228 protein-coding genes, 1 tRNA gene, 17 pseudogenes and 2 riboswitches (2 of these 248 only partly in view) are annotated in these 222407 nt (G+C 71.8%); of the genes and pseudogenes, 110 read left to right on the forward strand and 136 right to left on the reverse strand.

All coding sequences use genetic code 11. The features are described 5' to 3' along the window. Together AC1QRC_RS18220 and AC1QRC_RS18225 are read right to left on the reverse strand one after the other, a co-directional pair. Positions 1-609, reverse strand: partial view of a CpaE-like family protein gene (locus AC1QRC_RS18220; RefSeq protein WP_484204646.1) — the 5' portion only. It extends 237 nt beyond the left edge of the window; 609 of the gene's 846 nt are visible here — the first part of the coding sequence; the start codon lies at positions 607-609; its stop codon lies off the left edge, out of view. Between the two features lie 532 nt (positions 610-1141). Further along, positions 1142-2098, reverse strand: a complete 957-nt coding sequence (locus AC1QRC_RS18225) for a Fic family protein (RefSeq protein ID WP_484204647.1) — start codon at positions 2096-2098, stop codon at positions 1142-1144. Positions 2099-2287: 189 nt separating this feature from the next. On the opposite strand from AC1QRC_RS18225, the gene AC1QRC_RS18230 reads away from it, so the two are divergent. The 3 genes from AC1QRC_RS18230 to AC1QRC_RS18240 all read left to right on the forward strand — a co-directional run bounded on the left by AC1QRC_RS18230 (position 2288) and on the right by AC1QRC_RS18240 (position 5731). Further along, positions 2288-2845: an AMIN-like domain-containing (lipo)protein gene (locus tag AC1QRC_RS18230; protein ID WP_484206688.1), complete on the forward strand. Its 558-nt coding sequence runs from the start codon at positions 2288-2290 to the stop codon at positions 2843-2845. Positions 2846-2980: 135 nt separating this feature from the next. Then, a complete protein-coding gene (gene acs / locus AC1QRC_RS18235; protein ID WP_484204648.1) occupies positions 2981-4966 on the forward strand; it encodes an acetate--CoA ligase in 1986 nt (661 codons plus the stop codon). 306 nt (positions 4967-5272) lie between these two features. Beyond that, a complete protein-coding gene (locus AC1QRC_RS18240; protein ID WP_484204649.1) occupies positions 5273-5731 on the forward strand; it encodes a phage holin family protein in 459 nt (152 codons plus the stop codon). A 10-nt stretch (positions 5732-5741) separates the two neighbouring features. Here the strand turns inward: AC1QRC_RS18240 and AC1QRC_RS18245 are convergent, their stop codons facing one another. Both AC1QRC_RS18245 and nth read right to left on the reverse strand, forming a co-directional pair. Continuing rightward, the gene (locus tag AC1QRC_RS18245; protein ID WP_484204650.1) at positions 5742-6404 is read right to left on the reverse strand and encodes an NUDIX hydrolase; all 663 of its coding nucleotides are present in this window, start codon (positions 6402-6404) and stop codon (positions 5742-5744) included. After that, positions 6401-7057: an endonuclease III gene (gene nth / locus AC1QRC_RS18250; protein WP_484206689.1), complete on the reverse strand. Its 657-nt coding sequence runs from the start codon at positions 7055-7057 to the stop codon at positions 6401-6403. Before nth ends, AC1QRC_RS18245 begins: the two co-directional genes overlap by 4 nt. Before the next feature lie 143 nt (positions 7058-7200). Here nth and AC1QRC_RS18255 point away from each other — a divergent pair, with 143 nt between their 5' ends. Beyond that, positions 7201-7878, forward strand: a complete 678-nt coding sequence (locus AC1QRC_RS18255; protein WP_484204651.1) for a Crp/Fnr family transcriptional regulator — start codon at positions 7201-7203, stop codon at positions 7876-7878. A 20-nt stretch (positions 7879-7898) separates the two neighbouring features. On the opposite strand, the gene AC1QRC_RS18260 is transcribed toward AC1QRC_RS18255, so the two are convergent. Genes AC1QRC_RS18260 through sp36 form a run of 4 tightly spaced genes read right to left on the reverse strand, consistent with a single transcriptional unit; the run spans position 7899 to position 10321 of the window. Beyond that, a complete protein-coding gene (locus tag AC1QRC_RS18260; RefSeq protein WP_484204652.1) occupies positions 7899-8744 on the reverse strand; it encodes an MBL fold metallo-hydrolase in 846 nt (281 codons plus the stop codon). Beyond that, the gene (locus AC1QRC_RS18265; RefSeq protein ID WP_484204653.1) at positions 8741-9676 is read right to left on the reverse strand and encodes an NUDIX hydrolase; all 936 of its coding nucleotides are present in this window, start codon (positions 9674-9676) and stop codon (positions 8741-8743) included. The genes AC1QRC_RS18260 and AC1QRC_RS18265 overlap by 4 nt, the downstream gene beginning before the upstream one ends. A 10-nt stretch (positions 9677-9686) precedes the next feature. Beyond that, positions 9687-10169 carry a RidA family protein gene (locus tag AC1QRC_RS18270; RefSeq protein WP_484204654.1) on the reverse strand — a complete coding sequence of 161 codons (483 nt, stop codon included), beginning with the start codon at positions 10167-10169 and terminating at the stop codon, positions 9687-9689. Further along, on the reverse strand, positions 10166-10321 hold the full coding sequence (gene sp36, locus AC1QRC_RS18275; protein WP_484204655.1) for a Sp36 family protein: 156 nt from the start codon (positions 10319-10321) through the stop codon (positions 10166-10168). The genes AC1QRC_RS18270 and sp36 overlap by 4 nt, the downstream gene beginning before the upstream one ends. A 90-nt stretch (positions 10322-10411) precedes the next feature. On the opposite strand from sp36, the gene AC1QRC_RS18280 reads away from it, so the two are divergent. The 4 genes from AC1QRC_RS18280 to AC1QRC_RS18295 all read left to right on the forward strand — a co-directional run bounded on the left by AC1QRC_RS18280 (position 10412) and on the right by AC1QRC_RS18295 (position 16001). Next, positions 10412-11185, forward strand: coding sequence for an alpha/beta hydrolase family protein (locus AC1QRC_RS18280; protein WP_484204656.1), 774 nt, complete (start codon positions 10412-10414; stop codon positions 11183-11185). A gap of 65 nt (positions 11186-11250) precedes the next feature. Continuing rightward, positions 11251-12234, forward strand: a complete 984-nt coding sequence (locus tag AC1QRC_RS18285) for an ArsA-related P-loop ATPase (protein WP_484204657.1) — start codon at positions 11251-11253, stop codon at positions 12232-12234. Continuing rightward, the gene (gene bagB, locus AC1QRC_RS18290) at positions 12231-13442 is read left to right on the forward strand and encodes an ATPase BagB (RefSeq protein ID WP_484204658.1); all 1212 of its coding nucleotides are present in this window, start codon (positions 12231-12233) and stop codon (positions 13440-13442) included. Before AC1QRC_RS18285 ends, bagB begins: the two co-directional genes overlap by 4 nt. Before the next feature lie 30 nt (positions 13443-13472). After that, positions 13473-16001, forward strand: coding sequence for a penicillin-binding protein (locus AC1QRC_RS18295; RefSeq protein ID WP_484204659.1), 2529 nt, complete (start codon positions 13473-13475; stop codon positions 15999-16001). Positions 16002-16024: 23 nt separating this feature from the next. Here AC1QRC_RS18295 and AC1QRC_RS18300 read toward each other — a convergent pair whose 3' ends face one another. Beyond that, complete coding sequence (locus tag AC1QRC_RS18300) at positions 16025-16492, reverse strand: GatB/YqeY domain-containing protein (RefSeq protein WP_484204660.1); 468 nt, start codon at positions 16490-16492, stop codon at positions 16025-16027. 67 nt (positions 16493-16559) lie between these two features. On the opposite strand from AC1QRC_RS18300, the gene AC1QRC_RS18305 reads away from it, so the two are divergent. The 3 genes from AC1QRC_RS18305 (at position 16560) to AC1QRC_RS18315 (ending at position 19212) form a co-directional block, all read left to right on the forward strand. Further along, complete coding sequence (locus AC1QRC_RS18305; RefSeq protein WP_484206690.1) at positions 16560-17501, forward strand: metallophosphoesterase; 942 nt, start codon at positions 16560-16562, stop codon at positions 17499-17501. Between the two features lie 92 nt (positions 17502-17593). Next, positions 17594-17670: transfer RNA gene (locus AC1QRC_RS18310), tRNA-Pro, on the forward strand. Between the two features lie 141 nt (positions 17671-17811). After that, positions 17812-19212, forward strand: coding sequence for a sodium:proton antiporter (locus tag AC1QRC_RS18315; RefSeq protein ID WP_484204661.1), 1401 nt, complete (start codon positions 17812-17814; stop codon positions 19210-19212). A gap of 2 nt (positions 19213-19214) precedes the next feature. Here AC1QRC_RS18315 and AC1QRC_RS18320 read toward each other — a convergent pair whose 3' ends face one another. The 7 genes from AC1QRC_RS18320 to AC1QRC_RS18350 form a co-directional block, all read right to left on the reverse strand. Beyond that, entirely contained in the window at positions 19215-19847 is a 633-nt protein-coding gene (locus AC1QRC_RS18320; RefSeq protein WP_484204662.1) for a DUF5063 domain-containing protein, read from the reverse strand. Positions 19848-19889: 42 nt separating this feature from the next. Continuing rightward, on the reverse strand, positions 19890-20489 hold the full coding sequence (gene recR / locus AC1QRC_RS18325) for a recombination mediator RecR (RefSeq protein ID WP_484204663.1): 600 nt from the start codon (positions 20487-20489) through the stop codon (positions 19890-19892). A 74-nt stretch (positions 20490-20563) separates the two neighbouring features. Beyond that, positions 20564-21217, reverse strand: a complete 654-nt coding sequence (locus AC1QRC_RS18330) for an HAD family hydrolase (protein ID WP_484204664.1) — start codon at positions 21215-21217, stop codon at positions 20564-20566. A gap of 8 nt (positions 21218-21225) precedes the next feature. Next, a complete protein-coding gene (locus tag AC1QRC_RS18335; RefSeq protein WP_484204665.1) occupies positions 21226-21900 on the reverse strand; it encodes a lysophospholipid acyltransferase family protein in 675 nt (224 codons plus the stop codon). A gap of 9 nt (positions 21901-21909) precedes the next feature. Beyond that, positions 21910-24195: a DNA polymerase III subunit gamma and tau gene (locus AC1QRC_RS18340; protein ID WP_484204666.1), complete on the reverse strand. Its 2286-nt coding sequence runs from the start codon at positions 24193-24195 to the stop codon at positions 21910-21912. A 57-nt stretch (positions 24196-24252) separates the two neighbouring features. Further along, the gene (locus tag AC1QRC_RS18345) at positions 24253-26481 is read right to left on the reverse strand and encodes a HelD family protein (RefSeq protein ID WP_484206691.1); all 2229 of its coding nucleotides are present in this window, start codon (positions 26479-26481) and stop codon (positions 24253-24255) included. An 80-nt stretch (positions 26482-26561) separates the two neighbouring features. Beyond that, positions 26562-27560: a helix-turn-helix transcriptional regulator gene (locus AC1QRC_RS18350; RefSeq protein ID WP_484204667.1), complete on the reverse strand. Its 999-nt coding sequence runs from the start codon at positions 27558-27560 to the stop codon at positions 26562-26564. Positions 27561-27896: 336 nt separating this feature from the next. Here AC1QRC_RS18350 and purD point away from each other — a divergent pair, with 336 nt between their 5' ends. Genes purD through purL form a run of 5 tightly spaced genes read left to right on the forward strand, consistent with a single transcriptional unit; the run spans position 27897 to position 33503 of the window. After that, entirely contained in the window at positions 27897-29174 is a 1278-nt protein-coding gene (purD, locus tag AC1QRC_RS18355; RefSeq protein WP_484204668.1) for a phosphoribosylamine--glycine ligase, read from the forward strand. Continuing rightward, entirely contained in the window at positions 29171-30154 is a 984-nt protein-coding gene (locus AC1QRC_RS18360) for a phosphoribosylaminoimidazolesuccinocarboxamide synthase (protein ID WP_484204669.1), read from the forward strand. The genes purD and AC1QRC_RS18360 overlap by 4 nt, the downstream gene beginning before the upstream one ends. Positions 30155-30208: 54 nt before the next feature. Next, on the forward strand, positions 30209-30523 hold the full coding sequence (gene purS / locus AC1QRC_RS18365; protein WP_484206692.1) for a phosphoribosylformylglycinamidine synthase subunit PurS: 315 nt from the start codon (positions 30209-30211) through the stop codon (positions 30521-30523). Beyond that, on the forward strand, positions 30520-31191 hold the full coding sequence (gene purQ / locus AC1QRC_RS18370; protein WP_484204670.1) for a phosphoribosylformylglycinamidine synthase subunit PurQ: 672 nt from the start codon (positions 30520-30522) through the stop codon (positions 31189-31191). Before purS ends, purQ begins: the two co-directional genes overlap by 4 nt. Next, positions 31188-33503 carry a phosphoribosylformylglycinamidine synthase subunit PurL gene (purL, locus tag AC1QRC_RS18375; protein WP_484204671.1) on the forward strand — a complete coding sequence of 772 codons (2316 nt, stop codon included), beginning with the start codon at positions 31188-31190 and terminating at the stop codon, positions 33501-33503. Before purQ ends, purL begins: the two co-directional genes overlap by 4 nt. Before the next feature lie 31 nt (positions 33504-33534). Here purL and AC1QRC_RS18380 read toward each other — a convergent pair whose 3' ends face one another. Continuing rightward, positions 33535-34008, reverse strand: coding sequence for a hypothetical protein (locus tag AC1QRC_RS18380; protein ID WP_484204672.1), 474 nt, complete (start codon positions 34006-34008; stop codon positions 33535-33537). A 74-nt stretch (positions 34009-34082) separates the two neighbouring features. Between AC1QRC_RS18380 and AC1QRC_RS18385 the strand changes: the two genes are divergently transcribed. Continuing rightward, on the forward strand, positions 34083-34673 hold the full coding sequence (locus tag AC1QRC_RS18385; protein ID WP_484204673.1) for a TetR/AcrR family transcriptional regulator: 591 nt from the start codon (positions 34083-34085) through the stop codon (positions 34671-34673). Here AC1QRC_RS18385 and AC1QRC_RS18390 read toward each other — a convergent pair. Then, a complete protein-coding gene (locus tag AC1QRC_RS18390) occupies positions 34642-35187 on the reverse strand; it encodes a GNAT family N-acetyltransferase (protein ID WP_484204674.1) in 546 nt (181 codons plus the stop codon). The two genes, AC1QRC_RS18385 and AC1QRC_RS18390, sit on opposite strands and share 32 nt — an antisense overlap. 97 nt (positions 35188-35284) lie before the next feature. On the opposite strand from AC1QRC_RS18390, the gene AC1QRC_RS18395 reads away from it, so the two are divergent. Next, positions 35285-35677, forward strand: coding sequence for a VOC family protein (locus tag AC1QRC_RS18395; protein WP_484204675.1), 393 nt, complete (start codon positions 35285-35287; stop codon positions 35675-35677). Between the two features lie 6 nt (positions 35678-35683). On the opposite strand, the gene AC1QRC_RS18400 is transcribed toward AC1QRC_RS18395, so the two are convergent. From AC1QRC_RS18400 to AC1QRC_RS18430, 7 genes are all read right to left on the reverse strand, one after another. Next, the gene (locus AC1QRC_RS18400) at positions 35684-36106 is read right to left on the reverse strand and encodes a VOC family protein (protein WP_484204676.1); all 423 of its coding nucleotides are present in this window, start codon (positions 36104-36106) and stop codon (positions 35684-35686) included. 56 nt (positions 36107-36162) lie between these two features. Further along, a complete protein-coding gene (locus AC1QRC_RS18405) occupies positions 36163-37452 on the reverse strand; it encodes an adenylosuccinate synthase (RefSeq protein WP_484204677.1) in 1290 nt (429 codons plus the stop codon). A 93-nt stretch (positions 37453-37545) separates the two neighbouring features. Further along, positions 37546-38526, reverse strand: coding sequence for a hypothetical protein (locus AC1QRC_RS18410; protein WP_484204678.1), 981 nt, complete (start codon positions 38524-38526; stop codon positions 37546-37548). Between the two features lie 166 nt (positions 38527-38692). Continuing rightward, positions 38693-39109, reverse strand: a complete 417-nt coding sequence (locus AC1QRC_RS18415) for a DUF3151 domain-containing protein (protein ID WP_484206693.1) — start codon at positions 39107-39109, stop codon at positions 38693-38695. A 26-nt stretch (positions 39110-39135) separates the two neighbouring features. Continuing rightward, complete coding sequence (fbaA, locus tag AC1QRC_RS18420; RefSeq protein ID WP_484204679.1) at positions 39136-40164, reverse strand: class II fructose-bisphosphate aldolase; 1029 nt, start codon at positions 40162-40164, stop codon at positions 39136-39138. 59 nt (positions 40165-40223) lie between these two features. Further along, positions 40224-40871, reverse strand: coding sequence for a TrmH family RNA methyltransferase (locus AC1QRC_RS18425; RefSeq protein WP_484206694.1), 648 nt, complete (start codon positions 40869-40871; stop codon positions 40224-40226). Positions 40872-40903: 32 nt separating this feature from the next. After that, positions 40904-41536: a DedA family protein gene (locus AC1QRC_RS18430; RefSeq protein ID WP_484204680.1), complete on the reverse strand. Its 633-nt coding sequence runs from the start codon at positions 41534-41536 to the stop codon at positions 40904-40906. 228 nt (positions 41537-41764) lie between these two features. Here AC1QRC_RS18430 and AC1QRC_RS18435 point away from each other — a divergent pair, with 228 nt between their 5' ends. Next, positions 41765-43768: a sunset domain-containing protein gene (locus tag AC1QRC_RS18435; protein WP_484204681.1), complete on the forward strand. Its 2004-nt coding sequence runs from the start codon at positions 41765-41767 to the stop codon at positions 43766-43768. 61 nt (positions 43769-43829) lie between these two features. Here the strand turns inward: AC1QRC_RS18435 and pyrE are convergent, their stop codons facing one another. Further along, the gene (gene pyrE / locus AC1QRC_RS18440; RefSeq protein ID WP_484204682.1) at positions 43830-44375 is read right to left on the reverse strand and encodes an orotate phosphoribosyltransferase; all 546 of its coding nucleotides are present in this window, start codon (positions 44373-44375) and stop codon (positions 43830-43832) included. Positions 44376-44482: 107 nt separating this feature from the next. On the opposite strand from pyrE, the gene AC1QRC_RS18445 reads away from it, so the two are divergent. Both AC1QRC_RS18445 and AC1QRC_RS18450 read left to right on the forward strand, forming a co-directional pair. Further along, positions 44483-45358: a DUF4328 domain-containing protein gene (locus AC1QRC_RS18445; protein WP_484204683.1), complete on the forward strand. Its 876-nt coding sequence runs from the start codon at positions 44483-44485 to the stop codon at positions 45356-45358. A 17-nt stretch (positions 45359-45375) separates the two neighbouring features. Then, complete coding sequence (locus AC1QRC_RS18450) at positions 45376-46311, forward strand: LLM class F420-dependent oxidoreductase (protein WP_484204684.1); 936 nt, start codon at positions 45376-45378, stop codon at positions 46309-46311. Between the two features lie 24 nt (positions 46312-46335). Here the strand turns inward: AC1QRC_RS18450 and AC1QRC_RS18455 are convergent, their stop codons facing one another. Both AC1QRC_RS18455 and AC1QRC_RS18460 read right to left on the reverse strand, forming a co-directional pair. Next, positions 46336-48156: a S9 family peptidase gene (locus tag AC1QRC_RS18455; protein ID WP_484204685.1), complete on the reverse strand. Its 1821-nt coding sequence runs from the start codon at positions 48154-48156 to the stop codon at positions 46336-46338. 33 nt (positions 48157-48189) lie between these two features. Next, a complete protein-coding gene (locus tag AC1QRC_RS18460; RefSeq protein ID WP_484204686.1) occupies positions 48190-49437 on the reverse strand; it encodes an aspartate aminotransferase family protein in 1248 nt (415 codons plus the stop codon). Positions 49438-49510: 73 nt separating this feature from the next. Between AC1QRC_RS18460 and AC1QRC_RS18465 the strand changes: the two genes are divergently transcribed. Then, on the forward strand, positions 49511-50977 hold the full coding sequence (locus AC1QRC_RS18465) for an NAD-dependent succinate-semialdehyde dehydrogenase (protein WP_484204687.1): 1467 nt from the start codon (positions 49511-49513) through the stop codon (positions 50975-50977). A gap of 166 nt (positions 50978-51143) precedes the next feature. On the opposite strand, the pseudogene AC1QRC_RS18470 reads toward AC1QRC_RS18465, so the two are convergent. The 9 genes and pseudogenes from AC1QRC_RS18470 to AC1QRC_RS18510 all read right to left on the reverse strand — a co-directional run bounded on the left by AC1QRC_RS18470 (position 51144) and on the right by AC1QRC_RS18510 (position 59877). Next, a pseudogene (locus AC1QRC_RS18470) lies at positions 51144-52446 on the reverse strand (ISL3 family transposase). A gap of 106 nt (positions 52447-52552) precedes the next feature. Then, a complete protein-coding gene (locus tag AC1QRC_RS18475; protein ID WP_484204688.1) occupies positions 52553-52981 on the reverse strand; it encodes a hypothetical protein in 429 nt (142 codons plus the stop codon). 126 nt (positions 52982-53107) lie between these two features. Beyond that, the gene (locus AC1QRC_RS18480) at positions 53108-53737 is read right to left on the reverse strand and encodes a hypothetical protein (RefSeq protein WP_484204689.1); all 630 of its coding nucleotides are present in this window, start codon (positions 53735-53737) and stop codon (positions 53108-53110) included. Between the two features lie 134 nt (positions 53738-53871). Next, complete coding sequence (locus AC1QRC_RS18485; protein ID WP_484204690.1) at positions 53872-54588, reverse strand: GntR family transcriptional regulator; 717 nt, start codon at positions 54586-54588, stop codon at positions 53872-53874. After that, a complete protein-coding gene (locus AC1QRC_RS18490) occupies positions 54585-55319 on the reverse strand; it encodes a maleate cis-trans isomerase family protein (protein WP_484204691.1) in 735 nt (244 codons plus the stop codon). The genes AC1QRC_RS18485 and AC1QRC_RS18490 overlap by 4 nt, the downstream gene beginning before the upstream one ends. Positions 55320-55407: 88 nt before the next feature. Continuing rightward, the gene (locus AC1QRC_RS18495) at positions 55408-56601 is read right to left on the reverse strand and encodes a M20 family metallopeptidase (RefSeq protein ID WP_484204692.1); all 1194 of its coding nucleotides are present in this window, start codon (positions 56599-56601) and stop codon (positions 55408-55410) included. Position 56602: 1 nt separating this feature from the next. Next, positions 56603-57817, reverse strand: a complete 1215-nt coding sequence (locus tag AC1QRC_RS18500; RefSeq protein ID WP_484204693.1) for an aminotransferase-like domain-containing protein — start codon at positions 57815-57817, stop codon at positions 56603-56605. Between the two features lie 46 nt (positions 57818-57863). After that, entirely contained in the window at positions 57864-59096 is a 1233-nt protein-coding gene (locus AC1QRC_RS18505; protein WP_484204694.1) for a M24 family metallopeptidase, read from the reverse strand. Next, a complete protein-coding gene (locus AC1QRC_RS18510; protein WP_484204695.1) occupies positions 59083-59877 on the reverse strand; it encodes a maleate cis-trans isomerase family protein in 795 nt (264 codons plus the stop codon). Before AC1QRC_RS18510 ends, AC1QRC_RS18505 begins: the two co-directional genes overlap by 14 nt. A gap of 63 nt (positions 59878-59940) precedes the next feature. Between AC1QRC_RS18510 and AC1QRC_RS18515 the strand changes: the two genes are divergently transcribed. The 3 genes from AC1QRC_RS18515 to AC1QRC_RS18525 are packed head-to-tail and all read left to right on the forward strand — an operon-like array spanning position 59941 to position 62845. After that, positions 59941-60930 carry a D-2-hydroxyacid dehydrogenase gene (locus AC1QRC_RS18515; RefSeq protein WP_484204696.1) on the forward strand — a complete coding sequence of 330 codons (990 nt, stop codon included), beginning with the start codon at positions 59941-59943 and terminating at the stop codon, positions 60928-60930. Next, positions 60927-62345, forward strand: a complete 1419-nt coding sequence (locus tag AC1QRC_RS18520; protein ID WP_484204697.1) for an amidase — start codon at positions 60927-60929, stop codon at positions 62343-62345. The genes AC1QRC_RS18515 and AC1QRC_RS18520 overlap by 4 nt, the downstream gene beginning before the upstream one ends. Beyond that, complete coding sequence (locus AC1QRC_RS18525) at positions 62342-62845, forward strand: DUF3830 family protein (RefSeq protein WP_484204698.1); 504 nt, start codon at positions 62342-62344, stop codon at positions 62843-62845. The genes AC1QRC_RS18520 and AC1QRC_RS18525 overlap by 4 nt, the downstream gene beginning before the upstream one ends. Positions 62846-63045: 200 nt before the next feature. Here the strand turns inward: AC1QRC_RS18525 and AC1QRC_RS18530 are convergent, their stop codons facing one another. Beyond that, on the reverse strand, positions 63046-64491 hold the full coding sequence (locus AC1QRC_RS18530; protein WP_484204699.1) for a glycoside hydrolase family 15 protein: 1446 nt from the start codon (positions 64489-64491) through the stop codon (positions 63046-63048). Positions 64492-64495: 4 nt separating this feature from the next. Then, positions 64496-65296: an SDR family NAD(P)-dependent oxidoreductase gene (locus AC1QRC_RS18535; protein ID WP_484204700.1), complete on the reverse strand. Its 801-nt coding sequence runs from the start codon at positions 65294-65296 to the stop codon at positions 64496-64498. Between the two features lie 44 nt (positions 65297-65340). Between AC1QRC_RS18535 and AC1QRC_RS18540 the strand changes: the two genes are divergently transcribed. Beyond that, positions 65341-66132, forward strand: coding sequence for an exodeoxyribonuclease III (locus AC1QRC_RS18540; protein WP_484204701.1), 792 nt, complete (start codon positions 65341-65343; stop codon positions 66130-66132). Between the two features lie 6 nt (positions 66133-66138). Here the strand turns inward: AC1QRC_RS18540 and AC1QRC_RS18545 are convergent, their stop codons facing one another. The 12 genes and pseudogenes from AC1QRC_RS18545 to clpB form a co-directional block, all read right to left on the reverse strand. Beyond that, positions 66139-66990, reverse strand: a complete 852-nt coding sequence (locus AC1QRC_RS18545; RefSeq protein ID WP_484204702.1) for a PhzF family phenazine biosynthesis protein — start codon at positions 66988-66990, stop codon at positions 66139-66141. A gap of 2 nt (positions 66991-66992) precedes the next feature. Next, positions 66993-67292 carry an MFS transporter gene (locus AC1QRC_RS18550; protein WP_484206695.1) on the reverse strand — a complete coding sequence of 100 codons (300 nt, stop codon included), beginning with the start codon at positions 67290-67292 and terminating at the stop codon, positions 66993-66995. Positions 67293-67398: 106 nt separating this feature from the next. Beyond that, positions 67399-68184 (reverse strand): annotated as a pseudogene (locus AC1QRC_RS18555) (MFS transporter); the annotation flags it as partial. A 59-nt stretch (positions 68185-68243) separates the two neighbouring features. After that, positions 68244-68826: pseudogene (locus tag AC1QRC_RS18560) on the reverse strand (HhH-GPD-type base excision DNA repair protein). A gap of 15 nt (positions 68827-68841) precedes the next feature. Further along, complete coding sequence (locus AC1QRC_RS18565; protein WP_484204703.1) at positions 68842-69948, reverse strand: GNAT family N-acetyltransferase; 1107 nt, start codon at positions 69946-69948, stop codon at positions 68842-68844. Positions 69949-69966: 18 nt separating this feature from the next. Beyond that, positions 69967-71055 carry a sulfite oxidase gene (locus AC1QRC_RS18570; RefSeq protein WP_484204704.1) on the reverse strand — a complete coding sequence of 363 codons (1089 nt, stop codon included), beginning with the start codon at positions 71053-71055 and terminating at the stop codon, positions 69967-69969. A 33-nt stretch (positions 71056-71088) separates the two neighbouring features. Beyond that, positions 71089-72424: pseudogene (locus AC1QRC_RS18575) on the reverse strand (D-arabinono-1,4-lactone oxidase). 178 nt (positions 72425-72602) lie between these two features. Continuing rightward, positions 72603-72890 carry a hypothetical protein gene (locus AC1QRC_RS18580; RefSeq protein ID WP_484206726.1) on the reverse strand — a complete coding sequence of 96 codons (288 nt, stop codon included), beginning with the start codon at positions 72888-72890 and terminating at the stop codon, positions 72603-72605. Positions 72891-73070: 180 nt separating this feature from the next. Further along, positions 73071-75428 (reverse strand): MFS transporter, encoded by a 2358-nt coding sequence (locus tag AC1QRC_RS18585; protein ID WP_484204705.1) that lies wholly within the window; start codon positions 75426-75428, stop codon positions 73071-73073. 4 nt (positions 75429-75432) lie between these two features. Then, positions 75433-76185 (reverse strand): LppX_LprAFG lipoprotein, encoded by a 753-nt coding sequence (locus AC1QRC_RS18590; RefSeq protein WP_484204706.1) that lies wholly within the window; start codon positions 76183-76185, stop codon positions 75433-75435. 37 nt (positions 76186-76222) lie between these two features. Continuing rightward, positions 76223-76870, reverse strand: a complete 648-nt coding sequence (locus AC1QRC_RS18595) for a class I SAM-dependent methyltransferase (RefSeq protein WP_484204707.1) — start codon at positions 76868-76870, stop codon at positions 76223-76225. A gap of 118 nt (positions 76871-76988) precedes the next feature. Then, positions 76989-79553, reverse strand: coding sequence for an ATP-dependent chaperone ClpB (gene clpB / locus AC1QRC_RS18600; protein WP_484204708.1), 2565 nt, complete (start codon positions 79551-79553; stop codon positions 76989-76991). A 135-nt stretch (positions 79554-79688) separates the two neighbouring features. Between clpB and AC1QRC_RS18605 the strand changes: the two genes are divergently transcribed. The 7 genes from AC1QRC_RS18605 to AC1QRC_RS18635 all read left to right on the forward strand — a co-directional run bounded on the left by AC1QRC_RS18605 (position 79689) and on the right by AC1QRC_RS18635 (position 85564). Further along, entirely contained in the window at positions 79689-81110 is a 1422-nt protein-coding gene (locus tag AC1QRC_RS18605) for a serine hydrolase domain-containing protein (RefSeq protein ID WP_484204709.1), read from the forward strand. Between the two features lie 37 nt (positions 81111-81147). Then, on the forward strand, positions 81148-81846 hold the full coding sequence (locus AC1QRC_RS18610; protein WP_484204710.1) for an MBL fold metallo-hydrolase: 699 nt from the start codon (positions 81148-81150) through the stop codon (positions 81844-81846). A gap of 61 nt (positions 81847-81907) precedes the next feature. Next, on the forward strand, positions 81908-82753 hold the full coding sequence (locus AC1QRC_RS18615) for an alpha-amylase family glycosyl hydrolase (protein ID WP_484204711.1): 846 nt from the start codon (positions 81908-81910) through the stop codon (positions 82751-82753). Then, positions 82741-83535, forward strand: coding sequence for an alpha-amylase family protein (locus AC1QRC_RS18620; protein WP_484204712.1), 795 nt, complete (start codon positions 82741-82743; stop codon positions 83533-83535). Before AC1QRC_RS18615 ends, AC1QRC_RS18620 begins: the two co-directional genes overlap by 13 nt. Beyond that, positions 83529-83786 carry a hypothetical protein gene (locus tag AC1QRC_RS18625; RefSeq protein WP_484204713.1) on the forward strand — a complete coding sequence of 86 codons (258 nt, stop codon included), beginning with the start codon at positions 83529-83531 and terminating at the stop codon, positions 83784-83786. Before AC1QRC_RS18620 ends, AC1QRC_RS18625 begins: the two co-directional genes overlap by 7 nt. Before the next feature lie 216 nt (positions 83787-84002). Further along, positions 84003-84659 carry a transglycosylase family protein gene (locus AC1QRC_RS18630; RefSeq protein WP_484204714.1) on the forward strand — a complete coding sequence of 219 codons (657 nt, stop codon included), beginning with the start codon at positions 84003-84005 and terminating at the stop codon, positions 84657-84659. Continuing rightward, a complete protein-coding gene (locus tag AC1QRC_RS18635; RefSeq protein ID WP_484204715.1) occupies positions 84656-85564 on the forward strand; it encodes a phosphotransferase in 909 nt (302 codons plus the stop codon). The genes AC1QRC_RS18630 and AC1QRC_RS18635 overlap by 4 nt, the downstream gene beginning before the upstream one ends. Here AC1QRC_RS18635 and AC1QRC_RS18640 read toward each other — a convergent pair. Genes AC1QRC_RS18640 through AC1QRC_RS18650 form a run of 3 tightly spaced genes read right to left on the reverse strand, consistent with a single transcriptional unit; the run spans position 85542 to position 88146 of the window. Then, positions 85542-86429, reverse strand: coding sequence for a hypothetical protein (locus tag AC1QRC_RS18640; RefSeq protein WP_484204716.1), 888 nt, complete (start codon positions 86427-86429; stop codon positions 85542-85544). The two genes, AC1QRC_RS18635 and AC1QRC_RS18640, sit on opposite strands and share 23 nt — an antisense overlap. A 29-nt stretch (positions 86430-86458) precedes the next feature. After that, positions 86459-87592 (reverse strand): heparan-alpha-glucosaminide N-acetyltransferase domain-containing protein, encoded by a 1134-nt coding sequence (locus tag AC1QRC_RS18645; RefSeq protein ID WP_484204717.1) that lies wholly within the window; start codon positions 87590-87592, stop codon positions 86459-86461. After that, entirely contained in the window at positions 87589-88146 is a 558-nt protein-coding gene (locus tag AC1QRC_RS18650) for an NUDIX hydrolase (RefSeq protein WP_484204718.1), read from the reverse strand. The genes AC1QRC_RS18645 and AC1QRC_RS18650 overlap by 4 nt, the downstream gene beginning before the upstream one ends. 428 nt (positions 88147-88574) lie before the next feature. Here AC1QRC_RS18650 and AC1QRC_RS18655 point away from each other — a divergent pair, with 428 nt between their 5' ends. Beyond that, positions 88575-89123, forward strand: coding sequence for a hypothetical protein (locus AC1QRC_RS18655; RefSeq protein WP_484204719.1), 549 nt, complete (start codon positions 88575-88577; stop codon positions 89121-89123). 139 nt (positions 89124-89262) lie between these two features. Here the strand turns inward: AC1QRC_RS18655 and AC1QRC_RS18660 are convergent, their stop codons facing one another. Together AC1QRC_RS18660 and AC1QRC_RS18665 are read right to left on the reverse strand one after the other, a co-directional pair. Next, on the reverse strand, positions 89263-90057 hold the full coding sequence (locus AC1QRC_RS18660; RefSeq protein WP_484204720.1) for a ZIP family metal transporter: 795 nt from the start codon (positions 90055-90057) through the stop codon (positions 89263-89265). Then, positions 90054-90365 (reverse strand): ribonuclease E inhibitor RraB, encoded by a 312-nt coding sequence (locus AC1QRC_RS18665; protein ID WP_484204721.1) that lies wholly within the window; start codon positions 90363-90365, stop codon positions 90054-90056. The genes AC1QRC_RS18660 and AC1QRC_RS18665 overlap by 4 nt, the downstream gene beginning before the upstream one ends. 46 nt (positions 90366-90411) lie before the next feature. Here AC1QRC_RS18665 and AC1QRC_RS18670 point away from each other — a divergent pair, with 46 nt between their 5' ends. The 7 genes and pseudogenes from AC1QRC_RS18670 (at position 90412) to AC1QRC_RS18700 (ending at position 98550) form a co-directional block, all read left to right on the forward strand. Further along, positions 90412-91212, forward strand: a complete 801-nt coding sequence (locus AC1QRC_RS18670) for an HAD-IIA family hydrolase (RefSeq protein WP_484204722.1) — start codon at positions 90412-90414, stop codon at positions 91210-91212. Between the two features lie 236 nt (positions 91213-91448). Continuing rightward, positions 91449-93866: a cell wall-binding repeat-containing protein gene (locus AC1QRC_RS18675; RefSeq protein ID WP_484204723.1), complete on the forward strand. Its 2418-nt coding sequence runs from the start codon at positions 91449-91451 to the stop codon at positions 93864-93866. A gap of 347 nt (positions 93867-94213) precedes the next feature. Continuing rightward, positions 94214-95152 (forward strand): carbohydrate ABC transporter permease, encoded by a 939-nt coding sequence (locus AC1QRC_RS18680; protein ID WP_484204724.1) that lies wholly within the window; start codon positions 94214-94216, stop codon positions 95150-95152. Beyond that, on the forward strand, positions 95149-95997 hold the full coding sequence (locus AC1QRC_RS18685; RefSeq protein WP_484204725.1) for a carbohydrate ABC transporter permease: 849 nt from the start codon (positions 95149-95151) through the stop codon (positions 95995-95997). Before AC1QRC_RS18680 ends, AC1QRC_RS18685 begins: the two co-directional genes overlap by 4 nt. A gap of 88 nt (positions 95998-96085) precedes the next feature. Further along, positions 96086-96580: pseudogene (locus AC1QRC_RS18690) on the forward strand (extracellular solute-binding protein); the annotation flags it as partial. Between the two features lie 136 nt (positions 96581-96716). Next, positions 96717-97367, forward strand: coding sequence for an extracellular solute-binding protein (locus AC1QRC_RS18695; RefSeq protein ID WP_484204726.1), 651 nt, complete (start codon positions 96717-96719; stop codon positions 97365-97367). 82 nt (positions 97368-97449) lie between these two features. Beyond that, positions 97450-98550 (forward strand): annotated as a pseudogene (locus AC1QRC_RS18700) (ABC transporter ATP-binding protein). Between the two features lie 40 nt (positions 98551-98590). Here AC1QRC_RS18700 and AC1QRC_RS18705 read toward each other — a convergent pair. Continuing rightward, a complete protein-coding gene (locus tag AC1QRC_RS18705) occupies positions 98591-99175 on the reverse strand; it encodes a TetR/AcrR family transcriptional regulator (RefSeq protein ID WP_484204727.1) in 585 nt (194 codons plus the stop codon). A 72-nt stretch (positions 99176-99247) separates the two neighbouring features. On the opposite strand from AC1QRC_RS18705, the gene AC1QRC_RS18710 reads away from it, so the two are divergent. The 3 genes from AC1QRC_RS18710 to AC1QRC_RS18720 all read left to right on the forward strand — a co-directional run bounded on the left by AC1QRC_RS18710 (position 99248) and on the right by AC1QRC_RS18720 (position 101809). Beyond that, on the forward strand, positions 99248-100204 hold the full coding sequence (locus AC1QRC_RS18710; RefSeq protein ID WP_484204728.1) for a DUF2867 domain-containing protein: 957 nt from the start codon (positions 99248-99250) through the stop codon (positions 100202-100204). 31 nt (positions 100205-100235) lie between these two features. Continuing rightward, complete coding sequence (locus AC1QRC_RS18715; protein ID WP_484204729.1) at positions 100236-101363, forward strand: nucleotidyltransferase family protein; 1128 nt, start codon at positions 100236-100238, stop codon at positions 101361-101363. Between the two features lie 131 nt (positions 101364-101494). Further along, on the forward strand, positions 101495-101809 hold the full coding sequence (locus AC1QRC_RS18720) for a GyrI-like domain-containing protein (RefSeq protein WP_484206696.1): 315 nt from the start codon (positions 101495-101497) through the stop codon (positions 101807-101809). 124 nt (positions 101810-101933) lie between these two features. Here the strand turns inward: AC1QRC_RS18720 and AC1QRC_RS18725 are convergent. The 4 genes and pseudogenes from AC1QRC_RS18725 to dnaK form a co-directional block, all read right to left on the reverse strand. Beyond that, a pseudogene (locus tag AC1QRC_RS18725) lies at positions 101934-102173 on the reverse strand (heat shock protein transcriptional repressor HspR); the annotation flags it as partial. Positions 102174-102231: 58 nt separating this feature from the next. Next, positions 102232-103258: pseudogene (locus tag AC1QRC_RS18730) on the reverse strand (DnaJ C-terminal domain-containing protein). Positions 103259-103458: 200 nt separating this feature from the next. Then, positions 103459-104169, reverse strand: a complete 711-nt coding sequence (locus AC1QRC_RS18735; RefSeq protein ID WP_484204730.1) for a nucleotide exchange factor GrpE — start codon at positions 104167-104169, stop codon at positions 103459-103461. Beyond that, the gene (gene dnaK / locus AC1QRC_RS18740; RefSeq protein WP_484204731.1) at positions 104166-106109 is read right to left on the reverse strand and encodes a molecular chaperone DnaK; all 1944 of its coding nucleotides are present in this window, start codon (positions 106107-106109) and stop codon (positions 104166-104168) included. Before dnaK ends, AC1QRC_RS18735 begins: the two co-directional genes overlap by 4 nt. 284 nt (positions 106110-106393) lie before the next feature. Here dnaK and AC1QRC_RS18745 point away from each other — a divergent pair, with 284 nt between their 5' ends. The 5 genes and pseudogenes from AC1QRC_RS18745 to AC1QRC_RS18765 all read left to right on the forward strand — a co-directional run bounded on the left by AC1QRC_RS18745 (position 106394) and on the right by AC1QRC_RS18765 (position 108827). Next, on the forward strand, positions 106394-106651 hold the full coding sequence (locus AC1QRC_RS18745; protein ID WP_484204732.1) for a hypothetical protein: 258 nt from the start codon (positions 106394-106396) through the stop codon (positions 106649-106651). After that, positions 106648-106944, forward strand: a complete 297-nt coding sequence (locus AC1QRC_RS18750; RefSeq protein WP_484204733.1) for a type II toxin-antitoxin system RelE/ParE family toxin — start codon at positions 106648-106650, stop codon at positions 106942-106944. The genes AC1QRC_RS18745 and AC1QRC_RS18750 overlap by 4 nt, the downstream gene beginning before the upstream one ends. Before the next feature lie 255 nt (positions 106945-107199). Continuing rightward, positions 107200-107493: pseudogene (locus tag AC1QRC_RS18755) on the forward strand (GNAT family N-acetyltransferase); the annotation flags it as partial. 205 nt (positions 107494-107698) lie between these two features. Next, the gene (locus AC1QRC_RS18760) at positions 107699-107956 is read left to right on the forward strand and encodes a hypothetical protein (protein ID WP_484204734.1); all 258 of its coding nucleotides are present in this window, start codon (positions 107699-107701) and stop codon (positions 107954-107956) included. A gap of 220 nt (positions 107957-108176) precedes the next feature. Next, positions 108177-108827: a hypothetical protein gene (locus AC1QRC_RS18765; RefSeq protein ID WP_484204735.1), complete on the forward strand. Its 651-nt coding sequence runs from the start codon at positions 108177-108179 to the stop codon at positions 108825-108827. Positions 108828-109149: 322 nt separating this feature from the next. On the opposite strand, the gene AC1QRC_RS18770 is transcribed toward AC1QRC_RS18765, so the two are convergent. Genes AC1QRC_RS18770 through AC1QRC_RS18785 form a run of 4 tightly spaced genes read right to left on the reverse strand, consistent with a single transcriptional unit; the run spans position 109150 to position 111285 of the window. Beyond that, a complete protein-coding gene (locus AC1QRC_RS18770) occupies positions 109150-109944 on the reverse strand; it encodes a class I SAM-dependent methyltransferase (RefSeq protein WP_484204736.1) in 795 nt (264 codons plus the stop codon). Beyond that, entirely contained in the window at positions 109844-110689 is an 846-nt protein-coding gene (locus AC1QRC_RS18775) for a class I SAM-dependent methyltransferase (RefSeq protein ID WP_484204737.1), read from the reverse strand. The genes AC1QRC_RS18770 and AC1QRC_RS18775 overlap by 101 nt, the downstream gene beginning before the upstream one ends. Before the next feature lie 54 nt (positions 110690-110743). Next, positions 110744-111013 carry a hypothetical protein gene (locus AC1QRC_RS18780; RefSeq protein WP_484206697.1) on the reverse strand — a complete coding sequence of 90 codons (270 nt, stop codon included), beginning with the start codon at positions 111011-111013 and terminating at the stop codon, positions 110744-110746. Positions 111014-111051: 38 nt separating this feature from the next. Beyond that, positions 111052-111285, reverse strand: coding sequence for an addiction module protein (locus AC1QRC_RS18785; RefSeq protein WP_484204738.1), 234 nt, complete (start codon positions 111283-111285; stop codon positions 111052-111054). Positions 111286-111411: 126 nt separating this feature from the next. Between AC1QRC_RS18785 and AC1QRC_RS18790 the strand changes: the two genes are divergently transcribed. Genes AC1QRC_RS18790 through AC1QRC_RS18800 form a run of 3 tightly spaced genes read left to right on the forward strand, consistent with a single transcriptional unit; the run spans position 111412 to position 112932 of the window. Further along, entirely contained in the window at positions 111412-111657 is a 246-nt protein-coding gene (locus AC1QRC_RS18790; RefSeq protein WP_484204739.1) for an AbrB/MazE/SpoVT family DNA-binding domain-containing protein, read from the forward strand. Continuing rightward, positions 111644-112066 (forward strand): PIN domain-containing protein, encoded by a 423-nt coding sequence (locus AC1QRC_RS18795; RefSeq protein ID WP_484204740.1) that lies wholly within the window; start codon positions 111644-111646, stop codon positions 112064-112066. The genes AC1QRC_RS18790 and AC1QRC_RS18795 overlap by 14 nt, the downstream gene beginning before the upstream one ends. A gap of 8 nt (positions 112067-112074) precedes the next feature. Continuing rightward, positions 112075-112932 carry a class I SAM-dependent methyltransferase gene (locus AC1QRC_RS18800; protein ID WP_484204741.1) on the forward strand — a complete coding sequence of 286 codons (858 nt, stop codon included), beginning with the start codon at positions 112075-112077 and terminating at the stop codon, positions 112930-112932. Between the two features lie 51 nt (positions 112933-112983). On the opposite strand, the gene AC1QRC_RS18805 is transcribed toward AC1QRC_RS18800, so the two are convergent. From AC1QRC_RS18805 to AC1QRC_RS18815, 3 genes are read right to left on the reverse strand one after another with little or no spacing between them, the layout of a single operon-like run. Next, on the reverse strand, positions 112984-113388 hold the full coding sequence (locus tag AC1QRC_RS18805) for a PIN domain-containing protein (RefSeq protein WP_484204742.1): 405 nt from the start codon (positions 113386-113388) through the stop codon (positions 112984-112986). Further along, positions 113385-113612 (reverse strand): antitoxin, encoded by a 228-nt coding sequence (locus tag AC1QRC_RS18810; protein ID WP_484204743.1) that lies wholly within the window; start codon positions 113610-113612, stop codon positions 113385-113387. Before AC1QRC_RS18810 ends, AC1QRC_RS18805 begins: the two co-directional genes overlap by 4 nt. Before the next feature lie 36 nt (positions 113613-113648). Then, a complete protein-coding gene (locus AC1QRC_RS18815) occupies positions 113649-113813 on the reverse strand; it encodes a hypothetical protein (protein ID WP_484204744.1) in 165 nt (54 codons plus the stop codon). A 243-nt stretch (positions 113814-114056) separates the two neighbouring features. Between AC1QRC_RS18815 and AC1QRC_RS18820 the strand changes: the two genes are divergently transcribed. Next, positions 114057-115022, forward strand: coding sequence for an alpha/beta fold hydrolase (locus AC1QRC_RS18820; protein WP_484204745.1), 966 nt, complete (start codon positions 114057-114059; stop codon positions 115020-115022). Between the two features lie 43 nt (positions 115023-115065). Here the strand turns inward: AC1QRC_RS18820 and AC1QRC_RS18825 are convergent, their stop codons facing one another. Beyond that, entirely contained in the window at positions 115066-115629 is a 564-nt protein-coding gene (locus AC1QRC_RS18825; RefSeq protein WP_484204746.1) for a hypothetical protein, read from the reverse strand. Positions 115630-115896: 267 nt separating this feature from the next. On the opposite strand from AC1QRC_RS18825, the gene AC1QRC_RS18830 reads away from it, so the two are divergent. The 5 genes from AC1QRC_RS18830 (at position 115897) to glf (ending at position 120144) form a co-directional block, all read left to right on the forward strand. Further along, positions 115897-116064: a hypothetical protein gene (locus AC1QRC_RS18830; protein WP_484204747.1), complete on the forward strand. Its 168-nt coding sequence runs from the start codon at positions 115897-115899 to the stop codon at positions 116062-116064. 101 nt (positions 116065-116165) lie between these two features. After that, positions 116166-116510, forward strand: a complete 345-nt coding sequence (locus tag AC1QRC_RS18835) for a YciI family protein (RefSeq protein ID WP_484204748.1) — start codon at positions 116166-116168, stop codon at positions 116508-116510. Between the two features lie 116 nt (positions 116511-116626). Beyond that, positions 116627-117739, forward strand: a complete 1113-nt coding sequence (gene mraY, locus AC1QRC_RS18840) for a phospho-N-acetylmuramoyl-pentapeptide-transferase (RefSeq protein WP_484204749.1) — start codon at positions 116627-116629, stop codon at positions 117737-117739. 123 nt (positions 117740-117862) lie between these two features. Beyond that, complete coding sequence (locus AC1QRC_RS18845; protein WP_484204750.1) at positions 117863-119020, forward strand: glycosyltransferase; 1158 nt, start codon at positions 117863-117865, stop codon at positions 119018-119020. After that, complete coding sequence (glf, locus tag AC1QRC_RS18850; protein WP_484204751.1) at positions 118975-120144, forward strand: UDP-galactopyranose mutase; 1170 nt, start codon at positions 118975-118977, stop codon at positions 120142-120144. Before AC1QRC_RS18845 ends, glf begins: the two co-directional genes overlap by 46 nt. Here the strand turns inward: glf and AC1QRC_RS18855 are convergent. From AC1QRC_RS18855 to AC1QRC_RS18870, 4 genes and pseudogenes are all read right to left on the reverse strand, one after another. Then, positions 120139-121062 carry a CoA transferase gene (locus tag AC1QRC_RS18855; RefSeq protein ID WP_484204752.1) on the reverse strand — a complete coding sequence of 308 codons (924 nt, stop codon included), beginning with the start codon at positions 121060-121062 and terminating at the stop codon, positions 120139-120141. The genes glf and AC1QRC_RS18855 overlap by 6 nt on opposite strands. A 41-nt stretch (positions 121063-121103) precedes the next feature. Next, positions 121104-121544: a LysR substrate-binding domain-containing protein gene (locus AC1QRC_RS18860; protein ID WP_484204753.1), complete on the reverse strand. Its 441-nt coding sequence runs from the start codon at positions 121542-121544 to the stop codon at positions 121104-121106. 136 nt (positions 121545-121680) lie between these two features. Further along, positions 121681-121752, reverse strand: a pseudogene (locus AC1QRC_RS18865) (hypothetical protein); the annotation flags it as partial. 163 nt (positions 121753-121915) lie between these two features. Beyond that, positions 121916-122008, reverse strand: a pseudogene (locus AC1QRC_RS18870) (LysR family transcriptional regulator); the annotation flags it as partial. A gap of 149 nt (positions 122009-122157) precedes the next feature. Here AC1QRC_RS18870 and AC1QRC_RS18875 point away from each other — a divergent pair. Continuing rightward, positions 122158-122529, forward strand: a pseudogene (locus tag AC1QRC_RS18875) (LysE family translocator); the annotation flags it as partial. A 106-nt stretch (positions 122530-122635) separates the two neighbouring features. After that, positions 122636-122788, forward strand: a complete 153-nt coding sequence (locus AC1QRC_RS18880; protein ID WP_484206727.1) for a hypothetical protein — start codon at positions 122636-122638, stop codon at positions 122786-122788. Positions 122789-123013: 225 nt separating this feature from the next. Here the strand turns inward: AC1QRC_RS18880 and AC1QRC_RS18885 are convergent, their stop codons facing one another. From AC1QRC_RS18885 to AC1QRC_RS18895, 3 genes are read right to left on the reverse strand one after another with little or no spacing between them, the layout of a single operon-like run. Continuing rightward, a complete protein-coding gene (locus AC1QRC_RS18885; RefSeq protein WP_484204754.1) occupies positions 123014-123847 on the reverse strand; it encodes an aspartyl protease family protein in 834 nt (277 codons plus the stop codon). A gap of 34 nt (positions 123848-123881) precedes the next feature. Then, the gene (locus AC1QRC_RS18890) at positions 123882-124151 is read right to left on the reverse strand and encodes a MerR family DNA-binding protein (RefSeq protein ID WP_484204755.1); all 270 of its coding nucleotides are present in this window, start codon (positions 124149-124151) and stop codon (positions 123882-123884) included. 23 nt (positions 124152-124174) lie between these two features. Further along, positions 124175-124366 (reverse strand): MerR family DNA-binding transcriptional regulator, encoded by a 192-nt coding sequence (locus AC1QRC_RS18895; RefSeq protein ID WP_484204756.1) that lies wholly within the window; start codon positions 124364-124366, stop codon positions 124175-124177. A 136-nt stretch (positions 124367-124502) separates the two neighbouring features. Here AC1QRC_RS18895 and AC1QRC_RS18900 point away from each other — a divergent pair, with 136 nt between their 5' ends. From AC1QRC_RS18900 to AC1QRC_RS18910, 3 genes are all read left to right on the forward strand, one after another. Further along, the gene (locus tag AC1QRC_RS18900; RefSeq protein WP_484204757.1) at positions 124503-125207 is read left to right on the forward strand and encodes an SDR family oxidoreductase; all 705 of its coding nucleotides are present in this window, start codon (positions 124503-124505) and stop codon (positions 125205-125207) included. Position 125208: 1 nt separating this feature from the next. After that, entirely contained in the window at positions 125209-126267 is a 1059-nt protein-coding gene (locus AC1QRC_RS18905) for an S-adenosylmethionine:tRNA ribosyltransferase-isomerase (protein WP_484204758.1), read from the forward strand. Positions 126268-126524: 257 nt separating this feature from the next. Next, a complete protein-coding gene (locus AC1QRC_RS18910) occupies positions 126525-126755 on the forward strand; it encodes a hypothetical protein (protein WP_484204759.1) in 231 nt (76 codons plus the stop codon). A gap of 49 nt (positions 126756-126804) precedes the next feature. Here the strand turns inward: AC1QRC_RS18910 and AC1QRC_RS18915 are convergent, their stop codons facing one another. The 5 genes from AC1QRC_RS18915 to AC1QRC_RS18935 all read right to left on the reverse strand — a co-directional run bounded on the left by AC1QRC_RS18915 (position 126805) and on the right by AC1QRC_RS18935 (position 130838). Next, entirely contained in the window at positions 126805-127470 is a 666-nt protein-coding gene (locus AC1QRC_RS18915) for an SRPBCC family protein (RefSeq protein ID WP_484204760.1), read from the reverse strand. Then, positions 127467-127811 carry an ArsR/SmtB family transcription factor gene (locus AC1QRC_RS18920; protein WP_484204761.1) on the reverse strand — a complete coding sequence of 115 codons (345 nt, stop codon included), beginning with the start codon at positions 127809-127811 and terminating at the stop codon, positions 127467-127469. The genes AC1QRC_RS18915 and AC1QRC_RS18920 overlap by 4 nt, the downstream gene beginning before the upstream one ends. A gap of 39 nt (positions 127812-127850) precedes the next feature. Beyond that, positions 127851-129113: a glycosyltransferase gene (locus AC1QRC_RS18925; protein WP_484204762.1), complete on the reverse strand. Its 1263-nt coding sequence runs from the start codon at positions 129111-129113 to the stop codon at positions 127851-127853. Between the two features lie 24 nt (positions 129114-129137). After that, entirely contained in the window at positions 129138-129557 is a 420-nt protein-coding gene (locus tag AC1QRC_RS18930) for a DUF3592 domain-containing protein (protein ID WP_484204763.1), read from the reverse strand. 66 nt (positions 129558-129623) lie between these two features. Next, a complete protein-coding gene (locus tag AC1QRC_RS18935) occupies positions 129624-130838 on the reverse strand; it encodes a MalY/PatB family protein (RefSeq protein WP_484204764.1) in 1215 nt (404 codons plus the stop codon). A gap of 82 nt (positions 130839-130920) precedes the next feature. Between AC1QRC_RS18935 and AC1QRC_RS18940 the strand changes: the two genes are divergently transcribed. The 3 genes from AC1QRC_RS18940 to AC1QRC_RS18950 all read left to right on the forward strand — a co-directional run bounded on the left by AC1QRC_RS18940 (position 130921) and on the right by AC1QRC_RS18950 (position 132286). Beyond that, entirely contained in the window at positions 130921-131130 is a 210-nt protein-coding gene (locus tag AC1QRC_RS18940; RefSeq protein WP_484204765.1) for a hypothetical protein, read from the forward strand. 47 nt (positions 131131-131177) lie between these two features. Next, positions 131178-131429, forward strand: a complete 252-nt coding sequence (locus tag AC1QRC_RS18945; RefSeq protein ID WP_484204766.1) for a hypothetical protein — start codon at positions 131178-131180, stop codon at positions 131427-131429. 83 nt (positions 131430-131512) lie between these two features. Beyond that, positions 131513-132286 (forward strand): class I SAM-dependent methyltransferase, encoded by a 774-nt coding sequence (locus AC1QRC_RS18950; RefSeq protein ID WP_484204767.1) that lies wholly within the window; start codon positions 131513-131515, stop codon positions 132284-132286. A 1009-nt stretch (positions 132287-133295) separates the two neighbouring features. Here AC1QRC_RS18950 and AC1QRC_RS18955 read toward each other — a convergent pair. The 3 genes from AC1QRC_RS18955 to srmL all read right to left on the reverse strand — a co-directional run bounded on the left by AC1QRC_RS18955 (position 133296) and on the right by srmL (position 137605). After that, positions 133296-135221, reverse strand: coding sequence for a BCCT family transporter (locus AC1QRC_RS18955; RefSeq protein WP_484204768.1), 1926 nt, complete (start codon positions 135219-135221; stop codon positions 133296-133298). A gap of 249 nt (positions 135222-135470) precedes the next feature. Then, a complete protein-coding gene (locus tag AC1QRC_RS18960; protein WP_484204769.1) occupies positions 135471-136418 on the reverse strand; it encodes an aminoglycoside phosphotransferase family protein in 948 nt (315 codons plus the stop codon). 53 nt (positions 136419-136471) lie between these two features. Continuing rightward, positions 136472-137605 (reverse strand): PheS-related mystery ligase SrmL, encoded by a 1134-nt coding sequence (gene srmL / locus AC1QRC_RS18965; protein WP_484204770.1) that lies wholly within the window; start codon positions 137603-137605, stop codon positions 136472-136474. A 219-nt stretch (positions 137606-137824) separates the two neighbouring features. On the opposite strand from srmL, the gene AC1QRC_RS18970 reads away from it, so the two are divergent. Then, positions 137825-138187 carry a VOC family protein gene (locus AC1QRC_RS18970; RefSeq protein WP_484204771.1) on the forward strand — a complete coding sequence of 121 codons (363 nt, stop codon included), beginning with the start codon at positions 137825-137827 and terminating at the stop codon, positions 138185-138187. Positions 138188-138390: 203 nt separating this feature from the next. Continuing rightward, positions 138391-138891 carry a hypothetical protein gene (locus tag AC1QRC_RS18975; protein WP_484204772.1) on the forward strand — a complete coding sequence of 167 codons (501 nt, stop codon included), beginning with the start codon at positions 138391-138393 and terminating at the stop codon, positions 138889-138891. A gap of 160 nt (positions 138892-139051) precedes the next feature. Here AC1QRC_RS18975 and AC1QRC_RS18980 read toward each other — a convergent pair whose 3' ends face one another. Both AC1QRC_RS18980 and AC1QRC_RS18985 read right to left on the reverse strand, forming a co-directional pair. Beyond that, positions 139052-139549: a flavodoxin family protein gene (locus AC1QRC_RS18980; protein ID WP_484204773.1), complete on the reverse strand. Its 498-nt coding sequence runs from the start codon at positions 139547-139549 to the stop codon at positions 139052-139054. Position 139550: 1 nt separating this feature from the next. Beyond that, entirely contained in the window at positions 139551-140282 is a 732-nt protein-coding gene (locus AC1QRC_RS18985; RefSeq protein ID WP_484204774.1) for a class I SAM-dependent methyltransferase, read from the reverse strand. Between the two features lie 46 nt (positions 140283-140328). On the opposite strand from AC1QRC_RS18985, the gene AC1QRC_RS18990 reads away from it, so the two are divergent. Further along, entirely contained in the window at positions 140329-140721 is a 393-nt protein-coding gene (locus AC1QRC_RS18990; protein WP_484204775.1) for a DUF2784 domain-containing protein, read from the forward strand. 57 nt (positions 140722-140778) lie between these two features. Here AC1QRC_RS18990 and AC1QRC_RS18995 read toward each other — a convergent pair whose 3' ends face one another. Then, positions 140779-141681, reverse strand: a complete 903-nt coding sequence (locus AC1QRC_RS18995; RefSeq protein WP_484204776.1) for a CHAD domain-containing protein — start codon at positions 141679-141681, stop codon at positions 140779-140781. Between the two features lie 42 nt (positions 141682-141723). Further along, positions 141724-144142, reverse strand: a pseudogene (locus AC1QRC_RS19000) (hypothetical protein); the annotation flags it as partial. A 195-nt stretch (positions 144143-144337) separates the two neighbouring features. Here AC1QRC_RS19000 and AC1QRC_RS19005 point away from each other — a divergent pair. Further along, complete coding sequence (locus AC1QRC_RS19005) at positions 144338-145597, forward strand: ATP-grasp domain-containing protein (RefSeq protein ID WP_484204777.1); 1260 nt, start codon at positions 144338-144340, stop codon at positions 145595-145597. A gap of 144 nt (positions 145598-145741) precedes the next feature. On the opposite strand, the gene AC1QRC_RS19010 is transcribed toward AC1QRC_RS19005, so the two are convergent. Further along, on the reverse strand, positions 145742-146476 hold the full coding sequence (locus AC1QRC_RS19010) for a PIG-L deacetylase family protein (RefSeq protein WP_484204778.1): 735 nt from the start codon (positions 146474-146476) through the stop codon (positions 145742-145744). Then, the gene (locus tag AC1QRC_RS19015; protein WP_484204779.1) at positions 146473-146967 is read right to left on the reverse strand and encodes a hypothetical protein; all 495 of its coding nucleotides are present in this window, start codon (positions 146965-146967) and stop codon (positions 146473-146475) included. The genes AC1QRC_RS19010 and AC1QRC_RS19015 overlap by 4 nt, the downstream gene beginning before the upstream one ends. A gap of 41 nt (positions 146968-147008) precedes the next feature. Here AC1QRC_RS19015 and AC1QRC_RS19020 point away from each other — a divergent pair, with 41 nt between their 5' ends. Further along, positions 147009-147725, forward strand: coding sequence for a DsbA family oxidoreductase (locus tag AC1QRC_RS19020; protein WP_484204780.1), 717 nt, complete (start codon positions 147009-147011; stop codon positions 147723-147725). Between the two features lie 18 nt (positions 147726-147743). Here the strand turns inward: AC1QRC_RS19020 and AC1QRC_RS19025 are convergent, their stop codons facing one another. Both AC1QRC_RS19025 and AC1QRC_RS19030 read right to left on the reverse strand, forming a co-directional pair. Next, on the reverse strand, positions 147744-148001 hold the full coding sequence (locus AC1QRC_RS19025) for a type II toxin-antitoxin system Phd/YefM family antitoxin (RefSeq protein ID WP_484204781.1): 258 nt from the start codon (positions 147999-148001) through the stop codon (positions 147744-147746). Between the two features lie 23 nt (positions 148002-148024). Next, complete coding sequence (locus AC1QRC_RS19030; RefSeq protein ID WP_484204782.1) at positions 148025-149095, reverse strand: alpha/beta fold hydrolase; 1071 nt, start codon at positions 149093-149095, stop codon at positions 148025-148027. A 99-nt stretch (positions 149096-149194) separates the two neighbouring features. Between AC1QRC_RS19030 and AC1QRC_RS19035 the strand changes: the two genes are divergently transcribed. The 6 genes from AC1QRC_RS19035 (at position 149195) to AC1QRC_RS19060 (ending at position 153360) form a co-directional block, all read left to right on the forward strand. Next, complete coding sequence (locus AC1QRC_RS19035) at positions 149195-149818, forward strand: GNAT family N-acetyltransferase (protein WP_484204783.1); 624 nt, start codon at positions 149195-149197, stop codon at positions 149816-149818. Positions 149819-149982: 164 nt separating this feature from the next. Beyond that, complete coding sequence (locus AC1QRC_RS19040) at positions 149983-150450, forward strand: methylglyoxal synthase (RefSeq protein ID WP_484204784.1); 468 nt, start codon at positions 149983-149985, stop codon at positions 150448-150450. 269 nt (positions 150451-150719) lie between these two features. Beyond that, the gene (locus tag AC1QRC_RS19045; RefSeq protein WP_484204785.1) at positions 150720-151697 is read left to right on the forward strand and encodes a hypothetical protein; all 978 of its coding nucleotides are present in this window, start codon (positions 150720-150722) and stop codon (positions 151695-151697) included. Further along, the gene (locus AC1QRC_RS19050; protein ID WP_484204786.1) at positions 151694-152116 is read left to right on the forward strand and encodes a GNAT family N-acetyltransferase; all 423 of its coding nucleotides are present in this window, start codon (positions 151694-151696) and stop codon (positions 152114-152116) included. Before AC1QRC_RS19045 ends, AC1QRC_RS19050 begins: the two co-directional genes overlap by 4 nt. Positions 152117-152164: 48 nt before the next feature. Next, on the forward strand, positions 152165-152755 hold the full coding sequence (locus AC1QRC_RS19055; RefSeq protein ID WP_484204787.1) for a TetR/AcrR family transcriptional regulator: 591 nt from the start codon (positions 152165-152167) through the stop codon (positions 152753-152755). Next, complete coding sequence (locus AC1QRC_RS19060; RefSeq protein ID WP_484204788.1) at positions 152752-153360, forward strand: hypothetical protein; 609 nt, start codon at positions 152752-152754, stop codon at positions 153358-153360. The genes AC1QRC_RS19055 and AC1QRC_RS19060 overlap by 4 nt, the downstream gene beginning before the upstream one ends. On the opposite strand, the gene AC1QRC_RS19065 is transcribed toward AC1QRC_RS19060, so the two are convergent. After that, positions 153333-153560 (reverse strand): hypothetical protein, encoded by a 228-nt coding sequence (locus AC1QRC_RS19065; RefSeq protein WP_484204789.1) that lies wholly within the window; start codon positions 153558-153560, stop codon positions 153333-153335. The two genes, AC1QRC_RS19060 and AC1QRC_RS19065, sit on opposite strands and share 28 nt — an antisense overlap. Beyond that, positions 153557-153811: a hypothetical protein gene (locus AC1QRC_RS19070; protein WP_484204790.1), complete on the reverse strand. Its 255-nt coding sequence runs from the start codon at positions 153809-153811 to the stop codon at positions 153557-153559. The genes AC1QRC_RS19065 and AC1QRC_RS19070 overlap by 4 nt, the downstream gene beginning before the upstream one ends. An 86-nt stretch (positions 153812-153897) precedes the next feature. On the opposite strand from AC1QRC_RS19070, the gene AC1QRC_RS19075 reads away from it, so the two are divergent. Next, on the forward strand, positions 153898-154464 hold the full coding sequence (locus tag AC1QRC_RS19075) for an O-acetyl-ADP-ribose deacetylase (RefSeq protein ID WP_484204791.1): 567 nt from the start codon (positions 153898-153900) through the stop codon (positions 154462-154464). Positions 154465-154540: 76 nt separating this feature from the next. On the opposite strand, the gene fdxA is transcribed toward AC1QRC_RS19075, so the two are convergent. Beyond that, a complete protein-coding gene (gene fdxA, locus AC1QRC_RS19080; RefSeq protein ID WP_484204792.1) occupies positions 154541-154879 on the reverse strand; it encodes a ferredoxin in 339 nt (112 codons plus the stop codon). Between the two features lie 122 nt (positions 154880-155001). Between fdxA and AC1QRC_RS19085 the strand changes: the two genes are divergently transcribed. Beyond that, positions 155002-155640 carry a DsbA family oxidoreductase gene (locus AC1QRC_RS19085; RefSeq protein ID WP_484204793.1) on the forward strand — a complete coding sequence of 213 codons (639 nt, stop codon included), beginning with the start codon at positions 155002-155004 and terminating at the stop codon, positions 155638-155640. A gap of 9 nt (positions 155641-155649) precedes the next feature. On the opposite strand, the gene AC1QRC_RS19090 is transcribed toward AC1QRC_RS19085, so the two are convergent. Genes AC1QRC_RS19090 through AC1QRC_RS19100 form a run of 3 tightly spaced genes read right to left on the reverse strand, consistent with a single transcriptional unit; the run spans position 155650 to position 159742 of the window. After that, complete coding sequence (locus AC1QRC_RS19090; RefSeq protein ID WP_484204794.1) at positions 155650-156273, reverse strand: response regulator; 624 nt, start codon at positions 156271-156273, stop codon at positions 155650-155652. Next, positions 156270-157514, reverse strand: a complete 1245-nt coding sequence (locus AC1QRC_RS19095) for a sensor histidine kinase (protein WP_484204795.1) — start codon at positions 157512-157514, stop codon at positions 156270-156272. Before AC1QRC_RS19095 ends, AC1QRC_RS19090 begins: the two co-directional genes overlap by 4 nt. Continuing rightward, positions 157511-159742 carry an MMPL family transporter gene (locus AC1QRC_RS19100; protein ID WP_484204796.1) on the reverse strand — a complete coding sequence of 744 codons (2232 nt, stop codon included), beginning with the start codon at positions 159740-159742 and terminating at the stop codon, positions 157511-157513. Before AC1QRC_RS19100 ends, AC1QRC_RS19095 begins: the two co-directional genes overlap by 4 nt. Before the next feature lie 519 nt (positions 159743-160261). On the opposite strand from AC1QRC_RS19100, the gene AC1QRC_RS19105 reads away from it, so the two are divergent. Together AC1QRC_RS19105 and AC1QRC_RS19110 are read left to right on the forward strand one after the other, a co-directional pair. Further along, on the forward strand, positions 160262-160771 hold the full coding sequence (locus tag AC1QRC_RS19105) for an FBP domain-containing protein (RefSeq protein ID WP_484204797.1): 510 nt from the start codon (positions 160262-160264) through the stop codon (positions 160769-160771). A 291-nt stretch (positions 160772-161062) separates the two neighbouring features. Next, complete coding sequence (locus AC1QRC_RS19110; RefSeq protein WP_484204798.1) at positions 161063-161272, forward strand: hypothetical protein; 210 nt, start codon at positions 161063-161065, stop codon at positions 161270-161272. Between the two features lie 177 nt (positions 161273-161449). On the opposite strand, the gene AC1QRC_RS19115 is transcribed toward AC1QRC_RS19110, so the two are convergent. Both AC1QRC_RS19115 and AC1QRC_RS19120 read right to left on the reverse strand, forming a co-directional pair. Continuing rightward, entirely contained in the window at positions 161450-162043 is a 594-nt protein-coding gene (locus AC1QRC_RS19115) for a helix-turn-helix domain-containing protein (RefSeq protein WP_484204799.1), read from the reverse strand. A 2-nt stretch (positions 162044-162045) separates the two neighbouring features. Further along, the gene (locus tag AC1QRC_RS19120) at positions 162046-162726 is read right to left on the reverse strand and encodes a DUF1028 domain-containing protein (protein ID WP_484204800.1); all 681 of its coding nucleotides are present in this window, start codon (positions 162724-162726) and stop codon (positions 162046-162048) included. Positions 162727-163244: 518 nt separating this feature from the next. On the opposite strand from AC1QRC_RS19120, the gene AC1QRC_RS19125 reads away from it, so the two are divergent. The 9 genes and pseudogenes from AC1QRC_RS19125 to AC1QRC_RS19165 all read left to right on the forward strand — a co-directional run bounded on the left by AC1QRC_RS19125 (position 163245) and on the right by AC1QRC_RS19165 (position 168457). After that, a complete protein-coding gene (locus AC1QRC_RS19125) occupies positions 163245-163523 on the forward strand; it encodes an ABC transporter substrate-binding protein (protein WP_484204801.1) in 279 nt (92 codons plus the stop codon). Then, a pseudogene (locus tag AC1QRC_RS19130) lies at positions 163520-163660 on the forward strand (ABC transporter substrate-binding protein); the annotation flags it as partial. The gene AC1QRC_RS19125 and the pseudogene AC1QRC_RS19130, both read left to right, overlap by 4 nt. A gap of 70 nt (positions 163661-163730) precedes the next feature. Further along, positions 163731-164045 (forward strand): annotated as a pseudogene (locus AC1QRC_RS19135) (ABC transporter substrate-binding protein); the annotation flags it as partial. A gap of 284 nt (positions 164046-164329) precedes the next feature. After that, entirely contained in the window at positions 164330-165001 is a 672-nt protein-coding gene (locus AC1QRC_RS19140; RefSeq protein ID WP_484204802.1) for an ABC transporter permease, read from the forward strand. Positions 165002-165118: 117 nt separating this feature from the next. Beyond that, positions 165119-165502, forward strand: a complete 384-nt coding sequence (locus tag AC1QRC_RS19145; RefSeq protein ID WP_484204803.1) for an ABC transporter permease — start codon at positions 165119-165121, stop codon at positions 165500-165502. Between the two features lie 59 nt (positions 165503-165561). Beyond that, positions 165562-165726, forward strand: a pseudogene (locus tag AC1QRC_RS19150) (hypothetical protein); the annotation flags it as partial. A gap of 773 nt (positions 165727-166499) precedes the next feature. Further along, a pseudogene (locus AC1QRC_RS19155) lies at positions 166500-166985 on the forward strand (ATP-binding cassette domain-containing protein); the annotation flags it as partial. Between the two features lie 149 nt (positions 166986-167134). Further along, positions 167135-167425, forward strand: a complete 291-nt coding sequence (locus AC1QRC_RS19160; protein WP_484204804.1) for an oligopeptide/dipeptide ABC transporter ATP-binding protein — start codon at positions 167135-167137, stop codon at positions 167423-167425. Between the two features lie 87 nt (positions 167426-167512). Further along, positions 167513-168457 carry an ATP-binding cassette domain-containing protein gene (locus AC1QRC_RS19165; protein ID WP_484204805.1) on the forward strand — a complete coding sequence of 315 codons (945 nt, stop codon included), beginning with the start codon at positions 167513-167515 and terminating at the stop codon, positions 168455-168457. Between the two features lie 25 nt (positions 168458-168482). Here the strand turns inward: AC1QRC_RS19165 and AC1QRC_RS19170 are convergent, their stop codons facing one another. The 6 genes from AC1QRC_RS19170 to AC1QRC_RS19195 all read right to left on the reverse strand — a co-directional run bounded on the left by AC1QRC_RS19170 (position 168483) and on the right by AC1QRC_RS19195 (position 173774). Further along, positions 168483-169070, reverse strand: a complete 588-nt coding sequence (locus AC1QRC_RS19170) for a TIGR03086 family metal-binding protein (protein WP_484204806.1) — start codon at positions 169068-169070, stop codon at positions 168483-168485. A 4-nt stretch (positions 169071-169074) separates the two neighbouring features. Beyond that, positions 169075-169809 carry a GntR family transcriptional regulator gene (locus tag AC1QRC_RS19175; RefSeq protein ID WP_484204807.1) on the reverse strand — a complete coding sequence of 245 codons (735 nt, stop codon included), beginning with the start codon at positions 169807-169809 and terminating at the stop codon, positions 169075-169077. Positions 169810-169908: 99 nt separating this feature from the next. Then, the gene (locus tag AC1QRC_RS19180; protein WP_484204808.1) at positions 169909-171054 is read right to left on the reverse strand and encodes an NAD(P)/FAD-dependent oxidoreductase; all 1146 of its coding nucleotides are present in this window, start codon (positions 171052-171054) and stop codon (positions 169909-169911) included. 26 nt (positions 171055-171080) lie between these two features. Beyond that, a complete protein-coding gene (locus AC1QRC_RS19185; RefSeq protein WP_484204809.1) occupies positions 171081-171863 on the reverse strand; it encodes an amino acid ABC transporter ATP-binding protein in 783 nt (260 codons plus the stop codon). After that, complete coding sequence (locus tag AC1QRC_RS19190; RefSeq protein ID WP_484204810.1) at positions 171860-172798, reverse strand: amino acid ABC transporter permease; 939 nt, start codon at positions 172796-172798, stop codon at positions 171860-171862. The genes AC1QRC_RS19185 and AC1QRC_RS19190 overlap by 4 nt, the downstream gene beginning before the upstream one ends. Positions 172799-172832: 34 nt before the next feature. Continuing rightward, positions 172833-173774, reverse strand: a complete 942-nt coding sequence (locus AC1QRC_RS19195; protein WP_484204811.1) for an ABC transporter substrate-binding protein — start codon at positions 173772-173774, stop codon at positions 172833-172835. A gap of 118 nt (positions 173775-173892) precedes the next feature. Here AC1QRC_RS19195 and AC1QRC_RS19200 point away from each other — a divergent pair, with 118 nt between their 5' ends. Beyond that, the gene (locus tag AC1QRC_RS19200) at positions 173893-174117 is read left to right on the forward strand and encodes an RNA-binding S4 domain-containing protein (RefSeq protein WP_484204812.1); all 225 of its coding nucleotides are present in this window, start codon (positions 173893-173895) and stop codon (positions 174115-174117) included. Between the two features lie 18 nt (positions 174118-174135). On the opposite strand, the gene AC1QRC_RS19205 is transcribed toward AC1QRC_RS19200, so the two are convergent. After that, positions 174136-176313, reverse strand: coding sequence for an acyltransferase family protein (locus tag AC1QRC_RS19205; RefSeq protein WP_484204813.1), 2178 nt, complete (start codon positions 176311-176313; stop codon positions 174136-174138). An 83-nt stretch (positions 176314-176396) separates the two neighbouring features. Between AC1QRC_RS19205 and AC1QRC_RS19210 the strand changes: the two genes are divergently transcribed. Continuing rightward, positions 176397-176981 (forward strand): protein-L-isoaspartate O-methyltransferase family protein, encoded by a 585-nt coding sequence (locus AC1QRC_RS19210; RefSeq protein ID WP_484204814.1) that lies wholly within the window; start codon positions 176397-176399, stop codon positions 176979-176981. Positions 176982-176990: 9 nt separating this feature from the next. Here AC1QRC_RS19210 and AC1QRC_RS19215 read toward each other — a convergent pair whose 3' ends face one another. The 5 genes from AC1QRC_RS19215 to AC1QRC_RS19235 all read right to left on the reverse strand — a co-directional run bounded on the left by AC1QRC_RS19215 (position 176991) and on the right by AC1QRC_RS19235 (position 180138). Then, positions 176991-177284, reverse strand: coding sequence for a GNAT family N-acetyltransferase (locus AC1QRC_RS19215; RefSeq protein WP_484204815.1), 294 nt, complete (start codon positions 177282-177284; stop codon positions 176991-176993). 34 nt (positions 177285-177318) lie between these two features. Then, positions 177319-178188: a hypothetical protein gene (locus AC1QRC_RS19220; protein ID WP_484204816.1), complete on the reverse strand. Its 870-nt coding sequence runs from the start codon at positions 178186-178188 to the stop codon at positions 177319-177321. Further along, positions 178185-178760: a SigE family RNA polymerase sigma factor gene (locus tag AC1QRC_RS19225; RefSeq protein ID WP_484204817.1), complete on the reverse strand. Its 576-nt coding sequence runs from the start codon at positions 178758-178760 to the stop codon at positions 178185-178187. The genes AC1QRC_RS19220 and AC1QRC_RS19225 overlap by 4 nt, the downstream gene beginning before the upstream one ends. Before the next feature lie 118 nt (positions 178761-178878). After that, positions 178879-179511: a DedA family protein gene (locus tag AC1QRC_RS19230; protein WP_484204818.1), complete on the reverse strand. Its 633-nt coding sequence runs from the start codon at positions 179509-179511 to the stop codon at positions 178879-178881. A gap of 120 nt (positions 179512-179631) precedes the next feature. Then, positions 179632-180138 carry a hypothetical protein gene (locus AC1QRC_RS19235; protein ID WP_484204819.1) on the reverse strand — a complete coding sequence of 169 codons (507 nt, stop codon included), beginning with the start codon at positions 180136-180138 and terminating at the stop codon, positions 179632-179634. Positions 180139-180279: 141 nt separating this feature from the next. Between AC1QRC_RS19235 and AC1QRC_RS19240 the strand changes: the two genes are divergently transcribed. Then, positions 180280-180702 carry a VOC family protein gene (locus AC1QRC_RS19240; RefSeq protein ID WP_484204820.1) on the forward strand — a complete coding sequence of 141 codons (423 nt, stop codon included), beginning with the start codon at positions 180280-180282 and terminating at the stop codon, positions 180700-180702. 45 nt (positions 180703-180747) lie between these two features. Here the strand turns inward: AC1QRC_RS19240 and AC1QRC_RS19245 are convergent, their stop codons facing one another. Next, a complete protein-coding gene (locus AC1QRC_RS19245) occupies positions 180748-181956 on the reverse strand; it encodes a sensor histidine kinase (protein ID WP_484204821.1) in 1209 nt (402 codons plus the stop codon). A gap of 64 nt (positions 181957-182020) precedes the next feature. Between AC1QRC_RS19245 and AC1QRC_RS19250 the strand changes: the two genes are divergently transcribed. After that, positions 182021-182701, forward strand: coding sequence for a response regulator (locus AC1QRC_RS19250; protein ID WP_484204822.1), 681 nt, complete (start codon positions 182021-182023; stop codon positions 182699-182701). A gap of 12 nt (positions 182702-182713) precedes the next feature. Here AC1QRC_RS19250 and AC1QRC_RS19255 read toward each other — a convergent pair whose 3' ends face one another. Then, on the reverse strand, positions 182714-182887 hold the full coding sequence (locus AC1QRC_RS19255; protein ID WP_484204823.1) for a hypothetical protein: 174 nt from the start codon (positions 182885-182887) through the stop codon (positions 182714-182716). A gap of 113 nt (positions 182888-183000) precedes the next feature. After that, on the reverse strand, positions 183001-183792 hold the full coding sequence (locus tag AC1QRC_RS19260; RefSeq protein WP_484204824.1) for a CPBP family intramembrane glutamic endopeptidase: 792 nt from the start codon (positions 183790-183792) through the stop codon (positions 183001-183003). Positions 183793-184032: 240 nt separating this feature from the next. On the opposite strand from AC1QRC_RS19260, the gene AC1QRC_RS19265 reads away from it, so the two are divergent. After that, complete coding sequence (locus AC1QRC_RS19265) at positions 184033-187854, forward strand: cell wall-binding repeat-containing protein (RefSeq protein ID WP_484204825.1); 3822 nt, start codon at positions 184033-184035, stop codon at positions 187852-187854. A gap of 202 nt (positions 187855-188056) precedes the next feature. On the opposite strand, the gene AC1QRC_RS19270 is transcribed toward AC1QRC_RS19265, so the two are convergent. After that, positions 188057-189103 carry a DUF2891 family protein gene (locus tag AC1QRC_RS19270; protein ID WP_484204826.1) on the reverse strand — a complete coding sequence of 349 codons (1047 nt, stop codon included), beginning with the start codon at positions 189101-189103 and terminating at the stop codon, positions 188057-188059. 32 nt (positions 189104-189135) lie between these two features. Here AC1QRC_RS19270 and AC1QRC_RS19275 point away from each other — a divergent pair, with 32 nt between their 5' ends. The 6 genes from AC1QRC_RS19275 (at position 189136) to AC1QRC_RS19300 (ending at position 194680) form a co-directional block, all read left to right on the forward strand. Further along, positions 189136-189927 (forward strand): thioesterase family protein, encoded by a 792-nt coding sequence (locus AC1QRC_RS19275; protein ID WP_484204827.1) that lies wholly within the window; start codon positions 189136-189138, stop codon positions 189925-189927. 105 nt (positions 189928-190032) lie between these two features. Further along, positions 190033-190953: an ABC transporter ATP-binding protein gene (locus AC1QRC_RS19280; protein ID WP_484204828.1), complete on the forward strand. Its 921-nt coding sequence runs from the start codon at positions 190033-190035 to the stop codon at positions 190951-190953. A gap of 9 nt (positions 190954-190962) precedes the next feature. Continuing rightward, complete coding sequence (locus tag AC1QRC_RS19285; RefSeq protein ID WP_484204829.1) at positions 190963-191703, forward strand: ABC transporter permease; 741 nt, start codon at positions 190963-190965, stop codon at positions 191701-191703. 5 nt (positions 191704-191708) lie between these two features. Continuing rightward, positions 191709-192980 carry a sensor histidine kinase gene (locus tag AC1QRC_RS19290; protein WP_484204830.1) on the forward strand — a complete coding sequence of 424 codons (1272 nt, stop codon included), beginning with the start codon at positions 191709-191711 and terminating at the stop codon, positions 192978-192980. Next, positions 192977-193618, forward strand: coding sequence for a response regulator (locus AC1QRC_RS19295; protein ID WP_484204831.1), 642 nt, complete (start codon positions 192977-192979; stop codon positions 193616-193618). Before AC1QRC_RS19290 ends, AC1QRC_RS19295 begins: the two co-directional genes overlap by 4 nt. A 504-nt stretch (positions 193619-194122) precedes the next feature. Further along, positions 194123-194680 (forward strand): hypothetical protein, encoded by a 558-nt coding sequence (locus AC1QRC_RS19300; RefSeq protein WP_484204832.1) that lies wholly within the window; start codon positions 194123-194125, stop codon positions 194678-194680. A 60-nt stretch (positions 194681-194740) separates the two neighbouring features. On the opposite strand, the gene AC1QRC_RS19305 is transcribed toward AC1QRC_RS19300, so the two are convergent. Next, on the reverse strand, positions 194741-196234 hold the full coding sequence (locus AC1QRC_RS19305; protein WP_484204833.1) for a DHA2 family efflux MFS transporter permease subunit: 1494 nt from the start codon (positions 196232-196234) through the stop codon (positions 194741-194743). A gap of 44 nt (positions 196235-196278) precedes the next feature. Further along, a complete protein-coding gene (locus AC1QRC_RS19310) occupies positions 196279-196863 on the reverse strand; it encodes a GNAT family N-acetyltransferase (protein ID WP_484206698.1) in 585 nt (194 codons plus the stop codon). 344 nt (positions 196864-197207) lie between these two features. Here AC1QRC_RS19310 and AC1QRC_RS19315 point away from each other — a divergent pair, with 344 nt between their 5' ends. Then, positions 197208-197483: a hypothetical protein gene (locus AC1QRC_RS19315; protein WP_484204834.1), complete on the forward strand. Its 276-nt coding sequence runs from the start codon at positions 197208-197210 to the stop codon at positions 197481-197483. Positions 197484-197719: 236 nt separating this feature from the next. Here the strand turns inward: AC1QRC_RS19315 and AC1QRC_RS19320 are convergent, their stop codons facing one another. Then, entirely contained in the window at positions 197720-198709 is a 990-nt protein-coding gene (locus tag AC1QRC_RS19320; protein WP_484204835.1) for an ABC transporter ATP-binding protein, read from the reverse strand. Between the two features lie 98 nt (positions 198710-198807). On the opposite strand from AC1QRC_RS19320, the gene AC1QRC_RS19325 reads away from it, so the two are divergent. Next, positions 198808-199020, forward strand: a complete 213-nt coding sequence (locus tag AC1QRC_RS19325; protein WP_484204836.1) for a dodecin — start codon at positions 198808-198810, stop codon at positions 199018-199020. 19 nt (positions 199021-199039) lie between these two features. Here the strand turns inward: AC1QRC_RS19325 and AC1QRC_RS19330 are convergent, their stop codons facing one another. Both AC1QRC_RS19330 and AC1QRC_RS19335 read right to left on the reverse strand, forming a co-directional pair. Beyond that, the gene (locus tag AC1QRC_RS19330) at positions 199040-199759 is read right to left on the reverse strand and encodes a response regulator (RefSeq protein WP_484204837.1); all 720 of its coding nucleotides are present in this window, start codon (positions 199757-199759) and stop codon (positions 199040-199042) included. Further along, a complete protein-coding gene (locus AC1QRC_RS19335; protein ID WP_484204838.1) occupies positions 199756-201357 on the reverse strand; it encodes a sensor histidine kinase in 1602 nt (533 codons plus the stop codon). The genes AC1QRC_RS19330 and AC1QRC_RS19335 overlap by 4 nt, the downstream gene beginning before the upstream one ends. Positions 201358-201438: 81 nt before the next feature. Here AC1QRC_RS19335 and AC1QRC_RS19340 point away from each other — a divergent pair, with 81 nt between their 5' ends. After that, positions 201439-202788 (forward strand): GntP family permease, encoded by a 1350-nt coding sequence (locus AC1QRC_RS19340; RefSeq protein WP_484204839.1) that lies wholly within the window; start codon positions 201439-201441, stop codon positions 202786-202788. 64 nt (positions 202789-202852) lie between these two features. Here AC1QRC_RS19340 and AC1QRC_RS19345 read toward each other — a convergent pair whose 3' ends face one another. The 7 genes from AC1QRC_RS19345 to AC1QRC_RS19375 all read right to left on the reverse strand — a co-directional run bounded on the left by AC1QRC_RS19345 (position 202853) and on the right by AC1QRC_RS19375 (position 212174). Further along, positions 202853-203938 (reverse strand): GTP-binding protein, encoded by a 1086-nt coding sequence (locus tag AC1QRC_RS19345; protein ID WP_484204840.1) that lies wholly within the window; start codon positions 203936-203938, stop codon positions 202853-202855. An 88-nt stretch (positions 203939-204026) separates the two neighbouring features. Further along, positions 204027-205712 (reverse strand): ABC transporter permease, encoded by a 1686-nt coding sequence (locus tag AC1QRC_RS19350; RefSeq protein ID WP_484204841.1) that lies wholly within the window; start codon positions 205710-205712, stop codon positions 204027-204029. Beyond that, a riboswitch (TPP riboswitch) is annotated at positions 205705-205816 on the reverse strand. It overlaps the preceding gene by 8 nt. Further along, complete coding sequence (locus AC1QRC_RS19355; RefSeq protein WP_484204842.1) at positions 205786-205977, reverse strand: hypothetical protein; 192 nt, start codon at positions 205975-205977, stop codon at positions 205786-205788. (Overlaps the previous riboswitch by 31 nt.) A 168-nt stretch (positions 205978-206145) precedes the next feature. Next, positions 206146-206493: a hypothetical protein gene (locus AC1QRC_RS19360; protein ID WP_484204843.1), complete on the reverse strand. Its 348-nt coding sequence runs from the start codon at positions 206491-206493 to the stop codon at positions 206146-206148. 291 nt (positions 206494-206784) lie between these two features. Continuing rightward, positions 206785-208908, reverse strand: a complete 2124-nt coding sequence (locus tag AC1QRC_RS19365; RefSeq protein WP_484204844.1) for a cell wall-binding repeat-containing protein — start codon at positions 208906-208908, stop codon at positions 206785-206787. A 241-nt stretch (positions 208909-209149) separates the two neighbouring features. Further along, complete coding sequence (locus AC1QRC_RS19370; RefSeq protein ID WP_484206699.1) at positions 209150-209254, reverse strand: hypothetical protein; 105 nt, start codon at positions 209252-209254, stop codon at positions 209150-209152. Further along, complete coding sequence (locus AC1QRC_RS19375) at positions 209208-212174, reverse strand: M14 family zinc carboxypeptidase (RefSeq protein WP_484204845.1); 2967 nt, start codon at positions 212172-212174, stop codon at positions 209208-209210. The genes AC1QRC_RS19370 and AC1QRC_RS19375 overlap by 47 nt, the downstream gene beginning before the upstream one ends. Before the next feature lie 208 nt (positions 212175-212382). On the opposite strand from AC1QRC_RS19375, the gene AC1QRC_RS19380 reads away from it, so the two are divergent. Further along, entirely contained in the window at positions 212383-212631 is a 249-nt protein-coding gene (locus AC1QRC_RS19380; protein WP_484204846.1) for a hypothetical protein, read from the forward strand. Positions 212632-212771: 140 nt separating this feature from the next. On the opposite strand, the gene AC1QRC_RS19385 is transcribed toward AC1QRC_RS19380, so the two are convergent. From AC1QRC_RS19385 to AC1QRC_RS19400, 4 genes are all read right to left on the reverse strand, one after another. Then, positions 212772-213329 (reverse strand): dihydrofolate reductase family protein, encoded by a 558-nt coding sequence (locus AC1QRC_RS19385; protein WP_484204847.1) that lies wholly within the window; start codon positions 213327-213329, stop codon positions 212772-212774. Positions 213330-213387: 58 nt separating this feature from the next. Continuing rightward, entirely contained in the window at positions 213388-213561 is a 174-nt protein-coding gene (locus AC1QRC_RS19390) for a hypothetical protein (RefSeq protein ID WP_484204848.1), read from the reverse strand. Between the two features lie 111 nt (positions 213562-213672). Continuing rightward, a complete protein-coding gene (locus AC1QRC_RS19395; RefSeq protein WP_484204849.1) occupies positions 213673-214812 on the reverse strand; it encodes a thiamine ABC transporter substrate-binding protein in 1140 nt (379 codons plus the stop codon). Then, positions 214810-214920, reverse strand: a riboswitch (TPP riboswitch). (Overlaps the previous gene by 3 nt.) A gap of 26 nt (positions 214921-214946) precedes the next feature. Then, the gene (locus AC1QRC_RS19400) at positions 214947-215147 is read right to left on the reverse strand and encodes a hypothetical protein (RefSeq protein WP_484204850.1); all 201 of its coding nucleotides are present in this window, start codon (positions 215145-215147) and stop codon (positions 214947-214949) included. A 273-nt stretch (positions 215148-215420) separates the two neighbouring features. On the opposite strand from AC1QRC_RS19400, the gene AC1QRC_RS19405 reads away from it, so the two are divergent. From AC1QRC_RS19405 to AC1QRC_RS19415, 3 genes are all read left to right on the forward strand, one after another. Further along, positions 215421-215702, forward strand: coding sequence for a DUF4235 domain-containing protein (locus AC1QRC_RS19405; RefSeq protein ID WP_484204851.1), 282 nt, complete (start codon positions 215421-215423; stop codon positions 215700-215702). A 784-nt stretch (positions 215703-216486) separates the two neighbouring features. Beyond that, positions 216487-217704 (forward strand): polysaccharide biosynthesis protein, encoded by a 1218-nt coding sequence (locus AC1QRC_RS19410; RefSeq protein WP_484204852.1) that lies wholly within the window; start codon positions 216487-216489, stop codon positions 217702-217704. Then, complete coding sequence (locus AC1QRC_RS19415; protein ID WP_484204853.1) at positions 217701-218453, forward strand: MraY family glycosyltransferase; 753 nt, start codon at positions 217701-217703, stop codon at positions 218451-218453. The genes AC1QRC_RS19410 and AC1QRC_RS19415 overlap by 4 nt, the downstream gene beginning before the upstream one ends. Positions 218454-218549: 96 nt before the next feature. Here the strand turns inward: AC1QRC_RS19415 and AC1QRC_RS19420 are convergent, their stop codons facing one another. From AC1QRC_RS19420 to AC1QRC_RS19435, 4 genes are read right to left on the reverse strand one after another with little or no spacing between them, the layout of a single operon-like run. Next, positions 218550-218738 (reverse strand): hypothetical protein, encoded by a 189-nt coding sequence (locus AC1QRC_RS19420; RefSeq protein ID WP_484204854.1) that lies wholly within the window; start codon positions 218736-218738, stop codon positions 218550-218552. After that, entirely contained in the window at positions 218738-218962 is a 225-nt protein-coding gene (locus AC1QRC_RS19425; protein WP_484204855.1) for a hypothetical protein, read from the reverse strand. Before AC1QRC_RS19425 ends, AC1QRC_RS19420 begins: the two co-directional genes overlap by 1 nt. Continuing rightward, positions 218949-219326, reverse strand: coding sequence for an LCP family protein (locus AC1QRC_RS19430; RefSeq protein WP_484204856.1), 378 nt, complete (start codon positions 219324-219326; stop codon positions 218949-218951). The genes AC1QRC_RS19425 and AC1QRC_RS19430 overlap by 14 nt, the downstream gene beginning before the upstream one ends. After that, positions 219290-219718 (reverse strand): hypothetical protein, encoded by a 429-nt coding sequence (locus tag AC1QRC_RS19435; RefSeq protein WP_484204857.1) that lies wholly within the window; start codon positions 219716-219718, stop codon positions 219290-219292. The genes AC1QRC_RS19430 and AC1QRC_RS19435 overlap by 37 nt, the downstream gene beginning before the upstream one ends. A gap of 115 nt (positions 219719-219833) precedes the next feature. On the opposite strand from AC1QRC_RS19435, the gene AC1QRC_RS19440 reads away from it, so the two are divergent. After that, positions 219834-220715 (forward strand): SGNH/GDSL hydrolase family protein, encoded by an 882-nt coding sequence (locus tag AC1QRC_RS19440; RefSeq protein ID WP_484204858.1) that lies wholly within the window; start codon positions 219834-219836, stop codon positions 220713-220715. 723 nt (positions 220716-221438) lie between these two features. Next, a protein-coding gene (locus AC1QRC_RS19445; RefSeq protein WP_484204859.1) for a glycosyltransferase family protein crosses the window boundary here: on the forward strand, positions 221439-222407 show its 5' portion. It continues 192 nt past the right edge of the window; only the first 969 of its 1161 coding nucleotides appear in the window; its start codon is at positions 221439-221441; its stop codon lies off the right edge, out of view.

A 222407-nucleotide genomic window follows, 5' to 3' on the forward strand; every position in this document is an offset into this window, starting at 1 on the left:
GCGCAGGACGGTCCCGCGGACCCGGCCGTTCCCGCCGACACGGTCGCTCCGCTGTGGCTCACCGGATGTGCACTGGGCGACGGCACCCTCCAGCACGGCGCGGGCCGGGCGCAACCCGTCGATAGCGCCTCCGACGATCAGGATGATCTCGTCGCAGGCGTCTAGCCATTGCCACCACCCGGCACTGCCCGCGGCAGGGAGGTCGACCACGACCAGGTCGACGCAGGTCCGGAGCGCGGGGAGCACCGACCAGGGCTCGGGCACGTCGACCGGTGGCGCGGCCTCCCACGACAGCACGGACAACCCGCCGGACCCCGGGAGCTCGGCGAGCAACGCGTCACCGCGCGGCGCACGCATCGTGGCAAGGTCGGGCCACCGGGCCCCGGGCACGGCGTCGAGGCCGACGAGGACGTCGAGGCCGCCACCCCAGGGGCACCCGTCGACGGCGCACGCTCGGCGGCCGGCCGCCACGGCGCGGACGGCGAGCGCCGCAGTCAGGATGCTGGCGCCCACTCCCCCGGAGACCCCCTGGACCCCGAGCACCCGGCCCCGGGGCCGCCCCCGTGGCTCCGGCGCGCGGGACGTCTGTGGCGCTGTCGCGGTCGGCATGTCCCCAACCAACCGGTCGCGGCCGGGCGCTGCCAGGGGCGGGCCCGGGCCTGTGGACGAACCGTGGCGCGCGACCGCGCTGTGGACGGCGCAGAAAAGTCCCGGGAAAGGGGACGGCCCCCGCGGGGGGAGCGGGGGCCGTCGACGTCACAGGCCAGGGGGGGATGACCCGTGACGCCCGCGCTCAACCCTTGCGGGGAGCGCATGTGACAAGTATGGCCCTTCGCGGGGGCTGATGCAAACTCTGCCCGCCACGCGGGCGCGCCACGAGGGTGCCATCCGGGCATTTCCGCAGATGACAGGGCCTTGGACAACTCTTGGACGCTTCTTTGCTCGCTACTTACTCGGCGCTGTCGCCGCGCCGTCTGTGCGGTGTCGGTGACCACCCGGGCGAACAGAGCGTGCATTCGTGTATGTCAGATCGGGGGCAAGCCCCGGTCTCGACCGGTCCAACCAGTGGACTGCCCGCGCGTGGGTGCCCGGGTGGTCACCTGTGAGGCGATCGCAAACCGCGCTCTCCTCCGCGTCCTTTCTACTCCTCGAGGAGACTCTTGGGAAGACCCCGACCGGTCTGCCCGGGCCGATCCGTCGGCCCGTCGGGGCCGGGGCCGAGCCGCCCCGCGAGCACCGCGTCGGCAATCCCCACCCCCTCGCCCGCCGCCGTGACGATGCCCTCGGCGCAGTGCAGCAGCCAGAGCCGCACGCCCTCGGGCCCGCCCTGTCCGTATGCCGTGAGGGCACCCCGGTAGTCGGCCCCCACCTTCGCGCTGTGGCCGGCCTCGACGACCGCGACGCCCGTCGGGTCCAGGCCACCGGCCCGGACGACGACTCGCTCCATGGCCCGGGCGACCAACAGGTTGCCGGCCACGAACGGCCGCGCCGTCGCGATCTCGGCGTGCACCAGCGCGCCGACGATCAGCGCCGACGCGCCGGCCTCCAGGGACCGCAGCAGGTCCCCCACGAGACCCATGCGCACCTGAACCTCCGCCCCGCCTGGGGCCGGCCCGAGCTCCGCGGCCTCACGGCAGTCCTCCCCCGCCGTCCGGGGCCGCCCGACCTGGTCCGGCGGCAGCAGCTCCGCGCCCGCGGCCACGTGCAGCCGCGCCAGCACCTGGGCCGGCGAGCGCAGCGCCGCCGTGTCGACGAACTCGGTGGCGGCGGTCACCTGCACCGCCGCCTTCGCCGTCCGCTCCACCGGGCCGGGCTCCGCGGGCCAGCGCCCCGCGCCGCGCATGATGTCGCGCAGCACGGTCAGGCTCCCCCGGGACCCGGCGACCTCGGCCCCCTCCAACAGGGCCGTCGCCGCCGCACCCCGCACCCTGGACTCCGCGGCGGCCTCCGGGATCCTGCGCCGCAGCGCCTGGTGCCACCGCAACTCCGTGCAGGCGCCGCGGGCCCGGTCCACGGCCGCGGCCACACCCGGCGCCTTGCCGAGGGAGGCGACGTGGGCAGCGACGTCGGCGGCAACGCCGGTGCGACCTGTATTCACCGGTCAACCCTACGTCGGCCCGCCCCAACCAGCGGGGCCCCCGCGGCGTCTGCAGGGTGTGACGCGTCCGCGCCGCACGTCAGGGGCTCCGCCCCGGTAGAGGAGGACACCATGAGCACTATCCGACCCCGCCGTCCGCGTCTCCTGGCCGGCGCCCTCGCGATGATCACTGCGACGCTCACCCTCGGGATGGGCACCTCTTCCGCGGTGGTGAGCACCGCCGCCCCAGGCGTGGGTGCGACGACGGTGGAGCGGGGCGCGGCCGGCGCCCCCGCCAGCTTCTGCGGCCTCGTCTGGGGCTCGCTCCCCCGGGTCGGCGCCGCATCCGGCCAGGCTGGCACGGTGCACGACGTCCGGTCCGGCCGGCACGCCTGCTACGACCGGCTGGTCATCGACGTTGCCGGTGAGCCGGGACGGCTCGGCTACGACGTCCGCTACGTGGATGCCGTGCGGGCACCCGGCACCGGCACCGCCCTCACCCTGGCGGGCGCCGCCGACCTCCAGATCGTGTTGCGCAGCCCCGCCTACGACGACGCCGGGCGGGCGACCTACCTCCCGGGGGACCCCGCACGCCTGGTGCGGGTCGCGGACTACCGCACCTTCCGGCAGGTCGCCCGGGCCGGCAGCTTCGAGGGCGAGACGACGTTCGGGTTGGGCGTCCGCGCACGGCTCCCGTTCCGGGTATTCGTGCTCGACGGACCCGGCTCCGGAGCCCGCCTCGTGGTGGATGTGGCACACCGGTGGTGAGCCCGCCCGCCCCGCGGTGCCGACCGCTGACCGTGCGGGTCGGGCCGGTCAACGCACCAGGGGTCATCGCCTGTTGCCGATCCCGGGGTGGCAGTGTTGGCTGGGAAGGAGTCCAACCCATCCCAAGGAGGCATCGTGGCCGAGGAGACCCTGTCCAACCTGCTCGCGGAGGACCGCACGTTCCCACCCAGCGAGGAGTTCGCCGCCCAGGCGAACGGCACGCAGGAACTGTATGACGCAGCCGCCGCAGACCGGGAAGGGTTCTGGGCCGACCAGGCACGGAGCCTGCTCACCTGGGAGAACGACTTCACGCAGACCCTGGACTGGACCGAGGCCCCCGTGGCCAAGTGGTTCGTCGGCGGCCGGCTCAACGCCTCCGTCAACTGTCTGGACCGGCACATCGAGGCCGGGCTGGGTGACCGGGTCGCCATCAACTTCGTCGGCGAACCCGGCGACACCCGCACCCTGACCTACGCCGACCTGCACGAGCAGGTGCAGCGGGCGGCCAACGCCCTGGCCGCGCTCGGGGTGGGCACCGGCGACCGGGTCGCGATCTACCTGCCGATGATCCCCGAGGCCGCCATCGCGATGCTGGCCTGTGCCCGCCTCGGCGCGCCGCACTCCGTCGTGTTCGGCGGCTTCTCCGCCGACGCACTGCGCACCCGCATCGCCGACGCGGAGGCCAAGGTGGTGATCACCGCGGACGGCGGCTACCGCAAGGGCAAGGCTGCCGCCCTCAAGCCGGCCGTCGACGCCGCCGTCGATGGCGACAGCACCGTCGAGAAGGTGCTGGTGGTGCGGCGCACCGAGACCGAGGTCGAGTGGGACGACGACCGCGACCTCTGGTGGCACGAGGCACTGGAGGCGGCAGAGCCGACGCACACCCCCGAGTACTTCGACTCCGAGCACCCGCTGTTCATCCTCTACACCTCCGGCACCACCGGGAAGCCCAAGGGCATCTTCCACACCACCGGCGGCTACCTGACGCAGTCCGCCTTCACCTGCAAGGTGGTGCTCGACATACACCCGGAGACCGACGTCTACTGGTGCACCGCCGACATCGGCTGGGTCACCGGGCACAGTTACTCGGTCTACGGGCCGATGTCGCTGGGCGCGACCCAGGTGATGTACGAGGGCACCCCCGACACCCCGCACCAGGGCCGTTGGTGGGAGATCGTGCAGGACTACGGCGTCACCATCTTCTACACCGCACCCACCGCGATCCGGGCCTGCATGAAGTGGGGCCAGGACATCCCGGCGAAGTTCGACCTGAGCTCGCTGCGGCTGCTCGGCTCGGTGGGCGAGCCGATCAACCCCGAGGCGTGGATCTGGTACCGGCGGGTCATCGGCGCCGACCGCTGCCCGATCGTGGACACCTGGTGGCAGACCGAGACCGGCGCCATCATGGTCAGCCCGCTGCCCGGCGTCACCGCCACCCGGCCGGGCTCGGCCCAGCTGGCGATCCCCGGGATCGCGGTCGACGTCGTCGACGAGGCAGGCAACTCGGTGCCGGACGGCAGCGGGGGCTACCTGGTGATCCGCGAGCCGTGGCCCTCGATGCTCCGCGGCATCTGGGGTGACCCGCAACGGTATGCCGACACCTACTGGAGCAGGTACGACGGCCTCTACTTCGCCGGGGACGGCGCCAAGAAGGACGACGACGGCAACATCTGGGTGCTCGGGCGGGTGGACGACGTGATGAACGTCTCCGGTCACCGGCTCTCCACCACCGAGATCGAGTCGGCCCTGGTCTCCCACCCGAAGGTCGCCGAGGCCGCTGTCGTCGGTGCGACCGACACCATGACGGGGCAGGCGGTGGTCGCCTTCGTGATCCTGCGCGGCGACGCCATCGCAGAGGCCGACGAGGAGGGCGAGGGCGAGGACCTGGTCGCGGAGCTGCGTCAGCACGTGGCCAAGGAGATCGGCCCGATCGCCCGCCCCCGGCAGATCATGGTCGTGGCCGAGCTGCCGAAGACGCGGTCCGGCAAGATCATGCGGCGACTGCTGCGCGACGTCGCCGAGAAGCGCGAGGTCGGCGACGTCACCACCCTGGCCGACAGCACCGTCATGGACCTCATCAAGGACGGGATGGACTCGGGCAAGGGCGCCTCGCAGGAGTGATCCGCCGACCTGTCGAAGGGCCCCGGAGCACTGGTGAAATTTTTGCCAAACCCTTAATCAAAGGGGGAGTGCACCGGGCACGCGGAGCGGCAGACTAAGACGCATCGACAGTGCGGCCGTGTACCTCTCCCTCGGACGCAGGCCCGCACCGGCTGTCACGGGACCGGTGAAGTCGAAGCAGTGCCCACCCGGCACAAACAGGGGGTGCCGGGTGGGCACTGTCATGTCTGCGGCCTGAGGCCCGGGGCCGTCGCGCGGTCCCCGCCGGATCGGCGCTTTGGGGGTCGGTTGGGTACAGTCGGCCCCATGTCTACGACTGGGAACCAGACTCCCGAACGCACCCTGGGTCAGCTCGTCTCCGATGCCACGGCCGACGTATCGGCCGTGGTGCGCAACGAGATCGAGTTGGCGACCTCCGAGATCAAGGCCGACGTCACCAACGCGGGCAAGGGCATCGGATTCTTCGTGGGCGCCGGGGTCCTGGCGGCCTACGGCTTCGGGGTCGCACTGCTCGCCGGCGCCTGGGGACTGGTCGCCGCTGGCCTGCCCGAGTGGGCGGGTCACCTCATCGTCGCCGGCGTCCTGTTCCTCATCGCCGCCATCCTCGGCCTCATCGGGCTGCGCAACGTCAAGAAGGTCGAGGGCAAGCCCAAGCGGGCCATCCGCAACGCCCAGGAGACCGTCGAGGCGATCAAGCCCCAGAGCACCGGCAAGCCCCAGAGCACCGGCAAGTCCCAGAGCGCCGGCAAGTCCCAGGCCGCCTGACCCCGGCCGGCTAGTCCCGCCACTGGTTGAGGGGAAGGTCCCGGACGTCCGTCGCGTCCCACGGCCGGTCGACCCCGGCCAGGTGCAGCGTCCGGTCCAGCAGGCCGGCGGTGAACCCCCAGACCAGCAACCCGTGGGCGTCGAAGGCGGGACCCACGTAGCCGCTGGGGCCCCGCACCCGGAACCTGTTGACCGGGTCCACCAGGTGCGCCACCTCCACCTGGACCACCCGCTCGACCTCCCGCGGATCACGCACCCCCACGGGGCCGGGCTGACGCCACCAACCGACCACGGGCAGCACGTCGTGCTCGGTCACCGGCAGGTGCAACTGGGGCAGCGTCGCGACCACGTCCACCGAGTTGGGGTCGACCCCGATCTCCTCCTGTGCCTCCCGCAACGCGGTGTCCACGAGGTCCCGGTCCTCCCGCTCACGGCGTCCGCCCGGGAACGCAGCCTGGCCGGCGTGGGAGCGCATCGAGTGGGACCGCTCGGTGACGATCAGGTCGGTCTCTCCCCCGACCCCGGGGCCGAACAGGATGAGCACGGCCGACTCGCTGGCCCGGCTGTCCTCCGGGGGCAGGAACCTGCTGAACCAGCGGTCCGGCATCTGCGCCACCCGCGCCGGAAGGTCGGCCAGCCATCCCGGCATCCCCGCACCGAGTGGCCCGGTCATCGCGGGGGCCCCTCCTTGATCAGGGCGGCCGCCTTGTCGGGGTCGGTCTCCCCCACGCCGTACGAGGGGCACCACCGGGCCACCGGGCACGCGCCGCAGGCTGGCCTGCGGGCGTGGCAGGTCCGCCTGCCGTGGAAGATCAGGGTGTGGGACAGCTGGGTCCATTCCTTGCGGGGGAACAGCGCCCCGACGGCATGCTCGACCTTCACCGGGTCCTCCTCGGCCGTCCAGCCGAAGCGCCGCACCAGCCGGCCGAAGTGGGTGTCCACGGTGATGCCCGGCACCCCGAAGGCGTTGCCGAGGACAACGTTGGCGGTCTTGCGGCCGACCCCGGGCAGCGTCACCAGGTCCCTCAGCCGCCCGGGGACCCGACCGTCATACCGCTCGACGAGCGCGGCCCCCAGTTTGAGCAACGAGTCGGTCTTGGCGCGGAAGAACCCCGTCGGCTGGATGATCGTCTCCACCTCGGTGCGGTCCGCCCCCGCGAGCGCGGTGGCGTCGGGGAACCGGGCGAAGAGCGCAGGGGTCACCGAGTTGACCCGCACGTCTGTGGTCTGCGCGGACAGCACCGTCGCCACCAGCAACTGGTAGGGATCGGCGAAGTCCAGCTCACAGTGCGCGTCGGGGTAGCGCTCGCCGAGCGCACGGCTCATCCGCCGGGCCCGTCGGGTGAGCGCCAGGGGGGTCTCCCCGGTCGGGGTCACGGTCTCGAGGGTCACCCCCAAACCCTAGACACGCCTGCTGACATTGCTCCCACCCCTGCCCTGACCAGCGCGAAAGTGGCAGACTGACCACCGTGGACCACCACCAAGTGATGAAGACACCGTTGTTCGCCGCCCTCGACGAGACCTCGGCCGAGCGCCTCATCCAGTCGATGCAGCACACCCAGCTGCACCGCGGGGAGACGGTGTTCAACGAGGGCGACCCCGGTGACTCGCTCTACATCATCCTCATCGGGAAGGTGAAGCTGGCACGGACCAGCGGCGACGGGCGGGAGAGCCTGATGTCGGTGCTCGGTCCGGGTGAGATGTTCGGCGAGCTGAGCCTCTTCGACCCCGGTCCACGACTGAGCAGCGCGATCGCGGTCGCCGACACCAAGCTGGTCTCCCTGGGACACCAGGACCTCACGACCTTCCTGCAGGAGCACCCTGAGGTCTCCATGCAGATGCTCGCCGGGATGGCGCACCGGCTGCGTCGCACCAACGAGGGCATCTCGGACCTGGTGTTCACCGACGTCCCCGGACGGGTGGCCAAGGCCCTGCTGGACCTGTCGCGCCGGTTCGGCCAGCGCACCGACCACGGGGTCCAGGTCGACCACGGGCTCACCCAGGAGGAGCTGGCCCAGCTCGTGGGCGCCTCCCGGGAGACGGTCAACAAGGCGCTGGCCGACTTCGCGGGCCGGGGCTGGCTGGTGCTGGGCGCCAAGTCGGTGACCCTGCTGGACCTGGACCGGCTGCGCCGCCGCTCCCGCTGAGTCGACCAGGTAACCCAGGGTTACCCCAGGCCGAGATAGTCGAGCTGCGCGAGCACGCTCTGCCGGGCGGCCGGCCACACCTGACGCGGCACATCGGCATACACGCTCGCCACGACCCGGTCGGCCAGCGCCTGCCCCGCACCCTCGGCACCGTCCTGCCCGCCGGCATCCTCCCGGTCCGCCGCGAGCGCGGCTACCGCGTCCCGCACCTGCTGCAGCCGCTCGTGACGGTGCTCCAGGTAGTACGCCAACCACTCCTGCGCCCGGGTGACCACGGGGCCGTGCCCCGGCGCCAGGGTGGTCACCGCCCCCTCGACCGCAAGCCGGTGCATCCGCTCGGTGCTGGCCAGGTAGGGGGCGATCGCCCCATCGGGGTGCGTGACCACGGTGGTCCCGCGGCCGAGCACCATGTCGCCGGTGAACAGGACACGCTCGGCGGGCAGCAGGAAGGACACCGAGTCCGCCGTGTGACCGGGCGTCAGCAGCACCTCCAGCTCCAGACCATCGACCCGGATTGACTCGCCGTCGCGCAGGGGTTCTCCCCGGCCGGCACCGCGCACCGGTGCCCCGGTGAGCTCCGCGAGCCGCTCGGCCGAGCCGGTGTGGTCGTCGTGCCAGTGGGTGAGCAGGGCGAGCGCGACCCGCTGCCCGCGCGCCGCCACCAGGTCCAGCACCGCCCGCAGGTGCTCCTCGTCGAGCGGCCCGGCGTCGATCACCACCGCCTCGGTCGAGCCCGGTGCGGCCAGCACCCAGGTGTTCGTCCCGTCGAGCGTCATCGGGCCGGGGTTCGGGCACACCTGGCACCAGACCTCCTGCCCCAGGGCACCCCCGGTCCAGGGGCTGTCCCCACCGGTCACGTCGATCACGTCGTCTCCTCAGTCGGGGGTATGCCGTGTCCCGCCGCGTCGAGCGGGGCGCGCATCCACATCCGGTCGTGGTGGAACACCGGCCACGGTTGCACCGGCCACACGGGTGCGGGGGTCGCCAGGAGCTGCGCCACGCTCTCCGCCGCCGCCAGGTGCTCCAGCATCTGCTGGGTCGGCGGCAACAGTCGCTCCCGTCCGGCCGCGAAGTCCTCGAGGGAGCGCCGCGGCGTCACCCAGCCCCCGTGGACGGCCTCGCTGGTCCGGTCGTCGGCGACCTGGCCCTGCGGCATCCGGGCGGCGAAGAACCGCGTGGTGTAGCGGCGCGGCTCCGCGAGCGGCGTGATCCAGTGCGCCCTCAACTGCAGCAGGTCGCTGCGCAGCACCAGGCTGCGCCGGATCAGCAACTCGCCGAAGGAGTGCTCTCGGGCGAGCAGGGAGGCCCGCTCCCGGTCCCACACCGGGTCGGTGAGGTCGGCGACGACGGAGTCCTCGTCCGGCCCGGCGAGCAGCACCCCGCACTCCTCGAACACCTCACGGGCCGCCGCGATCACCAGCTCGCGGGCCTCCGCCTCGCCGGTGCGCAGGGTGTCCGCCCAGTCACCCGCCGCGGGGCCGGCCCAGGGCACGCCCGGGTCACTGTCCCGCGGGTCGACCCCTCCCCCGGGGAAGACCACGGCGTCGGGGGCGAATCGCATGGTGCTGGCCCGACGCAGCACGAACACCTCGACACCCTCGCCGGGAGCACCGTCAGCGGGACCACCCCCACCGGGAGCGCCCTGGCCGCCGGCGTCGCGCAGCAGCATCACCGTCGCCGACGGCTTGGCCGACACCGACTCCCGTCCCGGGTCGTTCAGCCACGCCTGGGCGTGCGCCACGAGGTTCTCCGGCATCGGGAAGTCGCGGTGGGGACCCTGCGACCCGGGATCGTTCACGGGACCGTGGTCAGGCGCGGACCGAGACGGTGACCTCGACCTCGACCGGGGTGTCCATCGGCAGGACGGCTACCCCGACGGCCGAGCGCGCGTGCACGCCCGCCTCGCCGAACGCCTGGCCCAGCAGCTCGCTGGCGCCGTTGATGACGCCCGGTTGGCCGGTAAACGACGGATCGCTGGCCACGAACCCGACGACCTTGACCACCCGGGTCACCCGGTCCAGGTCCCCCACCACGGACTTGAGGGCGGCGATCGCGTTCAGCGCGCACAGTCCGGCGAGCTCCTTGGCCTCGTCGGGCGCCACCAGGCCCGGGCCGTCCCCCACCTTGCCGGTGGCGGGCAGCTCCCCCTCGACGAACGGAAGCTGCCCGGACGAGAAGACCAGGTCACCCTCCTGGAGCGCCGGCACGTAGGCGGCGACCGGTGCCGCCACCTCCGGCACGGTGAAGCCCAGCTCGGCGAGGCGCTGCTCGACCGCAGAGCCGTTGCTCATGTGAGCTCCCGCTTCAGGTAGGCGACCAGGCTCGTCCCGTCGGGTCCCGGGACCACCTGGACGAGCTCCCAGCCGTCCTCGCCCCATTGGTCGAGGATCTGCTTGGTCGCGTGGACGATCAGCGGCACGGTTGCGTACTCCCACTTTGGCATGCGGGCACTGTACGCCCCCGCGTGCGACGGCGGGGGCCCGCGGGGCAGCCCGGTTTGCCCCGAGGGCCACCAGGGCGTAGACACTGGGCTGTGGCCGACGACCCCCGCGAGGTGCTGACCCGCCCCGCCCGCGACCCCGACCGCTCCGTGCCGTTCGGGCCGGCGGCGCACGAGGTCTACGAGACCTACCAGCCGGCGCACGACAGGCAGGGCGCCGCGGGCAGCACCGGCCGGTGGTTGGTCCTGGTGCACGGCGGGTTCTGGCGGTCCGGCTACGACCGCACCCACCTGCGTCCCCTGGCCGCGGCGCTGGCCGGGCAGGGCCACCGGGTGGCGCTGGTGGAGTACCGCGGCACCGGGGCCGACGGCGGTGGCTGGCCCACGACCTTCGAGGACGTCCGCGCCGGGCTGGCGGCACTGCATACCCACGAGGAGGTGCGGGAAGTGGTGCTGGTCGGCCACTCGGCCGGGGGGCACCTGGCGCTGCTGCTCGCGCACCACGACCCCACCGCCGTGGTGGGCGTGGTGTCCCTGGCCGGCTGCCTGGACCTGGGGATGACGGCCCGGCTGGACCTCGGTGAGGGGGCCGCCCAGGCGTTGCTCGGGGGCACGCCCGACCAGGTTCCCCAGGCGTATGCCGAGGCGGACCCGCTCGTGCTCGGTGCACCCGCGGCGCCGGTCCGGTTGGTGCACGGGCTGGACGACGACCGGGTCCCGGTGGAGGTGTCCCGGTCCTGGTGGGAGCGGGCCGGGCGACCCGGCACGGACCGCCTCGTGGAGGTGCCTGGCTGCGAGCACTTCGGCCTGATCGACCCCCTGCACGACGCGCACGCGGTGCTGGCCGAGCAACTGCAGGGACTGTGATGAGCGCCGCAGCAGGGCCAGCGCGGGCGTGGCACGGCGGGCCCGCGCGCCCGAGACTGCACGTGGTGACCGGCAAGGGCGGCACCGGCAAGACCACCGTGGCGGCCGCCCTGGCGGTGGCCCTCGCCGGGGAGGGGCAGCGCGTGCTGCTGTGCGAGGTCGAAGAACGGCAGGGGATCAGCCAGGTCCTCGATGTGCCCCCGCTCGGAGTGCAGGAGCAGGTCGTGACGGCCGGGCTGGACGGCGGCGAGGTGTGCGGGCTCTCGGTGGAGGCCGGCACCGCCCTGGTGGAGTACCTGCGCCTGTTCTACAAGCTCGGGCGGGCCGGTGACCTGCTGCGCCGGATGGGCGCCATCGACTTCGCCACCACCATCGCGCCGGGGGTGCGGGACGTGCTCCTCGGCGGCAAGGTCTACGAGGCCACCCGGCGGACCCGGAGCGGGCGGCACGCCCGGCCGGGGCCAGCGGGGTCCCAGGACCCGCACGCCTACGACACGGTGGTGCTGGACGCGCCGCCCACGGGTCGGGTCGGACGGTTCCTCAACGTGACCGACCACCTGGCGGACCTGGCCCGGGTCGGCCCCATCCGGTCGCAGGCCGACAGCATCAGCGACCTGCTGCACTCTCCCGCGACGGTGGTCCACCTGGTCACCCTGCTGGAGCAGATGCCGGTGCAGGAGACGGCGGACGCACTGGCCGAGCTCACCGCGACCGGGCTGCACCCGGGCGCCGTCGTCGTCAACCAGGTGCGTGCGACGGAGGCCGCCGCCCCGCTGGCGATGCTGCGCGAGGACGGCCAGCCGGACCCCGACGTGCTCGCCCGGCACCTGACCTCGGTCGGGGTGCGGCCCGGCCCGGCCACGACGGGAGGCCTGCTGCAGACCGGCCGCGAGGCGCTGGACCGCTGGGAGCTGGAGCAGACCCTGCGCACCGAGGTGGACGCGCTGGGACGTCCCGTCCTCTCGCTGCCCCACCTGCCCGAGGGCATCGGGGCCGATGCCGTCCAGCAGCTGGCCTGGGTGCTGCAGGACCAGGGGGTGGCCCCGTGAGTGGCCCGGCAACGCCCCCGGCACTGGACCTGGCGGACGTGCTCGCCGACCCCGGGGTGCAGGTGCTGGTCTGTTGCGGCTCCGGCGGGGTCGGCAAGACCACGACCGCCGCCGCCCTGGCCCTGCGCGCCGCGGAGCACGGTCGCCGGGTCGTGGTGCTCACCATCGACCCGGCCCGCCGGCTCGCCCAGTCGATGGGCCTCACCGAGCTGGACAACACCCCCCGCCCCGTCGCCGGGGTCGACACCTCCGCCGGCGGCACGCTCGACGCGATGATGCTCGACATGAAGCGCACCTTCGACGAGGTGGTGCTCACGCACGCCACCCCCGAGGCCGCCGCGGAGATCCTGGAGAACCCCGTCTACCAGGCCGTCTCCTCCTCCTTCGCCGGCACCCAGGAGTACATGGCGATGGAGCGCCTCGGCCAGCTGCGCACCCAGGCGCAGGAGGAGGACCGCTGGGACCTCATCGTGGTCGACACCCCGCCCTCGCGGTCGGCGCTGGACTTCCTGGACGCCCCGGCCCGGCTCGGGTCCTTCCTCGACGGGCGGTTCATCCGCCTGCTCACCGCCCCCGCCCGGGTCGGGGGTCGCGCCTCGCTCAAACTGTTCGGCACCGGCATGTCGGTGGTCAACGCGACCCTGGGCCGGCTGCTGGGCCGGGAGCTGCTGCGGGACGTGCAGACCTTCGTGGCCGCGATGGACACCGTCTTCGGCGGCTTCCGGGCCCGCGCGGACAGCACCTACGCCCTGCTCCAGGACGACGCGACCCGGTTCGTGGTGGTCGCGACCCCGGAGCGGGACGCGCTGCGCGAGGCCGGCTACTTCGTGCAGCGGCTGGACCGGGACCGTATGCCGTTGGCCGGGCTGGTGCTGAACCGGGTCACCGTGGCCCCCGCTCCCCTGTCGTCGGCACGCGCGGAGGCCGCGGCCGAGGCCCTGGAGGAGTCCGGGGACCCCGGGGAGGTCTCCGGCGACCACGGGGACGGGTGGCGGACACGGCATACGGCCGCCCTGTTGCGCACCCACGCGGACCGGGCGCAGGTGGCCGCCCGCCAGCGCCAGCTGATCCAGGGGTTCACCGCCGCCCACCCGCGGCTGCCCGCGGTCCAGGTGCCGGCGGCAGCGGCCGACATCGCCGACCTCGACGGCCTCCGGGTCGTCGGTGCGGCCCTCGCCGGTGCTGTCCCGCCCGTCACGGAGGCCTGATTCCCAGGGTCACCGGTTACTGTGGTAACCATGCGCCTCGCTACATCCCTGGCCAAGATCACCTCACTCCTGGGGGCGTTCGTGGCCATCGCCGTCCTCATGGGTCTGATCGGCGCCGGTCTGATGCTGCCGGTCGTCGGTGCCACGGGCACCGCCGCGCGCGAGGGCGTGGGCATGTTCGAGGAGCTCCCCGGTGACCTCCAGCGCCAGCCGCTGGCGCAGCAGTCCCGGATCCAGGCCTCCGACGGGTCGCTAATCTCCAACCCGGCGCAGGAGAACCGCATCATCGTCGGCCTGGAGGACATCTCCCAGCACATGCGCAACGCGCAGGTCGCCATCGAGGACGAGCGGTTCTACTCCCACGGCGGGCTGGACCCCCAGGGGCTGGCGCGGGCCCTGGCCTCCAACGCCACGTCCGACACCACCCAGGGTGGCTCCACCCTCACCCAGCAGTACGTCAAGCTGATGCAGATGGAGGAGGCCCGCCGCAACGAGGACTCCGAGGCGATGCAGGCGCTCGCCGCCCGTAGCGGCATGGAGGGGTATGTCCGCAAACTGCGCGAGCTCAAGTACGCCGTCACCCTCGAGCAGCGGCTGACCAAGGACGAGATCCTCGAGGGCTACCTGAACCTCGCCTACTACGGTGACAACGCCTACGGGGTGGAGGCCGCCGCACAGCACTATTTCGGGGTGAAGGCCAAGGAGCTGACCCTGCTCCAGTCCGCCACCCTGGCCGGCGTCGTCCGCGCGCCGGGCGTCACCGACCCGGTGAACAACCCCGAGGCCGCCGTCGCCCGCCGCAACGTCGTGCTGGACAAGATGTACGAGCAGGAGATGATCTCCGAGGAGGCCTGGCGCAAGTCCCGTGACAGCGAGTTGGAGCTCGACGTCCACCAGAGCCAGCGGTCCTGCATGAGCTCGTCGCACCCCTACTTCTGCGACTACGTGACCGAGTGGCTGCTCCAGAACGACGCGCTGGGCGCCACCCGGGAGGAGCGGGAGACGCTGCTCACCACGGGCGGGCTCACCGTCACCACGACGCTGGACCCGGACCTGTCCACCTACGTCCGCAACGTCACGAAGGACTACACGCCGCGCGGCAACGACTACCGCCTCGCCTCCGCGGCCGCCATGGTCGAGCCGGGCACCGGTCACGTGCTGGCCTTCGGGCAGAGCTCGGTCTACGACATCGACGAGTCCAGCGACCGGATCTCCAGGACCTCGGTGAATTGGAGCGTGGACTACGCCTACGGCGGCAGCGAGGGCTTCCAGATCGGCTCGGTCGCCAAGGCCTACACGATCGTGGAGGCGCTCGAGAAGGACGTGCCGATCGAGAGCAACATCTCGGTCCGCCAGGCCGTCCAGGTCGACAACGACGGCAACTGGCGCAACCCGGACGAGCCGGGGTCCAGGCCGGTCGGGAACACCCACCCGGCGGGGATCTTCACCCCGGAGGACTTCCAGGAGGGCTGCACCCTGGGTCAGTCGGAGTGGGCGGTGCGCAACGCCGAGGACGCCAACCACGACCGGGTGATCAGCCTGCGCAAGGCCACCGGGCTCTCGGTCAACACCGCGTTCGCCACCCTGGCCTCCCAGGTCGGCACCTGCGACATCCGCGACACCATGGCCGCCATGGGGCTCTACTCCTCCGACGGCGACGAGTACGGCGCCGGCGGCGCGGGCGTGCCGCCCACCTTCGTGCTGGGCGCGGACAACGCCAGCCCGCTGACGGTGGCGAACTCCTACGCCACGATCGCCGCCGGGGGTCTCTACTGCCCGCCGGTGCCGGTGCTGAAGATCGAGGATGCCAACGGCGACGAGATCCCGCTCGCCGAGACCGAGTGCGAGCAGGTCATCGACCCCGACGTCGCGGCGGGCACCGCAGAGCTGATGACCGAGGTGCTCGACCTGAACGGCTCCGGATGGCGCGGTGCGCTCGACGGAGACCGTCCGGCCGCCGGCAAGACCGGCACCTCCGACGAGAGCAAGCACACCTGGTTCGCCGGGTTCACCCCGCAGCTGTCCGCCGCGGTGTGGATCGGCTCGCCCTACGAGAAGTACTCCGGTGACCTGAAGGACCTGCAGCTGGGCGACCACAAGGTCGACGGGTGGCTCTATGGCTCCAAGCTGGCCGCGCCGATGTGGAAGCAGCTGATGGAGCGCGGCCTGGAGGACGCGGAGGTCAAGGAGTTCGACAGGCCGTCCGACACCATGCTCAACGGCGAGGACAAGCAGGTGCCGTCGGTGACCGGCATGACCCTCGAGGAGGCCATCTACGAGCTCGGCGAGGCCGGGTTCGGCACCGAGGAGGTGCGGGTCTCCTCCAGCCAGCCGGTCGGCACCGTCGTGAGCACCTCACCGAACGCCGGCAGCACCGCCAAGTCGGGCTCGACCGTGCGGGTCATGGTCTCCGGCGGCTGGAGCGCCCCGCCCCCGAGCAACAACCCGCCCGGTGGCGGCGGTGGTGACGATGACGACGACGGCGGAGACGACGGCGGCGGAGACGATGATGACGGGGACGACGATGATGACGACTCGAGGTTCGGCACCAACGACTGACCCGCCCCGAGGGCTCGTCCCGGTCAGCCCAACAGCGCCCGCTTGACCGCGCCGGCGACCCGGCCACCCTCGGCCTGTCCGGCGACCCGGGGCTGCAGCACCTTCATCACCTGGCCCATCTGCGCCATGCCGCTCGCTCCCACCTCCGCGACCGCCTCGGCCGCCAGCTGGTCCAGCGCGGCGTCGTCCAGCTGCGCCGGCAGGTAGGTCTCCAGCACGGCCAGCTCCGCCTCCTCCTGGGCCGCCAGCTCGGCACGCCCCGCCTCGGTGTAGGCAGCCGCGGCCTCACGCCGCTTCTTGCCCTCCTTGGTGAGCACGGCGAGCACGTCCTCGTCGGACAGCACCCGGGACTGCGTGCCGGAGACCTCGGCGGTGGCGACGGCCGTGAGCGCCATCCGCAGCGTGGCCGAGCGGACCTTGTCCTGGGCCCTGATCGCGTCCTGCAGGTCCTGCTGGAGGGTGGCCTTGAGGCCGGTGCTGGGTTCGGTCATGGCGTCATCCTCTCACCGGGCTGCCCTGGTGCACGGCCGGTGGGCACGGCTGTGGCATCGTCGGGGCATGCATCCGGTATGTCGTGTGGGCGCCACCGTGCTCGGCGCCGGCGTGGGCGCGGGGCTGGGCGTGCTCGCCTGGAGCACCCTGGTCGAGCCGCGGGCCTTCGCGCTGCGCCGCTTCGAGGTGCCCGTGCTGCCCCCCGGGTCCCGGCCGTTGCGCGTGCTGCACCTGTCCGACCTGCACCTGGTGCCCCGTCAGCGGTATCGGAGCGAGTGGGTGCGGGGCCTGGCCGCGCTCCGGCCCGACCTGGTGGTGACCACCGGCGACAACCTGGCCGCCATGGACGCGGTCCCGGCCGTGCTGGACGCCTACCGGGACCTGCTCGACATACCCGGCGTCTTCGTCCTGGGCTCCAACGACTACTTCCCGCCGACGTACAAGAACCCGCTGCGCTACTTCAACGACAGCCACGCGCGCGGGGAGAAGCTGACGCCGCTGCGCCTGCCCACCCAGGACCTGGTCGACGGGTTCACCGCCGCCGGGTGGGCGGACGTCGGCAACGCCCGCACCAGGCTGTCCGTGGGCGGTCTCGAGCTGGAGTTCGTGGGGGTGGACGACCCGCACCTGGGCTATGACGACTACCCCGCGGTCGCCGCGCCGGCTGACCCGGCGGCGGATCTGACGATCGGCGTCACCCACGCGCCCTACCAGCGGATCCTGGACCCGATGGCCGCCGACGGGGCGCGGCTGCTGCTCGCCGGGCACACCCACGGCGGCCAGGTCTGCGTGCCGGGCCACGGGGCCCTGGTGACGAACTGTGACCTGGACACAGGCCGGGCCAAGGGGTTGTCCCGGTGGTGGCCCGGCGCCGGGTCGGCCGGGCCCCGGGCCACGGGCCCCGAGGGCGCCGCCTACCTGCACGTGTCCGCCGGACTGGGCGCCGCCCCGACCTCGCCGTTCCGGCTCGCCTGCCGCCCCGAGGCGACGTTGCTGACGTTGCGCTGACCCCACCCCCGGCCCGGCCGACCCGGATTCGTTGAGCGGACCGACCGTGGGCTATTCTTGCCGTCGCTGCGTGCCGCACGGCACGCGGTCACCGGGGTGTGGCGCAGCTTGGTAGCGCGCTTCGTTCGGGACGAAGAGGTCGCAGGTTCAAATCCTGTCACCCCGACCAGGTGATGTCACACGACATCGGAATGGCCTGAACCCACGACTTGTGGGTTCAGGCCATTCGTCTTGTGTGGGCGGGGCCACTGTCCCCGGTCGCGCCCAGGACTATCGTGTGGCTGCTGATCAACACGATGGAGGGTGAACAATGGAAGTTCAGTGGTGGAGCATCCTGCCGTTCGTCACCATGCTCCTGTGCATCGCGGTCCTACCGCTGATCGATGCGACCGCGGAGTATTGGGAGAAGCAGCGGGTCCAACTGCTGATCGCCCTCACCCTCGGGGTGCCCGTGGCGCTCTGGTTCATCATCGGGGGCGATTCCTCGGCGGTGGTGCACGCGCTCATCGAGTACGCCCAGTTCATCACCCTCCTGCTCGCCCTCTTCGTCGTCTCCGGCGGGATCTTCCTCAAGGGCGACATCCAGGCCAACCCGCGCAACAACACCCTGTTCCTCGCCTTCGGCGGCGCCATCGCCTCCTTCATCGGCACGACCGGGGCGGCCATGCTGCTGATCCGCCCGCTGCTCAACACCAACGCCGAGCGCAAGTTCCGCACCCACACGGTGCTGTTCTGCATCTTCATCGTGGCCAACTGCGGAGGTCTGCTCACCCCCCTCGGCGACCCTCCGCTGTTCCTGGGGTTCCTGCGCGGCGTCCCGTTCACCTGGACCTTCGGGCTGCTGCCGATGTGGCTCTTCGTCAACCTCATCCTGCTGGTGACCTACTACGCGCTGGACAAGAAGTACTACGCCCAGGAGAAGCCGGAGGACGTGGCGCTGGACACCAGCAAGGTCACGCCGCTGGGCGTCAAGGGGCGGATCAACTTCATCTACCTGGCGATGATCGTCTGCGCCGTGGCGTTCGCCCCCTCTGTCGACATCCACTCCATCGAGGAGGGGCACGCCGCCTTCATGGACTTCGTGCCGCTGCGCGAGATCATCATGCTCACGGTGGCGACGGTGTCGTTCACGACCGGCGACAAGGTGGCACGGTTCGTCGACAACCGGTTCAAGTGGGGCCCCATCCTGGAAGTGGCCGCCATCTTCATCGGGATCTTCCTGACCATGATCCCGGCCCTGAAGTACCTCGCCCAGATCGCGCCCAACCTGCCGCTGAACGAGGTGACCTTCTTCATCTTCACCGGGGGCCTGTCCTCCGTGCTGGACAACGCACCCACCTACGTGACGTTCTTCGAGATGGCCCGCGAGCTCGGTGGGGAGCCCGCGGTGTCAGGCGTCTACGAGCCCTACCTGGTCGCGATCAGCCTCGGCGCGGTCTTCTGCGGGGCGATCACCTACATCGGCAACGGCCCCAACTTCATGGTCAAGGCGGTCGCCGACAGCATGGGCGTCAAGATGCCCTCCTTCGGCGGCTACGTCGTGCAGGCCTTCACCTACCTGGTCCCCACCCTGGTCGCCATGGTCTGCATCTTCATCGCCGACTCGACGTGGGCACTGATCGCCGGCCTGGTGCTCACTGCCGGCCTGCTGGTGCGCGCTGCCCTGGAGTCACGCAAGCACGACGACCCGGTGGAGTCCGCCTCCCCCTGACCTCAGTCGCGCTCCCCGGACGTGACGCCGACCTGCTGGGCCTCGGGGTCGGCGTGCAGCGCCGCCAGCTCGGCCTCCATCACCAGCTCCTCGTCGGCGTCCAGCCGCACGTGGGACAGCAGCCCGTGCAGCACCCGGAGGGCCGCGGCACACCGCTCACCCCAGGCCGAGAGGTAGCTGAACTGCCACCACCACAGCGCCTCGACGATGCGGCCGTCGCTGAAGTGCCCCCAGCCGTAGTCCAGGTCGGCGGCGATCGTGGTCAGGTCGTCGGCCAACGACCCGCGCACCACCTCACCGGACAGCACCGGGTCCTCCAGGTCGACATACTCGTCCAGCCCGCCCAGCATCTGGCGCAGCCCGGTGCGCACCGCCTCCACGTCCGTGTCGGGCCCCGGGTCCGGCTCGAAACGTTCCTGCGGGACCACGTCGACCATCGCGCCGAGACGGGCCCCGGCCAGCTGGACCTGGGACACGGCCAGCAGCAGCACCGGGAGTGCAGTGTCGGCGTTGTGCCCGGCGGCGACCTCCCGGATCGTGGCGAGGTACCGCTGCACCTCCAGCCCCGTGTCGGCGCCCAACTCGGTCACCGCGGTGTCGGTCTGGGCGCCAGCGCCCCCGCCAGAGTCGGTCATCTCGTCCATCTCCTCCGCAGTGCCCGCGGCGCCGGCTGCGCCTCAGGCCTCGATCAGCCGTCTCCCCTCGAAGGCACGCCCCAGGGTGACCTCGTCGGCATACTCCAAGTCTCCACCCACCGGCAGCCCGCTGGCTAGCCTGCTGATCTGCAACCCCATCGGCCGGAGCAGCCGGACCAGGTAGGTCGCGGTCGCCTCCCCCTCCAGGTTCGGGTCGGTCGCGATGATGATCTCGGTGACCGTGCCGTCCGCCAGCCGGGTCATCAGCTCCTTGACGCGCAGGTCGTCCGGCCCGATGCCCTCGATCGGGCTGATCGCGCCGCCCAGCACGTGGTAGCGCCCCCGGAACTCCCGGGTCCGCTCGATCGCGACGACGTCCTTGGCCTCCTCGACCACGCAGATCAGGCCCTGGTCGCGCCGCGGGTCCAGGCAGATCCGGCACTGCTCGGCCTCCGCGACGTTGCCGCAGACGGTGCAGAAGCGCACCTTGTCCTTGACCTCCGCCAGCGCACGGGCCAACCGGTCGACCTCATCGGGGTCGGCGCTGAGCAGGTGGAAGGCGATGCGTTGCGCGCTCTTGGGCCCGACGCCGGGCAGCCGGCCGAGCTCGTCGATCAGGTCCTGGACCACACCTTCATACACAATGAACCGACTGTATGCCGTCAGGTCGCGTTCGCACGAACGACGCACCCGGGACGGGGCTGGCGATCGGCCGATCAGCCCGCCAGGAGCACCTCTCGCAGGCCCGCGACGTCGTGCACCACCGCCGACGGCCGCTCCGCCTGCAGGGCCGCGGACTCACCGGCGCCCCAGGTCACCCCGACCGCGGCCATCCCGGCCGCAGCGGCGGCCTGCAGATCGACCACCGCATCACCGACGTAGACGCAGTCCGCAGGGTCGACGCCCAGCCGGCCCACGGCATACAGCAGGGGGTCCGGCGCGGGCTTGTGCACGGTCGTGTGCTCCGCACCGGCGAGGACCGGCAGGGAGTCCAGGCCCAGGGCCCGTAGCCCGAGCTGCACCGTCTCGGCTCTTTTGGAGGAGACCACGCCCTGGCGCACCCCGGCGCCGGCGAGGCTGTCCACGAGGGGCCGGATGCCCTCGACCTGCCGGATCTGGTCGTCGTGGTTGGCCAGGTTCCAGGACCGGTAGACGGTGATGAGGTCCTCGGCGTGGCGCGGGAACTCCTCGTCGAACACCGCAGCCAGCGAGCGCCCGATCCAGGAGCGGATGACCGGCTCGGGGACCGAGACGCCGACGACCTCCTGCAGCGCGTGGTGGAAGGAGTTGACGATGAGCGGGATGGTGTCGCCCAGGGTGCCGTCGAAGTCGAACAGCACCACCGGCCAGGTGGGTTCCGGGCTCGTCACGGTGCCGCTCAGACGGCCGTGTGGCCGGAGCGCTGGTTGTATTCGCCCGCGAGCTCCTGGCCGGACATGGCGTGGATCGCGGCCATGATCTCGTCGGTCGCCTCCCGGCGGGCGCGTCCCGCCGGGACCCCGTCGAACCTGCCGGTGAAGTCGATCGGGGTGCCGAACTCGACCCGGAACTTCGTGATCCGCGGCAGCCGGGAGCCGACCGGTTGGATCTGGTCGGTGCCGGTGAGCGCGACCGGGACGACGGGGCAGCCGGCCGTGAGTGCCAGCCAGGCCACGCCGGTGCGGCCCTTGTAGAGCCGCCGGTCCCGGGACCGGGTGCCCTCCGGATAGATCCCGAAGGCGCCGCCCCCCTTCAGGTGCTCCAGCGCCAGGTCCAGCGACTCCTGCGCGGCCCGGGTGTTGTCCCGGTCGACCGGGATGCTGCCGATGGCGTTGAACCAGGTCCGGCTCACCCACCCCTTGGGACCGGTGCCGGTGAAGTAGTCGGCCTTGGCCAGGAAGGACACCTGACGCGGCGCCGTGAGTGGGATGACGACGCTGTCGGCGAAGGAAAGGTGGTTGCTGGCCAGGATGACCGGGCCCTCCAGCGGCACCCGGTCGGCGCCCACCACCTCGGGACGCCACAGGGCCAGCGCGGTCGGACGGGCGACGACATGCAGCAGGCGATAGAGCATCCTGACCTCCTATCGGGAGTAGTCCTCGTCGACCGCGATCACGGTGCCACCGAGCACGGACTCGACCACCGGCTGCCCTACGGCGCCGGAGGTCTCCAAGTCTTCATCATCGTCGTCCGGCACGTCACCGCCGGGCGTCTTCGCCGGTGCGTCGGAGCCTGCCGGGGCGTCGGGACCTGATGGGGCGTGACCTGATGGTGCGTCAGGACCCGACGGGGCACCCGAGGCCGCGTTGCCCTCGCCCCTGGGGAAGTTTGGTGTTGCCCCAGGTGCAGCAAAGTTCCCCGGGCCGTCCGCCGCCGCAGCCGAGTCGGTGGCCGCACCGTCTGTCGGCGCCTCCTGGGAGCCGCCCTCCGGGGCCTGCGTCGCCCAGGCCGGTGCCGACGCGGTATCCGCCCGGGATGCCCAGTCGGGTTGCTCGCCGCCCTGCGCTGCCCGGGGAGCCCGCCGCCCGCCGGGAGCGCCGAGCTGTTCGGCGACAGTGGGCTCCGGTCCCGCCGCTCCCGACCCGTTGCTGCCACCCGCGGCGCCACCACCATCAGGGGTATCGCCAGCAGGGCTGCCGCTCTCGGGGCCAGCACCAGGCCCACCCCGGGAGCCGCCGGGTCCGCCGTCGTCCATCGGGACGCCCTCGACTCGGGTGTCCAGCCCAATCGCCTCGATCAGGGCCTGCCGGACCACCTCGGCATGGTGCCCCTGGCTGAAGGTGTTGGCCAGGCCCGCCGTGCCGATGCCGAGCAGGAGTCGCTGGCCGTCGAAGTCGAGGACGCGGCTGTTCACCGAGACGAAGGTCCACGTGACCTTGCGGATCTCCTTGATCCGGTCGAGCACTTCGGGCCAGGCGCGGCGCACGGCGTCCGTGTCGAGTGACCCCGGCGCCCGGGCCGCGCTGGCCGCCGGCGCCGCTTGCTCGGGGGCTGCCTGCTCAGGGGCTGCCTGCTCAGGGGCTGCCTGCTGGGGTGACGGCTCCGCGGCCGGCGGCGGGGCTCGTGTCGGCTCGGGCGTCTCCGGTTCGGGCTGGGGTTGTGCCTCCTGCGCTCGCTGCGGAGGTGCCGTCGGCTGAGGGACTGTCGGGGACGGCTTCTGCTGAGGCGTCGCGGGCGGCGTCGGCGGCGCGGTCGCCGGGGCCGCAGAGCCCGCTGCGAGGCGCCGCTCGATGCGGTCCAACCGGGCGGCGTGGCCGTCCTCGCCGTCGGCCGCGGGCAGCAGCAGCCGGGCGCAGATCAGCTCCAGGTGCATCCGGGAGGAGACCGCACCCGTCATCTCCGAGAGCCCGCGGCTGACCACCTCGGCGCTGCGGGTCAGCGCGGAGGGTCCGTAGGCCCCCGCCTGCTGCCGCAGCCGGGCCACCTGGTCCTCCGGCAGCCCGCGGAGCAACCCCCCGGTGCGCTCCCCGACGGCGGCCACCACGATCAGGTCGCGGTAGCGCTCCAACAGGTCCTCGACGAACCGGCGGGGGTCGTGGCCGGACTCCATCACCTTGTTGACCTGGGTGAACACGCTGGCTCCGTCGGACGCCGCGACGGCATCCACCACCGCATCCAGCAGCTCCACGTCGGTGAAGCCGAGCAGTGCGGCGGTCCGCTCATAGGTAAGCCCCTCCTCCCCGGCGCCCGCCATCAATTGGTCCAGCACCGACAGCGAGTCCCGGACCGATCCGCCACCGGCCCTGGTCACGAAGGAGAGCACCCCCGGCTCCAGGGTGACCCCCTCGGCCTGACACAGCTCCTCCAGGTAGGCCGTCAGACGCTGCGGCGGCACGAGGTGGAACGGGTAGTGGTGGGTGCGCGACCGGATCGTGGAGAGGACCTTCTCCGGCTCGGTCGTGGCGAAGATGAACTTGACGTGCTCCGGGGGCTCCTCGACCACCTTCAGCAGGGCGTTGAAGCCGTGCGGCGTGACCATGTGGGCCTCGTCGATGATGTAGACCTTGTAGCGCGATTGGGCCGGGCCGAACGCGGCACGTTCGCGCAGGTCACGGGCATCGTCGACGCCGCCGTGGCTCGCCGCGTCGATCTCGATGACGTCGACCGACCCCGGGCCGCCCCGCGCCAGGGCGAGGCAGGACTCGCAGGTCCCGCACGGGTCGGGCGTCGGGCCCTGGTCACAGTTCAGACAACGCGCCAGGATGCGGGCGCTGGTCGTCTTGCCGCACCCGCGGGGGCCGCTGAACAGGTAGGCGTGGTTGACCCGGCTGCTGCGCAGCGCCTGCATCAGGGGCTCGGTGACGTGCTCCTGACCGATGACGTCGGCGAAGGTCTCCGGGCGGTAGCGGCGGTACAGCGCTGTGGTCACGAACCGACCTTAACCGCCTGCACCGACGGGTCCCAGCCGCTGTCCACCGGCAAGCCCTCAGCCCGGGGAGACCACGTGCATCCGGTGCGCGGCCCGCGTCAGCACGACATACAGGATGCGGGCCCCGCCCGGCGCGGTCCGCACGATCTCGTCCGGGTCGACCACCACGGTCGCGTCGTACTCCAGCCCCTTGGTGGACAGCGGGTCGATGACCAGCACCCGCCCGTCCTGGCTGCCCTGGAGATCCGCCAGCTCCCCACGCCACTGCTCCGGCGTGATCACCGCGACGGAGCCGTCCACCTGGGCGGCGAGCTCGGCCACCGCGGCCGCGACCTCAGCGGGCAGGTCCGCCCGTGGCGCCACCCGTTCCACCGGGTCGACACCCGTGTCCCGCACGGCGTCGGGGATGTCGGCGTCCGGGACGTACCGCCGGATCAGCCGGGCCGCGTAGTCGAAGATCTCGCGTGCATTGCGGTAGTTGGTGCTCATGTGGAACGCCCGCCGCGGCGCCCGACCAAAGGCCTCGTCCCGCGCCTGCGCCGCCTCGGCCAGATCGGGCCAGGAGCTCTGCGCGTCGTCGCCGACCACCGTCCAGGAGGCCCAGCGGCCGCGCCGCCCCACCATCCGCCACTGCATCGGCGACAGATCCTGCGCCTCGTCGACCAGCACGTGGGCGTACTCGTCCCCGGCGCTGATCCGGCCGGCCATGAGCCGTTCCCGGGGGTCGTGGATGACCCGTTCGTATGCCGTCTCCTCCCCGGGCGCGGCCAGGGACCTCCCCGTCTCGTCGCGCCCGAGGCGGATGGCGGAGACGCCGTACTGGGAGACGTCGTCCAGCTCGTCGATCTCGTAGAAGCCGCGTTCCTCGGTGGGCAGGTCCACGACGGGGCCCAGGCGGGCCGCCAGGTCGTCGAGCAGGGCGACGTCCGCCACGCTCCACTCTCCGGTCGTGGTGGCGAGCTCCAGCGAGTCCGCGAGGGCCTGGGCCTCCTCCTCGGACAGCACGCCGCGGGACAGCCGGCGGACCGTGGCAGGGTCGGACAGCCAGAGCAGCACCTCCCGGGGGTCGACGGGCCGCCACCATTGCCGGGCGAAGGCCTCCACGTCGCCGGAGTCGGTGAAGCGGTCCAGGAACTCCTCCCGCTCCCCCTGCCGCACCTGGGCCCAGGCCGTCTCCGCCAGTGCGGACAGCGCCGCGTCCCAGGAGTTGTTGCGCTGGTGGTGGCGCAGCACCTGCCGGCGCACCCCGGCGAGCTGTCGGGCATCGAGGCGGACGGCGTGACCGGCGACGAAGACCCGCAACACCTCCGGTGCGCCCGGGATCGTCTCCCGGGCAGCCCGCCCCAGCACGCTGCGGATCCGCAGGGACCCCTTGAGCGCCGCAGCCTCCGGGGTGTCGAAGCGGGTCGCGGTGACCCCACCCAGCAGGTCACCGACCGAACGCAGCGTGACCGTGTCCTCGCCCAGGCTGGGCAGCACCCGTTCGATGTAGGCGGTGTAGGCGGCGGACGGGCCCAACACGAGGACCCCGCCGGACTCGTAGCGGCGACGGTCGGCATACAGCAGATAGGCGGCGCGGTGCAGCGCGACGACGGTCTTGCCCGTCCCGGGTCCGCCGGTGATCGTGGTGACCCCCGCGGCCCTGGCCCGGATCGCCTCGTCCTGGTGCTGCTGGATGGTCGCCACGATGTCGCGCATCCGCTCGCCGCGGCTGCGGGTCAGCGCCGCGATGAGGGCGCCGTCCCCGACCACCACGACGTCGTCCGGGGCATCGGGGACCATCAGGTCGTCCTCGACCCCGATGACCTCCTCGCCGCGGCAGCGCAGCACCCGGCGCCGGATCACGCCCTGCGGGTCGGCCGGCGTGGCCCGGTAGAACGGGGCGGCCGCCGGGGCGCGCCAGTCGATCACCAGCGGCTCGTAGTCGTCGTCGCGCACCCCGAGGCGGCCGACGTAGCGCACCTCCCGCTCCGGCTCGTGACCGTTGCCAGACCCGTGATCCAGGTCGAGCCGGCCGAAGACGAGACCCTCGTGCTGATGCTCCAGCGAGGCCCGCCGCTTAGAGGCGCTGTAGACCAGTGCGTCCCGCTCGAACAGCCCCGCCAGTTCCTCCTCGCGGGGGTCCCCGGTGCCGCGGCGATCGGTCTGACCGCGGGCCATGCCCTCGGCGTGCACCAGCTCCACCCGGGCAGCGGCCTTGGCGAGCTCGGCGTAGACACGGTCGACGTGCGCCTGCTCGCGCGCGATCTCGGCGGCGACGGTGTCGTGGGTTGCGGCGGTCACCAGCACCTTCCCTTCAGCCCTGCAGGCCTCGGTCACGGGGTGGCACAACGGGGTCAGAGAACTTTACCCGGTCCGGGGAGGGCTCAGAACCAGCCGCGCCGCGCGGCCTGCACGCCCGCCTGGAACCGGGTGCTTCCCCCGAGGTGCTCCATCAGGTAGCGGATGCGCCGCTCCACCGTCCGGGTGGAGACGCCGATGCTGCGCGCGATCATCTGGTCGGTCGCGCCCGAGGCCAGGAGACCCAGGATGCGCACGTCCCGGTCGCCCAGCGGCAGTTCCTTGCGTCGGCCCTGCTCGCCCGCACGCGGCTTGAGCGGCACCCCCCTGGTCACGCCGACCTCGACGAGGGCGGCCAAACCCTTCACCACCGAGGACCGGCGGATCAGGAACGAGCCACCGCCGTGCTCGTCGTGCAGGCTGAGGTCGACCATCGCGGTGACGCCATCGGCGATCACCACACCGAACGGAACCGCCCCCATCACCTTCACCTGGGCACCCTCCGCCGACTGGCGCTCCAGCTCGGCCAGGAACTGCGGCTCGCCGAGCAGGTTGCGGTCCACCACGATCGCCACGCTGTTCACCGACCGGTCGCTGTTCTCCTGGTCGGCGGCGACCCCGGCCAGCCAGGTCCGTGCGGCCGGGCTGTCGGCGACCAGCATCTTCAGCTCCCGGGTGGCCATCCCCTCCAGGGAACGGATGCCGGCCGCGGCGTCGTGCGGGGTGGTCAGCCCGTCGATGCCACCCAACCCGGACTCGGGGTCGAAGGCACCCTCCCGGTTCTGCCGCCAGATGGTGCCGAGCTCGGAGGCGAAGGAGCGCGAGAAACGCGCCCTGGCCTCCATCTGCGCGGCCAGGCGGGGCAGTGCCAGCTCCGGCGGCTGCACCTCCCACCGGTCGGGCCCCGCCTCGGTGACCAGGCCGCGCCCGGCCAGGGCCTTCCCCGCGCGGGCCACGTCCTCGGGGTGATAGCCCTCCGCCTCCAGCCCCTCCTGGGTCGGTGAGCCCAACCGGATCATCGCGAGGTACATCCGGGAGAGGAAGTCCTCCATCTCCGTGCCATGCATGTCCGCGAACCGGGTCATCGGCTGCCTCCTGGTGTCAAACCCGAGCACACAAGTTGACGGGTTGCCGACAATGACTATAAGCCGCCACCCCCTCAAGATGACAGCCACGCCCCCGACATGTCATGGTGTGTCTACGGCTTCGGCCGGCGCGGGGACGTGAGAGTCGTTGGTATCCCCCCCACCAACTGACCCTGCCCCACGCATCGTGGCCCTCCTGGGAGATCACCCCCCCTGCCTCCCAGGAGGGCCACGAACCTTTTCCCGGGTCTGTGCTTTCCCCTGGTTGTGCTCCCGACTTCCTGCGCCCGACCCGATCGGGCTGCTCGGCGGGCGAGCCGACTATCGTGGCCCCCCGTGAAGGTCTTGGTGATCGGCTCCGGTGCCCGCGAGCACGCCATCGTCCGAGCGCTGGCGGCCGACCACGAGGTCGACGCGGTGCTCGCCGCCCCCGGGAACCCGGGCATCGACCTGATCGCCCGGTGCCTGCCGGACTGCGGGTCGATCTCCGACCCGGCGGCCATGGCGGCGCTCGCGGTCGAGGTCGAGGCGGACCTGGTGGTCGTGGGGCCCGAGGCGCCGCTGGTGGCCGGGGTGGCCGACGCAGTCCGCGAGGCCGGCATCCCCTGCTTCGGGCCCTCCGCCGCGGCCGCGCAGCTGGAGGGGAGCAAGGCGTTCGCCAAGCAGGTCATGGCCGCGGCGGGGGTGCCCACGGCGCTGGCCTATGTGTGCACGACCGAGGACGAGGTCGCGCAGGCGCTGGACGCCACCGGCGCCCCCTACGTCGTCAAGGACGACGGTCTGGCCGCCGGCAAGGGCGTGGTGGTCACCGAGGACCGGGCGGAGGCCGCCGCGCACGCCGCCGCGTGCCTGGCCAAGCCGGACGGCAGGCTCGTGGTGGAGGAGTTCCTGGACGGCCCCGAGGTCTCGCTGTTCTGCATCACCGACGGCACCTCCGTCGTGGCTCTGGCGCCCGCACAGGACTTCAAACGCATCGGCGACGGGGACACCGGCCCGAACACCGGGGGCATGGGCGCCTACAGCCCCCTGCCCTGGGCGCCCGACGACCTGGAGGACGACGTCCTCGAGCGGATCGCACGCCCCACAGTCGCCGAGATGCGACGTCGCGGCACCCCGTTCGCGGGCGTGCTCTACGTCGGGCTGGCGCTCACCGGCCGGGGGCCGCGGGTGGTGGAGTTCAACGCCCGGTTCGGCGACCCCGAGACCCAGGTGGTGCTGGCCCGGCTGCGCACCCCCCTGGGCCAGCTGCTGCTCGCCGCGGCCGAGGGACGGCTCGAGGAGATGCCCGCACCGCAGTGGCACGACCAGGCCGCCGTCACCGTCGTCCTGGCGGCCGAGGGCTACCCACAGACCCCGGTCACCGGTGCCCCGCTCAGCGGGTTGGAGGAAGCCGCCGAGCTTGAGGACGTGCACCTGCTGCACGCCGGCACCAAGGGCACGGCAGAGGGACTGGTCGCCTCCGGCGGCCGGGTGCTGTCCGTGGTCGGTGTGGGCGCCGACCTGGCGGCCGCGCGGGACAGGGCGTATGCCGGGGTGCAGCTGATCGGGTTCCCCGGCGGTCAGCATCGCCGGGACATCGCCGACCGGGCCGTCCGCGGCGAGGTGTGGTCGTGACCGCCGGTGGGGACGGGCTCCCCGGCGAGCTGGCCGGGCACGTCCCCGTCTACTCCGGCAAGGTGCGCGAGTTGTTCGCGCCGCTGGACCCGCAGACCGGGCTCGCCGACGAGACACGGTTGCTGCTGGTCGCCTCGGACCGGATCTCGGCCTACGACTACGTCATCGACAGCCCGATCCCGGACAAGGGAGCGGTCCTGACCCAGCTGTCGCTGTGGTGGTTCGACCAGCTCGCGGATCTCGTCGACAACCACGTCCTCTCGGCCGACGTGCCCGCTGCCGTCGCCGGACGCGCGCTGTACGTGCGCCGGTTGCGGATGCTTCCGGTCGAGTGCATCGCGCGGGCGTACCTGACCGGCGGTGGGCTGGCCGAGTACCGGTCCGGTGGCGCCGTGAGCGGCGTGACCCTGCCGCCAGGGCTGGAGGACGGCTCACGGTTGCCGGAGCCGGTGTTCACCCCCACCACCAAGGCGGCGGTGGGCGAGCACGACCTGCCGATGACCTACCAGGAGGTCGTCACCCAGCTGGGGCCTGCACTGGCCGAGCGGGTCCGCGACCTGACGGTGGCGATCCTGTCCCGCGGCAACGAGATCGCGGCGCAGCGCGGGATCCTGATCGCCGACACGAAGGTCGAGTTCGGGGTGGATCCTGCCGCGGTCGGGACCGATCCGGACGGGGAGGTCGACTGGGCCTCCCTCGACCCGGAGGCGGTGCAGGTGGTGCTGGCCGACGAGGTTCTCACGCCCGACTCGTCCCGGTTCTGGCGGGCCGCGGAGTGGGCCCCCGGGCAGACCCAGACGTCCTACGACAAGCAGGTCCTGCGGGACTGGCTGACCTCGGCCGAGAGCGGCTGGGACCGTTCCTCCGGGCAGGCTCCTCCCCCGCTCCCGGAGGAGGTCGTGCGACTCACCCGGGCCCGCTACGTCGAGGCCTACGAGGCCCTGACTGGGCGGCCGTTCACCCCGCATACAATCGGCTGACCGATCCCAACACCCCTTCAGGAGCGCCCCGTGGGCACCGTGATCGTCGACGTCATGCCGAAGCAGGAGATCCTCGACCCCCAGGGCCAGGCCGTCGCAGGTGCCCTCGACCGTCTCGGCCTCGGCCGGTTCCGTGACGTGCGCCAGGGCAAGCGGTTCACGCTCACCGTGGACGGCCCCGTGACCGAGGAGGTGCTCGCCGCGGCCCGTGAGGCGGCGGAGACGTTGCTGAGCAACCCGGTGATCGAGGACGTGGTGTCGGTCCGGGCGCAGCAGGACGTCGAATCGGTCCGGGCGCAACAGGACGTCGAATCGGTCCGGGCGCAGCAGGACGTCGAATCGGTCCGGGCGCAGGAGAGTGACCGGTGAGGGTCGGGGTCGTCACCTTCCCCGGGTCGCTGGACGATCACGATGCCCAACGTGCGGTGCGGTTGGCCGGCGGCGAGCCGGTGCAGCTGTGGCACGGCGACGCCGACCTCCGGGGGGTCGAGGCGGTGGTGCTGCCGGGCGGCTTCTCCTACGGCGACTACCTGCGCTGCGGGGCTATCGCCCGGTTCGCGCCCGTCATGGACGAGGTGATTCCGGCTGCGCGTGGCGGCCTGCCCGTGCTGGGGATCTGCAACGGGTTCCAGGTGCTGTGCGAGTCCCACCTGCTGCCGGGCGCCCTGGTCCGCAACGACCACCAGCAGTTCGTCTGTCGCGACCAGCGGCTGCGGATCGAGCGCACCGACACGGCCTGGACCGCCGACTACGAGCAGGACCAGGAGATCGTCGTGGCGTTGAAGAACGGCGAGGGTGGCTACGTCGCCGACGAGGCCACGTTGGACGAGCTCGAGGGTGAGGGCCGGGTCGTGGCCCGCTACCTGGAGGGCAACCCGAACGGGTCGTTCCGGGACATCGCCGGCGTGAGCAACGCCCGCGGCAACGTGGTCGGTCTGATGCCGCACCCCGAGCACGCGGTCGAGCCGGGATTCGGGCCCTCCCTGGACGGGCTGGGGTTCTTCACCTCCGTGCTGCGCCAGGTGGTGAACGCGTGAGCACCACCCAGCCCACGGCATACCACCCGGACACCGTCGCCGACGCGGTGGCGGACCCGCACGCGGTGCAGCCCTGGGTCGAGCTCGGGCTGAAGGAGGACGAGTACGCCCGGATCCGCGACATCCTCGGGCGCCGCCCGACCAGCGCCGAGCTGGCGATGTACTCGGTGATGTGGTCCGAGCACTGCTCGTACAAGTCCTCCAAGGTGCACCTGCGCCAGTTCGGCGAGAAGACCACCGAGGCGATGCGCGAGCACCTGTTGGTCGGCATCGGGGAGAACGCCGGCGTCGTCGACATCGGCGACGGCTGGGCGGTCACCTTCAAGATCGAGAGCCACAACCACCCCAGTTACGTCGAGCCCTACCAGGGTGCGGCGACCGGCGTCGGCGGCATCGTGCGCGACATCATGAGCATGGGCGCCCGCCCGATCGCGGTCATGGACCCGCTGCGCTTCGGCGCGCTGGACCACCCCGACACGGCCCGGGTGCTGCCCGGCGTGGTCGCCGGCATCGGCGGCTACGGCAACTGCCTCGGCCTGCCCAACATCGGCGGCGAGGTCGCCTTCGACGCCTGCTACCAGGGCAACCCGCTGGTCAACGCGCTGTCCGTCGGCTCCATGCGGGTCGAGGACATCCACCTGGCGAAGGCCTCGGGGGTCGGCAACCTCGTCATCCTGTTTGGCGCCAAGACCGGCGGCGACGGCATCGGCGGTGTCTCCGTGCTGGCCTCGGAGACCTTCGACGACGGGGGCCCCAGCAAGCGCCCGGCCGTGCAGGTGGGCGACCCGTTCGCCGAGAAGGTGCTCATCGAGTGCTGCCTGGACCTGTATGCCGCGGGTGTCGTGGTCGGGATCCAGGACCTGGGCGGTGCCGGGCTGAGCTGTGCCACCAGTGAGCTGGCCTCCAACGGTGACGGCGGGATGCGGGTGCAGCTGGACACGGTGCCGCTGCGCGACTCCTCGCTGCGCCCCGAGGAGATCCTGATGTCGGAGTCCCAGGAGCGGATGATGGCCGTCGTCGAGCCCGCCCGGCTCGAGGAGTTCATGGCGATCGCCGACCGGTGGGACGTCGAGGCCACCGTGGTGGGCGAGGTGACCGACGGCACGAACCTGGAGGTCTACTGGGGCGAGGACCTCATCGTGGACGTGCCGCCCCGGTCGGTGGCCCACGACGGGCCCGTCTATGAGCGCCCGCTGGCGCGGCCCGCCTACCTGGACGAGCTCCAGGCCGACGGCGCGGCGGGGTTGGCCCGTCCGGGCGACGGCGACGGCGACGGCGACGGCGACGGACTGCGGGACGCCCTGCTCGCCGTCCTGGCCCACCCCAACGTCGCCGACACCACGTGGGTCACCCAGCAGTACGACCGGTATGTGCGCGGCAACACCGCCCAGGCGATGCCGGACGACGCCGGGGTGGTCCGGGTCGACGAGGAGAGCGGGCGCGGGGTCGCCATCTCCACCGACTGCAACGGGCGCTTCGCCAAACTCGACCCGTATGCGGGGGCGCAGCTCGCGCTCGCGGAGGCCTACCGCAACGTCGCGGTCGCCGGGGGCCGACCGCTGGCCGTGTCGGACTGCCTGAACTTCGGCTCCCCCGAGGACCCGGGCGTGATGTGGCAGTTCAGCCAGGCCGTCACGGGCCTGGCCGACGGGTGCGTGGAGCTGGGCATCCCGGTCACCGGGGGCAACGTGTCGTTCTACAACCAGACCGGCGACGTCGCCATCCACCCGACCCCGGTCGTGGCCGTGCTGGGCGTGCTGGAGGACGTGGCCGACCGGAACCGCTCCGGCTGGGACGCGGCAGGAGAGGCGCTGTTCCTGCTCGGCACGACCCGTGAGGAGCTGGACGGCTCGGTCTGGTCCGAGGTGGCCCACGGGCACCTCGGTGGGCTGCCGCCGTCGGTCGACCTGGGCGCGGAGCAGCTGCTGGCCGACACCGTGCTGGCGGCTTCGGCTGCCGGCCTGGTCCAGTCCGCCCACGACCTCTCCGAGGGCGGCCTGGCCGTCGCCCTCGCCGAGGGCGTGCTGCGGGAGGGCGTCGGGGCCACCGTGTCCCTGGCCGCCCTGCGCGAGCGGGACGGTGTCGACGACTTCACCGCGCTCTTCAGCGAGTCCACGGCACGCGCCCTGGTGAGCGTGGCGGGCGACGCCGCCGAGGCGTTCGCCCTGCTCTGCGCCGAGCAGGGACAGGCGGTCGTCCGGCTCGGGGACACCGGCGGCACGGACCTCCACGTGGACGGCGTGTTCCGGGTCCCGACGCAGGAGCTGCGGGCCGCCAACACCGGGGTCATCGAGGCGGCCCTGCTGGGCTGAGCCTCCCGGGACACTGGGTCTCCCGGGGCACTCAGCCCAGCAGGTTCACCCCGTAGGAGGCCAGCACACCGAAGGCGACGCCCCACAGGATGATGGAGACCACCTGCCAGGCGATGACCGCGTTGCGGGAGGCGCCGAAGGAGACCATCGCCCCCGAGGTGATCTGGCTGGGCAGGATCGTCTGCCCGACCAGGCTGACGCCCGCGACGCCGTACCTGTCGAACGCCCGACGCAGCTTCTGCCGCCGGGGGGACTCCTGGGCCAGCTCCTCATCCCCCTTCACCTTGCGGCGCACCGCGTGGGCCCCAAGGACCACCACCAGCATGGAGACGACGTTGCCGACGACCGCGGCCCCGATGGCGACCGGCAGCGGGAGGCCGGCGAGCACGCCGATCACGGCCCCGAAGTAGGACTCGACGAACGGGATCGCCCCAGCGGCGATCACCCCCAGCCACTGCAGCCAGGTGGGCAGGGACGCGGTGAAGTCCTGGAGCGACTCGATCATGCCTCGATGTTAGCACACTGTACTAGTACGGCGTGCTAGTACAGTGTGCCCAGGACGACGAGGAGGTGCCTTCCGTGGGTGACCGTAGGGAGCAGATCGTGCAGGCGGCGCGCAGCATCATGGCCGAGGGCGGGGTGGACGCACTCAGCGTGCGCAGCACCGCGGCCCGCGCCGGGATCGGAGCCAGCACGCTGCGGCACTACTTCCCCACCCAGCACGCGCTGTTCGACGCCGTCGTGGGGGCAGCATTCGACGAGGAGGTGGACGATCTGCGGATCGCCGACTCCGATCTCCCCGCCGCGGAACGACTCCTGGAGTGCCTGGTCCAGTTCCTGCCCCCCGCGGACACGGACGTGGCCACGCTCCTGGGGTGGCTCGGCATGTACACCGCGGCCCTGGGCCCGGACCGTACGGAGCAGGGGGCCCGGGCGCTGACCAGCCTCACCGCGCTGGGGCGACGCCGAGTCCGGGGATGGCTCGCGGTGCTCGCCGAGGAGGACCGGCTGCGGCACCAGGACCTGGACGTTCACACCACGGTGCTCACCACCTACCTGGACGGGCTCTGCCTGGCCCTGCTCACGCCGGGGCCCGAGCCGATGTCGGTCCACCAGGCCCAGGACCTCCTGGGGGACGTCATCGAGGCGATGGTGGTGCGTCCCGCCTGATGCCGAAGAGCTCGCACTCCACGTTGTAGTACCGATCCGTCGTGCCACGATGCTCCATCCCCAGCCGTCGGCATACGGCCTGCGAGGCGGCGTTGTCGGCGTAGGTGACGGCCAGGATCTCCGTCAACCCACCGGACCACCCGTGCGCCAGGACCCGGACCGCCGCCTCCGTGGCATAACCCCGGCCCTGGGCGTCGGGGTGCAGGTGCCAGCCGATCTCGACGTCGCCCGACGGCGACAACGGCTCCGGGCCGGAGGCGGGCAACACCTTCAGCAGCACCGAGCCGACCGGGCTCTGCGCTCCGTGCGGCACGATCGCCCAGACGCCGTAGAGCGAATCATCCGACGCCAGCCGGTCCAGGGCCTGTCGGGACTCGTCGGGCGACGTCAACGCCCTGGGCCGACTCCCCAGGAAGCGGGCGACCTCCCACCGCGAGTAGATGTCGAAGTGCGCGGCAAGGTCGGTCGATTGCCACCGGCGCAGCGTGAGTCTGGGGGTGGTGAGGGTCGGCACGGTCCTAGTCTCGCGGCACCATGTCGATTCCGGCAGGGCCCGGCCGTCATCACCGTGACCGGGCGCAGGGCCCGGCGCGAACCGGAGGAGCAGCAGGATGACCGAGAGCACGCCCGCCCCCCTGAACACCGTCACCTGGTGGGAGATCCCGACCAGCGACCTGGCCGCCGGGAAGGAGTTCTACAGCTCCGTGCTGGGCTGGAGCTACGCCTCCTTCGGCGACGACGACAACTACGCGGGGATCCTGCGCGGCGAGGACCTGATCGGCGGGCTCCACCGCGTCGAGCCGGACACCCCGACCACCTCCCCCGTGCGGATCTACATCAACGTCGCGGACCTCGAGGCGACCCTCGAGGCCGCGCAGGCTGCCGGTGGGTCGGTCCTCACCACCCGCACCGAGGTGGGCGGCGACATGGGCTGGTGGGCCGAGATCGCCGACCCCGACGGCCGGTGGCTGGGCCTGTGCACCGGGAGACCGGCCGCCGGCTGAGGTCGTTCATGCCCCGTCCAGCGACTCCTGGACCTCCGCGGGCGACAGGGTGACCGGGGTCTGCACCAGCCACTCGTGGCCGAACGGGTCACGGACCCGGCCGGCGCGAGAGCCGTAGGGCTGGTCGGCGACCGGGAAGACGACGGTGGCACCGGCCCGGACTGCTGCGTCGGCCACGCCGTCGGGGTCGTCGGTCGTCACCGAGAGCACCACGCCGGGGTGGCCGAGCGTGGCCGGGGAGGGGTCGTGCTCGTCCTCGTCCTTGAGCTCCACGGCGTGCCCCCAGAGGTCCAGGAGTGCGAAGACGACCAGGTCGCCCATCACGAACCGTTGCACCGTGGTGGCGCCGAACGCCTCCTGATAGAAGGCGATCGCCTGGTCGGCGCCGCGGACGACCAGCTTCGGGCTGAGTGCGACATGCTGTGTCATGACCCCAGCATGCCGCGGGGCCGGCCACGTCCGCTTGGACGTTCCGGCGGACTGCCTCAGCCGCCGAGGAGATCGTGGCGCTGGATCGTCTCCTCGCGCCCCGGACCGACGCCGATCGCGGACACCCTGGCCCCGATGAGCTCCTCTAGCCGGAGCACATAGCGCTGCGCGTTCTCGGGGAGCTCCTCGAAGGTGCGACACCCGCTGATGTCCTCCCACCAGCCTGGCACCTCCTCGTAGATCGGGGTGGCGTGGTGGAAGTCGGACTGGTTGACCGGCATCGTGTCGTGCCGGGTCCCCTGCACGTCGTAGGCGACGCAGATCGGCACGGTCTCCAGACCGGTGAGCACGTCGAGCTTGGTGATGACGAAGTCGGTGACCCCGTTCATCTGCTGGGCGTACCGGCCCACGACCGCGTCGATCCACCCGCAGCGTCGGGGCCGCCCGGTGGTGGTGCCGTACTCGTCCCCGGTCTTGCGCAGGAACTCGCCGTGGTCGTCGTGCAGCTCGGTCGGGAACGGGCCCTCGCCGACGCGGGTGGAGTAGGCCTTCAGGATCCCGATCACCCGGTCGATCCGAGTGGGGGCCACGCCCGACCCGGTGCAGGCGCCCCCGGCCGTGGCGTTCGAGGAGGTGACGAACGGGTACGTCCCGTGGTCGACGTCCAGCAGGGTGGCCTGGCCCGCCTCGAACAAGACGGTCTGCCCCTCGTCCAGCGCCTCGTTCAGGACCAGTGCCGTATCGGTGACCATCGGCCGGATCCGCTCGGCGTGCCGGAGCAACTCGGCCATGACCTCCTCGACCTCCACCGCCCGGCGGTTGTAGATCTTGGCCAGCACCTGGTTCTTGACGTCCAACGCGGCGGTGACCTTCTGGCGCAGGATCGACTCGTCATACAGGTCCTGCACGCGGATCCCTACCCGGTTCATCTTGTCCGCGTAGGTGGGTCCGATCCCGCGGCCCGTCGTCCCCAGCTTGCGACTGCCCAGGAACCGCTCGGTCACCCTGTCCAGCACACGGTTGTAGGGCGGGATCACGTGCGCGTTGGCGCTGATCACCAGCTTCGAGGTGTCCACGCCACGCTCCTCGAGGCCGTCCAGCTCCTCGATGAGGACCCCGAGGTCCACGACGACGCCGTTGGCGATCACGGGCGTGCAGCCCGAGGTGAGGATGCCGCTGGGCAGCAGGTGGAGGGCGTACTTCTGGTCGCCGATGACCACGGTGTGGCCGGCGTTGTTGCCACCGTTGAACTTCACCACGTAGTCGACCCGGCTTCCGAGCAGGTCGGTGGCCTTGCCCTTCCCCTCGTCGCCCCACTGGGCGCCGATCAGGACGATTGCAGGCATGCGGGGAATCCTTGTCGTCAGGGTGTGCTCGGACCGGGACAGCCTACCCAGCCACCCGCGATCCGGCCTCTCTGCGCCGGGGGCAGCGCAGGATCAGTTCCCGATGATGCCGCGGCGTGCCACGGCCAGACCCAGCTGGAACCGCGTCTCCACGCCGTGCTCCACCATCATCGCCGCGATTCTGCGGCGCAGCGTGCGCAACCCCAGGCCGAGGTGCCGGGCGATCGCCTCGTCCTTGAAGCCCAGCGCCAACAATTCCAGGACCTTCAGGTCCTGCTCGGCGGTGTCGCCGTCGTGGACCGCGTCCGCCCGGCGCCACATCGACTCGAACAGCACCGCGATGAGTGAGACGAGGGCGGGCAACCTGATGAGCAGATAGTCGGAGTTCGAGTTCTCACCCCCGGCGGCATCGATCAGCACCGCGGCAGTCCCGAACACCGCGAACTCGACGGGCACGTCGGCCAGGTACCGCTGGCTCTCGCCCTCCGCGGCCCGGGCCTCGGCGAACGCGTGCCAGTGGGGATCGGTCAGCACCCACATCGGGAAGATCGACCGGTGCTCGCGACCCTCCGCCAGGGAGTCCCGGAGCGACTCCTGCACGTCGCTGTCTCGCCCCGACCCGTACTGCAACTGGGCCGTCACCTGCACGACCGGACCGGAGGAGCTGCGGAGCAGCAGGTCCACGACGCCGGCGGCTTCCGCGCGGGGCACGTCCTCCCACGGGGGCATCCGCGGGCCGGTGAGCTGCAAGCCCCGCCGGTAGTCGGCCTCGAAGACCGACATGGCCTGCCGCAGACCGAGCAGCTGGGAACGTCGCTCGTCGAGGGCGGACTCCTCGATGGCCAGCAGCCTCCCCAGGCTGCCGCGGGGATCGTCGGCCCGCAACAACCCATCATGACCCCGGCGGACCAGGCGCAACCTGATCAGCTCGGCCAGCACGTGTCCCGCCCGCGCGGAGCTCCAGCCCAGCTCGTCCGCATGCTGCTCCAGGGTGGCCGGCAACTCCCGCAGCACCCGTCGGAACAGCAGTTCTGCACCGGGACTCAGCACCGACCCCGGTTGTTGAGCATTCACCCGTGGCAGGTTAGTGCCACTGGCAGACTAATGTCACGTTTCGCCCTAGTCATGGGAGATAGTGGGGACCGACTCGGGCATGTCGACAGGGGACGCGAACGCCCGATGAACGGGGGGCGCGGCCGAGGCCGGTGGCTCTCCAGCACCGGCGTCGGCCGCCCTCATGTCAGGCTCGTTCCACACCCAACTCGGCTGCGGCCTCCGCCGAGGAGTCGGCCAGGAACGTGGCACACCGCTGCTGCTCGTCGACTTCACCGATCTCTCCCGCGGCGCGGCTCAGCGCAGCCAACGCCCGGAGGAAACCCCGGTTGGGCTCGTGGGACCAGGGCACGGGCCCCTGCCCCTTCCACCCCGCGCGGCGCAGCGAGTCCAGGCCCCGGTGGTACCCGGTGCGGGCGAAGGCATAGGCCTCCACCACGTCACCGTCTGCCAGGGCGTCCTCCGCCAGGACCGCCCAGGCCAGGCTCGAGGTCGGCACCCGCGGGGCCACCTCCCGCGGGTCCACGCCGTTCGCCAGCGGTGAGCTCGCGGGGTCCTCCGGCAGGAGCGTCTCGGGGATTCCCAGCAGGTTGCCGTCGGTCATCTTGGCGTTGCCCCCGGCGATCCCGCTCACTGGTGCTTCCCGGCCGAGCGCAGGTTCTCACAGGCTTCGACCACACGGGCCGCCATCGAGGCCTCGGCCTCCTTGCCCCAGCTGCGCGGGTCGTAGAGCTTCTTGTTGCCGACCTCGCCGTCGATCTTGAGGACACCGTCGTAGTTGCTCAGCATGAAGCCGGCCACCGGACGGGTGAAGGCGTATTGCGTGTCGGTGTCGACGTTCATCTTCACCACGCCGTAGTCGACGGCGTCGCTGATCTCCTGGGCACTGGACCCCGACCCTCCGTGGAAGACCAGGTCGAACGGCAGCGAGCCCGCCTCCAGGCCCTTGGCCTGCACGACCGCGTCCTGGGCCGCCTTGAGGATCTCCGGGCGCAGCGTGACCCCACCGGGCTTGTAGACCCCGTGCACGTTGCCGAACGTCAGCGCCGTCAGGTAGCGCCCCTTCTCCCCCAGCCCGAGAGCCTCGACGGTGGCCAGCGCGTCCTCGGGCGTGGTGTAGAGCTTGTCGTTGATCTCGTTCGCGACGCCGTCCTCCTCGCCGCCCACAACCCCGATCTCGACCTCGAGGATGATCTGCGCCGCCGCGGCCTGCGCGAGCAGCTCCTCCCCGATCTGGAGGTTCTCGGCGAGCTCCACAGCCGACCCGTCCCACATGTGCGACTGGAAGTAGGGCAGCCCACCGTTCTTGACCCGCTCCGCGGACGCCGCGATGAGCGGCCGGACGAAGCCGTCCAGCTTGTCCTTCGGGCAGTGGTCGGTGTGCAGCGCGATGTTGACGTCGTAGTTCTTGGCGACCTCCTCGGCATACGCGGCGAAGGCCAGCGAGCCGGTGACCATGTTCTTCACGCTCGGCCCGGACAGGTACTCGGCGCCTCCCGTCGATACCTGCACGATGCCGTCACTGCCGGCGTCGGCGAAGCCGCGGATGGCCGCGTTCAGCGTCTGGCTCGAGGTGACGTTGATCGCCGGGTAGGCGAACGAACCGGACTTGGCCCGGTCCAGCATGTCGGCGTAAACCTCGGGGGTGGCGATGGGCATGGATCCTCCTCGATCACGTCGCCGGGTGGCGACTCACCGGCGATGAAGCTACGTGGCCCTCATGCTTCCACACCCTGGTCGAACACGTGCTGGCGCACCCAGGCGTGCATCGCGATGGCCGCAGCCGCCCCGGCATTCATCGAGCGGGTGGAGCCGAATTGGGCGATCTCCAGCACGACGTCGCACGCGGCCACCGCCTCCGGCGTGAGCCCCGGCCCCTCCTGGCCGAAGAGCAGCACACACTCCCGGGGCAGGACGGTCGTCTCCAGGGGGCGGGAGCCCGGGACGTTGTCCACACCGATGACCGGTATGCCGTGTCCGTCTCCTTGCTCGTCCGCCCACGAGCGCAGGTGCGCCACGTCGGGGTGGTGGTGCTCGTGCTGGTAGCGGTCGGTGACCATCGCTCCGCGCCGGTTCCAGCGACGCCGGCCCACGATGTGGAAGGCCGCGGCATTGCAGGCGTTGGCGGTGCGGATGACCGAGCCGATGTTGAAGTCGTGGCCCCAGTTCTCGACGGCGACGTGGAAGCCGTGCCGACGCGTGTCCAGGTCGGCGACGATCGCCTCGTGGCGCCAATACCGGTAGCCGTCGACCACGTTGCGCCGGTCCCCCTCACGCATCAGATCCGGGTCCAGGTGCGCCGGGAGCTGCCCGTCCGGTCCCACCGGCCAGTCGCCCTCCCACGGACCAACCCCGACCTTCGGCATACCGTCGTCGTGCGGTCGACCCTCCGTCAGGTTCACGCCCGCTCGGTGCGCGAGCGCACCCGGTTGACCAGCCACCAGGCGAACAGCACGACCACGACGACGATGACGACCTTCTGGAAAACCCCGGCGTAGTCCTCGACCACGTGCCACCGCTCACCCAGGTAGTAGCCGGCCATCACGAAGATGCTGTTCCAGATGAGGCTCCCGGCCAGCGTCAACAGGGTGAAGATGCCGATCGGCATCCGCTCCACCCCTGCCGGGATGGAGATGAGACTGCGGAAGATCGGGATCATCCGGCCGAAGAACACCGCCTTGCGGCCGTGCCGGTCGAACCACGCCTCCGTGCGGTCGAGGTCACCCATGTTGGTCAGCGGCAGTCGGCCCCAGATGGCCCGCAACCGGTCCCGGCCCAGCGCCACCCCCAGCGTGTAGAGCGCCAGCGCGCCGACCACGGAGCCCGCTGTCGTCCAGAACAGGGCCTCCGCGAGGGAGAACTGGTCGCCCCTGCTGGCGGTGAAGCCGGCCAGCGGCAGGATCACCTCGCTGGGCAGCGGCGGGAAGAGGTTCTCCAGGGCGATCGCCAGACCGGCCCCCGGCCCTCCGAGGGTCTCCATCAGGTCGACGGCCCAGCCGGCCACGCCGGTGAGCTCCTCGCCGTTGCTCATCGATTCTCCAGGTTCTGGTGCGGGTCAATAGCAGGTCCGGATCGGGTCCGTCACGGGTCGGCATCGGGTGAAGGGACCCTGCGGCCGGCCAACCCTCGGGGCCCCCAACCGTAGTCGGATCGCCCGATTCGCACTAACGTGAGTCGCTGACGTGCCTCGACAGCAGTCGGGGGGCTCCTCGCGGCGCCGCCAGTGGCGGCACCGCCCGAGAGAAGAGGACGGTTTGTGATGGGTGATGTGACGTGGTGGCTGGTGCTGGTCTTGTTGCTGGTGCTGATCGGTGTCGCCGTGTGGCTGTTGCTGCGGCGCCCAGCGGGTGGGGACTCTGCCGGTGCCGGCTCGACGCAGTCCCAGCAGGGCCAGACCTCCGGCGACTCCGCCGGCTATGCCCAGGGGACGGGCGCCGCGCCTGAGGCAGCACCCACCGGTGCTCCCGGGGCGGCAGGACCTGCCGGCGGCGGGGCCGCGGCCGCGGGAACCGGTGCCGCCGCGCCCTACGACCAGGCTGCGGACGACACGGCGTACGCCGCGGACGCCGACGCCGGGGCGACCGGGCAGGGGTACACGGAGCAGGACCACACGCAGCAGGAGTACACCGAGCAGGACTACACCGAGCAGAACTACACCGAGCAGCAGGCCGCCGAGCCCACCTACACCGACACCGCCACCGGCGACCAGGTGGCGACCGGCCCGGAAGCCTCCTACGACGAGGGTGCTGAGCAGGCTCCCCAGGCCGAGGGCGGCGACCAGTGGGCCCAGCCGACCGACACCGCCGAGGACGGAGCGGGCGCCGAGGGCACGTACGGGGAGACCACGGGCGCGGAGGCCACGTATGCCGAGCCCGGCTACGGCGAGGCTCCGGCCACGGAGGCCCAGCCGCAGGAGACGTGGGCCGAGCAGACCTCGGAGGGTGCTGAGCAGGCGCCGCAGGCCGATGACGCTGAGGTCTACCCGCCCGTGAGCGACGGGACCGGGGCCGACACCGCCGGCGGCGACGCCGCGCAGGGCGGCGACCAGTGGGCCCAGCCGACCGAGACCTCCCAGGGCGACGCGGGTGCACCTGCCGGCGACGCCTGGGCGGCGCCCACCGAGACGACCGACACCGGAGCGGGCACCGAGCCCGCCTACGGTGAGGCACCGGCGGCGGAGGCACCGGCCACGGAGGCCCAGCCGCAGGACACGTGGGCCGACCAGTCTTCCGAAGGCGGCGAGGGCACCGAGGCTCCTGCCGGCGACGCGTGGGCCGCACCCTCTGAGGCCGAGAACACCGACACCGGCGCCAGCGGCGCTGTCGCTGGTGGCGCTGTCGCCGGTGGCGCTCCGGTTGGCGGTGCTGCCGCTGGCGGCGACGCTGCTGACGGTGACGCCTGGGACGCTGGCACGGATGCGGGCACCGACACGGGCGCAGCCCCCTACGGTGACGCCGGTGGCGAGTCCGCCGGCGAGGCGTGGGCCGCACCCGCCGGGACCGAGGCCACCGAGACCGTCGACGGCGGCGCTCCAGCGGGCGGCGACGCCTGGGACGCCGGCACCGACGAGGTCGTGACCGACGCCGGTGGCGAGTCCGCCGGCGACGGGTGGTCCGCACCGCAGGACAGCGACGCCAGCGAGCCCAGCGGCGGGTACGGCGCTGCCGCCGCCGGTGCGGGTGCCGTCGGAGCAGGTGCCGCCGGAGCAGGTGCCGCCGGAGCCGCCTACGCCGCTCGGGACGACGAGGCCACCACCGCCGAGACGACGGCCGAGGAGCCCGCTCCGGCGAGCTACGACGACCCGGTGCAGACCCAGGCCGACTTCGGCACCGAGGACACCGGTCAGGTCGACAGCGGCGCCGGTGACTTCACCTCGACCGAGGACACCGGCACGGGATACGTCGATGTCGGCTCCGCGGAGCAGGAGGGCAGCGAGCAGGTGGACGCCGGTCAGGCTGACCCCGTCGAGACCCAGGCCGACCAGGTCGCCCCCGCCGGCGACTATGGGTATGACGAGGCGCACGCGGGTGCCGACGCGGGCGGGGCCGGTTTCGCCCAGGGATCGTTCGGTCCGGGCTCCGCCGATCCGGCCGAGGACGGCTCCGGCCCGACCGGTTGGGCCATCAAGGGCAACGCGGGCTCGATGCTGTTCCACACCCCGGAGTCGCCGTCGTACGAGTCGTGCCGCGCTGAGGTCTGGTTCGAGTCCGAGGAGGCCGCCAAGGCCGCGGGCTTCGCCCACTGGGACCGCAAGCAGCGCTGACGTCGCACAGCTGGCCCGTACGGCCCCGGTCGGAGTGATCCGACCGGGGCCGTACGCCGTGTCAGGCCAGGTCCAGTTCAGCCAGTCCGTAGGCGGCCCGGTACTCGATGCCGCGATCGCGGACCTTCTCCTCGGCGCCGCTGGCGCGGTCCACGATGACAGCCACCGCGACCACCTCACCGCCGGCTTCGCGCACGGCCTCCACCGCGGTCAGGGGCGAGCCCCCCGTGGTGGAGGTGTCCTCCACGACCAGGACACGACGTCCCGCGACCGAGGGGCCCTCGATCCGCTGCTGCAGACCGTGCGCCTTCTCCGCCTTGCGCACGACGAAGGCGTCGAGCCGGTCCCCGGTCGCAGCCGCCGCGTGCAGCATCGCGGTCGCGACGGGGTCGGCGCCCATGGTGAGACCACCGACAGCGTCGACCTCGAGGTCGGCCACCAGGTCGCGCATCACCTGGCCGACCAGCGGGGCGGCCTCGCCGTCCAGGGTGATCCGTCGCAGGTCGACGTAGTAGTCGGCTTCCCTCCCCGACGACAGCGTTACCCGGCCGTGCACCACGGCCTGGGAGCGGATCAGGTCGAGCAGGCGGTCTCGTGCGTTCGTCACGACTGTGCAGCCTACCGAGCAGGGCGGCACTACGATGCTCCCGACCCCTTTTTCCAGGGACGCGCTCGCAGGGGGCGCGCCGCCGACCATCGTAGAGACGACCCGTCATGACACAACCGCCGTACGACCCGTTCGCCGCGCCGCCGCCGGGGGGCCCGTCGCCGTACCCACAGCAGCAGGCTGCCAGCGACCCGTGGCGCCCCAACACGGGCCTGTCCACTGCCCTGACGGTGCTGTTCTCCCTCATGGCGCTGGCCCTGGTCGTGAACACGATCGGGCTGCTCCGCCGATCCATCGTGATGTCGGACACCACCGACCTCGCCAGCATCTCCATCTCCGAGCTCGACAGCCTCGACCTGTTGGTCGGTGCGCCCGCGCTCCTCTACGTCCTGCTCATGCTGGTCACCATCCCCACCTTCATCGTGTGGCAGTTCCGCCACGCGAAGAACGCCCGCATCCTCGGGCAGAGCGACGGTCTCGGCCCTGGGTGGGCCATCGGCGGGTGGTTCATCCCGGTCGCCAATGCCGTGCTGCCCGCACTCCAGCTCCGGGGTGCCGACCGGTGGTCCTACCCGGCGGCCGCCCGCCCCGGGAAACCCTCCCCCCTGATCGTCCCGTGGCTGGCCTGCTTCGTCGTGGGGAACACCGTGGTCCAGATCGCCACGATGGGCGAGCCGGAGGAGTCCGAGGGAGTCAACGCCTACCGGGAGTGGATCGTCACCAGTGACCTGATCGAGGCCGGAGGCACCGTCCTGCTCATTGCCGCCGTGATCCTGGCCGTGCTCATGGTCCGGACCGTGACCACCCAGCAGGAGGCACAGCAGCCCGCCGCACAGGCACCCTGGGCGCAGGGCCAGCCCACGGCATACCCCTGGGGTCCGCCACCCCCGAACCAGGGCCAACAGTGGCCCGCACCCCCGCACCAGGGTCAGCAGTGGCCGCAGCCCCCGTACCAGGCCCCGCCGCCACCGCCGCACCCGTGAGTCCGCAGACTGGGTCCATGGACCTGCGGATCTTCACCGAGCCCCAACAGGGCGCCGACTACGAGGACCAGCTGCGGCTGGCGCGAACCGCCGAGGACTGCGGCTACGGGGCCTTCTTCCGCTCCGACCACTACCTGGCCATGGGGTCGGGGGACGGGATGCCGGGCCCGACCGACGCCTGGATCACCCTGGCCGGACTCGCGAGGGAGACCACCCGGATCCGACTGGGGACGCTCGTCAGCTCGGTGACCTTCCGCCATCCCGGGCCGACCGCGATCAGTGTCGCCCAGGTCGACCGAATGAGCGGTGGCCGGGTGGAGTTCGGACTCGGTGCCGGGTGGTTCGAGGCCGAGCACACGGCATACGGGATCCCCTTCGGCACGGTCGGCGAGCGGTTCGACGCGCTGGAGGACGCACTCACGGTGATCACCGGGATGTGGCGCACGCCGGAGGGCGAGACGTTCAGCCACACCGGCCCCACCCTGACCGTCACCGACTCCCCCGCGCTCCCCAAGCCGGCGCAGCGACCTGGCCCGCCGGTCGTGATCGGCGGGCAGGGTCGCCGGCGGACCCCGGCGCTGGCGGCCCGGTTCGCCGACGAGTTCAACGTGGCCTTCGCCGGGATCGAGGACTGCGCGGCCCAGTTCGCCCGCGTCGACCAGGCCTGTGCGGCGGTCGGCCGCGACCCGGCAACCATGGTGCGATCGGTGGCCCTGACCGCCTGCGTCGGCCAGGACGACGCCGAGGTGTCCCGGCGGGCGGCCGCGGTCGGGCGGGAGGTCGCGGAGCTGCGCAGCAACGGTCTCGCCGGCAGTCCCGCCGAGGTCGTGGACCGGATCGGCACCTGGCAGCAGGCCACCGGGATCACCCGGGTCTACCTGCAGCTGCTCGACCTGACGGACCTGGCACACGCCGAGCTCGTCGCCGCCGAGGTCATGCCGCAGCTGCGCTGAGCAGTCCCCGGACGCGGCGCCAGGTCAGCGACCGAGGTGGGTGCGCAGGAACCGCAGCGCCGCCGGGTAGGCATCGAGCTTGTTGGCCCGCTTGGCCAGCCCGTGCCCCTCGTCGCGGTAGACGCGCAGGTCACACGGGACGCCCCGGCCGTCCAGCGCCGCCTTGATCTGCTCCGCCTCCGAGAGGGGGACGCGCGGGTCGTTGGCGCCGTGGATCACGAACAGCGGCGCCACGATCTGGTCCAGGTAGGTGATGGGCGAGGCCTTCTCGAGGAACTCCCGGTCCCGCTCCAGCGACCCGTACTCCCGCTCCCGGTAGGCACGCCGGTAGTCCGAGGTGTTCTCCAGGAAGGTCACCAGGGAGCTCATCCCGACGATGTCCACCCCCGCCGCCCACAGGTCGGGCTGCATCGAGACGCCGGCGAGGACCATGTAGCCGCCGTACGACCCACCCCACAGCGCCGCCCGGTCCGGGTCCAGGCCCTGGCTCGGCAGCCAGTTGTGCAGCGCGCGCAGGTCCTCGACCGAGTCCAGCCGCAGGTCGACGTCGTCCAGGCTCACCCACCGCTTGCCGTAGCCGTTGGAGCCGCGCACATTGGGCACCAGCACGGTGAGACCGGCCGCCGCGAGCGCCTGGATCACCGGGTGGAACACCTGGTGGGCCGCTGACTCCGGCCCGCCGTGCACGTGCAGCACCGAGGCCCCGGCGAGCGTCGGGTCCGCCCCCGCCGCCGGGGCATAGACGAAGCACGGGATCTGCTCGCCGTCCGGGGTCGGCACCCGGTGCACGGTGGGGCTGGCCAGGGTGCCGGCCAGCGCCGGCTCCAACTCGGCGGCCGAGGACACCACCGGATGCGCGGCACCGGTCCGGGCGTCGACGAGGTGGACGACACCGGGCTCGGTGGGGGCGGTCACCGTCGCGACGAATCGACTCGAGTCGGCCGACCACACCACGTCCGGGATGCCCCGGACGCCGAGGTCCACCCGGTGCCGCAGGGTGCCGTCGACCTCGTGGACGGCAAGGTCCATCGCGCCGTCCACCAGCGTCCCCACCGCCATGGCGGTCGCGTCCGGGGAGACCCAGCAGGCCAGGTCGTGGTCCTCGTCGGCGACCAGCTCGGTCCACTCGTGACCGTCGGCGCTCACCCGCCAGATCGCGGTGAACTCCTGGCCGTGGTTGCTGGCCAGCAGCAACGCCTCGTCGGCTCCGGCCCACGCCACGTGGTGGTGGGCGGCCAGTTCGTCGGGGTCGGTGACCAGGCCGTCCCCGACCGCTGCGGGCCCGACCAGCTCGACCACGGTCGACGCGGGGCGCAGGCTCAGCCGGGTGACGGCGGCGCTGCGCCGGTCGTGCGAGACGGCGACCGCCCCGACATACCCGCCGCGGTCGTAGACCACGGACTCGGCGTCGGTCGCCAGGTCGCGGACGATGACGTCCATGTCGACGCCGTTGCGCCGGTTGGTCGAGTAGGTGAGGGTGGCCCCGTCCACGTCCTGGAGGACATGCATGTATGCCGTGTCCCGCACCAGCGGCGTCAGGTCCTCCAACCCGGCCGGCCCCTGTCGCTCGGCCGCCAGGTCCAGCAGCGACAGCTGCATGTTCTCGTCCCCACCCTGGTCGTGCTGCACCACCACCTGCCGGCGGCCCGGCAGGTAGCGGCCGGCGCACTTGCCGGGGAGGTCGGTGAGTGGGGTCCGCGTGCCGTCCGGCGCGACCTCGAGGAGCTGGGTGCTGCCCAGCTCGTCGTGCCCGGCCAGGACCCGGCCCTCCTCGTCGACGTCGAAGCCGACCCAGGTGCGGATGCCGAGCAGGGCGGCAACGGTGTCCGAGACGTGGGAAGTCATCCCGCCACCTTAGGCACGGGCCAGCGGACGCCCTCAGACGGCCCCGACGACCTCCTGCCAGACACCGACGGCCTCGTCGACCTGGGCCTCGTCGACGACGAGCGCGGGGATGAACCGGACGACCTGACCCCAGGCGCCGCAGGTGAGCAGCAGCAGGCCGCGGCGGGCCGCCTCCTGCTGGGCCGCCGCGGCGGCGGCGCCGTCGGGGTTGCCGTCGGCGTCCCGGAACTCATTGCCGAGCATCAGGCCGAGGCCCCGCACGTCGGTGATCCGCTCGTCGCCGGCGGCGACCTTCTCCAGGCCGGCGCGCAACTGGTCGCCGCGCGCGGCGGCGTTCTCCACCAGGCCCTCCTCCTGGATGACGTCCAGGGTGGCGATGGCGGCGGCGCAGGCGACGGCGTTCGCGCCGTAGGTGCCGCCCTGCGAGCCCGGCCAGGCCTTGCTCATCAGTTCGTCCGAGGCGGCGATCCCGGACAGCGGGAACCCCGAGGCCAGGCCCTTCGCGGTGACCACGACGTCCGGCTTGCCGTCGAAGTGGTCGTGCCCCCAGAACTTCCCGGTGCGGCCGAACCCGGTCTGCACCTCGTCGATGATCAGCAGGATCCCGTGCTTGTCCGCCCGCTCCCGCAGGCCTGCCAGGAACTCGGCGTTGGCCGGCACATAGCCGCCCTCGCCCAGGACCGGCTCGACCAGGAAGGCCGCGGTGTCGGCCGGGGCGCTGACGGTCTGCAGCGTGTAGTCGAGCTGGGCCAGCGCGAACGCCGTGGCCTCCTCCTGGCTCCAGCCGAAGTGGGTGGGGTCGGGGAACGGGGAGATCGCGACCCCGGCCATGAGCGGGGAGAAGCCGGAGCGGAACTTGGTGCCGGATGTCGTCAGCGAGGCCGCGGCCACCGTGCGTCCGTGGAAGCCGCCGTGGAAGACCACGATGTTAGGTCGCCCGGTGGCCTGTCGCACCAGGCGCAGCGAGGCCTCGATCGCCTCGGAGCCGGAGTTGGCGAAGAACACCCGGTCCAGCCCGGCCGGCAGCACCTCCCCCAGCCGCTCGGTCAGCGTGAGCAGCGGACGGTGCATCACGGTGGTGTACTGCGCGTGGATGATCTTGGCGACCTGCTCCTGGGCCGCGGCCACCACGGCCGGGTGGGCGTGCCCCGTGCTGGTCACCCCGATCCCGGCGGTGAAGTCCAGGTAGCGGCGGTCGTCCTCGTCGAAGATGAGCGCTCCCTCGCCACGTGCTGCAATGACTCCTGTGGCCTGCTTCAGAACCGGTGACAACGTCGCCACTTCGGGCCTCCCTTTTGGTAGATTGTCGACAATCAGCCTAGCCCACCCGATGCCCGTTGAGGAGTAGTGCGCCGTGAGCGATTCCAGCCAGTCCGTGGTGCAGGACGCACCGAAGCAGCTGTTCATCGACGGGCGGTGGTCCGACGCTGCGGGTGGTGCCACCTTCGCGGTGGTCAACCCGGCGACCGGGCAGGAGATCTGCCAGGTCGCCGATGCCTCGCCCGAGGACGCGCGCCGGGCCCTGGACGCCGCCGTCGCGGCGCAGCCCGCGTTCGCCAGGACGACCCCGATGCAGCGCCACGAGATCCTCATGACGGCCTTCCGGCTGCTCCACGAGCGGATCGACGACCTGGCCCTGCTGATGACGACCGAGATGGGCAAGCCGCTGGCCGAGGCGCGGGGGGAGATCACCTACGCGGCCGAGTTCCTGCGCCACTTCGCGGGGGAGGCGCTGCGGATCGACGGCGGCTACCAGTCGGCCCCCCAGGGCAATGCCCGCTTCCTGGTGGCCAGGCAGCCGGTCGGGCCCTGCCTGCTGATCACGCCGTGGAACTTCCCGATGGCGATGGGCACCCGCAAGATCGGCCCCGCGATCGCGGCCGGGTGCACGAGCGTGATCAAGCCGGCGCACCAGACGCCACTGTCGATGCTGGCGTTCGTGGACATCCTGCGCGAGGCCGGGCTGCCCGACGGCGTCGTCAACTGCGTGACCGCCACCGACTCCGGCGGCACCATGGAGCCGCTGATCCGCTCCGGCCTGGCCCGCAAGCTCTCGTTCACCGGCTCGACCAGGGTCGGCAAGATCCTGCTCGAGCAGTGCGCTGACAAGGTGCTGCGCACCTCGATGGAGCTGGGTGGCAACGCGCCCTTCCTGGTGTTCGAGGACGCCGACCTGGACGAGGCGGTCGCCGGCGCGCTGGCGGCCAAGATGCGCAACATGGGTGAGGCGTGCACCGCCGCCAACCGGATCTACGTGCACGAGTCGGTCATCGAGGAGTTCGGCTCCCGGTTGGCCCAGAAGATGGGCGCGCTCACGGTCGGCGACGGTGCCCAGGACGGCACCGACGTCGGCCCCCTCATCGACGAGGCTGGCCTGGAGAAGGTGACCACCCTGGTGGCCGACGCCGTGGACCGCGGCGCCACCGTCCTCACCGGAGGCGAGGCGGTCGACGGGCCCGGCTTCTTCTACCGGCCCACGGTGCTGACCGGGGTGCCCACCGACGCCCGCATGTCGGGCGAGGAGATCTTCGGCCCGGTCGCGCCCCTCACGCCGTTCCGCACGGAGGAGGAGGCCCTCGCCCTGGCCAACGACACGCCATACGGTCTCGTCTCCTACGTCTACACCAACGACCTGCGGCGCGCGCTGCGGATGGCCGAGTCCATCGAGAGCGGCATGGTCGGTCTCAACCAGGGCGTCGTGTCCAACCCCTACGCCCCGTTCGGCGGGATGAAGGAGTCCGGCCTGGGCAGGGAGGGTGGCTCGGTCGGGATCGACGAGTTCCTGGAGACCAAGTACATCGGCATCGCGATGCCGCAGTGACTGGTCAGGGCTCTACAATCCATCGTTCGAGACGATCCACCAACGACTCCCCGGGGCGGGGTCCCGACACCGCCGGAGCCTCAGTCAGTCCGGCGTCGAGACTCGCCTGCGCCGACGAGTACGTCAGTCGCTCACCATTCGGAAAGAGAAAACTGGCTCTTCGCATTTAGGGGTGTAGTTGGGGTCTGAACCCGCCGGCCTCGAGCAGTGCGCGGGCGATGTAGTTGGTCAGGTTGCGGAACCCGAGGGCCGAGCCACGCAGGTGCTCAAGTCGACCGTTGATCGCTTCGGTGGGCCCGTTGCTGGTGCGCGGCCGGTCGAAGTAGGTCAGGACGTCCTCGGCGCGGCGAGACAGGGTCCGCCCGAGCCGACGCAGCTCGGCCAGACCGGGCGGGACGCCTTGGCGGACAGCGTCGATCACCGACCGCATTTCCTGACGACCTTGGCGGGGATCGGGGTGCCGGTAGGCCGCGACCATCCGCTGGTAGATCCCCCAGGTCGCCTCGACCGCGACGTGCTCCTCAACGGCGAACAGCTTCTCCAGGCGCGCGGTCTGTTTCTCGGTGAGCAGGTCGGCGCCGGTGTGCAGGGTCCGCCTGGCGGAGTAGAGCGGGTCGCTCTTGCGGCCGCGGTGCCCGCGGGTCTGTTGCTGGACCCGGCGGCGGGTCTCATCCATCGCCTCCCCGGCTAGCTGGATCACGTGGAAGGGGTCCATCACCGCGACGGCCTCGGGGAGCTCCTCGGTCGTGGCGGTCTTGAATCCGCTGAAGCCATCCATCGCGACGACTTGGATGTTGTCGCGCCAGGCCTGGTCACGCTCGTCCAGCCAGGTCTTGAACGCCTTCTTGCTGCGGCCTTCGACCATGTCCAGCAGCCGCGCCGGCCCGGTGCCGTCACGGACCGGGGTGAGGTCGATGATGACGGTGACGAACTTGTCGCCCTTGCGGGTGTGCCGCCAACAGTGTTCGTCGACCCCGAGGACCTGGACGCCGTCGAGACGGTGCGGGGTCGTTGATCAGGACCCTCCTGCCCTCGGCCAGGACCGCGTCGTTGGCTGCGTGCCAGGACACGCCCAGCCCGTCGGCGACGCGGGCCATGGGCAGGTGAGCGACCACGATCCCGACCAGTGCCCACCGCAGCCCGCCCCGGGAGATCTTCGCCCGCGGCGGCGCCGCCGCGGTGGTGTCCTGACGCCACACATGGCCGCACTCCGCGCACCGATACCGACGGACGGTGATCAGCAGGGTCGTGGGGCGCCACCCGAACGGTTCGTGCGCCAACCGCCTGGTCACGGTGTCGCGGGCTATGCCTTGGCAGCCGCACCGCTTGCACCAGTCATCCGGCTCCACGACCCGACACGCCAGCACAGCACGATCAGGCTCGAGCAACTGGCCAGTGACCTCCAGCCCGAGGCCGTCCAGGCGGGCGAAGGTGGTCAGGTCGGAGCGCGTGAAGGTAGCGTCGGGCACGTCGAGGTCTTCCGGATGGGCGGTGTGAGAACTCCCATCATCGGAAGGCCTCGACCCTCAACCCGGCACCGACGCGCCCGCCCCAGGACCCACCACAACTACACCCTCATCTGCGAAGAGCCAGAAAACTCTCGGCACCCGCAGGCAAGACACCGAGCAGGGTGAGACTTTGCTCTCCCTCGAGATCGACGTCGTCCGCCATGGCGATGACGTACTCCTGGCCCAACTCCATGCGCAGGTCCCCTTCCTCGACGGCCCCTGCGGTCACGTCCCCTGAGCGAACGTAGCCTGGGAACGTGTAGACGTCGAGATCCTGCCCCTGCTCCACCTTCGTTATCGCGTCTGGATGCACCCACAGGACACCGTCTACTCGAACGGTAACGTCCCTCCCTATCTGAACCTCATTCGGTCCCCACGAGGATGTATTCTTCTCACTCTCGTCGAGAACGTCGACCTTGAGCAGATACGAGCCCCACGCAAGCACGTCATCCGGCGACTCCACGATGGCAATGCGACTCCCCTGCTCCAGCACCATGACTTCATCGCTGGTCGCGGTAGCGCGTTCGCTTCCCGCGTGATTGTTGGCGCTGCCGCACCCTGGCAGTAACAACGCCAGTGAGCATGCAACCACTGAGTTCGAGAACCTTGGCATGCTCACACCTCAGTATGCAGAATTGATCTGGTGGGTGTTGTGTGGCCCTGGGAAACGCATGTCTCCTGTCAGCGGCGCCGTTCGCATACATCCCAGGGCGGCGCTTTGATTGTTCTGCACCGGGACTGCATCAGCGCCATGGAGCAAGCCCATCGAGTGGCCAGCCTCATGGCAGACGACCGCCTTGGCCAGGTTGTAGGTCCCGTCATAGACGTCAGGACGAATTCGAAGTTGGTAGGCATTGCATCGGAGTACGTTCGTCGCAGCCTTCAGGCAATCCGTGTTTCCCAGTGTCGTTGTCCCCGCGAGAGCGGCATCGGGCCACGTGTGAATGTCCGTCTCCAAGTATGACAGTTCACTCTCCTGAACCGTATTGATGTCCGTATAGTCGCCCCACACCTTCATTGCTGAGATCGCGCCGCTACGGAAGGTCGCACTGGATCCACCCGCCATGAACCAGGAGTGCGTGACGTTATCGGCGCGGCAGACATCCCACCGGGGTGTGCCTGCTCGACAATCTGGCTGTCCTGTGTTGCGGTACATATTGTCGACTCCGTGATCGCCTTGCGCGGCAGTAGTCGGTCCGACCAGGACGAGGACCACAAGAACCACTGTCAGCACCTTGGACGAGGTAGTCATGGTCGATGGTTCCATCCCCCCCGGCGGGTCAAGATCGCTCGCGACTCACCTCGAGTGCACTCGAGGGGGCCGCGTACGTCAGCTGAAGGCGTGCTCGCGTCACCGCGGTCCAGGTGGTGGACCCGGGTCTGCATTCAGGCGCCGGACCCCGCCTGGTCGGCGAGGGTGCGCTCGCTCAGCTCGACGAGCTCGGCCACCGCGTCGGCCATGTGCCGCACGAGGAGCTCGTCCAGCCGCTGGCCGTCGCCGTCACGCAGGGCCTGGGCGATGGCGCGGTGCTCGCGGACGCGCTCCTTGTCGTTCTCGTAGGTGCCCCCGAGGGCATGTATGCAGATCCGCGCCTCGGTGGCCTGCGTCCGGTGGATCCGGCGCAATCGTTCGCTCCCGGTGAGCTCCACGAGTCGGACGTGGAAGGCGATGTCGGCCTCGGCCACGCCGTGGGAGTCGCCCGCCTCGGCCGCCTCCTCCATCTCCTCGACCGCGTGGTCCAGCGCGTCCGCCACCGCGACGCGGTCACCGCGCAGCAGCAGCGCCGCGGCGCACCGCTCGATGGCCTCCCGGGCCAGATACATGTCGCGGACGTTCTGCGGCGTCAGGTCCACCACGAACAGGCCGCGGTTGCGGATCGAGGTCAGCAGCCCCTCCTGGGTGAGTCGCTGCAACCCCTCGCGCAGCGGGCCGCGGCTCACCCCGAGCTGGCGGGCGAGCTCGGCCTCGTGCAGCTGGCTCCCGGGCGGGAAGTCCCCGCGGGCGATGGCCTCGCGCACCCGGTCCGCGATGCGCATCGGGGTGGACTGCTGGACCAACGGCTCCAGCGGCGTGGTGGGCGTCGCCACCGGCCGGCCGCTCACCAGGCCACCCGGGGACGGAACAGCGCGCCCAGCCCAGGAAGGTCCTCGGGCACACCGGCGTCGGTCAGCCCGCACCCCTCCCAGACCGTCACCTGGTTGGCGGTGAGCACCGGCATACCGACCAGTTCCTCGAGGTGCTCGATCCACGCCAGCGTGTGCATCGCGGTGTCCGGGACCAGCACCGCCTCGGCCCCCTCCCGGTCGGCGCCGGCGACGATCGCCGCGACCTGATCACGACCCAGGGTGCCGACCTCGGCGGCGGTGACGATGCCGTGGCTGCCCATCGACGTGACCTTGAGCCCCCCGCGCTGCAGGAACGCCACGAAGTGCTCGGCGACGTCCTGGGGGTAGGAGGCAGCGACCGCGACCCGCCGCACGCCCAGCGCGTGGGCGGCGTTGACGAACGCGATCGAGGTGGAGGAGACCGGCAGGCCCGTCGCGCCGGCCAGCTGGTCGACCTGCTCCCGCGCCCCGTCCCACCCGAAGACGAAGGACCCCGACGTGCAGGCCCACATGAGCGCGTCGGGGGCGTGCTCGTCCACGAGGGTGCGCGCCCCGGCGAGCAGCCGGTCCGGACCGCCGAGATCGAGCAGCGCGTCCACCCGGTGGGCGTCCTCCCCCACCGAGGTGTGCACCAACGGCAGCCGGATCCGGTCCCCGAGGCGGGCCTCCAGGGCGGCGAAGTCGTCCTCGGCGCTGTGCCCGGGGTACAGCAGTCCCACCGTGGCCATCAGGACCCCTTCCGGTCGAAGATTGTCGACAATAGTAGGCCCCCGGGCGACTGGAGGGCATGACGCACGCGCTCCCGCCATTGCGCCGTCACTGGCCGAGCAGTCGCAGCGCGGTGAGGGCGTAGGTGCGGGCGGCGACGAGGAGCTCGTCGACGCCCACCGACTCGTCGGGGCGGTGCGCCTGGTCCGCGACCGAACCGGGCCCGAGCACGACGACCGGCACGCCCGCGTCCCGGGCCACGAAGCCGCCGTCGCACGCGGCAGTCCAGCCGGCGAGCGGGAGGCCCGGTCCGCCCGCGGCAGCGAGCGAGCCGTCGACGGCGCGCACCAGCTCGTGGTCGGCGGGGGTCTCGAAGCCGGGCATGTCCATCGGCATGGTGACCTCCAGCTCCAACCCGCGCGCCGCGAGGTCGAGGGCGCCGAGCCGGCGGCGCACCGCCGCGAGCACCTCGACCGGGTCCTCGTCCGGCAGCAACCGGCGGTCCGCCGAGACGTGGCAGCGGGCGGGGACGGTCGAGCCGCCGCTGCCCCCGGTCACGACCCCGACGCTCCAGGTCGCCGGCCCGACCAGCGGGTGCGCGTCGGGGGCCAGCTCGTGGTGCCACTGCTCCAGCTCCCGGATGACGGCGGCGGCGCCGTAGATGGCGTTGCGCCCGTCGTCGGGGTTGCCGGCGTGGGCGGCCAGCCCCTCGACGTCGATCTCCACATAGGAGGCGCCGCGCGCCGCGATGATCACCTGCAGGTCGGTCGGCTCGGCCACGACGCACCCGGCGAACCGGAGCCGGTCGGGGTCGCGCACATAGTCCCGCGCACCCAGGCACAGCATCTCCTCGTCGACGACCGCGGCCAGCTCCACGGGCCCGGAGAGCGTCACCCCGGCGCGGCGCACCGCGTCCATCGCCACGACGCAGGCCGCCAGACCCCCGAGCATGTCCGTCGAGCCGCGGCCATAGATGCGCCCGTCCCGCAGCTCGCCACCGAACGGGTCGACCGTCCACCCCTCGCCCAGCGGCACCACGTCGGTGTGCCCGAGCAGCAGCAGGCCGGGGGCGTCACCGCCGGGGAGGACCGCGCTCACGTTCGGCCGGCCCGGCGCCACCTCGGTGAGCTCCACGCCCAGGCCGCGCTCACGGCATACGGACGCCAGGAGCTGGGCGCGGGCCTGCTCCTCCCCCGGCGGGTTCGTCCCCGGCACCCGCACCAGCGCCTGCGTCAGCGCGGTGAGGTCCGCGGTGTCGATGAGGTCCAGGACCGCCTGCTCGCGCGGGCTCGGGCCGTCCAACTCAGCCCTCCTGCTGTTGCCGGTCGACCGCGGCGCGCAGTCGTCGCACGCCCTCGCGGATCCGGTCCGGCGGGGTGGAGGCGAAGCACAGCCGCAGCGCGTCGGGGAAGCGGCCCTCGGCGGAGAAGGCGTTGCCGGGGATGTAGGCCACGCCCTCGGCGAGCGCGATCTTGAACAGCGCCTCGGTGTCGATCGCCGGGTCGAAGGTGACCCACAGGAAGAAGCCGCCCTCGGGGTCGGTCCACCGGGCGATGTCGCCGAAGTGCTCGGCGAGCGCCTCCTGCATGGCCTCCTTGCGCTTGCGGTACTGCACCCGCTGGGTGGCCAGGTGCTCCTGCAGGTAGCCGCCCCGCAGGAAGCCGGCGACGAGCCGCTGCAGCGGCAGGTTGGTGCAGGTGTCCATCGCCTGCTTGGCGTTGATGAGCAGCTGCTGCAGACCCGGGTCGGCGTCGACCCAGCCGACCCGCAGGCCCGGGGCGATGATCTTGGAGAAGGTGCGCACCGAGAACACCAGCGGGCTCCCCGCGGCCAGCTCGTGCAGCGTCGGCAACTCCTCCCCCGCGAAGCGCAGCATCCCGTAGGGGTCGTCGTCGATGACCACGCTGCCCCACTCCTCGGCGAGCTCCAGCAGCTCGCGGCGCCGGGCCAGCGACAGCGTCGCGCCCGAGGGGTTCTGGAAGGTGGGGATCGTGTAGATCACCTTCGGGCGGCGCCCGGAGCGGGCCGCCTCCTCCCGGAGGTACTCCACGACCATGCCCTCGTGGTCGACGGGGACCTCCAGCAGCTGCGCCTGGTAGGACAGCGCGGTGGCGCTGCCGTTGGTGTAGGTCGGGGACTCCACCGCCACCAGGTCGCCGGGGTCGACGAAGAGCTTGAACCCCAGGTCCAGGCCCTGCATGCCGCCGGCCGTGATGGTCAGGCGCTCGGGGGTCGTGGCGTCGCTGGTGCCCTCGAGCGTCTCCAGCAGCGCGGCGCGCAGCGGCGGGTCGCCCTCGGTGGCGGCGTAGTCGTAGGCGTCCGCGGCCGTCACGCCCAGCGCCTCCTGCCCCACCCGCGCCAGCGCCTCGGTCGGGATGGCCTCGCGGGCGGGACTGCCCATCGCGAACCGCACGATGTCGTGCGTCTGGCTCGCGAGCAGGGACGTGCTGGAGTCGATCACCGACCCGACCAGGTCCGCCGTGCGGCTCGCCAGGGGGAGGGTGGGCTGGGTGGTCATGGGGATGGCCTCTCGTCGGGTGTCTCGGTCGCTCGTATGTCGAAGGTCAGGTCTTGATGACCAGTTCCTGTGGGAGGGGTGCCAGTCGCTCGGGTCCGTCCTCGCCGACCAGGACCGGCTCGGACAGCTCGTAGCCCCAGCCGTCCATCCACATCCCGAGGATGACGTGGAAGGCCATCCCGGGCTGGATCAGGGTCAGGTCCTCGGCCCGCAGGCTGATGGTGCGCTCCCCCCAGTCGGGCGGGTAGCCGATGCCGATGGAATAGCCGACCCGGGACTCCTTGACGTAGCCGTGGCGACCGATCGTCTCGGCGAACGCGGCCTGCACCTGCCGTCCGGTCGACCCGGGGCGCAGCAGCGCCAGGGCGGCCTGCAACCCCTCGGTGACCGCAGCGGCGCACCGGCGCAACTCCTGCGGTGGCGGGCCAAGGCTGACCGTGCGGGCCAGCGGCACGTGGTAGCGGTGGTAGACCCCGGCCAGCTCGATGGTGGTCGCCTCGCCCTGACGCAGCGGCAGGTCACTCCAGGTCAGGTGCGGGGTGCCCGCGGTCTCCCCGGTCGGCAGCATCGGCACGATGGCCGGGTAGTCGCCACCGAGCTTGCGCGCCCCGAGGGCCTGGGCGTACTGGATGTGGGCGACGACGTCGCACTGCCTGCGGCCGGGCTCGACGTGGTCCAGGGCGATCTGCATCACCGTCTGCGCGATCTCCCCGGCCACCCGCATCTTGTCCTGCTCCAGCGGGGACTTCACGATCCGCACCCAGTTGACCAGCTCCAGGCTGTCCACCAGCTCGGCGCGCTGCAGCCGGTCCCGCAACGCCAGGTAGCTGCGGGCGGAGAAGAAGTGCGCGTCCGTCTCGGCGGCGACCCGGGAGCCGCGGGTGTCCTCCAGGACCCCGACCTCCAGCGCCTTCTCGGCGATCCAGTCGAACGGGTGCACGTCGGGGCGGTGCACCAGCTCCTCGGGGTAGCCGTGGATCAGGTCGGTCGACAGGTATGCCGTGTAGTGGGCACCCTGGGCGTCCATCGACCGCATGAACAGTTGCGGTTCGCCGTCCGCGGGGACGATGAGGCACTGCGGGGTGTAGAAGGACCAGGCGTTGTAACCGGTCAGGTAGTAGAGGTTGGCGGGGTCGGCCACCACGAGGGCCGACAGTTCCCGGCGTGCCATCGACTCCTGCACCCGGGCCAGCCGCTCGCGGTACTCCCGCACCGGGAAGGGGCGGGACTCAAGCTTCTCCCACTCGACGAGGACGCCCGTGCGGTCAACCACGGACATCCGGTCCTCCCGTCAGGCCGTGCCCGGAGACCGAGCGCCGGCGGCGCCGTCCGCCCAGCAGCGCCTGGCCGGGGCCCTTGGCCCGCAGCCCCATGCGGGCCATGGCCGCCCACATGGTGACCTGGTTCGCGGTGAGCACGGGGACCCCGAGCTCGGCCTCCAGCGGCGCGATCAGGTCGTAGCACATCAGGTTGGTGCAGGAGACGAAGACGGCGTCGCAGGCGTTGACGGCCGCTGCCCGCACCAGCGCGACCGTCTCCTCGGCGGGCACCCGCCAGATCTCGCCGGACAGACCAAAGGAGGCGACGCCGGTCACCTCGACGCCGGCCTCGGCAAGGAACGCCTCCAGGCGCAGGGTGATCCCCTCGTCATACGGCGTGGCGACCGCCAGCCGCCGCACCCCGAGGTGGCGCAGCGCCTCGACGAGGGACCCGCTCGTGGTCACGGCGGCCGGGGCCCCCGCGTGCAGCATCGCCTCCACCAGGGACCGCTCCCCCTCCAGGCCGGCCACGAAGCTGCCCGAGGTGCAGCCGTAGGCCACGACCTGCGGGCCGGGGACCAACAGCTCCCGGGTACAGGCGGCCACCATCTCGGTGTCCGACACCACGAGCGCCTGGTCCACGGTGACCGGCAGTGCGGCATACGGCGTGCGGGTGATCATCAGGGTGGCCCCCCTGGGCACCCAGCGCCAGAGTTCCCGGTCCAGCGCGAAGTCGTAGGGCACCACGACACCCGCCGCGGGACCCGCGGCGGAGGTGGCGCTCAGACGATGAGTGGTCATGAGGCATGGTGCCTCACCGGAGAGATTGTTGACAATAAGACACACGGTTCCTACGTTGGCACCGTGACCGACGACCGGCCGGTACTGGCTGTCCTGTGCGCCGAGACCTCCGACGCCCCACCCTTCCTGGACGAGGTGGAGGACCGCGTCCAGGTGCGGCTCACCGATGCCGCGGGTCTCGCCGGGGCGCTCCCGGGGGCGGACGCGCTGTTCCTGTGGGACTTCTTCTCCGGTGCGCTGCGGGACGCCTGGGACGCGGCCGACCGGCTGCGCTGGATCCACGTCGCGGCCGCCGGGGTGGACACCCTGCTCTTCGAGGAGCTGCGCAGCTCCGACGTCGTGGTCACCAACGCCCACGGCACCTTCGACCGACCGATCGCCGAGTACGTGCTCGGCGCCGTGCTGGCCCACGCCAAGCTGGTGCACGAGAGCCACGACCTGCAGCGGCAGCGCACCTGGCAGCACCGCGAGTCCCGCAGCGTCCGGGGCTCCCGGGCGATGGTCGTCGGCACCGGCGGCATCGGCCGCGAGATCGCCCGGCTCCTCGCGGCCGTGGGGGTGCAGGTGCGCGGGGCGGGCAGCCGCGCCCGCGACGGGGACCCGGACTTCGGGCAGGTGGTGGACAGCGCCGAGCTGGCCGCCCACGTCGGCGACGTCGACTACCTGGTCAACGCCGCCCCGCTGACGGCGGCCACGACGGGGCTGATCGACGCCACCGTGCTGGCGGCGCTCCCCGACCACGCCCACTTGATCAACATCGGCCGCGGCCCCACGGTGGTCGAGGACGACCTGGTCGCCGCGCTGCGCGCGGGCCGGTTGGACGGCGCCACGCTGGACGTCTTCGCCACCGAGCCGCTGCCACCGGACTCGCCACTGTGGGACGCGCCCGGCGTGGTGGTGACCGCGCACATGTCCGGGGACGTGCTCGGCTGGCGCGAGACCCTGGCCCGCCAGTTCGTGGACAACGCCCGCCGCTGGCTCGACGACGTGCCGCTGGTCAACGTCGTCGACAAGGAACGGGGCTACGTGCACCGGGACGGAGGCGCCCGATGAGCGACCTGTCGCTGCTCACCGCGACCGAGTTGGCCCGCGGGTTTGCCGAGGGCGCGTTCACCCCGGTCGAGGCCACCGAGGCGGCGCTGGCCGCGGTCGCGGAGCGCAACGGGCCGGTCAACGCCATGCTCTTCGTCGACGAGGAGTCCGCCCTGGCCGCCGCGCGCGAGTCGACCACCCGCTGGGCCGAGGGCACGGCGCTCGGGCCGGCTGACGGCATACCGACCGCCATCAAGGACCTCGTGCTGACCCGGGGCTGGCCCACCCTGCGCGCGAGCACCCTGATCCCCGACACCGGGCCGTGGGACGTCGACTCGCCCGCGACGGCGCGGCTGCGCGAGGGCGGTGCGGTGCTATTCGGCAAGACCACGACGCCGGAGTTCGGTTGGAAGGGCGTCACCGACTCGATCCGCCACGGCGCCACCGGCAACCCGTGGGACGCGGGCCTGACCTCCGGCGGCTCCAGCGGCGGCTCGGCCACGGCCGTGGCGCTGGGGATGGGGCCGTGGTCGGTCGGCACGGACGGTGGCGGCTCGGTGCGCATCCCCGCCGCGTTCACCGGCACGGTCGCGCTCAAGCCGACCTTCGGGCAGGTCCCGATCTTCCCGCCGAGCCCCTACGGCACGCTGTCGCACGCCGGGCCGATGACCCGCACCGTGCGCGACGCCGCCGTGATGATGGACCTGCTGACGCTGCCGGACAGCCGGGACTGGCACGCGCTGGCCCCGCCCGCGGGCTCGTATGCCGACGGGCTGGACGACGGCGTGGCCGGGCTGCGGATCGCCTGGTCCCCCACCCTCGGCTACGGCACCAACGACCCGGAGGTCGAGGCCGCCGTCACCGCCGCCGTGCAGGTGCTGGCGGACGCCGGGGCACACGTGGAGCAGCTCGACCCCGGCTTCGAGGACCCCGTCGAGGCGTTCCACGTGCTGTGGTTCGCCGGCGCCGCCAAGGTCGTCGAGCAGTACGGGCCGGACGCGCTGGAGCAGATCGACCCGGGGCTGGCGGCGGCGATCCGCCAGTACGGGCTCGGCGCGAGCGCCTCGGACTACCTGGACGCCACCGCGGTCCGGATGGACCTCGGGGTGCGGATGGGCGCCTTCCACGAGGAGTGGGACCTGTTGCTCACCCCGACGATGCCGATCCCCGCCTTCGAGGTGGGTCGGCCGGCACCACAGGGCTGGCCCTCGGACCTGTGGACCTCGTGGACGCCCTACACCTACCCGTTCAACATGACCCAGCAGCCGGCGCTCAGCGTGCCGTGCGGGTTCACCGGCGACGGCCGCCCGGTCGGTCTGCAGGTCATCGGGCCGCGTCACGCCGACGCGCTGGTACTGCGTGCCGGCCACACCTACCAGGAGCGCACCGACTGGCACCGCCGCGTGCCGCCGCTCGCGACCACGGAGGAGCCATGAGCCGCTTCATCACGATCGGTCTGCAGTCCCGGGGCGTAACCGCCCGCGCCCGCCTCCTGGACGACGCCGCGCCGCGCACCTGCGCCGCGGTGTGGGAGGCGCTGCCGCTGGGCGGGCAGGTCTACCACGGCAAGTACGCCCGCAACGAGATCTACACGTTGCTCGAGACCTTCAGCCAGCGCGACCCCGGGAAGGAGAACACCACGATCACCCCGATCCCCGGTGACGTCTGCTGGTTCACCTTCTCCGGCGACGATCTCGGCAACCCGGCCTACGGCTACGAGACCGAGGACGAGCACCGGCAGCAGGGCGCCATCATCGACCTCGCCGTGTTCTACGGGCGCAACAACCTGCTCATCAACGGCGACCAGGGCTGGGTCCCCGGCAACGTCTTCGCCACCATCACCGAGGGCCTGGACGAGCTCGCCGCCGCCTGCCAGGACATCTGGATGGGCGGTGCCCGCGGCGAGTCCCTCACCTTCGCCCGCGCCACCCCCTAACTCGACCGGACGCACGACCTGGCGGCCCTACGAGCCCACCGGACGCATGACCTGGCGGCCCTACGAGCCCACCGGACGCATGACCTGGCGGCCCTACGAGCCCACCGGACGCATGACCTGGCGGCCCACCCCACTCAGAAACCGCCACATGACGCGTCCGGACCCCCTCAATGACCGCCACATGACGCGTCCGGACCCCCTCAAGAACCGCCACATGGCGCGTCCGGTCGAGAAGAGGGAGAGGAGGCGGGGGCGGCGGCCAGCTCGTCGAGCGAGATGAGTACCAACGCCGACGTCCAGGCCAGGGGTGCCACGGCGGCGGGCTCGCCGTCGAAGAGCACCTTCTCCGGCAGCGAGCCGGCGTCGGTGCGGTGGGCGTCGAGCCAGTCCAGCCACGCTGTGGCACCCGAGGAGTCCCCGGACGAGGCGGCGGCGAGCGCCTGCAGCGCGGTCTGCGGGGTCCACGAGATCCCGTCGCGCCGCCACCCCGCACCGGGGGCCACACCCCCGGCGGGGCGCTCCATCTCGGGCACCGCGGCGAGCCGCGCGGCATCGGCGCCGGCCACCGGGCAGCGGGTGAAGGGCTCCAGCAGGAAGGTCACCGCGGCGTCGGGCCGGCCACCCGCGTGCCGCGGGAAGTCGGGCCCGAACTCGGCCACGATGGCCGCCCGCAACTCCGAGGCACGCCCCTCCAACGACGTGGAGTCCACGCCCGCCTCCGCCCAGGCCACCGGGTCGATGAGCCCGTCGGCCGCCAGCTCCGCCGCCGACTCCAGCCCGACGAGCGAGGTCGCCGCGATCCCCAGCGTCAGCCGGCGTTCGCTCACCTCCCAGTAGTCCGGCGACGGCCGCGGCAGCCCGGTCGCCGGGTCGAGCTGCTCCAGCAGACGGGCCGTCGAGCGCGTCACGAGCGGCGTCAGCGTGGTCGCGACCGACTCCCGGGTGTCCGCCCCCTCGACGTCGAGCACCTCCCGCGCCGCCCACAGGCTCCACCCCGGCCCGTCCTCCTGCAGTCCCCGCCCGTCGGGGACCGGCCCGGAGCCGTCGGGCAGATACCGGGCGTGCATGCTGCCGTCGTCCGCCTGCTGCGCCTGCAGGAACTGCAGCAGCGCCAGCGCCTCCTGCCGGTGGCCGGTGCGGGCGTAGGCCACGGCCACAAACGCCGCGTCCCGCGGCCACACGTAGTCCCACTCGCGCCACCCGGCGGCCAGCACGGCACCCGGGTCGGACCCGGGCGGCTCGGTCAGCGCGCGCAGGTCGAGCAGGGCCCTCCGGGCCATGTCCTCGTATGCCGTGTCCTCCCCGGGCAGGCTGCCTCGCGTCAACCAGAGGTGGTCTGCGGTGGCCCGCGCCGTGGCGGCGCCCACGCCGAGGGAGAGGTCCTCGGTGCCCGGCCCGGCGGGCGCGGCGAGCACCCGCGCCGATCCGACCAGGTCGTCCTGCACGGCCTCCCACCGTTCCCGGGGCAGCGTGACGACCGAGCCGTCGGCGCCGCGCACCACGGTGGCCTGGTAGAGCGGGTAGGCGGCGTGCTCGCTGCGCCAGAACTGTGCGGCGAGCACGCCGCCCAGCAGGAGCGCGGCCACGACGAGCATGACGACGTGCACCCGCACCCGGCGCCGGGTGCCGGTGGATCGTGGGGTCACCCGGTCAACCCGCAGAGCCCGCCACCTGCCGGTCCTCGGACCGGCGCCGTTGGGCCAGGGCACCGGAGGCAGCGCGCACGGCGGAGCGCGGCAGCACCCGCAGCGCGGCAGTCAGCGTGCGGTACTGCCAGGACGGGACGGAGACGACCTTGCCGGCAGCGACGTCGTCCAGGGCCCGCGCCACGACGGCGGGGGCGTCCAGCCAGAGCAGGTCCGGCAGCGCGGACATGTTCATCCGGGCCCGGTCGTGGAACTCGGTGTGCACGAATCCGGGGCACAGCGCGGTGACCGTCACCCCGGTGCCGGACAGTTCGGTCGCCAGCGCCTCGGAGAACACCGTCACCCACGACTTCACGGCCGAGTAGGTGCCCATCACGGCGAACGAGGCCACCGAGGACACGTTGACGATCGCGCCCCGGCCGCGCCCCCGCATACTCCCGGCGGCGGCGTGGCTGAGCACCAGGACGGCACGCGCCATCACCTCGAGTGCCCGCTCCTCGTCGGCGACCTCGCCCGAGACGAACCCGCGCCGGAGCCCGAATCCGGCGTTGTTGACGAGCAGGTCGACCGGTCGCGCGGCGTCGGCGATGCGGTCGGCCACCCGCTGCACCTGGTCCCGGTCCGCCAGGTCGGCAGGCAGCACCTCCACCGTCGCGCCATGGGCGGCCCGCAGTTCCCCGGCGAAGGCGTCGAGTCGCTCCCGGTCGCGGGCCACGAGCACCAGGCCGTGGCCCCGTGCCGCCAACTGTCGGGCGAACTCGGCGCCGAGACCTGCGGACGCCCCGGTGATCAGTGCGGTGGCCATGCCCGGAATCCTACGTGTCGGTAGCCCCTCCTAGGGTGGGGCAGGTGCGCATCGCAACCTGGAACGTCAACAGCATCCGCGCCCGGGTCGACCGGGTGACCGCCTTCCTGGAGCGGCACGACGTCGACGTGCTCGCCATCCAGGAGACCAAGTGCCGCGACGACCAGTTCCCGCACCTGCCCTTCGAGGCGCTCGGCTACCAGGTCGCGCACGTGGGCCACAACCAGTGGAACGGCGTGGCCCTCGCCTCCCGGGTGGGGCTGGAGGACGTCCGGGTGGGGTTCGACGGGATGCCGGGGTGGGGTGAGCCGGTCGCCGCAGAGGCCCGCGCGCTGTCAGCCGTATGCCGTGGGGTCCGGTTGGTCTCGCTCTACGTCCCCAACGGGCGCAGCCTGGACGACCCGCACATGGTCTACAAGCTGGACTGGTTGGCCCGGTTGCGGGATGCCGCCCACGGCTGGCTGGGGGCCGACCCGCAGGCCCAGGTGGCCCTGATGGGCGACTGGAATATCGCGCCGCAGGACGAGGACGTCTGGTCGATGGAGTACTACCTCGACAAGAGTCACGTCAGCCCGCCCGAGCGGGCCGCGTTCCAGGCCGTCCTGGACGCCGGCTACACCGACGTGGTCCGCCCGCACGCCCCCGGGCCGGGCACCTACACCTACTGGGACTACACCCAACTGCGGTTCCCCAAACGGCAGGGCATGCGCATCGACTTCGCGCTGGCCACACCGGCGCTGGCGGAGCGGGTCGTGCACGCCGAGATCGACCGGGAGGAGCGCAAGGGCAAGGGCGCGTCCGACCATGCCCCGGTGCTCGTCGACCTGTCGGACTGACCCGACTCAGACCTCGATCGGGGTGGCCGACCCGGAGACCCGCACCCATTGATCACCGCCGACCAGGTCGACCAGCAGCAGGCTCGGCCGCCCCATGTCGACGCCCTGGTGCAGCGTGAGCCGGACATCGCGGTCGCCGGGGACGGCGCCCTGCGCGCGCAGATAGCCGGCGAAGGCGGCGGCCGCGGCCCCCGTCGCGGGGTCCTCCACGACCCCGCCGATCGGGAACGGGTTGCGCACGTGGAAGACGGTCGCGGCTTCCCGCCAGGCCAGGTTCACCGAGATCAGTCCCAGGCGGGTCGTCAGGTCCTTCAGCGCCTCGAAGTCGTAGTCCAGGTCGGCCAGCCGGGCTCTGGTGGCCGCGGCGAGCACGAGGTGGTCGTTGCCGCCGTAGGCGATGGCCGGTGGCAGGGCGGAGTCGAGGTCGTCCCGCTCCCAGCGCAGGGTGGTGAGCACCTCGTCGACCACCTCGTCCGACACCTCCCGGGTGGCCGTCTCGACGCTGGTCAACGTGGCGCGCAGGGTGCCGTCGTCGTCGGAGACGGTCACGGGGACGGGCCCCACCGGAGTGTGGAACACCAGGTCACCCGGTCCGGACCGTTCGGCCAGCGCCACGGCCGTGGCCACCGTCGCGTGTCCGCAGAAGGCCACCTCGGCCAGCGGACTGAAGTAGCGAACGGAGAACTCCCGGTCCGACCCTCCGGGCCGGACGAAAGCGGTCTCGGAGTAGCCCACCCCGGCGGCGATGGCGAGCATCTGCCGATCGTCGAGGCCCGAGGCGTCGAGGACGACGCCTGCCGGGTTACCCCCGTCCGGTCCGTCGGGGAAGGCCGAGTAGCGCAGCACGTCGGTGTCCATACCTAGGGCCAAGCCGGGGACGGGCGCCGACTATTCCGGGACGGCCCTTCCCGCCGCCCGCGGCGGACCAGTGCCAGCGGCAGCGTGGCGAGGGAGAAGCCGGCGGCCACCAGCAGGGCGGTCGAGAAGGAGGTGCCGGCCGCGACCATGCCGACGACGACCGACCCCAGCCCGGTGCCGGCGTCGAAGCCGATGTTCCACACCGCGCTGGCCTGCCCGTAGTGGCGCCGGGTGACCGCCTGGAAGGCCACCACCAGCGTGAGGTTCTGCAGCGCCCCGTAGGCGACGCCGACCAGCAGCATGCCGACGAGCAGGCCGGCGGCGACGGTGGCGAGCGGGATCCCGGACCGCCCAGGCCAGCACGGCCATCCCCGCCACGGTCGTGAGGACCAACGGCCAGATGAACGGCTGGGCACCGTGCCGGTCCGCCAGCGCCCCAACTTTCCACCGGGTGAGAGCGGCACTGACGTTGAGCACCATCAGCCCCACGAAGGTCAGGGACGCGCTGGAACTCATCTGGGCGGTGAAGGTCAGCAGTGCCCCACCGGCCAGGGTGACCCCGAGCAGCAGCGCCATCGGCCGCAGCAGCGCGACCCACGGCACGGACTCGCCGGTGTCCTCCGCCTCGGGGGCCTGCCGCAGGACGTGGGCCAGCGCCCAGGCCGGGACGACCCCGAGCAGGGGCAGCGCCCCGACGGCGAAGACCACCCAGAAGCCCGCCGTCTCGGCGACCCACGGGGCCGCGGGCAGCAGCACCACCTGCGCCCCGGCGATCGCCAGTCCGTAGGCCCCGACGGCACGACCGCGCTGGCCGGCCGGCACCAGCTCCGCCACGGCGGCGCTCCCGGTGACGGTGAGCACCCCGAACCCGAGTCCGCGGACCGCCGACAGCGCCAGGATGGTGGTGAGCCCGTCGTCCAGCATCAGCAGCAGGGACGGCAGCCCCAACAGCACCATCCCCGCGGCCAGGACCGGGCCCCAGCCGAAGCGCCGCAGGGCACCCGGCACGAACGGCTGGGTCAGCACGGTGAAGAGCATGAGCACCCCGTTGACCAGGCCGGCCCCGCCCTCCCCGGCGCCCCCGTGCACCGCCCACAGCGGCGCGACCGGCAGCAGTGCGGCATACCCGGCGAAGCCCAGGACCGTCATCCCGAGCAGCGCCGGCACCCCTGGGGCGCGCCACACCGAACTCATCCGGTGGACGCTACCCCTCCCGCGCCCCCCGGACCCCGCGGGGTCCGGCGAGCGAGGTGTCAGCCCTTGGCGGCCTTCGCGGCGGCCTTCTTCTCCTGCTTGTAGGCGCGCACGGCCTTCAGCGACGCCTCGTCGACGACGTCGGCGATCGACATGGTCACGCCGTCCTTGCCGTAGTCGCCGGCGGCCTCCCGCCACCCGGTCGCGGGCAGTGCGAACTGCTTGCCCAGGAGGGCCAGGAAGATCCGGGCCTTCTGGTCGCCGAAGCCGGGCAGCGCTTTGAGTCGCCTGAGCACCTCGCGTCCGTCGGGGTCACCGTCGGTCCAGATGGCCGCGGCGTCCCCGCCGTAGGTCGCCGGCCACCTCGGCGGCCAGGTCGTGGATCCGCTGCCCCATCGACTTGGGGAAGCGGTGCACGGCCGGCGGCGTCGCGCACACGGCGATGAAGTCGTCGGGGTCCATCGCCGCGATCTGCCCCGGGTCGACGCCACCCAGCCGCTCGTCGAGCTTGCGCGGCCCGGAGAAGGCCACCTCCATCGGGATCTGCTGGTCCAGCAGCATGCCGACCAGCACGGCGAACGGGTTCTCGGCGAGCAGCCGGTCCGCGTCGGCGTCCCCGGCCAGGTGCAGTTGCGCAGTCATGACCTCGATCCTGCCTCACAGGCCGGTCAGCTGCCACCCGCCCTCGGCGCTGCGGTCGGTGAACCCGAGCGCCTCGTTGATCGCGAGCATGTGCGCGTTCTCGGTGGCGTTCCAGGTGTGCACCCGCTCGACCGCCGGAGCCTCCCGCGCCAGCGCGGCCAGGTTCACCGCCTTGACCAGCATCCCCAGCCGGTGCCCGCGGTGCTCCCCGTGGACCAGGGTGTCCTCCTGGTAGGCGACCCGCGGCTTGTCACCCGGGACCTCGAGCACGGTGAACGCCGCCAGCGTCCCGGAGGGCACGTGGCGCGCCACGGTGGTGAGCCGGAGCCGCCCCATCTCGGCCGCCACCCGGTCACCCTCGGCGACGCGCTGGGCGTCCCAGTCCTCCGGCTCCAGCTCGAGGTCGCCGGAGGGCACGTCGGTGCTCATCCGGGCCATCAGGTCGGCCATGCCGGTCCGCAACTCCTCCGGGGTGGGACCGACCCAGCTCAGCACCTCGTATGCCGATCCGGCGGCCGCGCGCGCCCGCTCCGCCTGGTCGGTGGCCCCGGGGAGGGCCTGTGCGAGGTCCAGCACGCTGTGCCGTTCCACCTGTTCCAGCTCGAACCCGAGCTCGACCAGGGTCGTCGCGAGCAGGTCCGGCGTCAGTCGACCGGCGCCGGTCCGGGGCACCAGCGGCTCACCCTCCCCGGTGAGCGGGTGCGACATCCAGACCTGGGCGGTGCGACGACCCGCCGCGGCGAGCTGCCTGCGGGCCTCGTCCCACAACAGCGTCAGCACCTCCGGGAGGTCGACGTCCGGGTCGACGCCGAAGTCGCCCTCGGCCAGCGTCGTGTTGTCCTTCAGCGGCATCCCGAAGTAGGCCCCGCCGACCACGCGCTCGCCGTCCAGCGCCACGACGAGCAGCTTGCGGCGGTAGCCCTGCGCCGCGAACGCGACCTCGGTCGCGCGCGGGGAGTCGGCCAGGTCGTCGTCGCCGAACGTGGCCACGCAGTGCCGCCGGTAGGCCTCCGCGAAGCCCCCGATCAGGGGCGAGGGCGGCTCACCCGCGGTGGGCGCGGGCACGGTCACGACGGCATACGGCATACCCCCGATGGTCCTGCCCGCGGGGACCTGGGACAACTGCTTATCGCACCACTGTCAGGGCACCGTCACGCGGCGCGGCACGACCGCCCAGAACAGGTAGCCGTCCTCGTTGTCCGAGGCCACGTCCGGTTGGGTCCGACCCCGGCTGTCGGTGGCCCGGGTGCGGACCTCGTGCTCCCCGGCGGCCGGCGGCGTCCAGGGCAGCTCCCACGCCACCCAGGCCGATTCCTCGTTGGGACCGGTGAGCCGCGCCTGCTGCCAGGTCAGCCCGCCGTCGGTGCTCACCTCGACGCCGGCGACGCTCGCCTCCCCCGCCCACGCCCGGCCCCGCAGCACGGTCTCCTCGCCGGCCCGGAGCCCGGCCTCGTCCGCGGGGGTGAGCACGAGCAGGCTCTTGACCGGCATCCGGTCCAGCACCGCCGCGTCGCCCTCCCACCCAGGGCCGTGCATGCGGTACCACGTGGTGTTCCACGGGGACTCGACCTCGCGGGTGTCGACCCGCAGCTCGCCGAGCCACTTGATGCTGGCGATGCCGATCCAGCCGGGCACCACCAGCCGGGCCGGGTAGCCGTGGTCGGGCGGCAGCGGCTGACCGTTCATCGCCCACGCCACGAGCACGTCGTCCAGCGCCTTGTCCAGCGGCAGGGGACGGCGCACCGGCCCGTAGTCGGTGCCGTCGGTGACATAGGGAGCGTCCAGCCCGATCGCCATCACCTGGACCGCGTCGTCGCGCAGCCCGGCACCGCGGAGCACCTCGCGCAGCGGCACCCCGGTCCACCGGGCCAGGCCGACCCCGCCGAGCCCCCACTGGGCGCCCGGGCGCGGCGTGCCCTGCTGCTCCCCGAAGTAGCGCCGCCCGTTGCCGGTGCACTCCAGCACCCGGTCGTAGGAGGTCTCCCCCAGCGCCTGCAGCTCCGCCAGGGAGTACTCGCGCGCCGCCCGCACGCCGTCGCCGGTGACCCGGAGCCGCCAGGCGTCGGCGTCGATGTCCGGCGCGCTGGTGTGGTTGCGCACGAAGAAGCGCTCCGTCGGCGTGTGCAGCGCAAGCCCCTCGTCGGCCGACCAGTTCATCTCCAGGTTCGGGTCCAGGTCGATGAACCAGTCGCCCTCGTCGACCGGCCGGCCGGTGGCATCGCGCAGCATCCCCCGAACCTACTCCCGGGCCCGCTCGTCGCGTCAGGGACCCAGCACCCGGTCCAGGTAGGCGTTGGCGAAGATCCGGTCCGGGTCCAGCTCGTCCCGCAGCGCGAGGAAGTCCGCGAACCTTGGATACGCCGGCGGCCAGGTCCGCGGCGGTGCGGGTGTGCAGCTTGCCCCAGTGCGGGCGCCCGTCGTGGGCGCGCAGCAGCGCCTCGACCTCGGGGAAGTAGTCGTCGTCGCGGTCCCGCCAGTAGCGGTGGACGGCGACGTAGCCGCTGTCCCGCCCGTATGCCGTGGAGAGCCACCGGTCGTCGGCCGCGGCCGCGCGGAACTCCAGCGGGAAGGAGATCCGCCACCGCCGGCGCTCGATGAGGGCCATCACGTCCCGGGCGAGGTCGGGGAGCGCGGCGACCGGCACGGCATACTCCATCTCGCGGAAGCGCACGGACCGGCGGGTGGTGAAGACGGCCGGCGAGCGGTCGCAGAACGAGCGGTGCCCGGTGACCCGCTCGGCCAGCCGGTTCACGACGGGGGCCACGGCAGGGACCCGGGCGGCGAGGCCGCAGGTGGCGGCGAACACCCCGTTGGCCAGCACGTCGTCGTCCACCCGCCGGCGCCACCCGGGCAGCGGGCGCCGCGGCGCGTCGGCGGGCAGCCGGGTGTTCGTCTTGGTCAGGGCCGTGCGGGTGTGCGGGAACCAGTAGAACTCGACGTGGTCGTGGTGGGCGATCCGCTCTGGCCACTCGTCGAGGACGACCGCGACCGGCTCCGGGCGCTCGACCGCGTCCAGCAGGAACTCAGGGACGCACTGCAGGGTGATCTCGGTGATCACGCCGAGCGCCCCGAGGCCGAGTGCGGCCGCCGGCAGGAGATCCGGTCGGTGCTCGGCGTCGATCACCGCCACCTGCCCGCGGCCGTCGACCAGGCGCAGCCCGACCACCTGGGTCGCCAGCCCGCCGAACGCCAGCCCGGTCCCGTGGGTGCCGGTCGACACGGCGCCGCTGATCGACTGGGCGTCGATGTCGCCGAGGTTGGGCATCGCCAGGCGGTGGGGGGCCAGCAGGGCCGGTATGTCGTGCAGCCGGGTCCCCGCGGCCAGCGTCACGCGGCCGGTGGTCGGGTCGACGTGCCGGAGCCCGGTCAGGGCGGCAAGGTCGAGCTGGACCCCCGGTGCGACGGCGATCGCGCTGAAGCTGTGCCCGGCCCCGACCGGTTTGACCGTCAGCCCCTCGTCCGCCGCGGCACGGACGCCGGCGACCACCTCGTCCTCGCTGGTCGGGGCCAGCACCCGGACGGGATCCGCGGTCGCCGTCCGACCCCAGGTGCGCCAGGCGTCGCCGATCCCGGCCCGGCGGGAGGTGGTCGTGCTCATCCGAAGGCCTTCCCCTCGCCCCGGTAGGTGGGCCAGGCCTGCGTCACCCGCTCGCCCTCCACGACGTGCAGCAGCGTCGACGCGCTCGCACAACTCCCCGGCCTTGGCGTGCCGGAACCACACCCGGTCGCCGACCCGCAGGCCTGCCGCGCCGGGGCCCGTCAGCGGGGTCTGCACCTCACCCGCCGCCTCGTTCGCCAGGTAGCGCAGGCCCTCGGGCCAGGCGATGACCGGCAACCGGTCGCGCCCGGGCGGTCCGGAGGCCACCCAGCCCGGCCCCGCCGACCGTGACAGTGCCGGGTCGCGGGACCCGCACGACGTCCAGGGCGAAAGCGGCCGCGGGACGCGGGGTGAACGCCGCGTATCCGTCGAAGAGGCCGGGGCCGAACAGTCCGCTGCCGGCCGCGACCTCGGTGATGCTCGGGTCGGTGCACGGTGCGTTCCAGGGAGCCGGTGCCGCCGGCATTGACGAACTCCAGGTCGGCGACCTGCCGGACGGCAGCCACCGCCTCGGCGCGCCGGGCGGGCAGCTCCCGCCAGGACATCGCCTGCAGCCGGCGCACCGCGAGCGCCCGGGCCCTGGCCGATCTCGGGGCGGTGCCCGGCGGGCGGTCGCCGAGCCCGGCCAGCTGGGCCTCGTAGGACATCACCCCGACCAGGGTGAACCCGGGTCGGGAGGCGAGGGCCTGCGCGACGGCGCCGGCCTGGTCGGCGGTGCGGACCGGGGACCGCCGGACGCCGAACCAGAGCCCGGGCAGGGCCAGCGAGGCGTCGAGCTCCAGGCACAGGCGCACGTCCTCCCGCTCCCCCGGCGCGCGCCACGGCGTCGACCAGGTCGAGCTGGGCGGGGTCGTCCACCACGAGGGTGATCGCCGCGGCGGCGCGGGGGTCGCGCACCAACTGCCGCAGGGCGGCCCGGTCCGCGGTCGGATAGCCCACGACCACGTCGTCGCAGACCCCCTCCCCGACCAGCCACAGCGCCTCGCCCAGCGAATAGGCCAGCACCCCGGCATACCCGGGACGGGCCAGCACCCGCTCGAGCACCCGGCGCACCCGCACCGACTTGCTGGCGACCCGGACCGGCAGACCCCCGGCGCGGGCCACCAGGTCGGCGGCGTTGTGGTCCAGCGCGGCCAGGTCCAGCGCCGCGAGCGGGGTGTCCAGATGGGACGTCGCGGCGGTGAGGCGGGGCCAGACCGGGAGACGGCTCATCGGGGGCCAGGTCATGGTCGGACCTGATCGAGTCCAGCTGGCTCTCCCGGTCGGCCTTGGCGACCCGGTGGAAGCCGAGCAGCACGGCGACAGCCGCGGCCGCGACGCAGCACAGCGCGGCACCCAGGAAGACGGTGTGCACCTGCACGACGGCGGCATCCAGCACCGCGTCGCTGTCGCTGGGGTCCGGCAGGGCGGCCACGGCCTGGTGGAACCGACGCAGCCCGACGGCGGTCAGCAGGGCCAGGCCGACGACCATGCCGACCATCCGGGCCACCACCACCAGGGAGCTGACCGTGCCGTGGGCGTGCTCGACCGCGTCGGCCAGGGCCGCGTCGTTGACCGGGGCGATGGCTAGGCCGACCCCGAGGCCGGCCAGCACGAGCACGATCGTGGTCGGCAGCGAGTCGGCCAGGGAGGTGCGGTCCCAGCCGGCCATCATGAACAGGCAGATCCCGGTGACGAGCAGGCCGGGCGCGGCGACCAGGCCGGGGCCGAGGCGGCGCAGCGCCACCCCGCCGGCGACGGCCCCGATCGGGACGGCGACCAGGAAGCGCACCAGCTCGAACGCGGCGTCGGTCTGCGAGGTGCCCGGGGAGAGGCGGGCCAGCAGGGGCACGTCCACCACGATCGCCACGATGGCGGCGCCGACGAGCAGACTCACCACGAGTGCCGGGGTCACCCGGCCACGGACCACGCCGGGCTGGATCAGCGGGTTGGCCGCGGTGCGCTGCCGCACCAGGAACGCCACGAGCGCGACCGCACCGACCGGCAGCAGCCACAGCCCCCAGGGGCCGAGCACCTCGCTCTCGGGGTCGGCGGTGGAGAATGTGAGCACCAGCGAGCCGAGGGCGACGGCGACGAAGGTCGCGCCCAGGACGTCGGCGCGTAGCAGCACCGGCAGCCAGCGGCGCACCGTCACCAGCGCCAGCAGCAGCACCGCGACCGTGGCGGCCGCGCCGATCGGGGTCAGCACCCGGGAGGTGGAATCCTCGCCGAACGGGATGAACGGTTCGCCGTACTCGATGGAGGTCACCAGGGCCCGCGGCGCCCACAGCGTCAACGTCCACAACGCAGTGGCCACGACCGCCAGCAGCGCCCCGAGCGCCGTGACCACGCCCGACCGGGAGCCCCCGCCCCCGGACGGCGCAGCGTCTCCGGGCTGCAGCGGCCCCGGTGGCAGCAACCGGCCGACCAGCCACACGCCGAGAAAAAACAGCACCCCGAGGGCGACGTTCAGCCAGAAGATGCCGCGCCAACTGGTGACCAGCAGGATCGCCGCCCCCAGGAGCGGCCCGAGGACCGATCCGAGCTCCTGGACCCCGCCGACGATCCCGAGCGGGGTGCCGCGTCGGCCCGGCGGCCACAGGTCGGCCACCAGGGCCAGCGTCGCCGGCACCAGCCCGCCACCACCGAGCCCCTGGAGCACCCGGCCGCCGATCATGACCGGCAGGTCGACGGCCGCGGCGGTGACCGCGGAGCCGATCACGAAGACGAGCAGGCAGGCCAGCAGGATGCGGCGCCGCTCGACCAGGTCCGAGAGCCGGCCGATGAGCGGCAGCACCGCGATGTAGCCGAGCAGGAAGCCGGAGATTATCGGGGCGCCCCGTTGCAGGGACTCGATCCCCAGCCCGGCACCGGCCATCATGTCCGGGAGTGCCAGCACCACGACATACGTGTCGGCCGCGGCCAGCGCGACCGCGGTGGCGGCGACTCCGAGCAGCACCCGCGCGCCGCGGGGCTGGCTGGCGTGCACCGGGCGGCCGTCGGTCACCACGGGGGTGTCGGTCACCGGATCAGGGCGCCTCGATGGTCACCGGGACCCCGAAGTCGTCCAGGGTCAGCGCGTAGGTCGACTCGGCGGGCGGGTAGAACGGCCCGGTGATGGTGACGGTGCGCACCTCCCAGCTCTCCTCGATCAGCCCGTAGGTGACCTCGAAGGTCCCCTCGGCGTCGCCGACCCCCAGGAGGTCGACCACGGCCTGGCCGGGCAGGGTGCCGGTGATCTGCTGCACGATCTCCCGGCCCTCCCTGGACTGTTCGCCGAACGCGGCGTCCTCGGTGGTGGTGAGCAGGCTGACGATCCCCTCCTCGGGGTCGAACAGCCTGGCCGGGTCGGGGACGTTGAGGTCCTCCGGGCTGGTCCGGATGTAGTCGGGGGTGAACGGCAGCTGGACGTGCAGCTCGCCGGAGAAGGCGATGGTCGGCACGTCGGCCTGGATGCCGGAGACGTTGGCGGTGATCGTCCCCTCGAACGCGGGCGGGTCCATGCTCCCAGAGCCGACCGCCTTGATGATGTAGTTGTCGAGGTCCTCCGGCAGGCCGCTGCCGGTCATCTCCAACGACACCGACCCGGCGTCGGTGAGCACCTCGCGGGCCTGCCCCAGCCGGTCCTCCGGCGTCGGCTCGGCCGTGACCTCCGCGGTCTCCTCGGTGGGGTCCTCCTCCCCGTCCCCGCTGCAGGCCGCCGTGGCCAGCAACGCGGCGAGCGAGGCTGTCGCGGCCAGTGCCCGCCCACGTCCCCGGCCACTGTGAAGGCTGCTCATCATCGTTCCCTCCCTGGAGGCGGACCTGTCGGGACTCAACTTATCCGGCCCGGCGGGCGACGAGGTAACCCTGCGGCTGCGGCTCGCCGTCGCGGGCCGGGCGGCCGCCCCAGAAGACGACCTCGAACCCGGCGTCGGTGACCCGTCGCTCCATCTCCACCGGCGAGTGCCAGTAGATGTCGAACTCGATGCCCAGGTCCAGGGTCCGCCCGCCCCGGCGCACGCGGTCGTCGCCGACCTTAAACGCGGTGGCCAGGTAGCCACCGGGCCGGACGACCCGGGCCAGCTCCCCGAACGCCTGCGGCCGGTCCTGCGGCGGCAGGTACATCAGGGAGTACCAGCAGACGACGCCCGCGAGCGCGTCGTCCGCGAACGGCAGCGCCCGCAGGTCGGCCACCTCGAAGGGGTATGCGGGGTGGTCTCTCCGCGCGACCCGCACCATCTCCGGCGACAGGTCGACACCGTGCGGTGCCAGGCCCTGGCCGGCCAGGTAGGGCGCGAGTCGACCGGACCCGGAGCCGACGTCGCCCACCTGGCGCCCGGCTCCGGACTCACGGACCAACTGGCTGAACAGCCCGAGCACGGCCTGCTCCACCGGCATCCGGTCCAGCAGGCCGGCCAGCCGTTCGGCATACAGCTCGGCGAGCACGTCGTGCGCCTCGCGCAGTTCCTGGGTCGTGGGGTCCACGCGGCCACCGTAAGCGGGGGCCCGGACACTCGCGGGGTGGGCGTCGGAACTCGTGTGGAGGATCAAGGGGGTCATAGGCCCCGAGAAATGACACGCGAGCCAGAGCCGCCCGTCCGACTCAGCCCAGGCGCAGCTCGTCGCCGTCGGGGTCGACGTCGACGGTGACCTGCTGACCGTCGCGGATCTCACCGGCCAGCAGCGCCCGGGCCAGGCGGTCCCCGATCTGGGTCTGCACTAGGCGGCGCAGCGGGCGGGCGCCGTAGGCGGGGTCGTAGCCCCGCTCCGCCAGCCAGGCGGTCGCGGCGTCGCTGACCTCAAGCCCGATCCGCCGGTCGGACAGCCGGCGGGCCAGCAGGTCCACCTGCAGGCCGACGATGGTGGCGAGCTCCTCGCGGGTCAGCGCGTCGAAGACCACGACCTCGTCGAGCCGGTTCAGGAACTCGGGCTTGAACGCGGTCCGCACGGTGGCCATCACCTGGTCCCGCTTGGTATCCGGGTCGGTGAGCGGGTCCACCAGGAACTGGCTGCCCAGGTTGGAGGTCATCACCAGGATCACGTTGCGGAAGTCGACGGTGCGGCCCTGACCGTCGGTGAGGCGGCCGTCGTCGAGCACCTGCAGCAGGATGTCGAACGTCTCGGGGTGGGCCTTCTCGACCTCGTCCAGCAGCACCACCGAGTAGGGGCGCCGGCGAACCGCCTCGGTCAGCTGACCGCCCTCCTCGTAGCCGACGTAGCCGGGAGGGGCGCCGATCAGCCGCGCGACGGCGTGCCGCTCGGAGTACTCGCTCATGTCGATCCGGACCATGGCCCGCTCGTCGTCGAAGAGGAAGTCGGCCAGCGACTTGGCCAGCTCGGTCTTGCCGACGCCGGTGGGCCCGAGGAACAGGAAGGACCCGGTCGGTCGGTCGGGGTCGGCGATGCCGGCGCGGGAGCGCCGGACGGCGTCGCTGACCGCGCGGACGGCACCGGTCTGGCCGATCAGCCGCCTGCCGAGGAACTCCTCCATGTGGAGCAGCTTCTCGGTCTCGCCCTCCAGCAGCCGGCCGGCGGGGATGCCGGTCCAGGCCGAGATCACCTCGGCGATGTCGTCGGCGCCGACCTCGTCCTTGACCATGAGGTCGCCCGCGTCGTCCTCGCCCCCGGCACGTTCGGCCTCCTGGGCGGCGGCGAGCTCCTGCTCGGCGGTCGGGATCTCGCCGTAGAGCAGCCGGGAGGCCGACTCGTAGTCGCCCTCGCGTTGCAGCTTCTCGGCGCGGGTGCGCAGCTCGTCCAGCCGCGCCTTGAGCTCGCCCACCCGGTTGAGACCGGACTTCTCGGCCTCCCACCGGGCGTTCAGCCCGGCCAGCTGCTCCTGCTTGTCGGCCAGGTCGGCACGCAACCGGTCCAGCCGCTGCCGCGACGCCTCGTCGGTCTCGCGGTCCAGGTGCAGCTCCTCCATCCGGAGCCGGTCCACGGCACGCTGCAGCTCGTCGATCTCCACCGGGGAGGAGTCGATCTCCATCCGCAGCCGGGACGCGGCCTCGTCGACCAGGTCGATCGCCTTGTCCGGCAACTTGCGTCCGGTGATGTAGCGGTCGGACAGCGAGGCGGCGGCGACCAGCGCGGAGTCGGCGATGGCCACCTTGTGGTGCGCCTCGTAGCGCTCCTTGAGCCCGCGCAGGATCGCCACGGAGTCCTCGACGCTCGGCTCGCCCACGAAGACCTGCTGGAAGCGGCGCTCCAGCGCCGGGTCCTTCTCGATGTGCTCGCGGTACTCATCCAGCGTGGTGGCACCGACCATCCGGAGCTCGCCGCGGGCCAGGAGCGGCTTGAGCATGTTGCCGGCGTCCATCGCCCCCTCGGCGGCACCGGCGCCGACGACGGTGTGCAGCTCGTCGATGAAGGTGACGACCTGGCCGTTGCTGGCCTTGATCTCCCCGAGCACCGCCTTGAGCCGCTCCTCGAACTCGCCGCGATACTTGGCCCCCGCCACCATCGCCCCCAGGTCGAGCGCGATGAGCCGCTTGTCGCGCAGCGACTCCGGCACGTCGCCGGCCACGATTCGCTGGGCCAGGCCCTCCACGACGGCGGTCTTGCCGACGCCGGGGTCACCGATCAGGACGGGGTTGTTCTTGGTCCGGCGCGACAGCACCTGCACCACGCGGCGGATCTCGGAGTCACGCCCGATCACGGGGTCGAGACGCCCGTCGCGGGCGGCGTCGGTGAGGTCGGTGCCGTACTTGCCCAGCGCGTCGTAGGTCCCCTCCGGGTCGGCGGAGTCGACCGTGGCGCCCCCGCGCAGCGCGGGGATCCGCTCGGCCAGCGCCTCGGCGTCCAACCCGAACGCCCCGGTGCGCGCCAGCGCCAGCAGCAGGTGGTCGGTGGAGACGAAACTGTCGCCCATCGACTGCATCTCCTGCTGTGCCGCGTTGAGGACGGCAAGGGTCTGCCGGGAGGGCTGAGGGGTGCCGACCGTGGACCCGGAGGCGCTCGGCAGCGCGGCCAGCGCGCCCTCCGCCGCCTGGACCGCGCTGGCGGAGGAGGATCCGACCGAGTCCAACAGCGGGCCGGTGGTCGTCCCGTCCTGCTGGGCCAGCGCGCGCAGCAGGTGGGCCGGCTCGACCTGGGCGTGGCCGGCCGCGGCGGCCTCGCGCACCGCGGTGGAGAGGGCCTCCTGTGCCCTCGTGGTCAGCTGCAGATCCATGGGTATGCCGTCCCCTTCCGTCTGGTGTGCAGGCTCGTCCGAATCTCTGGTTGCGTCAACCTCTGCAAGGTTGAGTCTATTCCGCTCAACTTCGGACTCTGGGCACCGGCCCGGAATAGGCCTATCGTGGATCAGGTGGAGCACCACCCGCCGGACGGGGAATCCTTTTGGGACTTCGCCGAGCGTGTCCTCGAGACCTGGGACGTCCCGGGGCTGGCGGTCTGCCTGGTGCACGGCGACGAGGTCACCGCCCGCGGCCTCGGCGTCCGGGACCGTTCCGCAGCCCACCCGGAGCCGGTGACCGCGGACACGCTGTTCCACCTGGCCTCCATCTCCAAGAGTTTCGTCGCGACCGCGGCCCTGCAGCTGGTCGAGGAGGGGGTGCTCGACCTCGACGCCCCAGTCGCCCAGTCCCTGCCGAACCTGCCCTGGGCGGACCCCCGGGCCGGCGGGATCACGCTGCGCCACCTGCTGTCGCACCAGTCCGGGCTCGGGGACGTCACCGATTACGGGTGGCACGAGCCGGAGACCGACGAAGGCGCACTCGGCAGGTTCGCGGCCCGCGTCGCCGGCTGGACCCTCGAGCAGGACCCCGGCACCGGGTTCGGCTACTCCAACGCCGCCTACGAACTGCTCGGCCACCTGCTCGCGACGGTCAGCGGCCAGTCCTTCGAGGACACCCTCCGGGAGCGGGTGCTGACCAAGGCCGGGATGACCACCAGCACCTTCCTCCGCGCACAGGTGCCGGGCCGGCTCGGGGCCGCGCCGCACCTGGGGCTGCCGCTACGGGTGCTGCCGGGGACCTACCCCTACACCCGGCGGCACGCCCCCAGTTCGACGCTGCACAGCAGTGCCGCCGAGATGGGGCGCTGGATGCTCGCTCACCTGTCCGGCGGGGAGGGGCTGATGTCGCGCGCCACGCACGACACCCTGTGGCGGGAGCAGGTGGCCACGGGGTGGGAGGACTTCCACGAGGAGATGGCCCTGGGGTGGTTCTGGGGCTCCTACCGGGGGCACCGGGTGGTCGGTCACGCCGGCGGCGACCCCGGCTTCCAGACCAACACCGCCCTGCTGCCCGGGCTCGGCATCGGGGTCACCGTCCTGGTGAACGCCAACACCGCCCCCGTGTTCGGCCTCACGCGTGCCGCCCTCGACGTGCTGCTGGGGGGCCAACCCGCAGACCCGCCGCCCCCGCCGCCCCCGCCGGTGACCGTGGCGCTGGGTCCGGTGCTGGAGACGGAGGGAGTGGCCGCCGCGGCCGAGCGTTACCACCAGCTGGCAGCTGCCGAGCCGCTCACCGTGGACCTCGACGAGGAAGGCTTCGAGGAGTGTGTCTGGGGGGTCATCGAGATGCACCGGACCGACCTGGCCCGGCCAGTGCTCGACCTGTGGCTGGAGGTGCAGCCGGACTGCTCGCAGGCCTGGTTCATGGCCGGGTGGGCCGAGGAGCTCGAGGGCCGTCGCGAGCCCGCCCTCGACCGGTTGCGTCACGCGCTCGCGCTGGACCCCGAGAACGACGACGCCGACTCGATGCTGCGCCGGCTGACCGACGGCTGAGGAAGACCGGCCCGGCACCCCGGATAGGTTGGGCCGCGTGCTGATCACCGTCTTCCCCGCCGGGCCGCTGGCCGCCAACTGCTACGCCGTCGCCGCGGACCGCGGCCGGGAGTGCGTCGTCATCGACGCCGGCCAGGACAGCGCCGAGGGCATCGAGCGGATGCTCGCCGAGCACGAGCTGACCCTGCGCGCGGTCCTGCTGACCCACGGGCACTTCGACCACGTGTGGCAGGCGCAGGAGGTGGCCGACCGGCATACGGTCCCGGTCTGGATCCACCCCGCCGACCGGCACCTGCTCACCGACCCGATGGCGGCCATCTCCACCGAGTCGGCCGCGATGCTGCGCGCCCAGCTCGGGCTCACCGACGTCAGCGGGTTCCGGGAGCCGCAGCAGGTCCGCGACGCCGTCGCCGGGGCACGCGTCGAGATCGACGGGCTGACCCTGACCGTCGACCACGTGCCGGGACACACCCCGGGCACCGTCGCCTACCGGGCCGACTACGACGGACCGGAGGACTTCTCCCAGGTGTGGTTCACCGGCGACTTCCTGTTCGCCGGCTCCATCGGGCGCACCGACCTCACCGGCGGCGACCACCCGACGATGCAGCACAGCCTCGCGCAGGCGGTCCTCCCGCTGCCCGACGACGTCGTCGTCTTCCCCGGCCACGGCCCGCACACCACCGTCGGCCGGGAGCGCGCCAGCAACCCGTACCTGCAGGACCTGGAGCAGGGGTGACCTGTAGAAGCGGGTGCCGCAGCCCTCGTCTGACAGGTCACTCCGGTGGGATGCTGCCGCCATGGACACCGAGCAGATCCTCGCCGCCCGGATCGAGCGGTGGCGCCCGGAGCTGGTGGAGACCCTCACCGAGCTCTACCCGGACCCGGACGTCGTCGCCGACCGGCTGCTCGCACTGGCCGAACGCGCCTACCGGGAGCGCCCCGCGGACCTGCACGCCCTGGACCTGGCCCGGAGCCTGCGGCCGGACTGGTTCCAACAGCCCTCGATGCTGGGCTACGCCTGCTACACCGACCGGTTCGCCGGTGACCTGCGCGGCGTCGCCCGGCACACGGCATACCTGAAGGACCTCGGCGTCACCTACCTGCACCTGATGCCGCTGCTGACGCCCCGCCCCAAGCCCAACGACGGCGGCTACGCGGTGCAGGACTACCGGAGCGTGCGCCCGGACCTGGGCACCATGGTGGATCTGGCCGACCTCACCCGGGTGCTGCGCGCCGAGGGCATCAGCCTGTGCCTGGACCTGGTGCTCAACCACGTGGCGGCGGAGCACGAGTGGGCGCAGCGGGCGCGGGCCGGCGAGCAGCGCTACCTCGACTACTTCCTCACCTTCGCCGACCGCGATCTGCCGGACGCCTACGAGCGGACGCTGCCGGAGGTCTTCCCCGACTTCGCGCCGGGCAACTTCACCTTCGACGAGGCGACTCGGCCGCTGGGTGTGGACCACCTTCAACGCCTGGCAGTGGGACGTGAACTGGGCCAACCCCGACGTCCTGGTGGAGTACGCCGACATCGTGTGCTTCCTGGCCAACCAGGGGGTCGAGGTGCTGCGGCTGGACGCGATCGCCTTCACCTGGAAGCGGATGGGCACCGTACTGCCAGAACCAGCCGGAGGTGCACGCCCTGACCCGGGCGCTGCGGACCGTCGCGCGGATCGTGGCGCCCGCCGTCCTGTTCAAGGCCGAGGCGATCGTCGGCCCCCGCGAGCTGCTGCCCTACCTGGGCCAGGGCCGGCACCACGGCAAGGTCTCCGATCTCGCCTACCACAACGGGCTCATGGTGCAGATCTGGAACATGCTGGCCACCGGCGACGTGCGCCTCACCGCGCACGCGCTCGCGCAGCTCCCGCCGGCCCCGGCCAGCACGGCCTGGATCACCTACGCCCGGTGTCACGACGACATCGGCTGGGCGATCGACGACCGGGACGCCGCGGCGCTCGGGGTGCACGGGTGGTCCCACCGGCGCTACCTGGCCGACTTCTACGCCGGCGACGTCCCGGGGTCCTTCGCCCGGGGCCTGCTGTTCCAGGAGAACGAGGCGACCGGGGACCGCCGCACCTCCGGGATGCTGGCCTCGCTCGCCGGGCTGGAGGCGGGGCCGCAGGATCCGTATGCCGTGTGGCGGGTGCTGCTGGTCCACGCCGTGATCCTGGGGTTCGGTGGGGTGCCCGTGCTGTGGATGGGCGACGAGCTCGGGCCTGACCAACGACTGGGACTGGGACGGCCGACCCCGACCACGCCGACGACAACCGGTGGCTGCACCGGCCCCGTATGCCGTGGGGCGAAGCGGGCGGGGGCGCCCCCGTCCCCACAGGCCACGCCGAGGTGCGCGCCGGGTTGGCCCACCTGGTCCGGGTCCGCACGGACCTGCCTCACCTGCACGCGGCGACCCCGTCGGTGCCGATGCTGACCCGCGACCCGGGGGTCCTGTTGCTGCGTCGGGACCACCCGCTGGGCCCGATGGTCGCCGCCTACAACGTCACGGCGGAGGACCGCCCCGTCCCCGAGAGCGTGCTGCACGAGGCGGGTCTGGATCCGGATCGCTGCGTCGACCGCATCTCGGGCACCCGGCCGACCTGGCACCCGGGGGACGGCGAACGCTCCACCTGGCTCACGGCATACCAACCGGTCTGGTGGGTCCCCACCGAGGGGACCGGCTGACCTGGCACGACACACCGGGAGGTAGCCAAGTCCAGCCAGTCCCGTTACCGTGGATGGCCGTTGTGCGCAGTGTCGCGCGCATCGTTGCCCGCACCGCCGCCCCGGATGTGCCCCCTGCACCCGGTGTGCGGCCTGCCCCCGACCTCACCCGCAAGGCGTGAGAGCCGGCGTCATCCGCGGCCCGCGTGGCCGCCGCCGGCATCGAGGAGATCCTGCATGAACCGCTCCACGCACACCCCTGCCCACTCCCGGACCCGCGGCCGTCTGGCCACCCGTCTGGTGGGCGCCGGAGCCGCGGCCGTCGTCGCCGTCGGTCTCGGTGCCGCGAGCGCCAACGCCTCGTCCTACGACCCCGGCGTCTGGGACGACGTCGCGCAGTGTGAGTCCAGTGGCGACTGGCACATCAACACCGGCAACGGCTTCTACGGCGGCCTGCAGTTCTACCAGCCCACCTGGGTCGGCTTCGGCGGCCAGGAGTACGCCGGCTACGCCCACCAGGCGAGCAAGTCTGAGCAGATCGCGATCGCCCGCCGGGTGCTGCACACCCAGGGCCCGGGCGCCTGGCCCGTCTGCTCCGTGCAGGCCGGCCTGACCAAGGCCAACGGCGGCGCGGACCCGAACGCCACGCCCGGTGACGGTGGCACCCCGGCGCCGCCGCCGGAGGACCCGGCACCGCCGTCGGACGACGTCACCCGCTACGTGAGCGCCAACTACGCCGCCAACGTGCGCACCGGCCCCGGCGAGCAGTACGGCATCGTCGACACCGAGGCGCGCGGCACCAAGGTGTCCGGCGACCTGCACTCCTCCGGCTGGCTGCAGATCGGTGAGGACCGCTGGATCGGCCCGGCGGTGCTCTCCGAGAACCCCGTGTGACCGACACCGTGGGCGCACTGCCCGGGCTGAGCCCGGAGCAGTGCGCCGCGGTGACCTCCTGGCTGCCCGGGGCCACGCTGGTCCGGGACCACAGCTGGGGACTTGTCGACACCGCCGTGCTGCAGTTGCGGCACGGCGGTGTCGACGTCATCGTCAAGGCCGCCGGCCCCGGCAACCACCACATCGGGCGGGAGCTGACCGCCCACGCGACGATGCTCTCCCCGTGGACCCGGCGGGATCTGGCGCCCCGGTTGCTGCACGCCGACCGGGCGCTGAACCTGCTGGTGACCGGCTACCTGCCGGGGCACCTGGTGGAGGGCACGCCCGCCGAGGCCGACCCCGCGGTCTACCGGCAGGCCGGCGCCCTGCTGAGGACACTGCATACGCAATCGAGCCGGGTCGACGAGGGCTACGAGGCGGCCATGGACGCCCGCGCTCTGGCGTGGCTGGACGCCACCCACCGGATCACCGCCCCCGTGGTGGACCGGCTGCGGGAGATCATCGCCACGCACCGGCACGACCCGGCCGAGGTGGTGCCCACGCACGGCGACTGGTCACCGCGCAACTGGCTGCTCACGGACGAGACGGTGCGCGTCATCGACTTCGGGCGCGCGGCCTGGCGACCCGCCCACACCGACCTCGCCCGCCTCACCGCGCGGCAGTTTGTCGACCGACCGGACCTGGAGGCGGCCTTCCTGGAGGGGTACGGCGGCGATCCCCGCGACACCCCCGGCTGGCGGCGCACCCTGTTGCGCGAGGCGATCGGGACGGCCGTGTGGGCGTTCCAGGTCGGCGACGAGCCGTTCGAGGCGGAGGGGCACCGGATGCTCCGCACGTTGCTCGACTCGCCTGGTCCGGTGCACCGGGGACTGACCGCGGTCCCTACCGCCCGCCGCCCGCGGTGAAGGCCTGCGGCACGTGGAAGAGCTCCCCCTGGCCCTCCCGGTCCAGCGCCCAGCCGCCCAGCCACCCGTAGTGCTCGGGGAAGGCCCCGTCCGACCCGAAGGCGGCCTCCGCGGCAGCCTCGCTCACCGGCGACTCCCGCACCTCGCCCATGGACGGGTCGGCGCCGCAGGTGGCGAACGACTGCTCCGGCGCCAGCTCCTCGTTGGCGATGACCTCGGCAACCGCGGCGTGGTCGGGGTGGGGGTAGGGGAAACAGTCGGGCTCCTCCCCGGGGTAGTAGTAGGCGCCGAGGACGCGGTCCGGGGCCTGCGGCACCAGGCCGAACGCCCCCGGGTCTGCGAGCACCTGGCCGACCGCCCAGCCCGCCTCCTCGGCGCTGAGGTCGCCGTCGCCCAGGTCGAACGCGATCAGCGCCCCCCGGTCCTGTGCGTCGTGCCAGACCAGGGCATCGGGGTTCACCACCACCGTCCCGTCGTCGTCGCGCCCCAGGTCGACACCGTCGGTGTCCAGGTCGCTGACGGTCTCGGGGTCCTCGGGGAAGGAGGCGGGCAGCGTGGGGTCGTGCTCCCCCATCTGCGCGAAGAAGCCGGTCCAGGACGCGAGCCGGGCCTCGGCACAGGTGTCGCTCCAGCGGCCCCCACCGGTCTCGGAGTCGCAGTAGGTGCTCTGCTCGCCCCGGGTCAGCAGCACGAACACGGTGTAGCTGTCCTCCCGGTCCTCCAGTTGGCTCCACACCTGGAACTCGTCGTCCGGGTGCGGGAGCAGCACGTAGCTGATCTCGCGCGGGGCGTCCGCGGAGCCAGCTGGGCCGTCGTTGCTGCAGCCTGCCAGCAGGACGCCGGCCGCGAGGACGGCTCCCGCCACGGTCGTCGCCGTCGGGGTACGGGCCACCGTCAGGCCCGCACGTAGATGCCGCGGCGGTGCAGCATCATGGCCACGACCCACCAAGCGAGCACGAACTGCACCAGGAAGGTGAACCCCTGGTGGCCCCACGGGTAGCCGATCCCGAGCAGGAACTCGACCAGGCTGTCGGACCCCACGATGAAGCTGAACGCGACGTGGCTGCCGAAGTAGAGGATGAGCGCGTTGCGGCCCAGCGCGATGAAGGGCTGCGCCACCGTGTCGCGGCGCCTGGCCCACCACCCCGGGATGGGGGCGTCGAAGATCAGGTAGCCCAGGGCGAGCATCCCGATCGCCACGGCACCGGTGACGAGGGCGAAGCTCGGGGACCAGAGCCGCTTGAACGGGTCGACGACGATCATCGCCAGGAGCCCCAGCACGAGGATCAGCGCCGCCCAGGTGACCAGGGCCCGCAGCAGTCGCCGCGGCTCCCGGAGGGTCAGCACCATCCGGCCGGCGACGACACCGACCAGCATGGTGAGCAGCGCCCCCACCATGGCGATGATCCCCTCGGGGTCGTGGCCCGACGCGCCGCCGTGGTAGAGGTGCTGCACCGGGATCAGGGTCAGGTCGACGTCCGCGGACAGGTTGCACTCGCGGGTCGGACCGCCGGTGGGGCACCCGGCCTGCGCCGCCCAGAAGAGCACCGTCCAGACCACCGCCATGACCAGGGTCACCACGACCCAGGCCCGCAGGCTGCGCACCACCAGGTGCATGATCCCGACGATCGCGGTGAGGAAGGCGTACAGCTGCAACGGCCCGAAGATCCGCAGCTCGTCCAGGGCAAAACTGCGGTCCATCACCGCGCCGTAGAGCAACCCGCACGCCATCAGCACCACGGAGCGGCGGATCAGGACGCGCCAGGACACCCCGCGGGCGTAGGCGAAGGCCAGTCCGCAACCGGAGAGGGCCACAAACAGCGGGAAGACGATGTCGAAGAGGGTGACCCCTAGCCAGTCGGCGTGCCGCAGCTGGTCCGAGCGGGGTGGGAGGGCCGCCACCACCGACAGGTTCAGCAGGATCATCATCCCGCGGGCCCAGTCGAGCGCGACGACCCGCCTCCGGGCCTGGCGCGCGGAGCGATCCCGGGCCGGCGCGGCCCCCCGGGTGCCTCCGCTGCGGTTCATCGCAGCCGCGCCCGGGCCAGGTCGACCAGCTCGCGGAGCTCGCCGTTCACGGTCGGTATGTCGTGGGCCGGCCACCAACGCACGTCCGTCGACTCCTCGCTCACGCTGGGAGTCGACCCCGGTGCGGCAACGGCCAGGAAGCGCACGTCCAGGTGGCGCACCTCACCCCTCGGGTCGCAGAACGGCACGGCGTGCTCGTCCAGGTGCACCGGGACGGGGTCCAGGTCCAGCTGCTCCTCCGGCAGCCCGGACTCCTCGACGGCCTCGCGCAGGGCGGCGCCAGCGAGGGTGCGGTCCTCCTCCTCGCAGTGGCCGCCGAACTGGAACCAGCGCCCGGCCTTGCGGTGCAGCGTGAGCAGCACCTGTCGGCCGTCGGCGGACAGCACCAGCGTGCTAGCCGTGATGTGGTCCGGGTAGCACCCGCGGGTGAGGCCGTCCGAGTGGTCATACAGGTGGCCGCCGAAGCGGTCCCGCAGGCCTGCCTGCTCCGGGGACGGCGGCACCCAGGCGGTGAGGACGGCGAGCGCGTCACGGTGCAGGGCGCGGGAGGTCACCGGGACAGTCTGCACAATGGAACTGGCACGTCGCACCGCCGCACCCGCCCGTCCGCGTGTCACAGTGGCGGCTATGCGACCGATCCCCCGGTTCTGGACCACCGCGGACGCCCGCGTCCCCGGCCCGCACGGCCTCGACCTCGCGCTGCGCGTGTGGGGGTGGTCGACCACGTCGGTGGCCGACGCCGCCGCCGTCGCGGCCGACCGTCTCGCCCAGATCCGGCGGAAGGCGGCAGCGGGCGAGGATCTGCACAGCCAGAAGTACTACCCGCGGCTGCCGCTGCGGGAGGAGACCCTGGCCGAGGTCACCGGCCCGGACGGGGCGCTGCTGGCCGTGGTCACCCGCAACCGCTACGGCGCGGAAGTGCTCAACACCGACGCCCTGCTGATCGCGGACGTCGATCTGCCCGAGGACTCGGCCTCTTCGGGTGCGAGGTGGCGGTGGCGGCGGTGGCGGCCTGCTCGGGCGGTTGTTCGGGCGGGGGCAGAAGGACCGGCAGGGGACCCCGCCCGCGGCCCCCGGCCCGGAGGAGTCGGCACGGCAGCGGATCCAGGCCTTCGCCGACGCCCACCCCGACCTCGGCGTGCACACCTACCGCACCGCCGCGGGCCTGCGCGTCCTCGTCACCGGCGGCGACCTGCCGCCCGGCACCGCGGCCGCCGAGCAGGTGCTGCGCGACCTGGACTCCGATCCGATCTACATCCAGTTGTGCACCACCCACGAGACGTACCGCGCCCGGCTCACCCCCAAGCCGTGGCGCTGCGGGCACCACGCCAAGACCATCACCTGGCCGTATGCCGAGGGCTTGGTCGGGCAGGCCGAGCGGTGGCTGGAGCGCTACAACGCACTGTCCACGGGATACGCCTCGACCCGCCACCTGTCCTCGGTCGGCCCTGCCCCCACCGAGCAGGAGCGACTCGTGATCGAGACGCACGACTGGGTGAGCCGGTCGGCCGAGGACCTGCCGCTGGCGTGAAGCGCCACACCACCCGTCCGGTGCCGGGTTAGGCCGCCACACCACGGTCCGTGCCGGTAGGCCGCCACACCACCCGTCCGGTGACGAGTTGGACCGCCACACCACCCGTCCGGTCGCGGGGTTGGTGGGGGGTGGGAGGCTAGCCGAGCTGGAGGCTGGCCCAGATGACCAGCCCGCCGGCGGCGAAGCCGCCCAGGCCCTGGCCCCAGTGCGTCTGGTAGCGGCGGGCGGCGGGGAGCAGCTCACGCAGGCTGAGCGCGATCATCATCCCGGCGACCAGGGCCAGGGCCAGCACGAGGAGCTCGTCCGGGAGCAGGGCCCGCAGGAGGAAGTACCCCACCAGGGCACCGAACGGCTCGGCGAGACCGGACAGGGCCGCCCAGAGCAGGGCCCGCCCGCGGCTGCCGGTCGCGGCGAAGATCGGGGCCGCCACGGCGAGCCCCTCGGGGATGTTGTGGATCGCGATCGCCAGCACGAGCGTGGCGCCCAGTTGCGGCGACTCCAAGGTCGCCAGGAAGGTCATCAGCCCCTCCGGCAGGTTGTGCGCCCCCACGATCAGGGCCACCAGGAGCCCGCTGCGTAGCAACCGTTGGTTGGCCAGCAGGTCGGCGGGGCCCTGCCGGTCCTCGCTGCCGGCGATGTCGGCCGGGTTGATGCTGTGCGGCACCAGCGCGTCGATGAGGAAGACCAGGCCGACCCCGATGGCCAGGGCCCCGGCCATCCACCACCCCGCCCCCGCCACGTCCTGGTCCCGCAGCGTGGTCAGGGTCAGCGGCAGGATCTCGACCACCGACAGGACGATCATGATGCCGGCGGCGAACGCCAGGCCGGCCGCGAGCGGACCGCGGCGGCGCATCCCCGGGTGCAGCGCCAGCAGGCCCCCGAGGATCGTCGCCGCGCCCGCCAGGGTGGCGGCCGCGATGGCCCAGATCATCCGCCGGAGGTGCGCTCAGTCGGGTCTGCCACCTCGTCGTACCACCCGCCGTGCTCCTCCACCAGTGCGGTGAACCGCTCCCGCAACCCCTCGAACGCGGCACCACCGGGCGCGTCGGGCAACCGGTCGTCGTGGACGTGGACCGCCCACTCGTGATCCTCGTCGTCCTCCTCGGTGCGGGCGGCCTCCCGGACGACCCGCACGCGGGCGAAGCCCTCGTCCTGCAGGTCCTCGGCGATCGTCTCGGCGGTCTCCCGGTCGGGAAAGATCAGCAGGTGGTCGCTGCCCGGTCGCACGTCGTCATCCACGGGCCAAAGGATAGGTGCCATCCCCCGTTGCTGGCACGATGGGGCCATGACCGAACACATCCCGGTGGAGTGCTGGCTCACCGACATGGACGGCGTCCTCGTGCACGAGGAGCGGGCCCTGCCCGGGGCGGCCGACTTCATCGCCCAGCTGCTCGAGACCGGCACCCGGTTCCAGGTCCTGACGAACAACTCCATCTATACCCCGCGCGACCTCCGGGCGCGGCTGCTGGCAGGCGGCATCGACGTGCCGGAGGACAACATCTGGACCTCCGCCCTGGCGACCGCGAGCTTCCTGCACTCCCAGCGCGAGGGGGGCACGGCATACGTGATCGGTGAGGCGGGGTTGACGACCGCGCTGCACGACGTCGGCTATGTGCTGACCGACCGCTCGCCCGACTACGTGGTCCTCGGGGAGACCCGCACCTACTCCTTCGAGGCGATCACGCGGGCCATCCGGCTGGTGCTCGGCGGTGCCAGGTTCATCGCGACCAACCCCGACCCGACGGGACCGTCGGCGGACGGGCCGCTGCCGGCGACCGGATCCGTCGCCGCGCTGATCACCCGGGCGACTGGCGTCACGCCGTACAACGTCGGCAAACCGAACCCGCTGATGATGCGCAGCGCCCTCAACCGCATCGACGCGCACTCCGAGCACACGGTGATGATCGGGGACCGGATGGACACCGACATCATCAGCGGGCTCGAGGCCGGGCTGCGCACCATCCTGGTGCTGACGGGGTCCACGACAGCGGCCGAGGTGGACCGGTTCCCCTACCGCCCGACCGCCGTCTACGACTCCATCGAGGAGGTCGTCCCGCTGGTCCGTGAGTTCTACCCCGAGGGGTGAGATCGCGCCCCTCGAGCCCCAGGAGGCCCTGTGTCGGTTGACCATTCGCGGGGCGAATCTTTACCACAGTGACGGGTGTGAATCAGGGGTCCGCCACGCACCAGAGGTTGTCAGGCCTCACATTGTGTCTGTAAGTTGCCTTTCGGACGTCCATGGGGGGCGTCCAGACCGAGCTGGACGTCGGTGGTGCCAAACAGGGTGCCGATCGGCCCCGGCGTACAACGGAATGGGGAAACGTGTCACACACACACAAGAGGACGCGGGGTCGCGTACTGGCGACCGTCGCCGGCCTCGGCATGGTGGCCAGCGCGCTGCCTGCCGTCGCCGCAACCGCGTCGCCCTCGGCTGACGCCGAGGCCGAGAAGGTCAGCAGCGACGTCCGCGCGGACATCGAGAAGAACGGCGAGGCGGACGTTTGGGTCCACTTCTCCAACCGGCCCGACCTGGCACAGTTCCAGGGTCTCTCCTGGTCGGAGCGCGGGCAGGGCGTCTACGACGCACTGCGCGCCACCGCCGACGAGAGCCAGGCCGGCCTGCGCGCCGAGCTGGACGCGGCCGGTGTGGAGTACTCCTCGTTCTTCATCACCAACGCCATCAAGGTGAAGTCGGCCGACCTGGACCTGGTCCAGTCCATGGCCGCGAACTCCGGCGTCGACAAGATCGTCCCCGAGTTCGAGGTGTTCCAGCACGAGCCGGTCGAACTGTCCACCAGCAAGATGGCGCCGAGCGCCATCGAGTGGGGCGTGGAGAACATCAACGCCCCCGACGTGTGGGACCTGGGCTTCACCGGTCAGGGCGTCGTCATCGGCACCCTCGACACCGGTGTCCAGTTCGACCACCCGGCCCTGGAGGCCGCCTACCGCGGCACCGAGACCGGCAGCCACGACTACAACTGGTTCGACCCGACGGGTTCGTCCGACACCCCGGAGGACACCGACGGTCACGGCACCCACGTCACCGGCACGATGGTCGGCGACGACGGCGGCGACTACCAGATCGGTGTCGCGCCGGACGCGCAGTGGATCGCTGCTGCGGGCTGCTGCCCCAGCGACGAGGCGCTGCTGGACTCGATGGAGTGGATGCTGGCTCCGACCCCCGTCGGTAGCGACGAGGGCGACACCGACCAGCGCCCCCACATCGTGAACAACTCGTGGGGCACCGTCGTGCCCGACGACGACCCGTTCGGTGAGGAGACCCAGGAGGCCTGGGCCGCCGCCGGCATCTTCGGCGTGTGGGCCAACGGCAACATCGGCCCCGAGTGCCAGACCAGCGGTTCGCCGGGTAGCCGGATCATCAACTACTCGGTCGGTGCGTACGACAGCGAGAACACCATCGCCGACTTCTCCTCGCGTGGCCCCGGCCAGGACGGCGAGATCAAGCCGAACATCTCCGCCCCGGGCGTGGACATCCTGTCCTCCATCCCCGGTAGCGGGTACGGCGTTGCCAGCGGCACCTCGATGGCGTCCCCGCACGTCTCGGGCGCCGTCGCACTGCTGTGGTCCTCCAACCCGGACCTGGTGGGCGACGTTGACGGCACCAAGGAGCTGCTGGACGGCACGGCGATCGACACCGCCGACGACCAGTGTGGTGGCACCGCCGAGGACAACCCCGTCTACGGTGAGGGCCGCCTGGACGCCCTGGCGCTGGTCGAGGCCGGCGCGGACGACCCGGAGCCCCCGGCCCTGGAGGTCGAGCGCTACGAGGGTGACCACCGGTACGACACCGCCGCGGAGATCTCCACGCACTACGGCGACGTCGACACCGTCTACGTGACCACCGGTCAGAACTACCCCGACTCCCTGGCTGGTGCTCCGGCAGCGGCCAACGGCGTGGGTGGCCTGGTCGGCACCATGGAGACCCCGGACGGTGAGCCCGCTCCGATCCTCCTGGTCCGCGGTCACGACGACGACCTGTCCAGCGAGAAGTTCCACACCCAGGTGCGGGCACAGCTGGAGGCCCTGGCCCCCAGCAACATCGTGATCCTCGGTGGTCAGTCCGCGGTGTCCGAGGGCATCGAGGCCAACCTGGCCGACTACGCCGACAACGTGCGCCGGATCCAGGGCGACAACCGTTACGAGACGGCTGCCAACCTGGCTGCGGAGTTCGACAGCCCGGAGACCGTCTACGTGGCGGTCGGCACCGACTCCCGCGACGCCTTCGCCGACGCTCTCGCCGGCGGTGCGCTGGCGGGTCGTGAGGGCGGCCCGGTCGTCCTGGTCGAGACCAACGAGGTCCCGGCCGCCACCGAGGCCTACCTGGCCACGGTGCCGGACGCCAACATCGTCGTGTTCGGTGGTGAGGCTGCGGTCTCCGAGGAGATCTACGAGCAGGTCGGTGGTGACGAGCGCATCTTCGGTGACAACCGTTACCAGACGGCCATCGCGGTCTCCAGCAACTACGAGGCCGCCGAGACCGTCTACGTCGCGACCGGTCGCAACTACGCCGACGCGCTGGCCGGCTCCGCGCTGGCTGGCTCCGAGGACGTCCCGGTCCTGCTGGTCCGGGGCACCGACCCGAACCTGGGCGGCAAGTTCGGTGAGGGCATCGAGGCCGAGATCGAGCGCCTCGGGGCCACCCGGGTCGTCATCCTCGGTGGTACCTCCGCGGTGTCTCAGGGCATCGAGGACGACATCGCTGACGGTGCCGACGACTGAGGTGCTGAACACCTGAGCAGCTTCGGCTGACTCACCCACGAGGCCGCCGGGTGCGGGGAGCAACTCCCCCACCCGGCGGCTTCGTCTGTCCCGACCGGTTCTGCCCCCTCCCCCTGCCCGGGTAAAGCCGTGGCAAAGGTCTCTCTGAGATCCCCGATCCGCCCCGGAGTGTGTGTAGGGTTCCCGATCGTGGTTCGGGCTACTCACTGGTGGAGCGCAGCGATGACGCTGCCGCGCAATCCCTCTGCTGTCACACCTGCTGACGTCGCACCTGTTCACCCCCCGACCGCGTCCCGTTCACCCGGGGTGCTGCCGGGGGCCACCTCACGCGGACAGGGTCTGGGCTCGTGAGTGTCACCCCGACCGCGCCGCCACGCGCCAAGCGGTCGTCGCGGGAGGCCCACCCGACTGGGCGGCGGACCCGGGACATGCTGATCGCGGCGGCGTTCCTGCTGCCCAACCTGGCGCTGCTCATCGTCTTCACCTACCGGCCGCTGGTCGACAACATCCGGTTGTCCTTCACGCACTGGAACATCTCCTCCCCCACGGCGACACCCGCCGGGTTCGACAACTACGTCGAGTGGTTCTCCTCGCCCAAGAGCTGGACCGTGGTGACCAACACGGTGATCTTCACGGGGGTCGCGGTCATCGGGTCGATGGTGATCGGGCTCGCCCTGGCCCTGCTGCTGGACCAGAAGCTGTTCGGCCGCAACGGGGTGCGGTCCATGGTCTTCGCCCCCTTCGTGCTCTCCGGGGCAGCCGTCGGGGTGGCCTTCCAGTTCGTCTTCGACCCGACCTTCGGGCTGCTCCAGGACATGCTGGGCTGGGTGGGGCTGGACAGCCCCCGGTTCTACCAGGACCCGTCCTGGGCGCTGTTCATGGTGACCGTCACCTACGTCTGGAAGAACCTCGGCTACACCTTCGTCATCTACCTGGCGGCGCTGCAGGCGCGGCGCCCCGAGCTCGACGAGGCCGCCGAGATCGACGCTGCCTCCACCTGGACCCGCTTCCGGGCGGTCACCTGGCCGCAGTTGCGCCCGGCCACGTTCTTCCTGCTGATCACCGTGCTCCTCAACAGCTTCCAGGTCTTCGACGTGATCCACACGATGACCCGCGGCGGCCCGCTCGGAGACGGCACGATGACGATGGTCTACCAGGTCTACGAGGAGACGTTCGTGAACCAGCGGGCCGGCTACGGCGCCACGGTCGCCGTGATCATGTTCATCGCGCTCCTGCTGGTGACCCTGGCACAGGTCTTCGTCATGGAGCGGGGGCGGGAAAAGTGACGGCGCTGGCGCCCCACGAGCGGCGCAACCCCCTGGGCAAGGTCAGCGGCTACCTGGCGATGCTGCTGGTGGTGGTCGTCGTCGCACTGCCGCTGTACTGGATCCTGGCGTCCTCGCTGAAGGAACGACCGGACATCTACACCGTGCCGGTGACCTGGGTCCCCAACCCCCTCACCCTCGACAACTACTCCGCGGTGGGGACCGGGGTCAGCTTCATGGACTACCTGCGCAACTCGGTCATCATCACCAGCGTGCTCACCGTGGTGCAGGTGGCGCTGGGTGTGCTGTCGGCGTTCGCGCTGTCCTTCCTGCGCTTCCCCGGGCGGACCCTGGTGCTGCTGTTCATCATCGCGGCGCTCATGGTGCCCAACCAGATCACCGTGATCAGCAACTACGCCCTGGTGTCCGAGCTGGGGTGGCGCAACAGCTTCACCGGGATCATCGTGCCGCTCGCGGGCGTGGCGTTCGGCACCTTCCTGATGCGCAACCACTTCGTGTCGCTGCCGACCGAGATCATCGAGGCGGCCGAGATGGACGCCGCCGGGCCGCTGAAGATGCTCTGGAAGGTCGTGCTGCCGATGTCCTGGCCGACCCTCATCGCCTTCGCCCTCATCACCATCGTCAACGAGTGGAACCAGTACCTGTGGCCGCTGCTGATGGCCGACGACGAGAGCGTCGCGCCGCTGCCGGTCGGCCTGACCCAACTGCAGGACAGCGAGGGCCTGACCAACTGGGGCCCCGTCATGGCGGGCACCGTGCTCACCATGCTGCCGATCCTCATCGTCTTCCTGGTGCTGCAGCGCCACATGATCAAGGGCCTGACCGCCGGGGCGGTCAAGGGATGACCACCGACCGACCCGACCACTCCGCATACCGACTCCCGACCCACCGAACAAGGAGCACGCCATGACCGACCTGAACCGCCGCAGCTTCATGAAACTGTCCGCCGCCGGCCTGGGCCTGGCCGGGCTGTCCGCCTGCGCCGGCACCGGCTCGTCCGACAACTCCGGTGCCACCGGGGGTGCCGGGGGGTCCGCGGACACGATCACCTTCTGGTCCAACCACCCCGGTGGCTCCAAGGAGGTCGAGGAGCAGTTCATCTCCGCCTTCCAGGAGGAGCACGACATCGAGGTGCGCCTGGTGTCCGCGGGCGCCAACTACGAGGAGCTCGCCCAGCGGTTCAACGCGGCCCTCTCCGGCGGCGACCTGCCCGACGTGATCGTCGCCTCCGACGTCACCTGGTTCAACTTCGCACTGGCCGGGGCGATCACGCCCATGGAGGACCTGTGGAGCGCGGCGGACGTCGACACCGACGGCTACGTCGACTCCCTCCGGGAGGACTACGCGTTCGAGGGCTCCCACTTCGCGCTGCCGTACGCCCGGTCGACCCCGCTCTTCTACTACAACCGGGAGATGTGGAGCGCGGCCGGTCTGCCGGACCGGGGCCCGGAGACCTGGGAGGAGTTCGCCGAGTTCGCCGCAGGAGCTGGCGGCGGCCAACGACGGCATCGTGCCGCTGACCGTCCCGGACGGCAGCGACTACCTCGACTGGCACTTCCAGGGGATGATCTGGACCTTCGGCGGCGCCTACTCCGAGGAGTGGGACCCCGCCTTCATGAAGCCCGAGTCGCTGGAGGCCGCGAAGTTCCTGCAGGACCAGCACAACGCCGGCCACATCGGCATCTCCAATGACGCCAACAACCAGTTCGGCGCGGGTCAGGCCGCGTGCCTGCTGCAGTCGACCGGCTCGCTGGGCGGCCTGCTCGAGACCGCCCAGTTCGACTTCGGGACCGCCTTCCTGCCCGGCCCGCCCCCCGGGTGCCCGACGGGCGGCGCGGGCCTGGCCATCGCCGACGGCATCTCCGACGAGCGCAAGGAGGCGGCGATGCAGTTCATCAAGTTCGTCACCAACACCGACAACACGGTGACGTTCAGCCAGAACGTCGGCTACATGCCGGTCCGCAAGGACGCCCTGGAGCACGAGGACACGGTGGCCTACCTGGAGGAGAACCCGAACTTCCGGACCGCCATCGAGCAGCTCGAGGTGACCGCGCCCCAGGACTACGCCCGGGTCTTCGTGCCCGGCGGCGGCGCCCGGATCGGCGCGGCCCTGGACCGCATCACCACCGGTGGCGAGGACGTGGAGTCGGTGTTCCAGACCCTCACGGACGAGACCACCGCCGTCTTCGAGCGGGACATCGAGCCCCAGCTCTGAGCCGGCCCCCGGCGAACCAGGCGTGGCCGGGCCGCCCGGCCCGGCCACGCACCATCCCTGATCAGCGCACCTGGAGGAACACATGGCATCGGTGAGGTTCGAGGAGGCGACCCGCACCTTCCCCGGCAGCGACAGCCCGGCCGTCGACGCCCTGGACCTGGCGGTCGAGGACGGGGAGTTCCTCGTCGTCGTGGGCCCCTCGGGGTGCGGCAAGTCCACCACGCTGCGGATGCTCGCCGGCCTGGAGCCGGTCGACCTCCGGGCGGGTCCTGATCGATGAAAAGGACGTCACCGGCAAGCGCGCCCGCGACCGCGACGTGGCGATGGTCTTCCAGAGCTACGCGCTCTACCCGAACATGACGGCCAGCGAGAACATGGCCTTCGCCCTCAAGAACGCCGGTGTCCCGCGGGCTCAGATCCGGGAGCGGGTCGAGGAGGCCGGCGCGCATCCTGCAGCTGGACGAGCTGCTGGACCGCAAGCCCGCCAAGCTGTCCGGCGGTCAGCGGCAGCGCGTGGCGATGGGCCGGGCCATCGTGCGCAACCCCAAGGTGTTCTGCATGGACGAGCCGCTGTCCAACCTGGACGCCAAGCTGCGCGTGTCGACCCGCGCCGAGATCGCCAACCTGCAGCAGCGGCTGGGCACCACCACCGTCTACGTCACCCACGACCAGACCGAGGCGATGACGATGGGCGACCGGCGTGTGCGTCCTCAAGGACGGCCACCTGCAGCAGGTGGGCAGCCCCACCGAGCTCTACGAGTCGCCGGTCAACACCTTCGTCGCGGGCTTCATCGGGTCCCCGTCGATCAACCTGGTCGACGACGTGCCGGTCCGCGAGGGCCGCGCCGTGGTCGCGCCCTCGCTGTCCGTGCCGCTGCCGGACGGGGCCGACCGGCCGGAGTCGGTCTCCGTCGGCATCCGTCCCGAGGGCGTGGACGTCGTCACCCCCGACACCCCCGGTGAGCACCTGACCGTCCAGGTGGCCCGCGTGGAGCGGATGGGCTCGGAGAGCTTCGCCTTCGTCGACCCGCTCGGCCTCGGCGGCGACGGCAAGGTGCGCGCCGACCACATCGTCCTGCGGCTGGACAAGCGCCAGGCCGTCGAGGAGGGCACCCAGCTCACCCTGCGCGTCCACGCCCACGAGATCCTGCTCTTCGGCCCCGACGGTGTCGCCCTCCGCTGACCTCCGGGCGCCTGCCGGGGAGCCCCACTAGCCCCAGACGTCACTCCAGACCCGGTAGCAACCGCTCCAGGACCACGTCGAGATAGGCGGCCCACTCCGCACCGGCAGCGGGGACGGGCAACTCCCCGATCCGGGCGTACTGCAGATGGCCCAGGAAGACGCTGACGGCCAGCGAGGCACTGCGGCGTGCCGCGACCGGGTCCAGCCCGGACTCCTCATAGAGCGTCGCGACGTATTCGACGCGGCGCTCGGTCACCCGGCGCAGCACCGGGCCGACCTGCGGGTCGTCGGCCGAGGCGAGCAGCGCCATCTCCAGACCACCGCTCCTGGCATAGCCGACGACGGTGGTCAGCAAGGCACGCAGCCGGTCGGCCGGGTCCGCCCGCCGGTCGCCGTCCCCGGGCGACTCGATCATCGCCACCACCGCCTCGGTGTGCTCCTGCTCCCACAGGTGCAGCGCGGCATCGACCAGCGCGGCCCGGTTCGCGAAGTGCCAATAGAAGCTCCCCTTCGTGGCGCCCAGCCGGCGAGCCAGCGGCTCCACCGCGACCGCCGAGAGCCCGCCCTCGCCGAGGGCCACGAGGGCCGCAGCCGCCCAGTCCTGCGCCGTCAGTCGCTCCGCCACCTGCCATACGCTACCGTATGGAATGACCATACGGTGCAGTACGGAGAGGGAGGCGCCCCATGCGCAACGTCCATGAACGCACCATCGAGGCTCCGGCCGGCACAACTGGCTCCCCTCTTGGACCGGCTCGGCGGCCCGGGCGATCGGCTGTGGCCCTCCCCCACCTGGACGCCGATGGTGCTGGACCGTCCGCTGCAGGCAGGCGCAGACGGCGGGCACGGCCAGGTCCGATACGAGGTCACCGCCCACGAGCCGGGCAGGCTCGTCGAGTTCACCTTCCGGGAGTCGACCGGACTGGAGGGCACCCACACCTTCACGCTCACCCCGCTGGGCAGGGACCGCTGCCGCCTCCGGCACGAGATCGCCGCCACGCCCCACGGCACCATGCGCGTGCTCTTCCCGCTGGCGGTGCAGTCGCTGCACGACGCACTACTGGAAGACCTGTTGGACAACGCCGAACGCACCGCGACCGGCACCGTGCGCCGCCCCGCCCGATGGTCTCCGCGGGTGCGGCTGCTGCACCGCCTGATCGAGTCCCACGCTGCCCGTGCCGCCCCCATCCCGGCCGACGCCCACCTGGCGCGCGGCGCCTTCGAGCACACCGACCTCGCCGACGCCTGGCGGGTCGCGTTGCGGCCGGGGCACCCCACCGATCCTCAGGCGTGGGCCGACGCCACCTTCCGCGACGCACCGCCCTGGGTGCTGGCCCTGCTCGGGCTGCGCAACCTGCTGGTCCCCCTCATCGGGGTCGAGCGCGGCGACGAGCACTCCTTCGACACCCTCGAGCGCACCGCGCACGAGGTCGTGCTGGGCACCGACGCAGGCCACCTGGACTTCCGCGTCTCGGTGCTGGTCGCCGACGACAGCGTGACCCTGAGCACGGTGGCCCGGCAGAAGTCCCGCGCGGGGCGGTGCTACCTCGGCGTAGTCCGTCCGGTGCACCCGGTGGTCGTCCGCGCGATGCTCACCCGGGCCTCCCGCCGGCTCTCGCGGGCCGCGACGCCGGCCGGGGCGCTCGAATCCGCCTGACTCCGGACGACCGGCGGCCTACGCTGGCCGGGTGATCAGCGACCAGCGCATCGGGGAGATCGCCACCGAACTCGCGCGACGGCATACCGTCGTCGGCGTCGTGCTCGGCGGCAGCCGCGCCCGCGGCGATCACCTCCCCACCTCCGACGTCGACCTCGGCGTCTACTACGAGGGCGAGGTGGACATCGCGGACCTCGCCGGGCTGGCGGAGCAACTGACCGGCGGACCGGTCGACATCGCCGGGCCGGGCGGCTGGGGCCCGTGGGTCAACGGCGGCGCCTGGCTGACCGTGGACGGGACGGCCGTCGACTGGATCCTGCGCGACCTCGACCGGGTGCGCGAGCAGTGGACCCGCGCGCAGCGCGGCGAGTTCGGCTTCCACCCGCAGGCCGGGCACCCGCTCGGCTTCCTCGACATCTCGTATGCCGGGGAGCTGGCGACCGCCCGGATCCTCGCCGACCCCTCTGGTCGGCTGGGTGAGCTGCAGGCGGCGGTGCGCCACTACCCGGCGGACCTGGCGACGGCGATGGTGGACGCCCTGTGGGAGGCGGACTTCCTGGTGGGGGCCGCGGGCAAGGGGGCCGAGCGGGGCGACGCGACCTACGTCGCCGCCTGCCTGACCCGGGCGGTGCTGCTGGCCGCCCACGCGGTCTGCGCGCGGGCGGGGACGTGGGTGACGAACGAGAAGGGGCTGGTCGCCCTGGCCGGAGCGCAGGCCGGCGCCCCGGCGGGGTTCGCCGAGCGGGCCGGGCAGGCCCTCGGCTCGGTGGGTGTCACGCCCGGTGACCTGCGGGCAACGGTGGATACCTTGGGCGACCTCGTCGACCAGGTGCGGGACGGCGGCGCGGTGAAGATCGACCTGAAGAAGGACCGGCACGGACCTGTACGGGCCTCGGCCTCGGAGGAGTTCACCGAGGTCGACGTCCCGCCGATGAGGTACCTGGCGGCGGACGGGCACGGCGACCCCAACACGTCTCCGTGCCTACGCGGCGGCCGTCGCGTCGCTCTACGCCAGCGCCTACGCGACCAAGTTCGCGCTTCCGCGACCGGACCGGCGACAGACTTCGTGGTCCCTCCCGCTCGAGGGCCTGTGGGTCAGCGCGGACCCGACGGCCTTCATCCGAACGACGCAAGGGCGACTGGGACTGGACGATGCTGATCGCCCTCCCCGACCAGGTGGGAGCCGAGGACGTGGCCGCCGGGCTAGCCACCGCAACCCGGAAGAAGCCGGACCTGCCGGTGACCGACGTGCGGGTGAGGGAGCTCACCGAGGGCCGGTCGCTGCAGATCATGCACCAGGGCAGCTACGACGACGAGGGGCCGACCCTGGCCCGGCTGCACCACGAGGTAATGCCCGCGCGGGGTCTGACCTTCAACGGGCCGCACCACGAGATCTACCTGAGCGACCCGCGACGGGTCGCCCCGGAGCGCCTGCGCACGGTGCTGCGCCAGCCGGTGCGCGCCGATGCGCTAGCCCGTCAGCGGGAGACGGCCACCGGGAGCCAGGAGTCAGCGCGACCCCGGCCCGTCCTGCGGCCGCCACAGCACCACGGCGGTCGAGCTGGCCGACCTGGCGAGGGCGCCGCCCCGGCGGCAGCACGGTGACCTCCCCGGCGGCGCCGGCCGCGAACACCCGGCTCGCGCTGCGCATGGTCCGCTCCAGCTCCTCGTTGCGGGCGCTCAGCTCGGCCACCCTGGAGCGCAGCGCGTCCAGCTGCAGCTCCAGGGACATGATCCGTTGGATCCCGGCCAGGCTGATGCCGTCCTCCTGGGAGAGCCGCTGCACGTCCCGGAGCCGGGCGACATCGCGCGCCGAGTAGCGGCGGCCGCCGCCGCGGGTGCGCTGCGGGGTGACCAGCCCGAGCCGGTCGTACTGGCGCAGCGTCTGGGCGTGCATCCCGGCCAGCTCGGCCGCGACGGAGATGACGAACACCGGGGTGTCGTCGTCGTGCTGTCGCCGCCTGGCCATGCTGCCCTCCTCCGTCAGTGTGCCCGGGTCCGGTGGGCCCGGATCCAGTATGCCCAGATCAGGTCCGGGCCCGGCCGTAGATCTCCTCGCGGGGCCCCGCCTCGCCGGCCTCCTCGGCCTGCAGCGCCTCGACCGCCTCGCGGGCGGTGTCGCTGAGCCGCTGCGGCACGACGACGGTCACCTTGGCGAGCAGGTCGCCGGTGCCGGACTTGGCGGCGATGCCGCGGCCCTTGACCCGCAGCACCCGCCCCGACGGCGTGCCCGCGGGGACCTTGACCTTGACCCGGGCGCCCTCCAGGGTCGGCACCTCCACGGTGGCCCCGAGCGCTGCCTCGGCGAAGGTCACCGGCAGGTCGACGGTGAGGTTGAGTCCGTCCCGGCCGAAGACCGGGTGCGGTTGCACCGCGACGTGCAGCATCAGGTCGCCCTTCGGCGCCCCGGGGTCGCCGGCCATGCCCTTGCCGCGCAGCCGGATCTTCTGCCCGTCCCGGACGCCGGCGGGGATCCGCGGTGGTGACTCGCCCGCCCTCCGGCGTTTGCAGGGTCACCGTGTCGCCAGTGGCCGCCTGGCGGAAGGTGATCGTGGTCCGTGCCTCGACGTCCCGGCCCGCGCCGCGGCCCGCCGGGTCGCCCCGAATCCACCGCCGCCGAAGCCACCGCCCCCGAAACCTCCGCCGAGGAGGTCCTCCAGGTTGATGCCGGCCCCACCGTCACCGGTGCTGAACCGGACGTTCTGGGCACCGCCGCGCCCGCCACCGGCGCCGCCGAACATCTGGGCGAAGACGTCCTCGAAGCCCGCGGCTCCCCCGGCGCCGCCGCCACCGGCGGTGAACCGGGCCCCGCCCCGGGACATCTGCGCGGATCGGCGTCGTACTGCTGACGCTGCTCGGGATCGGACAGCACCGCGTTGGCCTCCCCGATGTCCTTGAAGCGCTGCTCGGCCGCGGCGTCCCCCGGGTTCTGAGTCCGGGTGGTAGGTCCGCGCCAGCTTGCGGTAGGCCTTCTTGATCGCCGCCTCGTCGGCGTCACTTGCTCACCCCGAGCACGGCGTAGAAGTCCTTGTCGAACCAGTCCTGACTCGCCATCTGTCCTCACCTCCCTGCCAATTTTCGTAGTGATCTTGTCGTCCCCCCACGCATTTTCGTAGCGGGTTTGTCCTCCCCTGCACCAACGCGGCAGGGGTTCTGCTGCTCCATCATCCCCCGGTCGGGTCCACCCGGCCGGTGGTGGGGCCGCGCGCCGCCCGACGGCGAACTGCGGCCCCACCAGGACCGACCGGAACGGGTCAGGGCGCCGGGTCCGCGACGGCCACGCGCGCGGCACGCACCAGCCGGTCGCCGACCAGGAATCCCGGCTGCATGACCTGCACGATGGTCGTGTCGGTCGCGCCCTCGGGCAGGTCGGCCTCGGGCAGGTGCATCAGCGCCTCGTGCAAGTTCGGGTCGAAGGCCTCGCCGACCTCACCGACCTGCTGGACGCCGAAACGCTCCAGGGTGCCGCTGAGCTTGTCGGCGATCGCGGCCATCGGCCCGTCCGCCAGGTCACCGTGCTGCCGCGCGGAGTGGATGTCGTCCAGCACCGGCAGCAGCGCCTCGACGACGCCACCGACCGCAGCCTCGGCGTCCCGGGCACGATCCCGGTCCACCCGCCGCTTGTAGTTGACGTACTCCGCCTGCAGTCGGCGCAGGTCCTCGAGACGGTCCGCGGCGAGCTGGGTGTCGGGGTGCGCCTCGTCGGCGTCCGGCACGTCGCCCTCGTATGCGGACTGCTCACCGTCACCGTCCGCCGCACCGGTCGGGGTGGTCCCGCCGGGAGCACCGGGCTCGGTGGCCTCGTCGCCCGGCGGGGCCGCGGCAGCCCCCGCGGGGGGCTGCCGGACCTCGCCGGTCTCGGGATCCAGGCGCCGCTTGTCGCGGACCACCGGCCCGGTGGTCTCCTCCGGGTCGCGGTCCTGCTGGTCGCGCCCCTCGGGAGCGCCGCCGCTGGCCTCGGTCACTTGGTCTCCTCGTCGTCCTCGACGACCTCGGCGTCGACCACGTCGTCACCGGCCGCCGTGCCCTCACCGGCACCCGGCTCGGCCCCGGCACCCGGGAAGCCCTCGCCACCCGGGAAGCCCTCGCCGCCGGGGAAGCCGGCACCAGCACCAGCCGCACCGTCCGCTCCCGCGGACTGCTCGGCATACAGCGCGGCACCCATCTTCTGGGACTCGGCGGAGAGCTTCTCCATCTTGGTCTTGATGTCCTCGGCGCTGGCTCCGGACTCCGGCTTCAGGGCGTCCTTGAGCTCGGTGAGCGCCTCGTCGACCGGGCCGCGGGACTCGGCCGAGACCTTGTCCTCGTTGTCGGCCAGGAACTTCTCGGTGGAGTAGACCAGCTGCTCCGCGGTGTTGCGGTTCTCGGTCTCCTCGCGCCGCTTCTTGTCCTCCTCGGCGTGCGCCTCGGCGTCCTTGATCATCCGCTCGATCTCCTCCTTGGGCAGCGCGCTGCCGCCGGAGATCGTCATCGACTGCTCCTTGCCGGTGCCGCGGTCCTTGGCGGACACGTGCACGATGCCGTTGGCGTCGATGTCGAAGGTGACCTCGATCTGCGGCACGCCACGGGGGGCCGGCGCGATGCCGGTCAGCTCGAAGTTGCCGAGCAGCTTGTTGTGCTGGGCGATGTCGCGCTCACCCTGGTAGACCTGGATGCCCACCGTCGGCTGGTTGTCGGTCGCGGTGGTGAAGACCTCGCTGCGCTTGGTCGGGATCGCGGTGTTGCGCTCGATCAGCTTGGTCAGGATCCCGCCCTGGGTCTCGATGCCCAGGCTCAGCGGGGTGACGTCGATGAGCAGCACGTCCTTGCGCTCACCCTTGAGCACACCGGCCTGCAGGGCGGCGCCGACGGCGACGACCTCGTCCGGGTTGACGCCCTTGTTGGGCTCCTTGCCGCCGGTGAGCTTCTTGACCAGCTCGGCGACGGCCGGCATCCGGGTGGAGCCGCCGACCAGGACCACGTGGTCGATGTCGGAGACCGAGATCCCGGCGTCGGAGATGACCTGCTCGAACGGCGCCTTGGTGCGGTCCAGCAGGTCCGAGGTCATCTGCTCGAACTGGGCGCGGGAGAGCGACTCGTCCAGGTGGATCGGGCCGTTGGCACCCATCGACAGGTACTGCAGGTTGATCGAGGTCGAGGTGGAGCTGGACAGCTCCTTCTTGGCCTGCTCGGCCGCGTCCCGCAGCCGCTGCATCGCGATCTTGTCGGTGGACAGGTCGACGCCGGTCTGGTTCTTGACCGTGGTCAGCAGGTGCTGCACGACCCGCTCGTCCCAGTCGTCACCACCGAGCTTGTTGTCACCGTGGGTGGCGCGCACCTGGATGGTGGAGAACCCGTCCTCCGGGTCCTTGCCCACCTCGAGCAGCGACACGTCGAAGGTGCCACCACCGAGGTCGAAGACGAGGATCAGCTCGTCCTCCTTGCCCTTGTCGAGGCCGTAGGCCAGCGCGGCCGCGGTCGGCTCGTTGATGATGCGCAGCACGTTGAGGCCGGCGATCTCGCCCGCCTCCTTGGTGGCCTGGCGCTCGGCGTCGTCGAAGTAGGCCGGCACGGTGATGACCGCGTCGGTGACGTCCTCGCCCAGGTAGGACTCGGAGTCCTTCTTCAGCTTCATCAGCGTGCGGGCGCTGATCTCCTGCGCCGTGTAGGTCTTGCCGTCGATGTCCCCCGACTTCCAGTCGGTGCCGATGTGGCGCTTGACCGAGCGGATGGTGCGCTCGACGTTGGTGACGGCCTGCCGCTTGGCAACCTCACCGACGAGGATCTCCCCGTTCTTGGCGAAGCTGACGACCGACGGCGTGGTGCGTCCGCCCTCGGCGTTCGCGATGATCTTCGGCTCCCCGCCCTCGAGGACGGCGACCGCGGAGTTGGTGGTGCCGAGGTCAATCCCTACTGCTCGTCCCATGTGTGTTCTCCCTGTATGCGGTGTGGTCCGGCGCGCAGCCGAGACCGGGTGGTCTGTGGTTCCGTGGCCCAACTTGCAACCGCGGACTCGACCATGTCAAATCGAGACTCAGTGAAGTTGAGTACATCTGACTCAACTGTGGGCCCGCCCAGATTGTTCCCGATGTCGAGGCACTTCCCACACAGCCTGGCGGGGGGCGGGGCGCGCGCCTGGGCGTCGGGTCGGTCCACAGGTCACGCACCTACTCCTCCTGGGTATGATCTAGTCATACCCAGGAGGTTGGTATGGCGGTGCGCAAGGTGGCGGTGACGCTCCCGGAGGAGTTGTACGAGATGGTGGAGCGGGCACGTTCGATCGAGCACCGGAGCCGCTCAGAGGTCATCCAGGAGGCCTTGCGCACCCATTTTGGTGAAGCCATCTACCGGCCGACAGAAGAGGAACGTTCGGCACTCGTTGAGGCGCTGGACGCCGCCCACGCGGACCCCGAGTCGCTGCATGACTGGTCAGAAGTCCGCGAGACCCTTCCTGGTCGACGACGTTGACGGTAGTCCTCACCCCGCACGCGGTGAGCGATGTCGAGGAGGCCTGCGCCTACTACGCCGACATCGACGCAGGGTTGGTCACGCGTTTTGTCGACGACGTCGACGCGGCCATCGAGCGGATCGTGATGTTTCCCAGCGGAGCACCGGCGGTTGAAGGGTTCGACTGGCTCCGCAGGGCCCGGGTGCGGCGGTTCCCCTACGGAGTCTTTTACCAGCCGACCGCGGCTGGTGACCTGCTCGTCGTGCGGGTGCTACATTCTCGGCGCCACCACCTCGGCGCGCTGGAAAACTAGCGGCCCTCCCCGTGGGCGCAGCGAACCCCTTGGACACGGACGTCTACGACGTCGACGCCGACGGAGAGTCGGTGCCGCCCTCGCTTTGGCAGGGGCCCGACTGCCCGGGCGAGTAGGGGGTACACGGCTAACGTTCTGGATATGTCGATCACCATCAGGCAGGCCACCGCGGCGGACCTCCCGGGCCTCGCCCGCCTGCGGTGGACCTGAAGCAAAGAGGGCCAGCCAGCGCTCGAGTCTTCCTTCGATGAGTACACCCGAGACTTCGCCGATTGGTACCAGCAACAGGATGACTTCGTTGCATACGTCGCAGCCGATGGTCCCGAGTTGGTTGCGATGGGCTTCATAGCACTCGCTTCCCGGGTGCCTGATCCACGCAGCTTCCACCGCCGGACCGGCGACATCCAGTCGATGTTCGTTCTCCCTCGGCACAGGAACCGCAGCATCGGCGCTCGCTTGATTCAGCGGCTCGTGGATCATGGCCGCACTTCCGGTTGCACCCGCATCACGGTGCAATCCGGAGGTCGTGCTATCCCGCTCTACGCTTGAGCGGGTTTTGCCCCTCAACAGAACCTGCTCATGCTCCCGATCCACTGAGCGGAGCACGCAACCAAGACAACCTCAGCCGCCCCTGGCTCGACGAGGGCGGAGCCAACGTCCGGTCATCGGCAGTTGAGCAAGCCGCCGAATCTGCGCCCGGTCGGATCGAAGCGAACTCTGTAGTGGTCGCTCCCTGCGGACTAACATGCTGGTCATGACCCGTCAGATCGGCACACCCACTGGCTGGATCATCGCCACCCCTGACGCGCAAGCTGCGCGAACGCTGTGGGCTGCGGCCCTGGGGTTCAACGATGACTATGAGACTGCTGGCGAACTGCCCTCCCAAGAGCACGCCACCTCCGGTCAGCGAGTCACCGTCGCTGAGTTCGCCAGGCCGAACCCGCCGGTGGCCCTGGCGGTGCGTTGCGAGGAGATCGACGCTTCCTTCGCCGCGGCCACCGAAGTAGGCTGAGCGAGTACTGGCGAGACACCTCCGATTCAGGGACACAGTTCATCATGTGCCGCGCGGAACCGGGCGTCTTCATCCTGCTTTACCAGCGACACCAGCCGGCTGGATCGACCAGCACCACCGCGTGACCTTTTGTCAGCGGTGCCGGACCCCCCGGTCCGCAGGTCACACGCCCGCTCCCCGACAGATCAGCCGATGAACCTACACCTGGCACCATGGCCTGATGACGGAAGTGACTTGGCGGGAGGTCATGGCTGGAGTCAACGAATCGGCCGGGGCCACCTTCACGCTGGTGCGCCCTTTGAGCGGTGGGCGCCAAGGCGGCGCGTGGGTCGTCAGCGACATCAACGGCCACTTGGCGGTACTCACCTGGTCGGTGAACGCCGGGCTGGCGCACCAACGCGAGGAGACCACCGAGCTCGTCAACCAGTTGGTGGGCGTCGGGTACCCCACCCCGGCATGGCTGGAGGCGGGAACCCTCGGGACGGACCTGGCGTACGTCATCGCGCAACTGGCCCCTGGACGTCACGTGACCTGGCCCGAGATGCCCCTGGAGAAGGTACTTGCTGCCATCGAGTTGCAGGCCGGCCTAGCCCGATCGACACAGAGCACGTGGAGCGACTACGCGCTGAGCGTCCTGACCGAAAGTGAGGGGCCGCGCAGTGACGTGGCCGCCCTGGGCCCAGCAGGCGAGGCGTTCCTAGCGCTGATAGACGCCCACCTACCCGACCTCGAAAGGACCCACCTGGACCCACCACGCCGATCCTCGCACCATTGCCCGCATCCGGGAACACGGCGAGAGCGTCGCTGGGACCGACGTGTTCAAAGTATGTCTCGCCGTGACGTGCCTGGAACTGTTGGCATTCGTCACTGATCGAGTTCCCCCGCAAGAGTGTCTGACCTACATGCGCCGGCTCGAGTACCTGTTGACCTGACCTCGCGTCGCCCAACCGTGCCAAGGCGTAGCCTCGAGGAACGTTCGGCCCTCGTCGAAGCGCTGGAGGCCGCGGGCGCGCACCTCGAGTCGCTGCATGGTCAGAGGTCCGCAAGACACTTCTTGGTCGACGACGTCGAGGGTTGTCGACGGGATGCTGGGTGAAGCACGGATCAAGGACAACCTCGACCGGATCACCCACGGTGATCTGATCGGCTGCCGCCCACCGTGCACACTCGCGACTCTGCAGGTCATCTCTCAACTACGGCACGCGGGCGATCCCCATGATGTGGTTGGACATGTCCCGGACCCCCGGGACAGCGCCGGTCCGGCGCACGAGCGCCAGCGCCGCTGCCAGCAGCTCAGGGTCACGCGCGGTGAGCTGTTCAAGTGGCAGGCCGGCGGCCCCTTCGATCGCGTGGACTTCCACGTCGAGCAGTCCGGCATCGGCCAGCTCCGCACCGAACTCCTCGGCGGTGTGAAAGTGCCCTGCCGGGAACCGGTCCGCCGGGGGCGGGGTGCCGGACTCCAACAACTCGACCCACGCCGACGGATACGGAACAGGAACGTCAATCCCAAGACTGAGTGCAGCGTGCCGCATGAAGCGGGGGATCGCGGCCGCGAAGACCCAGCCACCCGCCACCACCACGCGCGCTGCTTCCTGCAGACAGCGACGGCGCTCGGCCGCTGACGACAGGTGATAGAGGGGCCCAAGGAGCAGGGCCACGTCGAACGAGTCGACCGAGAAGTCGAGGCTCCGGGCATCGCCCACCTGGGCATCGAAGCCACCGTGCTTGCGTGCTTGCTGCACGTGACTCTCGACCGGATCCACCAGCACCACCGCGTGACCTCGTTCAGCCAGTGCCGTGGCATGGATCCCCGTCGCTCCCCCGATATCGAGAACCCTGGATTGCTCGTCAATGCGCTCAGTGATGAGTTCCTGCGTGCGGACGAACTCAAGCTCGCCCTGCGCGGAACGCGCGACGAGCCGGTTGGCCTCGTCGAACTGCCGCGAGTAGTACGCCTGAATCGCGGCATCGATGTCGGCCTGACCCATGCCGGCACACTAGCGGGGCACCGAACCAGCGTGCTGTGGTCGCGACAGCAGAGGCCGCGTTCAGAAAGTCCGCCCCGAAGACGCCTTCCCTCCCGGCCGCCACCGGCCTCGCCTCAACAAGTTGGAGATAGCGACCGAAGGTCTCCGCGAGGTCTTCAAGCAGGAACGAGGTCCCACCGGCCGTGTCACCCGTGACGAGCACCTCCGTGTCGGAGGGACTGGGCTGCCGCTCCTGGGCGAACGTCACGATGCCGAACCTGCCGCCCTCCGCAACCAGGGGCATCACCCGCTCCAAGTAGGTGATGCGCCTGTGCGGCGCCAGGTGGTGGAAGCACCCCGAGTCATAGACCAGACCGAACGGCCCTTCCGGCAACTCGTCGCGCAGCACGTCCCTCGAGATCAAGGTGACTGCGCTCGGCATACTCGACCGGACCGCCTCCAGGAGGGGCGCGGCGATGTCGATGCCGACCACGTGCGCACCGTGGTCTGCCAGCCACGCGGCGTTACGCCCGTTGCCGCACCCGACATCGAGCACCCGCACTCCACGCAGGTCGCCTAACAGACCTCGCTCGTGCCAGTCGACCAGGGGCTCGTCGGGCAGATCTGTGTTGAGTGGGTGCCCCCGAGTCGTCAGCATCTGGACCCAGAAGTCCGCCGACTCCTTGGAGGTGCGATCGCCACGATCATGATCGGCGACCACGCCGTCCAGATGATGCAGGAGTTGCTCCACGGTGCTCAGGCGCATGGTTCCATCCTCCCAGGGCCAGGGCCAGGGCCGGTGCCGCAACGGCCGCGGACATCAGTCCCGGTCCGCCCAGTAGAGCGGCCTCCGCCGCTCGTGGGCGATCGCGACGACCTTCAGGACGTCGTCTGCAACGTAGAAGACGACCCGGTAGTGCGACCGCGGCACGCTAGCGTGGCGATAAGCCCTGTCGGATCCTGGGACCGAGAGCACCGATGCTGACTCAGGCCACTCCATGCAACGATCCACGACCTGGTCGAATTCAGCGCGAAACCGCCCACCCCGGCCCTGTCCGCCCTTGTCGTACCACAGGATCGCGTCGCCCAGCTCGCGGAGCGCCTAGGGATGGAACCCGGAGCAGAGGGTCAAGCGTCTCCCGCAGCGGCGCGCGCGTCGAGATATTCGTCCGCTTCCTCGCGCGTCAGCATCCGCACAGCTCCGCTCTCGAGTGCGTCGGCCCGTCGGGCGGCGACCGAGGCCCACGCCGCGTCGATCACGTCCCGGTCGGACTCGTCGGACTCGTAGAGCACGTCGGCGATCCGCGAGCGCTCTTCGGGCGTGAGCGCCATCGCGGCTCGGATCACCTCAGCGGCTGACATACAGCAACTCTACCGCTGCCCCAGGCCCCGCCCCAGATCTTCTCCACAAGGTCCCCATGTCTGGGGTCCGGACAAGATCGTGAGATCAAGGGGTGGCAGAACGGGCGCAATGGTAGAGTGGTTGGCATGCTGGCATCGCTGGACAAGGCAGGGCGCGTGGTCATCCCCAAGGAAGCCCGGGATCAGTTGGGATTGGCGCCCGATGTCCAGTTCGAAGTGACCCTGACCGGCGACGGCCTTCTCCTCACTCCCGTCCGCAGAGCAGGGCGGCGCATCGTGGAGCTCGACGGCTGGCCGGTCATCGAGGCCGCCCGTGGCATGACAGTGACCGATGCCGATGTCCAGCGCTGGCGAGACGATGGCCAGCGCTGACTCGTGGGCGGTTGACACCAGCGTCGCTGTTGCCGCACTGGATGCGGGGCACGCGGCTCACACCCCCTGCCTGGCGGCCGTCCGTGAGTACCGTCCCGCCCTTGCCGGCCACGCGGCATACGAGGTGTTCGCCGTCCTGACCCGGCTGCCCGGGGAACTGGCCGTCGATGCGACGGATGCTGCGGCGTTGATCGATCGCGTCTTTCCCGATGTGGTGTGGCTATCCCCGCGTGCCAGCAGCGCGCTGCGGCCCCGACTCGCGACTTTGGGCGTTCTCGGTGGCGCGGTCTACGACGCCCTCGTCGGTGAGGCGGCCCGCACCAACGAGCGACGCCTGCTCACGCGGGACCTCCGCGCCCGTCGGACCTATGACCTGCTGGGCGTCGACCACCAGGTCGTCGGCCCCTAAGCGCGCTCATGGCATCAACATCCGTCGCCGATATCTCCGGCTGGTTCGAAGACAATCGGAAGAACTGGGACGATCGGTCAGCGCTGCACCATGCGTCCGGGTACGGCATTCAGAAGTTGATCGACGATCGCACTGCCATCAGCGACACGTTGGCCACGGACGTCGAACGCCTGGGCGACCTGGCGGGCAAGGACGTCATCCACCTGCAGTGCCACCTGGGCACAGACACCGTCAGCCTGGCCCGGCTGGGGCCCCGGCGCGTGGTGGGAGTCGACCTGTCCGGCGAGTCGATCCACAGAGCCCGGTCGATCGCAGCGGACGCGGCTGCCGCCATCGAGTACGTCGAAGCGAACGTGTATGACGCCCGGGAGGCAGTCAACGGCGACTTCGACTTGGTCTACACCTCGCTCGGCGTGCTGTGCTGGCTGCCAGACGTCGACAGCTGGGCGCGCGTCGTGGCGTCACTCCTCGCCCCCGGCGGCCGCTTCTTCATCCGAGACGACCACCCCATGTTCATGACCATCGGTGAGGACGTGAGCGACGGATTGAAGGTCGAGCAGCCCTACTTCCAGCAGGACCGGCCGCTGACCTGGGAGGACGAGGGGAGCTACATCGAGGCCGCCGACGATGCTCCAGCTGTTGCTCATACCCGCAACCACCAGTGGAACCACTCCCTCGGCGAGATCGTGACCGCCCTTCTGCGTGCGGGCCTGGCGATCGACGCACTTGAGGAGATGCCGTACGCAGCCTGGTCCCCATGGCCAGAGCTTATGGTGCGAGACGACAGCGGTCATGGCTATCGCCTGCGGGATCACCCCGAGCGCCTCCCACTGCAGTTCTTGATCGAGGCCCGTCGCCCCGCATAGGGCCACGGCATACGAGGTGTTCGCCGCTGGGCACGCACTGGGGTCGTGAGGTCAGGACCAGTCGGTGCACCGCAGGCCAGACACGCGCCCGAAGTCCTTCAGGTTCTGGGTGACGACCACCAGCCCGCGGGACCTGGCATGCCCAGCGATGAGTGTGTCGTAGGCGCCGATCGGGCTCCCGGTTGCCGCGAGCTCCGCGCGCACGTCGGCCGCATGGCTCGCGGCCGCCTCGTCAAAGGCGAGTGGGGAAGCCAGGTCCAGCAGCCACTCCACCTGACGACGTAGCCGTGCCGGGTCGGCCGACCGGTCCGCCCCGTAGAGGAGTTCCGTGGCCACGACCGTCGAGGTGACGAGCTCGGTCGAGTGCGCGTTGAAGTGCTGGCGCATCTCGGGCCGACGGCCCCGCAGGACCTCGATGGCTGTGCTCGTGTCCAGCAGAAAGCGGGGCACCGTCACGACCAGTCACGCTCCTGGGGGTCTGGCTGGTCGCGGTCGGGAATCTCGACGTCGAGGTCATCGAGGCTGTCAAAGAACCTGTCCCACGCATGGCCCGCGGGTGTGATGACGCGCGCGCCACCCTCGACCGTGATCGTCACCTCCCCGTCCTCAGGAAAGGCCACCTCTTTGGGGAGGCGCACGGCTTGAGTGCGGTTGCTCCGGAAGAGACGGGTCGTGGTCATGACGCCTCCTTGTAAATACGTTAAGTATATACACCATCAGTCGAGCATGACAGTCGAGCCCTCATCCGGATAGCGCAGTCTTTCTTCATGGAGACGGCTGAGGTGATGGGGCAGACCTATCGGCCCCGAGTCATTGATGCCGCCCTGCAGCGCGGCCTGCGTGCGGCTGGCGCCGTGGTGATCGAAGGTGCCCGTGCACACGCGGCCAGCCCCGGGGCAGTCTCGGGAAACCCAGCGCCGCGTAGACCTCGGAGGTGGCCCCAAGGTCACGCGCCGGCAGGTTGGGGGTCGCACAGTCGGCCACGTAGGCAGGGTAGAGGTCGCTGCTGAGTTGAGGTGCTGAGGGCCACTCCGGGCCTGGCGCAAAGAAATTGGGTCGTGCGGCCAGCGGCGTGACCGTAGTGTCGTCTGATGACGAGAAGAGACGGCCTCGTGATATTGCCCGTGGCTCTGACCCTGCTGGCGGCCTGCGCTGGCGGCGCTCCCGATCCCGGGTTGGAGTCCGGTGAAGTGGAGCTCGACGGGGCGGTGATCGCCTACGAGAGCCTGGGCTCTCCGCAGGACGAGACCGTGCTGCTGATCGCCGGCACGGGGATGCAACTCATCGACTGGCCGACGGAGATGGTCGAATCGCTGGCCGACGAAGGCTACCGGGTCGTCACCTTCGACCACCGGGATGTCGGGCTCACGACCGTGGCCGCGGAGGTGGAACCGCTCGACGAGGCTGCGATCGGTGAGGCGTTGGAGAGCGGGGGACCCCTTCCCGTGCCCTACACCTTCGACGATATGGCCGACGACGCAATCGGCGTTCTCGATGCACTCGATGTGCCGGATGCTCACGTGGTGGGACTCTCGATGGGTGGAGCGATCGCACAGTTGGTGGCCATCGATGAACCGGAACGCGTCCGCTCGCTCACACTGCTGGCCGCTGACTCGGGCAATCCCGAGCTGCCACCGATCGACCCCGAGGCGTTCGCCAACGTTCCTGCGGGGTCGAGGCCGACCGACCGGGAGGGGTTCATCGACCGTCGCGTGGCTGAGGAGCTGGCATTGGCCGGGGCCGACTACCCGGCGGACGAGGACGAGTTGCGGGCGGGCGTGCTGCGAGCCGTGGAACGACGCTTCGACCCTGACGCGCTCGCCCGTCAGGAAGCGATGTCTTTGGTCGGTCACCTTGCCAGCGCCGAGTACCGGTTTGCCAACCTCGAGAGGATCGGTGCCCCGACGATCATCGTCCAAGGTGATGACGATCCGCTGGTGCCGGTGGAGGCGGCCTATGACATCGAGGCGCGCGTCCCTGGCTCCGAGTTGCGGGTCATCCCCGGGCTGGGACACCAGGTCCCGGTCGACGTCGTCCCGGACCTCGTGGATGCCATCGTGACCGTCGCCACGCGAGCCTCCGATACGTAGGACAAGGCATGGCCGACTCATGCGCGATGGCGCGCTGAGTGGCCTACAACCACCACGGCTTGAGGTCGATCAGCCAGTGACTGCGCAGCGTCAGGGCCCGTTCGAGTGAGGCGGCGACGCCAGCCACCAGCAGCGTGGTGTTGAGCCACCCGGGCAGCGAGATCGGCGAGGTGTAGGTGCCGACGCGGTCCCCCACGACCTCCCACTGGGTCAGGGCCTCGAGCAGTTGCGGCCCGAAGAGCACCAGGCCGAGCAGCAGGATCGCGATGGCCGCACGGCCGATCCATCGGCTGAGGGTGGGGTACCGATGATCGGCGATCGCCCGCCAGTACTCCGCGCTGTGCCGCACCGGCGTCAGCGTGCGCTCGGCGCTCCCGTCGTCGGAGACCAGGTGAATCCGGCGGAGGCCGGAGGACCCGACCGAGACCTCGACCACCCCGCCGGGCACCGGGAACGCGGTGGGTTGCTCGGACACCAGCTCCTGGCGACCGTCGACATAGAAGGAGACCGTGCCGTCCCAGCTGAAGTAGTGCACGTCCACGGCGTAGTCGCGCCTGTCGCCGTCGACGTCGACCAGTTCGATGTGAAAGACCGAGCGGGTCAGCATCTGCCACGGGTGGTGTGGTCTCAGGGGGCTGCCGTCACCGGGCTCGGCCGGGGTCGGTCCCCGCTTGTCCCGCCACCGTGACCACACCGCGCACGTCCCCTCGTCGACTCCGAGAACCCTAGCGGGGCCAGGGCGAGCCGCGCCGTGCGCCGCCATGCGGCAGGCCTTCGTGGACTAAGCAGCGGCCGTCACGGGGCGTTGACGATGGGCCACGTCCGGCCCGACTCGTCCGACCCATGGCATAGATTGCCAACGGAGGTGGTGACCGTGCCCACGAGGAATGTCTTCCTGAGTGAGTCGGAGGACGCCGCCAGGCTGGCAGCCCTGCTAAGAGCCGCTGACAAGGGGTGGGCTGATCTCGCCTCGGGGCAGTATCAAGACATGGACGATGACGACCTTGCCGACGTGATCGCGCAGCTCGGCACGCATGCGTGACGGGCCAGGACTGCGGGACGTCCTCACCGGTGTCGAAAGCCGTAGGGCACGTCCGTCATGGTGGTGAGGCCTGCACGGTGCAGGCACGGAGGAGGACGACCATGAAGTACCTGATGCTCCTGATGTCCGAGGGCGAGCGGCCCCCGTGGGACGAGCAGTCTCCGGAGCAACAGGCGGCCGCGATGCAGCAGCACGACGACTTCGGGGCGGCCTGCCAGGCCCGTGAGGACGTCACCATCCTGTCGGCGGAGGCCCTGGACGGGCAGCCCACGGTCGTGCGCATGCGCGGCGGTGAGCGCAGCGTGACGGCCGGGCCGTATGCCGAGGCCGTCGAGCAGCTCGGGGGGTTCTACCTGATCGAGACTCCCGACCTGGCGACGCTCCTGGAGCTGGCCGAGGCCCTGCCGCCCTACGACCTCCAGTTCAGCCCGGTCGGAGAGGCCTGACCTGCGGCCCTCTTCGCCGGCTTGCTGCGTGTCGGGCTTCGCGCACGCCCACCGGGACCACAAGATAGGTCGGACTGTGGGCCAGACGCCCAGCCACGAGGTGGAGAAGAGGGCCGATGGTCAACGTCCTGCTGGCCGGCGGGATCGCCATGCTCGTGGCGTTGCTCGGCACGCCGTTGTTCATCAGGTTCCTGATCCGTCGGCAGTACGGGCAGTTCATCCGGGACGACCTCACCCTGCACCACCACAAGCGGGGGAAGCCGACGATGGGTGGCGCGGTCATCATCGCCGCGACCCTCGTGGGCTATTTCGGCTCCCGCCTGGTCCTCGCGGTCGTCGGGGGCAGTGGTCTGCTCGAGGTCGCGGCCAGCCCGTTCACCCTCAGCGCCCTGCTCGTGCTGTTCCTGCTCGTCGGCCTGGGGCTGGTGGGCTTCTTCGACGACTTCACCAAGATCTCCAAGGAGCGGAGCCTGGGGCTCACCTCGACCCAGAAGCTCATCGGGCAGACGCTGGTCACCGTCGTCTTCGCCCTCCTCGCCCTGCTGGTGACCGACGACCAGGGCCGGGCGCCGGCATCGACGGCCATCTCCTTCATCCGGGACACCAGCCTGGACCTGGCGTTCGCCGGGCCCGTCGTCGGCGTGGTGCTGTTCCTGCTCTGGGCGAACCTGCTGATCACCGGCGCCTCGAACGGCGTCAACATCACCGACGGCCTCGACGGGCTGGCCACCGGCGCGTCCGTGATGGTCTTCGGCGCCTACACCCTGATCAGCCTGTGGCAGTACAACCAGAACTGCGCGGTCGTGCCCGGCCCCCACTGCTACGAGGTGCGGGACAGCCTTGACCTGGCGATCGTGGCCTGCGCCATCGGCGGCGCGTGCTTCGGGTTCCTCTGGTGGAACGCGTCCCCGGCCCAGATCATCATGGGCGACACCGGCTCCCTCTCTCTGGGCGCGGCCCTGGCCGGGATGGCGATCCTGACCCGCACCCAGCTGATGCTGCCGATCCTGGGCGCCCTCTTCGTGATGATCACGATGTCCGTCATCATCCAGGTGGCCTTCTTCAAGCTGACCCGCAGGCGGGTGTTCCGGATGGCACCGCTGCACCACCATTTCGAGCTGGTCGGGTGGGCGGAGGTCACGATCGTCGCGCGGTTCTGGATCATCGCCGGCATCGGCGTCGCGGTCGGCCTGGCCCTGTTCTACGGCGAGTGGGCCGCCAACGCCTGAGGACGCGGGACCGAGCCGGCCCAGCAGGCGAGCCAAAACCTGTTGATCGGGCTGCGCCATCTCGGTCACGCTCGAACTCCCAGGCGCCCCGTGACGGGCGCCACCAATCAACGGTGATGCGGTATGCGGTGGGTCGAGACGACGAGTGGCGCGGACCGGGCGCGGCCCGGCTCTGCGGGCACGACCCGGTGCGGGTCGGCGCCGCGTCCCGACCGGCGCGCCTTCGTCACCTACCTGATGTTCAACGACAGCTACCTGCCCGGCTGCCTAATGGCCGCCGATGGGCTGCGGCGCCAGGGCTGCCGCGCCGACCGGGTGTGCCTGGTCACCGACGGCGTCTCTGAGCGAGCCCGCGAGGCCCTGCTGAGCGTCTACGACCGGGTGCTCGCCGTCGAGGAGATCGGACTCCCGCACTCACCCGGCCCCCGCGCGGGCTCCCCGCGCACCGGCTCGGCGCGGGTCGGCAGCGCCGCCCTGACCCGGTTCACCACGCTGCGGCTCGGCCCGGACGGGGACCTCGGAACCCGCTACGAGAAGGTCATCAACCTCGACGCCGACCTGCTGCCGCTGCGCCGATTCGACGACCTGTGGGACCTCCCCGCCCCGGCTGGCATCATCAACGAACGGCGCGAGCACCTCGCCGACATCAACTCGCGGGGACGGCTCGTCCCCCGACCCGAGGCGATGGAGACCGGTCGGTGGGTGTGGCACGACGTCTACGGCGACGTCTGCCCGCCGGGGCAGCCAGTCCCCCGCGAGATCACCGACCGGGTGCGGACCGACGTGGACAACTACGGGGTGAACGCCTCCCTGCTCGTCCTCGAGCCGTCCGCACGTGCCTACGCCGACTTCATGAAGTGGATCGGCGAGGGCGAGGTGGGCCGGCTCGCCCGCGACGGGTGGTCGTGGACTGACCAGCAGGCCGCCACGCTCTACTGGTCCGGGCAGTGGACCAGCGTGGACCCCCGCTACTCCCTCTTCTACGGCTACCCGAGCATCGACCTCGCGCACGGCCTGCACTACGCCGGCGTCAAACCCTGGGCCTGGCGGCGCAAGGGCTTCGCCCGCCGCCTGGAGCGGTTCCCCGACTACGCCCTGTGGGGACACCGGTACCTCGAGATGGTCGAGGACCTCCCGCACCTACGGCGGCTGCGCGGCATACGACTCCTGGAGCGCGAGCTCCACGAGGCACTGCCCCGCCGGAGCCGCCTGGGCACCCCTCCAGCGAGACGGTCATGGATGCTGATCTCGTCGTGGTGGGCGCCGGCCTCTTCGGCCTGACCGTCGCCGAACGCGCGGCGTCCCAGCATGGGCTGCGGGTCCTCGTCCTGGATCGGCGGCCGGTCCCCGGCGGCAACGCCATCAGCCGGATCGAGCCGGAGACCGGGATCGAGGTGCACCCCTACGGTTCGCACATCTTCCACACCAGCAACGCGCGGGTGTGGGACTACGTCAACCGCTTCACGGCCTTCACCCGCTACACCCACCGGGTCTTCACGACCCACCGCGGTGAGGTGTACCCGATGCCGATCACGCTCGCCACGATCAACCAGTTCTACCGGTCGGCGCTCACCCCCGAGGCCGCGCGGGCCACGGTCCAGCAGCACGCCGGCAGCCAGCGGGAGGCACCGCGGAACCTCGAGGAGCGGGCTATCGGGCTGGTCGGCCGGCCCCTCTACGAGGCCTTCGTCCGCGGCTACACCGCCAAGCAGTGGCAGACCGACCCGCGGGACCTGCCGCCGTCGGTGATCTCCCGGCTGCCGGTGCGCTACACCTACGACACGAGGTACTTCGGTGACCGGCACCAGGGGTTGCCGGTCGAGGGGTATGCCGTGTGGTTCGCCCGGATGCTGGACCACCCGCGGATCGAGGTGCGGCTGGACACCGACTTCCTCGATCCCGGGCAACCGCTGTGCAAGGACGCGCTCGTCGGCCGGGTGCCGGTGGTCTATACCGGCCCGGTCGACCGGTACTTCGGGGACGTCGAGGGGCAGCTGGCCTGGCGCACCCTGGACCTGGAGCAGGAGATCCTCCCGGTCGGGGACTTCCAGGGCACGAGCGTGATGAACTACGCCGACCGCGACGTGCCGTACACCCGGATCCACGAGTTCCGCCACCTGCACCCCGAGCGGGACCACCCTCCGGACTCCACCGTGATCGTGCGGGAGTACTCACGGCGTGCGACGCGCGAGGACGAGCCCTACTACCCGGTGAACACGGCGGAGGACCGCGAGGTGCTGCGCCGCTACCGGCGCCTGGCGGCGGCCGAACCCGGCGTCGTGTTCGGCGGCAGGCTCGGGACCTACCGCTACCTCGACATGCACATGGCCATCGCCTCAGCTCTCACCATGGCGGCCAACGTCCTGCCCGACCTCCTGCGACGCAGTTGCACGCACGTCTCATGAAGTCGTCGTGTCGTTGACCCCGTGAGTTCCGAGACCATCGAGGTCCGCGAGGCCCCCGCCGAGGACGGCGACAGCCTCCAGGGGGATGTCCCGCTCGGCCGCCCACCGCTGCCACTCCTGCGCGGTCCGACCGGCGAGCACCTCCGCGAGGCGCTCGCGCGTCAGGTCCTCGGGGGCGATCTCGAGCCCGGCGCACAACCGCTCGACGAAGTGCGGCTCGAGTGCGGCGACGGCCACGTGGCCCTGCCGCACGGCATACACGTCATAGACCGGGAGACCGCCGCCCAGCAGGCCGCCCGGCGCGGTGAGTCCGTGCCGGATCGGGCCGGCCATCGACGCGGCGACCTCGGAGAGGGCGACCTCGCGGCGGCACCCGCGGCCGGTCCGTGCCCGCTCGACCAGGGCCGCGGCCGCCTCACCCGCGGCGCGCTCGGCGCCCGCGAGGTCGACCAGCAACGTGGCCGGCACGCGGCCGTCGCGCACGAGCCCGGCGGCCGCCTGGTAGGTCAGGTCGTGCCCGGGCGCCTCGGCCCGCTCACCCGGCTCGCCGACGATGTCGATCTGGCAGAGGCGGGTATGCCGTCCGCTCACCGAGGCGTGGTCGAGCGCCAGCCGGGCGAGGGCGGAGGGGCGCGAACTGGTGAGGAGGACGTCTGCCTGGGCGAGCAACTCCTCCAGCCGGGACCGCCCCGCGTCGTCCTTAAGGTCGATCCGCTCGATCTGCTGGCCGGCGTGCAGCTGCGCGAAGAAGCGCGGGACGTGCTGCTCCAGCGGATCACCGCTCGGCGGGAGCACGGTCGTGACGCTCGCGCCCTGCGACTGCAGGCGGGCAGCGGCGGCCGGGCCGGGCAGGTTGATGGCCACGGAGACGACGCGCACACCCTCCAGCGGCCCGCTCACGGCGGTCTCCTCGGGCATGGTCCCGCACCCTACCGGGCCCCGGGGACGTGGCGGGTGGGTCAGCGCCGCAGGGCACCTGCCTGCTGGCGGAACAGGTCACCCACGTGGGCTACGTGCTCGAGGTGGACCAGGTCCTGGCGGACGAGGAGCACCACGCGACGGACCGGGTCGGGATCGGTGAGGGGGCACGCGGTGAGGCCCTCGGGCAGCTCTGCCAGCGCCAGACGGGGCAGGATGACCGCCCCGATGCCGGCGGCGACCATGGCCAGGATCGCGTGGTGGTCATCGGCGCGCGCGACGTAGCGGGGGGTGAAGCCCGCCGCCAGCGTCACGTGCTCGATCACCAGGCCGGTCGGGCTGCCCTGCCCCCCGAGCTCGACTAGGGGCTCGTCCGCCAGGGCGGCCACCGGCAGCGTCTTGCGCCCCGCCAGCGGGTGCCCCGGCGGCAGGACGACCAGGTAGTCGTCCTCGCAGAGGATCTCCCGCTGGTATCCGGGCACCTCGCGGGGTGCCGTCGTGACCGGGCTCGTTGGTCACCTCGATGTCGCCCGGACGCCGGTCGGCGGTGGGGAACGGCTCGTTGGTGGTGAGGTCGAACTGCAGGTCCGGGAACCGCTCGACCGCCCCCCGCAGCACCGCCGGCACCCAGGACTTGGCCGCCGAGGAGAAACACCCGATGCGGAGCCGGTCGGTGGGCCCCGACCGCACCGACTCGACGAACGCGGAGAGCTGGTCGGCCTGGGCGAACAGGTCCCGCGCCTGCTCGGCCAGCCGGCGGCCGGCGCTGGTGATCTCGAGGCCCCGGCCGACCCTGCCGGTAGAGCGGGAAGCCCACCGCCTTCTGCAGCGCGATGATGTGCTGGCTCACGCTCGCCGGGGCGTACTGCAGGTTGCGCGCGGCCCCCTGGACCGACCCGACCTCCACGACCGCGCACCAGACCCTGAGCCGGTTCAGATCCCACACCCGATGATCGTACGTCAGCGACTGATGATCGATCCGTTAATGTCTGCTTTTCTTTCATCACCGGCGGCCCGCACCATGGTCGGGTGAGAGCGCAGCGAACGGGCGGACCGGTGACCGGGGCGGAGTATGTCGCGTTCCTCGGCGCGAGCGTGATCCTCGCGGTCACGCCGGGGCCGGACACCTTCCTGACCCTGCGGTTCGGGGCGCGTGGCTTCCGCACCGGGATCGTCTACACGGCCGCGGTCACGGTCGGCATCGTCGCCTGGGCGGTGCTGACCCTCACCGGGGTCGCGGTCCTCCTGGAGACCTACCCGGCCCTGCGCCTCGGCATCACCCTGCTGGGCGGGTCCTACCTGATCTACCTCGGGGTCAGTGCCATCGCGCCGGTCGTCCGCCGGCAGGCGCCAGCGCCTCCGCGGCGCGGACCCTCACCCCTGCCGTGGTGGGCGGCACACCGGACCCGTATGCCGAGGCCACCGGCGGTCAGGCCCGGGAGGTCGGTCTTCGGGACCGGGATGATCAGCTCGCTGACCAACCCCAAGACGGGCCTGTTCTTCCTCGCCATGCTCCCGCCGTTCCTGCCCGGCCTCCCCCGACCTGCTCGACCGCGGCCTGCTCGTGGCGACCGTGGCCGGCTGCATCGTCGTCTACGGGGTGCTGCTGTCCGCCGTCGCCGACCGGGCCGGGCGGCTGCTGACCGGCGGGTCGGGACCGGACGTCATCGACCTGGTCTCCGGTGCGGTCCTGATCGTTCTGGGCATCACGGTCGTGGCGCTCTGACGTCGGCGCGAACCCGTCGTCGGAGCCGGCTGGTAGAACGTCGGCATGAGCCGACCGGACCTTCCCGACCTGCACCACACCGAGCACGGCCCGGCCGACGGCATACCCGTCCTCGCCGTCCACGGGTGGACCCCGGACCACCGGCTGATGACCGGGTGCTGCGAGCCGGTGTTCACCGCGCGCTCCGGCGCCTACCGGCGGCTCTATCCCGACCTCCCGGGCCGGTCACCCGCGACGGTTGCTGGTCGCGGCCCACCGCCTCCCGGGGATGTCGAGCCACCAGTCGAAGGCGTCGATGGCCGGCGTCCCGAGGATCACCTCGATGGGTTCGGCCAGGTGCGCGGTCGCAGCCCGCAGCTCGGTGAACGCGACCCGGTGCGGATCCAGCAGCAGGTCGTCCTCGAGTCGCCCCCGTGCGACCGTGGCGGTCGGGGTCCGCACCGTCGTTCCCGTCGCGTCCGTGCCGGGCGCACTGCCGTGGCCGGTGAACAACTGCGGCCACCGCTCTGCCAGCTCCGTGTCGACGACCGTGATACCCGCCCCGGTGTCGAGGACCGCATCAACAGTGAGACCGGGCCACAGCACCGTGAGGCGGAGGTGTCCCGCGCCGTCGACCCTCAGGGATCGGGGAGTATCGGGCGGCTCGCCCTCCCAGGCCAGGCGACCCTGTCGCGGAGAGAAGGCGAACGACCTCATGCCCAACACGTCCAGCCCGAGGAGCGCCCGTGCCCCCGGTTGGTCGGGCGGCACGAGGTCGACCTCGAGGTCGTGGACGCTCAGGCCTCCGATCTCCAGGCCATCCAGCCGGACGCGGCGGGACCTCCCGCTGCCGAGCACGCCGCGCGACTCGACGTAGCCATCCTCCGCGGGCTCGGCATCCTCCGCGGGCTCCTGCACCGCCTGGTCCACCAGTTGGCTGCGCAGGGTGCCGGTGTCCACGCACATGGCCACCTCCTGCCAGGGCCCGCCTCGTGCCGCGGCGATCCTGACCGGCACCGACCACGTCCAACTCTGGGGGTCATCCTCGTCGTGGACCCTGGTGACCGGAACGGCTTCCATGCCGCGACGCTATACCGCTGGCTACCTGGGTCCGCTACGAGCCGGCCGAGGTCGGCACCGGGCGGCGCAGCATCGGCGGCAGGTAGGCCGCGCCCGGCACGGAGTCGCTCTGGGCAGCCTGGTCCTGCGGGTTGGAGAAGGCGCAGGTGCGCATCGAGAGGCAGCCGCAGCCGATGCAGGAGTCCAGGCCGTCGCGCAGCCGCTCCAGCGCCTGGATCTGCTCATCGAGCCGGGCGCGCCAGTGCCGGGAGATGCGCTGCCAGTCCGCCTTGGTCGGGGTCCGGTTGTCCGGGAGCCGGCGCATCTCCTCCCGGATCTCCTCCAGGCTCAGCCCGATGTTGGACGGCCGCCCGGATGAAGGCCAGGCGGCGCAGCACGTTGCGCTCGAAGCGCCGCTGCCCACCGCCGGTCCGCGATCGCCGTGATCAGCCCCTGCGCCTCGTAGTAGCGCAGCGCGGACGTGGCGAACCCGCTGCGGTGCGACACCTCGCCGACGGTCAGCAGGTCCCGGGTGTGCATGGAAGCGCCTCCTCGATCATTCAACTTCACTTTAACTCTGACATCCGGACAAACGCATCGGCGTCAACGGGGTTGACTTCAAGTTCACTTGAACTTTCAGGATGGCTCCCACGACCACACGATCGAAGGAGACACCATGCCCACCGCCCTGATCACCGGAGGATCCGCAGGCCTCGGACTGGCCCTGACCCGATCCCTCGCCGCCGACGGCTGGACCGTCGTCACCGACGGCCGCGACACCGAGCGACTGACCTCGGCCACCGCACCCCTCGGGGAGCGGGTCGTCGCCGTCCCGGGCGACGTGGCCGACCCGGCCCACCGCTCCCAGCTCGTGGCGGAGGTGACCCGGCTGGGTCGGCTCGACCTGCTCGTGCACAACGCCAGCACGCTGGGCCCGCTCCCGCTGCGGCCCCTGGCGGAGCTGGAGCTGGAGCAGCTGCGCAGCGTTTGGACGACGAACGTCGGCGCACCGCTGGAGCTCACCCGCGCCCTCCTCCCCCGGTTGACCGCGGACGACGGGGTGCTGCTGACGCTGTCCTCCGACGCGGCCGTCGAGCACTACGAGGGGTGGGGCCCCTACGGCGCGTCCAAGTCCGCACTGGACCACCTCGTGCTGACCGTCGCCGCGGAAACCGGCGTGACGGCATACGCGATCGACCCCGGGGACATGCGCACCCGGATGCACCAGGACGCCTTCCCGGGCGAGGACATCTCCGACCGGCCGCTACCCGAGACGGTCGTCCCGCGCCTGCGGGCGCTGCTGGAGAGCCGGCCACCGTCGGGCCGCTACCGGGCCCGCGAGGTCGCCACCGACACCACCCCCACCGCGAAGGGAGCCTGACATGACGGCCCTCACCACCCGCCCCACGACCCGCTTCCGATCGCCGGGGGACGTGACCGCCCCGGCGCCCGCCGAGGCCCGCGGCCTGGCGCGCGACGAGGTGCGCCTCATGGTCGGGACCGCCGGGGGGATCACGCATACCCGGTTCCGCTCCCTCCCGGAGCACCTGCGGCCCGGCGACCTGGTGGTCGTCAACACCTCGGCGACAGTGGCTGCACAGGTCGACGGGCACCGGGCCGGCCGCGGCCCGGTCGTGGTGCACGCCGCAACGCCGCTGGACGACGACAGCTGGGTGATCGAGATCCGCACCGCACCCTCGGCCTCCGAGCCAGTGCTGGACGGCACCGCCGGCGAGGAGCTGACCGTGCACGGGACCACGCTGACCCTGCTGGCGCCCTACCCCCACGAGGGCTCCTCCCCCACCGGCGCGGGCAACCGGCTGTGGCGGGTCGCGGTCCACGGGGACCTGCCAGCAGTCCTGGAGCGGCACGGTCGGCCGATCGCCTACGGCTACCTGGACCGGGCCTACCCGTTGTCGGCCTACCAGAGCGTGTTCAGCCAGGTGCCCGGCAGCGCCGAGATGCCGTCGGCCGGACGGCCGTTCACCGACGCCCTGGTGACCCGGCTCATCCGGTCCGGCATCGGCGTCGCGCCGGTCACGCTGCATACGGGCGTCTCCTCCCAGGAGGTCGGCGAGGGACCGCAGGCCGAGCGATTCGCGGTGCCCGAGGCCACCGCGCGGCAGGTGAACAACACCCGGCTCACGGGAGGCCGTGTCGTCGCGGTGGGGACGACGGTCGCCCGCGCGCTGGAGTCGGCCGTGACCGGTGTCGGGCGGGTGGTCGCGGCGTCGGGGTGGACCGGGCGCATCATCAGCCCCGACGACCCGCCGCGGGTGGTCGACGGGCTGATCACCGGCTGGCACGACCCGGAGGCCTCCCACCTGCTGCTCGTGGAGTCCATCGCCGGTCCGGACCTGACCCAGCGGGCCTACGACGCCGCCGTGGAGCAGGGCTACCTGTGGCACGAGTTCGGCGACTCGGCGCTGTTGCTGCCCTGAATGGGCCTCCCGACCCGGGCGCAGCGGGGTCTACCGTGGGGTGATGGAGTCCGCGCCGAAGACCTACCGCCGGGGGCGCTGGCACCGGCTCGAGAACAGTCTCATGACCCGGCTCGCCGGCCTCGGCCTCATCCCCCACTCCAGGGTCCTGATCACCCGCGGACGCCGCACCGGAGCCACCCGGGAGAATCCCGATCACGATCGTCACCGTCGGGGGCCGGGAGTGGCTGGTCGCGCCGTACGGCGTGGTGCCCTGGGTGCTCAACGCCCGCGCCGCCGGCCGCGTGGAGGTGCGCCACGGGCGGCGGACCACCGCCTACGAGGTCACCGAGGTCGGGCCGGAGCAGGCCGGGCCGGTGCTCAAGGCCTACGTCCGCGTCGCCTCGGTGACCCGGCCCTACTTCGCCGCCGACAAGGACGACCCACCGGAGGCGTTCGCCGCCGAAGCCGACCGGCACCCGGTCTTCGCCCTCACCCCCGTCAGCTGAGCCGGGCGGCGGGGCGGCTCACGGCATACCGGCCCTGATCCTCCTGCCGTCAGACATCCTGCTGGGGAGCGGTCGGGTCCGGCTGGCCGGTGAAGAAGGCCGTGGTGCGGGCGGCAGCGGCCTCGGCAGCCTCGCGCGGCGTGCCGTCGGCGATGCTCGCCTCGCCCCAGAGCCGGCTGCAGTCGCTGACGTAGGCGATGCCCTCCGGCGACACCGCCCAGTCCTGGGCCTCCTGGGGGTCCAGGGCCGCGCCGGTCGCCAGGTGGGTCTCGAGCCCGTTCAGCGCCAGGTCCCAGCCCACGCCCGTGGCGCCCGGACCGAACTGGTCCCAGAACTCCTGCTGCTCAGGGCTGCCATCGAGGGGCGCCGTGTGCTCCAGCTCGAGGCGGGCGCCGCCACCGTCCGGCGCGACGCGCACCGCGATCCAGCTCACCTGCCCGTTGAACTCCCAGGTCGCGGAGAAGCGGGAGGGCGGCTCGCAGGTCTCGATGGTGCCGCCGGCGTTGCCCTCGAGCTGGTAGTGCCCGCCCACCTCGAGGTCTCCGCTGACGGGCAGGAACCAGCGCGGCAGCCGCTCGGCGTTGGTGACGGCGTCCCAGAGGTCCTCGGCCGTCGTGTCGTAGGTCTGACTGATCGTCTGCACCTTGGCAGTGCCGGCACCGTGGGGACGGGTGCTGAGGTCACGGGTGATGCGGTGCGGGTCGGGAGCGGTCATGGTCTCTCCTGGGTCTGTCGTCGGGCCCGCTTGCCGCGGGCGATCTCGGTCTCGAGGGCGGCCAGCTTCGGCTCCCAGAACCTGCGGAACGGGATGAGCCAGTCGTCCACCTCGTGCAGCGCGTCCGCTTCGACGGCGTAGATCCGGCGGGTTCCCTCGGCGCGGACCGTGGTGAACCCGGCCTCGCGCAGCACCCTCAGGTGCTGGGAGACCGCCGGCTGGCTGATGCCGAACTCGGCGCGGATCTCGCCGGCGACCTGGCCGGCCGGCGCCTCACCGTCGGCGAGGAGCTCCAGGATCCGGCGTCGCACCGGGTCGCCGAGGACATCGAACGCGTGCATCCGCCCATACTGAAGTGATTACTTATATAAGTCAAGACTTCATTTAGCGAGGAGACTGTCGGCGAGCTCCGCCGCGCGCGCGGCGCCGCCGGCCCCGTTGATCCGTGCCGCCAGCTGCCCCGCCCGCTCGCGATAGGCCGGATCGCCCAGCACCTCGCGGGCGCCGGTGCGCAGCCGTTCGGGTGTCGCGCGCCGCGGGGACAGCACGCGCCCCGCCCCGGCAGTGGCGACCCGGCGGGCGACGACGGGCTTGTCCTGCGCGTCGGGGACCAGGAGCGCGGGAACCCCATGGCTCAGCGCCGCGAGCACGGCCCCGTAGCCGCCGTTGCTCACGAACAGGTCGACCCGGGGGAACAGCAGGTCGTGGGGCACCCAGTCCGCGGCGATCACCCCCGGCGGGAGGGAGCCGGCCGTATGCCGACCGCCGACCACGATCTGTGCCTCACCGGCCAGCGCCTGCACCGTGCGGGAGACCAGGGAGTTGCTGTCCCGCCCGAGCGTCCCCTCGGTGACGTGCACGACCGGCCGGTCCCCCTCCAGCCGGTCCAGCCACGCGGGCTCCTCCCCGGGCGCGGCGCCCCGCACCCCCGCGGCCAGGTCCCCGACGAAGTGCACATGCCCCGGCTGGCGGGGCCGGGGCGGCTCGAGGTCCGGCACGCCCTGGGCCAGGACGAGTCGCGGCGAGAGCAGTCCGTGGAATCCGGGGGCTGCGGTGGCCGGCAGCCCGACCTCGCTGCGCATCCGGTTGTGCCACCGCCCGATCACCCGGTCCACGGTCTGCTCCAGGCCCGTCCGGAGCACCGTGTCGCGGGCCCGCCCCAGGGCTCCGCGACCGGCCGGGAACGGCAGGCCGGGGTGCGGCCCGCCGTCGGTGGAGAGCATGAGCAGGGACAGGGAGGCCGTGGCGAACGGGACGCCGAGCAGGTCCTGGGCCAGGACCGGGCCGTAGCAGGTGTTCTCCCCGATCATCGCGTCGAACGGGGTGTGCCGGTGCAGCTCGACCAGGTCGCGCGCCTGCCCGGCGCCGGTGCCGAAGAAGACGTCCCGGAAGCTGGCCAGGATGGCCCGTGGACCGTTGCCGTCACGGAGTGCGGGGAAGGCCTCCTCCAACCGGGAGTCGTCGAAGTCCGGGGCGTGGCGCCACGGGACGAACGTGGCCCCGGCGCCGGTGACCCGCTCCTCCTGCGTCGCGCCGGTGTGGAACAGCACCTCGTGACCGCGCTCCACGAGAGCACGCACCAGCCCGGTCAGCGGCACGACGTGGCCAGCGAAAGGCGTGGCGGCCACCAGGAACCTGGCCATCGCATCCTCCTATCGCGTCGGGGCTCAGAGCCGCGCGAAGGCGTTCGTCACGGCATACCCGAACACGCCGGCCACCAGCCCGAGGCCGATGATCACGGCCCCGATCACCACGAAGATCCGGCCGCTCTGGACCGTCGTCGCGATCACCGCCCGGCTCGGGTCGGCAGGGTCGTAGCGGACCGGCACCAGGGTGCCGGGGCGCGGCCCGAGGGAGGCGTACACCGAGGAGGTCCTGCGGTGCTCCACCCCGTGCTGGTCCTGCCACCGGAAGGTGGGGTAGCGGGCCGGCCACCCCTCGGTGCCACCGTCCCGGGTGATCACCTGGCCGGTGGTCATGGTCCAGCCACGGGTCATCCGGGTGCGCACCAGGCCGATGGTGATGAACAGCGCGCCCATCAGCACGAAACCGCCGGCGATGATCAGCGGCACGAATCGTGGGTCCATGGTTCCCCTCCGACTATCGGGCAGACCGGCACGGTAGCGCCGCTCATCCTCCCGCCTCAACCAGCCTCACCGTGCGGGACCGCGGGTGACGGTGCCCATCCGCTCGACCGCCTCCGTCAGGATCGCCTGCGACGTGGCGAAGTTGAGCCGGACCCGCCCGGCACCGCCGGTGCCGAACGCCGGCCCCGCGCTCAACGCGACCCGGCACTGCTCGAGGAACGCCGCCTGCGGGCCGGCGCTGACCGTGACCAGTCCCGGCTCGACCCCCGCGCCGTCGGGCAGCCCCAGCCCGCGACAGTCCAGCCAGGCCAGGAAGGTGGCCTGGGGCACGGCATACCGGACCTCGGGCAGGTGCTCGGCGAGCAGGTCGGCCAACAGCCGGCGGTTGCTGTCCAGGCCGGCGAGCAGCGCGTCGAGCCACGCGCCGCCCTCGGCGAAGGCGGTCGCGTGCGCCATCGCCGCGATGTGGCTGGGGCCGTGGCCGACGACCTCGGGGACCCGCTGGAGGTCCGCCGCGGCGTCCTCGCCGGCGACCGCGACGGCCGCCTTGAGCCCGGCCAGGTTCCACCCCTTGGAGGCGGACATCATGGAGAGCCCGAGCTCACCGCCGGGCACGCTCAGATAGGGGACGAACTGGGCCCCCTCGTGCACCAGCGGCGCGTGGATCTCGTCGACCACGACCCGCACGCCGTGCTCGTGGGCCAGCGCGGCGACGGCGGTGAGCTCCTCGCGGGTGTGCACGGTGCCGGTCGGGTTGTGCGGGTTGCACAGCAGGTAGGCCGCGCGCCGCCCGTCCTTGGTGGCCACGCCGAAGGCCTCCTCCAGGGCGGCCAGGTCGATCCGCAGATCCGGACCGAGCGGCGCCTCGACGACCCGCCGGTCCGTGTAGTCGGCGAAGGCGTAGAACGGCGGGTAGACCGGGCAGTTCACGACCACGGCGTCGCCCGGTCCGGTCACCAGCCGCAGCATCTCGACCACGCCGAGCATCACGTCGGGCATGATCGCCACCCGCCCGGCGGCCGGCCCCTCCCACCCCCACCGGCGACGGGAGAACTCGGCGATCGCCTCGGCATACGGTCGCGAGCTGGAGCAGTAACCGGTGTCACCGCGCTCCATCGCCTCCCGCACCACGCGCTGCACCGGCTCGGCCTGGAGGACGTCCATCTCCGCCACCCACAGCGGCAGGACGTCGTCGGGGTAGGCCCGCCACTTCATGCTGGTGCGGGTCCGCAGCTCGGCCAGGGTCAGCTGCTCCAGGGGGTTGGGCTGCTCGGCGTTCATGGACTCATCCTGGCCCAGCGATCTCCGGCCGGGCCAGGGCCCCCTTGGTAACGTCGATGCCGACAACGGACTGGAGGACCCGATGGCTGCGCTGTTTCGACGCAAGGAAGAATCGCCCGCCCCGGACAAGGCCGAGGTCGAGCGCGCCCGCTATGCGTATGTCGTGCGCACGGCCGAGGAGGACCGGCTCACCCAGGTGCATGTGGAGGCGGTGGCCCAGTTGGACGGGGTCGCACGACGGGCGTGGCTGGACGGCTTGGCAGGAGCCGGCGTCCCGGTGCCTGTCCGGTAGACGACCCGGCTGATGACGATCCGGCTGACGACGATCCGGCTGCGACGGTGGCCGCCGTCCTCCGCGGGCTGGCCGACGACCGCCGCCCGCTCGTGGAGGCCGCCACGGAGGACCTCATCGCCGCGGTGGGCAGGGCGCGCTCGGTCTCGACGGCGTACGAGGGGTTCCTGGACTCCCCGGAGGCAGCCGGGCTGAACCTCGAGGCCGGGGCCACCGGCTCGGGCCACCGGGACGCCGCGTACTACTCCTCCGCCGGCAACTTCGGCAGCCGGCACACGCCCAAGCCCCACGGCGACTGACGGCATACGGCAAGCCACGGCATACGGAAGGTCCGGCGGAAAACTGCTGGACCTGGGACGCGTCCCCGGGGCAGGGTCGGCGCATGACGGACGTGCACCAGTTCAGCCAGGACCAGTTGTGGGACGAGACGGCGGCCCGGGGCTACGACACCCCCGGCACCGGCATGTTCGCCCCGGAAGTGCTCGGCCCGGCCGTGGACCGGCTGGCGGAGCTCGCGGCCGACGGGTCGGCCCTGGAGTTCGCCGTCGGCACCGGTCGCGTCGCGGTCCCGCTGGTCGAGCGCGGGGTCCCGGTCACCGGCATCGAACTGTCCGAGCCCATGGTGCGGGAGTTGCGTGCCAAGGTCGACGAGGCCGCACTCCCCGTCGTCGTCGGCGACATGGCGACCACCCGGGTCGCGGGTGAGTTCTCGCTCGTCTTCCTGGTCTTCAACACGATCGCGAACCTGCTGACCCAGGACGAGCAGGTGGCCTGCTTCCGCAACGCCGCCGCCCACCTGCGCCCGGGTGGACGCTTCGTCGTCGAGCTGTGGGTGCCCGCGCTGCGTGCCCTGCCGCCCGGCAAGGGTGCCGTGGTCGAGGCCGTCGGGGACGGCTACCTGCTCGTCGACACCTACGACGTGCTGCACCAGCACGTCGTTTCCCACCACGTTCGGTTCGGCGCGGCCCGGGAGGCCCGGCTGTCCCGGACGCCGCACCGCTACGTCTGGCCGGCCGAGCTGGACCTGATGGCCCGGCTCGCCGGTTTCGAGCTGGAGTCCCGGCACGCCGACTGGGCCGGCACCGCGTTCTCCGCCGACTCCCCCTCGCACGTCTCCGTCTATCGCCTCGCCGCCGACCGGCCGAGCGGTGTCTAGGGACGCCTGAGACACGGGTGTCTACCCACACGTGAGACACGGGCGATTACCCGGCCTGACCTGCGATGTCTCCGCTACGAGGACACCTCGCTGGGCAGCCAGGTCCGGGCGCGAGGGGCACGCCCGGACGCCCCACCGGACGACCCGCGACTCGTGTGGAGGATGAAGGGGCCTATGACCCCCTCCAAGTGACACGCGAGATCCGACGCCTCCCCGCCGCGCACAACACCACGGACCCGACCACATCTCGGGCGTCCTGACCTGCGATGTCCTCGCTGCGAGGACACCCCGGCCGACGTGCGATGTCCCCGTACCGAGGACACCGGGCATGTCTAGGCACAGTTGAGACAGGGTTGCTACCCGGCCTGACCTGCGATGTCCTCGCTACGAGGACACCCCGGCCGGGCCGCCAGGTCCGGCCGCGAGGGCGCACGCCCGGACGCCCCACCGGACGGCCGGCGTCTCGTGTGGAGGATGAAGGGGCCTATGACCCCCTCCAAGTGACACGCGAGATCCGACGCCTCCCCGCCGCGCACAACACCACGGACCCGACCACATCTCGGGCGTCCTGACCTGCGATGTCCTCGCTGCGAGGACACCCCGGCCGACGTGCGATGTCTCCGCTACGAGGACACCTCGCTGGGCAGCCAGGTCCGGGCGCGAGGGGCACGCCCGGACGCCCCACCGGACGACCCGCGACTCGTGTGGAGGATGAAGGGGCCTATGACCCCCTCCAAGTGACACGCGAGATCCGACGCCTCCCCCGACCCGCACTCACCGGACCAGGCCACCGCAGCAGTCCACCGAACAGGCCCGCTGACCTGCGATGTCCTCGTATCGAGGACACCTGCGGGCCGACGTGCGAGGTCCCCGTGGCCAAGTTGCACCGAATGGACCAGGTATTGCCGGAATCTGTCGCGACTTCGCGAAGAAGCGGTCCAGTCGGCGGCAGGGTCCGGCGGAGGCGGGTGCTGTCGGAATCCGACATGAATCTGCGACCCGCCGGGTCCTACATCTCCTGGTTGACCTTCTCCTGCGAGCTCTCGAACTCCGGCGAATCAAACACCTCACCGGCCAACGGGTCGTGGGTGTCCTGCACCTGCAGGTCGCCGGTGCCCTGGTCGACCCGAACGTGCCCGGGGCTGAGCGTCCGGTAGTGGATGATCGGCGTGTCCTCGCCCCTGCCGCCAGTCGGCTCGCCCCGCTCAAAGCCTCCGAGGGTCGTCGAGAGGCTGCGTAGCCCGCTCAACGGGCCCCGCCGGGCGCCCGGCTGCGGGGCTCCGTCCTCCTGGTCGGCTCCCGGCTTGGGCAGGACCTGGAGGTAGTTGGGCATCGTGGCGACTTCATGCCGGAACGCCTTGAGCAGCGAGACGCAGGCCAGCACCAGGATCACCGAGAACGGCGCGGCCGTGGAAATGGACAGGGTCTGTAGCGCGGTCAGTGCCACGCTGCCACCGACGACGAGCAGGGCCCCCGCGGCCACCCCTTCCAGGACGGACCAATAGATCCGGCTGGCCACCGGGGTTTCCACCGCACCGCCCGAGGCAAGCATGTCGATCACCAGCGACCCCGAGTCCGAGGAGGTGACGAAGAAGAAGACGATGACGATCATCGCCACGACGCTGAGCACGGTGGTCAGCCCGCCGGGCAGCGACTCCAGGAACTGGAACAGGGCCGTGTTGCTGTCGACGGTCGGCGCGCCGGTCTCGGGATCGGTCCCCGTCAAGCTCCCGTCTTGCTGTTGCAAGCGGATCGCCGAGCTGCCGAAGATGGTGAACCACAGCAGGCTGACCACGGTGGGCGCGAGCAGCACACCCACCACGAACTCCCGGATCGTCCGGCCGCGGGAGATACGGGCGATGAACATCCCCACGAAGGGTGCCCAGCTGGTCCACCAGCCCCAGTACGCGATTGTCCAGGCCCCCTCCCAGCCGTCCCCGGTCATGGACCCGACGTGCCACATCGTGTCGGGGAGCTGGCTCAGGTAGCTACCGGCGTTCTCCGGGAACGCCTTCATCAGGAAGATCGTGGGACCCAGGAGGAAGACGCAGAGCGCCAGGACGGCGGCGATCGTCATGTTGAAGTTCGACAGCCACTTCAGGCCCTTGTGGACACCGGAGACGACCGACCACACGGCGATCGCGGTGATCGCCGCGATGAGGCCGATGATCAGCAGGGACGAACGCTCGGCCCAGCCGAGGAACTCCAGGCCACCGAGGATCTGGCTGACCCCGAAGCCGAACGAGGTGGCGACTCCGAACAGGGTCCCGACGATGGCGATCGTGTCGATCGTGTGCCCGATCCAGCCCTCGACCCGCTTGCGACCGAGGAGCGGCTCCAGCAACCAGCGCACCGCCAGCGGACGGCCGCGCCGGAAGGTCATGTAGGCCAGACCCAGCCCCACGACGGCGTAGATGGCCCACGGGTGCAGGCCCCACTGGAGCATCATCAGACCCACGGAATCCTGGGCGGCCGACAGCGACTCGGCCTCGTTGCCGAAGGCCTCCGGCGGGATCACGTAGTAGGACAGCGGCTCGGCCACGCCGAAGAACACCAGCCCGATGCCCATACCGGCGCTGAACAGCATCAGGAACCAGGAGACCAGACCGAACTCGGGCCGCTCGTCGTCACGGCCGAGCCGGATCCGCCCGATCCGGGAGGTCGCGCAGAAGAAGGTGAAGAAGAGGAAGATGTTGACGGCGATCACATACCACCAGCCGACCCCGTCGGTGATCCACCCGTTGAGTTGGGTCATGCCCTCCTCAAGGGCATCGCCGGCCGTGCGGCTGAAGATGATCGTCGCGGCGATCAATCCGAAGATCGCCACCGATGCCGGGATGAACACCGGCTTCAGCATCACGGAGCCGGTGCGCTCCGGTGGGCCGCCGGATGCCGGTGACTCCGTGTGCGTGGCGGGTGGGGGCGTCGAGGACATGCGCGTGCCAACTTTTCCGCAGGGTCGTGGATCGGCGAACAGCGGGCCAGCCGATCACCGGGGACCGCCGACCGCGGGCTCGGGGGTGGTGTCACCTCCTTGGTGCCAGGTCATCGCTAGGCGCGCAGTCATCCTGCCACAGACGGGGACCCTGCGGCCGGGGCCAGCCCTCCGCATACATCCTGGTGACCGCCTCGATCAGGTCGGCGGGCCGGGGGGACCGGCATCATCCTCGCCATCGCGCCCCGGTCAGCACGCTGCGTCGGCCAGGACCTCGGTCAGCCGGCGCCGACCAAAGGCGACGAACGCCGGGTGGGTGTCCCAGTAGTAGGAGATCCCGTCGACTGCGAGCGCCAGCGTCCAGGCGCGCGCCCGCAGCCAGGTCGCGTGATCGACCCCGAGCGCGACCCGGTAGGTCTCCCGGGCCTGCGGCGACACCATGGCCCAGGGGGCCGCGGCGTCGATCGTGGGGTCGCCGAGCGAGAGCCCCCCGAAGTCCACGACGGCACTGAGGCGCCCGTCGCGCAGCAGCAGATTGAACGGGATCAGGTCCGTGTGCACCCAGCAGGGAGGACGCTCCGCGGCCGGGAGCTCGAGGGCGTCCTCCCACAACGATGCAGCACGGTCCAGGTCGTCGCCAACCCCGAGCCGGCGACACGCGACGAGCCCCTCCTGCACCAGGTGGTCCACCGCCGACAGCGGACCGGCCCGGAACCATCCCGGGCGCCGATCGACCGGGACGTCCGGGACGGGGACCTCCTGCAGCGCCAGAACAAACTCCGCCAGATCCCGGACGAACCGGTCCTCATCCTCCGGCGGCGCCTCCGAGGCATCACGTCCCGGCAGCCAGCGGTACACCGCCCACGGCCACGGGAAACCCTGCGCCGGCACCCCGACCGCCACGGGCTCCGGCACGGGCAGCGGCAATCGGGTCGCCAGGGTGGGGAGCCAGTCGACCTCCGCGGCGATCGTCGTCACCGAGCTGGCCCGGCGGGGCAGCCTGACGACGAGGTCGTCGCCGAGGCGGTACAGGACATGCGCTGAGCCGGCCGACCGCAGCCGCCGCAGCGGCTCGGCCCGCCAGCGCGGGAACTGCGTGTCGACCAGCCGGCGCACCGTCGACGGACCGGCCACCAGTTCGTCGGCATGCAGCACCGGCTCCTCCACGGAGCCCGAGGCGATCTCGCCCACACCCATCGTCCCAGCCTAGACGGCGAGCTCCGCGGAGCCGGCCACGTCCCGGGGTGTGCTCAGGCCAACTCGGCGTGCGGCCCTCGGTGCAGCGCGAGATACACCGCGTTGCGCAGCTCGTTGGCCTCGAGGTCGGTGAGGGTGCGCTGCAACGGTCGGAGCGTCAGGCGCACCAGGGCGTTCTGCTGACCCGGCCGTATGCCGAGGCGCACGCGGGCGCGGTCGGGCAGCTCGGCATACGGGGTCCGGGCGAGCACCTCGACCGACTCGACATCCTCCAGCCGCTCGCGGAGTGCGGCGCGGACGGTGTCGCCGACCGTCTCGTCGTCCATCCCGTCGTCGAGCACCACGGACAGGTCCCGGGTGATCGGCGGGAGGGCCGAGACGGGGCGCCACGGCGCGAGGTCCTGCAGCTGGGCCACAACCCTGGGCTCGGCAGCCCGCAAGTAGCGGATGTCCGGGATCCCCTTGCGCAGCATCAGCGCCCGTTCCAGGCCCATCCCCAGCGCCAGACCCGACCACCGGTCGGGGTCGAGCCCGGCGCCGGCCAGCACCTCGGGATGGATCAGGCCGCACTCGGCGAGCTCCAGCCACTGCCCGTCGTGCCGCACGTCGAGTTGCCGCCCACCGACGGTGTAGGCGTGCCGGGCCGGCACCGACCGCCACCGGGCGCCCGGCAGCACGGCCCCGACGAGCAGCGCCAGCATCTCCTCGAGGTCCGCGGGCCCCGTGTCGGGCACCGACCGCACCCGCCAGAGGTCGACCTGGTGCGGCTCGCCGACGTGGGTGCGGTCGACGACGTCGCGGCGATAGACCAGCCCCGGCACGACCACGAGCTCGTCCACCGGCGCGCCCCGGTCGGCGTAGGACTCCAGGGCCGTGGGCAGCTCGGCACTGGTGTGGCTGCGCAGCATGGTGGTGGGGCTGACATAGCGGGTGTAGCGCGCCTCGCGGGTGACGTCGGTGGGGTCGTAGCCGAGGCGGTCGTAGTTGTCCCGGACCGCCACCACGGGTGGGGTGCGGACGGTCCGGACGGTGCTCCCCCACGCCGTGCCCAGCGCGGCGACGACGTCGTCGAGCAGGACCTGTATGCCGTGCCGCCCCTGTGCGGGATCGCTGAGGTCACGCAGGGTCAGGGCGTGATGCAGTTCGTCGGGGGTCAGGTAGGGGGTGGTGCGTTCGCGGGTAGTCATGGCGTGCTCCTGGTGTCGCGGTCGGGTCGGGTGGTGGTGTCACCCCCGGCCGGCGACGGCGGGAACCGCTACGCGCCTGCGCGCAGGATCAGGTGCCCGCGGCCGAAACCCGGCCGGGGGCACTGAAATCGCTGCTGCGTGCTCATCGTCTCAGGCTAGCGCACCGACGCGGGTGGCCGCTGGCGCGCGGATGTCGGTGCCCGGTGCCACGCTGAAGGAATGAAGGTCACGCAGCAGATCATCGTGTTCGACGCCGCCGACCTCGACGCGGAGAGTTCGTTCTGGGCCGGCGTCCTGGGCGGCACCGTGGACCGGGACGACGACTGGCACACCGTCGGGGTCGACGGGACCGCCAGGATCGGCATCCAGCTCGCCCCCGGGCACGTCCCGCCGCAGTGGCCCGACGGCGAGCCGCAGCAGGTCCACCTGGACCTCTACATCGAGGACCTCGCGGCCGCCGACGAGGAGGTCCGCGCCCTGGGTGCTCAGCTGCTCCGGCCGGCTCCCGACCCGGCCGCGACCCAGGGGTTCCAGGTGTATGCCGATCCCGCGGGCCATCCGTTCTGTCTCTGCTGGGGCTGAACCCCCCCCCGGATGTCGGGTCAACGGCGTTGACATCTGGCACGACGGGCGTCTCGTGGCCGGTCGGAAAACGTTGCCGTTCGGGATCGTTCGGGACTCTCCCGCCGACCGGGGCGGCGCCCCCAGAGTGGTCACTGCGCGGCCACCGGGGTCGCGGCGCCCGGTCGAGGACGACGGGCGAGGCACGGCACAGGAGACGCAACATGAAGGCATGGACACGGGCGGCCGCGGCGGTCACCATGGCGGGCGGGATGATGTTCGCCACCGCGGGCGGGGCACTGGCCCAGGGCGGGGACAACGAGCACTGCGTCAGCGACCAGGCCGTCGGCGAATCGGTCATCGGACCGATCACCGACATCGCCCCCACCGAGCACGCCACCGTCGAGAACATCTACAACGGCTCGCTGTCGCACTGGAAGGACGGCGCCCGGATCACCGCGCTGCACCCCGACCAGGGCATCCGGGAGGTCTGGGAGGAGCGCTGGCACACGCTACCGTCCGGGGGAACCTCTTCCTACCACCAGCTCGTGAAGTGCGAGGAGATCGAGCCCCCGGCGCCCTCGGGTGGCGGCTCGGCCGGCGCCGACCTGATCCGGTCCGGCTTCGGGTCCGGAGCCGGGTGGGTCGCCTACGTCGTCGTCAACGGCACCGTCACGGTCGGCGACCCCGACCCGGTGGAACCGCCGCCCTCCGAAGAGCCCTGACCTGAACTGAACTGACCTGCCGCCAGGGGCGGGGCGCGCCGGGCGCCCCGTGGGCGCAGGGGGCGAAGAGGCGCCCGTCCCGCAGCGATCGGGGCGGGCGCCTCGGGCTGTCATGCGGCCGCCAGCCGACGGCCCTCCGGAGCACAGGCCCCGGACGCCCTCAGTCGTCGGGCATCACGGTGGCGGCCAGCACCGCACCGAGCTCCCTGCACGTGGCGAGTGCTGCCGGGTCCGGCTGGCCCGTCACCTCAAGGGGCGGGGCGACGGCCTCCCACCCGAGGGCCGAGGCGATGGCGCCGATCGCCCGGACGGCGCCCTCCAGCCCCTCGTTGCCGTGGACGTACACGGCATACGGCCGGCCCCGGGTGGCGTCCAGACAGGGGTAGTAGATCTGGTCGAAGAAGTGCTTCAACGCCCCGGACATGTAGCCGATGTTGGCCGGTGTGCCCAACAGGTAGGCGTCGGCCTCCAGGACATCCACCGGCGAGGCGGTCAGGGCCGGACGGACCACGACGTCGACCCCCTCGATCTCCTCGTCGCGCGCCCCACTCAACGCCGCCTCGAGCAGCGCCTGCATCCCCGGTGACGGGGTGTGGTGCACGACGAGCAGCCGCCGCCGGGCGGGGTCGCGGTCTCCCAGGGGCACGTCGTCGACCATGTCAGCCCTCCCGGCGGGCCCGGACCAGCCAGCCCCGTCCGCGCGCGTAGGGCAGGTCCCCCACGCGGACCTCCTCGAAGCCGCAGCGGGCCAGCGAGGACTCCAGCTCCTCCCGGCCACGGAACCGCAACGTCGAGGTCGACACGATGTCCCGCCCGTCCGGGAAGACGTTGTGCGCGTCGAAGGTCACCAGCAGCGGGTCCTCCGAGACGTCGGTGACCTCGTACCACTCGGTCAGGGGCCCGAGCCCCGGCACCTCGGTCGTGGACCGGGAGGTCTCCGGGGTCCAGGACTCCCACGTGCGCGCCTGCGGCACCCGGGTCTCGAAGGCCAGCAGCCCGCCCGGACGCAGCGCGGCCCGGATCCCCCGCAGGGTGGCCTCCCAGTCGTCGTCGGTGAGGAAGACCTGGGCCACGTTGGCGGTCATCGTGGCCAGGTCGACCTGCAGGGGCGGCAGCGCGGTCGCGTCCCCGTGGATCCAGCTGACCTGGTCGGCGCCGGGCTTGCCGCGCGCCACGTCGAGGCTGGCCCCGGCCGGGTCGACACCGGTCACCGTGACGCCCCGCTGCGCCAGCAGCAGGGCCAGCACGCCGGTGCCGCAGCCGACGTCCAGGACCGACCGGGCGCCGACCTCCTCAGCGACCGCAAGGTAGGTGTCCAGGTCGCTGCGGTCCGGGTCGAGGATGTCGTAGAGGGCCGCCAGGGCAGGGTCGTCGAACACGGCATCGGGCATAACCTCAGGTTAAAGGGTCGCCCGCCGCGCTCAGTAGGCTTGACCCGTGCCCGCCACCCCCGTCCCACCGACCGCGACGCCGCGCACCACCCGCCTGGCGCACCGCACGTTCGCCGTGGCGACGATGCTGGCGCACTTCGGCTTCGTGGCGCTGGTGCTCTTCGGCGGCTACCTGGCGTGGTGGCAGCCCTGGGTGCTCTGGGCGCACCTGCCGGCCCTGGCGTGGGCCGTCGCCGGGCAGGTGCGCAACCTGGAGTGCCCGCTCACCGCGCTGGAGAACCATGCCCGCGTGCGCGGCGGCTGGTCCACGCTGACGGAGACCGGGTTCATCGACCACTACCTCACCGGGGTGCTCTACCCGGCGTCCTGGAAGCCGGCCCTGACGTGGGCACTGGCGGCCATCGTGCTCCCGTCCTGGATCGGGCTCGCCCTGCGCTGACGGCTCGCCCTACGCCGACGGCGCGGCCTGCGGGGACGCGCCCTGCAGCCCGCCGGGTCAGCGCCAGCCACGCACCCGGGCGAGGGCCGCGCGGGCCGGCTCCTCGGCATACCGACCCCGTTGCACCTCCATACCCAGGAGCACCCCGAGCGTGGGGCCGGCGGCCCCGGAGTCCGGGAGCAGCGCGGCCAGCTGCCGCTGGGCGGCGCGGCTGTCCTGCACCAGCCCGAGCGCGTCGGTGACCTCCTCCCACCGGGCCGCGGACGCCGCCGCGGGGGCGCCGAGCAGCGGGACGAGGGCGTCGCAGGCATACCGGGCGGCCTTGGCCTTCTTGCGCGTCTCATGCAGCAATTCGGCCCGCAGCGCCCCGTCCACCTCCCACGCCAGGACCGCCAGCACGCCGACCCGGCGGGCGGCGCGGTCCACCAGCGGCGGCAGGACCGAGGCCGCGTCCTGCGCCGCGCGCCCGCGCCACGGCGGGTCGGCCAGCAGCAGCCCCAGGTCGCCGATCAGCCGGCCGTAGCGGGGCGAGTCGAGCGCCGCACCCGCCTCCCCGCGGGCCTGCCCGTATGCCGTGTCCAGGGCCGCGCGGATCCGCTCGGCGGCCTCGGTGGGCGCCAGCAGATCCGCCAGGTCGCGCGGCAGGTCCTCGACCGAGCCGAGCAGGCGCTCGCGCACCACCTCGGCGTCGCGCACGCCCCCGAGCGCCGAGGCATACCAGCGCAGCTCGGCCCGCAGCGGATCGGTCCGTTCGCGGTGCAGCAGCCGGCGGAACACCCGCAGCGTGGTGCGGATCCGGCGGGTCGCCACCCGGGCCTGGTGCACGGCATCCGGGGCGTCCTCCCGCACCGGCTGCTCCAGCTCCAGCAACCGGCCCACCTGCGCCTCCAGGTAGTCGTGCACCACCTCGCCCGCGGTGGGCCCGGCGTCCGCCGGGTCGTCTGCCGTGCGCGTGGCCATGGGACCAGTATCGACCCCGGCGGGTCGCGCCACCGGTCAGGCAGGCCCGGAGGCCACCACCCGTCCCCCGTCCTGTCCCGCCCCGGGACCCAGCTCGAGGACCCAGTCGGAGGTAGCCAGCGCCGCCGGGTCGTGCTCGACCACGACGACGGTGTGCCCCGCGTCGACCAGGGCGTGCAGCGTCGCCAGCAGGCGGTGCACGTCCGCCGGGTGCAGGCCGGAGGTGGGCTCGTCGAGCAGGTACAGCGTCGGCGCGCGCCGCTCCTTCTGCAGCTCGCTGGCCAGCTTGATCCGCTGCGCCTCCCCGCCGGACAGCTCGGTCGCCGGCTGCCCGAGGGTGAGGTAGCCCAGGCCCAGGGCCTGCAGCGCCGCGAGCGCCCGCCGCACCGGCGGCTCGTCGGCAAACACCGGCAGCGCCTCCTCGACGGTCAACCGGAGCACCCCGGCGATGGTCCGCCCCTGCCAGGTGACCTCGAGCGTCTCCGGGTTGTAGCGGTCCCCGGCGCACGTCGGGCAGGTCGAGTACGTGCCGGGCAGGAACAGCAGCTCGACCGCGACGGCGCCCTCCCCCTGACAGGTCTCACAGCGCCCGGCCGCGGTGTTGAAGCTGAACCGGCCGGCCCGGAATCCACGCTCGCGGGCCTCGGGGCTGCCGGCGAACAGCCTGCGGACGTGGTCGAACAACCCGGTGTAGGTCGCCAGGTTGGACCGCGGGGTCCGCCCGATGGGGCGCTGGGTGATCCGCACCAGCCGGGCCGGGCGGCCCGCCCCCTCGGCGCTGGCACGTGCCGCGGGGTGACCGTCCGTTCCTGTGACGTCGGCCTGATCGGCGTCGGGCTGGTCCTCGATGCGGGCGAGTCCGTGACCGACGACGTCGTGTATGCCGTGCAGCAGCGTGGTCTTGCCGGATCCGGAGACCCCGGTGACCGTGGTGAACGCCCGCAGCGGCACCCGGACCTCGACGTCGTGCAGGTTGTGCCGCTCCAACCCCGAGACGGTGAGCCACCCGGAGGGCACCCGCGGCCCCGCCGCCGTGCCCGGGTCCGCCGTCCCGGATCTCACGCGGGTGCACCGGCTCGGCGAGGAAGCGGGCGGTGACCGAGTCGGCCGCCGCGGTCAGCCCCTCGACCGGGCCGGAGTAGAGCACCTCCCCGCCCTGCGACCCCGCTCCGGGTCCGACGTCGACCACCCAGTCGCAGGCGGCCACGACCGCCATGTCGTGCTCCACGACGAGGACGGAGTTGCCGGCCTCGACCAGGCCGCGCAGCACAGCCAGGAGGGGCTCGACATCACGGGGGTGCAGCCCGGCGGAGGGTTCGTCGAGGACGTACACCACGCCATACAGGCCGGAGCGCAGCGACGTCGCGAGCCGCAGCCGCTGCAGCTCCCCGGTGGAGACCGACGGGGTGGGGCGGCCCAGGTCGAGGTGGCCCAGCCCCAGGGTGACCAGCACGTCGAGACGGCCGGTGAGGTCGCTGAGCAGCATCCGTTCGGCGGCCTCGCCCGCGGTGCCGCCCTCCCCCGGCAGCAGGTCGAGGCGGGCGCGCAGGACCGGCAGGAGGTCACCGACGGGGCGGTGCTGTGCCTCGTCGATCGCCATCCCCTGCCAGGTGACCCGCAGTGCGGCGGGCCCCAGGCGGCGGCCGTCGCAGACCGGGCACGGCGAGGTCTCGACGTAGCGCAGCGCCCGGGCCCGCTGGGTCGCGCTCTTGGTCTCGGCGAGGGTGCGCAGCAGGTAGCGGGCCGCACTGGAGTAGGTGCCCTGGTAGGGCCGGTGGATCCGGTCGGCGTCGCGCTCGGGCACGACGGTGACCACCGGCTGGTCGTCGGTGAACAGGATCCAGTCCCTGCTCTCCTGCGGCAGGTCGCGCCACGGGGCGTCGATGTCGTGCCCGAGCGTGGCCACGATGTCCCGGTAGTTCTTGCCCAGCCAGGCACCGGGCCAGGCCGCGACCGCCCCCTCGGCGATCGAGAGGTCCGGGTCCGGCACCATCGAGGCCTCGGTGGGGCGGTGCACCATGCCCAGGCCGGAGCACTCCGGGCAGGCCCCGACGGCGGTGTTCGGGGAGAAGTGGTCGGAGTCCATCGGCGCTACGCCGGCCGGGTAGTCCCCGCAGCGCGACCACAGCATCCGCAGCGTGTTGCCCGTCGTGGTGATCGTGCCGACGGTCGAGCGGCTGGACGGGGCGGCTCGGCGCTGTTCGAGGGCGACGGCCGGCGGCAGCCCGCTGACGTCCCGGACCTGCGGGTCGATCGCCGTGTGGATGAGCCGCCGGGCGAACGGCGCCACCGAGTCGAAGTAGCGCCGCTGCGCCTCCCCGTGGATGGTCCCGAACGCCAGCGAACTCTTGCCCGACCCGGAGATCCCGGTGACCGCGACCAGCCGGTCGCGGGGGATCTCGACGTCGACATCGCGCAGGTTGTGCAGCCGGGCACCGTGGACGTGGATCGACACCCCCACATCCTCACACCAATTTTCGTAGCGGGTTTGACGCCCCTACCCGCATTTTCGTAGCGACTTTGCCCTCCCCTGCCACAGCCGGACGATCGCCTCCCGACCCTCGCTCTGTCGGCATCCCGCCGCATGTCGCGATCCGCCACCGCCTGCGGAGTGTCGTTGCCCCGACCCGGGGGCCGTGCTCAGTAGCCTCTCGACATGGTCGCCGTCCGACGTGTCCTGATCCTCAGCACCAGCAGGGACCGTGGTGCCCTGGCCGGTGCTCGGGCCCTCGCCCGGAGCGGGTGGACCGTGGGCGTCGGCACCCCCGACGGGGGCGGGGTCCTGGGTGCCTCGCGAGCGGTAGACCGCACCCACGTCGTCCCGCGACCGAGGGGCGACGGACTGGCGTTCCTGGAGGCGACGCGGCGCGCCGTGACCGACGGCGGCTACGACCTCGTGATCGGGGGCGGGGACGACTGGATGGCGGCGCTGTCGGCCTACCGGGACCAGGTCCCGGCCCCGGTGGCACACCCGGACTTCGGCGCCGTGCAGGCCGGGCTGGACAAGGTCACCCTCGGCGAGGTGGCTGCACGGGTGGGACTGACGGCCCCGCACACCGAGCCGGCCACCGACGAGCACCTGGCGCGCTGGCGCGGCCCGCTGGTGCTGAAGTCCCGCAGCCACTGGACCCCCGGCGCCACCCACGTGCAGCGGATCGACGCCCGGGTCTTCGCGGACCCGGCCGACGCGGCGGCGCGGATCGAGTTGATCCGGTCCTCCGGCGGGGAGGCCATCCTGCAGCGACCGGTGGCCGGCGACCTCGGCGCCCTCGTGGGGTTGTTCCACGAAGGGCGGCTGCGCGGCCGGGTGCAACAGACGACCCCCCGGCTCTGGCCTACCCCGCACGGCATGTCCGCCCGGGCGCGGACGGTCCCGGTCGCGGAGGACCTGTGCGCGCGGGCCGAGGACCTGCTCCGCCGGATCGGCTGGCGCGGCCTAGTGGAGCTGCAGTTCCTCACCGGCACAGACGGCGTGCCCTACCTCATCGACCTCAACGGCCGCTTCTACGGCTCGCTCGCCCTGGCCGACGCCGCCTCCCCCGGGCTGGTCGACGCCTGGGCGCGGCAAGCCCTCGGCGAGCCCGTGCCCGCGCTGCCCGACGGCCGCACCGGGTTGCGCTACGCCTGGTGGGCCGGTGACCTGCGACGCGCCCGCACCGAGCGCCGCGGCACCCTCGCCGGCGACCTGGCCGGCACGGTGCGCTGGGGGCTCGGCGCCCGGCACAGCGTCTGGACCCTGCGCGACCCCGGCCCCACCTGGCGACTGCTCCGCGAGCGCAACGGCCCGGTCGAGACACCCGCCGAGTCGCCCGCCGCGGTGAACGCTCCGCTGGCGGGAGCGCAGGCGGCCACCGCCCGGGCAGCCACGGCCGGCACCGTCACCACGCGGACCGCGACCCCGATCACAACGTCATAGACGGCCCACCCAACGACCATCAGCGACGCGGCCTGAGGAGCGGACGAGGGTGGGGTAGTTCGCTTCACCTATAGCTACAGCGAACTACCCCACCCCATCGGCGCCCGGCGACAGGAGGCCGACGCGTCAGTCCGGCGCCCGTGCTCAGCGGCGGTAGACGTCCACCAGCAGCGCGTGGTCGACCCCGACGGCCTCGCCCCCTGCGCCGAGGATCCGCTGCAGCAACTCGGGTGGCTTGGGGAAGTCCTCGGGCAGCGCGTCGTTGTAGACGCGGTGCTCCTCCAGCGACGCGACGGCGGCCTCGAAGTAGCCGGTGACGTCCACGAAGTGGTCCCCGCCGAGCACCGCCGGCACCGCCACGGTCGGCACGTGCCAGGGCTCCAGCCCCTCATCGACCAGCTCGGGGAAGATCCAGCGGTTCCCCGCGGCCGCGCAGGCGTCGAGGGTGGCGAGTCCGACGGCCCGGTGGTCGGCCTGATTCAGCGCGCCGGGCCCGAAGGTCAGCGCGAACGGTTGGCCGACGACCAGGTCGGGACGGGACCGGCGGATCTCCCGGGCGATGTCGCGGCGCAGGTCCACCCCCTCCTCGATGACCCCGTCCTGGTGGGTGCCGAACCGCACCTCACTGACTCCCACGACGCCGGCCGACGCACGCTCCTCCTGCTCCCGGACCGGGCCGGCCTCCTCCGGGGGCAGGGTGTCGATGCCGGCCTCGCCCCGGGTGAGCAGGAAGTAGTGGACGTCCTTGCTGGCGGCGGTCCACTTGGCGACGGCAGCGGCGGTGCCGTACTCGATGTCGTCCGGGTGCGCGACGACACACAGCACCCGGTCGAAGTCCTCCTCAAGTTCCTGCCGCGCGGCAGCCTCGCCCTCCGTCATCGCCCCGCCCCCGATGCCACCTGCACCGGCTCCCAGGCACCCTCGGGGTCCAGCCGGAACCCGGTGGCGAGCTCCACGACGTCGACGGCCACGTCCAGCAGGTAGTCCACGTCGCTCCCCTGGTCCTGCTCGGCCATCGCCTTGTCCACCACCTCTTGGGCGCCCCGCGGCAAGTCGCCCTCGTAGTCCAGGTGCTCCACGCCTCGCTGACAGTCGTGCTCCACCTGCCAGGTCTCCTCGAAGTCGCGGTAGCAATAGGCCCACGACACCATCGCGCCCGGGTTGCGGTGCAGCACCACCACCTCACCGCAGTTCGGCGGTGCGGGCGGCGGCGTGGCATCGGCGCCCGGCACGTCGCGCAGCGCCCAACCGTCGCCGTGGGGAGCGATCATCGGCTGCCCCCGGCCGGGCTCCCCGTCACTCAGCCCGTAGAGCTCGATCAGGGCGTCGCGCTGCGCCCGCTGGAACAACGTGACCGTGTATGTCGTCATGCCTCGCCACCATATCGGCGCGGGAATGCGGTGGGCAGGGGGTGAGTTCACCGAACATGCTGATCGACATCTGGTCCGACATCGTGTGCCCGTTCTGCTACATCGGCAAGCGCCACCTCGAGCAGGCCCTCGAGCAGTTCCCGCACCGGGACCAGGTGGAGATCGTGTGGCACAGCTTCCAACTCGACCCCTCCGCGCCGGCCGAGGTGACCGAGCCCTCCAGCCAGATGCTGGCCCGCAAGTACGGCATGCCGATCGAGCAGGCCCGCGCCAGCCAGCAGGCGCTCGAGCAGCAGGCCGCGGGGGTCGGCCTCGAGTACCACCTGGAGACCACCCGCACCGGCAACACCTTCGACATTCACCGGGTCATCCACCTGGCGGCGGAGCAGGGGCTCGCCGACGCCGCGCACGAGCGGTTCATGAAAGCCCACTTCACCGACAACGAGCCCGTGAACGACCCCGAGGTGCTGGTCCGGCTCGCCGTTGAGGTGGGCCTGGAGGAGGCCCGCGTCCGCGAGGTGCTCGCCGGCCGGGAGTATGCCGAAGCCGTCCAGTCCGACATCGACCAGGCGCGCGCCTACGGCGCCCGCGGGGTGCCGTTCTTCGTCCTCGCCGGGGCCGTGGGCGTCTCCGGGGCCCAGCCGGTCGAGGTCTTCACCCGCGCGCTGGACCAGGCCTGGGCGACCGCCAACCCGCTGCAGATGGTGGGCGACACCACCGACGGTGACGCGTGCGAGGGTGACTCCTGCGCCGTCTGACGCAACCCGCACGCATGGTCAGTCGGCATCGACCAGTTCGTGAGACTCCCCAAGCCCGCTCTCCAGCCGCTCCATGGCATCCAGGAGTCGACGCGCGTTCGCCGGGGAGCGGAGGAGGTACGCCGTCTCCCGGAGCGACTCGAAGTCGGCGAGGGACACGATGACCACCGGCTCGTGCCCGGCCCGGGTGATGACGACTTCTTCCCGATCGTTGACGACGCCGTCCAGAACGTCGGCGTACCGCGCCCGCGACTCGGTGTAGCTCATGATCTTCATGGAACATCCAAACCCTTCCGCCGTCACAACGGCGTCGCCAGTAGTTCCGTGAGGTTGGCATCGACCTCGGCCAGGTAGGCCTCCTGGAACCCGAAAAGCCCGAAGTGCCCGGCGATCGTGTGCAGCACCCGCAGTTCGCTGTTCGGCGTCAGCGCCTGCTCGGCCGCGCAGTCGCGGACCGGGAAGAACATGTCCTCGTCGATCGGCATGACGAACGTCTTGGCGGTGATCCGCCCGAGCGCGGCCGCCAGGTCGCCACCGGTGTTGCGGGCGACGTCGCCGCGCTGCCACTTCCACCCCATCGTCAGCAACGCGTTCGGATCCATCACGCCGAACGTCGCCCGGAGGAACCGGTCCCGGAACTCCTCGACCGTGTCCCAGGTGACATCGGGCAGCTCGATGCCCCGCCAGAACTCCGTCTTCCAGAACTCCGTCGACAGCCCGAGGACCGCCCAGATGTCGGCGTGCCGGGCCAGCCCCGCGGCCACGTCCGCGTGATCGGCATACTCCCCGCCGTTCCACCCGGGGTCGGAGGTGATCGCGTCCAGCAGGGTCTGGGTGAACAGGAAGTCGTGCGGGGTGTTCTGTGCCGTGCCGGCGATCGGGGCGGCACGCAGCACCTTGTCCGGGAAGCGGACCGCCCACTCCCAGGTCTGCTGCGCACCCATCGAGCCACCGACGATCAGCGCCAGCCGCTCGATGCCGAACACCTCGCGCAGCAACTGCTCCTGGGCGCGCACGTCGTCCCCGATGCGCACGTCCGGGAAGTTCGACATGGCGATCTCGCCGTCGGTGTTGTGCGGGGAGGTCGACAGCCCGTTGCCGATCTGGTTGATCACGACGATGAAGTACTTCTCGGGGTCCAGCGCGCGGCCCGGGCCGATGTAGACCAGCTCCCACGTCTGGTGCGTGCCGGAGAACCAGGTGGGGATCAGGATCGCGTTGTCCTTGGCCTCGTTGAGCTCGCCGTAGGTGGCCACCGCCAGCTGCAGGTCGGGGATCACACCGCCTTCCTCCAGCTCGAACCGGCCGAGGGAGTGGAGCTCGTAGGCTCCCTGGACCTCGGGGGTGTAGAACGGGTTCTGCAGGGTCATGGCGCTCTCCTCGTCGAGTGGGAACCGCGGGTGATGACGCCAGCCTAGGGCCGGAAAATGGCGTTGAGGAGGGCCTTCGTCTCGGCGAAGGTATGCCGCATGGTTTCGCCCGACCCGGACCCCACCGTTACTGCCGGCTCCCCCTGGCTCAACAAGCCCACGATCGTCGGCGAACAGGTCACGTTGCGCCCGTTCCGGGAGGAGGATGTCGCGGTGATGTGGGGCGCGATCCAGGACCCCGACGTGCGTCGGCTCACCGGCAGCGTCAACTCCGCCGAGGAGGCGGCCCGGCCTGAGCCGGAGGAGGCGCGGGCCCGCACCACCGAGTGGTACGGCTCCCGCCACGAGCAGGACGAACGGCTGGACCTTGCCGTCGTGGACCACGCCACCGGGCGGTGCGTGGGCGAGGTGGTGCTCAACCAGGTGGACTCCGACAACGAGTCGTGCAACTTCCGCATCCTGCTGGCCCCGGAGGGCCAGGGTCGGAGGCTGGGCACGGAGGCGACCCGGCTCCTGCTGGACCACGCTTTCACCCACCTGCCGCTGCACCGGATCAGCCTGGGCGTGTTCACCTTCAACCCCCGGGCCCAACGGGCCTACGAGAAGGCCGGGTTCACCGTCGAGGGCCGCGAGCGCGACGCCCTCCGGTTCGACGACGAGCGGTTCGACCAGATCATGATGTCGGTGCTCCGCCCGGAGTGGCTTGCCGACCGCGCAACGTGACTGACGGCATACGGCCGGCTTGCAGCGGACTCCCAGGGTCCGCGGCTACGCTGGAGTGGCCGCCACCGGAGCGGACGACGAGGTTTGCCCGCGCAGCCCACCACCGACAGTTGGATCTGCGGGCGGCCACCGACCTCGTCCCCCACCGTGAAGGCACCACCCCCATGACTGCATACGCCGTCCCCCCGCGCCACATTGCGCTCGTCGCGCACGACAACATGAAGGCCGAGCTGCTGCGCTGGGCCGACCACAACCGGCACGCCCTGGCCCACCACGTGCTCTACGCCACCGGCACGACCGGCACCATGCTCGAGTTCGAGCTGGGCCTGCCGGTCCACCGGTTCCTCTCCGGACCCGTCGGCGGCGACCAGCAGATCGGCGCCCGGATCGCCGAGGGCGGCATCGACATGCTGCTCTTCTTCTGGGACCCGCTGGAGGCGCAGCCGCACGACCCGGACGTGCGCGCCCTTCTCCGCATCGGCACCGTCTGGAACGTCCCGATGGCCTGCAACGTCGCCACCGCCGACCTGATGATCACCTCGCACCTGCTCACCACCGACTACCGGCACGCCCGCCCCGACCTGACGCCCCGGGACTGGGACACCACGGAGTCGACGCCCCTGCCCAGCTGAGCCGCCTCGGCTGCCCCTGCAGGATTATCGGGTCACCCGATAATCCTGCGCTCCGTAGGAGAAGCTTCCCGGTCGATAGCGCCAGGTTCCGGGGTGAAGGTGAAGCCAGTCACCGGTGCTGGGCGACGTCAGCCGTGACCCGGCTGTGGCGCGTCGCCCGCTCCTGCCTGTGGGGACCACCCGATCCTGGCAGACCCCGACCAAGGTCGCGTCGAGAGCATCCTTTGGGCCGATGCCCGACCCGGATCACCCGCCTACCGTGGACGACCGTGGACCCGCTCCGACAACGCCTGCCGCCCGTGCTCGGGCTCTTCCTCCTCGCCCCCTGGATGGCGGAGTTCTCCTGGGGCGGACTGGGACTGGCCGACATCGCCATCGCCGTGCTCTTCCTCGGCCCCCTCTACGGCTGCGCGGCGATCCTGGTCCGCGAGACCGCGCGCCGCACCGGCCGCGGCTGGCCCACCATGCTCCTGCTCGCGGGTGCCTTCGGCGCGCTGCAGGCCGGGGTGGTGGACCAGTCGATGTTCAACCCGCACTACCTGGACTTCGACTTCACCGAGCCGGCGCACGTGCCGGGTCTGGGGGTCTCGGCGGTCTACGCGCTGAGCTTCGTGGTGGGGCACGTCGCCGTCAGCATCGGCGCCCCCATCGCCCTGATCGAGACGTATGCCGTGCGCCTGGGTCCGCGCCCGTGGCTCGGCCGGGCGGGGCTCACCGTCGTGGCCCTGCTGTATGTCGTGGCGAGCGTCCTCAACCACGTGGACGTGCGCGCGGACGCGGGGAACGGCTTCCAGGCGGCGCCGCACCAGACGGCCCTCGCGGTCACCCTGGTGGCCCTCCTCGTGGTGCTGGCGATGACCCGGCGACGGTCGGCTCCCCGCACGAGCACAGGCTGCGTGCCGCCGGCGTGGGCCGTCGCGGTCGGGGCGTTCCTCGCCTACCTGCTGTGGCTGCCGCACGAGAGCTGGGCCGGGGTGGCCGTGGGCCTGGTCGTGCTGCCCCTGGCGACCGCGATCGTGACGCGCCTCTCGCGGCGCCCAGATTGGGGAGCCCGGCACCGGTTCGCGGTGGCCGCGGGCGTCGTGCCCGTGGGCCCGGTCACGGCGTTCACCAGCGCACCGTACGAGGAGGTCCCGGCCTCCACCGAGCTGCTCAACGACTCGATCGCCGCCGGCATCGCGCTGGCACTCGTGGCGGCGGGGTGGTGGGTGCTGCACCGCGCTCCCGCCGTAGTCTCGGAGCCGTGACCCGCTGCCACTTCGCGACATCCGCCCACCTCGACCAGGGCGAGGTCCTCGACCTCTACGTCGCTGTCGGCTGGACCGCCTACACCCGGAACCCCGCGGTGCTGCAGGCCGGACTCGCCGGGTCCCACCGGATCGTCGTGGCCCGCGGAGACCAGGGGTTGGACGGCTTGGCCCGGTCGGTCTCCGACGGTGCCACGATCGTCTATCTCCAGGACATCCTGGTCCGCCCGTCCGCGCAGCGCACCGGCCTCGGGCGAGCGCTCGTGCAGACCCTGCTCACGGCATACGAGGGGGTTCGGCAGCAGGTCCTGCTCACCGACACCGAGCCGGGACAGCGCGCGTTCTACGAGTCGCTCGGCTTCGCCGAGGCCCACGACTCGGACCCGGGAGTGCGGGCGTTCGTGCGGTTCTCAGTCTGACGTCGAATCCCGTTGACCACAGATTGGTCGTTCGCCTAACTTAGTCGTATGACTAAGAAGGGCGCCGAGCGGAAGAGCGCCATCGTCGAGGCAGCGGTGGATCTGCTCGCCGAGGGAGGCTGGCCGGGCGTGACGCACCGGGCCGTCGCGGCCCGTGCCGCGACCAACCCGGGGCTGGTCCACTACTACTTCGAGGGCTCGGCGGGGCTGCGCCTGGCCGTGGCGGAGCGAGCGACGGAGCTGTCCATCGTGCGGCTCGCCGAGGAGCTCCTGGGCGCCGAGGACGAGGCGCACCTGCTGGCGGGAGTCGAGGCGCTCCTCACGATCGGGACCCAGGAGGCCGGCCCAGCGCGTTTGACCACGGAGCTGGTCAGCGCCGCGTTCACCGACCCCGGCGTCGGCGCGGTCGTGGCCGGCGCCATGGCGCGGACCCGGTCGCTGCTCGCGGACTGGATCGTCGACCGGAGGCCCGGCATCCCGCGGGAGGAGGCGCTCGGGCGTGCTGCGCTGCTGCTGGCCGCGGTCGATGGCGCTGTGCTCCACCGGCTGCTCGACCCCGACCTGCCGCTACCCGGCCTGGTGACCGCGATGGCGGGCCTCACGGGGACGACGGCCCGGCCACCCGGAGATGCCGGGTGAGCACCGCGCCCGTCATCGACTGGACCGTCCCGGACCACGACCTGAGCAGCGTCTACGGCGACGGTGCCACGCGTGCCGAGCGGCTGCTCCCCCCGCTCACGGGGGCGCTGGCCAGCGTTGTCGTCATCGGCCACGCCCTGGCGACCGACCTCGGCTGGGCCTGGTGGCAGCACCTGCTCGCCGCCTTCCTGGTGTTCGACCTGGCCGGCGGCGTCGTCGCCTTCGCCCTCAACTCGGCCAAGCGCTTCCACCACGCCGACCGCCTCGCGGTCCCCCGCCCCTCCGCGCGCCTGACCCGCAACCCGGTCCTGTTCACCGCGCTCCACCTGCAGCCGGTCCTGATCGGCCTGGTCTTCCCCGGCGCGGCCTGGTGGTGGGGCCTGACCTGGTATGCCGTGTGCCTGGCCGGGGTGGTCCTCGTCACCCGGGTGCCGCTCTACCTGGCGCGGCCGGTAGCGATGCTGCTGGTGACGCTCACGGCCGTCGTGTCGTCAGGGCTGGAGCACCCGGCGGGCTTTGCCTGGCTGCCCGTCATCCTGGTCGCCAAGCTCGTGCTCGGCGCGGTGCGTGAGGAGCCCTACCGTCCGTCGCGGCCGCGGGGGTAGTGCCGCCACCGCTCCGGCGCGAAGGCCAGCAGCGCGAAGCCCACCACCCCGCCGAATCCCATGCCGAGGGGGATCTCACCCAGGAGGGCGCCGAACACGGCGCCGAGGGCCACGCAGACGGGCAGCAGGAGCGTGGTGTTGTCACTCGAGCCGGGCGGTGCGGGTGGTTGGCCCTTCGTGCGGTCTGTGGTGTCGGTCATGGTGCTTCGTCCTCCCTCGACCGGACCTCGCCGGGGTTTGACGGCTGCCCCTGCGCGCCGTCCTCGTCATCCCCGCTGGACCCGACGACGGACGACAGCACGACGCCGACAATGAGGCCGATCGCGATCCCCATGGCCACGTTGCCCAGCGCGACCCCGATCCCGGCTCCCAGCGGCAGGCACAGCCCGATCGCCCAGCCGGCCTGCAGGCCGGTGCCCAGATTCCGTTCGGTGGCTCCACGTTCATCCATGGCTCCACCGTGTCATGCGGGGCACCGCGGCACCTCCCACCGGGGGTCGAGATTCACTCCTGCCGGCTCCCCCGCGCGGTGGAAGGATGGTGGCGAAGATCGGCGACATCACGGAGGTGGGCCAGATGAGCACCCGGATCGAGGCGGTGGAGGGCGACATCACCGTCCAGGAGGTGGACGCGATCGTCAACGCCGCGAACAGCCTGCTCCTCGGGGGCGGCGGCGTGGACGGCGCAATTCATGCCGCGGCTGGCCCGGCACTGGTGGAGGAGTGCCGCCGACTCCGCGCGGGCCGCTACCACGACGGGCTGCCGGTCGGCGATGCGGTGGCGACCGGGGCCGGCGACCTGCCCTGCCGCTGGGTGATCCACACGGTCGGCCCGAACCGGCACCGCGGTCAGACCGACCCGGCGCTGCTGGCCGCGTGCTTCACGAACTCCCTGAGCGTGGCCGACGACGTCGGAGCGGCCAGCATCGCGATCCCGGCGGTCGGGGCCGGGATCTACGGGTGGGACGCCGACGAGGTCGCCCGGATCGCCGTGGGCGCGGTCCGGGACCAGGTCGCCAGCCTGGATCGGGCCCCGGACCTCATCCGGTTCGTGTTGTTTGGTGAGCGGGTGCACCGGGCCTTCCACACGGCACTGGGCACCTGAGGCGGCTTGCGGTCCGCGACGCCTCCGGCGCCCATCGGGGCTGCAGGTTCATCATGCCTGCTGCCAGCGCCGGACCTCAGTCCTTCGGATGGCCCGCGACGAGCGGTGTGTCCGCACCGATCGCGCCGAGCTTGGCCGCTCCACCGGGGGAGTCCAGCGGCTCCGCCCGGCCCGACAGGACCTCGGTAAAGAACTCCTCGTTGTCCTTCAGGTAGGGCCCGAAACGCTCGGGCAGGTCGTCCTCGTAGTAGATCGCCTCGACCGGGCAGACCGGCTCGCACGCCCCGCAGTCCACGCACTCGTCGGGGTGGATGTAGAGCGAACGAGCGCCCTCGTAAATGCAGTCGACGGGACACTCCTCGACACAGGCCCGGTCCATCACGTCGATACACGGCTGGGCGATCACGTAGGTCATCGACGCTCCTCAACCTGGGGTGACCTATTATTTCATATCAATGTGTGATAAATAAAGAGCGAGGGCACCACCGCGGACCCGGAGGCATCCCGGCCCGCACCTTCGAGCAAGGAGACGCTCCCATGGACGAGGTCATCTACGCCGACTTCACCAGCCCCACCGCATACCTGGCGAGCCTGCGGGTCGACAGCCTGGCGGCGGCAGGTGAGCCGGTCCCCGACTGGCGGCCGGTCGCGTTGCACCCGCGGCTGCCCCGTACCGGCCTCCGGCTGGACCCGGCTGGCAGGGCGAACCAGCAGGACGAGGTGGCCGCGGCGCGGACGCTGAGCGAGCCGCGGGAAGAGTTCGCCGCCCGCGCCCCCGGGTTCCTGCCCCACCCCGACGGGCCGGTGGCAGCGTATGCCGAGGCCTACCTCGCCGGAGTCGCCGACCAGGTCCGCCGCACGTTGCTGGCGGCGTACTGGGTGCAGGGCCGGGACATCGGGGACCCGGAGGTGCTGCGCCGGCTGCTCGCCCCGGCCCTCCGGTCGGGCCGTAGCCGCACTGACGCGGTCCACCGGTTCGGGTATGCCGTGTCACCGGCCCGGATGCCGTTGTCCACGCTCGCGTTCCAGTTGATGCGGGACTGGCAGCAGGCCTGGCACGCGCTGGGCACCCAACCGGGGGTCACTCTGGTCGTCCCCGGAGAGCACGCCCTCACCGGGCCCGCCGCCCTGGACCGGCTCACCGCCGCGCGGACCCTGGCTGCCGCCACGGCCTGACCCCCCAAGTCAGGGCAGCAGGCCCTGCTCCCGGGCAGCTGCGACGGCCCCGGTCCGGTTGTCAGCGCCGAGCTTGTCGTAGGCGTGGGCCAGGTGGGTCTTCACGGTGGCCTCGCTGATGAACAGCTCCCGCGCGATGGCCCGGTTGGAACGACCGTCGGCGACGAGGCGGAGCACGTCGAGCTCCCGGTCGGTGAGTTTCGGGCCGGGCTGGCGCAACCGGCTCATCACGCGGTGCACCAGCGCCGGGGCGAGCACCGTCTCCCCGCGTGAGGCGGCGTGCACCGCGTCCACGATCAGCTGCGGCGCGGCGTCCTTGACCAGGTAGCCCGCGGCACCGGCCTCGACGGCCCGGACGATGTCGACGTCGTGGTCGTAGGTGGTCAGGATCATCACCGCCGGCGGGTCGGCCGCAGCACGCAGCCGCTCCGTCGCACCGACCCCGTCGATGCCGTCGCCCAGGCGCAGGTCCATCAGCACCACGCCGGGTCGCAGCCGCGGCACCAGCGCCAACGCCTCCTCGCCGGAGGACGCCTCCCCGACCACCTCGAGCCCCGAATCGGTCTCCAGCAAGGCCCGGAGTCCGGAACGCACCACCGGGTGGTCGTCCACGATGAGCACCCGCACGGTCACGGCATACCTCCTGGTGTGTCGCCCCCGAGGGGACGCGCAGACCGCAGCGGCAGGTGCGCCGCCAGCGCCGTCCCCTCCCCCGGAGCGCTCTCGACCTCGAGCCCGCCGCCCAGCTCCCGCAGCCGGTCGCGCATGGCCCGCAGCCCGTATCCCCCGCCACCGGCCGCCACCCCGTCCGCCGACCAGGCCGGGACGTCGAAGCCGCCTCCGTCGTCGACCACGTCGAGCCGCACCGTGTCGCCGGCGTTGGTGAGCGTGATCGCGACCCTGCCCGCGGCCGCGTGCGCCCGGACGTTGGCCAGCGCCGACTGCGCGACCCGCAGCAGCGCCACCTCCTCGGTGGTGGTGAGCACCGCGACCTCCCCGTCGACCTCCAGCCGGGCCTCGATGCCGGTCTCCTCACCCAGCCGCGCGAGCAGCCGGCGCAGCGACGCGGCCAGCCCGACGTCGAGTTGGGCGGGGGTCAGCGCGCGGACGACGCGGCGGGACTCGTCCAGGTTCTCGGCAGCGGTGGATTCGATCTGCCCGAGGAGCGCGCGCAGCCGTTCCGGATCCTGCTCGCCCGCCCCGGCCCGGGACAGCAGCACGATGGAGGAGAAGCCCTGGGCGAGGGTGTCGTGGATGTCGCGCGAGAGCCGGGTCCGCTCGGTCAGCGCCCCGGCCTCCCGCTGGGTCCGTGCCAGGTCGTCGTGCAGCTCCACCATCTCGTCCTGGGCGGTCACGAGCCGGTCCACCAGCCGTTGCCGCTCCCGGGCCTCGGCGGTGAGCAGCTGTGCGCCCCAGCCGATCCCGACCGCCACGAAGCAGCCGACGGCAGGCCCGAGCACGGCCGCCGGGTGCGCGTCCGCGACGACCTGGGCGGTGATGACCGCGGCCAGGACCGCCCCGGCATACGCGAGCGCCCATCGCAGCGGCAGCACGTGCACGCACAGCAGCCACAGCGAGAACGCGACCCACACGTACTCGCCCGACGCGACCAGCAGGCCCAGCCAGCACGCCGTGAGCAGCACCAGCCACCGCGGGCCGAAGCGCCGCCGCGACGGCAGCAGCACCCCGGCCGCGTAGACCGCGAGCGTCACCGGGACGAGGACCAACAACGGCAGGTATGCCGTGTCCGTCACCACCGCGCGCCAGGTGCCGATGGCCAGGAGCACGAGGAAGAGGACGTGGCTCCCGGTGGCCAACAGCCGTGCCGCACCCACGGCGGGGTGCGGCGACGGGTCGGTGGTGCCGGTGGTCATCGAGCTCCTGGGGCGCTGGCTCCTGCGGGGGTGGGTGCGCGGTCCACGCTATCGGCTGCCGCGGACTGGTCGGCCGATCGCGAGGGCCACCACATCCGGTCGCCCAGCAGGGCGAACAGGGCCGGAACCAGCACGGTGCGGACCAGGAGGGTGTCCAGGAGCACGCCCAGCCCGACGATGAGCCCGAGCTGGCCGAGGGTGACGAGCGGCAGCACCCCGAGGGCGGCGAACACCCCGGCCAGGACGACCCCGGCGCTCGTGATCACGGCCCCGGTGTGGGCGACCGCCCGCACCATGCCCGGCCTGGTGCCATGGCGCGCTGCTTCCTGGCGGGCCCGGTGCACCAAGAAGATCGTGTAGTCGATGCCGAGCGCGACCAGGAAGAGGAAGGCCAGCAGCGGGACCATCACGTCGAGCGCGGGGAAGCCGAACAGGGTGCGCCCGACCCAGGCCCCGGCCCCGATCGCGGCGGCCGAGCTGGCGACGTTGACCACGAGCAGCAGCACCGGGGCGACGAGCGCCCGGAGCAGCACGACGAGCACCAGCAGGGCCACGACGAGCACCAGGGGTGCGACCACGAGCAGGTCCCGGTCGGCGGCGTCCCGGGCGTCCCGGTCCTGGGCCATCGCCCCGCCGACGACAGCATCCGCCCCCGGCACGTCGTGGACCGCGGCGCGCACGTCGTCGACCAGGTCGAGCGCGGCGTCGGTGCCCGGGGATGCCTCGCCGACCACGCTGAACCGGGCGAGCTCACCCGCGTCGGTGTCGTGCGTCCCGGTCGCCCGGACGGCGACGACCCCGGCCGTGCCCGACAACGCCGCCTCGACCTCGTCGGCATACCCGGCGTCCGCCACCACGACCAGAGGGGCGGCCTCCCCCGCGGGGAAGTGCTCGCCGAGCACCTCCAGGCCGGCGGCGGACTCCGAGGCGACCCGGAACTTCTCGGTCTGGGTCAGCCCCACGGAGGTGCCGAGCAGGCCGGTGGCCAGCACCGCGAGGAGGGCCACCGAGGCGGCGACGACCCGGACCGGGCGCCGCACCACGGCGCCGGCGATCCGGGACCAGGCCCCGCGCTCGGTGGGGTCTGGGGTCCCGGGCCGCGGCACGAACGGCCAGAACGCGCGACGCCCCACGAGGGCCAGGGCCGGGGGCAGCACGAGCAGCACGGCGGCGAGCGCGACGAGCAGGCCGGCCGCCGACGCCAGGCCCAGGCCGCGGGTCCCGGGCAGGGTGGCCAGCGAGAGCGTCAGCAGCGCGAGGACGACGGTGACATTGCTGGCCAGCACCGCGGGTACGGCGCCGCGCCAGGCGGTGGCCAGCGCCGCCCGGTGATCCTCGCTGCGGTGCAACTCCTCGCGGTAGCGCGAGATGAGCAGGAGGGCGTAGTTGGTGCCGGCGCCGAACACCAGGACGCTGACGATGCCAGCGTCGAACTGCAGGTCCAGCGCCCGACCCAGCGCCGAGGTGAGCACCGCGGCCAGCTGGTCCGCCGTGCCCACGACCGCGAGCGGCACCAGGAACAGGATCGGCGAGCGGTAGGTCAGGATCAGCAGCAGGGCCACGATCCCGACGGTGACCAGCAGCAGGGTCAGGTCGGCCCCGTCGAAGGCCGCGGCCACGTCGGCCCCGAAGGCCGGTCCGCCGGTCACCTGCGCCTGCAGCCCCTCCGGCAGCGCGCCCGTCCCCGCCTGCTCCGCGACCGTGTCCCTCAACTCGCCGATGGTGTCGGCGTTCGCGGCGTTGTCGGCGCCGAGGGTCATCGGCACCTGGAGGATCGCGGCGCGACCGTCCTCCGCCGGGATGGGCGGTGCTGCCTCGTGCCCAGTGACCGCGGCCAGCTCCTCCGCCAGTGCTGCACCGGCGGCGAGGTCGGCGTCAGTCAGGGCCTGGCCGTCGCGGGACAGCACCACGAGGACGGGTGCGACGTCCGAGCCCGGGAACTGGTCCGCGAGCTGCTGCGCCTGCGCCGACTCCGAAGCAGCTGGGACCGACTCGGCCCGGACGGTCGCCTCCTCCCCGCGCAGCGGCCCGAGGACCGCGAGCATCGCCACCAGGGCGAGCGCCAGCACGGTCCAGGCGCCGCGCCGCGAGGTGAGCCACCCCGCGAGGCCGGTCGTGCGCGGGGACGACGCCGGGCCGACCGGACCGGGCCGGGTCGGCTCGGTGCCTTCCCCGGCGCCGGAGACCGGCTCGGTGAGCGTGCGACGGTGTGGGGTCTGCGTGGACATCTCTCTCCCTGGAATCGACTGATTCCAGGGTTTCCCCCATCCGGCCCGGCGACATCGGCGTTCCGGGTGGTCCGTGCCTCATCCGTTCGGACGATGCCGGAACGCTCCCGGGCGCGTCCGGCCCGAACTCGTGTGGAGGATGGAGGGGCCTATAGGCCCCGGGATCCTCCACGCGAGATTGGGCTCGCCACGCTCCGAGTGGCGAGATCCGGCTCGCGACGCTCCCGGACCCCGGATAACCCGTTGAGCGCTCGGCCGCCCGTCAGAGACGATGCGGGCGCAGGGCAGTCCCCGAGCAACGGGCAGTCCCCGAGCAACGGGCAGTCCCGGAGGAACGGGCTATGACGGACGAACGGAGCGGGCGGATGAGTGTCGCCGCGGGATGCGGGGTGGCCGCTTTGGCCTGCTCAGCGGACGCCCCGACCTCCCCCCACCCTCACTGACCTCCCGAGAGGTCGTCCTCCGCACCGTCCCCGGCGTTCCTTGCGCCCCGGTGGCGGTGCCGTCTGGAGCCCGAGCATGAACCCCTTGACCGACCCGCAGATCCGCCGCGCCTTCGTGAACGCCTCCCGCCGGGAGGTGAAGCAGGCCATCCTCCCCGACCTGGAGGCCGTCGACTGGGACGCCCTCGACTACCTGGGCTGGCGCGACCCCAAGCGCCCGCTGTCCGGCTACGTCGTCCTGGAGCTGGAGGGGGCACCGACCGGTGTACTGCTCAGGACGGCGGCCCCGAGCACCCGGCGGCCGGCCGTGTGCGCCTGGTGCCAGGACGTGGTCGAGACCGACGACGTCAGCCTCTACGCCGCCCGGCGGACCGGTGCCGCAGGACGCCGCGGCAGCACGGTCGGGACGCTCATCTGCACCGCATTCGGCTGTTCCCGCAACGTGCGGCGGACCCCCACCCCCTCCGAGGTGTTCAGCACGGACGAGGCTGACCGCGCGCTCTTCGTACAGCGGCGCATCACCGGCCTCCGGGAGCGGTCGGAGCGTTTCGTCCGGCAGGTGCTGACCGACCCCGACACCGCCTGACACTGCCCCGACACCGCCTGACGCTGACCGACACCGCCTGACACTGACCGACACCACCTGACGCCGGGCTTGTGCCGCGCCGCGACATGCGGCCCGATCTCGTGTGGAGGATGAACGGGCCTAGGGGCCCCTTGATCCTCCACGCGAGTTCCGGGTCGCCGCGCTCCCGGACCCCAGCACGCGTGGTGTGGGCCACCAGTGTTTCGGCTCCCGGCTCCCCCACAGGGTGGAGGCCAGATCTCCACCCTCTCGGCGATGCGCGGTGGCCCGGGAAAGGGCAGCGTGGTGGACATGGATACCAACCAGAACAAGCGCTCGGCCCTCTCCAAGGGTGGAGGACTGGCCCTCGGAGTCGGGGTCGGCGTGGCCCTGTCCATCGCTCTCGACAGTTGGGTCTGGATGGGACTCGGGGTCCTGATCGGACTCCTGTTGACCGGCATGCCGCTGTTCGGCCGCCGCACGGGTGCGGGTGAGGAGCCCGAGCAGAGGACCGGTGGGTGACTCAAGGTCAGTCGATATGACGTGGTAGTTGCCGGGCCCGAGCCGCGCCGCGGACGTCCGGCCCGATCTCGTGTGGAGGATGAACGGGCCTATGGGCCCCTTTATCCTCCACACGAGATCCGGCGTCGAAGCGTAGGGGCGGGATCCGGCGCCGGAGGCCGAGGGCGAGACCCGGGGTCAGAGGCCGAGGGGCACCGTCATCCCGATCAGCTCGGCGGGCTCGTCGGAAGTGTTCTCCCACCAGTGGCCCAGCGTGCAGTCGTAGGTGATCGTGTCCCCGGCCGCCAGCTCGTGCCGCTCGTCGCCGAGCACCACCACCAGGCGGCCGGAGAGGACGTGCACCGACTCCGTCCCCAGGTGTCGGAACGGGCGCTGCTCGTGCGAGGTATGCGGGGGCATCACCGTGCGGATCACCTGCATCGGCGCCTCGAGCGTGGGGGTCAGGAGCTCGCGGACCAGGCCGGGCGGGTCCTCCTCCAGCGGGAGCTGCTGGCGCTGGTCCGCCCGGACCAGGGCCGACCGCGCCGAGCTGCCGTCCTTGAGCAGCTCGGCGACGTGGACCCCCAGCCCGTCGGCGAGGCGCGCCAGGGTGGTGAGGGAGGGGTTGCCCTGGCCCCGTTCCAGCTGGCTCACGATGCCAGCGCTGAGATCGGCCGCGCGGGCGAACTCCTCCACGGTCAGGCCCAGCCGCTGGCGGATCCGGCGGACCCGGGCACCGACAGCGGCGACGTCCGGGGGCGGACCCGCGGTCGGGTGAGCAGGTGGGGCCATGGTCAGTCCATCGTAGGAGTGGTGCGCCCCGAGTCGGTGAGTTCCTCGGTCACGTCGGCGGCGGCGCTCGGCACGGTCGCCAACATGGTACGGAGCCGCCGGAGCGGCTGCGGGTCGTCGTCGACCCGCAGGTCGATCTCGGTCAGCGGTGGCGCGACGTCCTCGCAGTCGTTGTGCACCACCCGCAGCGCCGCACTCTGCTGCCCCCGCGCGTCCCCTCCCGCGGACTGGGCACCGTCCAGCGCCGCGAGCATGACGTCGGCGAAGGGCTCCTCCTGCGGAGCACGCACGGCCCGGTCCATGCCCGCCAGCACCGCCGGCCCCGCCAGGAAGTTGCCGAGCACGACATACCCCTCCCCCTCGATCGCCCCGGCCCACCCGGTGCACCCCGGCCCGGTCCACACCGCGGTCCGGCCAGCGGCGTCGACGATGCCGACCTGGCGGCGGTCGAAGTCCTCGTCCTCCTGCGCCAGGCGATCGATCACCTCCTGCGGCGCGGCGCCCTCGCGCAACAACTGCAGCCCGAGCGCGCGGAACCGCTGGTTCGTGTAGGCCTGGGTCACCAGCGCCCCGACGCGCGGCGCGAGGGCCGGGACGGCCGCACCCACCGCGAGCGAGCGCGAGGCCGTGGCCACGCCGAGCCGCGCCCCGTCGCGGGACCGCGCCACCACGGAATACGTCACGAGCCCACCTCCTCGTCTCGGCCCGGCCCGGGAGATCACGCTTCGGTGACGGTCCCGGCAGATCCGGCCGCAGCGGTTGCCAGCCGCTCGAATCTACAGCATGATGAAGAAATCTTCACTCTACCGCCCCCAGGTACGGGTGACCCCGAGAGGAGCAGTCACCATGTCCCGTCCCACGACCTTCCGACTCGCCATCGGATCCACCCTCGTCCTCGCCCTCGCCGCCTGCTCCGGCGGCGGGGAGGCGGTCGACATGAACGGTGACCAGGGCGGTGACGCCACCGCGGACGGCGCGGGCGACCCCGCGCCCGAGGGCAGCCTGGTCGCCGCCATCGCGGGCGAGCCGGACCAGCTGGACCCGCACGTCACCACCGCCTACTTCTCCTTCCAGGTGCTGGAGAACGTCTACGACACCCTGGTCGAGCCCGACGTCAACCTGGAGATGCAGCCGGCTCTGGCCGAGTCCTGGGAGACCTCGCGAGGACCAGCTGACCTGGACCTTCCACCTGCGCGAGGGGGTGACCTGGCACGACGGCAGCGACTTCACCGCCGACGACGTCGTCTACTCCTACACCCGGATCATGGACGAGGAGCTGTCCCCGTCGTGGCGCTTCTCGACCGTCGAGTCGGTGGAGGCCGCCGACGAGCACACCGTCGAGATCACGGTCGAGCGAGCCCTCCCCCAACCTGCTGGCCAACATCGGCGGCTACAAGGGCGTGGCGATCGTGCAGGAGGACAACGTCGAGTCCGGGGACATCGACCACCGCCCCGGTCGGCACCGGCCCGTTCGCGCTGACCGACTACACCTCCGGATCCTCGATCACCCTGGAGGCCAACCCGGACTACTGCGGCGGCGCCCCGGCGCTCGGCGGGGTGGAGTTCCGGTTCATCTCCGAGCCGACCACCGCGCTGGCCTCGCTGCGAGTCCGGCGACGATCGCACTGGACCGACAACGTCCCGCCGCAGCAGGTCGCCTCGCTCGACGGCTCCGACGACCCTGGAGCTGGGCCAGGTCGGGTCCAACGACTACTGGTACCTCGCGCTCAACCAGGCCAACGAGCCGTTCGACCAGGTCGAGGTCCGCCAGGCGATCGCCTACGCGATCGACCGCGAGGGCATCACGCGAGGCGACCATGTTACGGCAACGCCGACCGTCAACCAGACCGCGATCCCGGAGTCGAGCAACTGGTTCACCCCGTACGACACCTACTCCTTCGACCCCGACCAGGCCACCTCGCTGCTGGAGGAGGCCGGGGTCGACCCGGCGGACATCCCGATGGAGATCATGGTCTCGACCGACTACCCGGAGACGGTGCAGGCGGCCCAGATCATCGCCAGCCAGCTCGCCGACATCGGCATCACCAGCGAGATCACGTCCGCTGGACTTCGGCGCCTGGCTCGACGAGCAGGGCCAGGGCAACTTCGACATGCTGATGATGGGCTGGCTGGGCAACATCGACCCGGACGACTTCTACTACAGCCAGCACCACTCCGAGGGCGCCAACAACTACCAGGGCTACGCCAACCCGGAGGTCGACGACGCTGCTCGAGCAGGGTCGGACCGAGACCGACGAGGCCGCCCGCAAGCAGATCTACGACGAGGTGGCCGCGACCATCGCCGACGACGCGAGCTACATCTACCTCTACAACCCCGACGTCGTGCAGGCCTGGTCCACCGACGTCTCCGGGCTACGAGGTCATGCCGAACCGGGCGATCCGGTTCCGCGACGCCGCGATCGACTGACAGCCGCCGGCGGCGCGCTGCACCCGGCGCGCCGCACCCGGCGCGCCGCCACCCCTACCCTCCGGGAGCCCCGCATGGCCTACGTCGCCCACCGGCTGGTCCAGTCGGTCGTGGTCCTCTTCGGCGTCACCGTGCTCGTCTTCCTCATCGTGCACCTGGTGCCGGGCGACCCCATCCGGATCGGGATGGGCACCCGCTTCGACCCGGAGGTCTACGAGGCGCTGCGGCAGGCATCGGGGCTGGACCGGCCCCCGCTGGAGCAGTACGTCACCTACGTGGCCAACGCGGCCACCGGCGACCTCGGCGTCAGCTTCCGCTCCGGACAGCCGGTGACCCACCTGCTGCTGGCCCGGCTGCCAGCGACGGTGTCCCTGGCGGTCGTCGGCATCCTCATCGCGCTGGCGGTCTCCTTCCCCGCTCGGCATCCTCTCCGCCGTCCGCAACGGCGGCGCGCTGCGACTCGGTCGTCCGCGGCGGTCAGCCAGCTCGGGCGTCTCGCTGCCCGAACTTCTGGCTCGGGATGCTGCTGATCCTGCTGTTCTCCTCCACCCTCGGCTGGCTGCCCCCGTCGGGCTACACCCCGATCACCGAGGACCCGGTGGAGTGGGCCCGCCGGGTGATCATGCCCGGGGATCACGGTCGGGGTCGTGGCCGGCTCGATCCTGACCCGCTATGTGCGCTCGTCCGTGCTGGAGACCCTGTCCATGGACCACGTGCGCACCGCCAACTCCAAGGGCCTGCCCCGCCGGCTGGTGCTGCTGCGGCACGTCGTCCGCAACGCGCTGGTGCCGGTCATCACCGTCACCGGCACCCAGATCGCCGCCATCCTCGGCGGGGTCATCGTGGTCGAGGTGGTCTTCGCCTGGCCCGGCCTGGGGCTGCTCGTCTACGACGCCGTGCGCGCTCGCGACTACCCGCTGCTCCAGGGGGCGGTGCTGCTGATCGCCGTGATCTTCCTGGTCGTCAACCTGGTCGTCGACCTGCTCTACGCCAAGGTCGACCCGCGGATCCAGCTGGGGAGCGACCAGTGAGCACCCACGATCCCGCCGCCGCATCGCAGGGCGAACACACGGCATACGAGGAGGTCCCGGTGCCCGAGGACGGGCCGCGCGGCTGGCGCCGGACCGTCCTGGCGCTGCTGCGCCGCCCGGTCGCCGTGGTCTCGATGCTGGTGCTGCTGGGCGTGCTCGTGATGGCGCTGCTCGGCGACTGGTTGGCGCCCTACGGGATCAACGAGATCAACATCGCCGACCGGCTGCAGGGGCCGTCGGCGGCGCACTGGTTCGGCACCGACGAGCTGGGCCGCGACATCCTCTCCCGGGTCATCGCCTCGGCCGCGGTCTCGGTGCGCGTCTCGGTGATCGCGGTCTCGATCGCGCTGCTGGTCGGGGGTGACCCTGGGCCTGCTCGCGGGCTTCTTCGGCGGGTGGCTCGACACCGTGATCATGCGCGGCCAGGACGTGCTGTTCGCCTTCCCGGAGATCCTCCTGGCGATGGCGATCGTGGCCATCCTCGGGCCGGGCGTGACGACGGCGACCATCGCGATCGGCGTCGTCTACATCCCCGATCTTCGCCCGGGTCACCCGGGCCAGCACCCTGTCGGTGCGCACCGAGACCTACGTGCGGGCGCGCGAAGTCGCTGGGCGCCAGTCCGTGGCGACAGCATGGGCAGCCACGTGCTGCCCAACATCTCCGCGCCCGATCATCGTGCAGACCTCGCTGTCGCTGGCCTTCGCGATCCTCTCCGAGGCGAGCGCTGTCCTTCCTCGGCCTGGGCGTGCAGCCGCCGGAGCCGTCGTGGGGGCGGATGCTGTTCGACTCCCGCGCGTTCTTCCAGGACGCCTGGTGGATGAGCGTCTTCCCGGGCCTGGCGGTCTTCGTCACCGTGCTGGCCTGCAACCTGCTCGGCGACGTCCTGCGCGACGTCCTGGACGTCGCGCTCGGCCGCCACGGCCCGAGGAGGCACCCGATGAGCAGCGCGCTGGACGTGCGGTCGCCTGTCGCGTCACGATCGGCCCGGCCCGGATCGTGCGCGACGTCAGCTGGTCGGTCGATCGCGGGCAGACCCTCGGGATCGTCGGCGAGTCCGGCTCGGGCAAGTCGATGTCGGTGCTCTCGGCGGCCGGGCCTGGGTCCGGGCAACGCCGCCGATCGACGGCGAGGTGGTGCTCACCACCTCCGACGGCGCCCAGCACGACCTGCTCTCGATGGGCGGCGCCGCCCTCGCGGCGGATCCGCGGGCGGCGCATCGGCTTCGTCTTCCAGGACCCGGCGACCTCGCTCAACCCGATGCTGACGCGTGGAGCGGCAGCTCACCGAGGGGCCCGGAGGTCCACCTCGGCATGACCGCCGAAGCAGGCCCGGAGCCGTGCGCTGGAGCTGCTCGAGCTGGTCGGCATCCCCGACCCGGCGCGCCGGCTGCGGGCCTACCCGCACGAGCTCAGCGGCGGCATGCGGCAGCGGGTGATGATCGCCGTCGCCCTCGCCTGCGACCCGGAGGTGCTCATCGCCGACGAGGCCACCACCGCCCTCGACGTGACGATCCAGGCCCAGATCATCGAGGCGATCCGGGACCTGCAGGAACGGCTGGGCACCGCCGACCGTGTGGATCAGCCACGACCTGGCGGTGGTCGGCGGGATCGCCGACGAGGTCGTCGTGATGTATGGCGGCGAGGTGCTGGAGCGCGCCGAGACCGTCGCGCCTGTTCCAGGACACCCGGCACCCCTACACCCGGGGCCTGTTCGAGTCCCGCCCCCACCTGGGCCAGCGCACCGACGAGCTGCTCAGCATCCCCGGGTCCCCGCCCGACCCCCGCGCCATCCCCCGCGGGTGCGTGTTCTGGGACCGCTGCCGGGACCGCGCCGACGGTCGGTGCCAGTCCGAGCACCCCGACCTGGTCGACCTCGGCGACGGGCACTGGGTGCGCTCCTTCTACGGCGGTGAGGACTCGTGAGCACCGTGCCGCAGGTCGTGACGCCTGCCCCCGTCAGGCAGGGTGAGCCGCTGCTGGAGGTCGAGGGGTCTGCGTGTCCGCTTCCCGGTGCGCGGGCCCGGCCGGCGCCAGTGGCTGTATGCCGTGGAGGACGTCTCCTTCACGATCGGCCGGGGCGAGACGGTCGGCCTGGTCGGGGAGTCCGGGTCGGGCAAGTCCACCATCGGCAACGCGCTGCTGCGCCTGGTGCCGGTGCACGACGGCACCATCCGGCTGGGCGAGACGGACGTGCTCGCCGCGCGGGGACGCACCATCACCGACGTCCGCCGCCGGATGTCCATGGTGTTCCAGGACCCGCTGGCTGCGCTGGACCCCCGCTCCACCGTGGCCGACTCGGTCGCCGAGCCGCTGCGGATCCACCGGATGCGGCCGCCCGGCGGGCGCCGAGCCAGGGTGGCCGAGCTGATGGACCTGACCGGGCTGCCCCGGCGCTTCCTCGACCGCTACCCGCACGAGCTCTCCGGCGGGCAGCGTCAGCGGGTGTGCATCGCCCGGGCGCTCGCGGCCGAGCCGGAGCTGCTGATCCTGGACGAGGCCACCGCCTCGCTGGACGTCTCGGTCCAGTCCCAGATCATGAACCTGCTGCGCAGGTTGCAGCACGAGATGGGGCTGTCCTACCTGTTCATCAGCCACGACCTGGCCTCGGTGGAGCACATGAGCGACCAGGTGCTGGTCCTCTATCTGGGGCGCCTCATGGAGCAGTCGCCGCGGGAGAGCCTCTACCGGGCGCCCGGCCACCCCTACACCCAGGCGCTGATCTCGGCGATCCCGCTGGAGGACCCGGTCGCGGAGCGGGCGCGGCGCCGGATCATCCTGCGAGGGCGACATCCCCTCGCCCATCGACCCTCCCTCGGGCTGCGTCTTCCGCACGCGCTGCCCGCTGGTCGATCCCCGAGTGCGCCCAGGACGTGCCGCCGGCGCACGACCTCGGCGAGGGTCACCGTCGCCCACTGCCTGCGCGCCGGCGAGCAGGTGGTCGGCACCCCGAGTTAGCCCGCCGACCACCGCCGGGCGCCTGCTACCCGCCCGGGCGCCACTGCGGGTCGCGCCCGAGCAGGGCGACGAGCTGGTCGATCCGGCGCTCGGAGCCGGTCGGCACGGACGGCGCGAAGATTCCCGCCACCGCGTGGGCCCGCACCCGCGGCCGCTCATAGGCGAAGGCGGCCTCGACGGCCTCCGGGACCTCGGCATACGGCAGGCTGGCGCCGCGCGCCAGGTCCCACCCGTGCACCGTGAGGTCGACCAGCATCTGGCTGGCGTACTCGCGGGTGCTGATCTGCCCGGACGACACGTGCACCGGGGCGCCCGGGTCGGTGACCTGGCCGAAGGCGAGCATCGAGCCCGCGGTGGCCCGCCGCCACGCACCGGCGGGGTCGGCGCCGAGCACGTCACCGTCGTAGCGGTCACCCACCTGCGCGAGCGACTCACCGCGCAGCAGGTGGGGCGCCCACAGGTGCTCGGCGGTCAGGTGGGCCAGGACGTCCCGGACCGTCCACGCCGTGCAGGGCGACGGGGCCTCCCAGGAGCCCGGGCCGACGGCGTCCACGACGGCGCCCACTGCACGGGCGGCCTCGGGCAGGAGCTGGATCTCGACGCGTTCGTCCATGCCCCTAGCCTGCGCCACCGGTGACCCCGAGCGCGTCCCGGCCCCCCGTGCGCACCGAGCGCCGGGGGCTGGACCCCGTGGCACTGCGTGCCTCCAGGCTCGCCACGACCTCCTGCTCGGCGACCTCCAGCCGCTCCAGCAACTGGGCCTTGGCCTCCTCGGGGCGCCGGTCCACGATCAGGGCGCAGTACTGCCGGTGCAGCCGGAGCACCTCGGCGTAGTCGCCCGGCTCGTCGCTCTCCACCTGCGACAGGGTGAGGTTCATCCGGGCCATCAGCCGGTCGTGCAGGCTGATCAGGTACCGCGACCCGGTGAGGGCGACCGTCTCGGAGTGGCACCGGCGGTCCGCCTGGACCAGGCCGTAGAGGTCGTTCGCCGTCACCGCCTCGGCCATCTGCTCGAGGGTCTCCTGCAACGGTGTGAAGGCCTCGTCCGGCAGGGCCGCCGCGGCGTCGATCCCGGCGCACTCCAGGACGCGTCGCGCGATGTACATCTCCCGCACCTCGTCCACGGTCAGCGTGGTGACCTGCAGGATCCGGGTGCTCGGGTGCCGGGTCAGCAGACCCTCACCCACGAGCGTCTTGAGCACCTCGCGCATGGTCGGCCGCGAGATGCCCAACTGCTGGGCCATCGCCTCCTCGGTCACCGGGTCGCCCGGTTGCAGGGCGCCGTCCAGGATCTGTGCCCGCAGGATCGACAAGCCCTGCTCGGCGACGGTCTCGCGTCGCACCTTCGCCACGGGTGTTCCTCTCCGTCCCGGGGACCGCTGCGTCCCCCTGGTCTGACCTACCGACATGGGCAAACTACCGGGTTCCGGGCGGGCGCGGGTGCGGCCCGGTCACTGCTCGCCGGGCTTGCGGGGTGTCCGGGGACTGGCGATCGTGGCGAGGTCCCGGAACCTGTCGGGCCGGAAGTCGGCGAGCCGTTCGTCCACCTCGCCGCACACCTCGGCCGCCACTGCCTCGCCCAGGAAGGGTGCGAGCGTCACCCCGCTGTGCGTGGCGACGACATACAGCCACTCCTGGTCCACCGCGGGGCCCGCCACGGTCTGCCCGTCGGCCGGCATCGCGCGCTGACCCACGACAACCCGGTCGATCCTCGCGCCAGCAGCCTGCGGCACCACGGCCCGCAGCCGGTCCAGGAACTGCCCGGCCAACGGCGAGTCGGCACCCGGGACCGCGCCCGGGTCGGCCGTGGCGTCCAGGTCCAGTGCCTGCAGGAGCAGTCGTCCTCCGCCGGCCGGCCGCAGGTTCAACCACGGCGTGGTCACCAGCCGCTCCAGGCGCACCGGGACGGGGTCGGTCTCCAGCAGGTAGCCGACCGTCAGGTCGCCCGGCTCCTGGTAGGTCGCCATCGGGACGGTCGTGCCGGCGAGCGCCGCGAGCTCGCCGCTCCAGCGCCCGACGGCCGAGACGACCCGGTCGGCCGACAGCACGGTGCCGTCGTCCAGGGTGACCCCGGTGGGGTCGAGCGCGACCACGGCGTGCCCGGTGCGCACCCGGACCCCGGCCTGCAGCGCCTCCCCCAGCACATGGGCCAGGTAGAGCTGGGGGTGCACGAAGGCCTCCTCGGGGAAGAAGGCGATCAGCTCCGCCGCGTCCGGCACGAGGACGTCGGGCAGCAACGTCCGGGCTCGGACCGGATCAATCTCCTCCACCGGGTATCCGCGCTCCACCATCCGGTCCATCCGGCCCCGCAGGTGGCGTGCGTGCGCCTGGTCGACCGCGTACTCGACGTGTCCGCCGGCGCCCAGCCAGTCACCGCCCCCGGCCGCCAGCCGGTGGTGGGCATGCAGCCCCTCCCGGTTCAGCGCGAAGTAGCTGTCCGGCTCCTTGCCGTTGGAGTTGACCCACGCGTAGGACGTCGCGGAGGTCCCCGCACCGACCGGTCCCCGGTCAACCAGGGTGACCTCGGCACCGCGCCGCGCCAGTCCCGCGGCGATCGAGACACCGACGACGCCTGCGCCGATGACGACTGTCTGCATACCTGCTCCTCGTGGTGGTGGTTGACTCACAGGACCTTGCTCAGGAAGTCCTGGGTGCGGCGGTGCTGGGGGTTGACCAGGACCTCCTGGGGTGCGCCGGCCTCGACCACGACCCCGTTGTCCATGAAGACCACGGAGTCGGCGACCTCCCGGGCGAAGCCCATCTCGTGGGTGACCACGATCATCGTCATACCCGACCGGGCCAGATCCTTCATCACGTCCAGCACCTCCCCGACCAGCTCGGGGTCCAGCGCCGAGGTCGGCTCGTCGAAGAGCATCAGCTTGGGCTCCATGGCGAGCGCGCGGGCGATCGCGACGCGCTGCTGCTGCCCCCCGGAGAGCGAGCCCGGGTAGGCGTGGCTCTTGTCCGACAGGCCGACCCGCTCCAGCAGGCCGAGCGCCCGCTCCCGAACCACCTGGCGCCGCTCTCCGCGGACCCCGATCGGGGCCGCCATGATGTTCTGCAGCACGGTCATGTGGGGAAACAGGTTGAACCGTTGGAACACCATGCCGATCTCGGCCCGCATGCCGGCGACCTCGGCCTCCTTGAGCTCGTAGAGCTTGCCCTGGTGCTCCCGGTAGCCCACCAGTTGGCCGTCGACCGTGAGCTTGCCGGCGCTGATGGTCTCCAGGTGGTTGATCAGCCGGATAAAGGTGGTCTTGCCGGACCCGGACGGCCCGAGCAGCGTCATCACCTCGCCGCGACGCACCTCCAGGTTGATCCCCTTGAGCACCTCGAGGGTGCCGAACGACTTGCGGATGTCCTCCGCCCGGACCATGGGGCGCTCGATCACGTCGGTGTCGGTCATCGCGGCTCCTGCCCCTCGGTGCTCACGGCGCGACGGCGCTGGAGCTGGATGAGTCGTCGCATCCGTCCGCTGGCCAATCGGTCACTGCGGCTGTAGTGCCGCTCGATGTAGTACTGCCCGACGGTGAGCACCGAGGTGACGATGATGTACCAGATCGAGGCGGTGATCAGCAGCGGGATGGTCTCGAAGTTGTCGGCGTAGATGAGCTGGGCCGCATAGAGCAGCTCCGGGAACGCCAGCACGCTGACCAGCGACGTCGTCTTGAGCATCGAGATCGTGTTGTTGCCCGTCGGCGGGATGATGACCCGCATCGCCTGGGGCAACACGATCTGGCGCAGGATCCGGCCACGCTTCATCCCCAGCGCCTGGGCGGCCTCGGTCTGTCCCTTGTCGACGGACAGGATCCCCGCCCGGACGATCTCTGCCATGTAGGCGCCCTCGTTCAGCCCGAGCCCCAGGATCGCCGCCATGACGGGCGTGATCAGCACGTTGGTGTCGAACTGGACGAACTCGGGACCGAACGGGACGCCGAGGGAGAGCACCGGGTAGAGGGCCGAGATGTAGCCCCAGAAGAGGAGTTGGACGAAGACCGGCGTGCCGCGGAAGAACCAGAGGTAGAGCCAGCTGGTCCAGGACAGCGCCGGGTTGCTGGAGAGGCGCATGATCGCCAGGCAGACCCCGAGGACCACGCCGAGCACCATCGCGATGGCGGTCAGCTGCAGGGTCTTGAGCAGTCCGTCCAGGATCCGGAAGGAGGTGAAGTACTCCCCGACCACGTCCCAGCCGAAGTTCTCGTTCGTCAGCAACGTGTTGACGAGCATCGCCGCCAACACGGCGATGATCACATAGCTCAGCCACCGGAAGGGGTGACGCAGCTTCACCACCTGCTGCGCCTGCCCGGCCTCCGCCGCGGGCGTCGTCGAGGCGACCGTCACGGCATACCCCTCCCCGCCATCGCGGGCCAGGCCCTCACTCGATCGCCCCGTTGATCTCGGAGGCCTCGATCGCGATGTCCTGCAGGTTCCACCGGGCCAGGATCTCCTCGTAGGACCCGCTCTCGATGAGCAGGTTGAGCGCGCCGTGGACCGGCTCGACGAGCTCGCTGTCCTTGGGGAAGGCCACCCCGCCGGGGTTGGGGTTGCGCACGAGCGGGCCGACCACCTCGAAGTCGTCCGGGTTCTTCTGCGCCGCGTCGAGCAGCGGGGGCGCGTCCAGCATGACGCCGTCGATGCGCCCGCTCTTCAGGGCGAGCTGGGCCTGGGGTCCGTCCTGGTAGACCTGCGCGGTCGGCGGCTCCTTGCCGTCCTCCTCGCACCGCGGCCCGTGGGCCGGCAGGAAGGTGGACTGCTGCAGCGACCCGCGGATGACGCCGATGTCGACCCCGCAGGCCTCCTCGGACGTGATCCCCTCGGGGTTGCCGGCGGGCACCATGATCATCGTGCCGTTCCAGTAGTAGGTGGCGAAGTCGACGACCTCCTCGCGCTCCTTGGTGTCCCCGATGGAGCCCATCGCCATGTCGACCTTGTGCGCCTCCAGGGCGGGGATGATGCCGTCGAAGGAGGTTGGGATCATCTCGATCTCGACGCCCAGGACGTCGCCGACCGCGTTGGCCAGGTCCGGGTCGAGACCCACCAGCGTCTTGCCGTCGGGGCCCATCGACTCGAACGGCGGATAGTTCGGGTTGATCGCCATCCGGATGACCCCGGCCTCCCGGATGTCCTCCGGGACCTGGGCGGCCAACTCCTCGTCCACCGACACGGCTGGACCGGAGGAAGCAGCGGCGCCGTCCGCCGGGGCGTCGCCGGCGTCCGCCGGATCGTCGCTCGGCGAAGAGTGGAGCCCGCAGGAGGTCAGCAGCAGGGCCGCGGCCAGGGTGAGGCCACCCCGGGACAGGTGGTGGGACAGGGACATGGGAGCTCCTCTTGTCATGGTGTCTGACAGTAAGGCACCTTGACACTGCGCGCGACGGGTCGTCAAGAGGTCCCGGGTTCAATTCCTGGCAAAGTGGCCGCCCACCTACAGTGGAGTCATGCTCAACCACTCCGAGGTCGCCATCCGCGACGAGTCCATCCGGCTGGGCCAGCTGCTCAAGCTGGCCAACCTGGTGCCGGACGGCGCGATGGCCCGGATGGTCATCGAGAACGGCGAGGTGACCGTGGACGGGGAGGTGGTGCTGCGCCGCGGCACCCAGGTGCGTCCCGGCGCGGTCGTGCGGTATGCCGATGAGTCGGTTCTGGTGACCAGCGGCGGCTGAGCAGGTGGTCGGGTCGACCTACCCGCCGTCGCCTCCGTCGCCGACGGCGGCGAGCCCCTCCTCGATGGCCGGCACCAGCCGGGCCCGCAGCGGCTCCACCAGGGACAACGCGTAGGTGTTCGTGATGTGGGAGCCCTGGCGATAGACGAGAACGTCGCCGATCACGGGAGGGCAGTCCTCCAGCGGGCACACCCAGTCGTTCATCGACAGGAACGTGGCCGTCGGCACCTGCTCGGCGGCACTGCGCAACGGCCGGGTGCCGCTGCCGCTGCCCCGGTCGAACTCGCACTCCGAGACCTGGTCGCGGTGTTCGGCCACGCACTCATAGACGCTGAGCTGCCCCGGGTGCGGGGTGTCGGCCAGCACCATGACGGGCACCCCGGCCTCACCCAGGTCGGACCAGTAGTCGACGTAGCCCGCCGTCACCCGGTCGCGCCGCTCCTCCTCGCTGCCCTCACCGGCCTGTCCCTTCACCCCCGAGACCAGCACCACGTCCGGGCGTTCGTCGCCCAGCAACCGGTCCCGGACCGCCGCGCCCCACTCCAGGCAGCCCGCCTCCCCGGTGTCGGTCGAGAGCCAGGGGCAGCCGGACTTGTTGTAGGTCCGCACCTGCCACCCCTCCTGCGCCCCGATCTGCTCCAGCGCGTCGACCCACTGGGCGACCTTGGAGTCCCCCACCACCGCGAGCACCAGGTCGCCGTCGGGGTCGCCCCCGTCGCAGCGGCGCACTTCGGCGCTGCCGGCGGGGGTGGCGCAGCCCCGCGCGTAGATGGCGGGAACGTCCTCGACCGCCACCAGGGGGTCCGGGGTGATCGTCTCCGGGGTCAGGTCGATCCGCGAGATGTCGGGGCCGGCCGCGGCCGGGTCGGGGGTCGCGGTCTCCTCCCCGTGCTCGGGGGCCGCGGTCTCCTCCCCCGCGTCGGGCGTCGCCGTCGCCTCCCCCGGCCCGGGGTCGACCAGCCGGTCGTCCGAGCCGTCGCCGAGCAGCGACCCCGCACCCTGCGCGGACCCGTCGGCCTGCACCACCTGGGACTCCACGCCCCGCACCAGCGCGACGCCGGCACCGGCCCCGATGACGGTGCACGCGGCTCCCGCGACGAGCGCCGCCACGGGCAGCCGGGACAGCACGGCCGAGGTCCGGACCGGGTTCTCCACCCACAGGTAGGTCAGCCGCGCCGGCAGCAGCGCGAAGAGGCAGATCGCCACGCCCTGCCACAGCGCCAGCTCCCCCCACGCCGCGGCGGCGACCACCAGCAGCGGCCAGTGCCACAGATAGAGCGAGTAGGACATCGCCCCGATCCCCCGCATCGGGGCCGTGCCGAGGAACCGGACGGGACCGGCGGCCCGGGCATTGAAGCCGCCCGCGATCACCGCCGCGGTCGCCAGCGTCGGCAACAGTGCTGCATACCCCGGCCAGGCGCTGCCGGTGCCCAGCAGCACGGCGGACAGCAACAGCCCCAGCACCCCTGCCCAGGCCAGCGCGGTGGCGGCCGTCGGCGTCAGCCGCCGCCAGTGCCCCGCCGCGAGCGCGACCAGTCCGCCGATCCCGAGCTCCCACAGCCGCGTGGTCGTGACGAAGTATGCGGTCTCCGGGCTCACCGCCGTCTGCCGCAGCGACCAGGCGAACGAGCCGACGACGACCAGCCCCAGCAGCAGGCCGAGCACCGGGCGGGTGCGCAGCCGGTGCCGCCGCACCAGCCACGCCCCGAGCACCATGAGCAGCGGCCAGACGATGTAGAACTGCTCCTCCACCGCCAGCGACCAGTAGTGCTGCACCGGGGAGGCCACCGAGTCCTCGGCCAGGTAGTCCACCGCCCGGTCGGCCAGTCGCCAGTTGACCAGGTAGACGGCCGAGGCGACCAGGTCGCCACCGATCTCGGCCCAGCGCACCCGCGGGACGAACAGCCAGGTCAGCACCCCCGTGGCGAGCAGCACCAGCGCCGCGGCCGGCAGCAGCCGCTTGGCCCTGCGGGCGTAGAAGGACACCAGCGATACCCGGCCGGAGCGCTCGACCTCGCGCACCAGCAGGCCGGTGATCAGGAACCCGGAGATCACGAAGAAGACGTCGACGCCGGCGAATCCGCCCGGCACCAGCGGCAGCCCGGCATGGAAGGCCAGCACCATGAGGACGGCAACGGCACGCAGCCCCTCGATGTCGGGGCGGAAGGAGTCACGCTCGGGGTGTCGCCCGCTCACCCGCGCACTCTACGTCCGCATGCCCAGCCCGGCAGGGAGGCGCCACGGGTGGCGGCAACGCCGCAGGTGGTGGAGGCTGGAGTATGCCGACAGCTGGCCCCGCGGACCGGGTCGCCCGGGCGATGGAGCAGTGCCCGAGGGAGGACTTCCTGCCGCGCCGGGTCCGGCCCGCCGCCGGCCAGGACACGGCGCTGCAGATCGGCTACGGGTCCACCTGCTCCCAGCCCAGCACGGTGGCCACCATGCTGGAGCTGCTCGACGTGCAACCCGGGGACCGGGTGCTCGACGTGGGCAGCGGATCGGGGTGGACCACGGCGATCCTGGCGCACCTGGCCGGACCGGCCGGGTCGGTGCTGGGCACCGAGCGGGTGGGCGAGCTGGTGGAGCGGGCGGCCCAGGCGGTGGCCCGTGCCGGTCTGCCCGGGGCCCGGGTGGTCCGGGCCGACCCGGACGTGCTGGGCGCGCCGCGCGAGGGCCCGTTCGACCGGATCCTGGTCTCGGCGATGGCCGACGCCCTGCCGCAGTCACTGGTCGAGCAACTGGCCGACGGCGGCCGGATGGTGCTGCCGCTGGACGGCCGCCTGGTGCGCGTCGACCGGCACGCCGACGTCACCGAGCTGGAGCACGCGCCGGGGTGGTACCGGTTCGTGCCGCTCGTCGCGGACTGACGGGTCCGCTCAGGCCGGGTCCGCCTCGACCATGTCCTGGTACTCCGGGTGCTTGTCGATGTAGGACCGCACGAACGGACAGGTCGGGATGATCGTCAGGTTGTCGGCGCGCAGGTGGTCCAGCGTGCCGCGGACCAGGGCCCCGCCGATCCCCTTGCCCTCGTGCTCGGGCTCGACCACCGTGTGCTGCAGGTCGACCGTGGTCCCCGAGGTGACGTAGGTCAGCGTGCCGGCCAGGGTCCCCTCGTGGGTCGCCTCGAACCGGGACTCCGTCGGGTTGTGGGTGACGATGAGATCGCTCATCCGCCCACTCTGGCACTTCTCGTCGGCGGTTGCCTCAGCGCGAGGGGGTGCCGGCGCGCAGGTGGTCCGGGATCTGCGAGCACTCCTGCCCGGTGAGGCGTTCGTCCAGGTTGGAGATCCGCCGCGGGATCGGGCCCCGCGAGGCCAGGTGGATGAACTCGTCCCGGTCGATCAGCCAGTACACGGGCGACCCGCTCTGCTTCTCGCAGGCGGACCACCTCGTCTCCAGGTGGTCGTAGACCTCACCCCAGTCCTCGACGGTGAAGTCGGCGTAGGCCCATTCCGGCTGGATCTCCAGGGCGCAGCCCCGGGCGTGCCAGGCCAAGTCGGTGTCGCGGGCGTCCGGGTCGACCCACGGCATGTCGCTGTTCACCCGGGCGGGGTACCCCTCGGCCGCGATGCACTGCGCCATCGCCGCCGGCCACTCCTCGACCGGGACCACCTGCACGTCCTCGATGTCCTTGGGCAGCACCCAGGAGGACTTGTACAGGTGCGGGATCCAGAGCCACTCCAGCTCGTAGACGTAGCCGCCGGTGGTCAGCGACGTGTGGCCGTCGGCGCTGCCGAGCAGGCTGATCAGGGCCGCGTCCAGCTCCCCCTCGATCCGGGACGGGACGGCCTTCTCGGCCTCCCCGACCACGCCGGCCTCCTGGTCCGGGAGGGCGTCCCCTGCCGGCACGACTGTCCCGGCGTCCCGGACGGCGCCGTCGAGCCAGACCGCGGAGCCACCCACCGCCAGCACGGCGGCCAACACCCCGGCCACGATCCCGGAGCGGCGCGCGGTGGCCCGGCGCCGCGCCTTCTGGGTCAGCGCCGCGCCCGGGCTGACGACCGGGTCCATCGGCTCGGCCGCCTCGGCCAGCAGCGCGGCCAGCCGCTGCTCGCTGCGTGTCGGCACCTTCATCGGTTCCTCCCTCCTCTCCCGGTGGTCTCCTGTGTGTCGCTCCGGTCCGGCTCCCAGGTGGGCAGGGGGCCGTCGTCCTCGGCCAGCACCCCGGACTCCCGCAGCGTCTTCATGGCCCGGGAGGCCCGGCTTTTCACGGTGCCCTCCCGGCACCCGAGGACGCGGGCGATCTCCGCGACCGACAGGTCCTCGTAGTACCGCAGCACGAGCACCACCCGCTGGTCGGGCGGCAGGTCCCGCAGTGCCGCGCGGACGCCGACGACCGAGGCCACCCGGTCGCCCAGCCGGTCCGCCTCCAGGTCGGTCGGCGTCTCGGGCAGGTGCTCGGTCGGCACCTCTCCGGACCACCGGCGGCGCCGGTCGCGCACCAGGAGGCGCACCATCGTGGTCCGCGTGTAGGACTCCGCCGCACCGAGCACCTCCAACCTGTTCCATGCCGCGAAGGTCCGCAGCAGCGCCTCCTGCAGCAGGTCCTCGGCGGTGTGGCGGTTACCGGTGAACAGGATGGCGGCGCGCAGCATCGAGGCGTACCGGGCATCGACGAATGCCGTGAACTCCTCGCTGCGGCGCACCTGTTGACTCCCTTGCCGTCCTGCCCTTCGGGCCCGCCTCACCAAGACAGAGGCGCTGGCCCGGCGATGGGTTCCCGCTGAGGTCCACGGTAGGTGGTCCGGCGGTGACCGCGCCGTCCTACCGCGCGGCGGCCTCGCCCGGCCGCTCCTCCTGGGGGGCCGCGCCGCGGCGCTGCAGGAACCGGTCGATCAGCGCGCCGAGGATGACCGCGAGGACGACGGCCAGGGCCGCCCCCAGCAGGGGGTTTTCCTCCATCCAGTGGCCGGCCACGGCGCCGATGGCCACGGAGTAGGCCGCCCACGAGGTCACCGCGATCAGGTCGAACAGGATGAACCACCCGCGGTGGAACCGGGTGATCCCCGCGGTCAGGTTGACCGCGACCCGCCCGACGGGGATGTAGCGCGCGACGATGATGATCATCGCCCCCCGTTTTCGCAGCTCCCGGTCGGCCCAGTCCAGCATCGAGGAGAGTTTGAACTTCCGGGTGTGCCGCAGCCGCCGCAGCCCCCCGTGCCTGCCGAGGGAGTAGGCGACGTTGTCACCGAGGAAGGCGCCCCCGGCCGCGAGCAGGAACAGCAGCACCAGCGGTGGCTCCCCCACGGAGGCGCTGACCGCCGCAAGCGCGACGACGACCGACTCGCTCGGCAGCGGGGGGAAGAACCCGTCCAGGGCGCACAGCGCAAAGACCACCGGCAGCACCCAGACCGCCCCCGCGTGGTCCTGGATGAACTGGTTCAGAGCGTCGAACACACTCAGCCTCCCGGCGCTCTCGTTGGTGACCCGCCCCTCCAGCGGCGTCCTCCCCCAAAACTACCCTCCCCACCCGTCACTTCCCCCACCGGATTATCGGGTCACCCGCTAGTCCTGCGCTCACACGTGCCCCAGCCAGCGTTCCAACCGGGCCTCCTGCTCCTGGGCCAGCGCCCGCACCAGCGCCACCTGCTCCACTCCCCGTGCCCGCGCCAATTCGCCCAGCGTGGCACCGGACTCCAGCTCCGCGCGCACCGTGGGCACGTCCATCCCGAGCACGCGGGCGGCGGTCGTCAGGTTGGTCCCGCCCGGACCGAGTATGCCGACAGCCGAGTCGGACGTCGCCGTGGCGGTGAGCACGCGGTACCCCTGGTCGCTCTCCGGCAGCAGGTCGGCCGGGGACGTCGCCGGCCCGGACCGCTCCCCGGCTGCCGCAGCGACCTCGTCTCCGTCCGCCCCGTCCCCACCGGCTGCATCCTCGTCGTCCCCGTCCCCCGGGTCCTGGCTGACCGCCTCGGCGCCCCGGTCCGCGTGGGCCCGGGCGCCGGGAGCCACCAGCCCGATCCCGAGCACGCTCGCCGTCCCCAACGTCCCGGCCGTCACGACCGTGGCGATCCGTCGCTTCATGGTCCGTCCTTCCCCGGAGAGGGCGGTCGCCGCGCCCCGCGACGACCTCGAGACCCCATCGTTCCTGCCGTTCCTGGGACCCGCCTGGGAGCCGGGCAAACCCATTGCGCGCACCGGGCGGCGCCCCACGAGGCTGCTGACATGACGGCATACATCTCGCACACCTCGGTCGACTGCCTGGACGCCTACCAGCTCTCGGAGTGGTGGAAACGGGTGCTCGACTACGTCGACGACCCGGAGGACCCCAACGAGCCGGGCCACGACGAGTGCCTGATCCAGTCCCGGGACGGGTCCCACACGGTGCTGTTCCTGGAGGTCCCCGAGGCCAAGTCGGTGAAGAACCGGATCCACTTCGACCTGCGCCCGTCCTCCGGCACGCAGGCCGAGGAGCTGGCCCGGTTGCTGGAGATCGGGGCCAGCCAACTGGCGGACTTCCGGGAACGGTGGGGGCCGGGCACCGGCTGGGTGGTGCTGGCGGACCCGGAGGGCAACGAGTTCTGCATCCTGCGCTCACTCGCCGAGCGGCGCGACCCGGAGCGGCAGCCGGACGACGCCCCGGGGTGAGTCGCGGCGAGCCACCGCGACGGCCGGGCCACCCGATGCGCGCGTTCAGTCGGGGTCGGCCTGCAGCGGCAACGAGGCCGCGAGGCGCCAGCCGCCGTCGTCGGTGTGGCCTGCGCTCAGCTCACCGCCGAGCAACTGCACCCGTTCGCGCAGCCCGATCACCCCGAACTGGGAGACCGCGAACCGCGCCGGCGCGGGTCGGCCCGTCGCGGGGCCCAGCTCGTTGACGACCGCAGCGCGCACCACCTGCTGGTCGACCTCGATCTCGAACCGCACCGCGGCCGCCGCCGGCGAGTGCTTCAGGATGTTCGTTGTGCCCTCCCGGAGCAACCGGGACAGCGTGGTACGCACCCCGTAGGGCACCCGGGCCAGGTCGCCGGTGACCGAGGTGGTGACCGGGTGGTCCAGGTCCTCCAGGGATGCGGCGAGGTCGGCCAGCTCGGAGCCGAGGTCGATGCTGGCCCCGGAGCTGGACACCTCCTCGGTGGTCGCCGGTTCGCGCATCAGCCGAAGCAGCCGGCGCAGGTCCCCCAGCGCCGCCCGGGAGGACTCCCCGATGACCTCAAAGGTCTCCTTCTCGGGACCGTCTGGTGCCTGCATCGCCCCCGCGCTGGACTGCATGGCGATCACCGTCAGGTCGTGGGCGACGATGTCGTGCAACTCGCGGGCCAGTTCGTCGCGCTGCACCTGGATCAGGTCCAGGGCGCGTCGGTCGAACTCCTCGATCTGGCGCCGGGCCTGGGCGCGGGTCACCAGCAGGTAGCGCAGCGACAGCCCGATGATCAGCGCCAGGACGAGCATCGCGAGGTAGCCGGAGACGAAGGCCGAGGAGCTCAGCGCCTGGTCCAGGAGCGGGTTGACGATGGTCCAGGCCACCGTCGTCCCCAGCGCGATGAGCAGACCGTGCCGCACCGCCGCGAACGCCAGGAAGCCGATCACGACGAGGATCTCCAGGGCGAACGTGCCCGGCGGGGTCTGCGTCGCGACGAGCAGCGTCTGCAACAGCACCAGGGGGATCCACGCCCGGCCCGGCAGCAGCGCCACCACCACCCACATCAGCAGATCGACCGCGCAGAGCGCCAGCTCCAGGGCGACGGGCCCGAACCCGTCCGGCCCCGAGTCCAGCACCCGCCAGGCGGTGACGGCGTTGCCGACCAGTGCGACGCAGATGATGACGACCCGCAGCACCAACGGCAACTGCCCCCCGGACCAGAATCCGGGGGGCAGGTGAGGACGGTTCGTCAGCAGACCCACGGGGCGAGGCTACCGACGGCCGGCAGCCGTCCGGCCTTCCTCGGGTCGACTACTGTCATCCGCTATGGATCCGAACGCCGGGGGCGAACCGCTGCGTGTCCTGGTGGTCGACGACCAGAGGCTCATGCTCGAGGCCATGCGGGTCTTCATCGAGAACGATGACGCCTTCACCGTCGTGGGCGAGGCCGCCGACGGTGTCGTCGCGGTGCAGCAGGCCCGCGCGTTGCGGCCGGACATCGTGCTGATGGACCTGCAGATGCCCCGGATGGACGGCGTCGAGGCGACCAGCGCGATCCTGTCCGAGAACCCTGGCACCACCGTGGTGGCGGTGACCACCTTCCACTCCCAGGAGTACGTCATCCCGGCGCTGAAGGCCGGCGCCAGCGGCTACCTGCTCAAGGACTCCGCACCTGCCGACATCGTCGCCGGCGTCCGGGCCGCGGTCGCCGGCGAGTTCGTGATCTCCTCCCGGGTCACCGACGTCCTAGTCCGCAGCGTGCGCGAAGACCAATCGCCAGCGCCCGCGCAGCGGTCCACCCCCGAGGAGTTGGGGTTGAGCGACCGGGAGATGGAGGTCATCGCGCTGCTGTGCGAGGGCCACTCCAACCGGGAGATCGCCCAGCAGATGCACCTGGCCGAGCCGACGGTGAAGTCCCACATCGGGCGGATCATGCAGAAGCTGGACGTCCGGGACCGGGTGCAGATCGTCATCGCCGCCTACCGCTCCGGTCTCGCCCAACTCTGACCGGCCGGGACGTCAGGGTCGCTCGAGCCGCTCCACCCGCTGCTCCAGCGAGATCACCCTCGCGCGCAGGTCAGGAGCGCTCCCGCCGGCGTCGTCCCGGGTGATGACGATGCGGACCAGTTGGACCACGCCCCCCATCACGATCGCGAGCAGGACGATCCAGGCATACCAGGGGATGGCGTCCATGATGGTTCCTTTCGTCTCGGTGCCGCGGGTGCGGCACGACGCCACCATTGACCCACCCACGCTCCCCACGGCATACCGACAAAAGTCGCTGTCTGCCTGCGACAAAAGTGTCCTCACAACCAGTCGACGTGCGGGGCCACCAGCGCGTAGCCGACGAACGCGACCACGTCGAGGATGGTGTGCGCGACGACCAGCGGCATGACCCGCCGGGTCCGGGTGTACACCCAGCCGAACAGCAGGCCCATGGCGACGTTGCCCAGGAACCCGCCGAACCCCTGGTAGAGGTGGTAGCTGCCGCGGATCAGGGCCGAGGCCACGATGATCGTCCAGGTCGAGAGGCGCGCCTGACCCCACCGGGTGAACAGGTAGCCGACCATCACCACCTCCTCCAGCACCGCGTTCTGGGCGGCCGCCAGGATCAGCACCGGCACCGCCCACCACACCTCGGAGAGGCCGGACGCCGAGATCGTCGTGTTCATGCCCAGCTCGCGCGCCAGGAGGTAGAACGCGAGCCCGGGGATGCCGACGACCGCCGCGAGGGTGGTGCCGCCGAGCAGGTCGCGCCCCGGCCGGGTCAGGTCGAAGCCCATCAGCAACCGCGCATCGGCCCGCTCCCGGGCCAGCAGGTGCAGCGCGAGCAGCACCGGCACCAGGGCCAGCCCGATCCCGACCAGTTGGTAGGCCAGGTCCAGCCACGGCCGGTCCGGCACGGTGGAGGTGTTCATCGCCGTGGTCTGCGAGGACAGCGACTCCGGCCGGGTCAGCTTGTTGACGATCGACAGCACCGCCCACACCGCGGACGCGCCGAGGCTGACCCCCAACACCAGGGCGGTCTCCAGGAGCAGTGAGCGTCGGGTGAGCACCACCTGACTGTATGTCGTGCGCCTCACCCGGGCGCACGGCATACGACCAGCGATCCAAGGTCACAGAATGGTCACTTTCATAGACATCGGGTGAGGGGACGGCAAGACTGCCCCCGTCGCCTCGGTTCGGCACGTCCCCATTGTTTTCCCAGGTCAGCCGTGCCCGGGCACTGTCCATATGGGTCCAACGAAAGAAGAGCACCAGTGCGAATCACATCGACTGGGTCACGTCGGCGGCTGCTCGCCGCCGTGGCCGCAGCCTCAGTGATCGCCCCGCTTGCCGTGAGCACCGCATCGACTGCGGCGCCTCAGCTCGACTCGGGCGAGAAGAAGACGTACATCGTGCAGCTGCGCGACAACCCCATCGCCGCCTACCAGGGCGGCGTTTCTGGTATCCCCGCGACCAGCCCGGCCGCGGGCGAGAAGGTGGACGTGCGCAGCGCCGCGTCCCAGAGCTACGCCTCCTACCTGGCCGACCGCCAGGCGCAGGCGCTGGCCGCGGCCGGCGTCAGCCAGGACCGGGTGGTGACCAGCTACGACGTCGCGTTCAACGGCTTCGCGGTGCAGTTGACCGCCGCCGAGCTGAGCGGGCTGACCAAGCAGGCCGACGTGGTGAACGTCTGGGAGGACGAGATCCGCCACGCCGAGACCATCCAGACCCCGGACTACCTGGGCATGACCGGTGAGGACGGTGTCTGGAACGAGTACTTCGACGGCGTCGAAAACGCCGGCGAGGGCATCATCATCGGTGTCCTGGACACCGGTATCGACCCGGACAACCCGAGCTTCGCCGACGACGGCAGCTTCGCCGAGCCGCCCGCCGAGTGGGCCGGGGAGTGCGACAACGCCGAGGACCCCGAGTTCGAGTGCACCAACAAGCTGATCGGCGCCCGCTGGTACGGCGAGGAGTACGGCAACACCATCATCCCCGACGAGTACCGGTCGGCCCGTGACCTCAACGGCCACGGCAGCCACACCGGCGGCACCGCCGGCGGCAACTTCGGGGTCGAGATGACCGCCCCGGGCGGCCTGGTCCTCGGTGAGGGCTCCGGCATGGCGCCGCGGGCCCACATCGCGGCCTACAAGGGCCTGTGGATGACCGCCGACGGCAACGGCAGCGGCACCACCGCCGGCCTGGTCGCGGCGATCGACGACGCGACCGCCGACGGCGTCGACGTCATCAACTACTCGATCTCCGGCTCCCGCACCAGCATCGTCGGCGCGGACGAGGTCGCCTTCCTGTTCGCCGCGGACGCGGGCGTCTTCATCGCCACCTCGGCCGGCAACTCCGGCGACACCGTCGGGGTGTCCTCGGTCGCCCACAACGCGCCGTGGACCACCACGGTCGCCGCGAGCACCCACGACCGCGGCTTCGCCAAGACCCTGACCCTGGGCAACGGCGAGACCTACGAGGGCATCGGCATGGGCGACGCGGTCGGCCCGGCCAGCTTCGTGGACTCCGAGGCCATCCCGGCCGAGGGCTTCACCGCCGCCGAGTCCCGGCTGTGCCTGCTCGGCTCCGTCGACGACGAGGCCGCCGCCGGCAACATCGTGCTCTGCACCCGCGGCACCAACGCCCGGGTGGAGAAGAGCCAGGAGGTCCTGGAGTCCGGTGGCATCGGCATGGTGCAGATCAACAACAGCGACGCCGAGTCGCTGAACGCCGACCTGCACTCGGTGCCCAGCATCCACCTGACCGGCACCAACGGTGTGCCGGTGAAGGCCTACGTCGGCACCGACGGCGCGACCGCCGAAATCTCGGCGCAGGACCCGGCCCCGGTGAACGCCCCGATCATGGCCGGCTTCTCCTCATACGGCCCGGCCCTGGCCGGTGGTGGTGACCTGCTCAAGCCGGACATCACCGCCCCGGGCGTCGACATCCTGGCCGCCTACGCGGGCGACCCGGAGACCGGCGAGGCGACCTACGACCAGATCTCCGGCACCTCCATGTCCGCCCCGCACATCGCGGGTCTGGGCGCGCTGATGAAGCAGGAGTTCCCGGAGTGGAGCCCGGCCGCCATCAAGTCGGCCATGATGACCACCGCGCGGGACACCGACGACAGCGGCGGCCCGATCCAGCGGGCCGGCAACGACGCCACCCCGCTGGACTACGGCGCCGGTGAGGTGCAGCCGGGCCCGTCCTACAACCCGGGTCTGGTCTACGACGCCGGCTGGGACGAGTGGCTGAACTACATCTGCGCCATCGGCCAGCTCGACGGGTGCGAGGAGGACGTCGACGCCAGTGACCTGAACTACCCGAGCATCTCGATCGGGGCGCTCGCCGGGGCACAGACGGTCACCCGCACGGTCACCAACGTGGGCGACGCCGAGGCGACCTACACCGCCGACATCGAGGCCCCCGAGGGTGTCTCGGCGTCCGTGGAGCCGGCCAGCTTCACCGTCGCCCCGGGCGAGACGGCCAGCTACGAGCTGTCGCTCGAGGTCACCACGGCCTCCGCCAACGAGTACGTCTTCGGCTCGATCACCTGGAGCGACGGCGCCGGTCACGACGTCCGCAGCCCCATCGCGGTCCAGCCGTCGGCGTTCGCCGCGGAGGACGAGGTGTATGGCGAGGGCGTCACCGGTGACCTGGACACCATGGTCCAGGCCGGGGTCGACGGCACCGCCACCGCGGGTGTCGAGGGCCTGACCGAGGGCTCCATCGAGACCGTCGAGGTCGAGGCGACCGACGCGTTCCTGGACGACGGGGCCCTCGAGGTCACGATTCCGGAGGGCACCTCGCACGTCCGCTTCCAGATCTGGGACGAGGACTACGACGGCATCGACCTGGACCTGTACTTCGTGGACCTGGCGGCCGGCACGATCATCGCGCAGTCCGCGGTCGGTGGCTCCACGGAGCAGATCGACGTCTCGGACCTGCCGGCCGGTGACTACCTGCTGGCGATCGACTGGTGGGACGGGACGGAGGGCGACACGCTCGACGCCTACGTCACGCAGTACGTCGTGCCGGCCGAGGACGCCGGGAACCTCACGGTCGACCCGGCCGAGTTCGACGTCGAGGTCGGCGACGAGGTCACGGTCAACCTGTCCTGGGAGGACCTGAACGCCGACAGCCTGTACCTGGGCGAGGTGAACTGGGCCCTCGACGGCGAGGACGCCGCACGCACCTTCGTGACGATCGACACCTCGGTCGAGCCCGAGGAGCCGGTCGTGGACCGGTGGTTCGGCCAGGCGCCGGACGCCAACCGGTACGGCACCGCCGCCGCCATCGCCGCCGAGTTCGGCAGCGCTGACACGGCGTTCGTCACCACCGGTGAGGTGTATGCCGACGCGCTCGTCGGTTCGGCCCCCGCGGCTGCGGGTGTCGGGACGCTGGAGACCCCGGGCGGCGACCCCGCCCCGGTGCTCCTGGTGCGTCAGGACAGCATCCCCGCCGTCACCGCGGACTCGCTCGCCGAGCTCGGCGTGCAGAACGTCGTGATCCTCGGTGGCGTCGGCGCAGTGTCCGAGGGCGTCGAGGCCGAGCTCGCCGCCGACTACACGGTCGACCGTGTCTTCGGTGACGACCGCTACGAGACCGCGGCCGAGCTGGCCAAGCTCTACACCCCGGGTGTGGCGAAGGTCTACGTCGCGGTCGGCGAGGAGAACCGGACCGGGCTGTTCGCCGACGCTCTCTCGGGGGCGGCGCTGGCCGGCCACGAGGGTGTGCCGGTCCTGCTGACCCGGACCGACTCGGTGCCGGCCTCCACGCTCGAGGCGCTGGAGCACCTCCAGGCCGAGGAGATCGTCGTGCTGGGTGGCGAGGCCGCCGTGTCCGACGCGGTCGCCGAGGAGATCGGCTCCACGAGCCGGATCGGCGGTTCGGACCGGTACGAGACCTCAGCCATGGTCGCCGACGCCTACGAGGCCGGGGTGGCCAACACCCTGGTCGCGTCGGGTGAGAACTGGCCGGACGCCCTCGCCGGGGCCTCCTACGCCGGCACCAACGGCATCCCGGTGCTGTTGACCCGTCCGGCCTACGTGCCCGCCAGCATCATGACGAAGCTGGGCGAGCTGACCCCGGAGAGTCTGACCATCCTCGGTGGACCCAGCGCGGTCTCCCAGGATGTGGAGGACGCACTGAACGAGGTCTTCCCCTGGTGATCAGCACCTGCTGAGCACCGCACAGGGCGGGCCCGTCCCCTTCGTGGGGGCGGGCCCGCCCATTTTCGTAGTGGTTTTGTCGCCCTCCCCCCATTTTCGTAGTGGTTTTGTCGCCCTCCCACGCATTTTCGTAGCGAGTTTGCACACCCCGGCCAGGGCAAAACCGCTACGAAAAGGCGGACGCGCGCGGTCAAACCCGCTATCAAAATTGGAGGGAGGCGAGCAGGGCGAAGCTCACCAGCCAGTGCGTCGCCATGAAGTCCCCCTCGGTGATCTCCGGCAGGACCGCGCCGACCTGGGCCGCGGCACCCTCCCGCAGCACGTCGGCGGCCTCGGCGTCGAGGTGCCCGGCGAGCGCCCGCAGCTGCCAGGCCCGGGACAGGGCCAGCCCGTGCAGGTGCACCAGCTGCCCGTCGGAGCCGTCCCGCACCTCTGGCGGCTCCAGCAGGTGGGCGTGATCCCCCTGCCCCAGCCCTGGCAGGAAGGTGCGCAGCCACGGGCCGAACTCCTCCCCCAGCACCTGGCTCATCAGCTCGGCCTCGGACAGCGCCGGGGAGAGGAAGTCGGTGCCCGACGGCTCGGTGCGGGTGTCGTATGCCGTGTCCCCGGCAAACCAGTCCAGCGCCCGCCCGCGCACGGCCGCCACGACCTCGGGCCGGTCCAGCCCGTCCGGCCCGTAGGCGCGCAGCAGCAGCGACAGCGCGAAGGCGTCGTTCTGGTGCTTGCCGTGCCGCACCGGGTAGACCTGCCGGGGCAGCCAGTCGACGACCCGCCCGGCGACGAGGTCCGCCAGGGGCGCGAGCGCCTCGGCCCACCCGGCGGCCGCCTCCGCAGCGGGCCCGTCCCCCGCGGCCAGCTCCCGCAGCCGCACGGCCAGCATCGCGGCCCACGCCCACCCGTAGGGCCGCTCGAACCCCGGCCGCGCCCGCAGGTAGTCCACCTCCACCGCGAGGTGCTCGGCGGTGAGCCGCTCGTCCAGCAGCGCCACGACCGGCTCCAGCTCGCCGGCGTCCGCCAGCGCCGGGGCGGCGCGGTCCAGCAGCGTCGCCAGCGACCACTGCATGTGCACGCACGAGTGCCAGTCGAGGCTCCCGTGGAAGGCCGGGTGCAGCCGTTGCGGGGTGATGTCGGTGTCGTCGGGACCGTGGGCCGTGTGGCCGGAGCTGTAGGGGTAAGGGGTGCCGATCACCTCGCGGGCGATGCGGGCCCAACCCACGGCCTGGTCGGTCAGGGTCGTGTCCGGTGCCATCCCCCAGTTCTACCGTTCCTATGCTGGCGGCCATGACGCTGCCCTCGGACGCCACCGCCTACTACCTCCCGCTCGACGAGGGGAGGTTCCAGCCGACCGTGCACGCCCAGGGGGCCTGGTCGGACCAGGAGCAGCACATGGCCCCGGTCTCCGGCCTGCTCACCCGGGCCCTGGAGCAGCACGAGCCGCGCGAGGACCTCCAGCTGGCCCGGATCTCCTTCGACATCCTCGGCATGATCCACGCCGAGGAGAGCACGGTGCGCACCCGCACGCTGCGGCCGGGCCGCACCATCGAGCTGGTCGAGGCGACGATGAGCGTGCGGGACCGGGACGTCGTCCGGGCCACGGCCTGGCGGTTGTCCCGGCAGGACACCGGCGAGGTCGCGGCCCTGGAGGACCAGCGGCTGCCGGACCCGCCGGGGTGGGACCGCAGTGACCGTATGCAGATCTGGGACGGCGGCTATATCGCCTCCCTCGCGTGGTGGGCCGACCCGGAGTCCCGGCCGGGTCGCGCGCGGGGCTGGCTGCGCACCGACCTCGACCTGGTGCAGGGCCGGGAGAGCAGCGGGCTGGCCCGGTTTGTCGGGCTGGTCGACACCGCCAACGGGATCGCGACGCGGCAGCCGCCGGGCACCTGGATGTATCCGAACACCGACCTGGGCATCCACCTGCACCGCACCCCCGGCGGCCCGTGGGTCGGGATGGACACCTCCGTCACCTGGGGCTCCGACGGGGTCGGGATCACCTCCACGGTGTTGCACGACGAGCAGGGGCCGGTCGGTCGGGCCCAGCAGATCCTCACGGTCCGCCGGCTCCCGGCGTAGGGGCCGGCATCCACCGATCGGTGGATGTCGGCGTCCACCGGGTCGCCCGGCAGGTGTGACCGCGCGGTCGATCCCCTGGGCCGGCGGCGTCGGCAGGCTGGGGGAATGGGAATCATCGAGGTGGACCGCCTCACCAAACGGTATGGCGACCGCACCGTCGTGGACGGGGTCAGCTTCTCCGTCGAACGCGGTGAGATCTTTGGCATCCTGGGCCCCAACGGCGCGGGCAAGACGACGACCGTGGAGTGTCTCGAGGGTCTGCGCGTGCCGGACGGTGGCAGCGTTCGGGTCCGGGGGATCGACCCGAGGGACGAGGGGTCCGAGCTCGCTGAGGTGCTCGGGGCCCAGCTGCAACAGAGCGACCTGCCGGACAAGCTGCGGGTCGGCGAGGCGATGGAGCTGTTCGCCTCCTTCTACCGGGCGCCCGCCAACTGGCGGGAGCTGGTCGGGGCGCTGGGTCTGGCCGACCGGCTGCGCACCCCGTTCGGGCAACTGTCCGGCGGTCAGCAGCAGCGCCTGTCGATCGCCCTCGCCCTGGTCGGCAACCCCGAGGTCGCGGTGCTCGACGAGCTCACCACCGGCCTGGACCCGCAGTCCCGACGGGACGCCTGGGGTCTGATCGAGCAGGTCCGGGACCGGGGCGTGACGATCCTGCTGGTCACTCACTTCATGGAGGAGGCGGAGCGCCTCTGCGACCGGCTGGCCGTGATCGACTCGGGCCGTCTCGTCGCGCTCGACACCCCGGCCGGGCTGGTCTCACGGGTGACGGACCGCCAGCGGATCCGGTTCTGCCCCTCCGCGCCGCTGGACCCTGCGGTGCTGGCGCAGCTGCCGCAGGTGGACTCCGTGGACCGGGCCGGCACCCACCTGGTGGTCACCGGCGACGGCGACCTGCTGTTCGCGGTCGTCACAGCCCTGGCCGAGCACGGTCTCCGGGCCGTCGACCTGCGCGTGGAGCAGGCCACCCTGGACGACGCCTTCCTCGCCCTCACCGGGCGCCCCATCGACGACCACGCCACCCGCTGAGGAGCCGCGATGACCACCCTGCCCCGACTCACCCTCACCGAGACCACACTGTTCCTGCGCGAGCCGTTGAACGTCTTCTTCGCGGTCGGATTCCCCCCGCTGCTACTCCTCGTCCTCGGCGCGGTCCCCTCGTTCCGGCAGCCGGAGGCCGGGCTCGACGGCCTGCGGGTCATCGACCTCTACGTCCCGATCCTCGTCGCGACGGGGATCACCCTCTTCGCGTTCACCGGCCTGCCGCAACAGTTCGCCACCTACCGGGAGAAGGGGTTCCTGCGCCGACTGCGCACGACGCCCGTCCGGCCCCGGACCATGCTCACGGCGCAACTCCTGATGTGCACCGCGCTGGCGCTTGTCACCACGGCCCTCGTCGTGGGCCTAGCTCGCCTGGTCCTCGACGTCGCCCTGCCCCGGCACCTGCCCGCCTTCCTCGCCGCATTCCTGCTCTGTGCCCTCGCCCTGCTGGCGCTGGGGCTGCTGGTGGCGGCGCTCGCCCCGAGCGGCAGGGGGGCAGGGGCCATCGGGACCGTGCTGCTGTTCCCGGTCCTCTTCTTCGGCGGGCTCTGGCTGCCGCGGGAGTCCATGCCGGAGGTGCTGCGCACCGTCAGTGACCTGACCCCGCTCGGTGCCGGCGTGCAATCATTGCAGGACGCCGCAGGCGGACAGTGGCCACAGGCGCTGTCCGTGGCCGTCCTGCTGGCGTGGGCGGCCCTGGCCGGCGCACTGGCGGCGCGCTTCTTCCGGTGGGAGTAGGTTCGGTGAGCACGGAACTCCGGTCTCCCGGCACGGACGAGGTCTGGGCCCGGCGGGAGGCAGTGACGATGGCGGCGCTGCCCTACCTCCTCCTGGCGGCGCCGACGGTCATCACGCTGTTCCAGCCGCAACCGGTGCACCTACCCACCGCCTTTGCCCTCACCAGCGTGGCGGCGGCGTGGGTGGCCTGGTTCGTCACCGCGCACCCGCAGTGGCAAGACCACCGCCCTCCCATGGCGCTCTACTACGCCGGGCTCCTCGCGCTGGCCAGCGCCCTGGTCGTGCTGGCCCCCTGGTACGGCATCTTCGCCCTGATCGGTTACGTGCACGCCTTCGAGTGCCTCCGGGGGCCAGCCCGGTATGCCGGGGCGACCGGGACGTCGATGATCCTGGCCGTGACCTACCTGGGCGGGCTGAGCCGGATCGACGGCACCGACTGGTGGCTGTGGCTGGGCGTCACCCTGGTCAGCACGGCCCTGTCGTCGGCCTTCCTGCACGCCACCGAGATGTGGGAGCAGCAGGCTGCGCTGCAGCGGCGTTCGCTGGCCCAGCTGCACCAGGCCAACGCCCGGCTCGAGGAGGCACTGGAGGAGAACGCCACGCTCCAGGCCCGCCTGGTGCGGCAGGCCCGCGAGGCGGGCGTGCTCGACGAGCGGCAACGGATGGCCCGCGAGATCCACGACACCCTCGCCCAGGGACTGGCCGGGATCCTGGCCCAGGTGCAGGCCGCGGAGCAACACCTCGGCGACCCCGCCTCCGCCGGGCGGCACCTGGGCGCCGCCGGCGAGCTCGCCCGGGAGAGCCTGGGGCAGGCCCGCCGCACGGTGCACGCTGTGGAGCCGGAGTTGCTGGCGCACGCCCGCCTGCCGGAGGCGCTCGACGGGGTGGTGCGTGCCTGGTCGGCCCGGCACCGGGTCGCTGCCCGCCTCACGGTGACCGGCGACCCCCGGCCGATGGACACCGAGGTAGAGGTGACCCTGCTGCGGGCCACCCAGGAGTCGCTGACCAACGTTGCCCGGCACGCCCGGGCCAGCAGGGTCGGCCTGACCCTGTCCTACATGGAGGACCTGGTGACCCTGGACGTGCGCGACGACGGGATGGGGTTCAACCCGCGGTCGGCGCGGCCCACCGGGCCCCCGGTCGGGGGCTTCGGGCTGGTCGGCATGCGGCAGCGGGTGCAGCGTCTCGCCGGACGGCTGGACATCGAGTCGGCGCCCGGTGAGGGGACGGTCGTCTCGGCGACGGTCCCGGCCATCCCTGCCGGGGTCGGCCGATGATCTCGCTGCTCATCGTCGACGACCACCCGGTCGTGCGGGACGGCCTGCGGGGCATGTTCAGCGCCGACCCGCGCTTCACCGTGCTCGGCGAGGCGGGCGACGGCGCGGAGGCAGTCGCCGCGGCGCGACGCCTGGACCCCGACGTCGTGCTGATGGACCTTCGGATGCCTGGCACCGACGGTCTCCAGGCCATCCGGCAGCTGTCCGAGCTCGGGGCCAGGTCCCAGGTCCTGGTGCTCACGACATACGACACCGACCGCGACGTGGTGCCGGCGATCGAAGCGGGGGCCACCGGCTACCTGCTCAAGGACGCCCGCCGCGAGGAACTGTTCCGGGCCGTCGAGGCCGCGGCGCGCGGTGAGACGGTGCTCTCCCCCCGCGTGGCGACCACGCTGGTGGGCCAGGTCCGCCGACCGGCGGCCGAGCCATTGTCGGCACGCGAGCTCGAGGTGCTGCGGCTCGTGGCCGGCGGCTGCACCAACCGGGAGGCCGCCAGCCGGTTGTTCGTCAGCGAGGCCACGATCAAGACGCACCTGCTGCACGTCTACGCCAAGCTCGGCGTCAACGACCGCGCCGCGGCCGTGGCCACCGCGTTTGCCCGCGGCTACCTGGCCCCGGACCCCGGTTCCGCGACGTGACGCAGCCCCTCGTCGGGGCCTTGACCGAAACGTGACCAAACTTCTTTGAGAAACCGTGCAACGTTCCTGCGCCCTGCCACGTCTCTCTAGGTGTCGGGGACGGGCAACCTCCGACACCACGCGCTGGGAGGGACCGCTCGGGGGCGAGCGGGCAGGCGCAGGGGGGATTGAGGGAGGGGTGCCGGCGCAGGGGGCCGGCACCCCTCCCTCATACAAAAACCTCCCCCAACGAACCCCCAGAAAAAAAGTTTCGGCAACCATGCAACCCTTCGCCACCCCCGGTGCGTCTATGGGGTGTCGGAGGCGGGCACTTCCGACGTAGCACCGGGAGGGACTGCTCGGGGGCGAGCAGCGGTGCGGAGGGGTGAAGGCAGGGCGCCAGACATGGGAGCTGGCGCCCTCCTTCATGCCCGGGGACGATTCGCCCGCGACGCACCACGAAATCCGATGGATCCGCATCGGACCCCGCTGCGTCATAGGGTGAGAACACGAGGAAGGTGACCTATGTCTGCAACCACGTTCCAGCACCGTCCGCTCCTCAGGGGGACCGGCGCCCTCGCGGCGACGACTCTGGCGTTCGCGCTCCTGACCGGCTGCGGCGACTCCACCGACGAGGAGACCCCCGGCGCGACCGACGGCGCCAGCGAGCCCAGCGACCCCGCCGAGGAGAGCGAACCGCCCGCCGACGACGGGGCGACCGAGACCGAGGAGACCACCGTGATCCCACCTGACGACGGGGCCTCGGCCACCGCCCTGCCCACCAACGAGGTGCCCGAGGAGATCGTGCAGGCCGAGGAGACCCAGGAGGCCGTGACCGACCTCGCCGAGCGCGAGGGCGTCTCGGAGGATGAGGTCACCGTGGCCGGATACCGCGAGGTGAACTGGCGCGACGGCTCCATCGGCTGCCCCGAGCCGGGCCAGCACTACACGATGGCCCTGGTCCCCGGACGCCAGCTGATCCTGGCCGTCGACGACACGCTGTTCGCCTACAACGCGGCCGACGGCAAGCCCTACTCCTTCTGCGCGGACCCGCAGGACCCGGCGCCCGGCGAGAGCCGCTGACGGGAGCTTCCCGTATGCCGACACCCACCTCGGGTGGACGGCAGGCCCGTATGCCGGCGCTCACCTCAAGTGGGCAGGCCGGGCGAAGCACAGGGCCAGCAGCGCCCCGAGCGCCAGCGCGAGGGCCGGCACCAGAAGGGCGTCGGCCATCGCGGCGGAGTAGCCGGCCAGCAGGTCGGGCGGGAGTGAGCCCGACGGGAGCGGGCCGGCCTCGCCGACCCCGGTGTCGCCCGGCATCCCGGGGAGCCGCGCGGCCAGGCGGCTCTGGATGACGGCCGCGATCGCGGCGCTGCCCAGCACGGCACCGACCTGCCGGGTCGCGTTGTAGACCCCGGACCCGGCACCGGCTGCCGCCAGCGGCAGGTTGCGGGTTGCGGTCGTGCCCAGCGGCGCCCACAGGAACGCGCTGCCGATGCCAAAGAGCCCGACCGGCCCCAGGATCTGCCACACGCGCGTCTCCGGCCCCATCGTCGCGACCAACCAGAACAGGGCGCCGGCCGACACCAGGAAGCCGAACAGGGACAGCCCCCGCGGGTGCCACCGGTCCACCAGCCGACCGACCACCGGCGCCAGCACGAACGAGGCCACCGCCATCGGCACCATCAGCAGCCCGGCCTGGGTCGGCGAGAAGCCGTGCACGATCTGGGCCCAGAGCATGAACGGGAACGCCATGCTGGTGACCGCGAAGGAGACCAGTGAGATCCCGGCGGTGGCCAGCGAGAAGTTGCGGTCGTGGAACAGGCGCAGCGGCACCAACGGCTCGCCGCGCATCCGGGCCCACCAGACCAGGGCGATCGCCAGCACCACGACGCCGCTGCCGATCAGCAACGGCACCGAGAGGACCCCGGTGATGGTGCCCCAGTCGTAGCGTTCCCCCTCCTGGATCCCGAAGACCAGCAGGAACATCGCGGCGGCGGACAGCACCACGCCCACCCAGTCGAACTCGTGGCTGTGCGTGGGCAATTGCGGCACCCACCGGGCGGCCAGCACGAACGCGACCACCCCGACCGGGACGTTGACGAAGAAGATCCACTCCCACCCCCAGCCGTCCACCAGCACGCCACCGAGCACCGGCCCCACGAGGGTGGCGATGCCGGCGGTGGCGCCCCACAGGGCCATCGCGCTGCCGCGCCGCGCCGCGGGGAAGGTGCGGGTGATCACCGCCATCGTCTGCGGGGTCATCATCGAGGCGCCCAGTCCCTGGAGGGCCCGGGCCGTGATGAGCTCCTGGACTGTCCCGGTGAGCCCGCACCACAGCGAGGCGAGGGTGAACACGGCGAGCCCGGCCAGATAGACCTTCTTCGGGCCGATCCGGTCCCCCAGCCGCCCCGTGATCAGCAGCGGCACGGCATACGCGAGCAGGTAGGCACTGGTCACCCAGATGACCTCGCCGACCCCGGCCCCCAGCCCGGCCATGATCGAGGGCACCGCGACCGAGACGATCGTGGAGTCCACCAGGATCATGAAGAAGCCGATCACCAACGCCCACAACGCCGGCCACGGGCTGCGACCGTCGACCAGGTCGGTCTGCTGGGCGGCGCGGGTCTCGGTCACCGCAGCAGTCTGCTCCCCGCCCCTGACAACGGCTTCGGAGGGGGTCAGCGGCGGCTGAGTCGGTGCACCAGGCCGGCGCGGACCTGGGGCCACTCGGTGGCGATGATCGAATACACGGCCGTGTCGCGCAGGCTGCCGTCGGCCATCCGGCTGTGCGAGCGCAGCACGCCGTCGAGCTTGGCGCCCAGCCGCTCGATCGCCTGCCGGGACTGGTGGTTCATCCAGTGCGTGCGGAACTCCACAGCGGGGCAGCCCAGCACCTCGAAGGCGTGGGTGAGCAGCAGCAGCTTGGACTCGGGGTTGGTGCCGGTGCCGTGCGCCGACGCGCGGTTCCAGGTGGAGCCGATCTCGACCCGCGGCAGTTCGCGGTCGACGTTCATGAAGGTCGTCATCCCCAGCACCCGTCCGCTGCTGTCGCGCACCGTGAAGGGCACCATCGACCCGGCCTCCTGCAGCGCCAGCCGCCGGTCGATCTCGGCGGCCATGCCGTCGGGGTCGGGGACGTGGGTGTACCAGAGGTTCCACAGTTCTCCGTCGCGCGCCGCGTCGACCAGCCCGTCGTGGTCCTCGGCCCGCAACTGCTCGAGCCCGACCAGCCGTCCGGACAGGGTGGGCGCGGCCATTTCCATCACGAGGCTGAGGCTACCCACACCCCCACCCCACCACCCCCACCGGACGCCTCGTCTGGCGGCCCCACAGGCATCCAGACGGGTGGCCTGGCGATTTCGAGGGGCACCGGACGCGTCGTCTGGCGGTTTTCTAGGGGCACCGGACGCGTCGTCTGGCGGTCCCACAGGCATCCAGACGCGTCGTCTGGCGGTCCGCCCGGGTCGTGACGAAACACACCCTGACCGGGGCCGATACCGCCTGCGCAGATTGTCGACAATGTCGTACCATGGAGGTGGCTGATGAACCGGCGGGGTCCGCACGTCGTCGCCACCCATCCCCTACTCGTGAAACGGATCGCTGCACCATGACCGGCCCCTATGGCATCGCCCCCCGGACCTCTCCCACCATGTGCCCCCGCTGCGGCGCCCGCGTCGACCTCACCTCGAGCGGCACCGTCGCCCCCCACAACACCCGCGTCGCGGGCCCCTCCTGCGCCGGCTCCGGCATGCCCCCGGGCGCCATCCCGCCCTGGCCCGGCACCGTGAAGCTGGCCACGCCGATCCGTATGCCGAGGGTCCGCTTCACCGGGCTCGCGCGCCGCCCGAAGACGGACGCCAAGGCCCCCAAAGCCACCTCCTGACCCACGCCCCACCCCCAACCGGACGGGTGGCCTGACGTCCTCACCGCACCGGACGGGTGGTCTAGCGGCCCCAGCCCGCACCAGACGGGTCGCCTGGCACTCCCGCGGGTGCCGCGTCGGGAGCCGATCGCCAGACGAGACGTCCGGTGCCCCGCCAGAACCGCCAGACGGGGCGTCCGGTGCCCCGGTAGACCGCCACACGGGGCGTCCGGTGGCGGGGGGCGGCGGGGGGACGGTCAGAGGACGGCGACGTTGAACCGGTCGACCATCACCCGCACCCGATCACCCGGCTCCAGCACCTTCGACTGGCTGGCCAGCCCCTCCATCGGCCCGATCCCGTCGACGTCGAGGGTGGCGTGCTGCGCATCCGCGACGGCCACCGACCCGGTAACGGTCGCCTCGAGCGGCCCGTCGGAGTCGACCCAGAGCCCCGAGCGCCGCAACGCGAGGGTCAACGGCCCACCCTCCGGTATGCCGACAGTCCGGGCGATCCGCTCGGCACCTTCGCCGGTGAGGACCGAGCGGTAGCCCAGGAACCGCGCGACCTGTTCGTCCACCGGCGCCTGCCACACCTCGCGGGTCGGCCCGTGCTGCACGATCCGCCCGTCGAACATGACGGCCATCTCGTCAGCGACGGTGAACGCCTCGTCGTGGTCGTGGGTGACCAGCAGCGCCGTGGTGCCGGTCTCGACCAGGATGGATCGCAGGTCGGTGGCGAGTCGTTCGCGCAGCGCCCGGTCCAGCGCCGAGAGCGGCTCGTCGAGCAGCAGCAGCCGCGGCTCTGCCGCCAGCGAACGGGCCAGCGCGACCCGCTGCTGCTCGCCACCGGACAGGGTCGTCGGCCGCCGATCGGCGTAGCCGTCCAGCCCCACCAGGGCCAGCAGCTCGGCGACGCGGTCCGCCCGCACCGTGCCGCCCACACCCCGCAACTTCAACGCATATCCGATGTTGTCGCCCACGCTGAGCTGCGGGAAGAGCTGCCCGTCCTGGAACATCAGCGCGAAGCCCCGCCGGTGCGTCGGCACTCCCGCCAGGTCCCGCCCGTCGGCCAGCACGCGCCCCGCGGCCAGGTGCTCCAGCCCGGCAATGGCCCGCAGCAGCGTCGACTTGCCGCACCCGGAGGGCCCGAGCACCGCCAGCACCCGGCCCTCAGGCAGCGCCAGGCTCACGTCGTCGACCGCGGTCTTGCGGTCGAACCGGACGGTGACGCTCTCCAGTTCCAGCACCAGGTTCCCTCTCGCCCGCGGGCGACAGGGGCGCCGCCCGCCACTAGGTTAGGTGGCAGCCGGGCGACCGGCGTCCGGCGCGACGCCTGGAGGCAGTCATGGCCAATCACGTGTATGCCGTGTCCGAGCTGGTCGGCACCTCACCTGACGGGGTGGAGACGGCGGTGCAGAACGCGCTGGCTTCGGCCCAGCAGACGGTGCGCAACATGGACTGGTTTGAGGTGACCGAGATCAGGGGTCACCTGGGCGACGACGGGCAGGTCGCGGACTGGCAGGTCGGGATCAAGCTCGGCTTCCGCGTGGAGAAGTAGCCGACGCGCCGAGGGGGTCTCACGGGTCGAGACGCCACCGGAAGACGACCTCGGGCCGACCGGTTCCCCCGAGCCGGTGGCTGCGCACGGCGGCCCCCTGGTCGACGAGCCGCTGCAGGTAGCGCCGCGCCGTCACCCGCGACGTGCCGACCTGCTCGGCCACCTCCGACGCGGACAGCCCGTCCGGGTCGGGGCGGTCCCGGAGCACGTCGATGACCCGGTCGAGCAGGTCCGCGCTGAGCCCCTTCGCGGGGATCGCACCGGTGACGACCGGCTGGTGCAGGTCCGCCAGCAGGGAGTTGATCCGCCCCTGGTTGGTGTCGGGGCTGTGCACCAGGTCGCCCCGGTAGCGCCGGTAGGCCTCCAGCCGCTCCCGCAGGTCGGCGAAGCTGAACGGCTTGAGCAGGTACCCGACCACCCCCAGGGACACCGCGAGCCGCACCAGTTCGGTCTCCCGTGCCGCGGTGATCGGCAGGAGGTCGATGGCGCGTCCGGAGGCGCGCACCGACCGGGCGATCTCCAGGCCATGCCCGTCCGGCAGGTTGAGGTCCAGCAGGACCAGGTCGATCTGCTCCTGCCCGAGCGCGCCGACCGCATCCCGGGCGGTCCCGGCCGTGGCGACGACCCGGAACCCCTGCACCCGGGCCACGTAGTCGGCGTGCCCGGCCGCGGTCAACGGCTCGTCGTCGACGACCAGCACCCGCAGCTCCGGCGCTGGCCCCTCGGGCCCGGCGTTCACGGGGCACTCCCCACCTGGGCGGTGACCGGCAGGGTCACCATGAACGAGGCACCAGGAGGGGGCCCGACGGACACGCTGCCGCCGAGTAGCTGCGCGGTCTGCTGCACGAGCGCCAGCCCCAGGCCCCGCCCGGCGGGCCCGCTGGCCGCCTTGGTCGACCAGCCCTTCTCGAACGCGTGCCGCAGCGCATCGTCGACCAGGCCCGGGCCGTTGTCCGCCACCACGAACACCACCGTGCTCTCCTCGGCCTGGACGTCGACGGTGATGACCTTCGGCTCGGTCCGCTCGTCCTGGGAGAGGGCGTCGATGGCGTTGTCGATCAGGTTGCCCAGGATCGTCACGGCACTGCGCGCGGGCACGGCACCTCGCGGCAGCCGTGCGTCGGGGTCCAGCTCGAGCCGTATGCCGTGCTCGCCCGCCTGGGCGGTTTTGCCCAGGACCAGGGCCGCGACCGACGGCTCCTCGAGGGCGGCCACGACGGCGTCCCGCACCCGCTGCGAGGTCCGCAGCTCCTCGGTCGCGAACTCCACCGCCTCCTCCGCCCGGCCCAACTCGACGAGCGTGATGACCGTATGCAGTCGGTTGGCCGACTCGTGTGCCTGGGCGTGCAGAGCGTCGGCCAACGCCTTCGCGTCACCAAGACGGCCGGACAGGTCGGCCAGCTCGGTCCGGTCCCGGAGCGTGGTCAGGGTGGCCACGACTGCGCCGTGTCTGCGGACCGGCCCGGACGACACCAGCAGGGTTCGCCCGCCGCTGACGTGCGGCACGTCGACGTGCCGGTCCGGGCTGGCGATCATCTCCCGCAACGCGTCCGAGAGTTCCAGCTCCTCCAGCGTGCGTCCGATGTCGCCCGACTGCAGTCCGAGCAGGCGCTGCGCCTCTGGGTTGACGACCTGCAGCCGGCCCTTGGGGTCGGAGATGATCAGGCCTTCGTGGATGGTGTGCAGGACCGCCTCGTGGTGGTCGTCCAGGCGTCGCAGCTCACGGGCGTTCAGACCGCGGGTCGCCTCCCGCACCCGCCGGGCCGCCACCCACGCGCCCAAACCGGACAGCAGGGCGACCGCGCCACCGGCGATCGCGATGTCCGGGACCAGGGCCTGCAGCGCGTCATCCACCTTGGTGCGTTGCAGCCCGACCGACACCAGGCCCTCCACCCGTCCGTCGACCAGGACGGGAACGACGGTGCGCGTGGACAGCCCGAGCGATCCTTCGTAGTCCTCCAGGACGGTCCCGCCCTCCTGCGCCGGGGCGATCGTCCCGACGAAGCGCTCCCCCACCAGCTCCGGATTGGGGTGGGTGTAGCGGATGCCGTCCGGTGACATCACGACGATGAAGTCGGCGCCCGTCCGGTCCAGCTCCCGCGCCACGATGTCGGCCAGGTCGCCCTCGGGGTCCGTCGAGGTCGAGACCGCGTCGCGCACGTCGTCGGTGGCAGCCAGCGTCTCGGCGATCGTCACGACCCGGGTCTGGGTCGTCTCCTCGACCAGCCGGTCCGCCCAGCGGTAGGCGAGCAGGACCGACAGGGCAGCGACGATGAGCGCGAACACCACCTGGATGGTGAGCACGTGGGCGGCGATGCTCCGTGGCTTGCTGAACACTATGACCACAAGGATGCCTGGGCAGGCGTCCCGGGGACAGTCTGACGCTCGGCCGAATCTCGCCGAGCAAAGGAGCTTCCCTTGATCGCCCTGCATACGACGATCAGCATCGTCGCCATCATCCTGCTCATCATCAGGTTCCGGATCGATCCGATCATCGCGCTCGTCGCAGGGTCGTTGTACCTGGGCCTCGCCTCCGGGATCGGCTTCGCGGCCACGCTCACCGCCATCACGACGGGCTTCGGCGAGATCATGGCCAAGATCGGCCTCCTCATCGGGTTCGGCGTGCTCATCGGGTCGCTGCTCCACGCCGTCGGAGCGTTCCGCGCGATGGTCGAAGCGCTGGTGCGGGTGGTCCCGGCCAAACGTCTCCCCTACGCGCTCGCCATGGCGCTGGCGACGATCTTCCCCTCGATCTATGTGGACGTCCAGGTGGTCCTGGCCGCGCCGGTGGCGCGGTCGTCCTCCGGGCTGATCGGTCCACGGGGCCTCCCGCTGCTGGCCGGGGCGCTCGGGACCGGCATCTTCTGCGGCTATGTCTTCGTCGTGCCCGGGCTCGCGGCCGTCTCCATCGCCGGCCTGCTCGAGGTGCCGCTCGGCACCTACCTGCTCTACGGCATCGTCATCGGCCCGGTCACCGCGCTGCTCACCGTGTGGTTGTTCGGACTGCTGTTGCGGACCGGCTGGTGGAAGGCCGATCGGGACGAGGAGGAGCACGAGGCGCTCCAGCAGGCCGAGGAGGAAGAGGCCAACGGCGCCCTCAAGCCCCGATGGCGACCGACCCTCGGGGTGGCTGTCCTGCCGATCGTCGTCCCCCTGCTGATGATCGCCTTCGGGGCGTTCGCTGGGCTGGCCGAGCGGTCCAACGCCTTCATTGAGTTCCTCGGCAACCCGACCTTCGCGCTCTTCGTCGGCCTGCTCGGTGCGTATGCCATGGCCCGGCGCAGCCTCCGGGTCGGCGGCACCTCGGCTGCCTTCGAGAAGGGCCTGCACACCACCGGCGAGATCCTGCTGGTCACCGGCGTCGGCGGATCCCTCGGGGCAGTCATCGAGGCCACCGGCCTGGCCGAGGTCCTCGGCGGGCTGTTCTCCGTCAATGCCGCCGCACCGGTGCTTGTCAGCGTGCTGCTCGCCTGGTTCATCGCGGCCCTGCTGCACCTGGCGATCGGCTCGGTCTCGGTGGCCGCCATCACGGCGGCTGGGATCATCGCCCCGATCCTGGGGTCGCTGGGCGTCGCCCCGGTGGTGATCGGGTTGGCCATCGCGTCCGGATCGCTGTTCGCGTTGCAGGTCAACAGCAACTTCTTCTGGATGTTCAAGGCCCTGCTCGGGCTGTCCACCTCCGGCAGCCTGAAGACGTTGACGGTGGTGACCTCCATCGCCAGCGTGATCTCCATCCCGCTCGTCCTGGCGGCCAGCCTGGTCGCCTGACGGTCTCGGCCGGACCGCTGGACTGCGGTGTCCTCGAGATGAGGACACCGCAGGTCAGCAGGGCCTATGCCGCGCGGGTCGTGGCACCGAGCCAGGGCTCCAGCCCGTCGGCGGCCACCTCCCAGCGCGGGCCGCGGCCGCGCAGCTCGTCGTCGGTGAGCAGCATGCCGGCAAAGGCACTGCGCAGCTGTTCCCGGGCGTCCCCGTCACCGAACAGCCCGGTGAACAGCAGCCGGGTGAACGGTCGCTCCCGGCCCCACGACCCCTGGGCGCCGATGCTCAGCTGACCGCCGGCGCCGTCCCAGACACCGACCTGATCGGGCCGGCTGGCCACCCAGAAGCACCCGCGGGTGCGGCAGCTCACCCCGCCGAGGCCCGCGATGTCGTGCTGCAGCCGGTACGGGTTCAGCGGCACGTCCGCCGTTAACTCCATCCGCCAGGAGTGCCTCCCCTCCCGGTCTCGGAGCGGCCCCCGGTGGACGGCGGCCGCCCATCCCTCGCTGGCGGCGTGGTCGTGCAGCCCCTCCAGGAGGGTCGCGACCGGCAGTTCCGGCCACCCGCCCGAGACCGGGACCCCCGGGCGGGCCAGCTGGTCCAGCACCTCCAGCCCTTCCGGCGCGGCGTCGCCGGAGACGGTCACGACGTCGGCGTACTCCACCATGGCGCCGAGCACCTCCCCCACCCCGCGGTGGTCATCTCCGGCATCGCCCGGATAGCGCTCGGACAGCAGGTCGTCCCCGAGCAGGTCCGTCACCAGGCGCGCCCCGTCCAGGGCGACCACGACGCCGGCGACCCGCACGCTCGGGGCCACCTGCCGGTCGTGGCCCAGCACCCGGCACACGGACAACCCGTCGGCAGCCATCGGCAGGTGCACGACGATCGCCTGCCACCGCCCGAGCTGGCCGAGCCGTTCCAGCGTGGGGATGACGTCCTCGCGGACCGCGCAGCTGGCGCAGGCGTGCTCCAGCGGCACGACCTCGCGCTCGAGCACCCCGCTGAGGTCGCTCACCGTCCGGCGCAGGGTCCCGGCCGCGACGTCGAGCTCGTGCCGCACGACCACGGGCTGCGGCAGGTCGAACTGCAGGCCGAGCGTCGCGGCCGCCATGGACTCGGCATGCAGCCCGGTCACCAGGTAGAGCGGGGTCGTCATGGGGCACCTTCCGACGCGGCTAGTTGAGAACGGTTCTCACTATAGCCCAGGGCAGACGCCCGTATGCCGTGGGTCGGCCCACGTGCGGTCAGAACGTGCCGACGTGGCCCACCCGCAGCCGTTCGACCAGACCCATCACCGTCACCGTCAGCACCGAGAGCACGACGGAGGCCGCGAGCGCCATGCCGAGGTTGTCGGCGCCGGGGCGGCTGATCAGGTCATAGATCAGCACCGGCACGGTCGGCCGCTCCGCGCGGGCCAGGAAGCTCGTGGCGCCGAACTCCCCCAGCGACACCGCGAAGGCGAAGCCGGTGGCGGCCAGCAGCGGCCGCAGCATGACCGGGGCCTCGACCGTCCAGGAGGCACGCAGCGGCCCGGCGCCCAGGGCGGCGGCCGCCTGGCGCAGCCGCGGGTCGACGGAGCGCAGCACCGGCGTGAGGGTGCGCACCACGAGCGGCAGCGCGACCATCGCCTGGGCAATCGGCACCAGCACCGGGGAGGTGCGCAGGTCGAACGGCGGCCGGTCCAGGGTGATCAGGAAGCCGAAGCCGACGGTGACGGCGGAGATCCCCAGCGGCAGCATGAAGGCGGCGTCCAGCCCGGCGACCAGCCGGCGGGCCGACGGCAGGCGGGGCCGGCGGGACACCACGACCGCGACGCACACCCCGAGCACCATCGCCAGCACGGTGGCGTCGATCGCGGTGCGCAGTGAGTTCTCCAGGGCCTCGGTGACGCTGGCCCGCATCGCCGGGGAGGCCTGCGGGTCGGACAGCGCGCGGTAGTTGCCCAGCCCCCACTCCCCCCGCACCCGCAGCGACCGCACCACGAGCGAGCCGACCGGCAGCAGGATCAGCAGCACCGCGAGGCCGGCCACGGTGAGCACCGGGATGTCGCCGCGTCCGGGGGCACGCGCCGCCGACCCGGTGCCGCCGCGCTTGAGCGACTGCTCCCGCCGGGACCTGGTGCGGGCCGCGACGGCCAGCATCGCCACGACCGCGGCCAGCTGCACCAGGGACAGCACGGCCGCCGCCCGCAGGTCCAGGAACTGGGTGGTGAGCAGATAGATCTCGGTCTCGATGGTGCCGTACCGCAACCCGCCGAGGGTCAGCACGACCCCGAACGCGGTGGAGCAGAACAGGAACACCAGGGTCCCCGCCGACACGATCGCCGGCGCCAGCGCAGGCAGCGTCACGGTCCGCAGCACCTGCCACGGGGTCGCCCCCAGCGCGGCGGCGCTCTCCTCCGCGCGCCGGTCCAGCCCCTCCCACATGCCGCCGACGGTGCGCACGACCACCGCCAGGTTGAAGAACACGAACGCCATCAGGATCGGCACCCAGTGCCCGTCGAGCCCGAGGAAGCCCAGCGGCCCCCCGCTGGAGAGCAGCGAGCGGAACATCACCCCAACCACGACCGTGGGCAGCACGAACGGCATGACCACGACGGCGCGCAGCAGTCCGCGCCCGGGGAACCGCAGGCGATAGAGGGCAAACGCGAGAGGTATGCCGAGGAGCAGGGTGATCACGCTGCCCGCCGTGGCCATCGCGAGGGTGAAGAGGAGCACCCGGCCGGTCCGGGCCCGGCCGAGCACCTCGGGGATCCCCGAGAGGTCCCAGACCCCGTCCGGCCGCAGGCCACGGTCCAGCATCCCGGTGACCGGCCAGCCGAAGAAGATGATCAGGAAGGCCACCGGCACCAGGGCCAGCACGACCAGCCCCGCGGCAGGCCCGAGCACGTGCAGGCGCGGGCGCCGGCTCGGGCGGGTGGGACGCAGCATCTGGTCGACTTCCTCCACCGGTACTAACCGGATCAGGTTCGAGGGTCTGCGGCGTCCTGTCCTCGCCGCACTCTCAGCGCTGGGGCGCTCCCCTGTCGTGGTCCAGCCACCCTACCGCGGGGGCGTCCGTGCGGACGGCGCTGCCGCGGGGCCCCTGGTCGGGGGCCTCGCTGTCGTCGGCCGGGGTGAGGAGCAGGAGGGTCAGGGCGGCGAGGGCGCCGAGGTTCCATCCGGCGCGGCGCTGGGACTCACGGGTGTCAAGCACGGCGACTCCTTCGTCAGGGGCCCCGTGGTGCACGAGCAGTCACGGTTGCCCACGTGGGAGATGGTGTACACCCGGGATGTCGCAATTGCGTCGCCGCGAGCAGCGTCCCCGCGTGCAGCGCCACCGGGAGGTCAACCCCAGGGAGCTTCCCGGGTCCAGTTGGGTGGCCTACGGCTGCCCGACCCGTGGCGGCCCATCCACCACACGGGGAGGAAGGGGCCGACTCGTCGCGGATCGTCCCTTGGCGGGAACCGCCGCCCGCCGCTTGTCTTTCGCGATGAGCTCGACGTCGGGCCAGTCCTCGCCCTGCACGATCTCTCCGGTGGCACCCGTATCGCGGACCAGGGCCAACGAGAATCCAGTGCCCTCCAACGCCGCCACGACCTGGCCGCGGGCCGCACGGAAAGCCAGCCCCACAGCCTCGGCGAGGGTGAGGTTCTCCCGGGCGCTGAGCAACTCGGCGGCGAGGGTGGGCCACACCGGACCGTGCCCCCTGACGATCCTCGGCCCGCCCATGGTCCAGCATCCCCCAGGATGGGACCAACCCGCGGCGGGCCTGTGGATAACGACCGCCGGATCGCAATCCGGGGCGTCGGGGAGAGGGGTGGCGACAGACTGTGCAGTGCCCCGTATCTCGGGGCAGAGCACAGTGTCCACCACATCCACCAACGAGGCCTCCAGGGTGCGGGCTCCGGCATGCGGGCTCCGGCGTGCCAGGTCCCGCCGTGCCAGGTCCCGCCGTGCCACGGCCCGGCCCCGCGGGTGCGGGACCGGGCCGTGGCGTGGTGCGGTTGACCTCAGGCGTTGCTAGTCGAAGAACACGACGAGATCGTTCTGCACCTGCTGGGAGACCGCGTTGGTGCCGCCGAGCACGATGATCCGCTCCGGGTCGAGGCGGTCGAGCTCAGCGATGGTCGCCTCGGGCAGCGCGTCGGGACGCGTCATCAGGATCGGCCCGCCGATGGAGACCGAGATCGGCCCACCGGTCATGGCGTCGGCGTAGACCTCACCGGTGGCCACGAACACGGCGTTGACACCCGGCTCGTAGTCCCCGGACAGGGCCGCGGCCGTGCCGTAGCGGTCGTCGCCGAAGACCCGGGTGACGGTGCCGTCGGTGTAGGCCTCCAGCTCCGTGAGGACCTCGTTCGAGACGGCAGCCTCGCCGCCCAGCACGATGATGTCGGAGACCCCGAGCTCCCCCAGCGCGGCGGCCGTGGCCGCCGGGAGCTGGTTGTGCCGGGTCAGGAGCACCGGTGCGTTGAGCGCGCCGGCCCGGGAGGCGGCGGCCAGCGCGTCCGGGAAGTCCGAGCCGGCCGCGACGTAGGCCAGGTCACCGCCGACCGGGTAGGTCAGTGCGGCCTCGGCCGCCGTCGCGTAGCGGTCCGCGCCGAAGATCCGGCTCACCTCGTCCTCGGTGTCGGCCAGGGCCAGCTCCTCCAACTGCGGGATCAACGAGTTCGAGACGGCCGCGTTGCCGCCCAGGATCACGATCCGCTGCGGCTCCAGCCGGGTCAGCTCGGCGACCGTGTCGGCCGGCAGCGAGGCGGTGCGGGTCAGCAGCACGGGGGCGTCGTGCGTGCCACCGAGGGCACCGGCCGGCATCGCGTCGGGGTAGTCCAGCCCGGTGGCCAGGAACACCACGTCCTGCCCGGGGCCCCACGAGGTGGCCGAGATCTCCGCGGCCGTCCCGTAGCGGTCCGAGCCCCAGATCCGTTCGACGACCTTGCCGTCCTGGGTCCAGGTGAAGTTCACCGTGTCGGTGGCCGAGCAGGCTTCCTCCGGGTCGGGACGGGCACAGCCGCTGATGTTGTCCGTGCCCGGGTTGGTGCCGGTGTAGCTGAACGTGGTCTCGCCGCTGGCGTCGGTCGTGCCGGTCCCGGTGCCGCTGTTGGCACCGCTGACCGCGAACTCGACGACCGTGTCGGCGACCGGGGCGCCCTCGTCGTCGGTGAGGGTGGCGGTCACCGTGTGCTCGGTGCCCACCTCGGCGTTGCCCGTGTCAGGGTCCAGGTCCAGGTCGTGGGTGACGACCACGGCACCGGGGGCGCAGTCGACCTCCGGGTTGGGGGTGTAGCCGACGACCAGGTTGTCCAGGAACACGGCCGTGTCCAGGATCGTGTCGCCCTGGTCGAAGACCGAGAAGTACACCGAGTGGGCGCCCGGCGTGATCTCGGTGGAGGCGGCCAGCCGCACGGTGGCGGCGCCGTAGGTGTCGCCGCCGTCGGGGCCGGTGCCGCCGTCGAACGCGGTGCCCGCGCCGTTCTCGGGGGTCATCCCGCCGATGCCGGTGGAGTTGATGCTCACCACGTTGCCCTCGGCGTCGAAGGCGAAGTTGTTGGGGGCGCTGATCTCCGAGCCCTCGGTCGTCCACGTCGAGTTGTCGAGCTCGGCGATGAACGCGTCGTTGAACTGGGTCCCGACGTAGACCGGGAACTCCTCGGACATGAACCGGAAGTCGAAGGACAGGCAGTTGGACCCGGTCGGGACGTTGAGGTCGACCTTGAGGATCGTCACGTCCCGGTCTGTGTTGCCGCGCACGGGAGCGCCGCCCAGGGGGTTGGAGGCGTGGGCGCCGGGCTGGTCGACGTCAGTCACCAGCCCGCTGGACAGGATGGCGAAGGTGCCGCCGTTGGTGGGAAAGCCGGTCAGCGCGCTGTCCCCCACCCCGGCGGTCCCCGGGTCCGGCTGGGTCTCGAAGCTGGCGCCGGTCACGTTCGCGGAGGGGGAGGCCAGCGCCTGCGCCAACTCGGAGGCGCTACCGGGGGTGATGGCGCTGGGTCCGACCTCCAGCGCGTCGACGGATGGGGCGGTGCGATCTGGGTATTCTTCCTGGGCGGTGGCACCGCCGGGGGCGAGTGCCACCAGCAGCAGCGGGGCAATGCTGCCGGCGGCCAGCCCGGCACGCAGCCGGGATGATGTGGTGCGGGGCATGAGTGGTGCTCCTTCGGCTCCGGGCCGCGCGCGGCCCAACAGGGGTGGGCGCACGCGACCACGGGATGCCGAAGCGTCGGCCGGGGCCGACCGGCAGGGTTGTCGCACAGGAAGAGCAGTCACGGTTGCCCTGGTGCGCAACATAACTACACCCGGTATGTCGCACTTACGTCGCTGTCCGCAGAATCACGCAACGCCGGCCACGACGTGACCGGCGTTGCGCGACCTATGGCTGCGCGCCTCAGCGGGCGTCGAGCACCTCTCGCAGCACCTCCAGGACACCCTCGTTGACGGCCGTCTCACCACCGAGTACGTAGGCGTGCGTGGTGTCCTCCGACGCCTCGATCCAGGTGCTGGTCGACTCCGGGAGCCGGTCGGCGCGGGTCAGCACGATGACCTCGCCCAGCACACCGCCGGGCAGCGCGTCGACCAGGTGACGGTCCTCGCCGGAGGCGACGGTCACCGAGGTGGCGTCCAGACCGGCGGCGACGTAGTGGTCGGCCACCGCGGTCGCGGTCTGCCACCGGTTGTCGCCGAAGACGCGGACCGGGTCCGGCAGCTCCTCCAGCACGCCGTCGGAGATGACGCCGACACCGCCGACGGCGACGGTGGCGTCCACGTCCTCCAGGTAGGTCGGCCGTGACCACAGGGACCGTCTCCTTGCGGACCAGCACGATCGGCGTCGCCGCGTCGGAGGCGGCGCCGGAGACGGCCAGGGCGTCGATCAGGTGCCCGTCCTCGCCGGAGGCCACGACCGCGTCGGGACCGCCGATGAGGCCGGCGACCTCCGTGGCGGTGCCGTACCGGTCGTCGCCGAAGACCCGGCTCACCTCGATGTCCAGCGCCTCCAGCTCCTCGACGACGGCCTCGTTGATCGCGGACGCACCGCCGACGATCTGCACCGAGGTCACCCCGCGTTCCTGCAGGTCCTCGACCACGACCGCCGGCAGCCGGTCGGCGCGGGTGGCCAGCAGCGGCTGCTCCTGCCCGTGGGCCAGCGGCGCGGCGACGAGCCCGTCGACCAGGTGGTCGTCCTCCCCGCTGACCAGGGTCACCGAGGTCGCGACCGGGAAGGCCTCGCGGCCGATCTCCACGGCGGTGGCGTACCGGTCGGACCCGCTCAGCCGGTCGACCGACCGGTTCGCGTCGGCGGCGACGCGGACCAGCTCGACCAGGCCCGCGGCATACTCCTGCGACTCCTCGTGGCCCTCCTCGTAGGGCGGCTGGAAGCCGACGCCCTGCCACTGCTGGAGGTCCTCGTTCCACAGGTCGTTGCCGACCTCGAAGTCCCAGGCGATGATCCCGTAGTCGTAGTACAGGTGGTCACCGGAGTTGCCGGCGGCGCTGTAGAGCACGTCGACGACCGGGCCGGTGTTGGACGGCCAGGTCATCGTGCCCCGGTGCTGGCTGATCGCCGCGATGATCCGCTGGGAGGCGTCGAAGAACTGCTCCTCGACCTCCGGCTCGGGGTAGGGCAGCGGCACCCGCCCGGGCATCTCGTAGGCGCCCGGGGACCACATGAAGTAGCCGCCGTAGCTGTGCACGTTCATCGCGTGCGTGATGTTCGGGTGCTGGTCGGCCACAGCGTCCACGTTGCGCGACTCCGGCTCGGAGAGCTCCTCCGGCCCGGCAAAGACGTCGGAGCGGCAGTTCAGCGAGCCGCCCACGAACCCGTCGTGGACCGAGCCCACCGCGTAGTTGCGGTTGATGTCCACACCCCAGCTGTCGGCATACTGCGGGTCCCGGTCCAGGCCCTCGCAGTGCTCGGTCATGTTCCGTCGCTGCCAGTTGTTGTCGTTGAAGGAGTAGTTCGCACCGTCCGGGTTGACGACGGGCAGGACGAAGATCTCCACCTCCTCGAGCAGTTGCGCGGTCTCCTCGTCGGTGTAGGCGTTGGCCAGCATCCGCTCGGCGAACTCCAGGGTCGCCAGCGGGGTCACCCACTCCCGGGCGTGCTCCTGGCTGTAGGCGAAGACGCCGGGTCGCGACCCGTCACGGTGCTCCCCGATCCGCAGCATCCGGACCGTGGCCGGCTCCGGGTCCAGGTGCGAGCCCTCCAGCCCGTCGTCCAGGACCTCCACGGCCTCCGGCATCAGCGCGCCGGAGGACCCCTGCGGCACGAAGGCGCTGAACTGCTCGGGGAACTCGGCGGTGATGAAGGACGCCACCTCGTCGGTCGTGCTCGTCACCTCCCCCTCGGCGTCGGTGGCCAGGGCGAGGAACAGCGTGCGGTCCGCGTAGCTGCCCTCCAGCTCCTGGTCCGGCTCGCCGGGCGCCTCCACCCGCACCTCGATGTCGTTCGCCCCGTCGGAGCCGTAGTCGACCGACTCGATGACGACGGCCCCGGTCGCCCGGTCGCCCACGAGGGCCTTGGCAGTGCGCCGGTAGCCGTTGGTCAGGTCGGGCAGCTCGACGATCTCGGCCAGCTCGGGGTACTGCTCGGCGAGCCGGTCGATCCGCTCGTCGATCTCGGCCGGCGTCATGTAGCGGTCGATGAAGTCGTGCTGGTAGCCCTCGGGCAGCTCCGGCGTCCCGGCCCGCGGCCACAGGACGGGCTCGGCGGAGGCGCTCCCGTCCTGGTTGGACGTGGCGGTCACGGCGACGGGGGCGTCCGGCAGCGGCACCGGCAGGTAGTAGTGGAACATGTACTCCCCGGCGTCGACGTAGCGGAACAGGGAGAAGGTGCCGGTGGTGCCGTCGGCGGTCTCCCACTCCACCTCGATCTGCAGCTCGGGGTCCTCGGTCGCCGAGGTGGACACCTGGACCTGCAGGAAGGTCTGCCCGGCGTCCTCCCACCAGTAGGCGTGGTCGAACGTCAGCGTGTCGGCGGGCTGCACCTGCCCGTTGACCGTCTGCGGCGTCAGGCCGGTGGCGCGGCGCTGCTCGGAGGCCTCCCGGCTCGCCTCGAACCGGGCCTGGGCGTCGCCCTCGCGCTGGATGACCTGGCGCACCGTCGCGCCCTGCTCCTGGAGGGCGGCGAGCTCGTCACCGGTGAGGACGAGGTCGACGAGCACGGCGCCGTCCCGGGAGTCCGGCGACGGGGCAGGCACCGCCGCGATGTCGGCACCGTCGGCGACGAGCGTCTCAAGGACCTGCCGGTCCGGCAGCTCCAGCCGCAGCAGCGCCCTGTCCGAGCCCTCCGGGAGGCCCTCGTGCTGGACCTGTTGGGCACCCGGTGGAGCACCGTCCCCGGGCGCCGCGAGCGCCCCCGGGGTGGCCACCAGCAGGGCAGCAGAGAGGGCAACGGCGAGACGACGACGCGACATGGGCGTTCCTTATCGGAGCGTGCTGTCGGCCGTGACAGGGGGTCCCGGATCTGCCGGGCACAGCTGACGATTCGGTGCGTTCAATCCTGTCCGGGTGACGTTGAGCCGTCAACCGGAAGGGGTGGCGCGGGCACGGGTGGTCGGCCCGTTGACGCTGCCGGCCACCGGCCGCCGCGCGCGTCCGGTCGCCCGGGGCTATGGTCGAATGATGGACACGGAAGAGAAGGAAGCACTGCAGAGCTGGTGGCTGGCCCTCTCCGAGGAGAGCCAGGCACAGGCCGGCCGGTTGGCCGAGGGAGACACCATCCCGGAGGGCCTGTGGGTCGAGCTGTACGAAGCCGGTGTTCCACAGGCCGCCTCGTGGTGGCCCCGGACCGAGGAGGAGGAACGACTCGCGCCGGATCGGTTCGTGCGGTTCGTCGCCGACCAGGACAAGGACGCCGGGCCCGTCAACTGACCCCGCCCTCCTGGGACACCTGGCGGCACGGCATGGCGGGTAACTTTCCGGCTACTCACTAGCGGATTTTGCGGCTACTCACTAGCGGCTTTTGCATCTCCGGCGGGCGGACCGGGGCGCTCCCCGATGGTGAGCCACCCTCAGGCCTCGGGACGCAACCGGTAGGTGAGCACGGCGTTACCCACGGACGTCGCCGCGCTGTCGACGAGCTCCAGCCGAGTGATCGGGACCGTGTCGTCGAACAACCGGCGCCCCTGGCCCGTCGCTGGGTGGGTGGTCAGGGTGAGCCGGTCGATGACGCCGGCCAGGAACAGCGACCGGATCGTGTCGATCCCGCCGGTCACCGTGATAGCACCCTCCGACCCGTCCTCGGCGAGGCGGCGGACGTAGTCGGCCGGGTCGCCTTCGGCGACCACGCTGTTCTCCCACGTGGACACGTCGTACACCGTCGAGGTGATCACGTGCTTGCGCACCGGGTTGATGAAGGCGCCGAACGGGTCGTCCCCCGCGGCGTTCGGCCAGTAGTCGGCCCACTCCTGCCAGAGCTTTCGGCCGATGACTACGTCGGTGACGTCGCCGATGCCCTGGCCCATGAACTCCATCTCCTCCGGGCCGAAGGCGTCGAACTGCCACTGGTCGGGTGACTCCACGACCCCGTTGATGGCGTGGAACAGGTGTGCGCTGACGGTGCGTGCCATGAGGAGAGCCTCTCGTATGCAGTGGGTCGCCGGGATAGACCCGTGCCCACCGCGGAACTCATCGGCTCTGGCTGACCACCCTTCGGGCCGGGACGGCCGGAGCGGACGCGGTGCTGCGCTGCGGGCTCGCCACGAGGAAGGCACCGTCCACCGTCCGGGACGCCTGGGCGAGCCCGAGCGCGAGTCGGATGAGGGCCAGCAGGCCCACCATCACGGCGATTGCAATCCACATACATCGAGTGCACCGCGCGCGCGATCAACAGGACAACCCACCTGAGGTAAACATCGGCCAACAAATGCTCTCGGGCTGGCCTCATCCCTCCAAAGCCCTCGGCGCGCCCGATCAGCCGGTCGCGATGTCGGCCCACTCCCGCACCCAGGTCTCCCGGTTGGCCTCGATGTCCTCGGGAGCGACCTCGATCGGGGTGTCGGCGACCTCGGCCCACTGCGCCCACACCTCGGGCAGCTCGACCTGGGTGGAGACCGGGAAGACGTACATCGAGTCCGGGATCGCCGCCTGCACCTCGTCGGTCAGCAGGAAGTCGATCAGCGCCTGCGCGCCCTCGGGGTTGGCCGCGCCCTCGATGACCCCGGCGTACTCCACCTGCCGGAAGCAGGTGTCCAACAGTGCGGAGGTGGTCGGCTCGTCGCCATCCTCGGGGATGGTGAACGGCGGGCTGGAGGCGTAGGACAGCACGATCGGCCGGTCACCGTCGCCACCGCCGGCGGTGAAGTCGACGGTGTAGGCGTCGGTCCACCCCGAGGTGACCTTGGCCCCGTTGGCCATCAGGTCCTCCCAGTACGACGCCCATCCGTCCTCGCCGAACTCCCCGATGGTGGCCAGCAGGAACGACAGCCCCGGGCTCGAGGTGCTGGCCCCGGGGGTGACGAAGAGCCCCTCGTACGTCGGGTCGGTCAGGTCCTCCAGGGTCTGCGGCGGGTCGATCCCCTCCTCGGCAAACCAGGTGTCGTCGATGTTGAGGCAGACGTCGCCGTAGTCGATGGGGGTCAGGTATGCCGATCCCTCACCCGCGAGCGCGTGTTCGGCCGCACCCTCCGGCAGGTCGGCGGGGGTGTACTCGGCCAGCACGCCCTCGTCGACGGCGCGCGAGGCGAAGGCGTTGTCGATGCCGAAGACGACGTCGCCGACCGGGCTGCCCTTGGTGAGCACCAGCTGGTTGGTGACCGCTCCGGCGTCACCGGCCGCCTGGACCGTCACCTGGTAGCCGGTCTGCTCGGTGAAGGCCTCGAGGTGCTCCTCCGGCAGGTTGAACGAGTCGTGCGTGACGAGCACGACCTCGCCACCCTGGGGGCTTCCGGCCGTTGACGTGCTGGTGCCCTCGTCGGTGCCACCACCCTCGCCGGCGGGCTCGTCCTCTCCCCCACCCAGCGAGCACCCTGCGAGCGCCAGCACGGTGGCGGCGGCCACGGTGCCCTGGGCGAGGGAGAAGCGGGCGCGGGTGGTACGGGTGATGGAACGCATGGATGTCCTCCGACTTCCTCCGCCGGCGTTAACCGGATCAGGTTCGAGGGTCTGCGGCGATCGGACTCGCCGCACTCTCAGCGCGTGAGCGCTCCCCTGTCGTGTGTGCGCCCGACCTTACCGTGCCGGCGGTGCTAGGAGATCCGCGGCTCCCTGTCCGGCTTGGTCCACTCCTCCTCGGACTGGGTCGGCGACTGCCCGGGGGCCTCGTCGTGAGGCGGGGTCTCGTTGAGCACCTCCGACGCCCGATCTAGCACGCCGGACGCGTGCCTGAGTGCGAGCACGAGCCAGATCAGGGCCAACGCCCCGACGGCAAGCGCGATCGCAGTCCACATCTGTCCAGCCAAGCCGCCAACCAACAAAGAGCACAACCACTATCGAGTAAGGGAGAGCCCACCTGATGCACAACTTTGACCCTTCCCAGGGATTCCTCACGCCCAGGTCATGGACAGATCAACCACCTGGGGCGCCCGATCACCCGGGCGCCTCTCGTGTCCTCTCGTCAGGGCCGGACCCCACGAGAAGGACGCCGCGACGGTCCGCAGGTAGTCTGCGAGAGAACACCCACGAACCACTCGTGGGCGGGACCGACCGAGGGAAGGTAGAGCATGGGCAACCTGGTCTGGAAGCTGATGGCAACCGGCGCCGCGATGGCGGCCGGGATCGTCGCCAGCAAGGCCACCGACGGCACCTGGAAGTTCGTCACCGGAGGCGACTCCCCGGCCAACCCGGAGGACCCGGACATCGATTGGAAAGAGGCGATCGCCTTCGCGCTCGTCTCTGGCGCCATCATCGGGCTGAGCCGTATGGTCGCCAACCGACAGGCGGCCGCGATCTACAAGAAGTCGACGGGGCACCTGCCCCAGCAGTTGGCGAAGAAGGACAGCTGACCGACTTCCTCGGCGATGATTCGTCGTCTTCGCATAGTCGCGTCTCTCGGTAAAGGAATCGCGCTAAGACGCCCAATAGCCCATAAACGAGACCTACCGCCTCAAACTTGTCGGCTTGCTCACCTACAGACGGCATGAGAGGATTCGCGCGTCTTTTGGCCGCTCCTCGACGGAGGTTTCCGCAATGACACCCCGGCGGCGCACGTCCGATGCCGTCGCTCAGGTGCTCTACGCCCTGGGCGATGGTGCATGCGTGGTCTGTGGCCGTCATCTTCACCGTGTGGCTGCGTTTTCAGTACGACTTCTCCAGGACCTTCGTGCCCGAGACGTGGACGGTGGCCGGCTGGGCAGCGCTGATCCAGATCACCCTGGGCATGGTGTTGGGGCCGTATCTCATCAGGCACCAACGCGGGTCGTTTGAAGAGGTTGTCTCCGTTGCTCGGGCGGCGCTCCTGACCGGGACTATTCCTTGGCGTCTGGGCGATATGGATCGATCCCTATATCGTTCCCCGTTCAGTTCCGGCCGTCGGCGGAGCAGTGGCCCTTATCCTCATGCTCGCGGTGCGCTTCGTTATCCGTTCCTGGCGGGCGCGAGTCGCGGTCCGGCGAGACGTCGGGGCGAACGTCATCATCTATGGGGCGGGCGTGCTCGGGCGTCGACTCCTCGCCAATATGGTGCAGGACGACCAGGCTGTCCTTCCGGCCGGTTGCCTTCCTGGATGACGACCGCCGCAAGCGCAAGCTCCGGGTCGAAGGTGTGCCTGTCCGTGGCGGACGGGACGCGATGGTCCGTGTCGCCAAGCGCTATGACGCGACGCACCTAGCAGTGGCCATCCCCCTGGCCGATGCCAGCCTGATGCGAGAGATCAAGAATCTCGCGGCGAAGGCCGACCTCACGGTCAAGGTGCTGCCGACGCTGAATACCTTGATGGACGAGAACCCGCACGTCTCCGACCTGCGGGACATCAATCTCGAGGACCTCCTCGGGCGCCGGGCCACCCAACTCGACCAGGGAGCGATCGCCGACCAGATCACTGGCAAGGTCGTGCTGGTCACCGGCGCCGGCGGCTCGATCGGGTCGGAGCTGTGCCGTCAGATCCGCCGGTTCAACCCCTCCCGACTCCTCTTGCTCGACAGGGACGAATCGGCCCTGCACGACACGCACCTATCGCTGACGGGACGCGGACTGCGCGACAGCGACGACATTCTCCTGACAGACATCCGGGATGCCCAGGCCTTGGAGCAGGTCTTCGAGCGCTTCCGTCCTGACGTGGTCTTCCACGCGGCTGCCCTCAAACACCTGCCCATCCTCGAACGGTTCCCGCTCGAAGCCTGGACCGTCAACGTCCTGGGGACGCTCAACGTGCTCTCTGCCGCAGCACACAGCGGGGTCGGCACCTTCGTCAACGTGTCCACGGACAAGGCCGCGAATCCGTCCTCGGTCCTTGGCTATACCAAACGGACGACCGAACGGCTGACCGCGCATTTCGCGACCACCCAACCGGGTCGCTACGTCTCGGTCCGATTCGGCAACGTCCTGGGGTCCCGCGGTTCCGTGGTGCCTATCTTCACCGAGCAGATCCAACGCGGGGGGCCGGTCACGGTCACCCACCCCGAGGTCGAGCGCTACTTCATGCTGATCCCCGAGGCATGCCAACTGGTCATGCAGGCGGCCGCGATGGAGACCGACGGTGATGTCCTGGTCCTCGACATGGGCACTCCCGTGAAGATCCTGGAGGTTGCCACGACGCTCATCGGTATGTCGGGGCGGCGCGACATCGAGATCGTGTTCACGGGACTGCGGCCGGCGGAGAAGATGTCCGAAGAGCTCTTCGGACTGGACTATCGCCATTCCACGAGCCATCCGTTGGTCCAGTCGGTGAGCGTCCCCGTGCTCGATCCGCTGGCGCTACAGATGGTCGACCCCCAGCGTGTCGACGAACTGGTGGGGTGGCTCCGGCAACGCTCGAGTCCGGTGGAGAGCGTCATACCCCGCACATGATCGAGTGGTCCCTGCTCGCGCTGGGCGCCGCCGCGGCGACAACAGCCCTCGCCCCTGCCGTCCTCCGGCTGCTGCACCGCCTGGGTGCCCTGGACGTGCCCAACCACCGTTCCTCCCACGAGGAGCCGACGATCCGGGGCGGCGGCGTCGCCTGCGCGCTCGGGATCCTGGCCACGGCCGCCGTCGCACAGGTCCTCGGCGTGGACGTTCCGTGGCCAGCCCTCGCCGCCGGGCTCGCCATGGCGCTGCTCGGTTTCGTCACGGACCTGCGCGACCCGTCAGCCATCGCCCGCCTGGGGCTGCAGATAGCCACCGGGGCTGCCCTGGGTGGCGTGCTCGGAGGCCCAGGGAGTGTGCTCCTCGGGGCGGTCGCCTTCCCGGTTCTGATCAACGCCGTGAACTTCATGGACGGCATCAACGGCATCACGGGGCTCACGGTCTGTGCGTGGGCCCTCGTGATGCTGTTCATCGGCCCCTCCCCCGAGACCCTGGTCCTGGCCGCTCTCGCCGGGGGCGCCGCCTTGGCGTTCCTGCCCTGGAACGTGCCAACCGCCCGCATGTTCCTCGGGGACTGCGGCAGTTACCTCTTCGGTGGCATCCTCGCCGCAGCACTGGTCAGCGAGCAGGTCTCCGCGGCGGGCCTGTGGTGGCTCGTCGCCACCCCGCTCCTGCCCTACCTTCTCGACACTGGGTCCACGCTGGTGCGTCGAGCCATCCGCGGGGAGAACCTGGCTCGAGGCGCACCGTGAGCACCTCTACCAGCGCCTGTCACGCCGGCCCGGCTGGACCCACGCGAGGGTCGCCCTGCTGTATGCCGTGCTCGCGCTGGCCGCTGGCGCGTTGGGCTACGCCATGCTCGGCGCCTGAGCACCGCTCACCTGCCGGTGAGCTCGTATGACGTGCCGTAGCTGGTCGACATAGCCGGACAGGTCACCCGAGCGCAGGGCCGTGCCCAACTCGGCGGTGCGGCCCTCGTTGAGGCGGTTGATCGACATACCGCCGGAGGTCATGTCGAAGTAGGCGACGGGCACCATCAGCGAGGTGATGTTGTCCGCCTCGATGCTCGGCGCCCACGTCGACCAGGGTCATCAGCTGCTCGAGCGTGAGGTCGCCCTCGATCTTGACGTTCTGGTAGCAGCATCGGCAGCAGCTCCACGAGCTTCTCCGGCTCGTCCTCCCGGATCTCCACGAGGCGGTCCATCATGCCGACCAGCGCGGCCCGGTGCCGCTCGGTGCGGTCCAGGTCACCCAGCGGCATCGTCTTGCGCTCGCGCACATAGATCAGGCCGTCGGTGTTCTCCAGGAAGATGCGACCCTGCTCGAAGACCAACTGCCGCCCGGTCGACTCGACGGTGACGGCTGGTCGCGTGCTTGTTCTCCACCCAGAACCCGTCCATCCACCGGGTGAGGGCGATGAACATGTCGAAGTTGGTCTGGGCGACGAAGTCGATCTCCAGTCCGCCCATGAGGTCGGACACCGTCTCGCGCAGCAGCGGGATGCCGCCGCGGGCGTAGGCCTCGTTGATCTTGTTCTTCCCGTAGCCGGGGATGTCCACGTAGGAGTCACGCGCGATGGAGACGAGGTTCAGGTGCTCACGGTCCGCGGAGAGCTGGACCAGCACGATGACGTCGGAGTGGCCGCTGAAGTCGTTGGTGCGCGAGTCGACTGCCGATCAGCAGCGCCGTGATGGTGCCGTCGGGCAGTTCCTCGCCCGCCGCACTCCTCGTCGTCCTCCGTCGGCGAGGCAGTGGTCGTGGTCTCGGCTGCCTCGGTCGGCTCGGGAGCGGCGGTTGCCGTCTCCGCGTCGGTATCCGGCGCCGCCGTGGGCGAGGCCGACGTCGGGGCGACATCGGAGGTCACCGCTGCTGCGTCGGGCACCCGGTCGGTGGCCGTCGCGAGGGCGATGTCATCGGTGTCGGTCTGGGCGCCGTCGTCGTCCTGGCCGCCGCAGGCGGTCACCATCCCGAGGCACAGGATGAGCAGGAGGACGCTGAGTCGACGGACGATGGTCATGGATCTCCTTCACGCCGGGAGGGCGTCCCACGCCCCCGTGTGCGGGTAACAGTGAACCACGCCGGACGTCGCAGCGCGTCGTTCCGTGCGCGACCGGGCTGGCACAATGACGGCCATGACGACGCGCAGGGTGTTGGGGGCTGCCCTGGGACTGGGGCTCATCATCCTCAATGTGGCCATCATCGCGCTCGTGGTGATCTCGACGTCCCAGCGGGGCTGGTCGGGGCTGCTGGGCACGGGACACGCCCGAGGCCGCCGCAACGGCAGACTCCGTCGGCACCGATCACCGAGCCCTACACCGAGCCCTGAGCGGACGGAGGCCTCGCCGTCGACCAGCAGCCCGAGCCCGACAGAGACCGCCGAGCCGGAGCCTGAGCCGACCCTTGCCGAGCGGTACGCCGACGGCGAGGACCTCACCGTGGTGGTGCTCGGCGACCAGACCGGGGTTGACCCCGCCGACTGGGTGCTGTCCTGGGCCCGGCAGCTGTCAGCCGTCCACTCGGTGGAGGTCCATGTGACGTCCACCGGCGACCCGACGCTCTACCTCGGGCCCGAGTCGCTGGGCACGGGCGAGCCGCTGATCACGATCTACAACGCCAGCCACATCGGCAACACCCCGGGTTACGCCGCCAACCGGCTGGGCGCCATGTTGCCCGAGGACCCGGACGTGGTGCTGCTCAACTTTGGTCGCTCCAACAGTCAGGACGACATCGCCGAACAGTTGGACTCCTTGTGGGAGGGTCTGACGCAGGACCGCGAGCTCGACACCAGGGTCCTGATCCAGCCACCTCGACAGGACGGCCAACCCCAGCTGGACGACGTGACGCGTGACTGGGCGGAGGACGTCGGGGCGGACACGATCGACGTGGCGGAGGTCTTCGCCGAGGAGGGCATCGTCTGGGGCACCGTCTCGACCCGCGACCCGCTCTCGGTCAACATCTACGGCGCCGGTCGCTGGGCCGAGATCGTGCAGTCCCAACTCCTCGACAGCGAGTAGGGCAGGATGGCGTCGATGGATCAGACCCTGAGCTCGTTGCGCACGCAGCTCTGGCACCTGCGGCGGGGAGGCATGCGCCAGTGGCGGACGAACAGGGCCAGGGTGCGCGCGACCGGGGGGGTCGTCTTCCCGGCGGCCCCACCAGAGACCCAGCTCTGGAGCCGCGATCGCGAGGTGGCCGAGTGGCCGCTCCCTCAGCGGCCAGCCCCGGCGCGCCATGCGGGTCGGCGTGATCCTGGACGACTTCAGCGCGCTTGCGTTCGGCTACGAGTGGGACCAGACCGCGCTCACCCCCGGCGGGTGGCGCGACGAGTTGTCTCCACTCCCCGATCTGCTCTTCGTGGAGTCCGCCTGGGCCGGCAGCGGCGGCGCCTGGCGCTACGCCCTCACCGGGTCCCAACGCCCCCAGCCAGGAGTTGCGCGACCTAGTGGGCTGGTGCCGCGACGCAGGGAGTGTGCCCACGGTCTTCTGGAACAAGGAGGACCCGGTCCACTTCGACGACTTCATCGACACGGCGGCCCTGTTCGACCACGTGCTCACGACCGACGACGCGGTGGTGACGGACTACCAGGCACGCCTCGGTCATGAACGGGTCGCGGTGATGCCCTTCGGTGCCGCCTCGTGGATCCACAACCCCATGCGGCCCGCCGGGCACGCTCGGCGCGACGTGGCCTTCGCCGGCACCTACTTCGCGCACAAGTACCCGGAGCGGCGCGCAGCAGATGGAACTGCTGCTCGGCGCCGCGGCCGCCGTTTCCCCGCGCCTCCCGACGGGCTTGGAGATCTTCTCCCGGTTCCGGGGCGGCGACGACCGCTACCAGTTCCCTGCCCCGTTGGACGACTACGTCGTCGGCTCGCTGTCCTACTCACAAATGCTCACGGCCTACCGCGAGTTCAAGGCCTTCCTCAACGTCAACTCCGTCACCTCCAGCAGGACGATGTATCCCCGACGGGTGCTGGAACTGGCCGCCTGTGCGACCCCCGTGATCTCCACCCCCGCGCCAGCCATTGCCGAGATCTTCCCGCCGGACGAGGTCCTCACGGTCACCGAGCGGGACCAGGCAGAGTGGACGGTCCGCGCGCTGGTCGGCAACGTCGAGTGGGGTGACCGGCTAGGCCACCTCGCCGCCCGCCGGGTGCTTGCCTCGCACACCTACCGCCACCGCGTCGACGGCCTGCTCGAGTCGGTGGGACTCGGCCAACACCGGGTCAAGGACCCGAGCATCTCAGTCATCACCTCAACGAAACGGCCTGAGCACCTTCGATCTCTCGTGCAGACCGTCGCTCATCAGCATGAGGTCAGTCCCCAACTCGTGCTGCTCACCCACGGTTTCGAACCAGACTTTGACTTGCGCGGTGAGGCCGCAGCCCTCGGCCTCACGGACGTGGTCCTGATCAGCGCACCCGAGGACGTGTCCCTGGGTCACTGCCTGAATCAGTGCATCGACGTTGCCGACGGCGACGTGGTGGCCAAGATGGACGACGATGACCTCTACTCCGAGCACTACCTCGCCGACCAACTCCGCGCGTTGGACTTCTCCGGGGCGGACGTGGTCGGCAAGCACGCTCATCACATGCTACTTGAGTCGATGCAAGCGCTCCTCGTCCGGTTCTCCCACTACGAGAACCGCTTCAGTCACTTCGTCATGGGACCGACCCTGATGACTCGGAGAGAACTCGTCCGAGATCTG

The sequence above is a fragment of the Ornithinicoccus sp. genome (genome assembly GCF_057176825.1).

Coding starts and splice junctions, on each gene's coding strand:
- AC1QRC_RS18935 (WP_484204764.1), bottom strand. CDS start 130,838: ATGAACGCCGAGCAGCCCAACCCCCTGGAGCAGCTGACCCTGGCCGAG.
- AC1QRC_RS18970 (WP_484204771.1), top strand. CDS start 137,825: ATGAAGGTCACGCAGCAGATCATCGTGTTCGACGCCGCCGACCTCGAC.
- AC1QRC_RS18490 (WP_484204691.1), bottom strand. CDS start 55,319: ATGGCCACGGTGGGACTGCTGTACCCCGGGCACAGCGCCGAGGACGAC.
- AC1QRC_RS18645 (WP_484204717.1), bottom strand. CDS start 87,592: ATGAACCGCAGCGGAGGCACCCGGGGGGCCGCGCCGGCCCGGGATCGC.
- AC1QRC_RS19195 (WP_484204811.1), bottom strand. CDS start 173,774: ATGTCCCTGTCCCACCACCTGTCCCGGGGTGGCCTCACCCTGGCCGCG.
- AC1QRC_RS18295 (WP_484204659.1), top strand. CDS start 13,473: ATGCGCCTCGCTACATCCCTGGCCAAGATCACCTCACTCCTGGGGGCG.
- AC1QRC_RS19405 (WP_484204851.1), top strand. CDS start 215,421: ATGGGCAACCTGGTCTGGAAGCTGATGGCAACCGGCGCCGCGATGGCG.
- AC1QRC_RS18980 (WP_484204773.1), bottom strand. CDS start 139,549: ATGGTCGACGACGTGCCCCTGGGAGACCGCGACCCCGCCCGGCGGCGG.
- AC1QRC_RS18800 (WP_484204741.1), top strand. CDS start 112,075: ATGGCATCAACATCCGTCGCCGATATCTCCGGCTGGTTCGAAGACAAT.
- AC1QRC_RS18230 (WP_484206688.1), top strand. CDS start 2,288: ATGGGCACCTCTTCCGCGGTGGTGAGCACCGCCGCCCCAGGCGTGGGT.
- AC1QRC_RS18240 (WP_484204649.1), top strand. CDS start 5,273: ATGTCTACGACTGGGAACCAGACTCCCGAACGCACCCTGGGTCAGCTC.
- AC1QRC_RS19170 (WP_484204806.1), bottom strand. CDS start 169,070: ATGGACGAACGCGTCGAGATCCAGCTCCTGCCCGAGGCCGCCCGTGCA.
- glf (WP_484204751.1), top strand. CDS start 118,975: ATGGATGCTGATCTCGTCGTGGTGGGCGCCGGCCTCTTCGGCCTGACC.
- AC1QRC_RS18415 (WP_484206693.1), bottom strand. CDS start 39,109: ATGACCGACGGCAACCTGCTGGGAATCCCCGAGACGCTCCTGCCGGAG.
- AC1QRC_RS18720 (WP_484206696.1), top strand. CDS start 101,495: ATGCACCAGGGCAGCTACGACGACGAGGGGCCGACCCTGGCCCGGCTG.
- AC1QRC_RS18335 (WP_484204665.1), bottom strand. CDS start 21,900: ATGCTCTATCGCCTGCTGCATGTCGTCGCCCGTCCGACCGCGCTGGCC.
- sp36 (WP_484204655.1), bottom strand. CDS start 10,321: ATGCCAAAGTGGGAGTACGCAACCGTGCCGCTGATCGTCCACGCGACC.
- AC1QRC_RS19435 (WP_484204857.1), bottom strand. CDS start 219,718: ATGACCATCGTCCGTCGACTCAGCGTCCTCCTGCTCATCCTGTGCCTC.
- AC1QRC_RS19040 (WP_484204784.1), top strand. CDS start 149,983: ATGACTGCATACGCCGTCCCCCCGCGCCACATTGCGCTCGTCGCGCAC.
- AC1QRC_RS18545 (WP_484204702.1), bottom strand. CDS start 66,990: ATGGACACCGACGTGCTGCGCTACTCGGCCTTCCCCGACGGACCGGAC.
- AC1QRC_RS18350 (WP_484204667.1), bottom strand. CDS start 27,560: ATGACCCGGTTCGCGGACATGCATGGCACGGAGATGGAGGACTTCCTC.
- AC1QRC_RS18770 (WP_484204736.1), bottom strand. CDS start 109,944: ATGGGTCAGGCCGACATCGATGCCGCGATTCAGGCGTACTACTCGCGG.
- AC1QRC_RS18395 (WP_484204675.1), top strand. CDS start 35,285: ATGACCGAGAGCACGCCCGCCCCCCTGAACACCGTCACCTGGTGGGAG.
- AC1QRC_RS18570 (WP_484204704.1), bottom strand. CDS start 71,055: ATGCTGCGCGATGCCACCGGCCGGCCGGTCGACGAGGGCGACTGGTTC.
- AC1QRC_RS19425 (WP_484204855.1), bottom strand. CDS start 218,962: ATGCCGCTGGGTGACCTGGACCGCACCGAGCGGCACCGGGCCGCGCTG.
- AC1QRC_RS19160 (WP_484204804.1), top strand. CDS start 167,135: ATGGCGGCGAGGTGCTGGAGCGCGCCGAGACCGTCGCGCCTGTTCCAG.
- AC1QRC_RS18590 (WP_484204706.1), bottom strand. CDS start 76,185: ATGATGAGCAGCCTTCACAGTGGCCGGGGACGTGGGCGGGCACTGGCC.
- AC1QRC_RS19100 (WP_484204796.1), bottom strand. CDS start 159,742: ATGTCCACGCAGACCCCACACCGTCGCACGCTCACCGAGCCGGTCTCC.
- AC1QRC_RS18760 (WP_484204734.1), top strand. CDS start 107,699: ATGACCCGTCAGATCGGCACACCCACTGGCTGGATCATCGCCACCCCT.
- AC1QRC_RS19010 (WP_484204778.1), bottom strand. CDS start 146,476: ATGACGGAGGGCGAGGCTGCCGCGCGGCAGGAACTTGAGGAGGACTTC.
- AC1QRC_RS19035 (WP_484204783.1), top strand. CDS start 149,195: ATGGTTTCGCCCGACCCGGACCCCACCGTTACTGCCGGCTCCCCCTGG.
- AC1QRC_RS18320 (WP_484204662.1), bottom strand. CDS start 19,847: ATGACCGACTCTGGCGGGGGCGCTGGCGCCCAGACCGACACCGCGGTG.
- AC1QRC_RS19005 (WP_484204777.1), top strand. CDS start 144,338: ATGGTCGCCGTCCGACGTGTCCTGATCCTCAGCACCAGCAGGGACCGT.
- AC1QRC_RS19110 (WP_484204798.1), top strand. CDS start 161,063: ATGGATACCAACCAGAACAAGCGCTCGGCCCTCTCCAAGGGTGGAGGA.
- AC1QRC_RS18535 (WP_484204700.1), bottom strand. CDS start 65,296: ATGGCCACCGCACTGATCACCGGGGCGTCCGCAGGTCTCGGCGCCGAG.
- AC1QRC_RS18305 (WP_484206690.1), top strand. CDS start 16,560: ATGCATCCGGTATGTCGTGTGGGCGCCACCGTGCTCGGCGCCGGCGTG.
- AC1QRC_RS19240 (WP_484204820.1), top strand. CDS start 180,280: ATGACGGCATACATCTCGCACACCTCGGTCGACTGCCTGGACGCCTAC.
- AC1QRC_RS18995 (WP_484204776.1), bottom strand. CDS start 141,681: ATGGCCACGCGCACGGCAGACGACCCGGCGGACGCCGGGCCCACCGCG.
- AC1QRC_RS18315 (WP_484204661.1), top strand. CDS start 17,812: ATGGAAGTTCAGTGGTGGAGCATCCTGCCGTTCGTCACCATGCTCCTG.
- AC1QRC_RS19295 (WP_484204831.1), top strand. CDS start 192,977: ATGATCTCGCTGCTCATCGTCGACGACCACCCGGTCGTGCGGGACGGC.
- AC1QRC_RS19440 (WP_484204858.1), top strand. CDS start 219,834: ATGACGACGCGCAGGGTGTTGGGGGCTGCCCTGGGACTGGGGCTCATC.
- AC1QRC_RS18835 (WP_484204748.1), top strand. CDS start 116,166: ATGAAGTACCTGATGCTCCTGATGTCCGAGGGCGAGCGGCCCCCGTGG.
- AC1QRC_RS19200 (WP_484204812.1), top strand. CDS start 173,893: ATGCTCAACCACTCCGAGGTCGCCATCCGCGACGAGTCCATCCGGCTG.
- AC1QRC_RS18525 (WP_484204698.1), top strand. CDS start 62,342: ATGAGCCGCTTCATCACGATCGGTCTGCAGTCCCGGGGCGTAACCGCC.
- AC1QRC_RS18710 (WP_484204728.1), top strand. CDS start 99,248: ATGAACGCACCATCGAGGCTCCGGCCGGCACAACTGGCTCCCCTCTTG.
- purS (WP_484206692.1), top strand. CDS start 30,209: ATGCCGAAGCAGGAGATCCTCGACCCCCAGGGCCAGGCCGTCGCAGGT.
- AC1QRC_RS18885 (WP_484204754.1), bottom strand. CDS start 123,847: ATGGAAGCCGTTCCGGTCACCAGGGTCCACGACGAGGATGACCCCCAG.
- AC1QRC_RS18425 (WP_484206694.1), bottom strand. CDS start 40,871: ATGCCGAAGGTCGGGGTTGGTCCGTGGGAGGGCGACTGGCCGGTGGGA.
- AC1QRC_RS19280 (WP_484204828.1), top strand. CDS start 190,033: ATGGGAATCATCGAGGTGGACCGCCTCACCAAACGGTATGGCGACCGC.
- AC1QRC_RS19115 (WP_484204799.1), bottom strand. CDS start 162,043: ATGGCCCCACCTGCTCACCCGACCGCGGGTCCGCCCCCGGACGTCGCC.
- AC1QRC_RS18975 (WP_484204772.1), top strand. CDS start 138,391: ATGAAGGCATGGACACGGGCGGCCGCGGCGGTCACCATGGCGGGCGGG.
- AC1QRC_RS19180 (WP_484204808.1), bottom strand. CDS start 171,054: ATGCAGACAGTCGTCATCGGCGCAGGCGTCGTCGGTGTCTCGATCGCC.
- AC1QRC_RS18845 (WP_484204750.1), top strand. CDS start 117,863: ATGCGGTGGGTCGAGACGACGAGTGGCGCGGACCGGGCGCGGCCCGGC.
- AC1QRC_RS18400 (WP_484204676.1), bottom strand. CDS start 36,106: ATGACACAGCATGTCGCACTCAGCCCGAAGCTGGTCGTCCGCGGCGCC.
- AC1QRC_RS19380 (WP_484204846.1), top strand. CDS start 212,383: ATGGACACGGAAGAGAAGGAAGCACTGCAGAGCTGGTGGCTGGCCCTC.
- AC1QRC_RS18790 (WP_484204739.1), top strand. CDS start 111,412: ATGCTGGCATCGCTGGACAAGGCAGGGCGCGTGGTCATCCCCAAGGAA.
- AC1QRC_RS18270 (WP_484204654.1), bottom strand. CDS start 10,169: ATGAGCAACGGCTCTGCGGTCGAGCAGCGCCTCGCCGAGCTGGGCTTC.
- AC1QRC_RS19420 (WP_484204854.1), bottom strand. CDS start 218,738: ATGGTGCCCGTCGCCTACTTCGACATGACCTCCGGCGGTATGTCGATC.
- AC1QRC_RS18580 (WP_484206726.1), bottom strand. CDS start 72,890: ATGCCGGCGGCACCGGCTCCCTGGAACGCACCGTGCACCGACCCGAGC.
- AC1QRC_RS19215 (WP_484204815.1), bottom strand. CDS start 177,284: ATGAGCGATCTCATCGTCACCCACAACCCGACGGAGTCCCGGTTCGAG.
- nth (WP_484206689.1), bottom strand. CDS start 7,057: ATGAGCCGTGCGCTCGGCGAGCGCTACCCCGACGCGCACTGTGAGCTG.
- AC1QRC_RS18810 (WP_484204743.1), bottom strand. CDS start 113,612: ATGACCACGACCCGTCTCTTCCGGAGCAACCGCACTCAAGCCGTGCGC.
- AC1QRC_RS19235 (WP_484204819.1), bottom strand. CDS start 180,138: ATGAAGCGACGGATCGCCACGGTCGTGACGGCCGGGACGTTGGGGACG.
- AC1QRC_RS18430 (WP_484204680.1), bottom strand. CDS start 41,536: ATGAGCAACGGCGAGGAGCTCACCGGCGTGGCCGGCTGGGCCGTCGAC.
- AC1QRC_RS19085 (WP_484204793.1), top strand. CDS start 155,002: ATGGACGAGGTCATCTACGCCGACTTCACCAGCCCCACCGCATACCTG.
- AC1QRC_RS18855 (WP_484204752.1), bottom strand. CDS start 121,062: ATGCCCGAGGAGACCGCCGTGAGCGGGCCGCTGGAGGGTGTGCGCGTC.
- AC1QRC_RS18895 (WP_484204756.1), bottom strand. CDS start 124,366: ATGCACACCCGGGACCTGCTGACCGTCGGCGAGGTGTCGCACCGCAGC.
- AC1QRC_RS18630 (WP_484204714.1), top strand. CDS start 84,003: ATGAACCGCTCCACGCACACCCCTGCCCACTCCCGGACCCGCGGCCGT.
- AC1QRC_RS19360 (WP_484204843.1), bottom strand. CDS start 206,493: ATGGGCGGGCCGAGGATCGTCAGGGGGCACGGTCCGGTGTGGCCCACC.
- AC1QRC_RS19025 (WP_484204781.1), bottom strand. CDS start 148,001: ATGAAGATCATGAGCTACACCGAGTCGCGGGCGCGGTACGCCGACGTT.
- AC1QRC_RS19015 (WP_484204779.1), bottom strand. CDS start 146,967: ATGACGACATACACGGTCACGTTGTTCCAGCGGGCGCAGCGCGACGCC.
- AC1QRC_RS18435 (WP_484204681.1), top strand. CDS start 41,765: ATGGGTGATGTGACGTGGTGGCTGGTGCTGGTCTTGTTGCTGGTGCTG.
- AC1QRC_RS18615 (WP_484204711.1), top strand. CDS start 81,908: ATGGACACCGAGCAGATCCTCGCCGCCCGGATCGAGCGGTGGCGCCCG.
- AC1QRC_RS18775 (WP_484204737.1), bottom strand. CDS start 110,689: ATGCGCCTGAGCACCGTGGAGCAACTCCTGCATCATCTGGACGGCGTG.
- AC1QRC_RS18510 (WP_484204695.1), bottom strand. CDS start 59,877: ATGACCACTCATCGTCTGAGCGCCACCTCCGCCGCGGGTCCCGCGGCG.
- AC1QRC_RS19375 (WP_484204845.1), bottom strand. CDS start 212,174: ATGTCGCGTCGTCGTCTCGCCGTTGCCCTCTCTGCTGCCCTGCTGGTG.
- AC1QRC_RS19315 (WP_484204834.1), top strand. CDS start 197,208: ATGACCGGCCCCTATGGCATCGCCCCCCGGACCTCTCCCACCATGTGC.
- AC1QRC_RS18950 (WP_484204767.1), top strand. CDS start 131,513: ATGACGGACGTGCACCAGTTCAGCCAGGACCAGTTGTGGGACGAGACG.
- AC1QRC_RS19390 (WP_484204848.1), bottom strand. CDS start 213,561: ATGTGGATTGCAATCGCCGTGATGGTGGGCCTGCTGGCCCTCATCCGA.
- clpB (WP_484204708.1), bottom strand. CDS start 79,553: ATGGATCTGCAGCTGACCACGAGGGCACAGGAGGCCCTCTCCACCGCG.
- AC1QRC_RS18925 (WP_484204762.1), bottom strand. CDS start 129,113: ATGGCCAGGTTCCTGGTGGCCGCCACGCCTTTCGCTGGCCACGTCGTG.
- AC1QRC_RS18245 (WP_484204650.1), bottom strand. CDS start 6,404: ATGACCGGGCCACTCGGTGCGGGGATGCCGGGATGGCTGGCCGACCTT.
- AC1QRC_RS18955 (WP_484204768.1), bottom strand. CDS start 135,221: ATGTCCTCGACGCCCCCACCCGCCACGCACACGGAGTCACCGGCATCC.
- AC1QRC_RS19210 (WP_484204814.1), top strand. CDS start 176,397: ATGCCGACAGCTGGCCCCGCGGACCGGGTCGCCCGGGCGATGGAGCAG.
- AC1QRC_RS19415 (WP_484204853.1), top strand. CDS start 217,701: ATGATCGAGTGGTCCCTGCTCGCGCTGGGCGCCGCCGCGGCGACAACA.
- AC1QRC_RS19070 (WP_484204790.1), bottom strand. CDS start 153,811: ATGGATGAACGTGGAGCCACCGAACGGAATCTGGGCACCGGCCTGCAG.
- AC1QRC_RS18930 (WP_484204763.1), bottom strand. CDS start 129,557: ATGGACCCACGATTCGTGCCGCTGATCATCGCCGGCGGTTTCGTGCTG.
- AC1QRC_RS18625 (WP_484204713.1), top strand. CDS start 83,529: ATGCTGACCCGCGACCCGGGGGTCCTGTTGCTGCGTCGGGACCACCCG.
- AC1QRC_RS19300 (WP_484204832.1), top strand. CDS start 194,123: ATGTCTGCAACCACGTTCCAGCACCGTCCGCTCCTCAGGGGGACCGGC.
- AC1QRC_RS19075 (WP_484204791.1), top strand. CDS start 153,898: ATGGTGGCGAAGATCGGCGACATCACGGAGGTGGGCCAGATGAGCACC.
- srmL (WP_484204770.1), bottom strand. CDS start 137,605: ATGACTACCCGCGAACGCACCACCCCCTACCTGACCCCCGACGAACTG.
- AC1QRC_RS18450 (WP_484204684.1), top strand. CDS start 45,376: ATGGACCTGCGGATCTTCACCGAGCCCCAACAGGGCGCCGACTACGAG.
- AC1QRC_RS19185 (WP_484204809.1), bottom strand. CDS start 171,863: ATGACCGACACCGACGTGATCGAGCGCCCCATGGTCCGGGCGGAGGAC.
- AC1QRC_RS18745 (WP_484204732.1), top strand. CDS start 106,394: ATGGCGGTGCGCAAGGTGGCGGTGACGCTCCCGGAGGAGTTGTACGAG.
- AC1QRC_RS19250 (WP_484204822.1), top strand. CDS start 182,021: ATGGATCCGAACGCCGGGGGCGAACCGCTGCGTGTCCTGGTGGTCGAC.
- AC1QRC_RS18785 (WP_484204738.1), bottom strand. CDS start 111,285: ATGTCAGCCGCTGAGGTGATCCGAGCCGCGATGGCGCTCACGCCCGAA.
- AC1QRC_RS18445 (WP_484204683.1), top strand. CDS start 44,483: ATGACACAACCGCCGTACGACCCGTTCGCCGCGCCGCCGCCGGGGGGC.
- fdxA (WP_484204792.1), bottom strand. CDS start 154,879: ATGACCTACGTGATCGCCCAGCCGTGTATCGACGTGATGGACCGGGCC.
- AC1QRC_RS19220 (WP_484204816.1), bottom strand. CDS start 178,188: ATGAAGGTGCCGACACGCAGCGAGCAGCGGCTGGCCGCGCTGCTGGCC.
- AC1QRC_RS19095 (WP_484204795.1), bottom strand. CDS start 157,514: ATGACCACCGGCACCACCGACCCGTCGCCGCACCCCGCCGTGGGTGCG.
- AC1QRC_RS18795 (WP_484204740.1), top strand. CDS start 111,644: ATGGCCAGCGCTGACTCGTGGGCGGTTGACACCAGCGTCGCTGTTGCC.
- AC1QRC_RS18380 (WP_484204672.1), bottom strand. CDS start 34,008: ATGATCGAGTCGCTCCAGGACTTCACCGCGTCCCTGCCCACCTGGCTG.
- AC1QRC_RS19400 (WP_484204850.1), bottom strand. CDS start 215,147: ATGTGGACTGCGATCGCGCTTGCCGTCGGGGCGTTGGCCCTGATCTGG.
- AC1QRC_RS19105 (WP_484204797.1), top strand. CDS start 160,262: ATGAACCCCTTGACCGACCCGCAGATCCGCCGCGCCTTCGTGAACGCC.
- AC1QRC_RS18985 (WP_484204774.1), bottom strand. CDS start 140,282: ATGCCCGATGCCGTGTTCGACGACCCTGCCCTGGCGGCCCTCTACGAC.
- AC1QRC_RS19350 (WP_484204841.1), bottom strand. CDS start 205,712: ATGCTGCGTCCCACCCGCCCGAGCCGGCGCCCGCGCCTGCACGTGCTC.
- AC1QRC_RS18520 (WP_484204697.1), top strand. CDS start 60,927: ATGAGCGACCTGTCGCTGCTCACCGCGACCGAGTTGGCCCGCGGGTTT.
- fbaA (WP_484204679.1), bottom strand. CDS start 40,164: ATGCCCATCGCCACCCCCGAGGTTTACGCCGACATGCTGGACCGGGCC.
- AC1QRC_RS19055 (WP_484204787.1), top strand. CDS start 152,165: ATGACTAAGAAGGGCGCCGAGCGGAAGAGCGCCATCGTCGAGGCAGCG.
- AC1QRC_RS19345 (WP_484204840.1), bottom strand. CDS start 203,938: ATGACGACCCCGCTCTACCTGGTGACCGGGCTGCATGCCGAGTCCATG.
- AC1QRC_RS18670 (WP_484204722.1), top strand. CDS start 90,412: ATGACCGAACACATCCCGGTGGAGTGCTGGCTCACCGACATGGACGGC.
- AC1QRC_RS18900 (WP_484204757.1), top strand. CDS start 124,503: ATGCCCACCGCCCTGATCACCGGAGGATCCGCAGGCCTCGGACTGGCC.
- AC1QRC_RS18695 (WP_484204726.1), top strand. CDS start 96,717: ATGATCTGGACCTTCGGCGGCGCCTACTCCGAGGAGTGGGACCCCGCC.
- AC1QRC_RS19285 (WP_484204829.1), top strand. CDS start 190,963: ATGACCACCCTGCCCCGACTCACCCTCACCGAGACCACACTGTTCCTG.
- AC1QRC_RS19325 (WP_484204836.1), top strand. CDS start 198,808: ATGGCCAATCACGTGTATGCCGTGTCCGAGCTGGTCGGCACCTCACCT.
- dnaK (WP_484204731.1), bottom strand. CDS start 106,109: ATGGGACGAGCAGTAGGGATTGACCTCGGCACCACCAACTCCGCGGTC.
- AC1QRC_RS18500 (WP_484204693.1), bottom strand. CDS start 57,817: ATGACCACCCAGCCCACCCTCCCCCTGGCGAGCCGCACGGCGGACCTG.
- AC1QRC_RS19410 (WP_484204852.1), top strand. CDS start 216,487: ATGGTCCGTGTCGCCAAGCGCTATGACGCGACGCACCTAGCAGTGGCC.
- AC1QRC_RS19065 (WP_484204789.1), bottom strand. CDS start 153,560: ATGACCGACACCACAGACCGCACGAAGGGCCAACCACCCGCACCGCCC.
- AC1QRC_RS19395 (WP_484204849.1), bottom strand. CDS start 214,812: ATGCGTTCCATCACCCGTACCACCCGCGCCCGCTTCTCCCTCGCCCAG.
- AC1QRC_RS19310 (WP_484206698.1), bottom strand. CDS start 196,863: ATGGAAATGGCCGCGCCCACCCTGTCCGGACGGCTGGTCGGGCTCGAG.
- AC1QRC_RS18765 (WP_484204735.1), top strand. CDS start 108,177: ATGACGGAAGTGACTTGGCGGGAGGTCATGGCTGGAGTCAACGAATCG.
- AC1QRC_RS18300 (WP_484204660.1), bottom strand. CDS start 16,492: ATGACCGAACCCAGCACCGGCCTCAAGGCCACCCTCCAGCAGGACCTG.
- AC1QRC_RS18960 (WP_484204769.1), bottom strand. CDS start 136,418: ATGGGTGTGGGCGAGATCGCCTCGGGCTCCGTGGAGGAGCCGGTGCTG.
- AC1QRC_RS18920 (WP_484204761.1), bottom strand. CDS start 127,811: ATGCACGCGTTCGATGTCCTCGGCGACCCGGTGCGACGCCGGATCCTG.
- AC1QRC_RS18890 (WP_484204755.1), bottom strand. CDS start 124,151: ATGCGCCGGCTCCCGGACAACCGGACCCCGACCAAGGCGGACTGGCAG.
- mraY (WP_484204749.1), top strand. CDS start 116,627: ATGGTCAACGTCCTGCTGGCCGGCGGGATCGCCATGCTCGTGGCGTTG.
- AC1QRC_RS18480 (WP_484204689.1), bottom strand. CDS start 53,737: ATGACTACCTCGTCCAAGGTGCTGACAGTGGTTCTTGTGGTCCTCGTC.
- AC1QRC_RS19365 (WP_484204844.1), bottom strand. CDS start 208,908: ATGCCCCGCACCACATCATCCCGGCTGCGTGCCGGGCTGGCCGCCGGC.
- AC1QRC_RS18825 (WP_484204746.1), bottom strand. CDS start 115,629: ATGCTGACCCGCTCGGTCTTTCACATCGAACTGGTCGACGTCGACGGC.
- AC1QRC_RS18940 (WP_484204765.1), top strand. CDS start 130,921: ATGGCTGCGCTGTTTCGACGCAAGGAAGAATCGCCCGCCCCGGACAAG.
- AC1QRC_RS18405 (WP_484204677.1), bottom strand. CDS start 37,452: ATGCCTGCAATCGTCCTGATCGGCGCCCAGTGGGGCGACGAGGGGAAG.
- AC1QRC_RS18550 (WP_484206695.1), bottom strand. CDS start 67,292: ATGCTGCTGGTCGGCGTCGCCTACGGGGCGCTGCAGAACCTCACGCTG.
- AC1QRC_RS19275 (WP_484204827.1), top strand. CDS start 189,136: ATGACGCTGCCCTCGGACGCCACCGCCTACTACCTCCCGCTCGACGAG.
- AC1QRC_RS18475 (WP_484204688.1), bottom strand. CDS start 52,981: ATGGTGCTGGAGCAGGGGAGTCGCATTGCCATCGTGGAGTCGCCGGAT.
- AC1QRC_RS18915 (WP_484204760.1), bottom strand. CDS start 127,470: ATGACCGCTCCCGACCCGCACCGCATCACCCGTGACCTCAGCACCCGT.
- AC1QRC_RS18505 (WP_484204694.1), bottom strand. CDS start 59,096: ATGTCCGTGGTTGACCGCACGGGCGTCCTCGTCGAGTGGGAGAAGCTT.
- AC1QRC_RS19255 (WP_484204823.1), bottom strand. CDS start 182,887: ATGGACGCCATCCCCTGGTATGCCTGGATCGTCCTGCTCGCGATCGTG.
- AC1QRC_RS18455 (WP_484204685.1), bottom strand. CDS start 48,156: ATGACTTCCCACGTCTCGGACACCGTTGCCGCCCTGCTCGGCATCCGC.
- AC1QRC_RS18660 (WP_484204720.1), bottom strand. CDS start 90,057: ATGATCTGGGCCATCGCGGCCGCCACCCTGGCGGGCGCGGCGACGATC.
- AC1QRC_RS19385 (WP_484204847.1), bottom strand. CDS start 213,329: ATGGCACGCACCGTCAGCGCACACCTGTTCCACGCCATCAACGGGGTC.
- AC1QRC_RS18905 (WP_484204758.1), top strand. CDS start 125,209: ATGACGGCCCTCACCACCCGCCCCACGACCCGCTTCCGATCGCCGGGG.
- AC1QRC_RS19030 (WP_484204782.1), bottom strand. CDS start 149,095: ATGACCCTGCAGAACCCGTTCTACACCCCCGAGGTCCAGGGAGCCTAC.
- AC1QRC_RS19260 (WP_484204824.1), bottom strand. CDS start 183,792: ATGCCGTGCGCCCGGGTGAGGCGCACGACATACAGTCAGGTGGTGCTC.
- AC1QRC_RS19270 (WP_484204826.1), bottom strand. CDS start 189,103: ATGGCACCGGACACGACCCTGACCGACCAGGCCGTGGGTTGGGCCCGC.